General features: G+C 61.6%; 208 protein-coding genes, 3 tRNA genes and 11 pseudogenes (1 of these 222 cut by a window edge). 84 read left to right on the forward strand and 138 right to left on the reverse strand.

Annotated elements, in window-relative coordinates:
- Window positions 1-26 precede the first annotated feature (26 nt).
- Together NGJ21_RS21285 and fdhD are read right to left on the reverse strand one after the other, a co-directional pair.
- Entirely contained in the window at window positions 27-2372 is a 2346-nt protein-coding gene (locus NGJ21_RS21285) for an FdhF/YdeP family oxidoreductase (protein WP_251962615.1), read from the reverse strand.
- Window positions 2373-2377: 5 nt separating this feature from the next.
- On the reverse strand, window positions 2378-3208 hold the full coding sequence (gene fdhD, locus NGJ21_RS21290; RefSeq protein ID WP_174141976.1) for a formate dehydrogenase accessory sulfurtransferase FdhD: 831 nt from the start codon (window positions 3206-3208) through the stop codon (window positions 2378-2380).
- Between the two features lie 192 nt (window positions 3209-3400).
- On the opposite strand from fdhD, the gene lysM reads away from it, so the two are divergent.
- A complete protein-coding gene (gene lysM, locus NGJ21_RS21295; RefSeq protein WP_042111826.1) occupies window positions 3401-3841 on the forward strand; it encodes a peptidoglycan-binding protein LysM in 441 nt (146 codons plus the stop codon).
- Between the two features lie 114 nt (window positions 3842-3955).
- On the opposite strand, the gene yrfG is transcribed toward lysM, so the two are convergent.
- Window positions 3956-4618: a GMP/IMP nucleotidase gene (gene yrfG, locus NGJ21_RS21300; RefSeq protein ID WP_174141975.1), complete on the reverse strand. Its 663-nt coding sequence runs from the start codon at window positions 4616-4618 to the stop codon at window positions 3956-3958.
- Window positions 4619-4682: 64 nt separating this feature from the next.
- Between yrfG and nudE the strand changes: the two genes are divergently transcribed.
- Together nudE and cysQ are read left to right on the forward strand one after the other, a co-directional pair.
- Window positions 4683-5249 (forward strand): ADP compounds hydrolase NudE, encoded by a 567-nt coding sequence (gene nudE, locus NGJ21_RS21305; protein WP_046788238.1) that lies wholly within the window; start codon window positions 4683-4685, stop codon window positions 5247-5249.
- A complete protein-coding gene (gene cysQ / locus NGJ21_RS21310) occupies window positions 5246-6073 on the forward strand; it encodes a 3'(2'),5'-bisphosphate nucleotidase CysQ (protein WP_119687932.1) in 828 nt (275 codons plus the stop codon). Before nudE ends, cysQ begins: the two co-directional genes overlap by 4 nt.
- Here cysQ and NGJ21_RS21315 read toward each other — a convergent pair.
- From NGJ21_RS21315 to rfbC, 5 genes are read right to left on the reverse strand one after another with little or no spacing between them, the layout of a single operon-like run.
- The gene (locus tag NGJ21_RS21315) at window positions 6062-6517 is read right to left on the reverse strand and encodes a thioesterase domain-containing protein (RefSeq protein WP_251962616.1); all 456 of its coding nucleotides are present in this window, start codon (window positions 6515-6517) and stop codon (window positions 6062-6064) included. The two genes, cysQ and NGJ21_RS21315, sit on opposite strands and share 12 nt — an antisense overlap.
- Window positions 6514-7923: a sigma-54-dependent transcriptional regulator gene (locus tag NGJ21_RS21320; RefSeq protein ID WP_046788240.1), complete on the reverse strand. Its 1410-nt coding sequence runs from the start codon at window positions 7921-7923 to the stop codon at window positions 6514-6516. The genes NGJ21_RS21315 and NGJ21_RS21320 overlap by 4 nt, the downstream gene beginning before the upstream one ends.
- A complete protein-coding gene (locus tag NGJ21_RS21325; RefSeq protein WP_115273118.1) occupies window positions 7920-9734 on the reverse strand; it encodes a sensor histidine kinase in 1815 nt (604 codons plus the stop codon). The genes NGJ21_RS21320 and NGJ21_RS21325 overlap by 4 nt, the downstream gene beginning before the upstream one ends.
- 38 nt (window positions 9735-9772) lie before the next feature.
- On the reverse strand, window positions 9773-10633 hold the full coding sequence (gene rfbD, locus NGJ21_RS21330; RefSeq protein WP_251962617.1) for a dTDP-4-dehydrorhamnose reductase: 861 nt from the start codon (window positions 10631-10633) through the stop codon (window positions 9773-9775).
- Complete coding sequence (gene rfbC, locus NGJ21_RS21335; RefSeq protein WP_115273116.1) at window positions 10630-11172, reverse strand: dTDP-4-dehydrorhamnose 3,5-epimerase; 543 nt, start codon at window positions 11170-11172, stop codon at window positions 10630-10632. Before rfbC ends, rfbD begins: the two co-directional genes overlap by 4 nt.
- A gap of 191 nt (window positions 11173-11363) precedes the next feature.
- Here rfbC and NGJ21_RS21340 point away from each other — a divergent pair, with 191 nt between their 5' ends.
- The 5 genes from NGJ21_RS21340 (at window position 11364) to NGJ21_RS21360 (ending at window position 18293) form a co-directional block, all read left to right on the forward strand.
- Window positions 11364-14264 (forward strand): aminotransferase, encoded by a 2901-nt coding sequence (locus NGJ21_RS21340; RefSeq protein WP_251962618.1) that lies wholly within the window; start codon window positions 11364-11366, stop codon window positions 14262-14264.
- A gap of 153 nt (window positions 14265-14417) precedes the next feature.
- On the forward strand, window positions 14418-15524 hold the full coding sequence (gene aguA / locus NGJ21_RS21345) for an agmatine deiminase (protein ID WP_251962619.1): 1107 nt from the start codon (window positions 14418-14420) through the stop codon (window positions 15522-15524).
- Window positions 15525-15704: 180 nt separating this feature from the next.
- Complete coding sequence (locus NGJ21_RS21350) at window positions 15705-15902, forward strand: hypothetical protein (protein WP_012316698.1); 198 nt, start codon at window positions 15705-15707, stop codon at window positions 15900-15902.
- A 429-nt stretch (window positions 15903-16331) separates the two neighbouring features.
- Window positions 16332-17651, forward strand: coding sequence for an OprD family porin (locus NGJ21_RS21355; RefSeq protein ID WP_174141973.1), 1320 nt, complete (start codon window positions 16332-16334; stop codon window positions 17649-17651).
- Between the two features lie 390 nt (window positions 17652-18041).
- Window positions 18042-18293: a helix-turn-helix domain-containing protein gene (locus tag NGJ21_RS21360; RefSeq protein WP_174141972.1), complete on the forward strand. Its 252-nt coding sequence runs from the start codon at window positions 18042-18044 to the stop codon at window positions 18291-18293.
- A gap of 138 nt (window positions 18294-18431) precedes the next feature.
- Here NGJ21_RS21360 and NGJ21_RS21365 read toward each other — a convergent pair whose 3' ends face one another.
- Entirely contained in the window at window positions 18432-20099 is a 1668-nt protein-coding gene (locus tag NGJ21_RS21365) for an FMN-binding glutamate synthase family protein (RefSeq protein WP_251962620.1), read from the reverse strand.
- 311 nt (window positions 20100-20410) lie between these two features.
- Here NGJ21_RS21365 and NGJ21_RS21370 point away from each other — a divergent pair, with 311 nt between their 5' ends.
- The 3 genes from NGJ21_RS21370 to NGJ21_RS21380 all read left to right on the forward strand — a co-directional run bounded on the left by NGJ21_RS21370 (window position 20411) and on the right by NGJ21_RS21380 (window position 21620).
- Entirely contained in the window at window positions 20411-20698 is a 288-nt protein-coding gene (locus NGJ21_RS21370) for a helix-turn-helix domain-containing protein (RefSeq protein WP_251962691.1), read from the forward strand.
- 251 nt (window positions 20699-20949) lie between these two features.
- A complete protein-coding gene (locus tag NGJ21_RS21375) occupies window positions 20950-21180 on the forward strand; it encodes a DUF4160 domain-containing protein (RefSeq protein ID WP_204919159.1) in 231 nt (76 codons plus the stop codon).
- Window positions 21168-21620 (forward strand): DUF2442 domain-containing protein, encoded by a 453-nt coding sequence (locus NGJ21_RS21380; RefSeq protein WP_204919156.1) that lies wholly within the window; start codon window positions 21168-21170, stop codon window positions 21618-21620. Before NGJ21_RS21375 ends, NGJ21_RS21380 begins: the two co-directional genes overlap by 13 nt.
- Window positions 21621-22080: 460 nt before the next feature.
- Here the strand turns inward: NGJ21_RS21380 and NGJ21_RS25900 are convergent, their stop codons facing one another.
- Window positions 22081-22215 (reverse strand): hypothetical protein, encoded by a 135-nt coding sequence (locus NGJ21_RS25900; RefSeq protein ID WP_286010443.1) that lies wholly within the window; start codon window positions 22213-22215, stop codon window positions 22081-22083.
- Window positions 22216-22364: 149 nt separating this feature from the next.
- Here NGJ21_RS25900 and NGJ21_RS21385 point away from each other — a divergent pair, with 149 nt between their 5' ends.
- The 3 genes from NGJ21_RS21385 to NGJ21_RS21395 are packed head-to-tail and all read left to right on the forward strand — an operon-like array spanning window position 22365 to window position 23412.
- Window positions 22365-22682: a type II toxin-antitoxin system MqsR family toxin gene (locus tag NGJ21_RS21385; RefSeq protein ID WP_251962621.1), complete on the forward strand. Its 318-nt coding sequence runs from the start codon at window positions 22365-22367 to the stop codon at window positions 22680-22682.
- A gap of 2 nt (window positions 22683-22684) precedes the next feature.
- Window positions 22685-23134 (forward strand): type II TA system antitoxin MqsA family protein, encoded by a 450-nt coding sequence (locus NGJ21_RS21390; RefSeq protein ID WP_251962622.1) that lies wholly within the window; start codon window positions 22685-22687, stop codon window positions 23132-23134.
- A 50-nt stretch (window positions 23135-23184) separates the two neighbouring features.
- A complete protein-coding gene (locus tag NGJ21_RS21395; RefSeq protein ID WP_286010444.1) occupies window positions 23185-23412 on the forward strand; it encodes a HEAT repeat domain-containing protein in 228 nt (75 codons plus the stop codon).
- A gap of 124 nt (window positions 23413-23536) precedes the next feature.
- Here the strand turns inward: NGJ21_RS21395 and NGJ21_RS21400 are convergent.
- From NGJ21_RS21400 to NGJ21_RS21485, 18 genes and pseudogenes are all read right to left on the reverse strand, one after another.
- A pseudogene (locus tag NGJ21_RS21400) lies at window positions 23537-23832 on the reverse strand (transposase); the annotation flags it as partial.
- A 175-nt stretch (window positions 23833-24007) separates the two neighbouring features.
- Complete coding sequence (gene drt3b, locus NGJ21_RS21405) at window positions 24008-26056, reverse strand: antiviral reverse transcriptase Drt3b (protein WP_251962624.1); 2049 nt, start codon at window positions 26054-26056, stop codon at window positions 24008-24010.
- A complete protein-coding gene (gene drt3a, locus NGJ21_RS21410) occupies window positions 26049-27395 on the reverse strand; it encodes an antiviral reverse transcriptase Drt3a (protein WP_251962625.1) in 1347 nt (448 codons plus the stop codon). The genes drt3b and drt3a overlap by 8 nt, the downstream gene beginning before the upstream one ends.
- A gap of 214 nt (window positions 27396-27609) precedes the next feature.
- A complete protein-coding gene (locus NGJ21_RS21415) occupies window positions 27610-27885 on the reverse strand; it encodes a hypothetical protein (protein ID WP_176683625.1) in 276 nt (91 codons plus the stop codon).
- On the reverse strand, window positions 27882-28862 hold the full coding sequence (locus tag NGJ21_RS21420; RefSeq protein WP_251962626.1) for an integrase domain-containing protein: 981 nt from the start codon (window positions 28860-28862) through the stop codon (window positions 27882-27884). Before NGJ21_RS21420 ends, NGJ21_RS21415 begins: the two co-directional genes overlap by 4 nt.
- A 927-nt stretch (window positions 28863-29789) precedes the next feature.
- Window positions 29790-31109: a tyrosine-type recombinase/integrase gene (locus tag NGJ21_RS21425; protein ID WP_251962627.1), complete on the reverse strand. Its 1320-nt coding sequence runs from the start codon at window positions 31107-31109 to the stop codon at window positions 29790-29792.
- A 431-nt stretch (window positions 31110-31540) separates the two neighbouring features.
- Window positions 31541-32776 (reverse strand): RES family NAD+ phosphorylase, encoded by a 1236-nt coding sequence (locus NGJ21_RS21430; protein WP_251962628.1) that lies wholly within the window; start codon window positions 32774-32776, stop codon window positions 31541-31543.
- A 129-nt stretch (window positions 32777-32905) separates the two neighbouring features.
- Window positions 32906-34048 (reverse strand): site-specific integrase, encoded by a 1143-nt coding sequence (locus NGJ21_RS21435; protein WP_251962629.1) that lies wholly within the window; start codon window positions 34046-34048, stop codon window positions 32906-32908.
- Window positions 34045-34260: a DUF4224 domain-containing protein gene (locus NGJ21_RS21440; protein WP_251962630.1), complete on the reverse strand. Its 216-nt coding sequence runs from the start codon at window positions 34258-34260 to the stop codon at window positions 34045-34047. The genes NGJ21_RS21435 and NGJ21_RS21440 overlap by 4 nt, the downstream gene beginning before the upstream one ends.
- An 86-nt stretch (window positions 34261-34346) precedes the next feature.
- Window positions 34347-34586: a hypothetical protein gene (locus NGJ21_RS21445; protein WP_251962631.1), complete on the reverse strand. Its 240-nt coding sequence runs from the start codon at window positions 34584-34586 to the stop codon at window positions 34347-34349.
- The gene (locus NGJ21_RS21450) at window positions 34576-34815 is read right to left on the reverse strand and encodes a hypothetical protein (protein WP_502943604.1); all 240 of its coding nucleotides are present in this window, start codon (window positions 34813-34815) and stop codon (window positions 34576-34578) included. The genes NGJ21_RS21445 and NGJ21_RS21450 overlap by 11 nt, the downstream gene beginning before the upstream one ends.
- Window positions 34816-34880: 65 nt before the next feature.
- Entirely contained in the window at window positions 34881-35174 is a 294-nt protein-coding gene (locus tag NGJ21_RS21455) for a hypothetical protein (RefSeq protein WP_251962632.1), read from the reverse strand.
- A gap of 13 nt (window positions 35175-35187) precedes the next feature.
- The gene (locus NGJ21_RS21460) at window positions 35188-37905 is read right to left on the reverse strand and encodes a toprim domain-containing protein (RefSeq protein WP_251962693.1); all 2718 of its coding nucleotides are present in this window, start codon (window positions 37903-37905) and stop codon (window positions 35188-35190) included.
- Window positions 37906-37919: 14 nt separating this feature from the next.
- Window positions 37920-38162 carry a hypothetical protein gene (locus NGJ21_RS21465; protein WP_251962633.1) on the reverse strand — a complete coding sequence of 81 codons (243 nt, stop codon included), beginning with the start codon at window positions 38160-38162 and terminating at the stop codon, window positions 37920-37922.
- A gap of 76 nt (window positions 38163-38238) precedes the next feature.
- The gene (locus tag NGJ21_RS21470) at window positions 38239-38607 is read right to left on the reverse strand and encodes a hypothetical protein (RefSeq protein ID WP_251962634.1); all 369 of its coding nucleotides are present in this window, start codon (window positions 38605-38607) and stop codon (window positions 38239-38241) included.
- Window positions 38604-38906, reverse strand: a complete 303-nt coding sequence (locus NGJ21_RS21475; protein ID WP_082423650.1) for an Ogr/Delta-like zinc finger protein — start codon at window positions 38904-38906, stop codon at window positions 38604-38606. Before NGJ21_RS21475 ends, NGJ21_RS21470 begins: the two co-directional genes overlap by 4 nt.
- A complete protein-coding gene (locus tag NGJ21_RS21480; RefSeq protein WP_251962635.1) occupies window positions 38903-39385 on the reverse strand; it encodes a YmfL family putative regulatory protein in 483 nt (160 codons plus the stop codon). The genes NGJ21_RS21475 and NGJ21_RS21480 overlap by 4 nt, the downstream gene beginning before the upstream one ends.
- Window positions 39386-39414: 29 nt before the next feature.
- Window positions 39415-39615, reverse strand: a complete 201-nt coding sequence (locus NGJ21_RS21485) for a DNA-binding protein (RefSeq protein WP_054888410.1) — start codon at window positions 39613-39615, stop codon at window positions 39415-39417.
- A gap of 85 nt (window positions 39616-39700) precedes the next feature.
- Here NGJ21_RS21485 and NGJ21_RS21490 point away from each other — a divergent pair, with 85 nt between their 5' ends.
- Both NGJ21_RS21490 and NGJ21_RS21495 read left to right on the forward strand, forming a co-directional pair.
- Window positions 39701-40024 (forward strand): helix-turn-helix domain-containing protein, encoded by a 324-nt coding sequence (locus NGJ21_RS21490; protein WP_251962636.1) that lies wholly within the window; start codon window positions 39701-39703, stop codon window positions 40022-40024.
- Window positions 40025-40104: 80 nt separating this feature from the next.
- Complete coding sequence (locus tag NGJ21_RS21495; protein ID WP_251962637.1) at window positions 40105-40569, forward strand: hypothetical protein; 465 nt, start codon at window positions 40105-40107, stop codon at window positions 40567-40569.
- A gap of 282 nt (window positions 40570-40851) precedes the next feature.
- On the opposite strand, the gene NGJ21_RS21500 is transcribed toward NGJ21_RS21495, so the two are convergent.
- The 26 genes and pseudogenes from NGJ21_RS21500 to NGJ21_RS21620 form a co-directional block, all read right to left on the reverse strand.
- Window positions 40852-42090, reverse strand: a complete 1239-nt coding sequence (locus tag NGJ21_RS21500; protein ID WP_251962694.1) for a phage late control D family protein — start codon at window positions 42088-42090, stop codon at window positions 40852-40854.
- A gap of 29 nt (window positions 42091-42119) precedes the next feature.
- Window positions 42120-42560 (reverse strand): phage tail protein, encoded by a 441-nt coding sequence (locus tag NGJ21_RS21505; protein ID WP_251962638.1) that lies wholly within the window; start codon window positions 42558-42560, stop codon window positions 42120-42122.
- 5 nt (window positions 42561-42565) lie between these two features.
- A complete protein-coding gene (locus NGJ21_RS21510; RefSeq protein WP_251962639.1) occupies window positions 42566-45562 on the reverse strand; it encodes a phage tail tape measure protein in 2997 nt (998 codons plus the stop codon).
- On the reverse strand, window positions 45552-45671 hold the full coding sequence (locus NGJ21_RS21515) for a GpE family phage tail protein (protein ID WP_251962640.1): 120 nt from the start codon (window positions 45669-45671) through the stop codon (window positions 45552-45554). The genes NGJ21_RS21510 and NGJ21_RS21515 overlap by 11 nt, the downstream gene beginning before the upstream one ends.
- A gap of 8 nt (window positions 45672-45679) precedes the next feature.
- Window positions 45680-46015: a phage tail assembly protein gene (locus NGJ21_RS21520; RefSeq protein WP_251962641.1), complete on the reverse strand. Its 336-nt coding sequence runs from the start codon at window positions 46013-46015 to the stop codon at window positions 45680-45682.
- Window positions 46016-46042: 27 nt separating this feature from the next.
- Complete coding sequence (locus tag NGJ21_RS21525) at window positions 46043-46558, reverse strand: phage major tail tube protein (RefSeq protein ID WP_251962642.1); 516 nt, start codon at window positions 46556-46558, stop codon at window positions 46043-46045.
- Between the two features lie 14 nt (window positions 46559-46572).
- Window positions 46573-47745 carry a phage tail sheath protein gene (locus NGJ21_RS21530; RefSeq protein ID WP_251962643.1) on the reverse strand — a complete coding sequence of 391 codons (1173 nt, stop codon included), beginning with the start codon at window positions 47743-47745 and terminating at the stop codon, window positions 46573-46575.
- A gap of 87 nt (window positions 47746-47832) precedes the next feature.
- A complete protein-coding gene (locus tag NGJ21_RS21535) occupies window positions 47833-48231 on the reverse strand; it encodes a phage tail assembly chaperone (protein ID WP_251962644.1) in 399 nt (132 codons plus the stop codon).
- A gap of 5 nt (window positions 48232-48236) precedes the next feature.
- The gene (locus NGJ21_RS25960) at window positions 48237-49598 is read right to left on the reverse strand and encodes a glycine-rich domain-containing protein (RefSeq protein WP_353506403.1); all 1362 of its coding nucleotides are present in this window, start codon (window positions 49596-49598) and stop codon (window positions 48237-48239) included.
- An 84-nt stretch (window positions 49599-49682) separates the two neighbouring features.
- Window positions 49683-50753, reverse strand: a pseudogene (locus NGJ21_RS21540) (phage tail protein); the annotation flags it as partial.
- On the reverse strand, window positions 50746-51357 hold the full coding sequence (locus tag NGJ21_RS21545) for a phage tail protein I (protein ID WP_251962645.1): 612 nt from the start codon (window positions 51355-51357) through the stop codon (window positions 50746-50748). The pseudogene NGJ21_RS21540 and the gene NGJ21_RS21545, both read right to left, overlap by 8 nt.
- Window positions 51354-52268, reverse strand: a complete 915-nt coding sequence (locus NGJ21_RS21550; protein WP_251962646.1) for a baseplate J/gp47 family protein — start codon at window positions 52266-52268, stop codon at window positions 51354-51356. The genes NGJ21_RS21545 and NGJ21_RS21550 overlap by 4 nt, the downstream gene beginning before the upstream one ends.
- Window positions 52265-52609: a GPW/gp25 family protein gene (locus tag NGJ21_RS21555; RefSeq protein ID WP_251962647.1), complete on the reverse strand. Its 345-nt coding sequence runs from the start codon at window positions 52607-52609 to the stop codon at window positions 52265-52267. Before NGJ21_RS21555 ends, NGJ21_RS21550 begins: the two co-directional genes overlap by 4 nt.
- The gene (locus NGJ21_RS21560; protein WP_251962648.1) at window positions 52606-53181 is read right to left on the reverse strand and encodes a phage baseplate assembly protein V; all 576 of its coding nucleotides are present in this window, start codon (window positions 53179-53181) and stop codon (window positions 52606-52608) included. Before NGJ21_RS21560 ends, NGJ21_RS21555 begins: the two co-directional genes overlap by 4 nt.
- Before the next feature lie 61 nt (window positions 53182-53242).
- Window positions 53243-53698 (reverse strand): phage virion morphogenesis protein, encoded by a 456-nt coding sequence (locus tag NGJ21_RS21565; RefSeq protein ID WP_251962649.1) that lies wholly within the window; start codon window positions 53696-53698, stop codon window positions 53243-53245.
- Window positions 53691-54224 (reverse strand): phage tail protein, encoded by a 534-nt coding sequence (locus NGJ21_RS21570; protein ID WP_251962650.1) that lies wholly within the window; start codon window positions 54222-54224, stop codon window positions 53691-53693. The genes NGJ21_RS21565 and NGJ21_RS21570 overlap by 8 nt, the downstream gene beginning before the upstream one ends.
- Window positions 54208-54474: an Rz1-like lysis system protein LysC gene (gene lysC / locus NGJ21_RS21575; RefSeq protein ID WP_251962651.1), complete on the reverse strand. Its 267-nt coding sequence runs from the start codon at window positions 54472-54474 to the stop codon at window positions 54208-54210. The genes NGJ21_RS21570 and lysC overlap by 17 nt, the downstream gene beginning before the upstream one ends.
- A pseudogene (locus tag NGJ21_RS21580) lies at window positions 54395-54757 on the reverse strand (Rz-like lysis system protein LysB); the annotation flags it as partial. The gene lysC and the pseudogene NGJ21_RS21580, both read right to left, overlap by 80 nt.
- Window positions 54757-55590, reverse strand: a complete 834-nt coding sequence (locus NGJ21_RS21585; protein ID WP_251962652.1) for an N-acetylmuramidase domain-containing protein — start codon at window positions 55588-55590, stop codon at window positions 54757-54759. The pseudogene NGJ21_RS21580 and the gene NGJ21_RS21585, both read right to left, overlap by 1 nt.
- Window positions 55587-55901 (reverse strand): phage holin, lambda family, encoded by a 315-nt coding sequence (locus tag NGJ21_RS21590; protein WP_099813805.1) that lies wholly within the window; start codon window positions 55899-55901, stop codon window positions 55587-55589. Before NGJ21_RS21590 ends, NGJ21_RS21585 begins: the two co-directional genes overlap by 4 nt.
- A 36-nt stretch (window positions 55902-55937) precedes the next feature.
- Window positions 55938-56150, reverse strand: a complete 213-nt coding sequence (locus NGJ21_RS21595) for a tail protein X (RefSeq protein ID WP_099813804.1) — start codon at window positions 56148-56150, stop codon at window positions 55938-55940.
- Window positions 56150-56359, reverse strand: a complete 210-nt coding sequence (locus tag NGJ21_RS21600) for a DUF7415 domain-containing protein (RefSeq protein ID WP_251962653.1) — start codon at window positions 56357-56359, stop codon at window positions 56150-56152. Before NGJ21_RS21600 ends, NGJ21_RS21595 begins: the two co-directional genes overlap by 1 nt.
- Window positions 56359-56835, reverse strand: a complete 477-nt coding sequence (locus tag NGJ21_RS21605; RefSeq protein WP_251962654.1) for a head completion/stabilization protein — start codon at window positions 56833-56835, stop codon at window positions 56359-56361. Before NGJ21_RS21605 ends, NGJ21_RS21600 begins: the two co-directional genes overlap by 1 nt.
- A 97-nt stretch (window positions 56836-56932) precedes the next feature.
- A complete protein-coding gene (gene gpM, locus NGJ21_RS21610) occupies window positions 56933-57634 on the reverse strand; it encodes a phage terminase small subunit (protein WP_251962655.1) in 702 nt (233 codons plus the stop codon).
- 3 nt (window positions 57635-57637) lie between these two features.
- A complete protein-coding gene (locus NGJ21_RS21615; RefSeq protein ID WP_251962656.1) occupies window positions 57638-58708 on the reverse strand; it encodes a phage major capsid protein, P2 family in 1071 nt (356 codons plus the stop codon).
- 33 nt (window positions 58709-58741) lie between these two features.
- Window positions 58742-59590 carry a GPO family capsid scaffolding protein gene (locus NGJ21_RS21620; protein ID WP_251962657.1) on the reverse strand — a complete coding sequence of 283 codons (849 nt, stop codon included), beginning with the start codon at window positions 59588-59590 and terminating at the stop codon, window positions 58742-58744.
- Between the two features lie 152 nt (window positions 59591-59742).
- On the opposite strand from NGJ21_RS21620, the gene NGJ21_RS21625 reads away from it, so the two are divergent.
- On the forward strand, window positions 59743-61494 hold the full coding sequence (locus NGJ21_RS21625) for a terminase ATPase subunit family protein (RefSeq protein ID WP_251962658.1): 1752 nt from the start codon (window positions 59743-59745) through the stop codon (window positions 61492-61494).
- Window positions 61494-62537: a phage portal protein gene (locus NGJ21_RS21630; RefSeq protein WP_251962659.1), complete on the forward strand. Its 1044-nt coding sequence runs from the start codon at window positions 61494-61496 to the stop codon at window positions 62535-62537. The genes NGJ21_RS21625 and NGJ21_RS21630 overlap by 1 nt, the downstream gene beginning before the upstream one ends.
- A gap of 42 nt (window positions 62538-62579) precedes the next feature.
- On the opposite strand, the gene NGJ21_RS21635 is transcribed toward NGJ21_RS21630, so the two are convergent.
- The 4 genes from NGJ21_RS21635 to NGJ21_RS21650 form a co-directional block, all read right to left on the reverse strand.
- Window positions 62580-62981: a DUF2513 domain-containing protein gene (locus tag NGJ21_RS21635; protein ID WP_251962660.1), complete on the reverse strand. Its 402-nt coding sequence runs from the start codon at window positions 62979-62981 to the stop codon at window positions 62580-62582.
- 631 nt (window positions 62982-63612) lie between these two features.
- Window positions 63613-64419: a hypothetical protein gene (locus tag NGJ21_RS21640; RefSeq protein WP_251962661.1), complete on the reverse strand. Its 807-nt coding sequence runs from the start codon at window positions 64417-64419 to the stop codon at window positions 63613-63615.
- Window positions 64420-64528: 109 nt separating this feature from the next.
- A tRNA-Thr gene (locus NGJ21_RS21645) sits at window positions 64529-64604 on the reverse strand.
- A 98-nt stretch (window positions 64605-64702) separates the two neighbouring features.
- Entirely contained in the window at window positions 64703-64957 is a 255-nt protein-coding gene (locus NGJ21_RS21650) for a hypothetical protein (RefSeq protein ID WP_251962662.1), read from the reverse strand.
- A 547-nt stretch (window positions 64958-65504) separates the two neighbouring features.
- Here NGJ21_RS21650 and NGJ21_RS21655 point away from each other — a divergent pair.
- Window positions 65505-65780: a hypothetical protein gene (locus NGJ21_RS21655; RefSeq protein WP_046788292.1), complete on the forward strand. Its 276-nt coding sequence runs from the start codon at window positions 65505-65507 to the stop codon at window positions 65778-65780.
- Window positions 65777-66049: a DUF3077 domain-containing protein gene (locus NGJ21_RS21660; protein ID WP_046788293.1), complete on the forward strand. Its 273-nt coding sequence runs from the start codon at window positions 65777-65779 to the stop codon at window positions 66047-66049. The genes NGJ21_RS21655 and NGJ21_RS21660 overlap by 4 nt, the downstream gene beginning before the upstream one ends.
- A gap of 284 nt (window positions 66050-66333) precedes the next feature.
- Here the strand turns inward: NGJ21_RS21660 and NGJ21_RS21665 are convergent, their stop codons facing one another.
- The 5 genes from NGJ21_RS21665 to NGJ21_RS21685 all read right to left on the reverse strand — a co-directional run bounded on the left by NGJ21_RS21665 (window position 66334) and on the right by NGJ21_RS21685 (window position 70599).
- Window positions 66334-67539: a methyltransferase gene (locus NGJ21_RS21665; RefSeq protein ID WP_251962663.1), complete on the reverse strand. Its 1206-nt coding sequence runs from the start codon at window positions 67537-67539 to the stop codon at window positions 66334-66336.
- Window positions 67540-67624: 85 nt separating this feature from the next.
- Window positions 67625-68314, reverse strand: a complete 690-nt coding sequence (locus NGJ21_RS21670; RefSeq protein WP_046788295.1) for an ABC transporter permease — start codon at window positions 68312-68314, stop codon at window positions 67625-67627.
- The gene (locus NGJ21_RS21675; protein WP_012316686.1) at window positions 68311-69006 is read right to left on the reverse strand and encodes an ABC transporter permease; all 696 of its coding nucleotides are present in this window, start codon (window positions 69004-69006) and stop codon (window positions 68311-68313) included. Before NGJ21_RS21675 ends, NGJ21_RS21670 begins: the two co-directional genes overlap by 4 nt.
- Before the next feature lie 55 nt (window positions 69007-69061).
- Window positions 69062-69814, reverse strand: coding sequence for an ABC transporter substrate-binding protein (locus NGJ21_RS21680; RefSeq protein WP_115273105.1), 753 nt, complete (start codon window positions 69812-69814; stop codon window positions 69062-69064).
- A gap of 11 nt (window positions 69815-69825) precedes the next feature.
- A complete protein-coding gene (locus tag NGJ21_RS21685) occupies window positions 69826-70599 on the reverse strand; it encodes an ABC transporter ATP-binding protein (RefSeq protein WP_012316684.1) in 774 nt (257 codons plus the stop codon).
- A 365-nt stretch (window positions 70600-70964) separates the two neighbouring features.
- Here NGJ21_RS21685 and NGJ21_RS21690 point away from each other — a divergent pair.
- A pseudogene (locus tag NGJ21_RS21690) lies at window positions 70965-71186 on the forward strand (GABA permease); the annotation flags it as partial.
- A gap of 171 nt (window positions 71187-71357) precedes the next feature.
- On the opposite strand, the gene NGJ21_RS21695 reads toward NGJ21_RS21690, so the two are convergent.
- The 6 genes from NGJ21_RS21695 to NGJ21_RS21720 form a co-directional block, all read right to left on the reverse strand.
- Window positions 71358-71801, reverse strand: coding sequence for a hypothetical protein (locus tag NGJ21_RS21695; protein ID WP_039603031.1), 444 nt, complete (start codon window positions 71799-71801; stop codon window positions 71358-71360).
- Between the two features lie 112 nt (window positions 71802-71913).
- On the reverse strand, window positions 71914-72903 hold the full coding sequence (gene ppk2 / locus NGJ21_RS21700) for a polyphosphate kinase 2 (RefSeq protein ID WP_251962664.1): 990 nt from the start codon (window positions 72901-72903) through the stop codon (window positions 71914-71916).
- A 190-nt stretch (window positions 72904-73093) separates the two neighbouring features.
- A tRNA-Phe gene (locus NGJ21_RS21705) sits at window positions 73094-73169 on the reverse strand.
- Between the two features lie 90 nt (window positions 73170-73259).
- Window positions 73260-73532: an oxidative damage protection protein gene (locus NGJ21_RS21710; protein ID WP_251962665.1), complete on the reverse strand. Its 273-nt coding sequence runs from the start codon at window positions 73530-73532 to the stop codon at window positions 73260-73262.
- Window positions 73529-74596, reverse strand: a complete 1068-nt coding sequence (mutY, locus tag NGJ21_RS21715) for an A/G-specific adenine glycosylase (RefSeq protein WP_119687916.1) — start codon at window positions 74594-74596, stop codon at window positions 73529-73531. Before mutY ends, NGJ21_RS21710 begins: the two co-directional genes overlap by 4 nt.
- Window positions 74593-76836, reverse strand: a complete 2244-nt coding sequence (locus tag NGJ21_RS21720; RefSeq protein ID WP_251962666.1) for an AsmA family protein — start codon at window positions 76834-76836, stop codon at window positions 74593-74595. Before NGJ21_RS21720 ends, mutY begins: the two co-directional genes overlap by 4 nt.
- Before the next feature lie 370 nt (window positions 76837-77206).
- Between NGJ21_RS21720 and NGJ21_RS21725 the strand changes: the two genes are divergently transcribed.
- The 6 genes from NGJ21_RS21725 to hisF all read left to right on the forward strand — a co-directional run bounded on the left by NGJ21_RS21725 (window position 77207) and on the right by hisF (window position 82223).
- Window positions 77207-78865 carry an OFA family MFS transporter gene (locus tag NGJ21_RS21725; protein WP_046788301.1) on the forward strand — a complete coding sequence of 553 codons (1659 nt, stop codon included), beginning with the start codon at window positions 77207-77209 and terminating at the stop codon, window positions 78863-78865.
- Between the two features lie 233 nt (window positions 78866-79098).
- Complete coding sequence (hisB, locus tag NGJ21_RS21730; protein ID WP_012316676.1) at window positions 79099-79692, forward strand: imidazoleglycerol-phosphate dehydratase HisB; 594 nt, start codon at window positions 79099-79101, stop codon at window positions 79690-79692.
- Window positions 79693-80331, forward strand: coding sequence for an imidazole glycerol phosphate synthase subunit HisH (gene hisH, locus NGJ21_RS21735; protein WP_012316675.1), 639 nt, complete (start codon window positions 79693-79695; stop codon window positions 80329-80331).
- Window positions 80332-80592: a DUF2164 domain-containing protein gene (locus NGJ21_RS21740; protein WP_119687914.1), complete on the forward strand. Its 261-nt coding sequence runs from the start codon at window positions 80332-80334 to the stop codon at window positions 80590-80592.
- Between the two features lie 112 nt (window positions 80593-80704).
- Complete coding sequence (gene hisA / locus NGJ21_RS21745) at window positions 80705-81442, forward strand: 1-(5-phosphoribosyl)-5-[(5-phosphoribosylamino)methylideneamino]imidazole-4-carboxamide isomerase (protein WP_012316673.1); 738 nt, start codon at window positions 80705-80707, stop codon at window positions 81440-81442.
- Window positions 81443-81452: 10 nt separating this feature from the next.
- On the forward strand, window positions 81453-82223 hold the full coding sequence (gene hisF, locus NGJ21_RS21750; RefSeq protein WP_012316672.1) for an imidazole glycerol phosphate synthase subunit HisF: 771 nt from the start codon (window positions 81453-81455) through the stop codon (window positions 82221-82223).
- Window positions 82224-82338: 115 nt separating this feature from the next.
- Here the strand turns inward: hisF and choV are convergent, their stop codons facing one another.
- The 3 genes from choV to choX (NGJ21_RS21765) form a co-directional block, all read right to left on the reverse strand.
- The gene (choV, locus tag NGJ21_RS21755; RefSeq protein WP_046788302.1) at window positions 82339-83517 is read right to left on the reverse strand and encodes a choline ABC transporter ATP-binding protein; all 1179 of its coding nucleotides are present in this window, start codon (window positions 83515-83517) and stop codon (window positions 82339-82341) included.
- The gene (gene choW / locus NGJ21_RS21760) at window positions 83514-84362 is read right to left on the reverse strand and encodes a choline ABC transporter permease subunit (protein WP_177010808.1); all 849 of its coding nucleotides are present in this window, start codon (window positions 84360-84362) and stop codon (window positions 83514-83516) included. Before choW ends, choV begins: the two co-directional genes overlap by 4 nt.
- Window positions 84363-84443: 81 nt before the next feature.
- Entirely contained in the window at window positions 84444-85391 is a 948-nt protein-coding gene (gene choX, locus NGJ21_RS21765) for a choline ABC transporter substrate-binding protein (protein ID WP_251962667.1), read from the reverse strand.
- A 441-nt stretch (window positions 85392-85832) separates the two neighbouring features.
- Between choX (NGJ21_RS21765) and NGJ21_RS21770 the strand changes: the two genes are divergently transcribed.
- Window positions 85833-87209: an L-serine ammonia-lyase gene (locus NGJ21_RS21770; protein WP_115273097.1), complete on the forward strand. Its 1377-nt coding sequence runs from the start codon at window positions 85833-85835 to the stop codon at window positions 87207-87209.
- 391 nt (window positions 87210-87600) lie between these two features.
- A complete protein-coding gene (gene gbdR / locus NGJ21_RS21775; protein WP_115273096.1) occupies window positions 87601-88707 on the forward strand; it encodes a choline metabolism transcriptional regulator GbdR in 1107 nt (368 codons plus the stop codon).
- Window positions 88708-88836: 129 nt separating this feature from the next.
- Here gbdR and NGJ21_RS21780 read toward each other — a convergent pair whose 3' ends face one another.
- The 5 genes from NGJ21_RS21780 to choX (NGJ21_RS21800) form a co-directional block, all read right to left on the reverse strand.
- Window positions 88837-89094: a hypothetical protein gene (locus tag NGJ21_RS21780; RefSeq protein ID WP_039604371.1), complete on the reverse strand. Its 258-nt coding sequence runs from the start codon at window positions 89092-89094 to the stop codon at window positions 88837-88839.
- A 254-nt stretch (window positions 89095-89348) separates the two neighbouring features.
- A complete protein-coding gene (locus NGJ21_RS21785; RefSeq protein ID WP_115273095.1) occupies window positions 89349-89822 on the reverse strand; it encodes a thioesterase family protein in 474 nt (157 codons plus the stop codon).
- Window positions 89823-89832: 10 nt separating this feature from the next.
- Complete coding sequence (locus tag NGJ21_RS21790; RefSeq protein WP_115273094.1) at window positions 89833-90798, reverse strand: L-carnitine dehydrogenase; 966 nt, start codon at window positions 90796-90798, stop codon at window positions 89833-89835.
- A gap of 16 nt (window positions 90799-90814) precedes the next feature.
- Entirely contained in the window at window positions 90815-91699 is an 885-nt protein-coding gene (cdhC, locus tag NGJ21_RS21795) for a 3-dehydrocarnitine:acetyl-CoA trimethylamine transferase CdhC (RefSeq protein ID WP_046787501.1), read from the reverse strand.
- A gap of 166 nt (window positions 91700-91865) precedes the next feature.
- The gene (choX, locus tag NGJ21_RS21800; protein WP_046787502.1) at window positions 91866-92810 is read right to left on the reverse strand and encodes a choline ABC transporter substrate-binding protein; all 945 of its coding nucleotides are present in this window, start codon (window positions 92808-92810) and stop codon (window positions 91866-91868) included.
- Between the two features lie 144 nt (window positions 92811-92954).
- On the opposite strand from choX (NGJ21_RS21800), the gene NGJ21_RS21805 reads away from it, so the two are divergent.
- On the forward strand, window positions 92955-93902 hold the full coding sequence (locus tag NGJ21_RS21805) for a GlxA family transcriptional regulator (protein ID WP_115273093.1): 948 nt from the start codon (window positions 92955-92957) through the stop codon (window positions 93900-93902).
- A gap of 2 nt (window positions 93903-93904) precedes the next feature.
- Here the strand turns inward: NGJ21_RS21805 and NGJ21_RS21810 are convergent, their stop codons facing one another.
- The 3 genes from NGJ21_RS21810 to NGJ21_RS21820 all read right to left on the reverse strand — a co-directional run bounded on the left by NGJ21_RS21810 (window position 93905) and on the right by NGJ21_RS21820 (window position 95842).
- Window positions 93905-94522, reverse strand: coding sequence for a hypothetical protein (locus NGJ21_RS21810; RefSeq protein ID WP_125925149.1), 618 nt, complete (start codon window positions 94520-94522; stop codon window positions 93905-93907).
- Window positions 94523-94595: 73 nt separating this feature from the next.
- Window positions 94596-95288 (reverse strand): hypothetical protein, encoded by a 693-nt coding sequence (locus NGJ21_RS21815; RefSeq protein WP_115273091.1) that lies wholly within the window; start codon window positions 95286-95288, stop codon window positions 94596-94598.
- Window positions 95289-95425: 137 nt separating this feature from the next.
- Entirely contained in the window at window positions 95426-95842 is a 417-nt protein-coding gene (locus NGJ21_RS21820) for a lysozyme inhibitor LprI family protein (RefSeq protein ID WP_115273090.1), read from the reverse strand.
- 286 nt (window positions 95843-96128) lie between these two features.
- Here NGJ21_RS21820 and NGJ21_RS21825 point away from each other — a divergent pair, with 286 nt between their 5' ends.
- From NGJ21_RS21825 to NGJ21_RS21855, 7 genes and pseudogenes are all read left to right on the forward strand, one after another.
- The gene (locus NGJ21_RS21825; protein WP_003257506.1) at window positions 96129-97106 is read left to right on the forward strand and encodes a dipeptidase; all 978 of its coding nucleotides are present in this window, start codon (window positions 96129-96131) and stop codon (window positions 97104-97106) included.
- A gap of 77 nt (window positions 97107-97183) precedes the next feature.
- Window positions 97184-97714 carry a DUF5943 domain-containing protein gene (locus NGJ21_RS21830; RefSeq protein ID WP_012316656.1) on the forward strand — a complete coding sequence of 177 codons (531 nt, stop codon included), beginning with the start codon at window positions 97184-97186 and terminating at the stop codon, window positions 97712-97714.
- Window positions 97715-97729: 15 nt separating this feature from the next.
- Window positions 97730-99790, forward strand: a complete 2061-nt coding sequence (gene dgcA / locus NGJ21_RS21835) for a dimethylglycine demethylation protein DgcA (RefSeq protein WP_251962668.1) — start codon at window positions 97730-97732, stop codon at window positions 99788-99790.
- A 208-nt stretch (window positions 99791-99998) separates the two neighbouring features.
- The gene (dgcB, locus tag NGJ21_RS21840; protein WP_119687909.1) at window positions 99999-101951 is read left to right on the forward strand and encodes a dimethylglycine demethylation protein DgcB; all 1953 of its coding nucleotides are present in this window, start codon (window positions 99999-100001) and stop codon (window positions 101949-101951) included.
- A complete protein-coding gene (gene etfA / locus NGJ21_RS21845; protein ID WP_125925146.1) occupies window positions 101951-103183 on the forward strand; it encodes an electron transfer flavoprotein subunit alpha in 1233 nt (410 codons plus the stop codon). Before dgcB ends, etfA begins: the two co-directional genes overlap by 1 nt.
- Window positions 103184-103193: 10 nt before the next feature.
- Complete coding sequence (gene etfB, locus NGJ21_RS21850; RefSeq protein WP_119687907.1) at window positions 103194-103964, forward strand: electron transfer flavoprotein subunit beta; 771 nt, start codon at window positions 103194-103196, stop codon at window positions 103962-103964.
- Between the two features lie 393 nt (window positions 103965-104357).
- Window positions 104358-104654 (forward strand): annotated as a pseudogene (locus tag NGJ21_RS21855) (RHS repeat-associated core domain-containing protein); the annotation flags it as partial.
- 182 nt (window positions 104655-104836) lie between these two features.
- Here the strand turns inward: NGJ21_RS21855 and NGJ21_RS21860 are convergent.
- Together NGJ21_RS21860 and gbca are read right to left on the reverse strand one after the other, a co-directional pair.
- Window positions 104837-105142, reverse strand: coding sequence for a hypothetical protein (locus NGJ21_RS21860; protein WP_251962695.1), 306 nt, complete (start codon window positions 105140-105142; stop codon window positions 104837-104839).
- A gap of 63 nt (window positions 105143-105205) precedes the next feature.
- Window positions 105206-106498 carry a glycine betaine monooxygenase oxygenase subunit gene (gene gbca / locus NGJ21_RS21865; protein WP_012316650.1) on the reverse strand — a complete coding sequence of 431 codons (1293 nt, stop codon included), beginning with the start codon at window positions 106496-106498 and terminating at the stop codon, window positions 105206-105208.
- A gap of 296 nt (window positions 106499-106794) precedes the next feature.
- Between gbca and gbcB the strand changes: the two genes are divergently transcribed.
- Entirely contained in the window at window positions 106795-107895 is a 1101-nt protein-coding gene (gene gbcB / locus NGJ21_RS21870) for a glycine betaine monooxygenase reductase subunit (protein ID WP_119687905.1), read from the forward strand.
- A gap of 202 nt (window positions 107896-108097) precedes the next feature.
- On the opposite strand, the gene NGJ21_RS26160 is transcribed toward gbcB, so the two are convergent.
- On the reverse strand, window positions 108098-108970 hold the full coding sequence (locus tag NGJ21_RS26160; RefSeq protein WP_411269048.1) for a methyl-accepting chemotaxis protein: 873 nt from the start codon (window positions 108968-108970) through the stop codon (window positions 108098-108100).
- A 30-nt stretch (window positions 108971-109000) separates the two neighbouring features.
- A pseudogene (locus NGJ21_RS26165) lies at window positions 109001-109762 on the reverse strand (MCP four helix bundle domain-containing protein); the annotation flags it as partial.
- Window positions 109763-109999: 237 nt separating this feature from the next.
- Between NGJ21_RS26165 and NGJ21_RS21880 the strand changes: the two are divergent.
- The 4 genes and pseudogenes from NGJ21_RS21880 to NGJ21_RS26175 all read left to right on the forward strand — a co-directional run bounded on the left by NGJ21_RS21880 (window position 110000) and on the right by NGJ21_RS26175 (window position 112602).
- Window positions 110000-110230: a hypothetical protein gene (locus tag NGJ21_RS21880; protein ID WP_174141956.1), complete on the forward strand. Its 231-nt coding sequence runs from the start codon at window positions 110000-110002 to the stop codon at window positions 110228-110230.
- The gene (locus NGJ21_RS21885) at window positions 110227-110529 is read left to right on the forward strand and encodes a cell division protein ZapA (RefSeq protein WP_012316646.1); all 303 of its coding nucleotides are present in this window, start codon (window positions 110227-110229) and stop codon (window positions 110527-110529) included. Before NGJ21_RS21880 ends, NGJ21_RS21885 begins: the two co-directional genes overlap by 4 nt.
- A 180-nt stretch (window positions 110530-110709) precedes the next feature.
- A pseudogene (locus NGJ21_RS26170) lies at window positions 110710-111738 on the forward strand (HAMP domain-containing protein); the annotation flags it as partial.
- Between the two features lie 135 nt (window positions 111739-111873).
- A complete protein-coding gene (locus tag NGJ21_RS26175; protein ID WP_404601989.1) occupies window positions 111874-112602 on the forward strand; it encodes a methyl-accepting chemotaxis protein in 729 nt (242 codons plus the stop codon).
- A 106-nt stretch (window positions 112603-112708) separates the two neighbouring features.
- Here NGJ21_RS26175 and NGJ21_RS21895 read toward each other — a convergent pair whose 3' ends face one another.
- Window positions 112709-113749, reverse strand: coding sequence for a threonine aldolase family protein (locus tag NGJ21_RS21895; RefSeq protein WP_161871141.1), 1041 nt, complete (start codon window positions 113747-113749; stop codon window positions 112709-112711).
- 324 nt (window positions 113750-114073) lie between these two features.
- Here NGJ21_RS21895 and NGJ21_RS21900 point away from each other — a divergent pair, with 324 nt between their 5' ends.
- The 7 genes from NGJ21_RS21900 (at window position 114074) to fdhA (ending at window position 123090) form a co-directional block, all read left to right on the forward strand.
- Window positions 114074-115327: a serine hydroxymethyltransferase gene (locus NGJ21_RS21900; protein ID WP_046787512.1), complete on the forward strand. Its 1254-nt coding sequence runs from the start codon at window positions 114074-114076 to the stop codon at window positions 115325-115327.
- A gap of 15 nt (window positions 115328-115342) precedes the next feature.
- Complete coding sequence (locus NGJ21_RS21905; RefSeq protein WP_012316642.1) at window positions 115343-116593, forward strand: sarcosine oxidase subunit beta family protein; 1251 nt, start codon at window positions 115343-115345, stop codon at window positions 116591-116593.
- Window positions 116594-116607: 14 nt separating this feature from the next.
- Complete coding sequence (locus tag NGJ21_RS21910) at window positions 116608-116943, forward strand: sarcosine oxidase subunit delta (protein ID WP_046787513.1); 336 nt, start codon at window positions 116608-116610, stop codon at window positions 116941-116943.
- Entirely contained in the window at window positions 116940-119957 is a 3018-nt protein-coding gene (locus NGJ21_RS21915) for a sarcosine oxidase subunit alpha (RefSeq protein ID WP_119687904.1), read from the forward strand. Before NGJ21_RS21910 ends, NGJ21_RS21915 begins: the two co-directional genes overlap by 4 nt.
- 159 nt (window positions 119958-120116) lie before the next feature.
- The gene (locus NGJ21_RS21920) at window positions 120117-120749 is read left to right on the forward strand and encodes a sarcosine oxidase subunit gamma (RefSeq protein ID WP_046787515.1); all 633 of its coding nucleotides are present in this window, start codon (window positions 120117-120119) and stop codon (window positions 120747-120749) included.
- A 10-nt stretch (window positions 120750-120759) separates the two neighbouring features.
- Window positions 120760-121617 carry a formyltetrahydrofolate deformylase gene (purU, locus tag NGJ21_RS21925; protein ID WP_012316638.1) on the forward strand — a complete coding sequence of 286 codons (858 nt, stop codon included), beginning with the start codon at window positions 120760-120762 and terminating at the stop codon, window positions 121615-121617.
- A 273-nt stretch (window positions 121618-121890) separates the two neighbouring features.
- Window positions 121891-123090: a formaldehyde dehydrogenase, glutathione-independent gene (gene fdhA, locus NGJ21_RS21930; RefSeq protein ID WP_008095899.1), complete on the forward strand. Its 1200-nt coding sequence runs from the start codon at window positions 121891-121893 to the stop codon at window positions 123088-123090.
- Between the two features lie 35 nt (window positions 123091-123125).
- On the opposite strand, the gene NGJ21_RS21935 is transcribed toward fdhA, so the two are convergent.
- Window positions 123126-124073, reverse strand: coding sequence for an RHS repeat-associated core domain-containing protein (locus NGJ21_RS21935; RefSeq protein WP_251962669.1), 948 nt, complete (start codon window positions 124071-124073; stop codon window positions 123126-123128).
- A gap of 111 nt (window positions 124074-124184) precedes the next feature.
- Window positions 124185-125066, reverse strand: a complete 882-nt coding sequence (locus NGJ21_RS21940; RefSeq protein WP_119687902.1) for an RHS repeat-associated core domain-containing protein — start codon at window positions 125064-125066, stop codon at window positions 124185-124187.
- A 409-nt stretch (window positions 125067-125475) separates the two neighbouring features.
- Here NGJ21_RS21940 and NGJ21_RS21945 point away from each other — a divergent pair, with 409 nt between their 5' ends.
- From NGJ21_RS21945 to NGJ21_RS21955, 3 genes are all read left to right on the forward strand, one after another.
- Complete coding sequence (locus NGJ21_RS21945; protein WP_119687901.1) at window positions 125476-125724, forward strand: hypothetical protein; 249 nt, start codon at window positions 125476-125478, stop codon at window positions 125722-125724.
- A gap of 18 nt (window positions 125725-125742) precedes the next feature.
- On the forward strand, window positions 125743-126015 hold the full coding sequence (locus NGJ21_RS21950) for a DUF3077 domain-containing protein (RefSeq protein ID WP_012316633.1): 273 nt from the start codon (window positions 125743-125745) through the stop codon (window positions 126013-126015).
- 182 nt (window positions 126016-126197) lie between these two features.
- Entirely contained in the window at window positions 126198-126773 is a 576-nt protein-coding gene (locus NGJ21_RS21955; protein ID WP_115273077.1) for a DUF2780 domain-containing protein, read from the forward strand.
- A gap of 19 nt (window positions 126774-126792) precedes the next feature.
- Here NGJ21_RS21955 and yihG read toward each other — a convergent pair whose 3' ends face one another.
- Complete coding sequence (yihG, locus tag NGJ21_RS21960) at window positions 126793-127680, reverse strand: 1-acylglycerol-3-phosphate O-acyltransferase, YihG family (RefSeq protein WP_115273076.1); 888 nt, start codon at window positions 127678-127680, stop codon at window positions 126793-126795.
- Between the two features lie 182 nt (window positions 127681-127862).
- Here yihG and rloA2 point away from each other — a divergent pair, with 182 nt between their 5' ends.
- The 4 genes from rloA2 (at window position 127863) to creD (ending at window position 132114) form a co-directional block, all read left to right on the forward strand.
- Entirely contained in the window at window positions 127863-128363 is a 501-nt protein-coding gene (rloA2, locus tag NGJ21_RS21965; RefSeq protein WP_012316630.1) for a retropepsin-like aspartic peptidase RloA2, read from the forward strand.
- A gap of 200 nt (window positions 128364-128563) precedes the next feature.
- The gene (gene creB / locus NGJ21_RS21970; protein WP_115273075.1) at window positions 128564-129244 is read left to right on the forward strand and encodes a two-component system response regulator CreB; all 681 of its coding nucleotides are present in this window, start codon (window positions 128564-128566) and stop codon (window positions 129242-129244) included.
- Window positions 129244-130677 (forward strand): two-component system sensor histidine kinase CreC, encoded by a 1434-nt coding sequence (creC, locus tag NGJ21_RS21975; protein WP_251962670.1) that lies wholly within the window; start codon window positions 129244-129246, stop codon window positions 130675-130677. Before creB ends, creC begins: the two co-directional genes overlap by 1 nt.
- A gap of 108 nt (window positions 130678-130785) precedes the next feature.
- Complete coding sequence (gene creD / locus NGJ21_RS21980; RefSeq protein ID WP_125924601.1) at window positions 130786-132114, forward strand: cell envelope integrity protein CreD; 1329 nt, start codon at window positions 130786-130788, stop codon at window positions 132112-132114.
- Between the two features lie 153 nt (window positions 132115-132267).
- On the opposite strand, the gene NGJ21_RS21985 is transcribed toward creD, so the two are convergent.
- The 5 genes from NGJ21_RS21985 to aceE form a co-directional block, all read right to left on the reverse strand.
- Window positions 132268-132891: a glutathione S-transferase gene (locus tag NGJ21_RS21985; RefSeq protein WP_046787524.1), complete on the reverse strand. Its 624-nt coding sequence runs from the start codon at window positions 132889-132891 to the stop codon at window positions 132268-132270.
- Window positions 132892-132894: 3 nt separating this feature from the next.
- A complete protein-coding gene (gene msrA / locus NGJ21_RS21990; protein ID WP_046787525.1) occupies window positions 132895-133563 on the reverse strand; it encodes a peptide-methionine (S)-S-oxide reductase MsrA in 669 nt (222 codons plus the stop codon).
- A gap of 105 nt (window positions 133564-133668) precedes the next feature.
- Entirely contained in the window at window positions 133669-136359 is a 2691-nt protein-coding gene (locus NGJ21_RS21995; RefSeq protein WP_119687898.1) for a putative bifunctional diguanylate cyclase/phosphodiesterase, read from the reverse strand.
- A gap of 260 nt (window positions 136360-136619) precedes the next feature.
- Complete coding sequence (gene aceF, locus NGJ21_RS22000; protein ID WP_251962671.1) at window positions 136620-138263, reverse strand: dihydrolipoyllysine-residue acetyltransferase; 1644 nt, start codon at window positions 138261-138263, stop codon at window positions 136620-136622.
- A gap of 13 nt (window positions 138264-138276) precedes the next feature.
- Window positions 138277-140922 carry a pyruvate dehydrogenase (acetyl-transferring), homodimeric type gene (gene aceE, locus NGJ21_RS22005; protein WP_012316622.1) on the reverse strand — a complete coding sequence of 882 codons (2646 nt, stop codon included), beginning with the start codon at window positions 140920-140922 and terminating at the stop codon, window positions 138277-138279.
- A 383-nt stretch (window positions 140923-141305) separates the two neighbouring features.
- On the opposite strand from aceE, the gene glnE reads away from it, so the two are divergent.
- The 8 genes from glnE to NGJ21_RS22045 all read left to right on the forward strand — a co-directional run bounded on the left by glnE (window position 141306) and on the right by NGJ21_RS22045 (window position 151372).
- Window positions 141306-144239, forward strand: a complete 2934-nt coding sequence (glnE, locus tag NGJ21_RS22010; protein WP_115273071.1) for a bifunctional [glutamate--ammonia ligase]-adenylyl-L-tyrosine phosphorylase/[glutamate--ammonia-ligase] adenylyltransferase — start codon at window positions 141306-141308, stop codon at window positions 144237-144239.
- Window positions 144240-144411: 172 nt separating this feature from the next.
- A complete protein-coding gene (gene waaF / locus NGJ21_RS22015) occupies window positions 144412-145461 on the forward strand; it encodes a lipopolysaccharide heptosyltransferase II (RefSeq protein ID WP_115273070.1) in 1050 nt (349 codons plus the stop codon).
- Complete coding sequence (gene waaC, locus NGJ21_RS22020) at window positions 145462-146520, forward strand: lipopolysaccharide heptosyltransferase I (protein ID WP_119687894.1); 1059 nt, start codon at window positions 145462-145464, stop codon at window positions 146518-146520.
- Window positions 146520-147644 (forward strand): glycosyltransferase family 4 protein, encoded by a 1125-nt coding sequence (locus NGJ21_RS22025; RefSeq protein ID WP_115273068.1) that lies wholly within the window; start codon window positions 146520-146522, stop codon window positions 147642-147644. Before waaC ends, NGJ21_RS22025 begins: the two co-directional genes overlap by 1 nt.
- Window positions 147641-148447, forward strand: a complete 807-nt coding sequence (rfaP, locus tag NGJ21_RS22030; RefSeq protein WP_115273067.1) for a lipopolysaccharide core heptose(I) kinase RfaP — start codon at window positions 147641-147643, stop codon at window positions 148445-148447. Before NGJ21_RS22025 ends, rfaP begins: the two co-directional genes overlap by 4 nt.
- On the forward strand, window positions 148447-149181 hold the full coding sequence (locus tag NGJ21_RS22035) for a lipopolysaccharide kinase InaA family protein (RefSeq protein WP_115273066.1): 735 nt from the start codon (window positions 148447-148449) through the stop codon (window positions 149179-149181). Before rfaP ends, NGJ21_RS22035 begins: the two co-directional genes overlap by 1 nt.
- Window positions 149178-149930 carry a lipopolysaccharide kinase InaA family protein gene (locus NGJ21_RS22040; RefSeq protein ID WP_125924605.1) on the forward strand — a complete coding sequence of 251 codons (753 nt, stop codon included), beginning with the start codon at window positions 149178-149180 and terminating at the stop codon, window positions 149928-149930. Before NGJ21_RS22035 ends, NGJ21_RS22040 begins: the two co-directional genes overlap by 4 nt.
- Window positions 149930-151372 (forward strand): lipopolysaccharide kinase InaA family protein, encoded by a 1443-nt coding sequence (locus NGJ21_RS22045; protein ID WP_251962672.1) that lies wholly within the window; start codon window positions 149930-149932, stop codon window positions 151370-151372. The genes NGJ21_RS22040 and NGJ21_RS22045 overlap by 1 nt, the downstream gene beginning before the upstream one ends.
- On the opposite strand, the gene NGJ21_RS22050 is transcribed toward NGJ21_RS22045, so the two are convergent.
- From NGJ21_RS22050 to NGJ21_RS22085, 8 genes are all read right to left on the reverse strand, one after another.
- Window positions 151333-154131: a dermonecrotic toxin domain-containing protein gene (locus NGJ21_RS22050; protein WP_251962673.1), complete on the reverse strand. Its 2799-nt coding sequence runs from the start codon at window positions 154129-154131 to the stop codon at window positions 151333-151335. The genes NGJ21_RS22045 and NGJ21_RS22050 overlap by 40 nt on opposite strands.
- A gap of 66 nt (window positions 154132-154197) precedes the next feature.
- Complete coding sequence (locus NGJ21_RS22055; RefSeq protein ID WP_174141951.1) at window positions 154198-154374, reverse strand: hypothetical protein; 177 nt, start codon at window positions 154372-154374, stop codon at window positions 154198-154200.
- On the reverse strand, window positions 154371-155483 hold the full coding sequence (locus NGJ21_RS22060; protein ID WP_161872523.1) for a PepSY-associated TM helix domain-containing protein: 1113 nt from the start codon (window positions 155481-155483) through the stop codon (window positions 154371-154373). The genes NGJ21_RS22055 and NGJ21_RS22060 overlap by 4 nt, the downstream gene beginning before the upstream one ends.
- A gap of 55 nt (window positions 155484-155538) precedes the next feature.
- Window positions 155539-157974 (reverse strand): TonB-dependent siderophore receptor, encoded by a 2436-nt coding sequence (locus NGJ21_RS22065; RefSeq protein WP_125924609.1) that lies wholly within the window; start codon window positions 157972-157974, stop codon window positions 155539-155541.
- Between the two features lie 161 nt (window positions 157975-158135).
- Window positions 158136-159092 carry a FecR domain-containing protein gene (locus tag NGJ21_RS22070; protein ID WP_119687887.1) on the reverse strand — a complete coding sequence of 319 codons (957 nt, stop codon included), beginning with the start codon at window positions 159090-159092 and terminating at the stop codon, window positions 158136-158138.
- Complete coding sequence (locus NGJ21_RS22075) at window positions 159089-159607, reverse strand: RNA polymerase sigma factor (RefSeq protein WP_115273059.1); 519 nt, start codon at window positions 159605-159607, stop codon at window positions 159089-159091. Before NGJ21_RS22075 ends, NGJ21_RS22070 begins: the two co-directional genes overlap by 4 nt.
- Window positions 159608-159766: 159 nt before the next feature.
- Window positions 159767-160477 (reverse strand): 3'-5' exonuclease, encoded by a 711-nt coding sequence (locus NGJ21_RS22080; RefSeq protein WP_119687886.1) that lies wholly within the window; start codon window positions 160475-160477, stop codon window positions 159767-159769.
- On the reverse strand, window positions 160474-162411 hold the full coding sequence (locus NGJ21_RS22085) for a putative nucleotidyltransferase substrate binding domain-containing protein (protein WP_115273058.1): 1938 nt from the start codon (window positions 162409-162411) through the stop codon (window positions 160474-160476). Before NGJ21_RS22085 ends, NGJ21_RS22080 begins: the two co-directional genes overlap by 4 nt.
- A 185-nt stretch (window positions 162412-162596) precedes the next feature.
- Here NGJ21_RS22085 and NGJ21_RS22090 point away from each other — a divergent pair, with 185 nt between their 5' ends.
- Window positions 162597-163040 (forward strand): response regulator, encoded by a 444-nt coding sequence (locus tag NGJ21_RS22090; RefSeq protein ID WP_012316605.1) that lies wholly within the window; start codon window positions 162597-162599, stop codon window positions 163038-163040.
- Window positions 163041-163136: 96 nt separating this feature from the next.
- On the opposite strand, the gene NGJ21_RS22095 is transcribed toward NGJ21_RS22090, so the two are convergent.
- On the reverse strand, window positions 163137-165314 hold the full coding sequence (locus NGJ21_RS22095) for a malate synthase G (protein WP_115273057.1): 2178 nt from the start codon (window positions 165312-165314) through the stop codon (window positions 163137-163139).
- A 456-nt stretch (window positions 165315-165770) separates the two neighbouring features.
- Between NGJ21_RS22095 and NGJ21_RS22100 the strand changes: the two genes are divergently transcribed.
- Window positions 165771-166289 carry a glycine cleavage system transcriptional repressor gene (locus tag NGJ21_RS22100; protein WP_012316603.1) on the forward strand — a complete coding sequence of 173 codons (519 nt, stop codon included), beginning with the start codon at window positions 165771-165773 and terminating at the stop codon, window positions 166287-166289.
- A gap of 228 nt (window positions 166290-166517) precedes the next feature.
- Here NGJ21_RS22100 and rarD read toward each other — a convergent pair whose 3' ends face one another.
- From rarD to NGJ21_RS22120, 4 genes are all read right to left on the reverse strand, one after another.
- Window positions 166518-167405: an EamA family transporter RarD gene (gene rarD / locus NGJ21_RS22105; RefSeq protein WP_046787543.1), complete on the reverse strand. Its 888-nt coding sequence runs from the start codon at window positions 167403-167405 to the stop codon at window positions 166518-166520.
- 64 nt (window positions 167406-167469) lie between these two features.
- Window positions 167470-168444, reverse strand: coding sequence for a serine/threonine protein kinase (locus tag NGJ21_RS22110; RefSeq protein ID WP_039602860.1), 975 nt, complete (start codon window positions 168442-168444; stop codon window positions 167470-167472).
- A 71-nt stretch (window positions 168445-168515) separates the two neighbouring features.
- Window positions 168516-169280: a TOBE domain-containing protein gene (locus NGJ21_RS22115; protein ID WP_251962674.1), complete on the reverse strand. Its 765-nt coding sequence runs from the start codon at window positions 169278-169280 to the stop codon at window positions 168516-168518.
- Between the two features lie 26 nt (window positions 169281-169306).
- The gene (locus NGJ21_RS22120; RefSeq protein WP_174141946.1) at window positions 169307-170044 is read right to left on the reverse strand and encodes a ComF family protein; all 738 of its coding nucleotides are present in this window, start codon (window positions 170042-170044) and stop codon (window positions 169307-169309) included.
- A gap of 89 nt (window positions 170045-170133) precedes the next feature.
- Between NGJ21_RS22120 and bioB the strand changes: the two genes are divergently transcribed.
- The 9 genes from bioB (at window position 170134) to NGJ21_RS22165 (ending at window position 180517) form a co-directional block, all read left to right on the forward strand.
- Window positions 170134-171192 (forward strand): biotin synthase BioB, encoded by a 1059-nt coding sequence (gene bioB / locus NGJ21_RS22125; RefSeq protein WP_046787546.1) that lies wholly within the window; start codon window positions 170134-170136, stop codon window positions 171190-171192.
- 1 nt (window position 171193) lies between these two features.
- Window positions 171194-172366: an 8-amino-7-oxononanoate synthase gene (bioF, locus tag NGJ21_RS22130; protein WP_251962675.1), complete on the forward strand. Its 1173-nt coding sequence runs from the start codon at window positions 171194-171196 to the stop codon at window positions 172364-172366.
- Window positions 172359-173090 (forward strand): alpha/beta fold hydrolase, encoded by a 732-nt coding sequence (locus NGJ21_RS22135; protein ID WP_237860727.1) that lies wholly within the window; start codon window positions 172359-172361, stop codon window positions 173088-173090. Before bioF ends, NGJ21_RS22135 begins: the two co-directional genes overlap by 8 nt.
- Window positions 173083-173901, forward strand: a complete 819-nt coding sequence (gene bioC / locus NGJ21_RS22140) for a malonyl-ACP O-methyltransferase BioC (RefSeq protein WP_251962676.1) — start codon at window positions 173083-173085, stop codon at window positions 173899-173901. The genes NGJ21_RS22135 and bioC overlap by 8 nt, the downstream gene beginning before the upstream one ends.
- Window positions 173902-173911: 10 nt before the next feature.
- Complete coding sequence (bioD, locus tag NGJ21_RS22145; protein ID WP_115273051.1) at window positions 173912-174592, forward strand: dethiobiotin synthase; 681 nt, start codon at window positions 173912-173914, stop codon at window positions 174590-174592.
- A gap of 118 nt (window positions 174593-174710) precedes the next feature.
- The gene (locus NGJ21_RS22150) at window positions 174711-175007 is read left to right on the forward strand and encodes a hypothetical protein (RefSeq protein ID WP_012316593.1); all 297 of its coding nucleotides are present in this window, start codon (window positions 174711-174713) and stop codon (window positions 175005-175007) included.
- Window positions 175008-175314: 307 nt separating this feature from the next.
- Window positions 175315-177120 (forward strand): phenylacyl-CoA dehydrogenase, encoded by a 1806-nt coding sequence (locus tag NGJ21_RS22155; protein WP_204919083.1) that lies wholly within the window; start codon window positions 175315-175317, stop codon window positions 177118-177120.
- 211 nt (window positions 177121-177331) lie between these two features.
- Entirely contained in the window at window positions 177332-178615 is a 1284-nt protein-coding gene (locus tag NGJ21_RS22160) for a GGDEF domain-containing protein (protein WP_115273049.1), read from the forward strand.
- Window positions 178616-178738: 123 nt separating this feature from the next.
- Window positions 178739-180517 carry an acyl-CoA dehydrogenase C-terminal domain-containing protein gene (locus tag NGJ21_RS22165; RefSeq protein ID WP_251962677.1) on the forward strand — a complete coding sequence of 593 codons (1779 nt, stop codon included), beginning with the start codon at window positions 178739-178741 and terminating at the stop codon, window positions 180515-180517.
- Window positions 180518-180776: 259 nt separating this feature from the next.
- On the opposite strand, the gene NGJ21_RS22170 is transcribed toward NGJ21_RS22165, so the two are convergent.
- Window positions 180777-181700 (reverse strand): LysR family transcriptional regulator, encoded by a 924-nt coding sequence (locus NGJ21_RS22170; RefSeq protein WP_251962678.1) that lies wholly within the window; start codon window positions 181698-181700, stop codon window positions 180777-180779.
- 208 nt (window positions 181701-181908) lie between these two features.
- Between NGJ21_RS22170 and NGJ21_RS22175 the strand changes: the two genes are divergently transcribed.
- Entirely contained in the window at window positions 181909-183189 is a 1281-nt protein-coding gene (locus NGJ21_RS22175) for an aspartate aminotransferase family protein (protein WP_115273048.1), read from the forward strand.
- Window positions 183190-183383: 194 nt separating this feature from the next.
- The gene (locus tag NGJ21_RS22180; protein WP_012316587.1) at window positions 183384-183542 is read left to right on the forward strand and encodes a YqaE/Pmp3 family membrane protein; all 159 of its coding nucleotides are present in this window, start codon (window positions 183384-183386) and stop codon (window positions 183540-183542) included.
- A 31-nt stretch (window positions 183543-183573) separates the two neighbouring features.
- Here the strand turns inward: NGJ21_RS22180 and NGJ21_RS22185 are convergent, their stop codons facing one another.
- From NGJ21_RS22185 to NGJ21_RS22230, 10 genes are all read right to left on the reverse strand, one after another.
- The gene (locus tag NGJ21_RS22185) at window positions 183574-185397 is read right to left on the reverse strand and encodes a S9 family peptidase (RefSeq protein WP_251962679.1); all 1824 of its coding nucleotides are present in this window, start codon (window positions 185395-185397) and stop codon (window positions 183574-183576) included.
- The gene (gene pqqE, locus NGJ21_RS22190; RefSeq protein WP_119687876.1) at window positions 185363-186511 is read right to left on the reverse strand and encodes a pyrroloquinoline quinone biosynthesis protein PqqE; all 1149 of its coding nucleotides are present in this window, start codon (window positions 186509-186511) and stop codon (window positions 185363-185365) included. The genes NGJ21_RS22185 and pqqE overlap by 35 nt, the downstream gene beginning before the upstream one ends.
- Window positions 186483-186758, reverse strand: a complete 276-nt coding sequence (pqqD, locus tag NGJ21_RS22195; protein WP_012316584.1) for a pyrroloquinoline quinone biosynthesis peptide chaperone PqqD — start codon at window positions 186756-186758, stop codon at window positions 186483-186485. Before pqqD ends, pqqE begins: the two co-directional genes overlap by 29 nt.
- Window positions 186755-187510, reverse strand: a complete 756-nt coding sequence (pqqC, locus tag NGJ21_RS22200; protein WP_046787558.1) for a pyrroloquinoline-quinone synthase PqqC — start codon at window positions 187508-187510, stop codon at window positions 186755-186757. The genes pqqD and pqqC overlap by 4 nt, the downstream gene beginning before the upstream one ends.
- A 9-nt stretch (window positions 187511-187519) precedes the next feature.
- The gene (gene pqqB / locus NGJ21_RS22205; protein WP_046787559.1) at window positions 187520-188431 is read right to left on the reverse strand and encodes a pyrroloquinoline quinone biosynthesis protein PqqB; all 912 of its coding nucleotides are present in this window, start codon (window positions 188429-188431) and stop codon (window positions 187520-187522) included.
- An 89-nt stretch (window positions 188432-188520) separates the two neighbouring features.
- A complete protein-coding gene (pqqA, locus tag NGJ21_RS22210; protein ID WP_008365141.1) occupies window positions 188521-188592 on the reverse strand; it encodes a pyrroloquinoline quinone precursor peptide PqqA in 72 nt (23 codons plus the stop codon).
- A 169-nt stretch (window positions 188593-188761) separates the two neighbouring features.
- Complete coding sequence (gene pqqF, locus NGJ21_RS22215; RefSeq protein ID WP_174141940.1) at window positions 188762-191044, reverse strand: pyrroloquinoline quinone biosynthesis protein PqqF; 2283 nt, start codon at window positions 191042-191044, stop codon at window positions 188762-188764.
- A 65-nt stretch (window positions 191045-191109) separates the two neighbouring features.
- On the reverse strand, window positions 191110-191904 hold the full coding sequence (locus NGJ21_RS22220; RefSeq protein ID WP_251962680.1) for a carbon-nitrogen hydrolase family protein: 795 nt from the start codon (window positions 191902-191904) through the stop codon (window positions 191110-191112).
- 14 nt (window positions 191905-191918) lie between these two features.
- Window positions 191919-193601 carry a flavin monoamine oxidase family protein gene (locus NGJ21_RS22225; RefSeq protein WP_125924622.1) on the reverse strand — a complete coding sequence of 561 codons (1683 nt, stop codon included), beginning with the start codon at window positions 193599-193601 and terminating at the stop codon, window positions 191919-191921.
- 190 nt (window positions 193602-193791) lie between these two features.
- A complete protein-coding gene (locus NGJ21_RS22230) occupies window positions 193792-194253 on the reverse strand; it encodes an Lrp/AsnC family transcriptional regulator (protein WP_115273044.1) in 462 nt (153 codons plus the stop codon).
- A gap of 124 nt (window positions 194254-194377) precedes the next feature.
- Here NGJ21_RS22230 and NGJ21_RS22235 point away from each other — a divergent pair, with 124 nt between their 5' ends.
- Entirely contained in the window at window positions 194378-194935 is a 558-nt protein-coding gene (locus NGJ21_RS22235; protein WP_174141939.1) for a serine acetyltransferase, read from the forward strand.
- A gap of 120 nt (window positions 194936-195055) precedes the next feature.
- On the opposite strand, the gene NGJ21_RS22240 is transcribed toward NGJ21_RS22235, so the two are convergent.
- The gene (locus NGJ21_RS22240; RefSeq protein ID WP_174141938.1) at window positions 195056-196195 is read right to left on the reverse strand and encodes a Fic family protein; all 1140 of its coding nucleotides are present in this window, start codon (window positions 196193-196195) and stop codon (window positions 195056-195058) included.
- A 189-nt stretch (window positions 196196-196384) separates the two neighbouring features.
- Between NGJ21_RS22240 and NGJ21_RS22245 the strand changes: the two are divergent.
- The 3 pseudogenes from NGJ21_RS22245 to istB form a co-directional block, all read left to right on the forward strand.
- Window positions 196385-196600 (forward strand): annotated as a pseudogene (locus tag NGJ21_RS22245) (helix-turn-helix domain-containing protein); the annotation flags it as partial.
- 391 nt (window positions 196601-196991) lie between these two features.
- Window positions 196992-197264, forward strand: a pseudogene (locus tag NGJ21_RS22250) (transposase); the annotation flags it as partial.
- A 2-nt stretch (window positions 197265-197266) separates the two neighbouring features.
- Window positions 197267-197560: pseudogene (istB, locus tag NGJ21_RS22255) on the forward strand (IS21-like element ISPre4 family helper ATPase IstB); the annotation flags it as partial.
- Between the two features lie 94 nt (window positions 197561-197654).
- Here istB and NGJ21_RS22260 read toward each other — a convergent pair.
- The 8 genes and pseudogenes from NGJ21_RS22260 to rpsU all read right to left on the reverse strand — a co-directional run.
- Window positions 197655-197905, reverse strand: a pseudogene (locus NGJ21_RS22260) (nuclease-related domain-containing protein); the annotation flags it as partial.
- A 221-nt stretch (window positions 197906-198126) separates the two neighbouring features.
- Window positions 198127-199461 carry a type II toxin-antitoxin system HipA family toxin gene (locus NGJ21_RS22265; RefSeq protein ID WP_251962681.1) on the reverse strand — a complete coding sequence of 445 codons (1335 nt, stop codon included), beginning with the start codon at window positions 199459-199461 and terminating at the stop codon, window positions 198127-198129.
- 2 nt (window positions 199462-199463) lie between these two features.
- Window positions 199464-199724: a helix-turn-helix transcriptional regulator gene (locus tag NGJ21_RS22270; protein ID WP_115273038.1), complete on the reverse strand. Its 261-nt coding sequence runs from the start codon at window positions 199722-199724 to the stop codon at window positions 199464-199466.
- 286 nt (window positions 199725-200010) lie between these two features.
- Window positions 200011-200087: transfer RNA gene (locus NGJ21_RS22275), tRNA-Ile, on the reverse strand.
- A gap of 16 nt (window positions 200088-200103) precedes the next feature.
- Window positions 200104-203847 (reverse strand): EAL domain-containing protein, encoded by a 3744-nt coding sequence (locus NGJ21_RS22280; protein ID WP_046787565.1) that lies wholly within the window; start codon window positions 203845-203847, stop codon window positions 200104-200106.
- A 121-nt stretch (window positions 203848-203968) separates the two neighbouring features.
- Window positions 203969-205819 (reverse strand): RNA polymerase sigma factor RpoD, encoded by a 1851-nt coding sequence (rpoD, locus tag NGJ21_RS22285; protein WP_251962682.1) that lies wholly within the window; start codon window positions 205817-205819, stop codon window positions 203969-203971.
- A gap of 67 nt (window positions 205820-205886) precedes the next feature.
- Window positions 205887-207869, reverse strand: coding sequence for a DNA primase (gene dnaG, locus NGJ21_RS22290; RefSeq protein ID WP_046787567.1), 1983 nt, complete (start codon window positions 207867-207869; stop codon window positions 205887-205889).
- Window positions 207870-208168: 299 nt separating this feature from the next.
- Complete coding sequence (gene rpsU / locus NGJ21_RS22295) at window positions 208169-208384, reverse strand: 30S ribosomal protein S21 (RefSeq protein WP_003255575.1); 216 nt, start codon at window positions 208382-208384, stop codon at window positions 208169-208171.
- Between the two features lie 204 nt (window positions 208385-208588).
- Between rpsU and tsaD the strand changes: the two genes are divergently transcribed.
- A complete protein-coding gene (gene tsaD / locus NGJ21_RS22300; protein WP_251962683.1) occupies window positions 208589-209614 on the forward strand; it encodes a tRNA (adenosine(37)-N6)-threonylcarbamoyltransferase complex transferase subunit TsaD in 1026 nt (341 codons plus the stop codon).
- Window positions 209615-209630: 16 nt separating this feature from the next.
- Here tsaD and plsY read toward each other — a convergent pair whose 3' ends face one another.
- Window positions 209631-210200 carry a glycerol-3-phosphate 1-O-acyltransferase PlsY gene (plsY, locus tag NGJ21_RS22305; RefSeq protein WP_012316571.1) on the reverse strand — a complete coding sequence of 190 codons (570 nt, stop codon included), beginning with the start codon at window positions 210198-210200 and terminating at the stop codon, window positions 209631-209633.
- A gap of 74 nt (window positions 210201-210274) precedes the next feature.
- Here plsY and folB point away from each other — a divergent pair, with 74 nt between their 5' ends.
- Window positions 210275-210631: a dihydroneopterin aldolase gene (gene folB / locus NGJ21_RS22310; protein ID WP_009682799.1), complete on the forward strand. Its 357-nt coding sequence runs from the start codon at window positions 210275-210277 to the stop codon at window positions 210629-210631.
- Window positions 210622-211131 (forward strand): 2-amino-4-hydroxy-6-hydroxymethyldihydropteridine diphosphokinase, encoded by a 510-nt coding sequence (gene folK / locus NGJ21_RS22315; protein WP_039602169.1) that lies wholly within the window; start codon window positions 210622-210624, stop codon window positions 211129-211131. The genes folB and folK overlap by 10 nt, the downstream gene beginning before the upstream one ends.
- Window positions 211132-211187: 56 nt before the next feature.
- On the opposite strand, the gene NGJ21_RS22320 is transcribed toward folK, so the two are convergent.
- The 11 genes from NGJ21_RS22320 to NGJ21_RS22370 form a co-directional block, all read right to left on the reverse strand.
- Window positions 211188-212300, reverse strand: a complete 1113-nt coding sequence (locus NGJ21_RS22320) for a multifunctional CCA addition/repair protein (protein ID WP_204919034.1) — start codon at window positions 212298-212300, stop codon at window positions 211188-211190.
- A 58-nt stretch (window positions 212301-212358) separates the two neighbouring features.
- Window positions 212359-213927 (reverse strand): SpoVR family protein, encoded by a 1569-nt coding sequence (locus NGJ21_RS22325; RefSeq protein ID WP_046787570.1) that lies wholly within the window; start codon window positions 213925-213927, stop codon window positions 212359-212361.
- Window positions 213924-215195, reverse strand: coding sequence for a YeaH/YhbH family protein (locus NGJ21_RS22330; protein ID WP_012316567.1), 1272 nt, complete (start codon window positions 215193-215195; stop codon window positions 213924-213926). Before NGJ21_RS22330 ends, NGJ21_RS22325 begins: the two co-directional genes overlap by 4 nt.
- Window positions 215196-215371: 176 nt before the next feature.
- Window positions 215372-217294 carry a PrkA family serine protein kinase gene (locus NGJ21_RS22335; protein ID WP_012316566.1) on the reverse strand — a complete coding sequence of 641 codons (1923 nt, stop codon included), beginning with the start codon at window positions 217292-217294 and terminating at the stop codon, window positions 215372-215374.
- Between the two features lie 281 nt (window positions 217295-217575).
- Window positions 217576-217905 carry a thiosulfate sulfurtransferase GlpE gene (gene glpE / locus NGJ21_RS22340; protein WP_046787571.1) on the reverse strand — a complete coding sequence of 110 codons (330 nt, stop codon included), beginning with the start codon at window positions 217903-217905 and terminating at the stop codon, window positions 217576-217578.
- A gap of 15 nt (window positions 217906-217920) precedes the next feature.
- Window positions 217921-218787 (reverse strand): symmetrical bis(5'-nucleosyl)-tetraphosphatase, encoded by an 867-nt coding sequence (locus NGJ21_RS22345; protein ID WP_115273034.1) that lies wholly within the window; start codon window positions 218785-218787, stop codon window positions 217921-217923.
- Window positions 218787-219167, reverse strand: a complete 381-nt coding sequence (gene apaG / locus NGJ21_RS22350) for a Co2+/Mg2+ efflux facilitator ApaG/CorD (protein ID WP_012316563.1) — start codon at window positions 219165-219167, stop codon at window positions 218787-218789. The genes NGJ21_RS22345 and apaG overlap by 1 nt, the downstream gene beginning before the upstream one ends.
- Before the next feature lie 157 nt (window positions 219168-219324).
- A complete protein-coding gene (gene rsmA / locus NGJ21_RS22355) occupies window positions 219325-220125 on the reverse strand; it encodes a 16S rRNA (adenine(1518)-N(6)/adenine(1519)-N(6))-dimethyltransferase RsmA (protein WP_046787573.1) in 801 nt (266 codons plus the stop codon).
- A complete protein-coding gene (gene pdxA / locus NGJ21_RS22360; protein WP_161872218.1) occupies window positions 220122-221111 on the reverse strand; it encodes a 4-hydroxythreonine-4-phosphate dehydrogenase PdxA in 990 nt (329 codons plus the stop codon). Before pdxA ends, rsmA begins: the two co-directional genes overlap by 4 nt.
- On the reverse strand, window positions 221108-222427 hold the full coding sequence (gene surA / locus NGJ21_RS22365) for a peptidylprolyl isomerase SurA (RefSeq protein WP_046787602.1): 1320 nt from the start codon (window positions 222425-222427) through the stop codon (window positions 221108-221110). Before surA ends, pdxA begins: the two co-directional genes overlap by 4 nt.
- Window positions 222408-224250: the 3' portion of an LPS-assembly protein LptD gene (locus tag NGJ21_RS22370; protein ID WP_251962684.1), read on the reverse strand. 968 nt of this gene lie beyond the right edge of the window; the window shows 1843 of its 2811 coding nt (coding positions 969-2811); the start codon falls outside the window, past its right edge; the stop codon is at window positions 222408-222410. Before NGJ21_RS22370 ends, surA begins: the two co-directional genes overlap by 20 nt.

Raw genomic sequence — 224250 nt, forward strand, 5'->3', positions numbered from 1 at the left:
TTTTCGTTTTTACCCGTACGGTTCGATTACACGATTCGCCCGTCGTCGCGCGCCCGCTCCAACTTGATGGCGACGAACTTGGAGGTCGGTGTATGGCTGCCCTCACCGATGCTTTCCAACGGGATCAGCGGATTCACTTCCGGGTAGTACGCCGCCGCCTGCCCAGCCGGGATATCGAAAGCCAGCAGGGTGAAGCCCTGTACACGGCGCACATGCGAATCGCCCCACAACGAGACGATGTCGACCTTCTGCCCCGGCTGGAAGCCCAGGCGGATGATGTCGGCCTCGTTGACGAACAGCACGTCACGCTGGCCGCGCACGCCACGGTAGCGGTCGTCCAGGCCATAGATGGTGGTGTTGTACTGATCGTGCGAGCGCATGGACTGCATGATCAGGTCCGGTACCTGGCCGCTGGCGCGAACCCGCTCGTCGAGCAGGGTGTCCGGCAGCAGGTTGGCCTTGAAATTGGCGCGGCCGTTGGTGGTCTTCCACTGGCGGCTGGCTGCACTGTTGCCCAGGTAGAAGCCGCCTGGGTGGCTCAGGCGCTGGTTGAAGTCGGCAAAGCCTGCAATGGTGTCGCCGATCAAGTCCCGGATACGGTTGTAGTCGGCCACAAGCCAGTGCCAGTCGACCGGGTTTTTGCCAAGTGTGGCAGCGGCGATGCCGGCAACCACTGCCGGCTCTGAGCGCATCTGGGTCGATAGCGGCTTGAGCTGGCCGTTGGAGGCATGGACCATGCTGAAAGAGTCTTCAACGGTGACCGCCTGCGGCCCGTCGGCCTGCAGGTCGATATCGGTGCGGCCCAGGCACGGCAGAATCAGCGCCTGTTTGCCGTGGATCAGGTGGCTGCGGTTGAGCTTGGTGCTGATGTGCACGGTCAGCGCGCAGTTGCGCAGGGCCTGGGCGGTACGCTCGGTATCCGGGGTGGCCTGGGCGAAGTTGCCACCCAGCCCGATGAACACCTTGGCGCGGCCGTCGAGCATGGCGTGGATCGCTTCGACGGTGTTGTGGCCATTGTGCCGCGGTACCGGGAAATTGAAGCGTTTTTCGATGGCATCGAGCAGCGCCACCGGCGGGCGTTCGTTGATACCCATGGTGCGGTCGCCCTGCACGTTGCTGTGGCCGCGTACCGGGCACAGCCCTGCGCCAGGCACTCCGATGTTGCCGCGCAGCATCTGCAGGTTGACGATTTCCTGGATGGTGGGCACCGAGTGGCGGTGTTGGGTGATGCCCATCGCCCAGCACATGATCACCCGTTTGCCGCGGCAGTACATGCGTGCAGCCAGCTCGATGTCCGCAAGCTCAAGGCCCGACTGCTCCTGAATGTGCGCCCACGAGGTGGCGTCCACTGCAGCCAGGTACTGATCGACACCGTGACCATGCTCGGCGATGAATACGTGATCGAATACCGCCGGCTCGCCTTTGGTCTGCGCCTCACGCTCCCACTGCAGCAGGAACTTGGCCATGCCGCGCAGCAGCGCCATGTCGCCGCCCAAGGCCGGGCGGAAGAACGCAGTGTTGGTCGGCCGGTCGCTGTTGGTCAGCATTTCCAGCGGGTTCTGCGGGTGCTGGAAGCGCTCCAGGCCACGCTCCTTGAGCGGGTTGATGCACACCACCTGGGCGCCACGCTTCACGGCATCGCGCAGCGGGTCGAGCATGCGCGGGTGGTTGGTGCCGGGGTTCTGGCCCCAGACGAAGATCGCATCGGCGTGCTCGAAATCATCGAAGGTGACAGTGCCCTTGCCCACACCGATGCTTTGCCCCAAGGCCACGCCGCTGGCCTCGTGGCACATGTTCGAACAGTCGGGGAAGTTGTTGGTGCCGTATGCACGCACGAACAGCTGGTACAGGAACGCCGCTTCGTTGCTGGCCCGCCCGGAGGTATAGAACTCGGCCTGATCGGGGCTTGCCAGGTTGTTCAGCTCTCGGGCGATCAGGGCAAAGGCTGCATCCCAGGCGATCGGCTGATAGCGGTCGCTGGCCGGGTCGTAGACCATCGGTTCGGTCAGGCGGCCTTGGTATTCCAGCCAGTAGTCGCTCTGCTCAAGCAGCGCGCTGACGCTGTAGCGGGCGAAGAAGGCCGCATCGACTCGGCGCTTGGTGGCTTCCCAGTTGACCGCCTTGGCGCCGTTCTCGCAAAACTTGACCATGCCGCTTTCGGGCGAGTCGCCCCAGGCGCAACCGGGGCAGTCGAAGCCGCCATTCTGGTTGGTCTTGAGCAGGGCGCGAAGGTTCTTCAGCGCATTGTCGCTGCCGACCCAGGCCTTGGCCACGCTGCGCAAGGCGCCCCAGCCACCGGCGGGGCCGTGGTAGGGCTTGTAGCGTGGTGGGGAGGCTGGGGCGTTGTCTGGAAGAGGCTGGTACGAGGTCACGGCTATTACGACTCCGCCGCTGGGCTATAGACCCGCGGTGCACTGTGTTTGGGCAGATGAATGAGGTTGAGGTTGTGCTTGCGCGCCCATTGCAGGGCAAGCCCGGTAGGGGCCGAGAGGCTGACCAAGGTCTGGATGCCGGCACGCAGGACTTTCTGGATCAGCTCCAGGCTGCAGCGGCTGGTGACGATCGCCAGGCCGCCTTCGGTGGCGATGCCCTGGCGCAGCAGGGCGCCGATCAGCTTGTCCAGGGCGTTGTGGCGGCCGATGTCTTCGCGGCCGAGCAGCAGCTCGCCCTGGGCGTTCATGAACAATGCCGCATGCACGGCACCACAGTGCTGGCCCAGAGGCTGGAAGGCATCGATACGCTCACGCAGGCCCACCAGCCACTGCGCCGGTGGCAATGGCGCGCCAGGCAGCTCGGCCAGCTCCGGCAGCGCCTGCTCCAGGGCTTCGACGCCACACAGGCCGCAACCGCTGGTGCCGGCCAGTTGGCGACGCTGGTTTTTCAGGTTCCAGAATGCGCGGCTGGAAATCTCCAGGTCGGCGTACAACGCCGAGCCGCTGCCGGAGAGCTTCAGGTCGTAGATGTCCGCGGTGCCATCGACAATGCCGCTGCCAACGCTGAAGCCGACCGCAAAGTCTTCAAGGTCGGTGGGGCTGACCAGCATCACGGCCTGGTTGAGGCCGTTGTAGACGATAGCCAGGGCGACTTCTTCGGCCAGCGGCGTGCTGGCACGCGCAGCGTCGTCGAGCTGGACGTAATCGTAGGTGTTGCTGGCGGCAGGCAGTGCCAGAGGCGCCGAGGCCGCGCAGACCGGAGGCTTGCTGTTCATCGGGGCTGGTTGTTCATCGGCGCTGACTACCGGCGGCTTTTTGATAGCACCAGCCTAGGCCTGTGGGCCGGTCACGTCTAATCGCTAGGGTCTATGCCTTGATAGACCGCGTCGATTGGTCGCAGTGGGGCGGGGGAGGAAATGATGGCCTAGACTCGTGTTTCCGAGGTTATCGTCAACATGGAGAACGCAATGAGCCTTTTCAGTTTCGTGAAGGAAGCCGGCGAGAAGTTGATCGACCTGCTGACCCCAGGCAATGCCAATGCCGAGGAGCAGCTGAAGAAACACGTGGAGAGTGTCGGCCTGGGCAACCCGAACATCACCGCTACGGTCGAGGGTGACAAAATCATCCTCAAGGGCGAGGTGGCCAGCCAGGAGGAGAAGGAGAAAATCATCCTCGCGGCCGGCAACATAAGTGGTGTAGCCAGCGTTGATGATCAGATCACTGTAACTGGGCCGGTCGTTCAGGCTGCGCGGTTCGTTACCGTGAAAAAGGGTGACACGCTGTCAGCCATTGCCGTGGTCGTATATGGCAACGCCGGCCAGTACAACAAGATCTTCGAAGCCAACAAGCCGATGCTCAAGCACCCGGACAAGATCTATCCAGGACAGGTGCTGCGGATTCCGGACTGACAGATCTCTATCGTTTGCTCCGGCCAATCGCCGGCAAGCCGGCTCCCACAGGTACTCCGCTGCTCTCAAGTTCAGCGCAAACCCAGTGGGAGCCGGCTTGCCGGCGATCTGGCCCTAAAGACCTACCAGCAACTGCCGGTAATCCTCGACTGCCGCAAACTCCTGGGTATCGCGCGGCGCCGCCTGGCTATCGGGCTGGCGCACGGCCAGTAAATGCCCCACGCCAAACCGCCGGGCACTGCGCAGAATGGCCAAGGTGTCGTCGATGAACAGGCTGCGCCCAGGCTCGAACCCGATATCAGCCTGCAACGCATCCCAGAACTGCGGGCTCTCTTTCGGGTAGCCGTAATCATGCGAACTGATCAGCCGCTCGAAATACGGCGCCAGCTCCACCCGCTCCAGCTTCAACGACAGCGAATCACGGTGCGCATTGGTGATCATGACCACGCGCTTGCCGGCCTGGCGGATCGCTGCCAGGAAGGTATCGGCGTCTGGGCGTAGGGCGATCAGGTCGGCGATCTCGCGCTTGAGTTCGCGGATCGGCAAGTTCAGCTCGCGGCTCCAGAAGTCCAGGCAGTACCAGTTGAGCGTGCCGGCATTGCGTTCGAACAGCGGCTGCAGCTCCATTTCGGCCATCGCCCGGCTTACGCCGTGCACCTGGGCGTAACGCTGGGGCAGGTGCTCCAGCCAGAAGCGGTTGTCGTAGTGCAAATCGAGCAGCGTGCCGTCCATGTCCAGCAGGACAGTATCGATGGCAGACCAGGGAAGAACAGGCATGGGAAACTCTCGTTCAGTCGGCAAGCCACGGTATAGTAACCCGTTCACGCCAAGGAGCCGCCCCATGCGCCAGAAACCCACCGTTCTCAGCCGCGAGATCGTCGCCAGCAGCCGCTTGTTCCGCGTGGAGGCCGTGCAGTTGCGTTTCAGCAACGGCAACGAGCGCACCTACGAGCGCCTGGTCGGGCGCGGCAATGGATACGGCGCCGTCATGATCGTGGCCATGCTCGATGCCGAACACGCGGTGCTGGTGGAGGAGTATTGCGGTGGCACAGATGAATACGAACTGTCCCTGCCCAAAGGCCTGATCGAACCGGGCGAGGATGTGCTGGCAGCGGCTGACCGGGAGCTCAAGGAAGAAGCCGGCTTTGGCGCGCGTCAGCTGGAACACCTGACCGAGCTGTCGCTGTCCCCCGGCTACATGAGCCAGAAGATCCAGGTGGTGCTGGCCACCGACCTGTACGAAGAGCGGCTGGAGGGTGACGAGCCGGAGCCGATGCGGGTCGACAAGGTCAACCTTCGCGAACTCTCGGCGCTGGCCATGCACCCCCAGTTCAGCGAGGGGCGGGCGCTGGCGGCGTTGTACCTGGCGCGTGACCTGCTGATTCAACGGGGGCTGCTCGACGTATGAACGACCAGCAACTGATGCATGAAGTGGTGAAACTGGCCGCCCTGGCAGGGCAGGCGATCCTGCCGTTCTGGCGCGCCGACGTGGCGGTGACCAACAAGGCGGATGATTCGCCGGTGACCGCCGCCGACTTGGCCGCACACCGGGTTATCGCCGACGGCCTGCAGGCGCTGGCGCCGCAGATCCCTGTGCTGTCTGAGGAAGACTGCAATATTCCGTTGGCCGAGCGCCAGGGCTGGCAGCGCTGGTGGCTGGTCGACCCTTTGGACGGTACCAAGGAGTTCATCGCGGGCAGCGAAGAGTTCACCGTCAATATCGCGCTGATCGAAAACGGCGAAGTGGTGTTTGGCGTGGTTTCGATGCCCACCAGCGGCCGCTGTTATTTCGGTGGCCAAGGCCTGGGTGCCTGGCGGGCAGAGGCAGGCGGCGAGCCCCAGCCGGTCCAGGTCCGTAACGCGCCACCTGCCGATGGTCGTTTCACCGTGGTGGCCAGCCGTCGCCATTCCAGCCCACAGCAGGAAGCGTTGCTGTCTGGCCTTGGCGCTGCTGTCGGTGAGCTGGAGCTGGCCAATATCGGCAGCTCGCTCAAGTTCTGCCTGCTGGCCGAAGGCAGCGCCGACTGCTACCCGCGCCTGGCGCCGACCTCGCAGTGGGACACCGCTGCGGCGCAAGGTGTGCTGGAAGGGGCAGGCGGCGAAGTGATCGGCGTGGATGGCCAGCCGTTCCGCTACCCGCCACGCGAATCCCTGCTCAACCCCTTCTTCCTGGCCCTTCCCGCGGCTGCCAGCTGGCGTCAGGCGCTGATCCAGCTCGCCTCAGCGATGTAACACATACTGCCCGCTGAACCTCACGGCGGGCTCGTCGCTGCCAGCATTGCAAACCGTGGTGTCCAGCGTCAGCCGCGCACGGCCACGGCGCTGATACATCGCAACGAAGCGCTCCCAGGTTTTTTCGTCCGGTGTGGCGCAGCGCGCCACTGCCGTGCCGGTGACCGGCAGCGGGTAGCTGATCTGCCCTTCCTGAATGACGATATGCCCGTCGTCGATGCCCAGCTCGCGCAGGCGCAGGTGCAACCAGCCCCAGCCCACCAGCACGGCGGCGCAGTACAGGCTGCCGCCGAACATGGTGCTTTTGTGGTTGACGTTGGCGGCCAGCGGCAGCTGCAGGCGTAGGCTCTGCCCTTGCCAATCGATGACCTGCAGGCCCATTTCACGGGTCAGGGGAATGTCGCTGTGCAGGACATCCTGCAAGTACTGGCTGTCGCTGTTCATGGGCGGTTGTCCTCGTGGTCGTCAGGCCCGCTGTGGCCACCGTCAAAACTGAGGCCGTGCTTGCGCAGCTTGTCATGCAAAGTTTTGCGCGGGATACCGAGTGCCTCGGCCAGGCTGCGCATGGAGCTGTGCGGCTGGCCCAGTTCGGCGGCAATCAACGAACGCTCGAACTGCTCGACCTGTTCGCTGAGGTTGCCCAGCTGAAGCGGGGCTGTGGGCGCTGCGGCAGCGGGCGCCTGGTTATCGAGCGCCAGCTCCAGGCCAAGGGCGAAACGCTCGGCGGCGTTTTGCAGTTCGCGCACATTGCCTGGCCAGGCATGGCGCAGCAGCATGGCCCGGTGCGCCGGCTGCAGGGTTTGCGGTGGCAAGCCGTGGCGTTGGCTGGCGGTATCGGCGAAATGCTGGAACAGCACCAGGATGTCATCCCCTCGCTCGCGCAGCGGCGGGATGCGCAGCGGTGCCACGTTCAAGCGGTAGTAAAGGTCGGCACGGAAGCGGCCCTGGTCGGCAGACTGGCGCAGGTCCTCCTTGGTTGCGGCAATGATGCGGATGTCCAGCGGGATGAGCTGGTTGCCGCCCAGGCGCTCGACCACCCGTTCCTGCAGCAGGCGCAGCAACTTCACCTGCACGTCCAGGCTCATGCTTTCGATTTCGTCGAGGAACAGCGTGCCGCCATTGGCGAACTCGAACTTGCCGATGCGGCGCTTCTGCGCGCCGGTGAAAGCGCCGGGCTCATGGCCGAACAGCTCGCTTTCGACCACCGACTCGGCCAGGGCGCCGGCATTGATGGCCACGAATGGCCCATCGCGGCGGCTGGACAGGTCGTGCAGGGCGCGGGCCACCACCTCCTTGCCAGCGCCGGTTTCGCCGAGGATGAGCACGTCGGCGCGGGTGCCGGCCAAGGCGCCGATCTGTTCGCGCAGGCGCTGCATGGCAGGTGAATGGCCGACCAGGCGGGTGGCCAGTTGCTGGCGGTCGCTCAAGGCCAGGCGCAGGCTGCGGTTGTCGAGCACCAGCCGGCGCAGGGCCAGGGCGCGGCGCACGCTGTCGAGCAGGGCTTCACTGGCAAAGGGCTTTTCAAGGAAGTCGTAGGCGCCAGCACGCATGGCTTGCACCGCCAAGGGCACATCGCCGTGGCCGGTGATCAGCAGCACTGGCAGTTCCTTGTCACGCCCGTGCAATTGTTCGAGCAGTTGCAGGCCATCGATGCCGGGCATGCGGATATCGCTGACCACCACGCCGGGCCAGTCGGGCTCCAGGCGCTCGGCCAGGCCTTGGGCGTCGGCCAGGGCAACCACCTTCAGCCCCGCCAGGTCGAGGGTTTGGCTCAAGGCCTGGCGCAGGTGTGGGTCGTCGTCGACCAGCAGCACCTGGGCCTGGCTGTCGATCTGTATCTCGGGGGTCATGCCGAGGGGTCCTCCGATGGTTGCAGGTTGGCGCCGGGCGCTGCCACGCGCATTTGCAGGGTGAGCAGGGCGCCGCCTTCCGGGTGGTTGGCCAGCAGCAGTTCACCGCCCAGGGCACGCATCAGGCTTTCGCAGATGGCCAGGCCCAAGCCCAGGCCCTGGGTGCGGGTCTTGGTGGTGAAGAACGGCTCCTTGGCGTGCTCGAGGGCCTGCCGGCTGAAGCCCGGGCCATTGTCGCGGATGAACAGGTAGACGTAGTCATCGCGCTTTTCGGCACTCAGCCACAGGCGGCGCGGGTTGGCTTTTTCAGTCAGGGCATCGAGGGCGTTGGCCAGCAGGTTGCCGAGCACCTGGCGCAGGCGTGTCTCCCCGGCCTGTACCCACAGGGTGGCATCGGGCAGGTCACGGATCAGCTCAACGGCCATCGCTCGGCGGCGTTTGGCCAGCAGCGCCAGGGCGTCGTCCAGCGCCGGCTGCAGGGCCACGCTTTCCGGTGCGTGGCGGTCCCGCCGGGCGAAGGCCCGCAGGTGAGCGATGATCGAGGCCATGCGCCCGGTCAGTTCGCCGATCAGCTTGAGGTTGCCGCGGGCATCTTCAGTGCGCTGGTGATCGAGCAGGATCTCGGCGTTTTCCGCGTAACTGCGGATGGCTGCCAAGGGCTGGTTGAGTTCGTGGCTGATGCTCGCCGACATGGTGCCGAGCACCGACAGCTTGCCCGCCTGCACCAGCTCGTCCTGGGCGCGCACCAGCTCCTGCTGGGCATTCTCGCGCTCCAGTACCGCGCTTTTCAGGCGGTTGTTGAGGCCTTCGAGGTCGGCGGTGCGCTGGGCCACACGATTTTCCAGCTCCTGGCGGCCCCGGGCTTCGAAGTCGATACGGTCGATATAGTGCCGGCGGCGTTGCATCACCAGGCCGGCCAGCAGCATCAGCACCAGCAGTGCGCCGCCACCGATGGCCATGACGGTTTGCACCGAACGGTCGACCAGCATGCGTGGTGCGAGGATGCTGACCTGCCAGCCGGTCTCCTTGATGTCACGCGTCTGGGCCAGCCAAGCGTTCTGGTTGAGTACCAGCGGCTGTGGCGCCTGGGTCGGGTAGGGCTGGATGGCGATGATCGCCTGGCGCTCGGCCTCGGTCAGCTCGCGCGTGGCGCGAAAGCGCCAGTCGGGCCGCGAGGTGAGGATCACCACACCGTTGTGGTCGGTCAGCAGCAATTGCTCGGGCGTATTGCCCCAGAGGGTCTCGGTGTGGTCCAGGTCGACCTTGACCACCAATACCCCGACGATGCGTTCACGGTCATGCACGGCAGCGGCAAAAAAGTAGCCGCGCTTGGCCGACGTGGTGCCTTGGCCGAAGAAGCGCCCAAGTTGCCCGGCCATGGCCTCGTTGAAGTACGGGCGGAAGGCGAAATTGCGGCCCACGAAGCTGTCGCGCTTGTCCCAGTTGGAGGCGGCCAGGGTATTGCCGCTGACGTCCATCAGGTACATCACCTCGGCACCGGTCTGGTGGGCGATGTCTTTGAGCAGGCGGTTGGCGTTGGTCACCGCTTCGAGCTTGAACGGGTCGGCCAGTACGCCGCGCAGCGCCGGCAATTCGCCAAGAATCTGCGGCAGGGTTTCGTAGCGGTGCAGGGTGCCGAGCAGGTTGGCGACATACAGGTCCAGGGTCTGGCGATTCTGCGACGCCAGTTCGTCCTGATAATAGCGTTCGGCAAGGTGATGCAGCGGCCACAGCAAAGGGGCCAGGCACAGGGCCAACAGGGCCAGGCTGCGCCAGCGTGGACGGCGTGGGTGCGTGGGTTTTGCAATCATCGCGTAAATGCGCCAGAAGGGTCTGGCGCAATTATGCGCTACTTGAGGCAGTCGATCAGCGCCTGCTGCCAGTGCGGTAGCGTTACGCCCCACTCGCGGGCCAGGCGTGAGCAGTCCAGGCGCGAGTTGGCCGGCCGGCGCGCGGGCGTGGGGTATTCGCTGGAGGGGATCGGTAGCAGCTCGGCGCAGGACAGGCCGCGGGCCTTTAGCTGCTCGCCGATGGCTTGGGCAAAGCCGAACCACGAGGTCTGGCCTTGGGCGGCCAGGTGATAGGTGCCCCAGGCACCGGCCCGGCCAGCCTGCCAGCGCTCGATCAGCACGCGGGTGCTGAGGGCGATGGTCGTGGCCCAGGTTGGCGCGCCGATCTGGTCGTCGACCACTCGCAGTTGCGGTTTTTCCTGCAGCAGGCGTTGCATGGTCAGCAGGAAGTTGCGCCCGTGCAGCGAGTACACCCAGCTGGTACGCAGAATCAGATGTGCGCCGCCCACGGCAGCGATGGCCTGCTCACCGGCAAGCTTGCTGCGCCCGTAGACACCGAGCGGGTTGGGTACGTCCTGCTCGTTGTATGGCGTGGCCTTTTCCCCGTCGAACACGTAGTCGGTGGAGTAGTGAATCAGCGGTGCGCCAAGGCGCAGCGCTTCTTCGGCAAGCACGCCAGGGGCTTGGGCATTGATCGCAAAGGCGGTGTCCGGCTCGGTTTCGGCCTGGTCCACTGCGGTGTAGGCGGCAGCATTGATGATCAGCCCGGGGGCAAGCTGGCGCAGCGGTTCACGCAAGGCCTCGGGCTGTGCCAGGTCCAGTTGGTCGCGGCCCAGCAGGTGTATCTCGCCCAGGCCGGCCAACTGTGTTTTCAGCGCTTGGGCGACCTGGCCATTGTGGCCACACACGAGCACCCTCATGGGAACAGGTCCGCGTCAGCCAGCAGCGCGCCGGCCTGGTCCTTGGCCGACAGTTGCGGCGCTTCCACGCCCCAGTCGATGGCCAGCTGTGGATCATCCCAGCGGATGCAGCGCTCGGCGGCGGGGTTGTAGTAGTCGGTGGTCTTGTACAGGAAGTCCGCCGATTCGCTCAACACCAGGAAACCATGGGCGAACCCTGGCGGGATCCAGAACTGGCGGTGGTCTTCGGCGCACAGGCGGGTGGCCACCCAGCGGCCGAACGTCGGTGAGCTGCGGCGGATGTCCACGGCCACATCCAGCACTTCGCCCTGGACAACCCGCACCAGTTTCCCCTGGGGGTTATCGATCTGGTAGTGCAGGCCGCGGAGCACGCCGCGCTGTGAGCGGGAGTGGTTGTCCTGGACGAAATGGGCGTCAAAGCCCGTCAGCCGCGCAAACTCGCGGGCATTGAAGCTTTCGAAGAAAAAGCCGCGGCTGTCACCGAAGAGCTTGGGCTCGATGATCAGTACGTCGGGTATGTCTGTTGCGATTATGTTCATGGCAATTTTCTGACCAGTGTACTCAGGGGTGGACCGTACCGGCCTCGTTCAATGTAGCCGCCTTGGCGCTTTGCAGCCCGGATTGCCATCATGACCGAGCGTGAACGCACGATCATCATTTCATCATTGCCACTTGTGTATCGGCCTTGGCAGTGGCGAGATAAGCGAAAAGTAAAAGAGGTTCCATCTTCATGCCCCTCAGCACCCTGATCCAGCGTTCCAGCCTGCCAAGCCCTTCGCTCAGCGAAGCCCAGGCGCATGCCTTGCTTCAGGCGCATTACGACCTGGCCGGCAGCCTGACTACGCTGGGCAGCCAGCAAGACCTGAACTTGCGTCTGGATACGGGGCAGGAGCGGTTTGTGCTCAAGGTTTGCCATGGCAATTATGCCCAGATGGAACTGGAGGCGCAGCATGCGGCGCTGGCTTACCTGCGCGGGCAAGGGTTGCCGGTACCTGCCGTACGCCCGGCACGCGACGGCCAGTCGTTGTTGGCACTGGACATCGATGGCCAACCGCTGCGCGCCCGCCTGCTCGATTATATAGAAGGGCAGCCGCTGACCCGCCTCAAGCACATGCAGCCTCGCCTGATGGCCGAACTGGGCGCGCTGTGCGCCCGGGTCGACAAAGCCTTGGCCGATTTCGACCACCCAGGCCTGGTGCGCACCCTGCAATGGGACCCGCAGCACGCCCAGGCGCTGATCGAGCATTTGTTGCCAGTGCTGCAGGATGCCGGGCAGCGCGCCCGCCTGGAGCAGGCCACTGGCCTGGCCACCGCACACCTGGCACCGCTGGTGGACGCCTTGCCGAGCCAGGCCGTGCACCTGGACATCACCGATGACAATGCCGTCTGGGCCCGCGATGAGCAGCGCCAGTGGCAACTGCAGGGCATCATCGATTTCGGTGACCTGGTGCGTACCTGGCGCATCGCCGACTTGTCGGTGACCTGCGCGGCCTTGCTGCACCATGCCGAAGGCGACCCGCTGCGCATCCTGCCGGCCGTGCGCGCTTACCAGGCCCTCAACCCGCTGAGCGAAACCGAGTTGCGCGCCCTGTGGCCGCTGGTGCTCAACCGCGCTGCCGTGCTGGTGCTCAGCAGTGAGCAACAACTGGCCGTGGACCCGGGCAACCAGTACATCCGTGACAACATCGCCCATGAGTGGGAGATCTTCGATACCGCTACCGCCGTGCCTTTTGCCCTGATGGAAGCGGCCATTCTGCAGGCCGCCGGCATCGAACCGAGCCGACCGGACCTCGCCGATTGCGCCCTGTTGCTGCCGGACCTTGCCCGTGAGGCGGTAACGCGCGTCGACCTGGGCGTGCTCAGCCCCCACTGCCAGGCCGGTAACTGGGAGCAGCCCGGCTTCGATCAGCGTCAGCTGACGGCGCAGCCCGCGCCTGCTTGCAGCCTGCATGGCCAGTATCGCCTGTCGCAAACCCATATCGACCGCCCTGACGAGCCGGCCACCTGCGCCCTGGGCGTCGAACTGCACGTGCCCAACGGCAGTGCGGTACAGGCCCCGCAAGCCGGGACCTGGCAGCGCCACGGCGATGGCCGTGGCTGCTTGCGCACGGCACAGTGGGCCTTGTGGCTCAGTGGCCTGGAAGATACCCCCGCAGACGGGCAGGCCGTGGCCAAGGGGCAGGCGCTGGGCAGCAGCTGTGGTTTTCTCAGTGTGCAGCTGTGCCTGGACGCCAGCATCCAGCCTCCGCTGTTCGCTGCACCTTCCCAGGCTGCCGCCTGGCTGGCGCTGTGCCCCTCGCCTGCAGCTTGGCTGGGTTTCGACTGCGATGCCGAGCCGCTGGCCGACCCTCAGGCATTGCTGGCCCGCCGCGACGCCAGCTTTGCCCGCTCGCAGAAGCACTACTATGCACAGCCACCACACATCGAGCGCGGCTGGCGCAACTACCTGATCGACATGCAAGGCCGCTCCTACCTCGACATGCTCAACAACGTCGCGGTACTCGGCCATGGTCACCCTCGCATGGTGGCCGAGTCGGCACGGCAATGGTCGTTGCTCAATACCAACTCGCGCTTCCATTACGCGGCCATTGCCGAGTTTTCTGAACGCCTGCTCAAGTTGGCGCCGGCGGGCTTTGACCGAGTGTTCTTGGTCAACAGTGGTACCGAGGCCAACGACCTGGCCATTCGCCTGGCCTGGGCCTACAGCGGCGGTCGCGACCTGCTCAGCGTGCTGGAGGCCTACCATGGCTGGTCGGTGGCGACCGATGCCATTTCCACCTCTATTGCCGACAACCCGCAAGCCCTGGAAACCCGGCCCGACTGGGTACACCCCGTCGAGGCGCCGAATACCTTCCGTGGCCGCTACCGTGGCGCAGACAGTGCCGGTGACTACCTGCGCGACGTCGATGCCAAGCTTGCCGACCTCGATGCCCGTGGCCGTCAGCTGGCCGGCATGATCTGCGAGCCGGTTTACGGCAACGCCGGTGGTATCTCGCTGCCTGCGGGTTACCTGAAAGAGGCGTATGCCAAGGTCCGTGCCCGCGGCGGTGTGTGCATCGCCGATGAAGTGCAGGTGGGCTATGGCCGCCTGGGTGAGTACTTCTGGGGCTTCGAGGAGCAGGGTGTGGTGCCCGACATCATCACCATGGCCAAGGGTATGGGCAACGGCCAGCCACTGGGGGCGGTGATTACCCGGCGCGAGATTGCCGAGGCGCTGGAGGCGCAGGGCTACTTCTTCTCCTCGGCTGGCGGCAGCCCGGTGAGTTGCCGTATCGGCATGGCGGTGCTGGACGTGATGGACGAGGAGGGGTTGTGGCAGAACACCCGCGAAACCGGGCGGTATTTCAAAGCGCGCCTGCAAGCGTTGGTCGATAAACATCCGCTTGCCGGTGCCACGCATGGTTCGGGGTTCTACCTGGGCCTGGAGCTGGTGCGTGACCGCCAGACGCTGGAGCCGGCCACCGAGGAAACCATGGTGCTGTGCGACCGCCTGCGTGACTTGGGGATCTTCATGCAGCCGACCGGCGACTACCTGAACATCCTCAAGATCAAGCCGCCGATGTGCACCACGCGCGCCAGCGTGGACTACTTTGTGAACAGTGTGGACCGCATCCTGTCCGAAGGGTTGTAAGCATCAGCGATGCCGCTCATGTCGATTGTTATCGGCCTGAGCGGCATTTTTATCAGCCGTTCAGCATTTTCATCCTTTTAATGCCGATATATATCGGTTATAAAATCGGCATCCAAATTGACCATCGGCCTAGGGCCTTTGCAGAGGTTACCCATGAAAACCCTCAACTCCACCCCCCGCGCCGACGGTTTCCACATGCCCGCCGAATGGGCGCCGCAAAGCCAGGTGTGGATGGTCTGGCCCGAGCGTTCGGACAACTGGCGCCTGGGAGGCAAGCCTGCCCAGGCTGCCCACGTCACCCTGGCCAAGGCCATCGCCCGCTTCGAGCCGGTTACCGTTGCTGTTTCTGCCGGCCAGTACGAAAACGCTCGCCGTCAGCTCGACCTGCCCAACATCCGTGTGGTGGAAATCAGCAACGACGACGCCTGGGTGCGTGATACCGGCCCGACCTTCGTCATCAATGATTCGGGCGAAGTGCGCGGTGTGGATTGGGGCTTCAACGCCTGGGGCGGCTTCGACGGCGGCTTGTACGCGCCGTGGAACCGCGATGAGGAGCTGGCAGCCAAGGTGCTGGAAATGGAGCGTTGCCAGCGCTACCAGACCGAAGGCTTCGTGCTTGAGGGCGGCTCGATCCATGTGGACGGTGAGGGCACCCTGATCACTACCGAAGAGTGCCTGCTCAACCGCAACCGCAACCCGCACCTGAACCGTGAGCAGATCGAAGAGATCCTGCGTGAGCACCTGGCGGTGGAGACCATCGTCTGGCTGCCCGATGGCCTGTACAACGACGAAACCGATGGCCACGTCGACAACTTCTGCTGTTACGTCAGCCCAGGCGAAGTGTTACTGGCCTGGACCGATGATTCCAACGACCCCAACTATGCGCGCTGCCATGCTGCCTATGATGTGCTGAAAAACAGCCGTGATGCCAAAGGCCGCGAGTTTGTGGTGCACAAGATGCCCATTCCTGGCCCGCTGTTCGCCACTGAAGAAGAGTGCGTCGGCGTCGATCAGGTGGTCGGTAGCCAGGAGCGAGACCCGTCTGTACGCCTGGCCGGGTCCTACGTGAACTTCCTGATCGTCAACGGCGGCATCATCGCGCCAAGCTTCAATGACCCGGCAGATGCCCAGGCCAGAGCCATTCTGGCCAAGGTCTTCCCGGACCACGAAGTGGTGATGATCCCCGGGCGTGAGCTGCTGCTGGGCGGTGGCAACATCCACTGCCTGACTCAGCAGCAACCGGCGCCGGTCAAGCGCTGAAGCAACGCTGCAGAAAAAGCCCGTCGCCTGACGGGTTTTTTTGGGCCGCGACGTCCGGCATGTCGAAATGGCATATGTTTTGTATTGTTTTCAGGGAGTTAACTCAGCAGTACGGTCACTCCGTTCTGTAACAATCAAGACGTAGATTAGCCGCTCACGGGGTAAGGAGTACGTGTAGACATGAACACAGCAAGTGAGACGGCTTTGCGCCCATCGGCAGTAAATCACCAAGCGCTGAAAACCTTGGCACATTGGTTGAAACACCATGGAAGCAATCGGGTCAGGACGACCGACCCACGACGTTTGCTGGATGGCCGCTACCCGCAGGGCCTGATCAGCGATGCGGAGCTGGAAGCGCTGCTGGGCGTGTGGCACTGAACAGGGCAGGAGCCCGCACCACCCTTGAGAAACGCCACCGCACTTGCGGTGGCGTTTTCATTTGTGGGGGCCAAGGCCGGCCCTGTAACACTTAATCCCAGAATTGCCCTACGCGACAAAGCGACTTACCTGGCCCAAGATAAATTGCCCGCTGATAGCGCGAACATGCAAGGAAATGCCCTGTTCGATCGCATTATTTTGGTTATATCGACCTGCATTTCACGAGTTTTTGACATTTGTAATCGCACGCGGCTAGGATTCGGCCAACGCCTGCTGGCCATGACCTGGCCATGCTGCTGCACAAGGCCCGCCACACGACCATTGGCGGGCCTTTCAGTTCGGATCCGCATAGCGTCGAACCTACGAAGGGGCGTTGGTTCCTGGCGTCATATTGCAGAGCGTTTTTGATTACGAAATAAGGAAAACAAGATGTTGAAAACCAGGATCAGCCTGGTCGCTTTGGCGATGATCGCCGCGACCCAGGCCCAGGCCAACGAGCAGGCCGAGAGCAAGGGCTTTATCGAAGACAGCCACGCAAACGTTCTTCTGCGTAACGCTTACATCAACCGTGACAAGAAACACGGTACCGATGACCAGATCGAATGGGGCCAGGCGGCAATCGCCAACTTCTCCTCTGGCTTCACCCAAGGCACCGTGGGCGTGGGCGTTGACGCGTTCGGCCTGTATGCCGTACGCCTGGACGGCGGCAAGGGCCACAATGGTGGCGCTGGCGTTGACTTCTTCAAGCCAGGAAACACCAAGAACGCCGACGGCAACGCCAGCGGCCCGCATGACCTGGCCCGTGCCGGCGCGGCTGTGAAGTTCCGCATCTCCAACACCGTGCTCAAGTACGGTGACCAGATGCCGTCCCTGCCAGTGCTGCAGTACGATGATGGCCGACTGCTGCCAGAAAGCTTCACCGGTACCCTGATCACCTCCAAGGAAATCCAGGGCCTTGAGCTGAACGCCGGCCGCTTCACCCAGGAAGCGCGCAAGAGCGCCGAGCGTCGTGACGGTGGCGGCCTGAAGTCGATCAACGTCTTCGGCGGCAGCTACAAGTTCACCGACAACTTCACCGCTTCGCTGTACACCGCAGACAACGAAGACGTGATGAAGAAGCACTACCTGGGCCTGAACTACGTCTTCCCGATCGCCGACGACCAGTCCCTGACCCTGGACTTCAACGGCTACAAGTCGGACATCGACAAGCAGTACGTCCAGGCTGCCGGCCTGAACGGCGACTCCAACACCATCTGGAGCCTGGCCGCGACCTACGCCTACGGTGCACACTCGTTCACCCTTGCGCACCAGCGCAGCACCGGCAGCACCGGCTACAACTACGGCTGGTACCAGAACGAAGGTGGCGTGGGTGACGGTGGTTCGACCATCTACCTGGCCAACTCCTACTGGTCCGACTTCAACGCCGAAGACGAGCGTTCCTGGCAGCTGGGCTACGGCCTGGACTTCGGTGCCTACGGCATCCCGGGCCTGACCTACAAGTTGGCCTACGTGGTGGGTGACAACATCAACACCCGCAACAACGCTAACCCGCAAGGTTTCGGCGAAGGCAAAGAGCGCGAGATCTTCAACCAGATCCGCTACGTCGTCCAGGACGGCCCGGCCAAGGACCTGTCGATCAAGCTGCGCAGCTCGTTCCTTCGCACTAACAACGCTGTACAGCAAAACGGCTACAACGACGACGGCAACGAAGTCCGCGTATTCGTCGAGTACCCGATCAGCATCTTCTGATACTGACCCCGCCGGGGCTGCCCTGCAGCCCTGTCGTGACAATGGCCGCGCTACGCTCTGCGTGTAGGAGCGGCCTCGTGTCGCGAAAGGGGCGCAGCGCGCCCCCCGATCCTTCAAGCCCACTCCGCCCCTATGGCTTACCAAGGCTTATGCTATGTACGCCGTCGCCTACAGTGCCTGCTCGCTTTACCCGAACATACTTATCCGGTTGCACCTGCCTGGCCCGAGGAACCTGTCGGTGACGCTGAGTACGACGTTCTGAGGCTTGCATCTTCAGCGCTGCCTTGGAGGTGCATTAACACCGCTTATCCCTTCAGGCATCAGGGTCTTTGGTTTCCTCTCTGGTCTCGTATACGTTACATAAAGCACTTTTTGTTACGGATACAGGACATGGACCACGTTTTGATCACCGAGCGCCTGGCGACCCAAATGCGTGCTCGCCGGATGAACCTGGGGCTTACCCAAATGCAGCTCGCGCATCGTGCAGGCCTTCCCCGGCAAAAAATCATAGCCATGGAAAAGGGCAGTCTTTCGGTAGCCATAGCAGCCTACGCCAAGGCGCTCGGTGCATTGGATTGTGAGCTTCAGGTGGTACCCGCCGTGATGCCCACGCTGGACCAGATTCAGGGGATGTTTGAATGAGTGCTTTCTTGAAGGTTGCCACTCCCCAGGGTGATAGCGGCACGATTCTGTTCAGTAATGGCGACTACCTTTTCCGCTATTTAAAGCCCGCCCTACGGAATAATTGGACTCAAATGTTTGACCGTAACTGCAGACGGCCTATGCCGCGGTTGTTTCTTTTCGGCGTACCGGTGTTGCTGGCGCCACCGCTGTTTCCCCCGTCTCCGGTGCAAAGCTGTCGCTGCGCGCCATCCGCCACATCCGCGCATAGAACTCGCTTTCGATCGAGCCGCTGAGCAATTCGCCGGGCTTGAGGAACTGATGCAAATCCGAAAACAGGCTGATCTCGCTGGTGCTGATGCGCCGTGCCAGGTGCTTGGGCTTGAGCTCCGACGGGTGCTCCAGGCCGGCGGCCGCCAGCATCTCGGCCAGGGCGTGGAGGGTGTTGCGGTGGAAGCTGGCGACCCGCTCGGCCTTGTCCGGCACCACCAGCGCACGCTGGCGCAACGGGTCCTGGGTGGCCACACCGGTCGGGCACTTGTTGGTATGGCAGCTCTGCGACTGGATGCAACCGATGGCGAACATGAAACCGCGCGCCGAGTTGACCCAGTCGGCGCCGATGGCAAGCACGCTGGCGATATCGAAGGCGCTGACGATCTTGCCCGCCGCACCGATACGGATGCTCGAGCGCAGGTTCAGGCCTACCAAGGTGTTGTGCACGAACATCAGCCCTTCACGCATGGGCACGCCCATGTTGTCACTGAACTCGCGCGGCGCCGCGCCGGTGCCGCCTTCCTTGCCGTCGACGACGATGAAGTCCGGGGTGATGCCGGTGGCCAGCATGGCCTTGGCGATGCCCATGAATTCCCACGGGTGGCCCAGGCAGAACTTGAAGCCCACGGGTTTGCCACCGGACAGCTCACGCAGTTCAGCGACAAAGTGCAGCAGCTCCAGCGGCGTGCGAAAGGCACTGTGCGCCGCCGGTGAGATGCAGTCCTCGCCCACACGCACGCCGCGAGTGGCGGCGATTTCAGCGCTGACCTTGTGCCCTGGCAGAATGCCGCCGTGGCCGGGTTTGGCGCCCTGGCTGAGTTTGATCTCGATCATCTTCACCTGCGGGTCGCGGGCCTGGGCGGCGAAGCGCTGCGGGTCGAAGCGGCCTTGCTCGGTACGGCAGCCGAAGTAACCACTGCCGATTTCCCAAATCAGATCGCCGCCATGCTCACGGTGGTAAGGGCTGATGCTGCCTTCACCGGTGTCATGGGCAAAGCGGCCCATGCGCGCGCCGCGGTTCAGCGCGGCGATGGCGTTGGCGCTAAGTGCGCCGAAGCTCATCGCCGAGATGTTGAAGATCGACGCCGAGTAGGGCACCCGGCACTGCGGCCCGCCAATGGCGATACGGAACGAGGCAGGGTCCGGGGTTGCCACCGGCACCATCGAATGGCTGATGAATTCGAAGCCGGGTTTATAGGCATCGTTGAGTGTGCCGAAGGCTTTCTCGGCGCTTTCGTTCTTGGCCCGGGCGTAGACCAGCGACCGTTGCGAACGGGAGAAGGGCAGCTTGTCGTCATCGCCTTCTATCAGGTACTGGCGGATCTCCGGGCGGATGGTTTCGATCAGGTAGCGGATGTTGCCCAGGATCGGGTAGTTGCGCCGTACTGCGTGATGGCTCTGGCGCAGGTCGTTCAGGCCAACCAGGCTGAGCAGGGCGGTGATCACCGTCAGCGGCCAGAGCCAGGTGAGCGTGGCAAGCAGGGGAAGGCTGGCACAGGTGAAAATCAGGCAGATGGCCAGGCAGGCGTAACGGCTGGGTAGAGAGTGTTTCATGGGTCCATCGCAGGCAGGATGACCGGGGCAAGGATAGGGAAACTGGGCGCGCGGAAAACTATGGCAATTGGTAAAACACTGTTACCTGATGACGGGCTGGGGTGTGGTTGTGCGCGATTCCTGGAATTAAATGGACTCTGGGTTGAGAGTGACGGGGTGAGTGCTGGGCAACGGACGTGGACGGGGCCGGCTATGCGATCTGGGATGCCAATCGTCGCGTACGAATGATTCTTATCTGTCACAAGGGCATCATGGATACCTTGACTGATGGACAGAAAGCGCAGCTTCGCGCAATCAAGAAAGGGGAAGTATTGGAAAATAATCTCTTCGACCGTCTAGTGGAAAGCATGACAAAGATGGATGAGATCGATCGCGGTGAGCGCCAGCCTTCGCGCGAGTTCCACGTTGATGCGGTTCAGGTCAAAAAAATCCGCCAAGCAACGGGTCTCTCCCAGGCTGCCTTCGCCAAACGCATCAATGTTGCTGTAGGGACCCTACGGAATTGGGAACAAGGCCGCCGCGAGCCAGAAGGCCCCGCTCGTGCTCTGCTTCGTGCAATACAGAACGACCCTAAGCATGTGCTTGCAGCATTGAGCTGACGTCTTCGGGGCAGCTTCAAGCCTTCCCTGTCCCTCCCAGTTAGTACCACGCTCCAACAATCCAGAACTAGGCTGAGAGCCACGTCACGCTTGGCCTCTAGCTTCGCAGGGCGTCTAGCCATCGCGACTTGTTGGGGGACGTCAGGGCAGAAGGTTGGCTTAGCCTGGGGAGTGACGCACCGCAGAGCGGCGTGACCTTCACAGAATAGCCATCACTTGATGCATCGCCAATTTGGCGATATCTTCAGATCATGTCTACCAAACACCGATTTCGTGACAAGTACCGCATCGAGCTAAGAGAGCGGGACCACTTACCGCCGCATGTGCACCTGACTGGTGGCGGTGTAGACGTGGTGATCAGCCTTGAATCTGTTGTCGTTACACAGGGCAAGGCACCAGCCAAAGTGGTGCAAGAGGCCCTAGCGTGGGTCGCGGCCAATCAGGCCGATCTGTTGAAGGAGTGGATGAAATGGCATCGATGAAGCGTCCCCGCCTGCGGGCTGTTCAGGCACGGCCCGGCGCACGGCTGGAGCTGACTTTTACCAATGGTCAGCGATTCGACTTGGATATGAGTGACGCGCTTGCCACGTATCCAGGCTTGGCACCTCTTGCCAAGCGTGAGGCGTTCCAAGGTGCTGTATTGGGTGACGGGGGCTGGTCAGTGGAATGGCCTGCGCTGGATATTCAAATCGGTGCAGACACCTTGTTGCTGGACGCCCTTGCCCAGACAGCGCCGGATGAAAACACGCGGATTTTCATCCGCTGGCGCCTGCGGCATCGGATGACGCTCGATCAGGCTGCCGAAGCACTGGGCGTTAGCGCACGTAGCATCAGCCGATATAGCAGTGGTCGAGAAGCTGTGCCGCGTACATTGGCGTTGGCCTGTTTGGGCTGGGAAACGTTGGGGCAGAAGGCTGCCTGAGCTTGGCGGGGCAGACCTGTTCTGGACAGCGAAAATAAAAAGGCCCACCTTACGGTGAGCCTCTTTTGATACTGCGTATGGTGCGCACCAGGAGTCGAAAAAACGTACAAATCCCTGAATTTTATGGATATTAATACTAACAAGCAGACCTGATATCTCTAAAAATACCTTATTGGCCTCTCGGTGCGTCGTTAAGTGAGATTCCATCTAATGCGGCCTGACTGCTTAAGCTGCCAAGCGTTGGGGGGCGGCATCTGCCTCCTAGATCATCATTGCCCCCAATGCCAATCCGTTATGGCATAGCCACCGTCGCTTTGCCACACCCACGATCTTTCAGTCGGGTAACGATGACCATGCGCAGTTGCTAGGCTGACGGATGTGATCTTGGCGGCTCTCCCGCAATCTGGAGGCTTGAATCCCTCAGGTCATCCCTTCGACCATCGCTGGTAGCGCAGCCTACCTAGCATCCTGCTATTGCCGATTGCGCCAGAGCGCTGATCATCGGGCAGCATCGAGCATCGAGCATCGAGCATCGAGCATCGAGCATCGAGCATCGAGCATCGAGCATCGAGCATCGAGCATCGAGCATGATCATGAAAGCTTCGCATGCCCAAGGTCGTGGACCGATTACCCTTTATGGGTAATTTTTTGCTTGACCAGATTACCCAGAAAGGGTAATTTGGGGTCTCTAATCTATTTAGCTGAGGTGACTTATGGAAATTCTAATGACTAGGAGCGCGGTGCATGAGCATGAAAAGCAAGCCATCTCACGATTTGGACGATGTTAAACAGCGGGTTTCAGTAAATAAGGCACCTGCGTTTACCAAGTCTGCTCTGGATGGCATTAAAGATTTGGATATGGTGTTAAGCACTGCGATCGATATAATTTGTGGTCTTTCTGTTCGGCAAAATTTTTATAAGTCCATGAGTACTTATACAAATTCTGCTGTTTGGCAAGACGTGTACTACGCGGAGGCTGCTGATGGCACCCCACTGTACATTAAGTTTACTTTGCACAATGATCGCACTGTTACTGTTATCTCCTTCAAGAGAAGAGAGTAAACATGAGCGAAAAAGTTTGTCATTGCTGTGGTGCAGCTAGTCTGCACCCCTTCAAAGACAGGAGCTATGAAATAGGCCGGGGGTCCCTGAAAAGGGACCTTCAGGGGCTTTCTGGATTTGAATGCCTTGAATGCGGCGAAATTGAGTTTGATGCTGATAGTGCAACGCGCTATTCAAATGCTTCCGATGAATCTGTTATAGAGACGCAAAAAGCAGTAGGCGTCTATATAAAACATGTCAGAAGTAATTTGAAAATCACACAGAAAGTTGCAGCGGAAAAGATTTCCGGCGGTGGGCATAACGCATTTTCTAGATATGAAAAAGCTGAGGTGGTTCCGGCAAAATCTTTAATCTTATTAATGTACTTGCTTGATAAGTATCCGAATCTAATTAACGATATAAATTCTTTTTCATTAGACGAATTAGTCGCTGGAGTTAGATCTAAGGCTTGATCTAGTACTCATGCTAGTAAGTCTTAGTGGTTAATTAGATTTGGGGTTGTTTGGGGGAGTATTTAATGGGTAGTGAGGAAGCTGTTAATAACCTTATTAAGATTATGCAGGATGGACTCAAACCGCAACTTCTTCGAGCAGGTGCTGCTGAAGGATTGGGTTATGCTGGAGGGCCAGTGGCTCGTAAAGCACTATCTAAAATAATGAATGATGGATTGAAACCTGACTTAATTCGGATTGCTGCGGCTAAAGCGCTTGGGTTTGCTAGCAAAGAGTAATCTTCTTTAGACAAGCTTTGTCGATTTCGTCTGCTGAATGCTATTGTCTAATGTAAGCAGTTAGCCCGCTTTGGCGGGCCTTCTGTATTCTTTGGAATGCCAAGTACTTGGCGACTAATCTATGCTAGGCTCTGTGCGAAAAGGTATGTCGCAAACACCGCATGGAACAAGCCAGTGAGACCATGGCGGCATAGCTTTTTGCGAGCTTGTCGAAGCGTGTCACGATGCGGCGGTTCTCTTTCAGCTGGCCAAACATGCGCTCGATGATGTTGCTCTGTCGGTACTTGGGCCGATCAGACAATCTGGGTAAGCCAGGCTTGGGTTTGCGCTTCATCGAGCGCATCGGGATGACGGGCTGAATTCGATATTGGTCGCAGTAGCGGCGTAGCCCTTGTCAGCAAGCAACCATTTGCAGCGTTTAATCGAGCATCCTTCACTTTCCTGGTAGGCCTTAAGCTAAGAGGAAAGTGAAGGAGTCAAGACCGGAGAACTCACGAGGATTCAACGAGGCAAAGCTTTCGTGCATAGAACAACCTTGCCGTGATGCTGGTGTGTGCGACCGCAAACGGTCTTCTATGTGCGTGAAGCATCCGAGTCAGTATACTTCCTGACTGACCTTAGCGTCTAGCTCCTTAGAGAAATCAAAATCGCCCCATTTGGTGAACCAGTATTCGCTATAGTTTTGAACTCTTAGCAGATAATTTTTTGGCAAGCCATATTGTTCAAGAATTCTGATTTTAGTTTCATTGCTTACGAAGGGGCACGCTGTAAGGTCCAATGCCAAATGAAGCATTTCAGAATCACCGATCAACGAATCTTGCTTCAACCTGAATCTCTCTAATATATGCTTTTCCAACGCAGTTCTTAACAGCGAGTAACGGGTCTTTTTTTCTATGTAGAAGAAAAGAGTGACTATAGAAAAATAGTCAAGGCTAGATTTTGTTTGAAACTGTCCATCTGAGAAGTCAAAACCAAAGCTGTGTCCGAGAACTTTTTCATCTATGCGATAGTTTTTGCCAAGTTGGCGCATTAACACGAGCAAATACATCGTCTCGATTTTTGCGCTTTTCCCGTCGGAATTGTGATCCATGATGCTTCGGCATCTCTCATAAATGACCTGTGAGATTGATGCCTCATAGCTTAAACCGATTGGGTCGGACTTATAAAACGACAAGATACGTTGGCAGATACGGCAAAGTTTGATAGTTGTATTTACTTTTGGTGACACGGCATAGATAAAAAAGACAAAGCCTAGAAGAGCTTCTATGGACTTTGAAAAGCTCTTGTCGGTGCCACTAAGATTTTCTATCTTCTTGTAACTTTCAATTAACGATCCTACTTTGCGCTCTACCACGGAAAGAGAGTAATTTAATATTTCCCCGTAATTAACTCCTGAGGTGGCAAGGATTGACTTGAAGTCTGTGATTAGTGAAGATCTTCCAATATAAATTTCCCCCCTTGGAAGCTTCTCTCCATCTTTGACTTCTGAAGAAATTTCATAAGCTAACGTACGATCAAAAAGATCGGAGATACGCTTCTTTGCAATAGATATCGGCGTAATTATAGGGCGCTGTAGTGTTTCTTCTTTGCCCTTGTTCAAAGATAGCTTGTATAACTTCAGGCTTTCTTGCAATGTCATTTTTATCTGATGGCAGACTTCTTCGTTATTGTAAAAGACAAAATAGTCATCTACATATCGATAAATCTTGAAGTCTGAATTGTGTACATACCCTTTTTCAAGCAGTTTTCCAGAGATTTCCGTATCAACAGCTTGGAGTATTATTTCCGCGAAAATCCTTGAAACCTCAGGGCCGATCAAAATTCCGTTTGTTTCGTTATGATTCAACTTTTGCATCAGCGAGTCAAATTTTCCCGCAAATGAGCCTAGTATGGGCTTAAGGTTTTGCTTTGCGAAGTCCTTCCCATATATTGCCCACGCTAGGGAATGTGTGTATATGCTATCAAAGCAACCAGACACGTCAAACTTTGTAAGGTTTCTAAAATCGCGTTCGCTACGCAGGTGCTCCCTCGATTCGTAGAACTTAAAAACATTGCTGAATCGTTCATATACAAAGAATGACTTTAAGTTTTCATAGTTTTCGCCGTCTACTTCTACCAAGGCATCAGATTTATCTTGTCTTTCTATTTGTGAGCGAAAATCTATATAAGTACATCCAGCAACTCTCTTGGGTGATCGCAGGCTGAACTCACTTCTGCCAGTGTAATAAATCATCAAGTCTTTATATTGGTCATAAAAATCTACTACGAGCAATTGACCTTTGGGGTGCATTAGCGACAATTGTCTTAGCTGATCTTGCTTATGTGTCGTCGAAAAAATGAAGGGGACAGTGTGGACGAAATCCGATTTGTCCAAATAAATTAGAGAGTGAGATTCGCTGTCTTCGGTGACATGCTTGACAACCTTGCTTGGCTGTATACCAAGAATCATTTTTACAAGATTGTCTAGTACTTCATCTTTTGTAGTCCATGAAATCGTATTTCCATTGAACTTTATGTTGTGTTCGCACAAGAATCTGTAAAAGTATCTATTTGAGAAAACTATAGGCACTTCGTACGGAAGTACATCTGATAATACAACTCGCTCAATTGGGAAGTTTATGGATAGTGCTTTTTTTCTAGACATGCTTCCAGCCTCGCGAAAGCTCTGAAAGCTGTTTGGGGTCAAAATTCCTAAACAATTTGTCTTTGAACCCTTGCGCGAATGATAGTTTCGAGAGTTTTCTCGATAGTGACGGGCTGGTAATGCTCTTGATTTTGTTGATGTAGTAGCTATCTAGCCCAGAAAGCTGAGTGGTCTCAGTGATAAACTTGTTGCTAAAGTAGACTCCAATGAATGCGTTGCTTTTCCTATTGAACAAGCGCATGTTTCCGGTCAAGAAAAGACATCTGAGCATTAGTTCTTGTTCGGATTTCTTGGGGATGAATAAAGATTTTGAAGCGTAGTCGGAAAATGCTTTGTCGATGCGTGATTTATATTTGTCAAATTTTCTCTGGCTCAGTCTTACGGCTAGACTGCTTTTGGAAACGTCAAATGTATATCCGAGATAGTCAAACTTGCCTTTTTGCTCAGCCAGTAAATCAATCACTTTTGTTTTGGCATTAAATTTCAGTCCCTTTGCCTCAAGTATTTTGCTGAGAGTAGGTAGGTACTGATCTGCGAGTTCTTTTCGCTGGGGGGCATACATGAGAACCATGTCGTCAACGTATCTTGCATAATAAAATATATCCTCTTGTCGTTTGATTTCGGCATCAATGCTTGAGAGGTATATTTCGGATAGGTACGCACTTATACCTATGCCGCGCGGTAGTCCGTTCACGTCCCCAGATACAACGACATAATCTTTCATAAGTCGTGTTAAAATTCTTTTGATTAGCACCGAAAGCTCAGGGGCCTGATGAATTCCATCGAGTAGCTCCTTATGCCTTAAAGACTCATAAAATGATTCTACATCTGATCTAATGATGTACTTTGGTACGCCATCTAAAGCCAGTGATTTTATTTGGCTGACTAGAATGTCACGCGGAGGCATACGAAGCTCATATAAAGTTTTGAGCGCTTGCTGAACAAACCTCATTGCGAGTATTTGATCTAAGCAATTTCCTGCGCCGTAAACATTTTTACCTCCAACTGGAGCCGGCAGAAGCGTGATGTTTATTCTGAAGTCTTTGCTGCTAACTGCTTTGCTAACCCTCTCCAGCTCAGACTCAATCAAAGTTAAATGTTGAGACTTACGTTTTTCTATAACAGTATTCAATCGTGACATACGTTTGTCGTAGAACGCGAGAGTAGTTTTCCCTGTACGTAAGCGGTATCGTGCAAATGATCTTAGCTTATTCAGCTTGTAGAGTTTTACTCTTATAGCGAAAGCGGTTGGGATATACCGCTCTTCTAAATCCCCACCCTTTTCTCTATCAGCCTTTAGTAGCTTATTAAGATTTTTTATCGAGAAGGACTGATCCATAGCTAAGGTTAACCTTCCATATTTTTCTAGATGTGTGATCCGTATGGCTAATAAGCGACTCTACCCGATTTTCGAGCAAGGCTACGTCCCAGTGATGGATTTCGCTTGAAGATGTTAATTTTCATTATCTGCGAACGTTTTGTAATTCTCCATTGATCCAATGGCCGTTCTTAGTCGATTACCGTTCGTCCAGACCACTAGGACCAGATCCCATTCAGCGCTTGAAAGCCCATGACGTTTCTAAGCGTCGCGTGATCAGTCGGATTGTTAACACGTAATAGTAGCGTGTCGCCTCACTCCGCCGGCTAATGCAATGTTCGAGAAACCAGTCCACATGCTTTTTCTGCCAACCCCACGGCGTCTCTCGCTGCCAGCGTTCTGCAATTTCAGCCTGAATGATTTTCGCCTGGCGAACGTGGCGTTGCCGCGTTGCGTGCGAGCCGGTCAGAACTCCAGCCAAAAACAGCTCCATATCGAATGGCTTACTCATGCCCGGCCACCAATGTAGGCAGCGACCACGTCGATCCGACCGTGCCCCAGCTCGCAGCTGATTTGCCACCGGGCCTCACGATCAAGGTTCCTATCTACCTGGCAACACTGGCCGCCGTTGATTGGCGCGGGGTGTTGGGTGATCTGCTCGTAGCGCTCACATGCGTACGCCGCTCGTAGCTCATGGAAGCCCTTGAGGTTATGCGCATGCAGGATATCCCGCGCAGAGCGGATGCTTTCTTGCAGAAGATTCAGGTAGCTCTCATTTGGCGCAATCAGGTTTCGGCTACCTGAAGGTGACGCTTTCGATGCGAATCCAAGAGCATCACGAATATGATCATCCACGGCTATCCAACGTGGCGCCGAAGCGCCGGCGCGGCCACCTTTGGTGCCTTCCTGGATGTTGATTTTGCCGCAGGCTTCAGCCTGACGGCTAAGTCCTGGCAGGTCAGCCAATATGGCTTCACGCAGGCGCATGCCAGTGGCTCGCGCCAACAGGACAATCGCGGCGGCCCGTTGCTGATGATTTCGGCAAAGCGCATTGACGATCTCTTTAACCTGGTCGCGGTCTTGGCCCTGCGGTACTGAGTGGCGAATCCCGCTGCGTTGCATTCCCAACGCCTTGCTCGGACTGGGCAATTTCACACACTGATCACCGCGCAGCGCCGCCATTGTCCTGTTAACGCTGGATAGGCGGTTTTGCGCGGTGCTGATGGCGAGGCTACCGCACTCAACCGCATCGCGCAGATACGCCGCATAGTCCGCCAATACCTTCCGATCAATCTGCCGCGCATCATTGATACCAGGCCTCTGTTCGGAACGGCACCATTTGACGAATACCTGCCACCGATCACAGTGCGCCTTGACCGTACCGTAGTGGCCACCGCTGAACATGTCTTTCAGCGCCTGCGGCCCTGCATAGCTCAATTGCCTGCCGTAACCGAAATTGCGGCCATCGCGTCTACCCACCAATGCCATGTCAGTCACCTCATCATCCGCTCTCCGATCCTCGCCCCACGTCATCCCGCCAAGAATGCTGAGTGTTATCAGGGATCAAGGCCCCTGCGACCTGTGGGGAATGTCCTCTACGCGGGACTGGCGGCTCCTTACAACCGGGAGCAAGGGCATCTCATGATCTGGCCTCCTGAGCACCGTTACCGGTGGGCGGGTGGAGGCAGTGCTGGCTGACTAAACCAGCGCCTGAAGATCCTGAGTCGGGTGAACGCAGCAATACGATGACCGGGGCATGCCTGACTGTCAGTCAGGTGCAGTCCATTCCCTGGTCTGCGGCACCATCATCTACATCGCTGTTGCTGGTGGCATCGGCGTTTGTCACGCCAATTGTCACGAGGGGAATCGCCGCTGAGCCATGTGCGGTCAGGGCTGCAGCAGTGTTAGAAGCGCCCGTCTCTTTCCAGTGAAAGAGACGGGCGCAGGTTGGCGCACGCGAAATGGCCAAGCGAATAGGTTGCTGCTGAGCAGATGGGTAGGGTGGTTGCCGCAGGGTAACGATATTGAGTTGGCATCCATCACATGGGTAGTGACCGTACGAGCTGCCGGACGCGAATCGTACTTGCGGGTGAACCACCGTGGGAGCGGCGTGACCTTTAAGGTTCGGGTCACCTGGGTGCTGTCATCGACAGCTCTTGCGACTCCCGGTCTACGCTTGTGGACAATATTCGTCAAGCAGAGCGATATCAGGGATTTAGCGCCTGTGGATAAAACTATCCCCCGGTGGACATCAGTGGTTTTCCACAGACGTACGCTGTGCCAGCATTTTTTTTTGTAGGTATGGTCCTTTCAAACGGGGCGGCTTTGCAGCCCCGTTTGAAAGGACCTGCGCGGAGGAGCTTCATGCGGTGCTGTGGGTAACTTCACAGCGAGTTGAGGTGGTGGTGCGGCGGGTTACTCGGCCCACTTGGCACTGCGAAGCCGCGTGACGTTCTCGCCCGCCTGCTTGGCAAACTCATGCGGCGTCACATGGTCCTCGCGGTTCGCCTCCAGAAACCGACTCCACCAGGTCATGATCATCCGGCGCTCTTCGAGGAACTCGGCCTTGTGGGTATAAGCGGCGCGCACGTTGTTGCGTTCCTTGTGGCTCATCTGCCGTTCGATAGCCGTCTCCGACCATAGGCCAGACTCGACCAGCGCACTGCACGCCATGGCGCGGAACCCGTGGCCGCAGATATCCACCTTGGTGTCGTAGCCCATCGTCCTGAGCGCGGCATTTACCGTGTTCTCGGACATCGGTTTCCAAGGTTTGGCATCCCCCGCGAAGACCAGCTCGAACTTGCCGGTGATCGTGTGGATCTGCTCAAGCAAGGCCACTGCCTGCGGCGATAAGGGTACAACGTGGATGTCTCCGGCCATTTTCGTACCCCTTGTGGAAAACGGTACGCCGTCGAGCGCCGGGCGAGTGTCGGGGATCTCCCAGATGCCGCGATTGAGGTCGAACTCGTTCCAGCGGGCGAAGCGCAGCTCACTGGAGCGTACGAACACGTGCAACGACAGCATCACGGTAAGGCGTGTGAGTGGACGACCTTTGTAGCCGTCGATGCGCGCCTGTAGCTCTGGCAGCCGCGATAAGGGTAGTGCGGGTCGATGTGTAACCCGTGGTGCTCTGATTGAGCCATCGAGGTCGTGGGCTGGGTTCGTCGTGATCAGCCGCAGCCGTTTGGCTTCGCGCATGATGCTTTGCAGGTAGTTCTTGATCCTGAGCGCCACGTCGATGGTGCCGCGCTTCGTCACGGCTTCCAGTGGCTGCATGAGGTCATGGGTGTCCAACTCAACGATTGCCCTGGCACCGAGCAAAGGGAATACATGAGTCTTCAACCGGCTGAGTACAGTCTTGGCGTGGCCCGGCGCCCACTTGGGCACCATCCCGGCATACCAATCGAGCGCAACGCTTTCGAAGGTACGGCCATTGATTACGGCTTGCACCTTGGCCTGCTGCTTGGATTGGATGGGGTCAATGCCGTTGGCGAGCACCTGTTTGAGCTCGAAGCGCTTGTGGCGAGCGTCAGCCAGCCCGACCACCGGGTAATTGCCGAGTGAGGTCAGGCCCTCGCGACCATCGGGCTTCACGTACCTGAGCCGCCAGCCTTTGCGACCGTTGGGCTTCACGAGCAGGTAAAGGCCATCGCTGTCAAAAAGCTTGTACTCACGTTCGCGAGCCTTTGCAATACGGCAGGCGTTGTCGGTAAGGGGAGCCGTTGTGCGAGCCATAAGGGTACTTTCCAATATCGAATTGGTAGGTATCCTTAAAAGTACCCTTATTAGCGCTGGCTACCCTCGGAATCCGACGGAACGCTAAAACGAAAAAACCCGCCAGAAGGCGGGTTTTTCGGGGGTTCCAGAGATTTTGAAAGCTTTCTATGGAACCTTGTATGGTGCCGGCACCAGGAATCGAACCCGGGACCTACTGATTACAAGGACCCTGCTCACAGCTTATAAATCAATAGGTTAAGTCGTTTTCTGGTACGTGCTGGGCATGCGGAGAGCCAGAAGTCATACCGTCTCTGGCCCTGTTGGTACGCGGGAATCCACCGACGGACGAAACTGGATAGAGGGCTCCTTTGACAGCCAGCCCGGCGCCCTCCACTGCTGCAATTGCTAGGGTCTTGACGCACTGGCGTTCAGCAAATGGGTATCCATTCTCATAAGTTGTCGTAAACATAATCAAGAATATCATTATAATCCTTGGATTCAGTTCTAACCGCCTTGATCTGATGAACGACTAGTGATCCTTTGCTGAATTTTAATAGTGGGATAGGTCGTGCAAAAGGGGCATGCCCAAGAGGGTCTTCCATATTGATGTCGTACTCGTGAGATGCGGTAAGCGCTCTCTCTGGAAAGATTACGGTGTTTGTGCCTTTTAATCCAGTTTGCACGGAGGGGAATATTATGCCGGATACCTGATCCTTGAATTTAATCCTGAGGTATTCGAATACAACTTGCGTTGAAAGATATCCTAGAGTGTCAGAGCTGCTTCTAGGCTTGGATAACTTGAAAATTAGGCGCTTTAGGAATTCGTAGGCATGGGAAGCTCGTGCATATCCGATATCGAACGGATGCTCCTCAAATCGCGCCATTTCTTCAAGCTTGCGTAGATTGAGCAGAGAAACAGTCGTCACAGGTTTAAAAGCGCCGCTAATTACCGTATCGCCTGTTATGGACCTGATCTCGCTAAGGCAAGTCTCGCGGTCTAACGCACAGTACATGGCCGAAATACCGGACGGTGTCATTCGTTGGTCACCGGCCATTGCAGCAGGCGCCGGCCCTAGCGCCGCCCAAGGCGCGTCCTCGAACGCTTTCCAAGCATCTACCCCGGAAATCTTCCGCGCTCTATAGAGTTCGTCGCTTTCGCTAAGCGTGGTGATCAACTCCTTTTTTAGCTTACCGTTCTCACAAGTGAACTTGAATAATGAATCGAGAAACCTCCTGGCGCCGTCATTAAAATATCTATATCCATGGTTTATGTCTGAAGCGAATTTATTCCATTCATCTTCGTAGCTATTGCTTTCCAAGCTTCCGTCATCAAGAGCCCAAAGCTGTGCTTGTCCATTCTCATCGTGCGCTAGTTCTTCTTCTAAGTGATTAATGGCGTTGTCTGTAAAATCATCGACGCCGATATTGAAGTCATCTTGAAGTATTTGCCAGTATTCGACCATGGGGATTTTCTCTGATCCATGGAAGAACATTCCTCTTTCTCGGCTGCTGAGCTCCTCAATAACGCGATATGATTCCTTTATCCTGTTTCCAATGTATTCAAATACAGCGGTATCTAACAGGCACATTCCAGGCGCTCTGCAATAATCACAGTGCCCGAATGCACCTTGTGTAGTAATCAGCTTCTTCAGGGGGATGAGATAAACGCATTCCGTGCAAATCATATGATGGCCTCATGCAGATCTTGATAGCCATCATGCCGCCAGCACCATTAGAAGGCTAGTGAGATTCAGCAGCCCTGGATGGCCTACGATGAGTCGGCAACCAGGGCAAGCTTGCTGCATTCGGCACCATCATTCTGCAGAAGGTGAAACGCGGGGGAGGCTGAAGTCGTAGATATCCAGCATGGCTTCGTCGCGGTGGCCGCTGGCGTCCTGCTTCTGCTTGCGATCGCCAGGGGTGTCGGTGATGCCGCGGCGCTTGAGGTCGTGCAATGCGAAGCGCTGCTCCTCGGTGATCACGCCCTCTTTGATCGCCCTGGTAATGAAGCGCTGCCAGGTACTGTCCAGACTGGTCTTCTGCAGCTGGCCCCCGTGGGCCGCCACTATGATGAAGCGGCGCTCCGCTGCGGTCGGAACAGGGTGGGCCTGGCTGGCCCATACGCTGCGCCTGTACGCCTTAGCCCCTTCCCAGGCAGCCCGGAGCCTGGGCGTCCAGCGCACCACGTTGTCGCGGCTACCTTTTCGCCTATTCGTTTGGACTCCGTCTTCCAGTTCGTTCGCATCGGTGAGGGTGACGGCCTCGATGCCGCGTAGACGGCACAGGTAGGCCAACTCCATCACGTAGCCCAGGTATGCAGGGCATGCCCCCGGCTGGCCTCGTGTGAGTTGGCCCATGGCGTGCGCCCTTGAGATCAGCGCCCCCATGACCGTGGGATTCGGCAGGCGGCGTTGTTTGCGCTCGGCCGGCGCTTCGATACCCAGGGCAACATTGATCTCCAAGTAGCCGCGGTTGCGGCCCCACTGCATGACCCGCCGAAGGTAACGAAGGACGTGCGCGGCCTTCGATGGGGTGCCCTCGTCGGCGATTCGGTCGACCAGGCGTTGCACCAGGGCCGAGGTGAATTTGCGGACGGAAAGCTCGCCGAGTGGCTTCTGCAGCTTGGTCGGGACGGCCAACAGCACATCGCGGGAGTATTCGTAGTCTTCGCGGGTCTTCTTGGCCAGCCGCTTGCATTGCGCGCTGGCGTGGAACTCCTTGCACAGGTGGTTCAGGCTTTCCCGATCAATTCCTCTCCTTTCCTCCATAATCCGGTGCAGGTCGCTGAGCGTTGCGGTACGGCCGGCGATGTTCATCCGCTTGCGGTTGCCGCCCTCATCGCGCCATGAGGTGTACCAGACGCCTTCCCACCGATGGTCAAAAAAAACGGCCGCCGGAATGGCGGCCTGATCAATGTGGGCGGGGATGTGCGGGTTGTGTTTACGGGTCCGCCTCATAGGATCTCGCTGTCATATTTCTCGGTGACCGACGTTTTACCGCCGGCCTGGTTGACTAGGTCAATGGTGGTCCAGGGACCATGCCGCCCCCAGAACCAGCGGATGCCCTGCTTTCGCAGGGCACCCTCCACGCCAGAGCGGCGGCTGTAACCGGTCAGCCGTTGCAAGTCCTGGAATGTGAGGACAGTGCTGGGTGGGTTTTGCTGGATCATAACGGCAGGGCCTGGAGGGTGGTGACCAGAATCTCAGGCCCGAAATTCTTGGTCTGTTCGTTACAATCAGCCATCTTGTTTTTCTCTCACTTGATGCGCTGTGCGGTGAATTGGACGTGTGAGTCGGTGCTGCAGCGGTTGGCTGCGAACAGATCCGGCTGTGTCATGTGCGCACCAAGCTTGCTGGCCAAGGCGCGTGCGGCTGCATCGGCGCTGATGGTGCTGCTGGCGGTAGCCTTCTCGCCCCGCGCCCGAGCGGTGTAGGTGCCGGCGCTGAGACGAACGCTGATGACTAGGTCGCTAGGGGCGTTTTGGTTAACGTGCATATCGGGGGCCTTGCTGTGCTTTCTTGGCTTCGACGTTGGCCATGTAGGCCTCCCATTCGACAGATTTCCGCTGCTGGCGAATTTGGCTGCAGCGCTGGTGCTTCCTGGTGGAGCGGGCCTTGTTGCAGATGTCGCAGTGGTTCGGTAGGTCCAGAGAATGGCTGGCCAGTCGTGGGCGCGCCCCTGTGGTAGCCTTCATGTCGCCAACTTCTGGGGTTTCTTTTTGCACGTGGTTTCTCCTTGGGTTGGTTGGTGCCAGGGAGCTGCAACTCCTTGGCACCACTTCTTACGAATTCAATTTCGTCGAGCGAGGTGTACGACTAGGTCGTCAAACCTGTCGTCGTCTTCCACACAGCTCTGCCAGGCCAGGACCTCAAGGATCTGCGCACTGGTGCAGTCGTCGACCAGGATGTCCCGCTGCCCTGCGTGGAATCGCACTTCCAGGATTGAGAGCAAGCCGTCGCCGGCATAGGCCCCTGCGTTGACGACGGAGTGGTCCTTGCCGGCCCGGGCCAGTCGGTCCCGCTCTTGCTGCAGCTGGCTTTGCCCGCAGCCGCTGGCATTGCCCATCAGTACGTGAATCAGCATGTTGTCTCCTTGATTAGGGCTGGAAGATCCAGCACCGAACGGTGCGGCTGGTGTTGAAAGCGTCGGGCTGTCGGCCGGAGTTGACCGGCTTGTTCGACTCGATGAATTTCGGCGACTTGCTGGTCTTGAGGAGCCGCTTGAGGTCGCTGATCGGTGGGACTTGCTGCCGCTTGTTCACGGCTTTCTCAACGAATTCGTTGAGGTTGACGGCGATCAGGCTGTCTTTGCGCGAGTGGTTCAGCCCGCCGTTGTCGTCGTCGCCATTGAGGAAGTCGTACAGGTCCCAGAATTCACGCACTGTCGGGTGATCTGCGTTAATGGCCTGCTGGCGTTCTTCCGCCATGCGGGTGATCTCCTGGTGCACCAGGGCCTTTCGTTCATCGTTGAGCGGAACGACCAGGGCCAGGCCGTCGACCAGGCTGCGCAGTTGGGCGTGGTTCTTCGCGATCCGAACGGTGCGAATTCCAGGACGGGCGAGCAGCTCTTGCTCATAGGTGCCGGTGCGCTCTTCGAGAAGACGGATGATCTCGGCCTCTTTTTGCAGCGCCTTGATGATGAAGCCACTCACCTTTTCCATCGGCATACGCTCCAGCTCTTCGGCCAGCAGCTTGGTTTCCGGGGTCTGGTGCTCACGGGTCAGCATGCAGTGGGCGATCCGCTGTAGGATTGGCTCAGAGGCGTTGACCGCGTTGTTCTGTGCGATCAGCACAGCAGCGCGGAAAGGCGGCTCGCGGGTCTCGTTGCCGTTGTTCTTCACGCCAGTTGAACGAACTGAGCGTCCGTTGTAAGCGGTCTTGATTTCGTCCCAGTCGAAGTGCTTTACCGGCGCGCCGTCTTTTTGCTCGCGCTCGGACTCGATCAGAACTACGGGAAGGTTGGCCACCTGGGCGAAGTTTCGCGCTCGGCTGGCCGGTGTGGCCTTGGACGGGTCGAAACCTTCATATTCGGTCCGGCCGACCAGCTTCCACAGGAATTCCACCAGCGTGGTCTTACCCGCGCCGGCTTCACCGACGAGCTCGAAGAAGCAGAAGGACTTCTGCAACTGGCGGATCTGCTCGGCATGTAGCGAGCCAAGCCACCAGACCAGGACGACCACGCCACGCACGCCGAAGCACTTCCAGAAGGTGTCGAACCAGCCTGCGTGGTACTCGGCCAGGTCGGTGTTGACGACCAGGGTCGGCGACTGGCTCTGGGATTTGATGCTCAGTTGGCCAACGTCGAAGAAGTCCTCATCGTTCAGGTGGTGGACCTTGCCGTTGGCGATCGCCAGATCGTTGAACACGTAGACACCGTGCTCCCTGGTGTAACCGATCCAGTCAATGGTGTTGACCCGCTTCAGGCAGTCCAGCTGAGGCTCCAGCATGCGCTCCAGTTGCAGTGCGGTGCCGGTGAACATCCCGCCGTTGGAGACATTCAGCAGGCGCTTCTTGAACTCCGGCGCCGACGACAGCTGTGCAGCCGTGAATGTGCTCTTGGTCGCCGCCATGCCAGGCCGCTCAATGCGGAAGTAGTACCAGGCCTCGTCGGTCTGCTCGTTGCGCATGTTGTAAAGAGCTTGGAAGTAGCAGTTCGCAATGCGGACTACCGCCCCACACTCGCGCATCGCCTTGTCTCGCCGCTGGCGATCGTTGAGCAGCTGGTCTTCCTGGCTCTCGGAAGAGTCCATTTCCCGCATTCGGCGGTCGAACTTTTCCAGGTCGAACTTGAACCAGTACAGCCGGTTTTTGAACGAAAAGGAAAACTCCCCACGGGGCTGCCAGTCGTACATCAGCAGGCCCTTTTCCTCGGCAGTTTCGGCGAGCAGCAAGGCCCCCTCATGGCGGGCCTGCTTGAGGTCGCTCTCGACCTGGCCAGCGCGCTGATCGTCTTCCAGGAAGTTCCAGCGCAGGTGCAGGTCATTCCAGTCGACCTTTCGGCCGTCAGGCTGTGGGACGAGCGCAGCCTCGCACTTGAAACCCATTTCCCGGGCTTCTTTCGCCCAGCGCCGCGTGTTCCTTTTGGCTCCAGGTTCATTGTCTAGGGCCCAGATCAGTTTCGGCGGTCGCTTGTCTGCCTCCTGGCAACTGCGCAGCAGGGCCTTGAGCGACTCGGTGGGTAGTGGTGCGCTCGACATCATGGAAACGGCAGCAATGCCGTTGTGCATCAGCGCGATGGCGTCGAAGATCCCTTCCACGATCCACAGCTCGTCGACTTCGAGCAGATCCAGTGCAGGGGGGCACCACCAGACGCCGCTGTAGCCTGCGCGGCCTTCGCCGGTCGGTTGGAAGCGAGCTTTCATTTTGCCAAACCGGTTTGGCCGGTCGATCAAGCGCTCCCAGTAACCGCCTTTCTCCAGCGGGAAGCGCACAGTTGCGCTGCCGATCTTGAGCTTGTGGTCGTAGTAGTTGTCCTGGGCGTACCACCCTTTGATCAACTCTTCTCGGAAGCCGCGGTTGAACTCTAGGTAAGCGCGGGCTGTGGCAGCCGGGTCGCTCTCGGTCGATGGGGCCAATTCGCTCCAGTCGTTGAACAGGTCGTCGTACAGGTCCTTGACATGCACACGGTGGTTGCACTTCTCCGGCCTGCCGCAAATCAGCATCCATGGGGCGTCGTGGTAGGTGTAGAGCGTTTTCTGGCCACAGCCATGCGCAGGGCATTTGCCCTTGCGCATGAACTTAGTGCCGGGCATGTGCTTGAGGCCGAAGTCACGCTCCAGGCGCTGCAGCACATCAGTGCGCAGGCGGTCTTTCATCGGGTGGGTCGTGGTCACAGCGCACGCTCCACTACCGGACCAACGTGCTTTTCCAGCTCTTTGCGAGTGCGGCAAATGCCCAGCAAGTGGGGAATGTCTGCGAGAACCTTTGGCCCGCGCTCACCGGCTGGCACGTGGCGGTACCGATCGGAGTACCAGACTTCGGCCATGGTGAGGTTGTACTGGCTGCTGAGCCATTGCAGGTAGTGCTTAGCCTGCTGCTCATCCAGCTCGATTTTGAGGGTGATCTTGCTCATTTCTGCCACCAGTGGAATGCAGTTTCCCCTTACCCACGCGGAACGGGGCATCGGGAAGGGGTTTATTCGGTGTGTTTCAGGCGTTGCGGAGGTAAAGCATGCGGCGCGGTAGATAGCGTGCCGGTACCTGGTATCGGTGCTGTGTAACCGTGTCCAACAAGATCAGGCTCGGCCTGAAGATCCCGCTGGATGCACAGACGCCGATCATCTGCAGGCGCTTGGTGGTCTTGCTTTCGAATTCAGCGACGGCCAGCTCGGCAATCCGCTGCACCAGGTGCGCCGGCACTTCCAGTGAGTGCGACAGGTATTGGCTGCAGCTCTGCAGTACCTGGTGATCGCCTGACAAGTGCAGGCCCTCACGACGGAACAGGTACGCTACGGCGGCCTGCTGCATAGCGGCTCGGTAGTCGGTTTCGTGGTTGGTGGTTAGGGCAACGGCGTTCATGCGAGTGCTTCCTCCATGTCCAACTGGTCCAGCAGGTCGGGTTGATCATCAGTTGCAGCAGATTTCATGGCTTGGCGCCGGAGGGCCACAGGGGCTACAGGCAGGCGAACAGAAGGGTTCGGCATGCCGCTCGGGCTCATTTCATGGGTCATTTCAAACTGGGCACGTACAGACCAGCCGCAGGCCTCGTTCACGCACTGCAGGTAGGCAATGCGCAGGAAAATGTGAGTGCCTTCGCTGGTGCGGATTCGCATCTTGCTGCTGCAGTGGGGGCAAACAAGTTTGTAAGCGCTGCTCACGTCCGCCCCCTCACGTTGCTTTGGCTATACAGCTGGATGGTCGCTGCCACCTCGGCAGTACGCGCAGCCATGTAGCAGGTGAGCGCTTGGATGATCCTCATTGCCTCGGTCGGATCGATGACGCCGTCATCGATTGCCGCGTGGATCAGCTGATCGATGAGTCCCAGTTTCGCGTCACTCTTCAGGGAACGCTGGTAAAGCTCGACATTGTCCAGCTCTTCGGTTTTGGTCAGCGGCACGAACATGCCGCCGTAGAGACGAGCGATGAACTCAGGCAGGTGGGTGGTTTTGGCATCCTGCTCGAGCAGTTGAATCTGGTCATAGCTCAATGGACGGCTGCCCGCGTTTTCGTAAACGCGGTTGTCGAACTGTTTCAATCCAAAGCCAAGGCGCGCTGCTGCGCCTTCGCGACCGCCTGGATAAGCGCATACAACAGCGCTGACAACCTGGCGCAGGGTTTCTAGAACGGGGGTCTTCATGTTCTGGTTTCTTCCTTGGGCCAGGGTGGCTACTTTTCGATATCGCCGAGTTTGATACCGAGCAGAACAGCTGCCCGGTGAGCTTCGCCATATCGGCCTTTCTTGCGACCGTTGAGCAAATCACTGACGAGGTTTTTGTTTAGGTTGTGCGTGCGACTGAACTCGGCGATGGAGATGCCGGCTCGATCGAGCTTTTCGCGTGCTTGATCCAGCGTTAGGGGGGCGGGCATAGTGTTCATCTGTGTTCAAACGTGTTCATGTAGCGGTGATGATGGTCCAATAAATTGGACCAGTCAATGCCTGAGGTTTAAAAAAATGGCCATCGGCGATCGGCTGAAGGAAGAAAGGTCGCGTCTCGGCTTTAGTCAGACGGACCTGGCAGGGGTTGGTGGCGTGGGAAAAACCACGCAGATCAACTACGAGAAGGGCGAAAGAAGCCCGGATGCGAGCTACCTGGCAGCGGTGGCCGGGAAAGGGGTGGACGTTCTCTACGTCGTCACCGGTGAGCGCAAGCCGCAAGCGCCGGGCAGCCTCTCCGCTGAAGAGGCGCAGTTGATTGAGCGGTACCGCCTCATGTCTACCGAGGGACGCAACACCATCAATTCGGTCAGCGAGGCGCTGGCGACATTCAACAAGTAATTGAGCAGGATCGGCGGGCGCCGGCCCTCGCTCTTTAGGCGTTCGCGGTCCGGCGGCTGCGACGATATGGAATCCAAGGAATGAATGGTTTCGGACGTGCTGTAGTGCGCGGCGCTGGTGCGCTGCTGATCGCGCTGTCGATAGGGAATACGTTTGCAAGTGAGTTCAGCGATAAAGCCGAGCGGGCTTTTTCGTCGATTGATTCTCTAAGCGAAACGGGGTCAACAGGGAATGTTTCGCTCAAGGTCCCGACCCGAATGCCCGACTACTACGAATCCGGAGATAAGGCGAACAAGGTCTTCGCGATCGACTCGGTTCGGGTCTTCCGCGATGTGCCAAAGCTTGAGCGGCTCGTGGTCACTATTCCGAGGGAAGACAAGGTGCAGACCTTGGACGTGACAAGGGCTCAAGTCGAGCAGTACTACGGCATCAGCCTAACCGAGCTGGCCTCCAACCCTTCTAGCTGGCGTCAGAGCTTCATTCAGCCCCACGACAACAAGCCGTCGCGTGCTGAATTCGTCAAGAAGTTTGTTACAGAAAAATAATGCCACTTTGATATCAAGTGGGCTGGTGGCACGCGGCGTCATGCAGAAAATAGGTGACTCCCGAGCGTTTAGTACGGTGCCATGGTGGCGCCGAGCGCTTGAAATGGAGTTTCTATGCTGGATCGCAAGTGCCCAAGTTTGAAGGATCTTATTCGCGTGCTGTGGCTGTTCTGTCGTAGGAGTGACGCGCAGCGCCGGCAAATCACGATGATTCTGGAAGCCTTCGAAGCGCAGGACCACTCATAGAGCATTGCCAGCCCCGGTGATAGAACCGGGGCCTTTTTATTGTGCCTTGGCTTGCTGCAGTTTCTTCCACTCCCGATCAGCTGCCTTTTGTGCGGCCTCCTTGCTGTCATAAACCCGCTTGATGCGCTTCGGTTTCGTCGAGTCGCCGGCTACGACAGAGGTTTCCTTGCCTGTCGCCTTGTCTCTGTAGAACGCCACCACCCCCGTGTAGGCGCCATCTTTGGGCTCTTCATACAACCCATCGACAGAATCCTCTGGCAATTTGCTCTCCAGCTCCAGGCTAGTGGTGAAGCCGCCGTCGCCTGTGAGGCTGTGCTGGACGTTGCCGCCGTACCAGACGATGGCATCGATCTCGCCTTTGATACCGCGCAGGCTGTAGGTCAGCTCTGGAATCAAATCTGCCCGGCCTTTCGCCAGGTTGTAGCTCAACGTGGCACTACCGCGCTGCAGTCGGTTCAACTCAGATCGGGCGGCACGTAGCGCGGAGTCGCGATCGCTGTAGGTGTGCCGCAAGTCCTTGACCTTGTCGCCCCCTCCGGCAATTGCCTCCTGTTTTTTGGTGCTGCCGACGTCGTAGTAATAGGCCTTCACTCCGTCGTAACTGTCCCGATCGGCCTGCAGGAAGCGATGACCATCACCGTCGCGCCTGGTTAGGGTGATGTGGGGTAGAGCGCTGCCGCCTGCAGTCTTGCCCCCGCCGGCCGCCAGGCAGACCAGGCAGCCGGCTTTCACTGTGATAACCGCGTCGTGCATCTCGCCAAGGCGGGTGAGGATGTTGGCATCGGACTCGTTGGCCTGGTCCAGGTGCGCAACAGCACGCTCCGCAACTGCAGCCGCGATGTTGGTTTTCAGGTCGTTCGCGCTGGCGATGTCGCTCAAGATCTGGCCGAGTGTGGTGGTGTTCCAACTGCGCTCGCGCTTGGTCTTCAGGCCGTTGCGCAGATCTGCCGATCGAGCGCGGATATTCAGCATGTCGGGCGTGCCGCTATGCTCAGTTTCGTCAACGGTGAATGAGCCCTTGTAGACTAGGCCTGTGTCGCTCCAGCCCAGCCACAGCTTCACCACAGCGCCCCGTGGCGGAATCTCCAGCAAGCCGTCGTCGTCCGTGAGGCTCAGGCTCAATTGATCAGCCTCAAGGCCACGGTTGTCGGTGAGCTGGAGGCTCGACAGGCGGGGGCTGATGCTCTTGGCGATGTCCTTGCCGTTGACGGTAAGGCGGAAGGCCGGCACCGAGTTGCTGTTGTCCCGCTGCATCTCGTTCTGGACATCCCGCATGTACGCTACGACGCGCAGTTCCTCGTCAGTCACACCAGTGCCCTCAGCAAACTGATGCCGCTGCTGGCCACACTGCCGAGCAGATCGATGCGGCCGGCATCAATGCGGGTCAGAGCCAGATTGAATTCAATGCGCCGGGCTTTGCCATCGGCAAAAAACAACGTCTGTGTCTCGCTCAGGCTTTCGATGACATACAGCCCGAGCATGCGCCCGGTACCGTCGACCAATGACCAAGCGCGGCCGGTGTTGGCCATGTTCCGCAGCTCATCCAGACAGACCGGGGCGCCGGCCAGCTCCGGTAGAATGACGCCGGGCAGAGTGATCTTGTCATCGCCACGGCCGACGAACTGCCGTGCCGGCGGTGCACCGACACGGTTACTGCTGGCGTATCGCCAATCGGTCTGGCGTTGCAACTCCTGGTAGGCGAGGGTGTGCATGCTGAAAACGAACATGCCCAAGGCGAGCATCATGCTGGTTACTCCTGGTCAGAAAGACGGCTTCGCTGGCGAGCGGATTTTTCCCGGTCGCGGCGGTCAAGCTCCGCGCTGACGGCACGGGCAATGGCCTGTGCATCCATGCCCGGGGCAGGGTGGATGTTGATGTTGATGACATCGTGGCTGTCGTTCACGCTCGGCGCTGCTGCGGCGACCGGGGGCCGGGTGTCCAGGCTGAGGCCGGGGGCCGTGTCGGTGGCCAGCGTCTTGCCTGTGCTGAGCTGGGGTGCCACAGCTTTGATGTCTGGTTGACCGATTCGGGTTTGCGCCACCTGCTTAGACAGGGTCTTCGTTTCGGTTGGGATGACCGCTTGAGGCGCAGGCAACGACTCTGGCCGTTCCAGCTGGGTTTGTGCCAGTTGCTGGCTCAGGCTCATCGCTTTGGCCGGTGCAGCCTTGGCCTCGGCGACTCCTGGAGCGATCGTTTTCAAGTCAATTCGCCCAGACTTCGCTAACTGCTGGTTTAGGGCGGCTATCTCAGCACTGGTGGTTTGGTCAGGCTCAGGCGCTGCGAGCCCGGCCTGGCTCAATTGCGCGCTAAGGCTGCTGGAGCTGTTCGCGAGCGCCTTGCCAGCCTCGATCTCGGGCACGGTCGCCACGAGGTCGAATTGTCCAGCTTTGGTCAGGTCTTGGCCCATGCGAGCCACAGCGTCGATCGGGGCTTTCGCACCGGCATCGACGCCCATGGCGAGGCCTTCGGTGGTGAAACCGCCCAGCTCTGCAAACACCCGCGATGGGCTGTGGATGCCTAGCTTCTCCTTGAACCATCCGATCGTGGACTCGCCGAGGCTGGTGATGGTGTCTTTGACCAGGCCGAGGCCCGCTGTCAGGCCACCAATTAAGCCATTGATGATCATGCCGCCGAACTCGGTGAAGCGCGTCGGCATTTCTACGCCCAGGTAGTTAAGGACAGCAGAGAACGCCTGATACACCAGGCCGATCGGGCTGAAATTGGCCAGCACCGTGAGGATACCGGTGATGCCGCCACTGAACCCTGCCTTGATCTCAGCCCACGCACTGGCGAAGTAGGCCTTCACCTGGTCCCAGTTTTGGTAGATCAAGTAAGCCGCACCGGCAATCACAGCGATGGCTGCTGCGATGGCCAGCACCACCGGATTAGCGGCCAGTCCCCACAAAGCGATCGATACAGTACGAATTGCCCCTAACAGGCCACCGGAAAGCACACCGATAAGCTTGCCGACCACTGGTAGCACCGTGGCGCCCTTGAGCGCGAACAGCGACATGCCGTACTGGGCCAGGGCAAACGGGCCCAGCACGCTGGCCAGGCCAAGCGTCAGGGCGCCCATGCCAGCCACCAGCACGGCGACAGCTGCGGCCCCTTTTGCGATGCCGGCCGCCAGTTCGGGGTTGGCACTGATCCAGGTCTTTGCAGCACCGACGATTTCAGTGACGGTTTGCACCAGCTCGCGCAGCGGCCCGCTCTCGCCATCGACAAGTGCGCCGATCAGCGCGCCCCAGGTGCCAGTAAGCTTGTCCAGGTCACCGCCCAGGTTGTCCCGGAAGGTCTTGCCCATCTTGTCCGCCGCCCCGGTGATGTCGCCCAAACTGGCGGTACCGCCGGCCAAGGCTTTCAGAAAGTCGGGGATCTGATCGACAGCGAGGTCCTCAACGGGCGTGCCGAACAGCGCAATGGCAGCGTTGGCCCGCTCTGCCGGGTTTTTGATGCCCAGCAGGGCGTTGGCTGTCTTCGTGAGGGCCTGGCGCGCATCGGTACCACCTTTGGCGATGGCGGCAGACATCTTTCCGGCATTCAGGCCGATCGAGGCGTAGGCTTCCTGGCTGGACTTGGACATGTCAGAGCCACGGATGGAGAACTCCTTGATGGCGTCCCCGGTCTTGTCCAGGGCGAACTTGCCCTGCTTGGCCATGTTCACCAGGAGGCTCATGGCCTCTTCGCCGCTAAACCCCATACCACGGAAGTGAGTGGAATATTCGTGCAGGATTTCGGGGATTTCGCCGCGCATCTGCGTCGAAACTTTCTGCATGCCAGCGGCGACCAGGTCGAAAGCTTGCTCGCTGCTGCCAGCCAGGCCGTTCTTCATCAGGATGCCGACCATCTGGATGCTTTCTGCCACGTCGATACCCATGATCTGCGAGAGATCCAGGGCACGCCGCGCTGCAGCATCCAGTTCCTTGTCTCCTACGTCACCCAAAGCCCCCAGCGTGCTCTTGGCCGCGGCCACGGCTTCGCCGATCTCGGCCACGTCGGTGCTTTGGCCGTCCGTGCGAATGTTGCGGATGATGTCCACATACTGGGTGGCGCGCTCTGGCGATTCACCGGACTGGGCCGCGATCATCGAGGCCTGATGGGTGACTTCCAGTTGGGGGGCTATCAACGCGGTACCCGCCATCCCGGCGCCAACGCCGCCCGCGATCCCTGCAGCCCCTGCGCCGGCCATTTTGCCGGCCCTGTCCTGGACTTTCTCCAACCGAGCTTTGGCCTGGGCAGCCTTGCGCTGCGCGGCAGCGAGCTGCTTGAGCCTGGTTTCCTGTTGCTCGATGGTGTGATTGGTCTGCGCCATTTCCAGGCGCAGTGCCGCGTTGTGCTGGTTGAGCTTACGGGTGTCGATACCGGCTTCGCTGAGCCGGCGCTGGAGGCCACGCAGGACCTCCTGTTCGTCCTTGGTCTGCTGCTTGAGCGCGTTGGTAGCCCTGATAGCAGCTTGAAATTCGGCCGTCATCTGCTTGGTAGGGGCGTCCACGGTGGACATCGCCCGGCCCATTTCCTTGACCTTGGCCCGCGCCTCTTCCAGGGCCTTCGCGGTCTCACGCGCCTGGGCATGCTGCTGACGCCAGGCACTGACGTCCTTTTGCTGGGCGTTCAGCTCCTTGAGGCGCTCGCGGGTTTCCTTGAGCGAACGGGCGGTTTCCTGCCCGCCCTGGTTGATCTGGCGCAGCGGCGCGGTGGCTTTGTCCACGGCGTCCAGCAGCACCCTCAGCCGTAGATCATTTGCCATCGCCGCTACTCCTTACTCGCGCTCGCTCGCGCCATTCCATCAGTTCTCGAACCCCTAGCCGGTCCATGTCGGCCGGGGCCCAGTGGAAAACCACGGCCAGATCGGCCATGGCATCGTCTACGCAACGAGGGATGCGTCCGTCTTCGTCCGCTTCTGCAGCAAAAAACCGGTGACCTTCACGCCGATCGCGACCAGGTCGGCCGGGTCCATCGCGCGGACTTCTCCCTCGGTCAGCGGGCTGATGCGCGGTACCAGCTTGATCAGCGCACCGACATCCATCTGTAGCAGGTCTGAAAGCTGGATGCCGCGCAGCTCGCCGGACGATGGCTTGCGCAGGGTGATGACACTAAGGGTCGATTCACCACGTTTGACCGGGGTGTCCAGCTCGACAGCGTTGTCATCTTGGGGCAGGGCGGTTGCTTCAACGGTGACGCTGGTTTTTTCAGTGCTCATGGGTGTTCATTCCTTACAGTTGTGGGGTTAGAGGCCGATTGCCCGGCGCTGGGCGGCCAGCATGTCGACGCCGTTGACGATCTCGACGAAGTTCAACAGGTCGATTTCAACCAGGACGGTGCCGTCCAGGGTCAGCTTGTAATAGCTGCAGGTGGTGGTGATGGTGTGCTCGGTGTCCTCGCCGGCAACGGCCTCGCCCATGTCGAGGGTCTCGTGACGGCCACGGACCACGACTTCCACGGCGCTCACTGCTGTGGTGTCGTCACGCTGATAGGAGCCGGCAAAGCGGATCATCAGGCCCGAGGCGCTCTGGTTGGCGAACTGCTTGATGACCAGGTCATCGATGCCGCCGATCTTCCACTCCAGTTGCAGGCCGTCGTCGGAGAAGCCCAGATCAGCCTTCACCGGCCCGTTCATGCCGCCACCGCGGTATCCCTCCATTTTCCGGGCAAGCACGGGAAGGGTGACGGACTTGGATACCCCCACGTAGCTAACGCCGTCGTGGAAGGTGTTCATGTTCTTGAGTTTGCGTGGCATTGCCATGGTGCTGGCCTCCGTCAGCTATTGATGCGGCTGGCGAAGTCCGCCAGGTAACGGTCGGTGATCCTCTGGCGGAAGTTCAGGTCCTCCAGCGGCGGTACCGGGGTGTAGTCGTAATCGATGAACAGTTTCCCGGCCTTGAGGGTGGCCTCGGTGTTGGCTTCCTCGTCGTACCAGGCTTCACCGCCGATCAGGTAACCACCGGAAATCAGTTCGCGGAACTTGGCGTTGATACCTTCGATCATGTCCCGCACCAGCGACGGGTGCATGGGCTTGTCCATGGCCCACATGTGCGCTTCGGCCATGGTGTCGGCCAATACCTGGGCGGTACGGGTGTAGTTCTCGAAGGCGAAGAGCGGGTCGGCGCTGCAGGTGCGGCTGCCCCAGAAGCGGTAGCCGTCAGCGTTGATGAGGGTGGTGACCTCGTTCCCGTTCAGGTAGTTGGCATCGGTGGCGGAGTTCTGCAGGTCCCAGAACACGTCGGCGCTGATTCCGGTCACGCCGTTGACTGGCACGTTGGACAGGGTTTTGTGCCAGCCGGTGTCCTGGTCGATCTTGGCGCGCAGGCCCAGCGCACGCGCTACGGCCGGGGCGGTGCCGGTCGCGTCCGTTTCGGTGTTCCAGTATTCGAAGTCTGGCCATATGACCATAACTTCCCGGGCGCCGAAGTTCTCGCGGTAGGCCGTGGCCTCTTCCTTGGTTTTGCAGCCTGCGGCGCTGACGTAGGCGAACGCACGCAGCTGCTGTGCAATGGCGACCAGGGCGGTGGCCACCGGCTGCGAGTCCAGGCCAGGAACGCCCAGGATGCGCGGGGTGACCTTGAGGCGGCCTTTCGCAGCCAGCAGGGCCTTCATGCCGGTGTACTTACCGTTTTCGTCGGTACCGCCGATGATGTTGCTGGTGGTCTCGGCATCGGTTTCGCCGGCCGCAACCCGCACCACAACGGTGACTGGCTGGGTTTGGTCGGCAATGGCCTGGAGGCTGGCCGCCAAGGTGCCGGTCTTGCCAGCCTTGGCAATTGCACTCTGCACGCTGGTGAGCAGGACAGGGGTATTGAGTGGGAATGCGGCCGGATCGGCGTCGTCTGCAGTGCAGACCATGCCGACGATCGCGGTGGAAACGGTGCGGATAGGGCGGGTGCCCTCGTTGATTTCGACGACGCGCACGCCGTGATGGTATTCGTCGGCCATGTTTGATGCCTGTGCAGTTGAATGACACTGCACAGGCTGCCGCGCGCGCGGGGGTTCAGCGAGCTGAGAGGGTTGTAGCGGCCGCTTTTACAGGTGTTGTTCTGCGATCCAGCCAGGCGCGACCGGACGATATGCCGAGCCAGGAAATGCTTCAGCCTGAGGCCAGTCACGCAGCGCCTGCAGATAGGCCAGCAGCTCGGTGAATTGCTCATTGCTGAGCGTGGTTGGGCGCCCAAGGTCCTGCTCGTCTCGGTGCCGCTCACGGATCCATTGCCGCGCCGCGAGCTCGACATCTCGCCATTGCCGCTCGGCTGCACGGCGCTCCTCCTCGCTTTCGACCCTCTCGGAAAACGCGGCATGCACGTACAGCCATCCTGGCTTTACCTGCTCACTGCAGGCGCGCCATTGAAGATCAGGATGATAGCGCCCCTCCGGGTCAACATCCGTCGTTTCAATTACGATCCCTTCTTGCACAAGTGCCCACATAGTCATCACCACTGAATAATTACTTGCCCAGCAGCCCCAGCACCACCGGCATAACCGGTATAAGCACCAGAACCACCTCCCCCAGGACCAGCGGCCGCGCCACCAACGACCGGAGCTTGGCTTGCGCGAACGCCTGGACCACCGCCAGTACCACCTTGGGTGCCGTAGTTCGAGAATCCAGGGCCAAGCGTGGTATTGAAATCGCCACCAAAACCAAGGCCCCCAGTCCCCCCAGCATTCGCTGTCCCGCTATTCCCTGCGCCCCCTACACCACCAGTTGCAGACAGGTACGCACCAAAGGACGAAGTGCCGCCTGTTCCACCCTGGCTGCCGGACTCGGTAGCACCCGCTCCGCCAGCGCCAACCGTAACTGCCACCGACGTGACGCCCGACAGGTCTACAAGGCGCTGAGACATACCGCCACCGCCGCCACCCGCCGAACCAATCCCAGCTGAGGGCGAAAAGCCACCGCCGCCACCGCCACCAATGACTGTTACCCAGGCTTTTTTAACGCCCGCCGGAACTGTCCAGGTGAAGACTCCGGCGGTCTTATAGGTCTGCGTCCCGCGAAAAGGTCCATGACGGCTGGTAGTGACTTCTTCCCAATCGGTCCAAGTTTTCCCCGAGGTTAAAGTGCGAATAGCTTGCTTAACATCGCCGCCGGCAAGCCCTGCGCTCAAGGTCTGTACCAAGTGACCAGAAGCGCCAAGCCCATCGACCACCATGCAGTGACGTTGGGCCGCATTCCAACCCGCTGGCAGGTTCAATAGTCCCGAAGCGGCAGTCAGGTAGTTACCCGGAACTTGAAAACTGTTCATATCTACTTCAGTGGTGACAATGGCGGATCCTGCCCCAAACGACCCCACTGTCAGCATGGTCCCGGCCGTGGTGTCGATAGCACTGGTCTGTTTGGGAGTATTGACCCCGTCCCACATCTGCCCCCATGCCGTCCACTCGCCACCACTCACTCGCGAGCGCTTGAAGGTTATGCCCGATTTGCCACCAGCCGGCGCATCCAGGCCGCCGGTCAGCGACTCCCAAATCTGAACCGCACAGTTCGTACCGTCGCGCTCCAGGTGGAGGATTTCACCAGCGACGATGTCATTGACCGTACCTGGCTGTTTCGGCCGCGTGCCCGTCGCCCCGTTGGAAACCGTATAAACGCCGGTCTCGACAATCTGGTCAATGTTGCCAGTCCAAACGTATGCCGTGCTGGTGGCCAGGCCATAGCGCGCCAGGACGCTGCGCACAAACGCCGTGGTCGCCAGCGAGGTGTCGTTATCCGTAACGGCCGGAGTCGGCGCCTTAGGGTCGCCGGTAAAGGTCGGGCTGGCCAAGGGAGCCTTGAGCGCCAAGGCGTTGGTCATGGTGGCGGCAAAGTTCGGATCGTTACCGAGCGCTGCCGCCAGCTCATTCAGCGTATCCAGCGCCGCCGGCGAGGACGCTACCAGCGCCGCTAGGGCAGCTTGCACAAACGCCGTATTCGCCAGTTGAGACGTATTTGTCCCTGCCGCCGCTGTCGGCGCCGTCGGTACGCCCGTCAACGCCGGGCTGGCCAGCGCCGCCTTAAGCGCCATAGCCTGGTCGATCTGCGTCTTGGTGTACACATCGGTCAGGCCATAACCCGCCACCGTGGTCGGATTGGTCGCAGCGGTTACCCGCCCATAGGCATCCACCGTAACGCTACGGTAAGTGCCTGCGGCCACACCGCTGCGGCCAAAGGCCATTTCATACGTCAGGGCGGTGACGCCCAGAGTAATCGGCGCATCGGTCACCAGCTGCCATGCGCTGTCGCCGTTGACGATGCCGCGCTCAACCAGGACGAGCATGCCGGGTGTCACTTCCGCGCTGATATCTGCGTCGGCGCTGCGTGTCCAGGCGGCCGATGCGACGATGTACACACCATTGTCCTTACCTGTGGTCTGGTTCTTCACCAGGACACGCGATCCAGCGGTCAGCGCGACTCCGTCGATGGTCTGCAGCCCGCTCAAGGTGATGTTGGCTGTGGTTGCCGCGACCACAGAATGCTTGAAATCCTGCTTGGCCAGCTCGGACGTTACCCATTCACGAGTGGCCAGCACCACGCTGGGGTCAATCTTGAGTTCTACGTTGCTGGAGCTGCTGACGATCAGGTTCATGCGCACTACTTGGGTGCGGCCTGAGCCCTGGCTGAGCAATGGCTTGTAGGTGGGCGGGCAGTTCGCGACGGCGACCAGGTCGCCATCGGCGTCGTATAGGCCGATCTCGCGAATCCATTTGCCTCCCACCTCTGCGGGGATGATCTGCTCGGCGACGATGATCGAGCTGTCGTTATCATCCACCTTCAGCTGATTCAATGGTGCCCGCCGCCACTCTGCAATGAGCGCGGTCTGGGTGGCGTTCGGAGTTGGCTCGGTGCCATTGGCGTCGCCAACGCCCAACTGCGTGATTTTCCAAGCGATGCCCAGGGCATCCGCGTTGGCCTGCTTTGCGGCCCCCACGTTGGTGAGGATTGCGTAGAACTGCGAGTTCTGATCAGCCATGTGCAATGTCCAGTGTGTCAATGGTGTGTTCGCGACCCCCGCGGCCGATCAAGCCTGTGATGCTGATGTCACGTTGAGCAGGGGGATAAATGTCCAGCTCGTCGCCGTCGTACAGACCGCCGGCAATGGATAGGGAACCGCTGGTTTCTAGGCTGATGGCCAAGCCGGTCAGGTGCCTGCTCACAGGCCGGGCGTCATCGATCAGCCAGGTCAGTTCCTGATAGGTCTCCTCGCTGATGCCTTCGTTGGATACGCCGACCTTGATCGCGAACGTTCCAGGTACGCCCTGCGGCTCTGTCTGGAACCACTCCACGACCTCGATCAGGTAGCCCAAAGGTTCAACTACACGGCGCAGGGCGCCGATGGTGCCCTTGCGGGAATGGATGTAGTACGACGACCGAATGGCGCCGCGCTTGGCCGATTCGCTCCAGCGGCTATCCCAGCGATCGACGGAAACGGCCCAAGCGAGGAAGGGCAGTAAAGCCACGGGGCAGCGGTCAGGGTTGATCAGGTCCCGGATCGGCACGGGTACTCGCTCGATCTGCGCGAGCGCTTCAGCAGCCTGGCGCTCAAGGTCAGTGGCATTGCCGGGCAGCAGCCTCATGATTCGGTGCCCTGGGATAGGTTGATCTCGGTGCAGTAAGGCGCCTGGCTGTCTGTCGCGTTGATGTCGGCCCAGTCGGCCAGCACGACCTTGCGCACCCCTTCGACGTGCAACGCCGCGTGTACGGCTGATTCAGATACCTGCATGCCGAGCCGACGCCGCTGTGTCACGTAGGCCTGCAGCTTCTGCGTGGCGGCAGCAAGGATTGGCTCGGCCTCTGGTCCCAGCGTGTTCAAGTAAAGCGTTGCGGTGACCTGATATGGGAGCACCTGCGCGCCTTGGACGATGAGCCGGTCAGCCACTGGCCGGCGGTCCTCATCGTTGAGATACGCGGAAACGACATCGATCAGTGCCTGATCGGCGCTGCCATCATCCAGGGCGGACTGAATTGTTACCACGGCAGTGGCGGGCGTGGGGCTTTGGGCGGTGGCATCTGCAACCCGGCCGTCTGCGGCTCGGGCATGGAAAATGTACGAATTACGCGGCCCTGCGGTGCTCAACCCTTCATAGGCCATCTGTGCGCGCTCACGCAGCGCGTCGTCGCTCTCCAACACCTGTGGTACCGGGGGGATCGCCTGAGGCTGCGCAGCCTGGATCACCAAGCGTTTTACGTTGACGTTGGCGGCGAGCTGGTCCAGGTCGTTGCCACCGGCAGAGCTGAGCATCACGGCAAGCGAAGCTTCATTGACCCGCTGACGCAGGATCATTTCCCGATAGGCGTTCTCCTGCAGCAGCTTGGTAATGGGTTCCGACTCGAGTTCAAGGCGTGCGGCGATCTCGGCTTGCTGATCAGCGGGCCACAGGCTGATGGCGTAGGCCTTTCGTTCGGCCAGGATCTGCTCATAGTCGATCTGCTCGACGACCTGCGGCGCCGGCAACTGGCTGAGGTCGATGGGTAGGAAGGTATTCATGCGGTGCTCCCCAGCTGCAGCGGCATGCGGACGTTGAACTCTTCGTTGCTGTCGACCAGGACGGCGGTCATGTCCAGCTCAGCCCGGCCGGTCAGGTCGGGGATGTTCAGTTGCACGCGGGTTAGGTTGATACGCGGCTCCCAGCGGAGCAGGGCCATGGCGGTGGCTGCGTAGAGGCGCAGGCAGGTGGTTTCATTAAGGGGCTGATCGATCAGCTCGGGCAGCAGGCTGCCGTACTCACGTCGTGCAATCCGGGTGCCGATGCGAGTGGTGAGAATGTCCTCGACGGACTGGGCAATGTGCTCACGGGTGGGCAGGGTCGAGCCGTTCCGGCGGTTCATTTCGCAGGCGCTCCCGTTTTGCCCGGACCAGACATCACGCCGTCGTGGACGTGTTTGACAAGGCTGATGCCGTTGGCAATCACGTCCTGCGTAACCGTCACAAGGCCGGTGACGTTTTGGTTGCCGGTCTGGATGTAGTCGCCTTCGTGGGTGATGTCGCCCACGATGTGGATGCCGCCCGTGCTGATCAGCTCGGTGGTACCACCGTCCGGCAGGGTGGCGACCAGGTGATGCGCCACGCTGTCGTACTCGACCACGGCGCCATCGGCATAGGTGCGGCGGTGCAGTCCGGCGCGATCGCCATTGGCTGTGATCAGGTCGCTGAAAAGGCCGGTGACCGCCACGCCGTTGGCCAGCTGGCCGCTGGGCGACAGCAGCAACACCTGCTCGTTTACGGTGGGCGGGTCCCATTCCCGGCTCTCGCCAGCTCGCCAAGCGAGCCACGGCAGCCAGGTGGTCAGCATCCCGCCGGTCTGGACCTTTACGCGGGGCGGCACGTGTTGCACCTCGGCAACGGTGCCGAAGCGGATCAGGTTTTCCAGCAGACGGTTGATTTCGGCAAGGGAGTTCATGCCGGCGATGGTCGCGCCACGCGTGCGCGAGCGCAGCCGGTGGCGGTTGTAGCGGGCGCGGCTACAGGCCCAGGTGGGCGAGCACCAGGTCTTTCAGTGCTTCCTGATCTTCGACAGTGAACCCGAGCAGCTCCCGGGCCTCGTACTGAGCCGTTGGGCCACGGGCGGCGATGCGATCCCGCAAGCCGTACTGGTGGACGCGGGCAATCCTTGCGATCCGTCCGGTAAACCCAACTGCCAAGCCCTTGGCGTCCCCTTGGGCCTTGAGGTAGCTGGCTGTGCGCAGCTTCTGGAACATCTTCGCCTTGGCCTTCACCCGGCCTTTTTTCTCGCGCAGCTTGTGCGGCCTTCGCGCCGTGTACTGTGTGCCATCGGCATTGCGCTGGGCTTTGATCCGTTGCTGCTGGCCCCGGCGCAGCTGCTGCGCAAGTGTTCGGGCCAGTTTGGCCCGGCCGGCGGGCTCGATCTGGCGAAGCAGCGGGCCGGCCCAGTCTTCCAGGGCGCTGAGATCAGCCACGAGCAGGGCGCTTCGGGTGAGGCATGACCAAAGCCATGCTGTCGGGAGCGGCAGGTGGCTGCCAGGAAACGAGCGGTTCGCCGTCGGCATACACGGTCACTGGCCCTTGTTCCTGGTAGTCCTCGTATTGCGGTTCGGGGGCGTGGGAGGCATCGAGGCTGCCATCCGCCTTGCGGGTGACGATCACGCGCTCGGTTAGGGGCAGGGTGAGGCTGAGATCTACCTTGCTGCGGTCCAGCATGTCGGCTTCGAATTTCAGCCCCTCGGCGGACTTGTCCAGGTTGACCAGCAATTCAGACTGGTTGACCCGCAACCATCCAAGGATCGGGAGCATCACGCTGTCAGGGTGCCCCGCAAAGTCAGTCAGGATGACTTGCAGGGTGTAGCTGTATTCGAACGAAAGGCTGGCAGCGGCGGTGCAGCGGACCTTGCCCTGGTCGATGAACATCAGCAGGCGTTCAGGGTTTTTCTTGAGGCCTGGCACTGCCTCTAGCAGCAGATCGCGCAGGCTATCGGGCTTGTTCATGCTTCACCTGGTGTTGATAAACGGCGTCGACCTGGGCGGCGCACTCGGCCCAGGCTAGTTCGGTGCGCTCCTGGTCAGTGAGCAACTGGCCGTTCTTTGCCGGGCTTGTCGCCGGCAGTTGGCAGGGCACTACTACCGGACAACCACTGACGGTAAGCATCGGCGCCGGTGATGGCGGGACGCTGCCGCAGCCGGCGAGCAGTATCAGGGATAGGCTGATCAGCCCATTGCCGCAGTTCATCGTTCTCATGCTTGAGGTTCTCGATCAGGCGCTCGCGGTTGGCCAGGCCAGTGCGCAGCTCGCGCTGGAGCTTCAGCAGCTTGGCCTGGCCTTCGCGCTCGCGCTCCAGGGTGGCTTTCAATGTGTTGGCGGTGGCCAGGTTGTCGCGGGCATCGGCCTGAGCGGTGTCGCGCTGCTCAGCCAGGCCCTTGGAGATGGCCTTCTCGCTATCCAGTAGCGACTTCTGCGACCAACCCCACAGGCCGACGCTGGCCAGCAGCGCAGCGGCAAAAAAACCGGTGCGCAGGTCCATCAGGCAGCTACCAAACCACGGTCCTGATGCCGCTCGAAGGCGCGCTCCAGCTTTACGTCGTACAGGTTTCGCTGGTAGTTCGGGCCGTTGTAGAGCTTGGCCACCGTTGCCCACTTCAGTGCCTTCAAGGCCTTGAGCAAGTTGGCGTCGGCTTCGATGTAGCGGACGAAGGCCTCCAGGTGGTCTGCTTCGCTACGATTCATCGCTGCTACAAAGTCGTGGACGCTGGAGTAACCCAGGCGCTGCCAGTGGTAGCCCATGACTTGGAAGCCGCCCCAGCTGGCGGACTCCAGCGCGGCTACGTCGTCCAGTTGCCGAGCCTGAGCAAGACGCTGATGCTCAGCGCTCCCGCCGATGTAACCGCCAGCTTTCGGGTTAACCAGGTTGGGCACCTGCTTGGCCAGCTGCTCGGCGCGCTGGTGCAGCTGCTCCTGGTCATCACCGGACGAGCGGACCAACTGCACGCGGTCAAACATGACGTGGCGCTCGAAGAGGATCACCGGCTTGCCGTTGTCCAGAAAGCCGAGGCCATTTGATTCGACCTCGTTCAGGGCATACACAGCCGCGATCGGCACGCCGAGACGGGCGGAAGCCTGGACCAGGTCGGAATGTTTGAGGAGCTTGCCGGTGTCCAGGCCTTGCAGGCTGGCCATGGCCTTCGGGCCGGCGGCGCCATCGGAAACGAGCCCGGCTTTCTCCTGGTAGGCCCGGACGGCCGCCTCGGTGGCATCGCCAAAGGCACCGTCAGTTTCCAGCTTGGCGCCTTTGGCGTTGAGCAGGCGCTGCAGCTCGCGAACCGCTTGGGAGCGGTCGCCATGTCGAAGAGTGGTCATGCTGTTCCCTCTTTGCGGGTGAAGAACTTCTTCGCGGTTGCACGGGTGAACTCGACGCCCAGCAGGCCAATGACGCCCCCGAAGAACGGGGCCGCACTGATTGGGATGCCGATCAGCGACAAGCCGTGGCTGGCCGATAGGGCCAATGCGCCGCAGAGCGGGGCTTCGACGGCCATGCGACGGATTCCGCCGCCACCGTAGATCACCCGCAGGGCGGCAATAACGATGGCCAGACCGCCGGCATACAGGCCGGGCCAGTTGTGTTCGAGCCAGGTGGCGAGCCAGGCCCAGGTTTCAGGGCGGTCAGGCATGGGTGTCCTTCCTTGGTTGGGTGTTGGGGTGGCCGGTCAGTCCCATAGGTTCACCATCTGGCGTTCGGGGGCAGCCGCTTGCAGTTCGGGGAGGGTGACGAGCAGGCCAGAAGGAAGCACAGGCCCCTTGTCGGCCAAGCCCGGATTGGCATCGAGCACGGCCTCGACCACGCCGGCAGTGCGGCCGTAGTGACGCCAGCACAGGGCGTCCACGGTGTCGTTTTGCTGCGTGCGCTTTTGCTCGGCCATTAATTTTGGCCCTTGGCGCAGGGTTCGGCGTCCACGTCGTCGGGGTAAACCCAAGCGCCGTCATCGCTGACAACTGCACCTGGTGATAAGCCAGTTTCAGGGTCCCTGCAGATCGCCAAGCCCAGCGGGTGCATGATTTCCCGGTTGATACGGACCAGCAGGCCGCGCCGTGAGATCTCGTTCCAGTCGATAGTTTCCAGCTTGGCCATCACAGCAGCTCCACAGTGGTTCGCGATGTGCCGAGAAAGTCACGAACCGCCCAGCGCTGGTCGCGCCTGTAGTCATCAATGGTCGGGGCGGTTTCATCGGCTTTGTTATTGCCGCTGGCGGTGCTGTCGTAGTTACGGTACCGCTCGCAAACCTCGGCACCGGTCGCACACTCGATGGCACGCACGTACAGGTGCACCAGTTGCGACTTGTTCAGGATCTGCCCGCTTGGTACTTCGTCCAGGGCGGTGAAGCCCTCCGCCTGCTTGGCTACTCGCCACTTGGCCAGATCCCGGTTGACGCTGAGAATGGCCGCGACCACGGCCGTTTCGAGGCGGGCAGGGGTGACGCTGGAGTCGATGCGCAGGGTTTCCCGCAGCGAGTCCAGATCGATCGACGGCCAGAAGGGGTCGCTGTTGATATGGCTGCCCGGTACCGAGTCGCTTGGTACCAGACCGCCGGCAATGAATCCGCTCATGGTCGCGCTCTGAATAGGTCGGCGGTGGTCGGGACTTCACAGCTGAGCCAATGGCCGCTGATCCGACCCGAGCCGCCGGGTTGCGTGGGACGCTCGGTTAGCTGGCAGGGCCAGCGAGTTTCTTCAGGAGACGCTCGGCGCTCTCCAGTTCTTTCTTTCCGCCGCAGTGGGCGTCCTGCTCGATCGCACGCTTGAGCAGGTCGATGCCGCGTTGTAGTTGGCCTGGTTGGCCGGGGTTGCTTGGATCTAGGCCCTGCAGCGTTGCTCGGGCCAGTGCCAGTTTCAGCTTGGCGCTGACCTCATCTGGCATGTCCTGGTCTTTCGTCAGCTCAGCAGTTCGCAACAGGGTCTCGATTGGGAACGGCTTGTCCGCTTTCTGAGCCTTGAGGGCGTTTTCAGCGATCTCTTCGGCAATCAGGCAGCCGCTGGTGCGATCAAAACGGTTGGCCATTTTCAGGCCATGCTTCAGGACATAGGCCGCAACATCGAGGCCCGCGTCCCAGTCGCCGGCATCGAAGCGCCACAGCATGATGGTGGTAACCACATCATCTTGAGCGCCACGGCCAGCCGACAACACACCGTCGATATAGGGCTTGTACTCACCGATCAGCTGCGCTTTCAGCAGGCACTTGCTCTGAATTGACTGGATCTGCCTCAGCCGCAGCTGATCCTGCTGCAGCTTGGCAAGCATCAACTCGTATTGATTGAGCCCATCCATGAGGGCTGCCGGCGCGGTGCTGGCAGCCTCCTTGGCGGCCCGCTTACGCAGTTGAGTTTGTTGCGAAAGGGTCAGTCCCATGGGTTACGCCTCGGACGGTTCCGGGTAGGTCAATGCCTCGATGTTTTCCACCAAGGCGACGGCACCGAAGTCCTCGATGACGTAGGCGTCGTTGCTGGACTGGTAGTCCGCGATCCGATCGAACTCAGGCTCGTCCTTGAGGTGACGGCGGCGAGCGCCTTCCTGCCAGTAGATCGACAGGTTTTTCAGGAAGGTGACCAGCACGGTACCTGCAGGGAGGAACGGTGCGTCGACGACCGGCAAGCCACCGAGACGGGCGCGGCTGACGATTTCCTGTGCCGCGTTTTCTTCCTGATTCGACGCCGAACCTTTTTCCACGGCCTTCAGCAGCTTGTCATGCATCAGGTCGCGACTGACCAGCACAACCAGGTCGGGGCGGGAGCGGTGCCATGGGTCCAGCATCTGGATGGCATCGAACACCACGCCGTCCAGGGTTTGATAATCGCCGCTGACTTCAGTGTCGACACCCGCCACTTTGATGGTCTTGGTTGCGCCGACGCGGATCTTGCCGGCGACGGCACCTTCATCCAGGACGCGATCGGCTGCGCCCTCGCGGATCTTCTGCAGCCAGCCCTTGTTGACGTCTTGCAGCAGTGGGTTGGCAGCGCGATCGGTCGCAACGGCAACGGAGGTGCCGTTGAAGCCGATCATGATGCGATCAAGCGCCTGACGCTCGACGATGGCGTTGGTCAGCAGTACCTGGAACTCAGGGAACTTGGCCCAGGCATCGAGCAGTGCATAGGGGAACGAAGTGTCGAAGTTGGTTTGTACGCAGCTGTAACTGTCCTTGGACATTTCGGCGACGTTGGCCGGATTGCGGCGGTTACCTGCCCCGGTGTTGGTGCGGCTGGCCACAGGACCGTTGACGCCAGCGAGCAGTGCTTCGCCTTGCTGCTCATCGACGCCGATGATGTTGATCGCTTTCAGGAAGGCCGACGATTCCTGGGTAGCCTTTTCCAGGGCCTGCTGCACGGTGGGTGCAACGTTGAATTTTTCGGTGGCACTGGCCACCCCGTTGACCAGCGCAATCTGCGCGGCCAAGGCGGTAAAGACGATACGGGTTGCGTTACGCATTGTGTGTTCTCCGGGTGTTCAGGCTGGGTGAGATCAGAACTGGGTCAGCACTTTGCCGTCGCCACCGGTGGCCGGTGGACGGTGCTTTTGGCTGTGGTCTTCGGTATCGCCGAGACGCTTGACCAGGTCGTTAAAGTCGGTGGTCAGCTTGGTGACCTTCTCGACCAGGTCAGTGCGAGCGGCCACCTCATCGGTGAACGCTTCGCCCTGTTCCTTGGCGTGCGTGGCCAGAGCCTCGATGGCCTCAGTCAGCTCGGAGAACTGGGCGTCATCCTTGACAGCTTTGTCCTTGCTCTTGCCGAGGGCTTCCATCACCCGTGAGAACAGGCCGGCGACCTTGCTCTCGCTGTCGGTGACTTCCTCGAATTCGAGCGCGATTTCGATGGCCTCGGAGAACAGGTTGTCCGGGTCATTTTTTCGCGCCTTGAGTGGGTTGGCGTCGGGATGCTGGGCGCTGAAGGTAAGCATCTCAGTGCCCAGGCTGGCCGGCGTGTCAGTTACGGCGATGCCGTCCAGGTAGGCGCGGCCGGTGTCTGCGAACTTCGGGCGGATCTCGATGCTGGTGAAGATTTTTTGACGGGCCTTGTTCAGGGCGATCAGGTCGGCGGTAGGCTCGATCTGGGCGAACAGGGCCAGCTTCTTCTTGCCGGCGACTTCGACTTCCTCGGTTTTCAGTGCCACGACGTCGCCGTAGGCCTTGAACGGGCCGTCTGGCAGTACGCTGCGGAAGTGTTCGAGCCAGACGCGAGCGCCGTAGGTGTTCGGGTTGTAGGTTTCGGCAGCGTCCACCAGCCACTGGCGCTCGATGGTTCGGCCGTCAGTGGTTGCGCCTTCAACGGCGACGCGGAAGAACTTGCTGCGGAATTTCTTGCTTGCTGCCATGCGGGCTGTCCTCAGTGCGGTGGCGTTGTGCCTTGCGATGAGGGGCATGGTCCGCAGCCGGCTGCTATACGGCAACGTGCTGCACTTGTAGACCTGCGGGCTACAGGGGGCGCCAGTGGGTGAATACGCGCGCGAGCGGCAGCATCGGCGCCATGAACACTACCGCCCAACCCACGACCGATCCGCGCCGCCAAGCCAAGTTCATGTACTGGACTGGGTGGCGAATCACCGATATCGCCGATTATCTCGACGAGAAGGAGAAGACCGTCCACAGCTGGAAGGCCCGAGATGAATGGGATCGGGCCGACAACGTCGAGCGTATTGGCGGCGCCCTTGAGGCGCGGCTGGTGCAACTGATCCTCAAGGACGGTAAGACCAGTGGCGACTTCAAAGAAATCGACCTTCTGCACCGGCAACTGGAGCGGCAGGCGCGTATTCAGCGGTACCAGGGCGGCGGTACCGAAACCGACTTGAATCCGAACATTGCCAAGCGGAACGAAGGGCCGAAGAAGCAGGCCAAGCGCAACGAGCTGGATGAGGAGCAGATCGAGAAACTCGTCGACGCCTTCCGCGACAGCTGTTTTGACTACCAGCTCGACTGGAACCGCGCTGGCAATCAGCGCACCCGGATGATCCTCAAGAGCCGGCAGATTGGCGCAACGTTCTACTTTGCCCGGGAAGCACTGATCGACGCCATTACGACCGGTCGAAACCAGATCTTCCTGTCGGCCAGCAAGGCCCAGGCGCACCAGTTCAAGACGTACATGCAAGCGTTCCTCAATGAGGTGCTGGGCATCAAGTTGACCGGTGACCCCATCGTGCTGTGGAACAACGCCGAGCTGCACTTCCTGGGTACGAACTTCCGCACCGCCCAAGGACGGTCCGGCAACTTCTATTTCGACGAATTCTTCTGGGTGCACGGCTTCGCCGAGATCAACAAAGTGGCCTCGGGTATGGCGCTGCACAAGAAGTGGCGCAAGACGTATTTCTCCACGCCGAGCAGCATGGCGCACCCGGCCTACACCTGGTGGACAGGTGAGCGGATCAACAAGGGCAAACCGACCGCGCAGCATATCCAGCTGGATGTGACCCACGAGGCCCTGCAGCAGGGCCGGCTGTGTGAGGATAAGATCTGGCGGCAGATCGTCACGATTATGGATGCCGAAGCCAGGGGCTGCGACCTGTTCGACCTGGACGAGCTGCGACTCGAATACGACGCGGCAGCGTTCCAGAACCTGCTCATGTGCCAGTTCGTAGACGACGGGGCGAGCATCTTCCCGCTCAGCATGCTGCAACCCTGCATGGTCGAAAGTTGGGACTGGCCCGGATACAGCCCATTCGCTGCCCGGCCATACGGAGAGCGACCGGTATGGGTTGGGTACGACCCGGCAGAGACCGGTGACTCGGCCGGCCTGGTGGTGCTCGCGCCTCCGTTGGTACCGGGCGGGAAGTTCTTCCTGTTGGAGAAGCACCAGTTTCGCGGGATGGACTTCAACTCGCAGGCCGAGACGATCCGCCAGATCACCAGGCGCTACAACGTGGCCTATATCGGTATCGACACCACTGGCATGGGCAGCGCCGTGGCCCAGCTGGTGCGCCAGTTCTTCCCGGCGCTCCGCACTTTCGCCTACAACCCCGAAGTCAAAACCCGCCTGGTCATGAAAGCGTGGGATGTCATCAGCAAAGGACGGCTGGAGTTTGATGCCGGGGCCACTGACGTGGCGCAGTCCCTCATGGCCATTCGCAAAACCATCACACCTGGCGGTCGCCAGTTCACGTACACCGCTGGTCGGAACGAAGCCACCGGCCACGCCGACCTGGCTTGGGCTCTTTTTCACGCCCTGCATAACGAGCCGCTCGAAGGGCAGACCGCTACCAACACTCGCATCATGGAGATCTTCTGATGAGCAACATCGATCTGGTCGGCGCCGCGCCGGCGCCTGCTGGTGAGCTGCTCGCCAACCCCAATGCCCGAGCCGAAGCCTTCACCTTTGGCGATCCGGTACCGGTCCTTGATGGACGCGAGATCCTGGATTACTTGGAGTGCTACCTCAACGGTAGATGGTATGAGCCACCTGTCTCGCTGGAAGGCCTGGCCCGCTCGTCGAAGGCCAGCGTCTACCTGCAGTCTGGACTGATCTTCAAGCGCAACGCCCTGGCCCGAACATTCATTCCCCACAAGTTGCTGAGCCGGCAGGCTTTCGAGCAGATCGTCATGGATCTGGGGTGGTCGGGCAATCTGTACCTGGAAAAGCGCGACAACATGCTCGGCCGGGCGATTGGGCTTCGACCTTGCTTGGCGAAGTACATGCGCCGAGGTGCGGATCTGGAAACTTACTACCAGGTGCGCGGTTGGCGTGATGAGCACGAGTTCAGGGCTGGCAGCATCTGCCATCTACGGGTGGCCGACATCAACCAGGAGGTGTACGGCCTGCCGGAATGGTTGCCAGCGCTGCAGGCCGCGCTGCTCAACGAGGCGGCAACGCTGTTCCGTCGCAAGTACTACCAGAACGGTAGCCACGCGGGTTTCATCTTGTACATGACCGACGCAGCCCAGAATGAAGACTTTGTCGATGATCTGCGCACGGCGATGAAGAGCAGCAAGGGACCGGGCAACTTCCGAAATCTGTTCATGTACGCACCCAACGGCAAGAAGGACGGCATTCAGTTGATCCCGATCAGCGAGGTGGCGGCGAAAGATGACTTCGGCGCGATCAAGAACATCAGCCGTGACGACCAGTTGGCCATGCTGCGGATTCCACCTCAGCTGATGGGCGTTGTACCGCAGAATTCCGGTGGCTTCGGTTCGGTGCGTGAGGCTACCCAGGTGTGGGCGGTGAACGAGCTGGAGCCCGAGCAGGCCAGGCTGCTGCAGATCAACGAATGGTTGGGGGAGGAAGTGATCCGGTTCAACCCCTATGAGGTGCCGGCCGGCAACACCAACTGAAGCCTATGAAACAGAAAAGCCGCCCATCGAGGCGGCTTTTTGTTATCCAAGCTCGATATCGGTGAGCCTCGATATCTGTTTTCTCATAAACCCTTTGCCAAGTGCTGCCAGCGTATCCATGGTGAACACGCCTGCGGCTGTGGCGCCCTTCTTTGTCAAAGCCCAGACCGCGTCGTCTCGAACTGAGTCGATAAAGTCATGCCCTATTGGGGTCAGCGCCCGGAAGTTGAACTGCCCTGACGGATTCATTCCATGGCCGCCCGCCATGTCGATCCAGCCGCTCTGAAGAATCTGATCGACGTGGTAATAAACCGCGTCACTGTCATAGCCCGGTATTGCCAAGTGGTCTTTGTAGCTGACCATGGCAATAGCGGTCGCTGGCTTGTCCAAACTTTCCAACTTCAGCATCAGCAGTCGGATCAGATCTGGGTCACGCTGCATCATTGTTCCTCCTTGAGGCGGCCCCGCGCCGCATCCGAACGATAGCGCCGATTCCTTCTGGACACCATCTTGGGTATTCGCGCTGCTCTGGGCCCGGCGCGCGCCCTCGTCCCCCCGCCACGCCTGCGGGCTAAACGTGTCGGAATTTCCGCACCCCCGCACGGCGCTGGCAGACCCTACGCCGTTGGGGTTGATCACGATGTGAGGGCGTGAGCTTTTCTGCGGATCCCTGCACCTGGAGAGGTTTGGCAGGTCGTTGTGTTGGCTTTCTGTGCGGGATAGGGGGAGGGGTCTGAAAAAGAGTAATCAGCGTAACCGGATGGGGTGGCGCATGGTGGAGGCCGCGTATTCATTGGGCCTGAGTGGTTACAGATGGGAGTAACAGAGAGGTAATGGAAAAGGTAATTTTAAGTTAAGTGATTGATTTTAAAGGCTTTGTAGTAAGCCATTTATCACTAAAACAAAAGGTAATCTGATTACTATTTGGTTACTAAGAAATCACTTTTCACCAAACCGATAAGGCCGCGTATTCCGTGGAGTGCAGGACAGGAAACGGTCAGGATTACCGATGTTACTCTTTTTTTTGACCCCCCCCTGTACCTTAAAACTGCCCACCTATACGCGAAGCCCGCGCCTACTCTTGAGGTTCAAGCTCCAGGCTCTTCGGATACCGACGGCGGCTGCCGAGCCAATTTGTGAGCGCCATGCCCGTGTATGCACCAAAGGCTGAGAACAGCAGGAGGCCAAAACGATTCGGGTCTGGGATAAAGCTGAAAGAGGAAGTGAAGAACGCCAGCAACATCACTGTCCCACCTGCTACTACAGGGACCCAGGTCGTCATTGCTCTGCCAAAACGATGGTATTTACCCGGCTTGACTGGCTTAGGTGGGTTAATGCGGCCGAGGTTGCGGAACCCCTGAGGTAGGCCTCGGAGGGTCCCTTTCACTTTGGGCCGTCGGTCGGTGCTGGTGTGCAGAATCTCAACTGCCACGCCATCTTTAGAATCAAGGAAGTTGAAGTTGAACGCCGCTTCGTTCGGTGAAGCGTCCGATGGCAGAGCGACCCGGAAGTCGTTTACCGCTCTGCTGGCTTTCAGCACAGAGACAGAAAGGATCTTTCCATCAGAGCCGATGGAAAACCGTAGTGGATCCTTGTCGACGATGTCTTCACCGAGAACAGTGTTTTCACCGGTGTTCCAGAGGAAGACGAGAGACTTCGTCAGGCGAGGGATGCTTGTCCCATCGTATTCCACGACGATTGCAGGCGGCAGAGCGTCAGATGCGCTGCCAAGAAGGTGTTCTCCGGTGTACACGTAGCCGATCTGGGTACGCTTTCGCGTCCACAGATAAATAAGGACAGCGCCTATAAAGCTGACAATGCCAATCAGTGAGCCTACCCAACCCGGCGCTAGTAGGCTTAGCGCGCTGTCGATCCCAGACATAGTCGGTTCCTAACGGAAAGGAGCCCATGGAGGGGCATGCTTGGTACGTGGCTTGGTACGTGTGACGCAAAAAACAAGGGCCTGCATCGCTGCAAGCCCTTGATTTATATGGTGCCGGCACCAGGAATCGAACCCGGGACCTACTGATTACAAGTCAGTTGCTCTACCATCTGAGCTATACCGGCAATGGGGCGTCATTATAACGATCGGTTGGCGCCTGTAAACCACTTCCTTGCGATTGTTTGAAAATGACCTAAGTCACCGGCTTAAAAGGAGAAATTTCCTACCAGCCGCGGTGGATGGTGTTGACGTTTGGTTCGGTCTTGGCGGGGTTGAAGAACAGCTTGTCGTTGTCGCAACCGCGCTTGCGGCAGGGGCTTTCTACGCGCAGGGGCAGGCCGTTGTCGCCGCCCAGCTGCATGCCGGGGGTGTTCCAGTCCAGGTTGCTGGTGTGCTGTGGCGTGGTGCCGCTGCCATTGGAGCAGGCAGTCAGGGCCAGGGAGAAGGTCAGCAGGGCAAGGGATTTGGCGTGGGGCACGATGTCTAGGTCCGTTAGTCCATGTCGGTTCTGGCGCAACGCCAGACGGTCGCGTGGCTGGCGGGGCAGCGCGCGACGTAGCTTTTTAATGATTTGGGGGACGGATCATACACCGTTGGGCCGGGCTCGCGGTGGATCGGCTTCGCATTGTGATGACTGTGCAGGCGTCTTCGCGGGTAAACACGCTCCCAAAGTTGCGGTGGTGCTCTTTCGCTCGGAGCGCAGCTGTAAGGTATTTCTGAATCTGAAACCAAATGCTTCAGTAACGGAGCACTTGGGAATTATCCTACGCAGCTTGCCGAAGCTTCACTGTTGGCGGGGAAGTGCCCCAGGGATAACGTTCCTGGGTCGCCAATACCCTGGTGACCGGGTGTGAGAAACCCGTTGTGGAGCTACTTGGCTAGCCTGTTATGGCGGTCGTACGCGGGCAGACTTCGGTCTGGCCGAGCTTTGTAGCTCCCTCGGTTTTCTCACCCCGCGTATGACTGCCACCTAGATCTGTGAGAAAGATCCGCGTGGCGGTTTCCAACTCAACGGAGCTGCTGCCATGAAGAAAATCGTTCCAGACCCACCTCGCCCTCTCATCTCCACCCCGTACTTCACCATCCACAGCGATATCTCCCCACCCGACGCCATCGCCCACGCCGGCCAGCTTTTGCGTGTCGTGGTCGAAACCCTGGACGACCACTGCCGTGACCACGCAGGCGAGCCCGGCCTGAACCTGCTGGCAAACGCCAACCATGCGGCTTATTCGGCCTATGTGCTGATCCAGCATGCGAAGCGGCGTTTGGACGATGCGCAGGATGGGGAGTCGTTCACATGAGCCTTGAAACCAAGCCTCTCACCACAGCCGGTATCGAGACGTTTCTCGAAGTCGGCAACCCGCCCGTGGATCTCTTGCGCGTACAACCCGGCATTCCTGTGGACGACGCCTATGAACAGGTTTCGATATTGCTGGGCTACATCAAGCACCTGGTGCGCGAAGGCGATATGGAGGATGACCACAAGCTACTGGGGGCCGCCGACTATCTCAGTGCGCTGGCCAAGGCACTGATGAACGATATCGAGATGGCGAAGAACAAGCTGCACTGAGTTGGAACGCACCTGTGGGGGCCGGGGAGCCGGCGCCCACAATCAGGCAGCGGCCGCACCAATCCAGCGCTGTTTGCCTAATCGAATTTTTGTTTATGCACAAGAGGCATCAGCGCCGTGCGCGAAAGGCGTGCCGATACGGCGCACCGCTGGTCTTTGCGCAAAGGCCTGTTTTTACTGGGGCTGTAGCTGCGGCGGGAATAAGCCGAACGTTTGAAATAGCGCTTGGATCCAACCATTCATCACAAGCTTGTTCACAGACTTATCCACAGGTTGTGCTGTGGCTAACGGTCGCGCTCGGCAAGCAGCAGCAGGTTGCGTGGGGTGAGTGGATAATCGCAAAAGGTGCCCAGGCGTACGGCGTAGCCGTGCTCTTCAAGAAACAGTGCGCGGTCGAGCACCAGCCACATTTCCAGTGGCCTTCTGAACAGGTTGCGTACCCGTTCCAGGTTGCGCACCTGGGCAAGGCGCTGCCAGCCTTCTGCTTCCAAGGCGTCCCAGTCGGGGTTGATGGTCAGTTCAAGCTCGCGCAGCTCGGCCAGATCGCGGCAGTACTGCTCGAAAGGTTTGGCCAGCCAGGCAACTGGCAGCGACGGCGTGGGCAGGTATTCATCACGCTGGCGCTGGCGGCGCTGCAGCAGGTCGAAGCCTAGGCGCCGGGCCATGGAGCAGTCGCGCTGGTGGCGAACCCGGGCGCCGGCGGTCACGCTTTCGCTCAGCGGCAGGCCCAGGTCCAAAAGTGACAGCTGCAGCGCCGAGCGCTGCGCAGCTGTGGATAACGGCTGGTACTGCTCGCCCTGGATGCGGTTGTAGCAGCAGGGCGCCACGGCGAGATGGCGGCAGCCTTGCTCACTGGCCACACGCAGCAAGTGCACATGCAGGTCGCCGCAGGCATGCAGGGCCACCACGCTCTTGTCGCTGCCCAGGTGGCGGCGGCTGTCTGCGGCCATGACATCCTGGTGCACGTGGGTTGCCGGCAGCTGGTGGTGGTCGCTCAGGGCTTGGCCGGCGCTGACCAGTTGGGCGTCGTACTCCAGGCAGGTCAGCTGCTGGCCGGGTTGCAGCAGGCGGCGGCCGAGGTAGCCTTTGCCTGAGCACCAGTCCAGCCAGTGGTGGGTCTGCGTGCGGAAGTTCAGGCGGCGGCTGAAGGCCTCGATCTGCTGCCACTTACGGCCCGGGACGTTGACGTCCAGGCGGTGTGCGGCGGGGGGCAGGCCGGTGTCGGGCAGCTCGCCCAGGGCGCTGAGCTGTTGGGCTTGCCTGGCAAGGTGTGGAAAAGGTGCGGGCACGCCCTGCGGGTCAAGGTCGGCTTCGGCATCGCTCAGGCTGCATTGGCGCAGGTGGGCGGACAGTGCGGGGTGTTCGGCTTCCCAGTCCAGGCGCAGGGTGGTGAAGGGCCTGGGTTTCCACAGCTGCTGGTGCTCGGTCAGGAACTGGTCGAGGGCCAGGAAGCGTTCGCGTAGTTGGTGGCTGTGGAGGAAAGGGGGCATGGGGCTTGGCACTGGTTGAGGTGAAGGGCCCCACCGCCATCAAGCCGGCTTGACGGCGGTGGGTTGCAGAGCTGCCCGTGGGGGTTTAACGCCCTTGGCAGGCATCCACCCGCAACCAGCGCTCCAGCAGCTTGAAGCCTTGCACCAGTACGAACGAGATCACCAGGTAGAACACCCCGGCAGCGAAGAAGATCTCCACCGGCAGGTAGGTACGGGCAATGATGGTCCGTGCCATGCCGGTCAGCTCCAGCAGGGTCACCGTACTGGCCAGGGCGCTGGCCTTGAGCATCAGGATCACTTCGTTGCTGTAGGCCGGCAGGCCGATGCGCGCAGCGCGGGGCAGCATGATGTAGAACAGCGTCTTGCCACGGGACATGCCCAGCGCTCGCGCCGCTTCAATTTCACCCTTGGGGATCGACTGCAGCGCGCCGCGCAGGATCTCGGCGATGTAGGCTGCGGTGTGCAGGGTCATGGTCAGCACCGTGCACCAGAACGGATCGCGCAGGTAGGGCCAGAGGCTGCTCGAACGCACTGCATCGAACTGCGCCAGGCCGTAGTAGACCAGGAACAGCTGCACCAGCAGGGGTGTGCCGCGGAAGAAGAAGATGTAGCTGAAGGGCAGGGCGCGCACGTACCAGTGCCGCGACGAGCGGGCGATACCCAGCGGGATCGCCAGGATCAGCCCGGCTACGACCGCGATGGCCACCAGCTCAAGGGTCAGGGTGGCACCCTGGGCCAGGCGCGGCAGCCACTTGATGATCACTTCCCAGTTCATTGTTCGGCCCTCGCAAAGCCGCGAGCGGCGCGTTTTTCCATGAAGTGCATGCCGGTCATGGCGACCACGGTCAGGCCCAGGTAGATGCAGGCCGCGACCATGTAGAAGGTGAACGGCTCTTTGGTCACGGTCACGCCGATCTGCGCGTGGCGCATGATTTCTTCCAGGCCGATCACCGACACCAGGGCGGTGTCCTTCATCAGGATCATGAACAGGTTGCCAAGGCCCGGCAGGGCGATGCGCCACATTTGCGGGAGGATGATCCGCGACAGGATGCGCGCTTTGGACAGGCCCAGCGCCAGGCCGGCTTCACGGTGGCCCTTGGGGATCGCCAGGATGGCGCCACGGAATACTTCAGTGGCGTAGGCGCCGAAGCACAGGCCCAGGGCGATCACGCCGGCGGCGAAGGCACTGAGTTCCAGGCCAGGCATGTTGAGGGCTTCGCCGAGGCTGTTCATCAGGCCGACGGTGCCGAAATAGATAAGCAGAACCCATAGCAGTTCGGGCACGCCGCGAACCAGGGTCGAGTAGAAGCCGCCAAGCCATTGCAGTGGCTTGAGCGGGGAGGTTTTGGCCAGGGCGCCGAGCAGGCCCAGGACCAGCCCCAGCAGCAAGGCGCAAAGCGCCAGTTTTACGGTCATCAGGGTGCCAGCCGCCAGGGCCGGACCGAATCCGTGCAGGTCGATATTCATGGGCAGGGTCGTTCTAGGGACCGGCGCGCCGCAAGGGCGCGCTGGTCGGGGCGAATCATTCGATGCTGAATGGGAAGTACTTGTCGTTGATCTTCTTGTACGTTCCGTCAGCCTTGATTTCTGCCAGGGCTTTGTTCAGCTTCTCGCGCAGCGGGTCACCCTTGCGTACGGCGATGCCGATCTTGTCGCTGTCGACCACAGGTTCGCCTTTGAACTCGAAGTTCATGCCGTCCTTGCTCTTGAGCCACTCGTACTGCACGTACTTGTCGGCCAGGATGCCGTCCACTCGGCCAGAGATCAGGTCGAGGTAGGCGTTTTCCTGGGTGTCGTACAGCTTGATGTCGATGTCGCTGCCGTAGGTGTCTTCCAGCCAGGTACCGGCCAGGGTGGCGCGCTGGGTGCCGATGATCTTGCCTTTGAGGTAGCTCGCGTCGGTCTTGAAGTCGACGTTCTTCGGCGCGATGAACTGCAGCTTGTTGGAGTAGTACGGGTCGGTGAAGTCGACGGCCTGCTTGCGCTCGTCGGTGATCGACAGCGACGACACCAGGAAGTCGAACTTCTTGGCATTGAGGGCCGGGATGATGCCGTCCCAGTCGGAGGTGACGACCGAGCACTCGACTTTCATCTTGGCGCACAGGGCGTCGCCGATGTCTTTGTCAAAGCCGACCACGTTACCGCTGGCGTCCTTGTTGTTGAACGGCGGGTAGGCCGCCTCGATACCCATGCGCAGTTTTTCTGCAGCCATGGCGTTGGCCGAAAACACCAGCGTGGCGGCAGCTGCCAGGAGGAATTTCTTGTAAGTCTGCATGTGTTGCTCCGTTAGCGGTGGCTGGACATGAATTGCTTGCAACGCGCCGAGGTCGGGTTTTCGAAGACCTGCTGCGGCGATCCTTGCTCTTCAACCAGGCCCTGGTGCAGGAAAACCACTTCACTGGACACCTGGCGGGCAAAGTTCATCTCGTGCGTCACCAGCAGCATGGTACGGCCTTCTTCGGCCAGTGCGCGGATAACGTTAAGCACTTCCTGGACCATTTCCGGATCGAGCGCCGAGGTTGGCTCATCGAACAGGATGACTTTAGGCCGCATGGCCAGGGTGCGGGCGATGGCAGCACGCTGCTGCTGGCCACCGGAAAGCTGGGCGGGGTAGCTGTGGCGCTTGTCGTAGATGCCGACCTTGTTCAGCAGCGCTTCGGCGGCTTCGGTGGCTTCGGCCTTGCTTTGGCCGAGCACGCGGCGTGGCGCCTCGATGATGTTGTCGAGGATCGACATGTGTGGCCACAGGTTGAAATTCTGGAAGACGAAGCCGATCTCGCTGCGCAGGCGATTGATCTGGCGGTTGTCGGCAGCGATCAGGTCGCCGTTTTTGGCGGCCTTGAGCTTGAGAGCTTCACCGGCAACCAGGATTTCGCCCTGGTGCGGGTTTTCCAACAGGTTGATGCAGCGCAGCAGGGTGGACTTGCCGGAGCCGGATGATCCCAGAATGGAGATCACGTCACCGTCACGCGCGGTCAGCGAAATGCCCTTGAGAATTTCCTGGTCGCCGTAGCGTTTGTGCAGGTTGCGGATTTCCAGCGCGGGCGTGGCCTGGGCCATGTGCGGTCCTCATGTGTTCGGGTGCGTTCCCAGCTGTTGGCGGCCTTCCTGGCGTGCGCCAAGCTAGCATAGCGGCATCAGGGCGGCCAACAGGGTCGCAAGGGGCTTTGGTCAATGCTGGGGCAGTTTGTCGCATCGCTGCAGCGCAACGTCGCGCAGATGTCCGCAAGGGTCTCGCCCAGCTCCATAGCCTTGATGAAAAAAGGCGCGATGGTGCCAGCTTTGGGCAGCACTGGGAAGCGCTTTTGGGCTATTTGCGGCTAAAGGCGCTGTCGCTGGCGAGTATTCGGGGTTACCCGACAACAGGCCTATCCAAGTGGAGGGTTGTACCACAGGGTTGCACTTTTATCCCTTGCAACAGTGCAAAGGCGCGCGGTGAAACGATCGACTTCAAGATGTGGCTGTTCCCGGGCCTGACCTGGGCGAGCATTGCTTTCATCGTTGCCGTGCTGGTGGTGATGGCGCTGCGTGAGGATCACCGTGCGCAGATCATCGCGACTGCGCTGCTGAGCATTGGGGTGGTTGCGGCTGGCTTGCTGGTGCACCGCAAGCGCCAGGCTGCCGGGCGGGTGGCGCTGGATAACTGATCCGCGCTGGCTGTAATGAAAAGGCCGCGTCCTGTGTAGGGTGCGGCCTTTTTTTGTTTGCCTGGTCTGGCCCTATCGCCGGCAAGCCAGCTCCCACAGGTACCCCGCTGCTCTCAAGCTCAGCGCAAACCCAGTGGGAGCCGGCTTGCCGGCGATAGGGCCGGTGAGCATTCAGCCGAACTGTTTCTGCTGCTGTTGCTGCTTGGCCACCAGTTCGGAAGCAGCGATATAGGCTTCCTGGAACTCGTCGCTTTCCAGCCAGGCCATGGTGGTGTCTTCGTCGGCGCCATCGAGCCAGGTGCGGTAGGCGTTGAACACCAGCACGATGTAGTCGGTGGCGTGCTCTTCCTTGTGGCCCTTGAGCACCAGTGCCAGCAGCGGGTCGACCAGGAACACCGAGATCATCGAGACCAGGCTGGTCTCCTGGGCGGCCTTCATCTTCACGAACAGCTCTTTATAGCTGTCGGTCTCCATGGCCTTGTTGAACACCTGCTCGATGCTGGCGCTGTCACCGGCGCTGGCTTTCACTGCCTGGCCACTGCGTACCATGCGGTTTTGCTTGGCTTTGCTGGCGGCGCGTTTGGCGCGTTTCTGTTGCTTGGTATTGGTGGCCATGGGGCTGGAAATCCTTGGGGGCGAAAATGTGCGTATTGAATCGTACTTGCCGAGCAAACCCAAGCGTTGCTAGCGCCCGGCAGACCGGAGCACCCCTTGCAGGCCCCGGCCTTCAACTGTCGAGCGCAGGCCCTTCATCCTCCTCGAACCCGCGCGAAGCCCGGCCAACCAGCAAGTCATCCGGCGCGTACGCCACGCTGGGGTCCTTGCCCGGGTAATCCAGCGAATGCAGGAAATGCCGGATGCAGTTGATCCGTGCGCGCTTCTTGTCATCGGACTTGATCACCGTCCACGGTGCATCGCCAGTGTCGGTATGGAAGAACATCGCCTCCTTGGCGGCGGTGTAGTCCTCCCATTTATCCAGCGACTTGATGTCGATGGGCGACAGCTTCCAGTGCTTGAGCGGGTCGTCCCGGCGCGAGATGAAGCGGCGCAACTGCTCTTCACGGTTCACCGAGAACCAGTACTTGAACAGCAGGATGCCGCTGTTGCACAGCATGCGCTCAAGGTCCGGCGCCTGGCGCATGAACTCCAGGTACTGCAGCGGTGTGCAGAACTCCATCACCTTCTCGACCCCGGCGCGGTTGTACCAGGAGCGGTCGAAGAACACCATTTCACCGGCCGTGGGCAGGTGCTGGATATAGCGCTGGAAATACCACTGGCCCTTTTCCTGCTCGGAAGGCTTCTCCAGCGCGACGATGCGCGCACCCCGCGGGTTCAGGTGCTCCATGAAGCGCTTGATGGTGCCGCCCTTACCTGCCGCATCCCGCCCTTCGAACAGCACTACCACGCGCTGGCCGGTGTCCTTGACCCAGCTTTGTACCTTCAGCAGCTCGATCTGCAGCGCGTGCTTGGCCTTCTCGTATTCCTGGCGGCGCATGCGGGTCGGGTAGGGGTAGCTCGCCGGCAGGCGGGCAGAGGTGCTGTCCTCGTTGCTGCCTTTCGGCGCGCTGGCCACTTCCAGTGCTGCGGGTTCCTGGCTGACCTGGGTGATGGATGGCTCAGGTTTGCGCTGACGGGCGCGGCGGGCCCGAGGCTTTGGTGTGGTGCTGGGCGTCGGTTCGGCGGGGGCGGGGAGCAGTAGGGGGGATTCTTCGGCCATTGTGGGCCTTGTGAGGTTGATTCGGATGTTTGCCCGGAATTGTGGGTTTGGGGGGGAGGGGGTTAGTTGATGCGGGTCAACTATACGGGGTAGGCATAACAGGATGAGAAATCCCAGACAACAAAAAACCCGCACTAGGCGGGTTTCTTGTTGTCGCTTCGGTTAATTTGCAACCACCAGAAGCTGAAGGTGGTGCCCAGAGACGGAGTCGAACCGCCGACACGAGGATTTTCAATCCTCTGCTCTACCGACTGAGCTATCTGGGCGACGAGGTGAATTAAATAGATTTCCAGACCGCTCGTCAACGACTTTTTGAAAAAATTTTAAATTAATTCCGTCGCTTACGATTTTTGGGGTCATTCGGCCGGTGGAACGTAACCTTCCGCCTGCGCGTAATCTTCGCCGGCGAAAAACTTGTCCATCTCGCCCTGAAGGTACTTGCGGTCCTCGGCGTTCATCATGTTCAGGCGCTTCTCGTTGATCAGCATGGTCTGGTGCTTCTGCCAGTCGCCCCAGGCTTGCTGCGAGATGTGCTCGAAGATGTCTTGGCCCTTGGCGCCGGGGTAAGGCGGGCGCTCCAGGCCTGGCAGTTGTTCTTTGTATTTGCGGCACATCACGGTGCGGGTCATCGGGCATCTCCTGCAATCAGTTCGTCGGCCGCGCGTTTGAGCAGCTTTTTGACCGGGGCGGCGAGGCCCAGGCGCGGCGGGGTGGCGAGGTTATACCAGAGCCAGTCGGCCTCGGCCACGTGCTGGCCGACCGGGTCGACACGCACCAGCCAAGGCTCAATCGCCAGCTGGAAATGGCTGAAGGTATGGGTCAGGCCGTCCAGCGCGCGGCTTTCGGCCAGGCGCAGGCCATGCTGGTAGGCCAGGTCATCGAGCTGCTCGATGGCGTCCAGCTCGGGCAGGCTCCACAGGCCACCCCAAAGGCCACTGGACGGGCGGCGGTAAAGCAGGATCGCGCCTTCATGGTTGGCCAACAGCGGCATCAGGGTGCGCCGCTGGGGCAGGGCCTTGCGCGGTTTGGGCTCGGGGTAGCGCGTTTCCTCGCCGTGCAGGTGCGCTTCGCAGCCGCTGCGCACGGGGCACAACAGGCAACTCGGCTTGCTGCGGGTGCACAGCGTGGCGCCCAGGTCCATCATCGCCTGGGTATAGTGGTTGGCGCGTTGTTGCGGGGTAAAGCGCTCGGCAGTGGCCCACAGGGCATTGGCCACCTTCGGTTCGCCCGGGTAGCCGGCCTGGGCGGTAAAGCGGGCCAGCACGCGTTTGACATTGCCGTCCAGGATCGGCGCACGGATCCCCATGCTGATGCTGGCAATGGCACCGGCGGTGGAGCGGCCGATACCAGGCAGCTCGGTAAGCTGTTCGACACTGCGCGGGAACTCGCCGCCGTGTTGCTCGACGACGATCCTGGCGGCCTTCTGCAGGTTGCGTGCACGGGTGTAGTAACCCAGGCCGGTCCACAGGTGCAGCACCTCGTCTTCCGGGGCCTCGGCCAGCGCCTGCACGGTGGGCAGGGCCTGCATGAAGCGGTCGAAGTAGTTCAGCACGGTGCTGACCTGGGTCTGTTGCAGCATGATTTCCGACACCCACACCCGGTAAGGGTTGATGCCCTGTTGCCAGGGCAGGTCGTGTCGGCCGTGCTGGTCGTACCAGTCCAGCACGGCGCTGGAGAACTGCGCAGGGCTCATCGCTTGAACAGCCCCTTGAGCGCGTCTTTCAATTCTGGGCTCACTTTGTCTCCGAGTTTTTCATCGAGCTTTTCATCGATCTTGTCTTTGAGGCGGTTGCCGGCCAGTTTGGCGGCAACCTTGCCCAGGCCGTCCTGGTCCAGGCGGCAGGCCTTGGCGCCAAGCTCCAGCGGGCCACGGCAACGCAGCGGCAGTTCGACGCCGACGTAACGCTCGTTGACCTGGCAGGCCGGGTCGGGCATGGCACGCTGATCACCTTCGACGATCACGCCGACGTTGTAGTCCATGCCCAGCACGCGCAGGTCGAGGTCGCCGTGGCCGTTGACGGTAAGGCCTGGGATGCGCGCCTTGAGGTCCGGGTTGCTGGCCACGCCGTTGCGCACCACCAGGCTGCCGCGCAGCTCTTCGAACGGCGTGTCCTTGCCGCGTGGTTCGCCGCTGAGCGTCTTGCGGTTGAGCGTGGCGATGGCCTGGCAGAGCTGCTGTTCCAGGTTGGCGTTGACCAGCACGCCGTCGTTGATGGTGAAGTTTGCGTTGCCGTTGAGGGTGTCCACCAGTGCCTTCTGGCTGTTACCGGTGGCTGTCAGGTCGCTGGTCAGGGTCAGCAGGCCTTTGACCGGCGGGGCCTGGTCTTTGTCTTCAGCCTTGATGAAGTGCTCCACCGGCACGCGGTTGATCTTGGTATTGACGCCGATCTGCGGCACGGCTGGGCGTACATCGACGGTGCCCTTGGCTTCGAAACTGCCGTCGTAAAGGCCACCGCGCAAGGTTTGCAAGGTGATCAGGCCGCCCTGGCCGTTCGCTTGCAGCTGCGCGTCGCTGATCGGCAGCTTGTCCAGGGTCAACGAGCCGAAGGCCAGGTCGGCCTGCAGGTCGAGGGTGCGAAGTCGGTCCACCGGCAGCAGCTTGTCGTTGCTCCAGGCAACCTGGGTGGGCGCGTTTGGCAGCGGCGAACTGCCGGCACCGGCGATCGCGCTGGCTTCCTGTTGCTTGACCTCGTTCTGGCGCGCTGCGGTGGCACCCTTGGCTGCTTCGCTCTTGGCCGGCATGTAGCGGTCGGCGTCGAACTGGTCGGCCTTGAGCTGCACGCGCAGGGCTTGCTTGGCAAAGTCCTCGACGGCAACGCGGCCGCTGAAGGTGCTGTCGTCGAGTTTTACGGCGAGGTCTTCCAGGGCCAGGCTGCTTGGCGTGCCCTGCAGGCGGGTGACCAGCTCCAGCTTGTTGAAGGCGGCGGGGTCGTTGGTGGCCGGCAGCGGGTGGCCGATGCCATCGAGGAAGGTGCGCAGGTCGAACTGGGCGATGGACAGCCCACCGCTGAGCTGCGGCGTCTTGTCCAGGTCGCGCAGGTTCAGCTCGCCTAGGGCGCGCAGCTGGTTGGCCGAGATTTTCAGGCCGTTCCAGGAGGCGACGTTGGCCGCCATATCGACCAACAGCTGGCCTTGGGCCGCGAAGGTCATGGTCTTGCCGGCCAGAGGCTCGCCCGAGGTTTCGCCAGACAGGCGCATGTCCTCGAAGTTGTAGCGCTTGAGCTTGCGGTCAAAGCGCAGCTCGCCGGCAAGTTCGGTGCGTGCCTTCATGTTCGGCTGGCTGGCGCTGAGGAAGGCGCTGGCCTTGAGCGGGATGTTCGCGCCCTCGTGAATCGGGCCGGTGCTCAGCTGGATGCTTTCGGCGCTGTAGCTCTGGCCGGTCTTGGCATCGCTGAAGTGCACGCGGGCGTTGTTCACGGTCAGGCTGTCGATGTCGAGCTTGACCGCACGTTCGCTGCTGCCCTCTGCAGGTGCGCCGGGCTGTTCGGCAGGCGCAGGTGCACTGGCGGTTGCGTCGGTTTGCGCAGGCAGCGGCTTGCCGATGTCTTCCCAGTTGCCATGGCCCTGTTCATCACGGTTCAGGGTCAGGTTCAGGCCTTCGACGCGCACATCGCTCATCTGCACTTCACGGCGCAGCAATGGCAGCACGCGTACCGACAGGCCAAGCATCTGCAGGTCGGCGAACGGTTCCTTGGGCTTGTTCAGGGTGGCGATGCTGGCTTCGTGAAGCTCCAGGCCCAGCCACGGGAACAGGCTCCAGCCGATGTCGCCATTGAGGGTCAGCTCGACGTGGGCTTTGTCGCGCGCCAACTGGCGGATCTCGTCTTTGTAGTCGTTGGGATCGAAGAGGTGGGTCAGGGCGAAGCCCAGCGCCACGATGATCAGCAGCAACCCGAGAAGCCCCAGTCCCAGGAGTTTGCCGAACGCTTTCATGGGCGAGTCCTTGTAGTCCGTATTTGATTTTCAAGCGCCAGAGTATAGCGCCGCAGTGGTATGCCCAGAGTATTCGACAAGAGATACAGAGCATTTCCTACCAAATGATCAGGTGTTGTGGCTTTCGACAGTTGTGGTTTGGGCAGTTCCTTTTTGCTGACTTGGCAGCAATACCGATTCAGCCGAGCAAAAAATAACGATATCAGATTGCTTTCATGTCATAGGCGAACTGGTACTCTTTCGCCGCCTGCGAAGCGGCCGCGACGTATTGTCGCGGGACGTTGCCCTGAAACGGCCGAGCCTTACGTGCAACCAGAAGAGCCGGGCATTCAATGCGCACGCATCGTCTACCTACATAAGGATCACATCCATGAACAGCAGTATCACGGCAGGAGCAGTGGCCAGCGCGCCAAGCTTCCTGTCGAAGGAGCGCATCATCGCCCGCCCGGGCTTCAACCGCTGGTTGGTACCCCCGGCCGCGTTGGCCATCCACCTGTGTATCGGCATGGCCTACGGTTTTTCCGTCTTCTGGCTGCCGCTTTCCCAAGCCATCGGCATCACGGCCCCGGTAGCGTGCTCGGCGGACATGGGCTTCATTGCCCGCATGTTCAGCGCCGAGTGCGACTGGCCCATTTCCATGCTGAGCTGGATCTACACCCTGTTCTTCGTGTTCCTCGGTTGCTCGGCAGCGGTGCTGGGCGGTTGGCTGGAACACGCCGGGCCGCGCAAGGCTGGCCTGGTGTCGGCCCTGTGCTGGTGCGGCGGCATGCTGATTTCGGCAATTGGCGTGAAGACCCACCAGCTATGGCTGATGTGGCTGGGCTCCGGCGTGATCGGCGGTATTGGCCTGGGCCTGGGCTACATCTCGCCGGTTTCGACCCTGATCAAGTGGTTCCCGGACAAGCGCGGCATGGCCACTGGCATGGCGATCATGGGCTTTGGCGGCGGCGCCATGGTCGGTGCACCGTTGGCCACTGCGCTGATGGGGCACTTCGGCAATGAGCATGAAGTGGGTGTGTGGCAGAGCTTCGTGGTGATGGCGGCGATCTACTTTGTGTTCATGACCGCAGGCGCCCTGGCGTACCGCGTGCCGCCGACCGGCTGGAAGCCTGAAGGCTGGACCGCGCCGGTGAAGAAAGCCAATGCGATGGTCACCGACCGTCACGTGCACGTCAGCGTTGCCTGGAAAACCCCGCAGTTCGCGCTGATCTGGCTGGTGCTGTGCCTGAACGTTTCTGCGGGCATCGGCATCCTGGGCATGGCGTCGCCACTGCTGCAGGAAGTGTTTGCCGGCAAACTGCTGGGCAACGAGCTGCGCTTCAGCGAGCTGAACGCTGCACAATTGGCGCAGATTGCCGCCATTGCCGCTGGCTTCACCGGCCTGCTGAGCCTGTTCAACATCGGTGGGCGGTTCTTCTGGGCATCGTTCTCGGACTACATCGGCCGCAAGAACACCTACTTCGCCTTCTTCGCCTTGGGTGTGGGCCTCTACAGCCTGGTACCGAACATGGGCCACCTGGGCAACGTGGCACTGTTCGTGGCGGCGTTCTGCATCATCCTGTCCATGTACGGCGGTGGTTTCGCCACGGTGCCGGCCTACCTGGCCGACCTGTTCGGTACGCAGATGGTCGGTGCCATCCACGGTCGCCTGTTGACGGCCTGGGCCGCTGCCGGCGTGCTGGGCCCGGTGCTGATCACTTACCTGCGTGAGTACCAGTTGGCGGCGGGTGTGGAGCGTGCGGCGGCTTATGACATGACCCTGTACATCCTCGCTGGCCTGCTGGTGCTGGGCTTCGTCTGCAACCTGCTGGTGCGCCCGGTGGCCGACAAGCACTTCATGAGCGATGCCGAGCTTGCGGCCGAGCGTGCCCTGAGCCACGACAAAGGTGCCGACGGCGCGCGTTCGCTGGAGTGGCATGCTGCGCCTGGCAGCCTGCCGCTGGTGCTGATCGCTTGGGCGGTGGTGGTGATTCCGCTGGCCTGGGGGGTGTGGATTACCCTGCAGAAGACGGCGGTGTTGTTCCACTGAGGTGCATCACAGCCAGCTGACTGGCTGGCTGTGATGGCCTCATCGCCGGCAAGCCGGCTCCTGCAAGCTTCTCCACCAAGCATGAGTTTTGGGGAGGCCTCTGGGGGCCGGCTTGCCGGCGATCGGGCTGCGGAGCAGCCCCTTGCAATGCCATATGTCATCCGCGTTCCAAGCTTGAGCGTTCTGGGCCTATAATGGAGCCCTTTTCGCCCAATGATTTTGCGGAGCTGGTGATGGTCGAACGTAAGGCTTCCGTCGAGCGCAATACCCTGGAAACCCAGGTCAAGTGCTCGATCAACCTCGATGGCAGTGGCAAGGCCCGATTCGATATCGGCGTGCCTTTCCTTGAACACATGCTCGACCAGATTGCCCGACACGGGCTGATCGATCTGGATATCGAGTGCAAGGGTGACCTGCATATCGACGATCACCATACCGTCGAAGACGTCGGTATCACGCTGGGCCAGGCATTCGCCCAGGCCATCGGTGACAAGAAAGGCATCTTCCGTTACGGCCATGCCTATGTGCCGCTGGACGAAGCGCTGTCGCGTGTGGTCATCGACTTCTCCGGCCGCCCAGGCCTGCAGATGCACGTGCCGTACACCCGCGCCACCGTTGGCGGCTTCGATGTCGACCTGTTCCAGGAGTTCTTCCAGGGCTTCGTCAACCATGCCTTGGTTACCCTGCACATCGACAACCTGCGTGGCCACAACACCCACCACCAGATCGAAACCGTGTTCAAGGCCTTTGGTCGTGCCCTGCGCATGGCCGTGACCCAGGACGAGCGCATGGCCGGGCAGATGCCATCGACCAAGGGATGCCTGTAAATGCAGACGGTAGCCGTAATCGACTATGGCATGGGCAACCTGCACTCGGTGGCCAAGGCGCTCGAGCACGTCGGCGCCGGCAAGGTGCTGGTCACCAGTGATGCTGCGGTGATTCGCGAGGCTGACCGTGTGGTGTTCCCGGGCGTGGGCGCGATTCGCGACTGCATGGCCGAAATCCGCCGCCTGGGCTTCGACAGCCTGGTGCGTGAAGTCAGCCAGGACCGGCCGTTCCTGGGCATCTGTGTCGGCATGCAGGCCCTGCTGGACCACAGCGAAGAAAACGACGGTGTCGACTGCATCGGCCTGTTCCCTGGCCAGGTGCGCTTCTTCGGTAAAGACCTGCAGGAAGGTGGTGAGCACCTGAAAGTGCCGCACATGGGCTGGAACGAAGTCACCCAGGCGGTCGACCACCCGCTGTGGCACGACATCTCTGATCGTGCGCGCTTCTATTTTGTGCACAGCTACTACATCAATGCCGGCAAGCCGGGCCAGGTGGTCGGTCGCGGCCATTATGGCGTCGACTTCGCTGCCGCGCTGGCCGAGGGTTCGCGCTTTGCCGTGCAGTTCCACCCGGAGAAGAGCCATACCCATGGCCTGCAGCTGCTGCAGAACTTCGTCGCCTGGGACGGGCGCTGGTAAATGAGCAGGTCGAAGATCAAGGCCCCCGTCATCACCCTGGCCCCCGAGCAGGAGCGCGAAGCGCTCGACACCCTCAAGCGCTTCCTCGAAGACCGCTTCGAGCTGCAGCTGGGGTCGTTCGAGGTGGCCGAGGTCCTCGACGTGTTCAGCAAAGAGATTGCACCCCATTACTACAACAGGGCGATTGCCGATGTTCAGCTGCACCTCAAGGAGCGGTTCGAGAGCATCGAGAGCGACCTGTGGGCGTTGGAAAAAAGCTGAAAGCTTCAAGCCTCAAGCTGCAAGCCAAAGCTGGACCGCCATCGAAAACACGACGCGCATGCTTGCAGCTTGTCGCTTGCAGCTTGCCGCTTGAATTGACGAAGGAAAGAGCATGCTGATTATCCCCGCTATCGATCTGAAGGACGGTGCCTGCGTGCGCCTGCGCCAGGGCCGCATGGAAGACTCCACGGTATTTTCCGACGACCCGGTGAGCATGGCCGCCAAGTGGGTCGAGGGTGGTTGCCGCCGCCTGCACCTGGTCGACCTCAACGGCGCCTTCGAAGGCCAGCCGGTCAACGGTGAGGTGGTCACTGCCATCGCCAAACGTTACCCGAACCTGCCGATCCAGATCGGCGGCGGCATCCGTTCGCTGGAAACCATCGAGCACTACGTCAAGGCTGGCGTCAGCTATGTGATCATCGGCACCAAGGCAGTCAAGCAGCCAGAGTTCGTCGCCGAAGCGTGCAAGGCCTTCCCCGGCAAGGTCATCGTCGGCCTGGACGCCAAGGACGGTTTCGTCGCCACCGACGGCTGGGCTGAAGTGAGCTCGGTGCAGGTCATCGACCTGGCCAAGCGTTTCGAGGCCGATGGCGTCTCGGCGATCGTCTACACCGACATCGCCAAGGACGGCATGATGCAGGGTTGCAACGTGCCATTCACCGCGGCGCTGGCAGCGGCCACCTCGATCCCGGTGATCGCCTCGGGCGGCATCCACAACCTGGGTGACATCAAGACCCTGCTGGACGCCAAGGCCCCAGGCATCGTCGGTGCCATCACTGGCCGTGCCATCTACGAAGGCACCCTCGATGTCGCCGAGGCCCAGGCCTTCTGCGACAACTACAAAGGCTGAGGACTGAACCATGGCACTGGCCAAGCGCATCATCCCTTGCCTGGACGTGGACAACGGCCGGGTGGTCAAGGGCGTCAAGTTCGAGAACATTCGTGATGCCGGCGACCCGGTGGAAATTGCCCGTCGCTACAACGAGCAGGGTGCCGACGAAATCACCTTCCTCGACATCACCGCCAGCGTCGATGGCCGCGACACCACCCTGCATACCGTCGAGCGCATGGCCAGCCAGGTGTTCATCCCGCTGACCGTGGGCGGTGGCGTGCGTACCGTGCAGGACATCCGCAACCTGCTCAATGCCGGTGCCGACAAGGTTTCGATCAACACCGCTGCGGTGTTCAACCCAGAGTTCGTGGGTGAGGCTGCCGACCGTTTCGGTTCGCAGTGCATCGTGGTGGCCATCGATGCCAAGAAGGTGTCAGCGCCCGGTGAAGCGCCGCGCTGGGAAATCTTCACCCATGGTGGGCGCAAGCCGACCGGGCTGGACGCCGTCGAGTGGGCGAAGAAGATGGAAGGCCTGGGGGCCGGTGAGATCCTGCTGACCAGCATGGACCAGGACGGCATGAAGAACGGTTTTGACCTGGGCGTGACCCGCGCCATCAGCGATGCGCTGGGCATTCCGGTGATCGCTTCGGGTGGTGTGGGTAACCTGCAGCACCTGGCTGACGGGATTCTGGAAGGGCATGCCAGCGCGGTGCTGGCGGCGAGCATCTTCCACTTCGGTGAGTACACGGTGCCGGAGGCCAAGGCCTACATGGCTGCACGCGGTATCGTCGTTCGCTGATGGATTGTTGGGAGGGCTTTGCCCTCCTTTCGCGACACAAGGCCGCGCCTACAGATACGCCTTTTGTAGGAGCGGCCTTGTGTCGCGAAAGGGCCGCACAGCGGCCCCAGTTGCATCACCCGTGGTTCTTCCCAAGCAGCGCGTGGTAAAGCTCGGTATCCCCAAGTATCCCCACCACCTTGTCGTTATCCTGCAGCACCAGCTTGTTGCCGGTCTGGTAACGGATCTGCAGCGCCTCGCGCATGCCGATATCGGCGTTGACCAGCGTAGGCCGGCGTTCCAGCAACTCGACATCCTCCCCTGGCGCCCAGTTCTGCAGGTCCAGCCCGTTCTGCCCCTGGCGTGCACGCTTGAGCGAGCCGCCTTCGCCCAGGTCCAGCCACGAGTCGATGCCTGGGTCCAGGCACACCGAACCGTTGATCCGCTTGCAGTTGTCCAGGGTGCGCATCAGGCTGCGGCCGCACAGTACGTTCAGCGGGTTGGTGTGGGCCACGAAGGTGCGCACATACTCGTCCGCCGGGTTGAGCACGATCTCCTCGGGCTTGCTGTACTGGATGATCCGCCCGTCCTTCATGATGGCGATGCGGCTGCCCAGCTTGAGCGCTTCGTCCAGGTCGTGGCTGACGAACACGATGGTCTTGTTGAGCTTGCGCTGCAGCTCCAGCAACTCGTCCTGCAAGCCCTGGCGGATCAGCGGGTCGAGGGCCGAGAACGGTTCGTCCATCAGCAGGATGTCGGCGTCCATGGCCAGCGCCCTAGCCAGGCCCACGCGCTGCTGCATGCCGCCGGAGAGTTCGTCCGGCTTCTTGTTGCGCCACTGGGTCAACCCCACCAGCTCGAGCTTCTCGTCGACCAGCTTGCGCCGTTCCTTTTCAGGGCGGCCCTGCATTTCCAGGCCAAAGCTGATGTTCTCGCGCACCGTCAGCCAGGGCATCAGGGCGAACTTCTGGAACACCATGGCGATGCGCTTGGTGCGCATCATCTTGAGCTCCGCCGGGGTGCAGTGGGCAATGTCGATGTGCTGGCCTTCGTGCTCGACGAACAGCTTGCCGCGGCTGACGGTGTTCAGGCCGTTGATGCAGCGCAGCAGGCTCGACTTGCCCGAACCGGACAAGCCCATCAGCACACAGATCTCGCCCTTGTTGATGTCCAGGTTGGCCTTTTCGACGCCGACCACAAGGCCGGTCTGCTTGAGGATCTGCTCGCGGGTCTTGCCCTGGTCGAGTAGTGCCAGGGCCTCGCGCGGCTTGTTGGAGAAGATGACGTCGACGTCTTCGAAACGAATGATGCTCATGCTTCACCCCTTGCCGTGACTTCCGGTTGCTTGCAGATACGGTCGAGCATGATGGCCAGCAGTACGATCGCCAGGCCCGCTTCGAAGCCCAGGGAAATATCGGCGGTGTTCAGTGCGTTGACCACGGGTTTGCCCAGGCCGTCGGCACCCACCAGGGCGGCGATCACCACCATCGACAGCGACAGCATGATGCACTGGGTGACACCGGCGGCGATGCTGGGCATCGCGTGGGGCAGTTCGATGCGGGTCAGCAACTGGCGCCGCGAGCAGCCGAAGGCCTTGCCGGCGTCCAGCAGCTCCTGCGGGACGTCACAGATGCCCAGGTAGGTCAGGCGAATCGGCGCGGCGATGGCGAACACCACCGTGGAGATCAGCCCAGGCACCACACCCAGGCCGAACAGGGTCAGGGTAGGGATCAGGTAAACGAAGGTCGGCACTGTCTGCATCAGGTCGAGCACCGGGCGCATCACGGTGTAGAACATCGGTTTATGCGCAGCGACGATACCCAGCGGCACGCCGATGGCCACACAGACCACGGTGGCAAAGGTGACTTGTGCCAGGGTTTCCATGGTCTCCTGCCAGTACCCCAGGTTGAGGATCAGCAGAAAGGAGAGGGCGACGAACACCGTCAGTGCCCATTTACGCTGGATCAGGTGCGCGAGGGCGGCGAACAGGGCGATGAGGACGAACGGGTTGAACCAGGTCAGGGTGCTGGTGACGCCATGGATCATGAATTCCAGGCCTTGGGCGATGGCGTCGAAGTAATCGGCGCCATTCTGGGTCAGCCATTCGACGAATGACGCGATGTACTGACCCAGGGGTATTTTCTGATCGATAAGCATGATAGCGAGCTTCCACCTGCAAAGATTGAAATCAGTCCGGGGCGAGCACGGTCCCGCCCCGCGGTGTTGCCTTGGCGTCTTGCGTTATTGCGTCAGTTTGGCTTTGGCCGCCTCAAGGCCGGGTTTGCCGTCCACGGTGGTCACCCCGGCGAGCCAGGCGTCCAGCTTGCCTGGGTTGTCCTTGAGCCACTTCTTGGCAGCTGCCTCGGGTTTCATCTTGTCGTCCAGGACATAGCCCATCATGGTGCTTTCATCCTTGAGCTCGAACGACAGGTTCTTGAGCAGTTGCCCTACGTTGCTGCACTCCTGCACATAGCCCTTGCGGGTATTGGTCAGCACGGTTGCCTTGCCCAATTCAGGGCCGAAAAAGTCGTCCCCGCCGGTCAGGTACTGCATCTTGAAGCGGGTGTTCATCGGGTGAGGTTCCCAGCCGAGGAACACGATCGCCTCCCCGCGCTTCTGCGACCTGTCGACCTGGGACAGCATGCCGGCCTCACTGGACTGCACGATCTTGAAACCGGCGTCCTTCAGGCCGAAGGCGTTCTTGTCGATCATGCTCTGGATGGTGCGGTTGCCGTCGTTGCCCGGTTCGATGCCGTAGATCTTGCCGTCCAGTTCCTTCTTGAACTTGGGAATGTCGGCAAAGTCCTTGAGGCCCTTGTCGTACAGCGACTGGGGCACGGCCAAGGTGTACTTGGCGTTTTCCAGGTTGGCGCGCACGGTTTCGACAGTACCGGCATCACGGTACTGCTTGATGTCGTTTTCCATGGTCGGCATCCAGTTGCCGAGAAACACGTCCAGGTCCTTGCCGGTGGCCAGCGACTTGTAGGTCACCGGTACCGAGATCATGGTGGTGTGGGTCTTGTAGCCCAGTGCTTGGAGCACAACGCTGGTGGTCGCGGTGGTTACCGTGATGTCGGTCCAGCCGACATCAGAAAAACGTACCGTCTGACACTGCTCGGGCTCTGCGGCCTGGGCCAGCAAGGGGGCGGACAGCAACGCGGCCAGCAACAGCGAGGGTGAACCTTTCATGGATGGACTCCTGTGATTTTATCTTCGGGTTCGCGAGGGCTGCCGGGCTTTCTCAGGGTCCGGTCAACCAGGCCTGCAGAGGGCAGGATGCGAGGCCGTGCAATACGAGTCGCTTTTGATAATCCACCAGCGCCGGGCAATCGCCTACTGGTGGGGTCGTAACCAGTACGGAACGGGTCGCTTTGAGTACTGGCGATGTCGCATATGGCTTTTTCCTCCCCTGCCTGCGTATTTTTCCGTCATCAGAGCGCCCGAAAGCGGCGCACATACAGCTCAAACAGCGCGGCGCTGCTGGACAAAAGTACGTCGGTTGCAGACGGCGAAGGGGGGCGTAAAAGCCCGATGATGCGTGCATTCGTGGCGGCTCGCAGCTTCAGCCTAGCAGTTGCCCCGCCCTGCGCATGGCGCGCAGAGACAAGCCCAGCAAGAGGTGTAGCGACAATGGCCATCAGCGTGTTCGACCTGTTCAAGATCGGAGTCGGGCCCTCCAGCTCCCATACCGTCGGCCCCATGCGTGCAGGCGCCCTGTTTGTTCAGGGGCTGCGTGAGCGCGGCGAGCTTGAGCAGGTGAAAAGGGTGCAGGTGCGGTTGTACGGTTCGCTGTCGGCCACCGGTATTGGCCACGGCTCCGACCACGCCACCATCATGGGCCTGATGGGCGAATGGCCGGACGCCATCGACCCGGCCCAGATCGTCCCACGCATCGCCGACCTGCGCGAAACCAACACCCTGAAGCTGGATAACCGGTTGCCCATCGAATTCGTCTGGGCCCGTGACATGCTGCTGCTGGACGAGAACCTGCCGTACCACCCCAATGCCATGACCCTGATCGCCGAAGGCGAGCAGGGGGAGTTGCACCGTGATACCTACTACTCGGTGGGAGGTGGTTTCGTGGTCGACGCCGCCCAGGCCGCCAGTGGTGTGCTGGATGCCGACCAGACGGTACTGCCGTACGATTTCAACAGTGCCGCAGAGCTGCTGCGCCTGTGCAAGCAAAACGACCTCAGCGTGTCGCAATTGATGATGGCCAACGAGAAGGTCTGGCGCAGCGAGCAAGAGATCCGCACCGGCCTGCACACGCTCTGGCAAGCCATGCAGGAATGCGTGCACAACGGCCTCAAGCATGAAGGCACGCTGCCCGGCGGGCTGAACGTGCGCCGCCGCGCGGCCAGGCTGCACCGCAGCCTGCAGGAGATCGGCAAGCCCAACGTGATTGGCTCGACCATGAGTGCCATGGAGTGGGTCAACCTGTTCGCCCTGGCGGTCAACGAAGAGAACGCCGCGGGCGGGCGCATGGTCACTGCGCCCACCAATGGCGCGGCCGGCATCATCCCGGCGGTGCTGCACTACTACATGCGCTTCAGCGATGAGGTCGACGAGTCCAACGTGGTCGACTTCTTTCTGGCCGCCGCCGCAGTGGGCATCCTTTGCAAAAAGAACGCATCGATTTCGGGAGCCGAGGTGGGGTGCCAGGGTGAAGTCGGTTCAGCGTGCGCCATGGCGGCAGCGGGCCTTGCCGAGGTGCTGGGGGCGACCCCGCCGCAGGTGGAGAACGCCGCCGAGATCGCCCTGGAGCACAACCTTGGCCTGACCTGCGACCCGGTCGGTGGCCTGGTGCAGGTGCCCTGCATCGAGCGCAACGCCATTGCTGCTGTAAAAGCCATCAACGCTGTGCAGATGGCCCTGCGCGGTGACGGCGAGCACTTCATCTCCCTGGACCAGGTGATCCGCACCATGCGCGACACCGGCGCCGACATGCATGACAAGTACAAAGAGACCTCGCGCGGCGGCCTGGCGGTCAGCGTCATCGAATGTTGATGCGCTGACTGTGCGCTACGCTCGTCAAGACGCCCCGTTTTGGGGCGTCTTCGCATCAGCCGATCGTCGGGTGTCGCGATCAGTGTTGCCATTGTCGGTGACACTAAACAGTGTCGTTTCTGGGCAACCTGCCTTGAGCGTGTCACCAATTTGCTCATAAGTGACACGCAAAGGCGCTGGCCCGCCGGTTTGAGTTTTTTACACAACCCGACCGCCGAGCCGGAATTGCTGAAAAAAGGCGTCGTTTTTGGGTTTTTTTGGATGGCCGTTCAATTTCAGGCACGGCCCTTGCGTTGAGATTGGTAAAGCCCCCGCACATGAACCGGGGCCATGACAAAAAAAATAGTGCCCGCCTGAGGCACGCCCTGTATTTGTGTGAGGAGAAATCGCGATGACGTCGTACACCTCCGGGAATCCAACCCAGAACCGCACAGCACCCCAGTCCATCGGGTTTCTCCTACTGGACAACTTCACCCTGATTTCCCTGGCATCGGCCGTCGAGCCGCTGCGCATGGCCAACCAGCTTTCGGGCCGTGAGCTGTATCGCTGGCATACGCTGACCGTCGATGGCGGCCAGGTCTGGGCCAGCGATGGCTTGCAGATCACCCCGGACGCCGCCATCGCCAACGCCCCTCCCATCGACACCGTGATCGTCTGCGGTGGCGTCGGTATCCAGCGTTCGGTCACCCGTGAGCATGTCACCTGGCTGCAGGCCCAGGCCCGTCAGTCGCGCCGTTTGGGCGCTGTGTGTACCGGCAGCTGGGCGCTGGCCTGTGCCGGCCTGCTCGACGGTTTCGACTGCAGCGTGCATTGGGAATGCCTGGCGTCGATGCAGGAGGCATTCCCGCGGGTCAACATGAGCACTCGCCTGTTCACCCTCGACCGCAACCGCTTCACCAGCTCTGGCGGCACCGCGCCGCTGGACATGATGCTGCACCTGATCAGCCGCGATCATGGTCGCGAACTGTCGGCGGCCATTTCGGAGATGTTCGTCTACGAGCGCATTCGCAACGAACAGGACCACCAGCGCGTGCCGCTCAAGCACATGCTGGGCACCAACCAGCCGAAGCTGCAGGAAATCGTCGCGCTGATGGAGGCCAACCTGGAAGAGCCGATCGACCTCGACGAACTGGCCGTGTACGTGGCCGTGTCACGTCGCCAGCTTGAGCGCCTGTTCCAGAAGTACCTGCATTGTTCGCCGTCGCGCTATTACCTCAAGCTGCGCCTGATTCGCGCGCGGCAGCTGCTCAAGCAGACGCCGATGTCGATCATTGAAGTGGCCTCGGTGTGCGGCTTCGTGTCCACCCCGCACTTCTCCAAGTGCTACCGCGAGTACTTCGGCATACCGCCGCGTGATGAACGAGTAGGTTCGAATACTGCACAACAGGTAGCGATGATGCCGATTCCGCAGGCCATGACTCTGTCCCCGCACAGCGGGCCGATGGCTGCATTGAGCCAGGCGCGCAACGAGTCGACCTTTGCCAGTGTGAGGCTCTGACGTCCCGGGGCTGCTTTGCAGCCCAATCGCCGGCAAGCCGGCTCCCACAGGTTCACCACCAAGCCTGAGATTGGTGTGAATCTGTGGGAGCCGGCTTGCCGGCGATGAGGCCAGTACAGAAATACGCGATCAGGCGCGCTTGTTGAAACTTGCAAGCGCTGGCAGCAACTGCTTGTCGATCGCCTGGCGCACCGCCGGCAGAATCGTCGCACTGCCCGTGTACATTTGCTCGACCATGCCCTTGAGCGCCCGCGCGTTAGGCTCGGTCAGCCCACGCACCACCGCCTCGCAGGCCTGCTCGGCACTGGCCCCGGCAGGGATGTCGAACCCGCGCGCGCGCAGTTGGCCGGCGAGGTCGTCCTGATCAATCAAATCCGCATGCATCATGGCTGTTGTCCCTTTTATCGCGAAAAGAGTGCTGCTGTGATTTACGACCGATTCTGTGTCGCCAGCGACACGGCCGCAACCACAGAATGCCGGCATGACTGCTTTGGCTAAGAACAGGTCGTTCCCGGCTAATTCCCAGTGCCGGGAAGATCGCACACTGGCCTCATTCACGGTACCGCAGGGTTTGGTCACCCTCACACATGCACAGTGGATGTTGCTCGCTCTTGGCCCCGCTGGCTCACGGCTTTGCGGGGTTATTTTTTGGGCAGGCCAATCACACGTCCCACATAGGCTGGCGCTGGAAGATGACGCTGTTCATCCACCAGGCCCTGCAGCAATGCCATGCTGCCCTCGCTGAACGGCGCCGCCTTCGGCCCTGCCAGGTCCACATGCAGCAGCATCTGCTCGCTGGCCGCCAGCGCTTCGTCGAACCCTGCGCGGTGCAGGCTGTGGTAAACGTGCAGGCGCTTCTTGTCGAACCCGATGATCTGCGTCTGCACCCACACATCAGTGCCAAGCTTCACTTCATGCAAATAGTTGATGTGCGCCTCCAGGGTGAACAGCGAATGCCCACTCTGCCCACGGCTATCGGCATCCAGGCCGATGCGCTCCATCAGCGCATCGGTGGCGTAGCTGAAGATCAGCAGGTAATAGGCATCGCGCAGGTGGCCGTTGTAGTCGACCCAGTCCTCCTGGACTGGGGTGCGGTAGGTGATCAGTGCGGGCATCGTGGTCTCCTCAGTCGCTGAACGACATGCCGTGGCTGGCCTTGCTGGTCTTCACCGCTTCCAGCACCGCCAGCAGGGTGTCATCACGATAGCGCTCCAGCGCGGCGATGCTGCGTTCGCCCAGTTGCTCGGCGGTGCCGTCCACCACATCGTCGATCAGCTTGTCGGTAAGCTCCGGTGCCGGCAGGTAGGTCCAGGGCAGTTTCAGCGCCGGGCCGAACTGCGACATGAAGTGGCGCATGCCGGCATCGCCACCGGCCAGGGTGTAGGTCAGGAAGGTGCCCATGAACGACCAGCGCAGGCCAGCGCCGAAGCGGATGGCATCATCGATTTCGCCAGTAGTAGCCACACCGTCGTTGACCAGGTGCAGCGCCTCGCGCCACAGCGCTTCGAGCAGGCGGTCGGCGATGAAGCCCGGCACTTCCTTGCGCACGTGTAGCGGGCGCATGCCGAGCGCGGTGTAGATGGTTTTTGCGGCGTCGATCGCCTCAGGCGAAGTACGGTTACCGCCGACGATTTCCACCAATGGCAGCAGGTAGACCGGGTTGAACGGGTGGCCGACCACGCAGCGTTCGGGGTGAGTGGAGGCCTCATAGAACTCGCTGGGCAACAGCCCCGAGGTACTGGAGCCGATGATCGCGTTCGGCTTGGCCGCGGCGCTGATCTTTGCATGCAGGTCGAGCTTGAGGTCCAGGCGTTCGGGTGCGCTTTCCTGGATGAAGTCGGCGTCACGCACACATGCCTCGATGGTGCTGACGAAGGTCAGGCGCTCCTGTGCTGCGCCAGGGGCCAGGCCTTGTTTTTCAAGCGCCGGCCAGGCGTTGGCGACACGCTTGCGCAAGGCCTGCTCGGCGCCGGGTGCCGGGTCCCAGGCGACCACATCCAGGCCATGGGCCAGCGCGCGGGCAACCCAGCCGCTGCCGATCACGCCACTACCCAGGGCGGCGAAGGTCTTGATCTCGGTGATGAAAGGCATATCGGACTCCGGGGTATCAGCGGCGTTTGAGGTTCATTTTTTCCCGGCCTTCTGCCGGGGTGAGGATGCGCCCACCCATGCGGGTGATGATTTCGCTCGCGCGCTCCACCAGTTGGCCATTGCTGGCCAACACGCCTTTGTCCAGGTACAGGTTGTCTTCAAGGCCCACCCGTACGTTGCCGCCCAGCAGCACCGCCTGTGCCGCCATGGGCATCTGCATGCGGCCGATACCGAAGCCGGCCCAGGTGACGTCGGCAGGCAGGTTGTCGACCATCGCTTTCATGGTGGTGGTGTCGGCCGGTGCGCCCCACGGTATGCCCAGGCACAGCTGGAACAGCGGGTCATGCAGCAGGCCTTCCTTGATCATCTGCTTGGCGAACCACAGGTGGCCGGTGTCGAAGATTTCCAGTTCGGCTTTTACGCCCAGTTCGGTGATGCGTTTGGCGCCGGCGCGCAATTGCGCCGGTGTGGAGACGTAGATGGCGTTGCCGTCGCCGAAGTTGAGGGTGCCGCAATCGAGCGTGCAGATTTCCGGCAGCAGTGCTTCGATGTGGGCCAGGCGCTCCAGCGGGCCGATCAGGTCGGTGCCCGGGCCAAATTCCATGGGCGACTCGCCCGGGCCGATTTCCAGGTCGCCGCCCATGCCGGCGGTGAGGTTGACGATGATGTCCACGTCGGCTTCGCGGATGCGTTCCATGACCTCGCGGTACAGGTTCACGTCGCGGCTGAAACGGCCGGTTTGCGGGTCGCGGACGTGGCAGTGGACCACGGTGGCGCCGGCTTTGGCGGCCTCTACGGCGGACTCGGCGATCTGCTTGGGGGTGACCGGGACCAGGTGGCTCTTGGCGACCGTGTCGCCGGCGCCGGTGAGGGCGCAGGTGATGATGACGTCGTGGTTCATGGTGGTTCCTTGTCAGGGTTGTGGTGGCCCAATCGGCGTAGGAGCGGCCTTGTGTCGCGAAGGGGGCGCATAGCGGCCCTTGGGTTTGTGCAGCGCGCACAGATCCTGGGGCCGCGTTGCGGCCCTTTCGCGACGCAAGGCCGCTCCTACAGGCGATGAGGCCCTGTCAGTTGGCGGTGAGCTTGAGGTTGTCCGCCGCAGGCTTGCCATCGAAGGTGGTTACCCCTTCAAGCCAGCGCGCCTTGTCCTCGGGGTGGTCCTTGAGCCACTGGCGGGCCGACTCCAGCGCGTCCTTGTGGTCGAGCAGCGGCTGCATCATGCGGCTCTCGTCTTCGGCGCTGAATTTCAGGTTGGCCAGCAGGCGATGGGCGTTGGGGCAGCGTTGGGCGTAGTCCGGTGCGGTGACGGTCCACACCGTGGCGCGGCCTTCGTCAGGGCCCAGGGCATCCTGGCTGTCACCCAGGTAGACCATGTCGATGTTCACGTTCATCGGGTGCGGCGCCCAGCCGAAGAACACCACGGCCTGCTTGCGGCGCACAGCGCGGTCGACTGCGGCGAGCATGCCGGCCTCGCTGGACTCGACCAGCTGGAACTTGCCCAGGCCGAACTGGTTCTTGGCGATCATCGCCTTGATCTGGGTGTTGGCGCCGGACCCGGGCTCGATGCCGTAGATCTTGCCGCCCAGCTCTTTCTCGAACTTGTGGATATCTGCGAAGCTCTTCAGGCCTTTGTCGGCCAGGTACTTGGGTACGGCCAAGGTGGCCCGGGCATCTTCCAGGCTGGGTGCGTCGAGCACCTTGACCTGCTGGGCATCGATGAACGGCGTGATGGTCTGGGTCATGATCGGGTTCCAGTAACCCAGGAACATGTCCAGGCGCTTGTCGCGGATGCCGGCAAAGATGATCTGCTGCGAGGCGCTGGTCTGTTTGGTCTGGTAACCCAGGCCGTCGAGCAACACTTGCGCCATGGCGCTGGTGGCGATGACGTCGGTCCAGTTGACCACGCCAAGGCGTACGTTCTTGCAGGCCGCGGGTTCGGCGGCGAAAAGCGGTGTGGCAACGATGCTGCTCAGGGCAAGGGACAACAGGCTGCGGCGGATCAAGCTGTGCATGGTGGCTCTCCATCGGCAGTGCATATTGTTATTGAGGGCGGCCTCTGCGGACCGTGTGAATACGCTACGCTGGCCGCACCTTGGCCAAGCGCACGCTGGCGACAGGAATTAGCACCTGGGCGACCAGTTTCTGTGGAGTAGGGGATGATGGAGACGATTGCCTTTCTGTTGGTGTCGGGTTTTTCCGCCATGGGGTTCATTTCGGCGCTGGAACCATTGCGGGTGGCCAATCGTTTTGGCGGGCCGTTGTACCGGTGGCAGGTGCTCAGCCTGGACGGCGAGGCGGTGCTGGCGAGCAACGGCATGTCGGTCAATGCCGATGCCGCGCTGGGGGAGGGTGAGCCCGCCAATATCCTGCTCGTGGTAGCGGGCTTCGAGCCATTGGCCAATGTCGCGCCGAAGCTGCTGCATGCGCTGCGTCGGCTGCACCATGACGCGGTCATGCTGGGGGGCATCGATACGGGGGCGATGGTACTTGCCGAGGCGGGCTTGCTGGACGGCTACCGGGCGACATTGCACTGGGAAGCGCTCGAGGCGTTCAAGGAGCGCTACCCGGGCCTTCAGGCGACGCAGGAGCTGTTCGAGATTGACCGCAGCCGCATCACCTGTGCTGGCGGCACCGCTTCGATCGATTTGATGCTGCACCTGATTGCCCAGTCTCACGGCAGCGACCTGGCGGTAAAGGTGTCCGAGCAGTTCGTGCTGGGTCGTATTCGTCAGCGTCAGGACCACCAGCGCATGCAGATCGGTGCGCGTTACGGTATCAGCAACAAGAAGTTGGTCCATGCCATTGGCGAAATGGAAAAACATACCGAGCCACCCCTGAGCACGCTGGACCTGGCCGCTGCGATCAAAGTGACACGGCGCCAACTGGAGCGCTTGTTTCGTATGTACCTAAATGAAACACCCAGTAGTTTTTACCTTGCTCTACGGCTGGACAAGGCGCGTCAGCTGTTGACCCAAACTGACATGTCGGTGACCGAGGTCAGCCTTGCGTGCGGCTTTGAACTGCCATCGTATTTCACGCGGCGCTACAAGCTGAGGTTTGGAAAGTGCCCACGGGAGGAGCGCCAACCTGCGCGTTCAAAATAGCTTCATTCCAGTTTGCGTTTGAGAACGGCTAACAGCTTTTCGCGGTTTCTGGCCTGCAGGTCTTTGCGCAATGACGCGAATTCGCCCATGTTGAAGCGTGCGCCCAGATGGTCAAATATCAGGTTCAACTTCTGGGTGGGTTCGACAGGGTCGGTCTTGCAGTAGACATAGAACAGGATGGCAACGGGAATTTCGTCCCCTTCATGATCCATTTCAATGCTCAGATGTGAAGAAGCGTTCATTACGTTAAAGGTGTGCATTCCCGCAGATTGCATTGCGGCTTTGACGTTTTCTTCAACGCTCTTGAACCAAGGCCCTTTTTCGCGTAGCGGGGGTATATAGCCACTGTACACATCGCTCAATGCGTGCAGGTGCGGCTCGTATGAAATGGCTTGATGCGTATGTTCGAACAACGTGAACTTCAACGATTGCAAGGTGGCGATAACGACCGTGAACCATTGCTCAGGCTGGGTCTCCATCGAGTACTTTTCATTGGCCACGGCCTGTGAATAACGAAGACACAGCTGCAAGTCTTCCCATGTTTCCAGTGTCAGCCATGGCGCGGGCTTGATGTTCAGCCGCTCTTCGAATATTCGGGTGTCCAGGCTTGCATCGCTCATGCGGCATCGCTCCTTGATGAATGCACATGATGGGAACCGGGTACCCGGAAATCCTGATACCCGGCCTCGCTATTTAGATAGCGAGGAAGGCGGCGATGTCGCCTTTGATCTTTTCATTCACAAGATCACGCGCAGCATCGAAGTGACGAACGCTGAACGTACCCTGTTGCGACGCGCGATAGACGCGGGTCGACGTCTTGTCGATTTTGCGGGTCAGGGCGCCTTCACGCTCGATTTTCGAGTCGTAGCTGGCCTGGAAGCTGGTCATGTGCATCACAGGCAAACCTTGTGGCGTCATTTCGCATTGGGCCACTACGAAGTTGCTCGATTTGCCGGATTCGCTATGGCTGTGCTTTTCCAGGTGGGCCTTGACTTCCGGCTTCTGCACGACGATTTGCAGAACACGCTTGGCACAGGCCATGCGACGAGGGTCGCGAGCCACGCTGATGGTGATGGATTTGGTCATCAGCTCTGCCAAGGTCAGGTTGTCTTCATCAATCGCATCTTCGGCATGTGCCGCACCCGTCATGGTCCAGCCGAACTTGATCAGGCCATCGTTGTAGAAGTTGTACCACTCGCGCTGCTGGGTTTCCTTGTCGAACTTCTTGTTGGCCAGTTCGGTCATCAACCGCATACCTGCCAGGATGTCTTCGGCAATGCCCGCAGGCACATTTTCAGCGAATACGCAGATCGTCTGGCCGGTAGCGGCTACGCGCTCTTGGCCTTCTTTGCGGATTTTTTCCATTTCAACTTTGATGTCAGCCATTTCGGTGTTCCTTGATAGTTGAGGATTCCAAGGCGCACGTTGCAAGCACGTGGCCTTGGCGCACTATCGAGAAATGGCGCAGTGACTATCAGCAGCAGGTTGTTCCTCTGGAGAAGATCTTTCAATCACTGCCTGGATCAATCTTCCGGTGCCGGCTCATCACTGTTCTGCGAGCCCAGGCTGCGCAAATACTCCGATCGCTCATCGCTGCGTTGGGCGACGCAGCTGTTCCATGCCGTCTGGTAGGCCTTGCTGCCTGGCTGTTCGGCATGGGTTTCGACTTTGCAGTCGGCATCGCGCAGTTGGCTCCAGAGCTTTTCGGCGGATTCGATCCGCGACTGCAGGCCAGCTTCGTCGTCATACTGCTCGCGCATGCGTTGAAGCAGGTCGTCGTAGGTCGACTTCAGCTCACGCTCGGCGGTCTGCTTGTTGAATGCCGCACACTCGAACGTCTGCTGGTCGTTCTCGACATTGTCGCAAGGCGTGCTTTCTTCCTCACCGGCCTGGGCCCCGCTCACGACGGCCAGCAGCACCAGCCATGCCATTGATTTCATCCGTTTTCTCCTCAACAGGCTGTCGAATCGCTGGGATTCTCGCTCAGCCAGAGCCCGCGCGATAGGTCCCTGACCAAATGTTCATTTAAGGGCGGCAAAGGGTCGTTATCGAGACTGTCTCGCATCCCCGAACGGCATGCCAGACGCGGTCATGTCGCGCATTGACGCTTTCGGCAAACCCCCTGTCGTTTTTGCATCGGGGCGCCCTTGGGCACAGGCATATGCTGGCCCCAAAGCGCCGGCACAATGTTCGGCACGAACCCACTCAATAAAAGGGGACAGCCTGATGAGCCCAGCCGAGCTTCACGCCGACAGCATCGTTATCGACGGTTTGATCATCGCCAAGTGGAACCGCGAACTGTTCGAGGACATGCGCAAAGGCGGGCTGACCGCAGCCAACTGCACGGTGTCGGTCTGGGAAGGCTTCAAGGCCACCGTCGACAACATCGCTGCCAGCCAGAAGCTGATCCGCGACAACAGCGACCTGGTGATGCCAGTGCGTACCACCGCCGACATCCGCAAGGCCAAGGAACTGGGCAAGACCGGTATCCTCTTCGGCTTCCAGAACGCCCACGCCTTCGAAGACCAGATTGCCTACGTGGATGTGTTCAAGCAGCTGGGTGTGGGCATCGTGCAGATGTGCTACAACACCCAGAACCTGGTCGGTACAGGCTGCTACGAGCGTGATGGCGGGCTGTCCGGTTTCGGCCGCGAGATCGTCGCCGAGATGAACCGCGTGGGCATCATGTGCGACCTGTCCCACGTTGGCTCCAAGACCTCCGAAGAGGTCATCCTGGAGTCGAAAAAACCGGTCTGCTACTCCCACTGCCTGCCCTCGGGCCTCAAAGAACACCCGCGCAACAAGTCGGATGAAGAGCTGAAGTTCATCGCCGACCATGGCGGCTTCGTCGGCGTGACCATGTTCGCGCCGTTCCTGGCCAAGGGCATCGACTCCACCATCGACGACTACGCCGAAGCCATCGAGTACACCATGAACATCGTCGGTGAAGACGCCATCGGCATCGGCACCGACTTCACCCAGGGCCACGGCCAGGATTTCTTCGAGTACCTGACCCACGACAAGGGTTACGCCCGTCGCCTCACCAATTTCGGCAAGATCATCAACCCGCTGGGCATCCGCACCGTCGGCGAGTTCCCCAACCTCACCGAGACCTTGCTCAAGCGCGGCCATTCCGAGCGTGTGGTGCGCAAGATCATGGGCGAGAACTGGGTAAACGTTCTCAAGGACGTCTGGGGCGAGTAAGCCGCTCTCCAAGCCTTAAGGCCCCGGCCAGCAACGTCGGGGCAGCCAAAAACAAATTTTTATGGAGTTGAGTTTCCATGGCCAAGATCGCCCCGCAATTGCCAATCGAAGTCGACAGCGAAACCGGTGTCTGGACCAGCGACGCCTTGCCGATGCTGTATGTGCCGCGTCATTTCTTCGTCAACAACCACATGGGCATCGAGGAAGTGCTGGGCGCCGACGCCTATGCCGAGATCCTCTACAAGGCAGGCTACAAGTCGGCCTGGCACTGGTGCGAGAAGGAAGCCGAGTGCCATGGCCTGGAAGGCGTGGCGGTGTTCGAGCACTACATGAAGCGCCTGTCCCAGCGTGGCTGGGGCCTGTTCGAGATCCAGGACATCGACCTGGACAAAGGCACCTGCAGCGTCAAGCTCAAGCACTCGGCGTTCGTGTACGTGTATGGCAAGTGCGGCCGCAAGGTCGACTACATGTTCACCGGCTGGTTCGCCGGCGCAATGGACCAGATTCTCGCTGCCCGTGGCAGCTCGATCCGCACCGTGGCCGAGCAGGTCTATGGCGGGTCGGAAGAAGGCCACGAAGATGGCCTGTTCGTTACAAAGCCGTTGTAAGCCGGAGATAGCGTCATGGCATTCGAAGCAATGTTCCAGCCGATCCAGATCGGCAAACTGACCATCCGCAACCGCGTGCTCAGCACCGCGCACGCCGAGGTCTACGCCACTGACGGCGGCATGACCACCGACCGCTATGTGAAGTACTACGAAGAGAAGGCCAAGGGTGGCATCGGCCTGGCGATCTGCGGCGGCTCGTCCGTGGTGGCCATCGACAGCCCGCAGGAATGGTGGTCGTCGGTCAACCTGTCGACCGACCGCATCATCCCGCACTTCCAGAACCTGGCCGACGCCATGCACAAGCATGGCGCCAAGATCATGATCCAGATTACTCACATGGGCCGCCGCTCGCGCTGGGATGGTTTCAACTGGCCGACCCTGATGTCGCCTTCCGGCATCCGTGAGCCCGTGCACCGCGCCACCTGCAAGACCATCGAGGTGGAGGAGATCTGGCGGGTGATCGGCAATTACGCGCAGGCTGCGCGGCGCGCAAAAGAGGGCGGCCTGGACGGCGTCGAGCTTTCGGCTGTGCACCAGCACATGATCGACCAGTTCTGGAGCCCGCGGGTCAACAAACGTACTGACGAGTGGGGCGGCACCTTCGAAGGCCGCATGAAGTTCGGCATGGAAGTGCTCAAGGCGGTGCGCGCCGAAGTCGGCGACGACTTCTGCGTGGGCATGCGTATCTGTGGTGACGAGTTCCACCCCGATGGCCTCAGCCACGAGGACATGAAGCAGATCGCCGCCTACTACGATGCTACCGGCATGATCGACTTCATCGGCGTGGTCGGCTCGGGTTGCGATACCCACAACACCCTGGCCAACGTCATTCCCAACATGAGCTACCCGCCAGAGCCGTTCCTGCACCTGGCAGCCGGCATCAAGGAAGTGGTCAAGGTCCCGGTGCTGCACGCGCAGAACATCAAAGACCCGAACCAGGCCACGCGTATCCTCGAAGGCGGCTACGTGGACATGGTCGGCATGACCCGTGCGCACATCGCCGACCCGCACCTGATCGCCAAGATCAAGATGGGCCAGATCGACCAGATCAAGCAGTGTGTTGGTGCCAACTATTGCATCGACCGCCAGTACCAGGGCATTGATGTGCTGTGCATCCAGAACGCCGCGACCTCCCGTGAATACATGGGCGTGCCGCACATCATCGAGAAGACCACCGGCGTCAAGCGCAAGGTGGTGGTGGTCGGTGCTGGCCCTGCCGGCATGGAAGCGGCGCGCGTTGCTGCCGAACGCGGCCACGACGTGACCCTGTTCGAGAAGAAGGACCAGATCGGCGGGCAGATCACCATCGCCGCCAAGGCGCCGCAGCGTGACCAGATTGCCGGTATCACCCGCTGGTACCAGCTGGAGCTGGCACGCCTGAAGGTCGACCTGCGCCTGGGTACTGCCGCTGACGTGGCGACCATTGAAGACCTGCGCCCGGACGTCATCGTGCTGGCAGTAGGCGGGCACTCGTTCCTGGAACAGAACGAGCACTGGGGCGCTGCCGAAGGCTTGGTGGTCAGCAGCTGGGACGTGCTCGACGGCAAGGTCGCGCCGGGCAAGAACGTGCTGGTGTACGACACCATCTGCGAATTCACCGGCATGTCGGTAGCCGACTTCATCGCCGACAAGGGCAGCCAGGTCGAAATCGTCACCGACGACATCAAGCCGGGCGTTGCCATGGGCGGTACCAGCTTCCCGACCTATTACCGCAGCATGTACCCCAAAGAAGTGATCATGACCGGCGACATGATGCTGGAAAAGGTCTACCGCGAAGGCGAGAAGCTGGTGGCGGTGCTGGAGAACGAATACACCGGCGCCAAGGAAGAGCGCGTGGTCGACCAGGTGGTGGTCGAGAACGGTGTGCGCCCTGACGAAGCGCTGTACTACGCGCTCAAGGAAGGCTCGCGCAACAAGGGCCAGATCGACGTGGAGGCGCTGTTCGCCATCAAGCCACAGCCGATCCTCAGCCAGCCGGGCGAAGGCTACCTGCTGTACCGCATCGGCGACTGCGTGGCCCAGCGCAACGTACATGCGGCGATCTACGACGCCTTGCGCCTGTGCAAGGACTTCTGATCGCACCGCCTCTCTAGGGGCGGGACCGGCCCCCCGTGTAGGAGCGGCCTTGTGTCGCGAAAGGGTCGCGAAGCGGCCCCAAGATCTTCACAGCACTATAGATTTTGGGGCCGCTTCGCGACCCTTTCGCGACACAAGGCCGCTCCTACATGGGGTCCGCGCTGGCCTTCGGGGCAGCGCAAGAATCCAGCTGTTGTGGGAGCCCCCCATGTTGAACACCCTGTTACCCATCCTGCTGTTCGCTGCCCTTGGCCTGGCGGTGCTCGGCGCCCTGCGCCGGGTGCGCATGTGGCGGCGTGGCCGAGCCTCCAAGGTCGACCTGATCGGCGGCTTGCTGGCCATGCCGCGGCGCTACCTGGTGGACCTGCACCACGTGGTCGAGCGCGACAAGTACATGTCCAAGACCCACGTGGCCACTGCGGGCGGCTTTGTACTGTCGGCGGTGCTGGCAATCCTGGTGCACGGCTTCGGCCTGCAGAGCAAGATCCTTGGCTACGCCTTGCTGGTGGCGACTGTAATCATGTTCACCGGTGCCATCTTCGTCTTCAAGCGCCGGCTCAACCCGCCATCGCGCCTGTCCAAAGGCCCATGGATGCGCCTGCCGAAAAGCCTGCTGGTGTTCGCCGCAAGCTTCTTCATCGCCACCTTGCCGGTGGCCGGCATCTTGCCCGCCAACACCGGCGGTTGGGTGATGGTCGCGGTACTTGCCCTGGGCGTGCTGTGGGGCGTGTCGGAGCTGTTCTTCGGCATGACCTGGGGCGGCCCGATGAAACACGCCTTCGCCGGGGCCCTGCACCTGGCCTGGCACCGCCGCGCCGAACGCTTCGGCGGTGGCCGTTCAACCGGCCTGAAGCCGCTGGACCTGGAAGACCCGAACGCCCCGCTGGGCGTGGAAAAGCCGGTGGACTTCACCTGGAACCAGCTGTTGGGCTTCGACGCCTGCGTGCAGTGCGGCAAATGTGAGGCGGTGTGCCCTGCGTTCGCTGCGGGCCAGCCGCTGAACCCGAAAAAACTCATTCAGGACATGGTCATCGGCCTGGCCGGTGGCACCGATGCCAAGTTCGCCGGTAGCCCGTACCCTGGCAAGCCGATCGGTGAACACGGCGGTAATCCACACCAACCGATCGTCAACGGCCTGGTCGACGCCGAAACATTGTGGTCGTGCACCACCTGCCGTGCCTGCGTCGAGGAATGCCCGATGATGATCGAGCACGTCGATGCCATCGTCGACATGCGCCGCCACCTCACCTTGGAAAAGGGCGCGACCCCGAACAAGGGCGCCGAGGTGCTGGATAACCTGATCGCGACCGACAACCCGGGCGGCTTTGCCCCAGGCGGGCGGATGAACTGGGCCGCTGACCTTAACCTGAACCTGCTGTCTGAAGTGAAAACCACCGAAGTGCTGTTCTGGGTCGGTGACGGCGCGTTCGACATGCGCAACCAGCGCACCCTGCGGTCGTTCGTCAAAGTACTCAAGGCCTCGGGCGTGGACTTCGCCGTGCTCGGCCTGGAAGAGCGTGACAGCGGCGATGTGGCGCGCCGCCTGGGTGACGAAGCAACCTTCCAGCAGTTGGCCAAACGCAATATCCAGACCCTGGCCAAGTACAAGTTCCAGCGCATCGTCACTTGCGACCCGCACAGCTTCCATGTGCTGAAGAACGAATACGGCGCGTTGGGCGGCGACTACCAGGTGCAGCACCACAGCACCTACATCGCCGAACTGATCGCAGCCAGCAAGCTCAACCTCGGGCAGCACAAGGGCGGCAGCGTCACCTATCACGACCCGTGCTACCTGGGCCGCTACAACGGCGAATACGAGGCCCCGCGGCAAGTGTTGAAGGCGCTGGGTATCGAAGTGCGCGAAATGCAGCGCTCGGGGTTCCGTTCCCGCTGCTGCGGCGGTGGCGGAGGTGCGCCGATCACCGACATCCCGGGCAAGCAACGTATCCCCGACATGCGCATGGATGACATTCGCCAGACCCAGGCCGAGCTGGTGGCGGTGGGATGCCCGCAGTGCACTGCGATGCTCGAAGGGGTGGTCGAACCGCGCCCACAGATCAAGGACCTCGCCGAGTTGGTAGCCGATGTGCTGATCGAAGAGGAAACGCCCGCGGCCCCAAAGTCGCCAACGGTAGAACGTGAACCTGCGGAGGTGCACTGATGAGCGACATCATCCGCCGCGACCCACGCGCCGAGTGGATCGCCCGTAACCGCCTGCATCCGCTGCATGCGGCGCTGCAGACGCAACAAACCCGCTGGCTGGGGCCCAATGGCCTGATGCGCAAGAACCCGCATGCCATTGCCGCCGGTTTCATCGGCCCCAATGGCCTCAAGCGCATCGACCGTAGCGGTGCTCAACAGGGCACCGCTGGCGGCGGGCGGCGTAGCGCGGCGGCCGAAGTGCAATTGCCGCTGCATCAGGTGCCAGCGCCTGCGTTCTACATCGCCGTGGTGCCCGACATGGTGGGCGGCCGCCTCAGCAGCCATGACCGTGACCTGCTCGGCCTCGCCCACAGCCTGGCCGGCAGTGACGGCGCGGTATTGGCCGTGGTGTTTGGTGAGCACAAGGAAAGCAAGTTTTCCACAGCGGGTGTCGACCGCTTGCTGGTCATCGACGGCGAACAGTTCGAAGGTTATGCACCGGAGCAACGGGTGCAGGGCCTGCGCGCTGTGGATAACCAGTTCACGCCACGCCATTGGTTGTTGCCCGATAGCCGCACCGGCGGTGGCGAACTGGGCCGGCGCTGGGCTGCGGCCTTGGGCGAACGCCCGGCAACGCGCGTCTGGCAGGTCAAGGACGGCCAGTGCATCGGCCGTGCTGGTGCGGGTCAGCAGGACCTGCAACGCGCGGTGCCGCGCCTGATCCTGGGCGCCGCCGAATGCGCCGAACCGGTCAGCGAAACCCGGCACGAAGCATTGCCGGTGGAGTTGTCCACAGGCGTGGTGCGCAGCCTGCCACGCATCGAGGACCTTGGTTCGGTGGCCGTCGACCCGGCGACCATCGCCATGGCCGAGGCCGAATTCATCGTCTCGGGGGGCAACGGCGTCAAGGATTGGGACCTCTACCACCAGGCGACTGCTGCCCTGGGGGCAACCGAGGGTGCTTCGCGGGTGGCGGTGGACGATGGCTTCATGCCGCGTAACCGCCAGGTGGGCGCAACCGGCACCTGGGTTACCGCACGGGTCTATGTGGCTGTGGGTATCTCTGGTGCGATCCAGCACCTGCAAGGCATCGGTGCCTGCGACAAAGTGGTGGCGATCAACATGGACCCAGGCTGCGACATGATCAAACGGGCCGACCTGTCGGTGATTGGCGACAGCTCGGCGATTCTGAAGGCTTTGATCGAGGCTGTGGACAACTTCCGCAGCGGCGGCCAGCGCGACGCAGCATAGGGGCATGAGCATGAGTACTAAAGTCATCAGCCTGGTTTCCGTCGGTGCCCACCCGAGCTCCGGCCGCGCCCGCCGCGCCGAGCAGGATGCCCGTGCGGTGGAGCTGGGCTTGCAGCTGGCTGGGGATAACTTGCAGGTGGTGCATGCTGGCGACCCGCATGAAGAGGCATTGCGTGCTTACCTGGGCATGGGCCTGGACCACCTCGATGTGCTAGAGCAGCCCGCAGGAGCCGATGTGCTGGGCGTGCTTGGGGATTACCTGCGTGATGCCGGTGCGCAGCTTGTGCTAACGGGTAGCCAGGCTGAAACCGGCGAGGGTTCGGGCATGTTGCCGTTCCTGCTGGCCGAGAAACTGGGTTGGCCGCTGATAGTCGGCCTGGCCGAAGTGGAATCGATCGACAACGGCACCGCTCAGGTCCTGCAGGCGCTGCCCCGTGGGCAGCGGCGCAGGCTGAAGGTACGTCTTCCGTTGCTGGCAACTGTGGATAACGCGGCGGCCAAACCGCGGCAGAGCGCGTTCGGTCCGGCCCGGCGCGGTGTGTTGGCGGCGCGCAATGTCGCTATCGTCGAGGATGAACTGCTGGGCGAAGCGCAGTTGCAACCAGCCCGCCCAAGGCCCAAGCGCCTGAAGGTGATCAAGGCCAAAAGCGGCGCCGACCGGATGAAGGCCGCGACGGCCAAGGCCAGTGGTGGTGGCGGTAAGGTCTTGAAAGACGTTTCTCCACAAGAAGGCGCCGAGGCGATTCTCAAGTTGCTGGTGGAGGAGGGCGTATTGCGCTGAGGTTACCCACGGAATCTGTTCGCCAAGGTGTGGATAAAGTGTTTGTCAAACGCTGCAAGCCAGCAAGGACGCCGTCTTGAAGGATATGATCAAATAATCGCCAATTACTGCAAACCTGGGTCTAAACACCACGGCCCCTAAGGTTTTGCTCTGTTATCCACAGCAGTTATCAATATCCCTATGACTTGCCCACAATGTCTGTTAGTCAACCTGTGGGCAAGTTGTTTGGTAAGTGCTACAGCCATTGCTTTCAAAGGCTTGCAGGGTTTTGATCAAAAAATGATCTGACGAGGCTGAGCTTCGCTCCGGTCCAGCTGTAACTGTCATTTCTGCCAGTTAACGTTCCATACAGCCCTTGTTAACGTTAGGGCACAAATGGTCTGGAGCGTTGCCATGGGCACGACCACACTGCTGGCAACTGATCTCCAGCGCACCGTGCTGCGCAGCGGGCATACCCTGTATCGACGCTATACCCCCTATGGCGGGTTCAGGCCGGATGATGGCGCTTGGTTGGGGTTTTCAGACGCCCACCTTGATCACGCCAGTGGCTGCTACTTGCTGGGTAACGGGCACCGTGCCTTTAGCCCGGCACTGATGCGCTTTGGTTCGCCTGACCGACTCAGCCCATTCGCTCGGGGTGGGCTAAATGCTTACGCTTATTGCCTTGGGGACCCGATCAACCATCGCGATCCGACGGGGCAGGAGGCCGCAGACTATCTGTTTCCCATCCTGAGCATCCTTTCCAACCTTGCGGGTGCGTTCACCAGTGGTCTACGGCTGCGATCGATGTGGCGAACCCGCCATATGCATCAAGCAACGGGATCCTATCCTGCCAGCCGTGGTGGCGTTATGACCTATGGCACCGTGGAAAGTCATACATCACCGCCGTCATCGGTCGATTGGGCGCTCACAGGGATAAGTGGTGTCAGTGCCGTTGCAGGCATTACCCTGGGCATCAGCCGAACCGTGGAGCCAGGAGAAGACTGGCAGACATGGGCGTTGGCGACCCTGACCGTCATATCGCTGGGCACATCGGTCAAAGAGGTGTGGTCGTTGGCCCAGGCCAGGTCGTGGGAGCGATATCCCATTACCGCTCGGTGGTACGGCACCAACCGGGCAGGTTCAGCAAGCCCGATGCCTTCGGCCGTTAGGCGGAACAGCGCGGCTGTAAACGTCATAAGGCAATCTTGGAGCGAGCTTGAGCCAGTGGCGGGCGCCACTGGCCGAAGGTGAACGGCTACTTACTGAGCCTGCACTTCCTTGAGGTACGCAGCCGGCTCTGCACCAAGGTTTTCCAGCACGCGCTGGCTGTACCAATCGATGAAGTTCACCACACCAAACTCATAAGTCTTCGAGTACGGCCCTGGCTGGTAAGCCGTGGAGTTGATGCCCCGCTGGTTCTCTTCCGCCAAACGGCGGTCCTGGTCATTGGTGGCATCCCACACCTTGCGCATACGTTCAGGGTCGTAATCGACACCTTCGACGGCATCCTTGTGCACCAGCCACTTGGTGGTGACCATGGTCTCCTGGGCGCTGATCGGCCACACGGTGAAGACGATCATGTGGTCGCCCATGCAGTGGTTCCACGAGTGCGGCAGGTGCAGGATGCGCATCGAGCCCAGGTCCGGGTTCTTGATACGGCCCATCAGCTTCTGGCAGGCCTGCTTGCCGTCCATGGTCATCGATACGGTGCCCTTTAGCAGCGGCATGCGCACGATGCGGTTACGCAGGCCATGGCTCTTGTGCAGGTACGGGATCTTCTCGGCTTCCCAGGCGGCGGCGGAGGCGGCCACGTGGTCCTTGAATTCCTGGCTGGCGCGCGGGTCGTTGGTGTCGTCCCACTCCAGCAGGGTTTGCAGCAGCTCCGGGTGTGAGCCGGAGCAGTGGTAGCACTCGCGGTTGTTTTCCAGCACCAGCTTCCAGTTGGCCTTTTCCATCAAGGTGGTTTGCACTGCCACCTTGGTGTTCTCCATGTCATACGGTTCCATGTAGTGGTCCAGGGTGGCCAGGAACTCGTCGATAGCAGGTGGGTTTTCCGCCAGGCTGATGAAGATGTAGCCACCGGCGACCTTTACGTTCACAGGTTTCAGGCCGTATTCCTTCATGTCGAAGTCGGCGCCCATTTCAGTACCTGCGAACAGCAGGCGGCCGTCCAGTTCATACGTCCACTGGTGGTAATGGCAGACCAGCTTCGCCACTTTGCCTTTCTCGCTGACGCACAGGCGCGAGCCGCGATGGCGGCAGACGTTGTGGAAGGCATGCACCTTACCTTCGCTACCGCGCACCACGATGATCGGGTTCTTGCCGATCTGCAGGGTGATGTAGTTGCCCTTGGCCGGGATTTCGCACGTCATGCCGGCAATCAGCCATTCCTTGTGGAAGATCTCCTGCATGTCGATCTGGAACAGACGCTCGTCGGTGTAGAACGGCTGGGGCAGCGAGTAGGTGCGCTCGCGGGTCTGCAGCATCTCGGCGGTGGCCTTGCGTGCAGGTTCCAGTGGATCGCCCAGGCTCAGGGTTGCGGTGACGTCCATCGTGTAATCCTCGGGGCCGTATGCGGCCGGCAAAAGGTGGCTAATCGTTGTTGTGGTGCCGCAAGAGCATCTGTCAAAAAACAGCAGGTTCTTTTGCCGTGGAGTGTGCGTCCGAAGACGCCGCGAACCGTATCCATGGGCGACATGGCCGATTTGAATTACGACGTCCCAGCCCTTGTAGCACGGGGCTGGTCGCGATAAGCACGCCGATGTCGCAGGCAGGAATGTGCGGCGCCTTCAGCTTGCGCATTATCGCAGCCATGAAAAGGGCCAATTGTCGGCCGCTGGAGATGAACATGTCCGATACTTTCCTCAATCCGGTCACCACCCAGACCTGGGCCAATGGCCGCCACATCGTGCGCTGCGTCAAGGTCATCCAGGAGACCTGGGACGTGCGCACCTTCTGCTTCATGGCCGACCAGCCGATCATGTTCTTCTTCAAGCCTGGGCAGTTCGTCACCCTGGAGCTGGAGATCGAAGGCAAGCCGGTGATGCGTTCCTATACCATCTCCAGTTCGCCGTCGGTGCCCTACAGCTTCTCGATCACGGTCAAGCGGGTGCCAGGCGGGCATGTGTCCAACTACCTGCACGACACCATGCACGAGGGCTTTGAAGTGCCGGTGCATGGCCCGGTGGGTCTGTTCAACGCCATCGACTTCCCGGCGGGCAAGGTGCTGTACCTCTCCGGCGGTGTCGGTATCACGCCGGTGATGTCCATGGCGCGCTGGTTCTACGACACCAACGCCAATGTCGACATGGTCTTCGTGCACAGCGCCCGCTCGCCCAAAGACATCATCTACCACCGCGAACTGGAGCAGATGGCGTCACGCATCCCCAACTTCAGCCTGCACATCATTTGCGAGAAGCACGGCCTGGGTGAGCCTTGGGCGGGTTATCGCGGCTATCTGAACCAGCGGCTGATGGAGTTGATCGCGCCTGACTACATGGAGCGCACGGTGTTCTGCTGCGGCCCGACGCCATACATGACCGCGGTCAAGCGCATGCTCGAGGCTGTCGGCTTTGACATGAAGAACTACCACGAGGAGTCGTTCGGCGCGACGCCGGCAGAGGCCAAGGCCGATGCTGTGGAGCATGCCGAGCAGGCGGCCGATGCGCCGGAAGTGGACGTGTCCGAGCTCAACCTGGTGGAGTTCATCGGCAGCGAGAAGAGCATCCGGGTTGCCCCGGGCGAGACCGTGCATGCGGCGGCGGCCAAGGTTGGCCTGATGATTCCAAAAGCCTGCGGCATGGGCATTTGCGGGACGTGCAAGGTGCTCAAGCTGGGCGGGGAAGTGGAGATGGAGCACAACGGCGGTATCACCGAAGAGGACGAAGCCGAGGGCTACATCCTGTCGTGCTGCAGCGTACCGAAAGGGGATGTGCGGATCGATTACTGATCCGGAAATTGCTGGGGCTGCCTTGCAGCCCAATCGCCGGCAAGCCGGCTCCCACAAGGTTCGGCAGCGCTGCTGTCAATGGCACAGCTGGCACAGATCTTTGTGGGAGGTTCGGCAGCGCTGCTGTCAATGGCACAGCTGGCACAGATCTTTGTGGGAGCCGGCTTGCCGGCGATTGGGCCGCAAAGCGGCCCCGGCGATTTCAGGTACGAAAACGTGCCACCAGCCCATTCAAATCCACAGCCAGGCGCGACAGCTCTGCACTCGCTGCGCTGGTCTGGTGCGCCCCGGTTGCGCTCTGCACCGACAGGTCATTGATATTCACCAGGTTGCGGTCCACTTCGCGCGCCACTTGGGCCTGTTCTTCCGCCGCGCTGGCGATTACCAGGTTGCGTTCATTGATCTGCGCCACTGCCCCGGCAATGGTGTCCAGCGCCATGCCGGCACCCTTGGCGATGTTCAGCGTCGACTCGGCGCGTTCGGTGCTGGTGCGCATCGATTCGACCGCCTGTTCGGTGCCGCCTTGGATGCTGCCGATCATCCGTTCGATTTCGCTGGTCGACTGCTGGGTGCGGTGGGCCAGTGCGCGCACCTCGTCTGCCACCACGGCAAAGCCACGGCCTGCTTCACCCGCGCGGGCTGCCTCGATCGCGGCGTTGAGCGCCAGCAGGTTGGTCTGGTCGGCCAAGCCACGGATGACATCCAGTACCTTGCCGATGTCGCGCGACTGTTCGGCCAGGTGGGTGATCAGTTTGGCGGTAGCCTGCACATCACCGCTCATCCGCTCGATGGCACCCACGGTTTCCAGCACCAGGTCACGGCCGTCGCCGGTCGAGCGGCTGGCTTCGCTGGAGGCTTCTGAGGTGCTTACCGCGTTACGTGCCACTTCCTCGACGGCGCTGGTCATTTCGGTCACCGCCGTGGCGGCCTGCTCGATTTCGTTGTTCTGCTGTTGCAGGCCACGCGCGCTCTCGTCGGTAACGGCGTTCAGCTCTTCTGCGGCCGACGCCAGCTGGGTAGCGGAGCCAGCAATCAGCTGCAGGGTGTCGCGCAATTTTTCCTGCATGCGCGCCATCGCGCGCAGCAGGCGCGCGGCCTCATCGGTGCCTTCGGCGCGGATGGTATGGGTCAGGTCACCGTCGGCAATCTGCTCGGCGGCTTTGAGGGCTTCGTCGATGGGCTTGACGATGCTGCGGGTTAGCAGCAACGCGCAGAGGAAGGTCAGCACGGCTGCGGCAATCAGCAGGCCGATCACCAACGCGAAGGCCGCGGCATACTGATTGGCAGCGGTTTCGTTGGTTGCGCGCGTCTGTTCTGTGTTGATGCGCACCAAGGTGTTCATGACTTTGTTGATCTGCTCGGAGTTGGCCAACAGGTCGCGGTTGAGCAGGCCACGCAGTTCGTCGGTGCGGTTGGCCTGGCTCATGCTGCGCATGCGTGCTTCCAGTTGGCGGTACTGGTTGAGCAGTTCGGTGTACTGGTCGAAGGCGGCCTGTTCGTCAGCCGCGCTGATCAGTGGCAGGTAGGCCTGGCGAGCACGGTCGATCTCGGCGTTGCGCTGGTCCAGCAGGTTGAAGGTGTCGCGCTGGACTTCCGGCTCGCGGTTGAGCAGCAAGCGGTAGGAGAGGGTGCGCAGGCGCAGGTTGAGCGAGGTCAGTTCGTCCAGGGTCTTGATACTGGGCACGCTGATGTTTTCGATGGCAAGGCCCGCCTGGCGGATGTTGCCCATCTGCATGAGCGAGAAGACACCAAGGCCGAGCATGAGCAAGCCGATCAGGGCGAACCCGAGCAAGGCGCGCGGGGCGATATTCATGTTGCGTAGGGACATGGAAGGAGGAATCCAGACAGAGAAGTGGACGCGTTCCATGCGACGAAATATGACTTGCCTGGCTATCGGTCGTGACCGGCCAGTCTTGAGCGTGAACGGGGAAAGTTGTGAGCCAGCTATCCATTTACCTGACCAGCGGTTGACCCAGGTCGGAACAAGGGGCCCGATACCCTGTCAATCTGCGGGTTAGAAACCTTGAGAATCCGATATTTAATGGCGATGGCTCACACTTTTCTTTATCGTGTGCGCCCTTTGCAACAACCCGAGATAGACCCCATGCTGGAAGCCTCCCTGAATCAACTCGAGCAACTGGTCAGCGACCTGATGCAGAAAAACGCTCAACTCACCGAGCACAACACCACCCTTGGCCAGGAACTGGCCCAGGCCAAGGAAGAGAACGAAACCCTGCAGCTGTCGCTGATGGAGCAGGAAGAGAAGCAAGGCGCCACCGCCGCGCGCATCCAGGCGTTGGTTGAGCGCGCCAGTGCAGGTGTCGTCGGCGCATGAGACTGCAAGCGCAGCCGGTCAATGTCGTGTCGATCCTCGGCAACGACTATTCGATCAAGGCGCCCGAAGGCCAGGAAGAAACCCTGGCGCAGGCGGTACGCATGCTCAACACCGCCCTTGCCGAAACCAAACGTTCGTACCCGACCCTGATCGGCGACAAGCTGCTGGTGCTGGCCGCCCTGAATCTGTGTTCCAAGCAGGTTGAACTGCAGAAGGAACATCAGCAGACCCTGGAGCGTACCCAGGCGCAGATCGACGCCACGGTGGACGCGATCGTTCGGACCATCGCCGAACAGTAAGAGCCACCTTGAACGCTGTGGGGACGGGCTTGCCTGCCCCACAGCGTCTTCATCCTTGTTGCAGATCACTGGTACAACTGGATACCTGAGTGTATACACTTTCCCCCAAACAAAAATTCCTGGGGAGGAAGGGGCATGGGTATCTGGCGTCGAAGTATCCAGTGGCAGTTGATCGCGAGCATGGGCGCGGCCCTGCTGGCGAGCATCCTGGTGGTTGTGATCATTTTCACCGTGGCGCTCAACCGCCTCACCGATCGCTACCTGGTGGACACGGCGCTGCCGGCCAGCATCGAAGCCATCCGCAACGATATCGAGCGAATGCTTGGCCAGCCGCTGGTGGCCGCAGCCGACATTGCCGGCAACACGCTGCTGCGTGATTGGCTGGCAGATGGTGAAGACGCTGGCGAACTGCCGCGCTTTGTCGAATACCTGCAGGCCGCCAAGCAGCGCAACCAGGCCTTCACCACACTCTTCGCCTCGACCGAGACCGGCCACTACTACAACGAGAATGGCCTGGACCGCACCCTCAGCCGCGACAACCCCAAAGACAAGTGGTTTTACGGCTACATCGACAGTGGCGCCGAGCGCCTGATCAATATCGATATCGACGGCGCTACCGGCGAGCTGGCGCTGTTCATCGACTACCGCGTGGAAAAGGACGGCAAGCTGGTCGGTGTGGCCGGCATGGGCCTGCGCATGACCGAGCTGTCGAAACTGATCCACGACTTCAGCTTTGGCGAGCACGGCAAGGTGTTTCTGGTACGCAACGATGGCTTGATCCAGGTGCATCCGGACAATGCCTTCAGCGGCAAGCGACAGCTCGCGCAGCAGCTTGATGAAAAGGCCGCCAAGGCGGTGATCAGTGGTGAGCCGGGTTTGCGCACCAGCCGGTTCCAGCGTGATGGCGAAGACTATCTGGCCTTGGGCTTGCCCTTGCGCGACCTGAACTGGACCTTGGTTGCCGAGGTGCCGGAGGCAGAGATCTATGCGCAGATGCGTCAGGCGCTGTGGCTTACCACGTTGATCGGTGGGGGTGTGGCGCTGCTCTCGTTGTTGCTGGTGGTGCTGCTGGCGCGGGGGCTGGTGCGGCCTATTCGCCGTGTGACCGCCGCATTGGTGCAGATTGGCAGCGGTGCCGGTGACCTCAGCCATCGCCTGGACGATTCGCGTCAGGACGAACTGGGCGATCTGGCACGCGGCTTCAACCGTTTTCTCGACAGCCAGCGCGGGCTGATCGGCGAGGTGCTGCGCACCACCGAGCGCTTGCATCGGGCGGTCGAACAGGTGACTCAGGTAGTGGACAACACGGCCGAACGTTCCGGACGGCAGCAGGAAATGACCGAAATGGTTGCCACCGCCGTGCACGAAATGGGGCTGACCGTGCAGGACATTGCGCGCAACGCCGGCGATGCTGCGCAGGCTTCGCAGTCAGCGCGGGACGAAGCCTTGCAGGCGCGTGAAGTGGTGCGACGGTCGATCCAGGGTATTGAGGGCATGTCAGGTGACATCGGCAAGGCTGCGGATGCGGTGGCGCAATTGGCCGACGAAGTCGCCTCTATCGATGAAGTATTGGCGGTGATCCGCAGCATTTCCGAGCAGACCAACCTGCTGGCGCTCAACGCTGCCATCGAGGCGGCGCGGGCAGGGGAGATGGGGCGTGGCTTTGCCGTGGTGGCAGATGAGGTGCGGACGCTGGCACGCCGTACCCAGGTGTCGACGGATGAAGTCCAGCAGATGATCCAGCGCCTCAAGCACGGGGCAGGTTCGGCGGTCACGTCGATGCAGGCGGGGCAGCAGGCGACGGGCAGTGGCGTGGAGTCGAGCCAGCGAACCGGGGCCTCGTTGGGGGCGATTACCGACCAGGTCGAGCACATCAGCGACATGAACCATCAGGTGGCCACGGCGACGGAAGAGCAGTCGGCGGTGACCGAGGAGATCAACCGGACGGTGCAGGGGATTTCTGACCTGGCCAGGGAAACGGCGGCGGAAGTGCAGGGGTGTCGCGAGGAGTGCCAGGCGTTGCGTGGGCTGGCCGATGATCTTGCGCGGCAGATGGGCGGGTTCAAACTTTAGATCGCTGGGGCCGCTTTGCGGCCCATTCGCGACACAAGGCCGCTCCTACAGACGATTGGAGCGGCCTTGCGTCGCGAAAGGAGGGCAAAGCCCTCCCGGCAAGCTGTCAGGCGATGATGATGTTGCGGATATCCGCCGCCAACTCGCGCACGCGTGCCTCTTCGGTATCCCATGAGCACATGAACCGCGCCCCGCCACTGCCAATGAAGGTGTAGAACCGCCAGCCCTTGCCACGCAGTGCTTCCAGCGCCGGCTCCGGCATCTGCAGGAACACCCCGTTGGCCTCCACCGGGAACATCAGCTCCACCCCCGGCAGGTCACTCACCAACGACGCCAGCAACTGCGCGCAATGGTTGGCGTGGTTGCCATGGCGCAGCCAGGCGCCGTCTTCCAGCAGCCCGACCCAGGGCGCCGACAAAAAGCGCATCTTCGAGGCCAGTTGCCCGGCCTGCTTGCAGCGGTAGTCGAAGTCTTCGGCCAGGTCGCGGTTGAAGAACAGGATCGCTTCACCCACCGCCATGCCGTTCTTGGTGCCGCCAAAGCACAGCACATCCACGCCCGCCTTCCAGGTCAGCTCGGCCGGGCTGCAGCCTAGGAATGCGCAGGCATTGGTGAACCGCGCGCCGTCCATGTGCAGGTTCAGGCCCAGCTCCTTGCAGGTGGCGCTGATCGCCTTGAGCTCATCGGGGCGGTACACGGTGCCCACTTCGGTGGCCTGGGTGAGGGTCACCACACGCGGCTTGGGGTAGTGGATGTCCTGGCGCTTGAGCGCCACTTCACGGATCGATTGCGGCGTCAGCTTGCCGTTGACGCTAGGCGCGGTGAGCAGCTTGGAGCCGTTGGAGAAAAACTCCGGCGCGCCGCATTCGTCGGTCTCGACGTGGGCGGTCTCGGAGCAGATCACGCTGTGGTAGCTCTGGCACAGCGAGGCCAGGGCCAGCGAATTGGCGGCGGTGCCGTTGAAGGCGAAAAACACTTCGCAGTCGGTTTCGAACAGCTCGCGGAAGTACTGGGCGGCACGCTCGGTCCACTGGTCGTCGCCGTAGGCGCGGTCGTGGCCCATGTTGGCCTTTTCCATCGCTGCCCAGGCTTCGGGGCAGATACCGGAATAATTGTCGCTGGCGAATTGTTGGCTTTTATCTGTCATGACACGGTCCTGTGAACAACGCAGAACAGCACTCTAAACCATCGATTCAGCGGTTGCCTATGTAGGAGCGGCCTTGCGTCGCGAAAGGGTCGCGACGCGACCCCAGCCATTGCTCAAGCGCTGCTGAAGCTTGGGGCCGCTGCGCGACCCGTTCGCGACGCAAGGCCGCTCCTACAGGGATTTGCGCAACCGACGGGTGAATGTCGTAAACGCGCCATTGCAAGGCGTGCGCAGGCATCTGACCCACCCCGGCCAGTCATACCATCGCCATAAAGGGCCACAGTGCCTTACAGACAAGAAACGATCGCTGCCGGGAGAACCACGATGTTCAGCAAGCAAGACCAGATCCAGGGTTACGACGACGCACTGCTGGCGGCGATGAATGCCGAAGAACAGCGCCAGGAAGATCACATCGAGCTGATCGCCTCGGAGAACTACACCAGCAAGCGCGTCATGCAGGCCCAAGGCAGCGGCCTGACCAACAAGTACGCCGAAGGCTACCCGGGCAAGCGCTACTACGGTGGCTGCGAGCACGTAGACAAGGTCGAGGCGCTGGCCATCGAGCGCGCCAAGCAGCTGTTCGGCGCCGACTACGCCAACGTTCAGCCACACTCCGGCTCTTCGGCCAACAGCGCCGTGTACCTGGCTCTGCTGCAGGCCGGTGACACCATCCTGGGCATGAGCCTGGCCCACGGCGGCCACCTGACCCACGGCGCCAAAGTGTCGTCCTCGGGCAAGCTCTACAACGCCGTGCAGTACGGCATCAACACCGACACTGGCCTGATCGACTACGACGAAGTCGAGCGCCTGGCCGTCGAGCACAAGCCGAAGATGATCGTTGCCGGCTTCTCGGCCTATTCCAAGACCCTCGACTTCCCGCGTTTTCGCGCCATCGCCGACAAGGTCGGTGCGCTGCTGTTCGTCGACATGGCCCACGTTGCCGGCCTGGTTGCCGCTGGCCTGTACCCGAACCCGATCCCGTTCGCCGACGTGGTGACCACCACCACCCACAAGACCCTGCGCGGCCCACGTGGCGGCCTGATCCTGGCCAAGTCGAACGAAGAGATCGAGAAAAAGCTCAACGCCGCAGTATTCCCCGGCGCCCAGGGCGGCCCGCTGATGCACGTCATCGCCGCCAAGGCTGTGTGCTTCAAGGAAGCTCAGGAGCCTGAGTTCAAGAGCTACCAGAAGCAGGTCATCGACAACGCCCAGGCCATGGCCCAGGTGTTCATCGACCGCGGCTACGACGTGGTCTCCGGCGGTACCGACAACCACCTGTTCCTGGTCAGCCTGATCCGCCAGGGCCTGACCGGCAAAGATGCCGACGCTGCCCTGGGCCGCGCGCACATCACCGTCAACAAGAACGCCGTGCCGAACGACCCGCAGTCGCCGTTCGTCACTTCCGGCCTGCGCATCGGCACCCCGGCTGTCACCACCCGCGGCTTCAAGGTCGCCCAGTGTGTGGCCCTGGCCGGCTGGATCTGCGACATCCTCGACAACCTCGGTGACGCTGACGTCGAAGCCGATGTGGCGAAGAACGTTGCGGCCCTGTGCGCCGACTTCCCTGTTTACCGCTGAGTGGAGTAAACGACCATGCAACGCTACTCGGGCTTCGGCCTCTTCAAACACTCCCTCAGCCACCACGAGAACTGGCAGCGCATGTGGCGCACGCCGACCCCTAAAAAGGTCTACGACGTGGTCATCGTCGGCGGTGGCGGCCATGGCCTGGCCACGGCCTACTACCTGGCCAAGGAACACGGCATCACCAATGTCGCGGTGGTCGAGAAAGGTTACCTGGGCGGCGGCAACACCGCCCGTAACACCACCATCGTGCGTTCCAACTACCTGTGGGACGAGTCGGCGCAGCTGTACGAGCACGCCATGAAGCTGTGGGAGGGCCTGTCCCAGGACATCAACTACAACGTGATGTTCTCCCAGCGCGGCGTCTACAACCTGTGCCACACCCTGCAGGACATTCGTGACTCCGAGCGCCGCGTCAGCGCCAACCGCCTCAACGGCGTCGATGGCGAACTGCTCAACACTGCCCAGGTCGCGGCCGAGATCCCGTACCTGGACTGCTCGAAGAACACCCGTTACCCGATCCTCGGCGCTACCGTTCAGCGCCGTGGTGGCGTCGCCCGTCACGACGCCGTGGCCTGGGGTTACGCCCGTGCCGCCGACGCCCTGGGCGTGGACCTGATCCAGCAGACCGAAGTGATCGGTTTCCGTAAGGAAAACGGTGCAGTGATCGGTGTGGAAACCAACAAAGGTTTCATCGGCGCCAAGCGCGTCGGCGTGGTCACTGCCGGTAACTCCGGGCACATGGCCAGGCTGGCCGGCTTCCGCCTGCCGCTGGAATCGCACCCGCTGCAAGCACTGGTGTCCGAGCCGATCAAGCCGATCATCGACAGCGTGATCATGTCCAACGCCGTGCACGGCTACATCAGCCAGTCCGACAAGGGCGACCTGGTGATCGGCGCCGGTATCGACGGCTGGGTCGGCTACGGCCAGCGCGGTTCGTACCCGGTGATCGAGCACACCCTGCAGGCCATCGTCGAGATGTTCCCCAACCTCTCGCGCGTACGCATGAACCGCCAGTGGGGCGGCATCGTCGACACCTCGCCGGACGCCTGCCCGATCATCTCCAAGACCCCGGTCAAGAACATGTTCTTCAACTGCGGCTGGGGCACCGGCGGCTTCAAGGCGACCCCGGGCTCGGGCAACGTCTTCGCCGCAAGCCTGGCCAAAGGCGAGATGCACCCGCTGGCTGCGCCGTTTTCCATGGACCGTTTCTACAACGGCGCACTGATCGACGAACACGGCGCCGCCGCCGTCGCCCACTAACCGGAGACACCGTCATGTTGCATATTTTCTGTCCCCACTGCGGCGAGCTGCGCTCCGAAGAAGAGTTCCACGCCTCTGGCCAGGCGCACATCGCCCGCCCGCTGGACCCCAACGCCTGCTCCGACGAGGAGTGGGGCACCTACATGTTCTTCCGCGACAACCCGCGCGGTATTCACCATGAACTGTGGGACCACGTTGCCGGCTGCCGTCAGTACTTCAACGTCACCCGCGACACCGTGACCTACGAAATTCTGGAAACCTACAAGATCGGCGAGAAGCCGCAGGTGACCGCAGGCGGCAAGCAAAGCAGCGCACCGTCGACCGCCAAAGGCCAAGGGGAAAAAGTATGAGCCAGACCTATCGCCTCGCCAGCGGCGGCCGTATCGACCGCAGCAAGGTCCTGAACTTCACCTTCAACGGCAAGACCTACCAGGGTTATGCCGGTGACAGCCTGGCCGCCGCGCTGCTGGCCAACGGCGTCGACATCGTTGGCCGTAGCTTCAAGTACTCGCGCCCACGCGGCATCATCGCCGCCGGTACCGAAGAGCCGAACGCCATCTTGCAGATCGGCTCCAGCGAAGCCACGCAGATCCCCAACGTGCGCGCTACCCAGCAGGCGCTGTACGCAGGCCTTGTCGCCACCAGCACCAACGGCTGGCCGAACGTCAACAACGACGTCATGGGCATCCTCGGCAAGGTCGGCGGCAGCATGATGCCGCCGGGCTTCTACTACAAAACCTTCATGTACCCGAAATCGTTCTGGATGACTTACGAGAAGTACATCCGTAAGGCGGCAGGCCTTGGCCGTGCGCCGCTGCAGAACGACCCGGACAGTTACGACTACATGAACCAGCACTGCGACGTGCTGATCGTCGGCGCCGGCCCTGCAGGCCTGGCCGCTGCCCTGGCCGCTGCGCGCAGCGGTGCCCGGGTGATCCTGGCCGACGAACAGGAAGAGTTCGGTGGCAGCCTGCTCGACAGCCGCGAGACCCTCGACGGCAAACCGGCCGCTGACTGGGTCAACGCCGTGGTCAAAGAGCTGGAAAGCCTGCCGGAAGTGACCCTGCTGCCACGCGCCACGGTCAACGGTTACCACGACCACAACTTCCTGACCATTCACGAGCGCCTTACCGACCACCTCGGTGACCGCGCGCCGATCGGCCAGGTTCGCCACCGTGTGCACCGTGTACGTGCCAAGCGCGTTGTACTGGCCGCCGGCGCCCACGAGCGCCCGCTGGTGTACGGCAACAACGACGTGCCGGGCAACATGCTGGCCGGTGCTGTCTCCACTTATGTGCGCCGCTACGGCGTGGCGCCGGGCCGCAAGCTGGTGCTGTCGACCAACAACGACCATGCCTACCGCGCTGCGCTGGACTGGCATGACGCTGGCCTGCAGGTCGTCGCCATCGCCGACGCCCGCCACAACCCCCGTGGTTCGCTGGTTGAGGAAGCCCGTGCCAAAGGCATCCGCATCCTCACTTCCAGCGCTGTGATCGAGGCCAAAGGCAGCAAGCATGTCACCGGTGCCCGCGTGGCGGCCATCGATGTGCAGGCACACAAGGTCACCAGCCCAGGCGAAACCCTCGAATGCGACCTGATCGCAACCTCCGGCGGCTACAGCCCGATCGTCCACCTGGCCTCGCACTTGGGCGGTCGCCCGGTATGGCGTGACGATATCCTTGGCTTCGTGCCCGGTGATGCGCCGCAGAAGCGCGTGTGCGTGGGTGGCATCAACGGCGTGTATGCACTGGGCGATGTGATTGCCGATGGTTTCGAAGGCGGCGTGCGCGCCGCCACCGAAGCCGGCTTCAAGGCTACCACCGGCACGCTGCCAAAGACCGTTGCACGCAAGGAAGAGGCCACCGTGGCGCTGTTCCAGGTGCCGCACGACAAGGGCAGCAAGGGGCCGAAGCAGTTCGTCGACCAGCAGAACGATGTGACCGCCGCCGGTATCGAACTGGCCACCCGCGAAGGCTTCGAGTCGGTCGAGCACGTCAAGCGCTATACCGCGCTGGGCTTCGGTACCGACCAAGGCAAACTGGGCAACATCAACGGCCTGGCCATCGCCGCCCGTTCGATCGGTATCACCATTCCGGAAATGGGCACCACCATGTTCCGCCCCAACTACACGCCGGTGACTTTCGGTGCGGTAGCGGGCCGTCACTGTGGCCACCTGTTCGAGCCCGTGCGCTTCACTGCCCTGCATGCCTGGCACGTGAAGAACGGCGCCGAGTTCGAAGACGTCGGACAATGGAAGCGCCCTTGGTACTTCCCCAAGGCCGGTGAAGACATCCACGCCGCCGTGGCCCGTGAGTGCAAGGCCGTGCGCGACAGCGTGGGCCTGCTCGACGCCTCGACCCTGGGCAAGATCGATATCCAGGGCCCGGATGCCCGCGAGTTCCTCAACCGCATCTACAGCAACGCCTGGACCAAGCTCGATGTGGGCAAGGCCCGTTATGGCCTGATGTGCAAAGAAGACGGCATGGTCTTCGACGACGGCGTTACCGCCTGTGTCGGCGACAACCACTTCTACATGACCACCACTACCGGCGGCGCCGCACGCGTGCTGCAGTGGCTGGAGCTGTACCACCAGACCGAATGGCCAGAGATGAAGGTGTATTTCACCTCGGTTACCGACCACTGGGCCACGCTGACCCTGTCCGGCCCCAACAGCCGCAAGCTGCTCAGCGAGCTGACCGACGACATCGACCTGGACAAGGACGCCTTCCCGTTCATGACCTGGAAGGAAGGCACTGTCGGTGGCGTACCTGCCCGTGTGTTCCGTATTTCGTTTACCGGTGAGCTGTCGTACGAAGTCAACGTGCAGGCCAACTACGCCATGGGCGTGCTGGAAAAAGTCATCGAAGCCGGCAAGAAGTACAACCTGACCCCGTACGGCACCGAAACCATGCACGTGCTGCGTGCCGAGAAGGGCTTCATCATCGTTGGCCAGGACACCGACGGCTCGATGACCCCGGACGACCTCAACATGAGCTGGTGCGTGGGCCGCAATAAACCGTTTTCGTGGATCGGCCTGCGTGGCATGAACCGCGAGGACTGTGTGCGGGAAAACCGCAAGCAACTGGTGGGCCTCAAGCCTGTGGACCCGACCAAGTGGCTGCCCGAAGGCGCCCAGTTGGTGTTCGACCCCAAGCAGCCGATCCCGATGGACATGGTCGGCCACGTCACCTCCAGCTACGCGGCCAACTCCCTGGGTTATTCGTTTGCCATGGGTGTGGTCAAAGGCGGCCTGAAACGCATGGGCGAGCGCGTTTATTCGCCGCAAGCCGATGGCAGCGTGATCGAGGCAGAAATCGTGTCTTCGGTGTTCTTCGACCCGAAGGGTGAGCGGCAGAACGTTTGACTCCGGGCCCTGTGACGAGCCGGCTGGCCCAATCGCCGGCAAGCCGGCTCCCACAGGATCGATGCAGTTGTGAAGGTAGGTGCGGTCCCTGTGGGAACCGGCAAACACACCCTGCAAGCTGCGTCGTATCGACGACCAAGAATTCAAGGCAGGTAAGAAATGAGCGCTATCAACGTCTTCCAGCAAAACCCCGGCGCCGACGCCAAAGCTCAGTCGCCGCTGCACCACGCCGACCTGGCCAGCCTGGTTGGCAAGGGCCGCAAGAACGCAGGCGTAACCCTGCGTGAAAAGAAATTCCTCGGCCACCTGACCCTTCGTGGCAACGGCCACGACCCGGAGTTCGCCGCAGGCGTGCACAAGGCCCTTGGCCTGGAGCTGCCAGTGGCCCTGACCGTGGTCGCCAACAGCGACATGTCGCTGCAGTGGCTCGGCCCTGATGAGTGGCTGCTGATCGTCCCTGGCGGCCAGGAGTTCGCCGTCGAGCAAAAGCTGCGCGCGGCCCTTGAAGGCCAGCACATCCAGGTGGTCAACGTCAGCGGCGGGCAAAGCCTGCTGGAGCTGCGCGGCCCGCACGTGCGCGAAGTGCTGATGAAGTCCACCAGCTATGATGTTCACCCGAACAACTTCCCGGTCGGCAAGGCGGTGGGTACCGTGTTCGCCAAGTCGCAGCTGGTGATCCGCCGCACGGCCGAGGACACCTGGGAGCTGGTGATTCGCCGCAGCTTCGCCGATTACTGGTGGCTGTGGCTGCAGGACGCTTCTGCCGAATACGGCCTGAGCATCGAAGCCTAAGGAGAGCAACATGAGTCGGGCACCGGATACCTGGATTCTCACCGCCGACTGCCCGAGCATGCTCGGCACCGTCGACGTGGTGACGCGTTACCTCTTCGAGCAGCGCTGCTACGTCACCGAGCACCACTCCTTCGATGACCGGCAGTCGGGGCGCTTTTTCATTCGCGTCGAGTTCCGCCAGCCGGACGATTTTGACGAGGTCGGTTTCCGTGCCGGCCTCGCCGAGCGCGGTGATGCGTTCGGCATGGCGTTCGAGCTGACCGCACCCAATCACCGCCCCAAGGTGGTGATCATGGTGTCCAAGGCCGACCACTGCCTGAACGACTTGCTCTATCGCCAGCGCATCGGCCAACTGGGCATGGACGTGGTCGCGGTGGTGTCCAACCACCCCGACCTCGAGCCGCTGGCGCACTGGCACAAGATTCCCTATTACCACTTCGCACTCGACCCCAACGACAAGGCCGGGCAAGAGCGCAAGGTGCTGGGGGTGATCGAGGAGACCGGCGCCGAGCTTGTTATCCTTGCCCGCTACATGCAGGTGCTGTCGCCTGAACTGTGCCGGCGCCTGGACGGCTGGGCGATCAATATCCATCACTCGTTGTTGCCGGGTTTCAAGGGCGCCAAGCCTTATCACCAGGCGTACAACAAAGGTGTGAAAATGGTGGGTGCCACGGCGCACTACATCAACAACGACCTGGATGAAGGGCCGATCATTGCCCAGGGGGTCGAGGTGGTGGATCACAGCCATTACCCCGAGGACCTGATTGCCAAGGGGCGTGACATCGAATGCCTGACCTTGGCGCGGGCGGTCGGGTATCACATTGAGCGGCGGGTGTTTCTCAACGCCAACCGTACTGTCGTTCTCTGAACAATTCTGGGGCTGCTGCGCAGCCCTTTCGCGACACAAGGCCGCTCCTACAGGCGATTCGCGTCCCCTGTAGGAGCGGCCTTGTGTCGCGAAAGGGCCGCAAAGCGGCCCCCGCTTTTGGCCTGCCGTAAAAAGGCATCCCCCTGTCGTTTTCAGTCAGTGCCTTGCGCTCCATCAAGCCCACAATTCCCTGCATTCCAGCAACACATGTCGCCCATGGACGGCGGCGCTTCAACCAACGCTGCATAAATACAAATCAAGCGAGGTAAGAGCATGTCTGGCAATCGTGGAGTGGTGTACCTGGGCGCTGGCAAGGTCGAGGTGCAGAAGATCGACTACCCGAAGATGCAGGACCCGCGCGGCAAGAAGATCGAGCACGGCGTCATCCTCAAGGTGGTCTCCACCAACATCTGTGGCTCCGACCAGCACATGGTCCGCGGCCGCACCACTGCCCAGGTCGGCCTGGTCCTGGGCCACGAAATCACCGGTGAAATCGTCGAGATGGGGCGTGACGTCGAACGCCTGAAAATCGGCGACCTGGTGTCGGTGCCGTTCAACGTCGCCTGCGGCCGCTGCCGCTCCTGCAAAGAGATGCACACCGGTGTCTGCCTCACCGTCAACCCGGCCCGTGCCGGCGGTGCCTACGGTTATGTCGACATGGGCGACTGGACCGGCGGCCAGGCTGAATACGTGCTGGTACCGTATGCCGACTTCAACCTGCTGAAACTGCCCGATCGCGACAAGGCCATGGAGAAGATCCGTGACCTGACCTGCCTGTCCGACATCCTGCCAACCGGCTACCACGGTGCCGTGACTGCTGGCGTAGGCCCAGGCAGCACCGTTTACGTCGCAGGTGCTGGCCCGGTCGGCCTGGCTGCCGCCGCCTCTGCCCGCCTGCTGGGCGCTGCCTGCGTCATCGTCGGCGACCTCAACCCATTGCGCCTGGCACACGCCAAGTCCCAGGGCTTCGAAGTGGTCGACCTGTCCAAGGACACCCCGCTGCACGAGCAGATCATCGATATCCTCGGTGAGCCTGAAGTGGATTGCGCCGTCGATGCCGTAGGCTTCGAAGCCCGTGGCCATGGTCATGAAGGCGCCAAGCACGAGGCCCCGGCTACCGTGCTGAACTCGCTGATGCAGGTGACCCGCGTTGCCGGCAACATCGGTATTCCTGGCCTGTACGTGACCGAAGACCCGGGCGCGGTGGATGCTGCCGCCAAGATCGGCGCGCTGAGCATCCGCTTTGGCCTGGGCTGGGCGAAGTCGCACAGCTTCCACACCGGCCAGACCCCGACCATGAAATACAACCGCCAATTGATGCAGGCGATCATGTGGGATCGCATCAATATCGCCGAGGTCGTAGGCGTGCAGGTGATCAGCCTGGATCAGGCGCCAGAAGGGTATGGCGAGTTCGATGCCGGGGTGCCGAAGAAGTTTGTGATTGATCCGCATAAGACGTTTAGTGCGGCTTGACTCTGATAAGGATGCCCTCTATTGAGGGCATCTCTTTATTGGGGGCGCGGCACTCTGATACTGACACTCTTATCATTTAGCCACGCCGTATCGGGTGATTGTGATGCCATGCTTTTTCGCCATAGTGCTTCTCCGGCGTTGGCAATCGCTTCGTTTTGGTTCATGAGTTCGGCAGCCTTGCTGCGATAATCCAAGCTTGGCGCTTTGTTGCCTTCTTCATGCAGCCTGATCAACACTCCAATTTCCGCGCGATTGCGTTTGAAAGTCCCTAGGTCCGTAGCTTTGATGTGGACTTTTTCAATTGAGCTGCCGGGGTTGCGGAATACCTCCAACACGCTGACGTGCGTAGAGCCTTCCTTGACAGGGTTGTCTGCCAGGACCCTGCGTGGCTTTTGCAGTGTCGAGTCGATCAGCGCCTTACGGTGAGCTGATTTGTCGAACCCTGGGGGTCTCATCCAAGTACCCGCTGAACTCGCCATGTTCTTCTTCGTCTGCAGGATTTGGCCATTGCGCAGATACAGACGTACATGGCCGCTTGGGTCGCTGCTGTTGACCGGGTCGCCTTCGCAATAGCAGTAAGCATTCAACCCACCCTGCCCGAATGGGCTCCAGCTGTCTGCAGCCAGGAAACGTCTCAGGCGCGGAGAATAGCTGCGGTATCCAAGCCCAAGTAGGTAGGAGGCCGCACCTGGCACGTAAGCTTCGCCATTGAATCCAAGCGTTATTCGCATCGAGGGCAAGTTCGGATCATGCCCGTAGGCTGAAAAGTTGTGGCCTTCCAGGTCCTCCGTATCTTGAACGTTGAGAACGGAACCCTTGTCATCGGTTGCCAGCAACCCAGTGCCAACTGTTTCGCCGGTTTGAACCTCAGCCAAGGGCATGCCGTCATTGCGCAAGATGGAGCGTTGCTGGTTGCCCTGTTTTACGGTGACGAGCTTCCCGTTTTGGTAGAAAAAAAGTGAGCTGTTCGCGGACTGATTCATGATTCGGTCACCTGTTGATCTAATTGTCGATTTTGGTTCTGGCGCTGGTCTGAGTTGTAATGATGGTTGATTTGGTGAGCGTGGCAGGCAAGCCATATTGTACGAGTGCTGTTATTCGTGGCGAATGTCGCGGGCAGTTTGGGACGGCCATACGTCTTGATTGGGCGGAGCCGAAGTAAATTGTGGTGCTGGCTCTAGCCTGTGTTTGGTAGTTAAATCTTGGATACGCTGTTTTCTTTTATTAAAAATTTCAAGTCTTTCTGAGAATAACTTAGCGGGTACAGTTGAGAGGTCGTATGTATTAAAATCTCGGAGGTCGGATTGCTGCAGTTGCAATAGGCCTTGACGCTCAGAGCGAGCTATCTGCTGTATATATGGATTTGTTGAAGGTTCTGTTTGTTTTCTTGCCGTTTCCGCTGGGCTATTTTTTCGTGATGTTTCCTGTTCAACCGGAATGCGCTGCGATTTGGGCGTGCGACCAAAAAATTTGTTTTTGATGCCCTTGTAGAAACTTCTGAACGGCTTGAGAAAAACAGGCACGTGGCCGGAGGGGTCAACTTTCCCTACAGGGTCACCGTTACAATACATGTAAGAATTCAAGCCGCCCTCCGCGAAGGGGCTAAGGCCGTCAGGAGCATAGAAACGCATCAGAGCAGGGTCATAGGTGCGATATCCATTACCTAGCACGTAGTGTCCATATGGTGTCGGATGCTGGCCGTTGAACCGTAATATAGCGCGCGCGCTAGCGTTGGCAGCGTCGTGCCCATAAGCGGTATACACCAGTGGTTCTCGTTCTCCGTTGCAACTTCTACCCAGTACAGAGCCACTTTGGTCTATAGCTAGAAGGGCAGGGCCTCCCGCCAGTTTGATATCACTTTCTGCTAGTGGAGCCTCGCCAGTACGAAAGATCGCGTGCTGTTGCGCAGCTTGTTTGATGGTGATGAGCTTTCCATTCTGGTAGAAAAATTGTGCAGTATCCGCCTGCCTTTTCATTAAGGACCTCCCGGGACCATCACTAGTGCTGATTGGTACTACAGCAGGATATTGGTCGCGAGCGAGATCGGCGGCTACTGGCAAAAATGATAGGTATGCGGAAACTGCCCACGTAGCGATGGGTAATTTCCTACTTACTCGTTGAGGTAGTAGGAAATACCCTACGCATTCTGTCGACCGCCATCTGATTGCCCCTGGAATCCTCACCCTCTAGCCTGTTCGAGTCGCTGAATGGTTCAGCGATCGGGTGTGGAAACCCGGTAGTCATGTGGAAGTTGTCGTTATGGCAGCTGTACGCGGGAGGTCTTCGGACCTGCCGGGTTTTCCACATGCCTGGTTTTCCACCCCGTGTACAGCTGCCGCCCAATGTGTGGAAACGAAGGGGGCAGCTCACAAATGTGGAGCCGTCATGAAAAAAATAGTCCCCGATCCACCCAGCCTCAAACTGTTCAACACCCTCTATTCCTCCATCCACCCCGAGCTGATCCCACCCGAGGCCTTGGCGGTCGCCAGCGAGATGCTGCTGGGTATTTCGGAAGTCGTCGGCGAGTATTGCCGCGCGCATACCGGCGAGCCGGGCGTGCACATGCTCACCAATGCCGTGCACAGCGCCGATACCGCACATGCGTTGATCGAGCATGCGCTTGAGCGCATGTGAAGGTTTGGGGGCAATACGATGAGTGAAGACACACACGCAAACATGACCGTTGGCGTCGAGACGTTCTGCGAGGCCGGTGACAAGCCTTGCCATATTTTCCGGGTGATGCCGGGCGTGCCGTTCGAGCACGCCTATGAACAGGTGTCGGTGCTGCTGGGGTACATCAAGCACCTGGTGCGCGAAGGTGATATGGAGGATGACCACAAGCTGCTCGGTGCGGCGGATTACCTGAGTGCATTTGCCAAGGCAATCATGGATGACATCGAAATTGCCCGGAACAGGGTGCGTTGATTACCTGAGGCTGGCAGTCGGGCTGCTGGGGCCGCTTTGCGGCCCTTTTGCGACACGAGGCCGCTCCTGCAGCTGAACGGGGGCTGATGCGGGCCTGCCCGATGCGCGGCCCGGAACAAACCTCTGAACACTCAGTCGAATGCCTCGTTTCCCAGGCCATTCCGGCCTACGAGGTCCCCCCGATGAAAGCATTCACCCTGGCAACCCTGATGACCCTGGCCGCAAGCCCGGTGTTCGCCTTCAACCTCAGCGATGCCGCCAATGCTGTGTCGGCCGTGCAAAACCAGAATCAGCAAGCCCAGGTGCAGGCGCCTGAGGCCCAGGCCAATCTGCTCAACACCCTGGGCAGCGAACTTAACATCACCCCGGAACAGGCCGTGGGCGGGGCAGGGGCGATGCTGGGGCTGGCGCGCAACAACCTGAGCAGTGACGACTACGGTCAGCTGACCCAGGCTGTGCCGGGGCTGGACTTGCTGTCTGGCGCCGCCATGCTGGGCGGGTTGAGTGGGCTGGGCGAAATGCTGGGCAAGAACAGCCAAAACCAGTCGGCATTGAGCAATGCATTGGGTAACAACGTTGAGAACCGCAGCGACCTGGACAATGCCTTCAAGGCGCTGGGTATGGATACGGGCATGATCGGGCAGTTCGCGCCGTTGATTTTGCAGTACCTGGGCCAGCAGGGGATTGCCGGTTCATTGCTGCAAAATCTGGGCAGCCTGTGGACTACCCCGGCGCCTTTGGCTCAGCCGTCGGTGTGAGGGCCTTATAGGGCCGCGGTCAGCCCATCTCCCCGCGCAACTGCTCGATCCGCTGGTCCTTCTCAACCCACAGCTGATTCACCCAGGCCTGTACTGCCTGGCGGAACGCCGGATCATTCTCGTAATCCCCTGCCCACAGGGCAGGGTCAAGCTCTCGCACCTGAATGTCGATGATCACCCGGCTGATGCTGCCGTTGAGCAGGTCCCAAAACCCCGGAGCCTTGTTGCCGGGGTAAACGATGGTCACGTCCAGCAGCGCATCGAGCTGCTCGCCCAGCGCCGCCAGCACGAACGCCACGCCGCCGGCCTTGGGCTTGAGCAGGTAACGGTATGGCGACTGCTGTGCCTGGCGTTTGGCCTCGGTGAAGCGGGTGCCTTCCAGGTAGTTGACCACAGTCACCGGCTGGCGCTTGAACAGCTCGCAGGCGGCTTTAGTGATTTCCAGGTCCTTGCCCTTGAGCTCGGGGTGCTTCTCCAGAAACGCCTTGCTGTAGCGCTTCATGAACGGGTAATCCAGGCCCCACCAGGCCAGCCCCAGCAGCGGTACCCAGATCAGCTCCTTCTTGAGGAAAAACTTGAAGAACGGCGTGCGGCGGTTGAGGCTTTCGATCAGTGCAGGGATGTCTACCCAGGTCTGGTGGTTGCTCACGGCCAGGTAGGAGGTGTCCTTGCGCAGGCTCTCGACGCCGCGGATGTCCCATTGGGTAGGGATGCACAGGGCGAAAATGGCCTTGTCGATTTCCGACCAGGCTTCAGCGACCCACATTACGGCAGCGGAGGCATAATCACGCCACCGGCCCGGCAGCACCAGTTTGAGCAGGGCGAAGACCAGCAGCGGGCAGATCAGCACCACGGTGTTGAGCAGCAGCAGGATGGTCGTAAGAATGCCGGTCAGCAGGCGACGCATAGGGAAACTCTTGTTGTGGGATTTGAACGGGCGGCAATGATAAGCAGCGCCGCAGCCTACGCCAAATGTCCAATGCCCAGCGGCGCGGACAAATGTTTCACATTATGTTGTTTACCCTTGTGACAGCGAACCTATCCTGCTTGCACAGTCTAAGCACTGACCCCATTCAAGGAAGCCTGCCTGTGAAACCAATGCTAGCCCTGTTGTCGCTGTTGGCGCTGCCGGTAATGGCCGCAGAACCTACGCTTTACGGCCGTTATGAGAACATCTCCCTGCCTGAACTCGGCGAAACCCTGAAGGCCAAGATGGACACCGGGGCCTACACCGCTTCGCTGTCGGCCAAGGATATCGAGCGCTTCACGCGCGATGGCGAGGATTGGGTGCGCTTCCGCCTGGCGACCAAGGAGTCCGACGGCAAGGTGTACGAGCATAAGGTTTCTCGCATCAGCAAGATCAAGAACCGCGCCGACGAAGACGATGAAGGCGATGCGCCCGAGCTTTCGCGCAGGCCGGTAATCGACCTTGAGTTGTGCCTGGGGGATGAGAAGCGCACCGTAGAAGTGAACCTGGTCGACCGCAGCAGCTTCAACTATCCGTTGCTGGTGGGGGCCAAGGCGTTGCGCGAGTTCAAGGCTGCGGTAAACCCGGCCAAACGTTTCACTGCGGGCAAGCCTGACTGCTGATCCGCAGGGCGACGCGCTCTTCATGTAGGAGCGGCCTTGTGTCGCGAAGGGGCGCGCAGCGGCCCCAAAATATCCACAGCAGCACAGATATTGGGGCCGCTGCGCGCCCCTTCGCGACACAAGGCCGCTCCTACAGAGGATTGCGTCTTCATTGAAACTTGCCTATATGTCCAGCTTCGCCCTCAGCAAGGCCGGATGCCATGCCCCACATTCTCATCGTCGAAGACGAAGCCGCCATCGCCGATACCCTGATCTACGCCCTGCAGGCCGACGGCCACAGCACCGCGTGGGTGACCCTGGGCACCGCGGCCCTGGAGCAGCAGCGCCAGCGGCCGGCCGACCTGGTGATCCTCGATATCGGGCTGCCCGACATCAGTGGTTTTGACACCTGCCGCCAGCTACGCCGATTCACCGAGGTGCCGGTCATGTTCCTCAGCGCCCGGGACGGTGAAATCGACCGGGTGGTAGGCCTGGAAATAGGCGCCGACGACTATGTGGTCAAACCCTTCAGCCCGCGGGAAGTGGCGGCTCGGGTGCGGGCGATCCTCAAGCGCATGGCGCCACGGGCCGAGCCACCCGCCGAAACGGCAGTGTTCCAGCTCGACACCCTGCGCATGCTGATCAGCTACCGCAGCCAGCCGCTGAGCCTGACCCGCCACGAATTCCGTTTGCTGCAATGCCTGCTGGAGCAACCGCAGCGTGTATTCAGCCGCGAACAGTTGCTCGATGCGCTGGGAGTGGCCTCCGACGTGGGTTACGAGCGCACCATCGACAGCCATATCAAGAGCCTGCGCGCCAAGCTGCGGCAGGTGGCTGCCCATGCCGAACCGATCCAGACCCACCGTGGGCTGGGTTACAGCTACAGCCCGGAACACGCCTGATGCGCCTGGGCATTCGGATCTTTCTGGTGTACTTCCTGTTCGTCGGCTTGGCGGGTTACTTCCTGCTCAATACGGTGCGCGAGCAGATTCGCCCCGTGGTACGCCAGTCTTCCGAGGAAACCCTGGTAGACACTGCCAACCTGCTGGCCGAGATCCTTCACGATGACGTCAAGGCCGGCACCCTTGCCCAGAGCCGCCTGCCTGAGGTGCTCAAGGCGTATGGCTTGCGCAGCCCCGGCGCGCAGATCTGGGGCCTGGCCAAAAACCAGGTCAGCCACCGCATCTACGTTACCGATGCCCAAGGCATCGTGCTGCTCGATTCCAGCGGCCAGGACCTGGGCAAGGACTATTCGCGCTGGAACGACGTGTACCTGACGCTGCGCGGCCAATACGGTGCCCGTTCCACTCGCAGCGTCGAAGAGGATGAAAGCACCTCGGTGATGCACGTGGCCGCGCCGATCGTTGACCAGGGCAAGGTTATCGGCGTGGTCACCGTGGCCAAGCCCAACAGTTCACTGCAGCCGTACATCGACCGTTCCGAACAGCGTTTGCTTGGCCTGGGGTTGGGGCTGATCGGCATGGGCCTGTTGGTCGGCGCCGCGCTGTCCTGGTGGCTGGCCCGCTCCCTGCGCAGGCTGGCCCGCTATGCGCAGGCGGTCAGCGAAGGCCAGCGCGCCGCGCTGCCTTACTACAAGGGCGGTGAGCTGGCGCACCTGGCCAATGCGGTGGAGCGCATGCGCACACAGCTTGAGGGCAAGGCGTATGTCGAACGCTACGTGCATACCCTGACCCACGAGTTGAAGAGCCCTTTGGCGGCTATCCGCGGTGCGTCTGAATTGCTCCAGGGTGATATGCCGGCCGAGCAGCGGGCGCGTTTTGCCGGCAACATCGAGCGCGAAAGCGAGCGGCTGCAGCAGATGATCGAGCGGTTGCTCAACCTGGCGCGGGTCGAGCAGATGCAGGCGCTGGAAGATGAGCAGCAGGTTGCCTTGGCGGCGTTGGTCGATGAGCTGCTGCTGGCGCATGCCGCCCGCATCGACGCAAGCGGCTTGCAGGTGCGCCAGCGGGTGCCGGCGGGGTTGTGGCTGCTGTGCGATCCGTTTCTCATGCGCCAGGCATTGGCCAACCTGCTCGACAATGCGCTGGATTTCACCCCGCCGGGCGGCGCGCTGCTGTTCGAGCTGGAGCGCGATGGTGAGCGTGTGGCGCTGAGCCTGTTCAATCAGGGGGAGGCGATACCCGCCTACGCCATCGGCCGGGTTGCCGAGCGTTTCTATTCGCTGCCGCGGCCGGGGAGTGGGCGCAAGAGTACCGGGCTGGGGTTGAACTTCGTGGCCGAGGTGATGCAACTGCATGGCGGGGCGCTGGCGGTGAACAACGTCGATGGCGGGGTACGCGTCAGGCTTTGGCTGCCGGAGCAGCGCATAAGCTGAGGTTGTCGGGGCCGCTGCGTTGCCCCAAAAAACACCGAATCTCCACACAATCTCCCCAAGGCCTCCACGCAGGGCGCAGACACTGCGCCCACTGCCACAGGAGGCCCCATGAACAAGACCCTCGGTTTCAAGCTCGGCACCATTGCCCTGCTGATTTTACTGTTGCTGATTCCCCTGTTGATGATCGACAACCTGATCGACGAGCGCCAGAACCTGCGCGACGGTGTGTTGCACGACATCGCCCGTAGCGCCAGTTTCGACCAGCAGATCAGTGGCCCGCTGCTGGTGGTGCCGTACCGCAAGGTGCAGCGCCGCTGGATCGACAAGGACGGCCAGAGCGTGCAGGAGACCAGCACTATCGCCGGCCACTTGTACTTCCTCCCGGAAACCTTCGATGCAGACCTAGGGGTGGACACCGAACTGCGTAAGCGGGGTATCTACCAGGCGCGGCTGTTCCATGCCCAAGGGCGTCTTTCGGGGCGTTTCCAGCTGCCGGAGCGCTGGGGCATCGACAAGGACTTCGATGACTACCGCTTCGACAAGCCGTTTCTGGTGGTTGGCATCAGCGACATCCGCGGCATTGAAAATGCCCTGGAACTCAACATCGATAACCAGCGCCTGGCGTTTGAAGCCGGTACCGGGCTGGACTGGCTGCGCAGTGGCGTGCACGTCGCGCTGCCGCAACTGGATGGCCAGCAGGCCCGCGGGTTCAACTACGGTTTCGATCTGGCACTGCAAGGCACCGGGCAACTGCACCTGTTGCCAGTGGGCCGCACCAGCAGCGTGGACATGCGCGCCAACTGGCCGCACCCCAGCTTCGTTGGCAGTTACCTGCCCAACCGCCGCGAAATCGACGACAAAGGCTTCAGCGCGCACTGGCAGACGTCATTCTTCGCCACCAACCTCGAAGATGCCCTGCGCCAATGTGCCAGCGGCGGGCAGTGTGCGGAGTTCAGCGAGCGGACCTTCGGGGTAAGCTTCATCGACCCGGTGGACCAATACCTCAAGAGTGAGCGGGCGATCAAATACGCGTTGTTGTTCATCGCCCTGACCTTTGCCGGTTTCTTCCTGTTCGAGGTGCTGAAGAACCTCAGTGTGCACCCGGTGCAGTACATCCTGGTGGGGGTGGCCCTGGCGTTCTTCTACCTGCTGCTGCTTTCGTTGTCCGAGCACATCGGGTTTGGCCTGGCATATGGCCTGTCGGCCTCGGCCTGCGTGTTGCTGCTCGGCTTCTACCTGAGCCACGTATTGCGCAGCCTGGTGCGTGGGGTGGGTTTTGCGGCGGGGTTGGCGGTGTTGTACGCGATGCTCTATGGGCTGCTCAGTGCCGAGGACTATGCGCTGTTGATGGGGTCGCTGCTGTGCTTTGGCTTGCTGGGTGTGTTCATGGTGCTGACCCGTCGCCTGGACTGGGCGCGGGTGGGGAGGGCGGCATGAGGGAGGACAGAGAGATCGGGCGGTGGCTGGCTCGCAGGATTGGGCAGTTGTTTCCTGTGATACCCCGCTGAGGCCGAGGGTTGCCTTGCGGCCCAATCGCCGGGAAGCCGGCTCCCTCCTTGTGGGGGGCGGCTTGCCGGCGATTGCGGTGTATCAGGTGTCTGGTGCTGTGGCGACCATCGACGGCCGCTTGGCCACCTCGGCATACCAGGCTGCCAACCCGGGCTGGCGCTCACGCCAGCCAAAACCAGGCTGACGCAGGTCCAGGTACCCAAGCGCACAGGCCACGCCAATTGCGGCCAGATCAAAGCCGGATATCAGCTCTGCCAGGTGCTCCTGCTCCAGGTTGGCCAGGCTGCGGCGGATTTTCTCGCTCTGCGCTTCAAGCCAGCCGTCCCAGCGCTTGTCCTCAGGCCGCAGGACGCTCTCATAGCGGCTGGAAACCGCCGCATCCATGATCGCATCCGCCTGCGATACCAGCGTCATGCGCCGCCAGCGTGCCGAGCCCTCGCGCGGCAGCAACGGCAGGCCGACATGCTGCAGGTCGAGGTATTCGCAGATAACCCGGCTGTCATGCAACACAGTGCCGTCTTCCAGGCGCAGGGCCGGGATCTTGCCGATCGGGTTGCCGTGGTTGAGCTGGTCGTCGCCGCTGACCGGGGTAATGTTCACCCCCTGCAGCGCAACGCGCTCAAGCTGCCCGGTTTCGTGCAGCACGACCATCACCTTGCGCACGAATGGCGACAGCGGTGAGTGGAACAGGGTCATCGTGCTCATGGCTCAGTTGCCTTGCAGGCTGGGTGGCAGGCACACGCCGGTGCCGCCGATACCGCAGTAGCCGTCCGGGTTCTTGGCCAGGTACTGCTGGTGGTAGGCCTCGGCGAAGTACACGGTCGGCGCCTGGTCGATTTCGGTGGTGATCTCGCCGTAACCGGCCTTGTTCAGCTCGGCCTGGAAGGCGTCGCGGCTGGCGTTGGCTTCTTCGAGCTGTTGTGGCGAGGTGCAGTAGATGGCCGAGCGGTACTGGGTGCCGACGTCGTTGCCCTGGCGCATGCCCTGGGTCGGGTTGTGCAGTTCCCAGAACATCGCCAGCAACTCGCGGTAGCTGACCTTGTCCTTGTCGAACACCACGAGTACCACTTCAGTGTGGCCGGTCAGGCCCGAGCAGACTTCTTCGTAGGTGGGGTTCGGGGTAAAGCCGCCCGCATAGCCGACCACGGTGCTGACCACGCCTTCACGCTGCCAGAAGCGGCGCTCGGCGCCCCAGAAGCAACCCAGGCCGAAGATGGCGAAGTCGATGCTGCCTTCAAAGAACGGGCCGAGCAGTGGGGTGTCTTTGAATACGTAGTGGAACTCGGGCAGGGACATTGGCGTTTCGCGGCCAGGCAGGGCCTGCTCCGCGGTTGGCATGACGTTTTTGTTCACCAGGATTTCCGAACGCAGGACCATGGCCGTTCCTCTGTGTTTTTCAGTTGGACAGGTGTTGGCCTCATCGCCGGCTTGCCGGAGATGAGGCCCGAATGGGTTCTATAGTGCCCGAGGATTACGCAGCTGTCAGGCCATTGGACCGCGCGGATAGCGCTTGAGTCTTTCGGCCAGCTCCCGGCCCGGGATCGGCCGGTCGAACAGATACCCCTGGCCCACATCGCAACGGTGCCGGCGCAGGAAGGCCAGTTGCTCGGGCGTCTCGATCCCTTCTGCCACCACCTTGAGCTTGAGGTTGTGGGCCATGGCTACCACCGCCGAGGTGATCTCCATGTCGTCCTGGTTGTCGGGGATTTCGTTGATGAAGCTGCGGTCGATCTTGATGATGTCGATCGGGAATTTCTTCAGGTAGCTCAGCGACGAATAACCGGTGCCGAAGTCATCCATGGCCAGGGTCAGGCCCAATGCCTTCAGTTCGTCGAGCTGACGGTGGGTGTCCTCGGTCGCTTCCAGCAGCAGGCCCTCGGTCAGCTCCAGCTCCAGCAGGTGCGCAGGCAGGGCTTCCTCGTGGAGGATCGAGGCGATCGAAGCCACCAGGTCGGGGTCGGAGAACTGCTTGGGCGACAGGTTGATGGCCACGTGCAGGTTGCCCATGCCGGCCTCGCGCAGTTGCTGGCTCATGCGGCACGACTGGCGCACCACCCACTTGCCGATGGGGATGATCAGGCCGGTTTCTTCGGCCACGCTGATGAACTGGTCCGGGCGGATCATGCCGCGCTCGGGGTGGTTCCAGCGCAGCAGTGCTTCCAGCCCCAGCAGGCGGCCGCTGCGCAGGCACAGCTTGGGCTGGTAGAACACCTCCAGCTCGTTCTGGGTCAAGGCGCGGCGCAGGTTGTTCTCGACGAACAGCTTGTAGCTGGCTTCGGCATTGAGCACTTCGGTGAATACCTGCACCTGGTGCTTGCCGTTGGCCTTGGCCTTGTGCAGGGCCAGGCCGGCATTCTTCATCAGGGTGGTCGGGTCACTGCCGTGCAGCGGCGCACAGGCCAGGCCAACCGAGGCGGTGACGTTGATCAGCTGGTTGTCGACGAACATCGGCTTGTCGAGGGTGCGCAGCAGTTGCTGGGCGACGCCCTGGCCGTCTTCCAGGCTGGTGTCGTCGAGCAGCACGGCGAATTCATTACTGGCAAAGCGGGCCAGCACGCCGCCAACGCTGAGGCTGTTGCGCAGGCGCCGGGCCAGGCTGATCAGCAGCTTGTCACCGGTCTGGTGGCCAAGGCTGTCGTTGATCCGCTTGAAGTTGTCGATGTCCACCAGCAGCAGGCAGATCGGGCTCTGGGCATCGCGGGCGAAGCGCTCGTCAAGGCTGCGGATGAACGCCGGGCGGTTGCCCAGGTTGGTCAGGTTGTCGGTGTAGGCCAGGCGCTCGATGCGTTGCTGGGCCAACTTGGTCTGGGTGACGTCTTCGTAGATGCCGATGTAATGGGTCAGCTCACGGTTGTCGCCATACACCTTGGAAATCGACAGCTGGCCCCAGTAGGGCTCAAGGTTCTTGCGCCGGCTTTTGAATTCGCCCTGCCAGCTGTTGCCCATGGCCAGGCTCGACGGGGTATCGAACAGCAGTTCGCTGAGGTTCTCCAGCGCCGGCAACTCTGCCAGGTGGTGGCCTTGCACCTCATCGGTGCTGTACTGGGTGATCGCGGTGAAGCTGGGGTTGACGTACTCCACCACGCCGTCGCGGTTCACCAGCAGGAAGGCGCTGGCGCTTTGCTCCACCGCACGCTGGAACAGGTGCAGGGCGCTGGCGGCGGTACGCCGGTTATGGTTGGTGATGACCTGGGCGAACTGGTCGGCCAACTCACCGGCAAAGGCGATTTCGTCCGACTGCCAGGCCCGCGGCTGGCCAGTCTGCTCCAGGCACAGCACACCAACCACCTGGCCATCGACGCGGATACTGGCATCGAGCATGGCATTGTTGTCGGCGTACAGGCTCTCGGCCAGTTCACGGGTGCGCGGGTCGTGGTTGGCGTTGTGGGCATCGATGGCGCGGCTGGCGTGCAGGGCGTCGAGGTAATCGGGGAAGCGGCTGGCATCGATCGCTTCGGGCAGGCGATGCACTTGCTCATTGCGCAACCAGGCGCTGATCGGCTCCAGGCGTTGGTCTTCCAGATGCCAGATGCTGGCGCAGTCCACCTTGTAGATCTCGCAGGCGCTGCGGGTAATCAGTTGGGCGGCTTCGAGCAGCGAGTTTTCCGCGCTGTAGCGCTGGCGGGCGAGGCGCAGGATCAGGTCCTGCTGGCTGCGTACGCGCTCAAGGTGTTCCAACTGCTCCTGCTGGGCGCGCTGGTTGAGTTGCAGGGCAAGTTGCAGGCGGCTGTTGCGCGATTCGAGGTCGTCGGCGTCCACTTCGACAGCGTCTTCAGGCTGGTCGTCGAGTACCGTCAGAAAGCCGCGTAACAGCTGGCGATTGTGCTGCTTGTAGGCTTCACCCGCTTCGAGCAGACGCAGCGAGCGCGGCTGGGCGTGCAGGGTGTAGCGCACACGATAGTAGCCGCGAGTGCTCAGTTGCCGCTGGATCTCGTCGTGCAGCCGGTAGCGGGCTTCAGGCTCCATCAGGCTGGCGTACGGCGAATCGATCAGCGCGCACAGCTGGGAGGCCTGCAGGCCGAACTGGCGTTCGCAGGCCGGGTCCAGGTAAAGCATTGCCCAGGTGGCTTCGTTGAGCCTTTCGAAACGCAGCATGCCGAGCCGTGAAGGCACGGGAAGCTGCGTGACGACCTCGGCCGCCACACGGCTGGCGGCATCGGGTTGGCTTTTCATCGAAGACTCGCTTGAAGAGGGTGACGCGGCCTGGGCGGCGGCGCATCTGGCAAGGTTGCATCATGTCCCGGAGGCTGGCAAGCGGCCATGAGGGATGTCATGTATATGTTTTCGGCTGCGGGGCGGGAATCCTTAGGGCTGCTGAAAAACGGGGGCCGCTGCAGGCAAAAAAAGCCCCGCCAATTGGCGGGGTTGAGGTACGAGCGTGGCAGCTCGAAAAAGGTACCTGCCCCCTTGAAGGAGGGCAGGCTGGCTGCGTGTTACAGCAGCATGGTGCGGATATCCGCCAGCACGTCGCCCAGGCGCTTGGTGAAGCGCGCGGCGGCTGCGCCGTTGATCACACGGTGATCGTAGGACAGCGACAGCGGCAACATCAGCTTGGGCTGGAAGGCTTTGCCATCCCAGACGGGCTGCATGGTTGCCTTGGACACACCGAGGATCGCCACTTCGGGCGCGTTGACGATCGGCGTGAAGCCGGTACCGCCAATGTGGCCGAGGCTGGAGATGGTGAAGCAGGCGCCCTGCATGTCGTCAGCCGACAGCTTCTTGGTACGCGCCTTCTCGGCCAGGGCCGCGGCTTCGGCAGCCAGTTGCAGCAGGCTCTTCTGGTCGACGTTCTTGATCACAGGGACCAGCAGGCCGTCCGGGGTGTCCACGGCAAAGCCGATGTGCACGTACTTCTTGCGGATCACGGCTTTGCCGCTTGGCGCCAGCGAGCTGTTGAAGTCCGGCAGTTCCTTGAGCAGGAAGGCGCAGGCCTTGAGCAGCAGTGGCAGCACGGTCAGCTTGACGCCAGCCTTCTCGGCCACGGCCTTCTGCGCAACGCGGAAGGCTTCCAGCTCGGTGATGTCGGCGGAGTCGAACTGGGTCACGTGCGGCACGTTCAGCCAGCTGCGGTGCAGGTTGGCGGCACCGACCTGCATCAGGCGGGTCATTGCCACTTCTTCCACTTCACCGAACTTGCTGAAGTCCACCACCGGGATCGGCGGGATGCCGGCGCCGCCGGTCGCGCCAGCAGCTGCCGGTGCGTCCTTGGCCTTCTGCATGACCGACTTGACGTAGACCTGCACGTCTTCTTTCAGGATGCGGCCGTGCGGACCGGTCGCGGTGACCGCGCCCAGCTCTACGCCGAACTCGCGGGCCAGCTGGCGAACAGCAGGGCCTGCATGAACCTTGGCGTTGCTGCCGGCAGCCGGTGCGGTAGCGACCGGTGCAGGGGCAGCAGCTGGGGCAGCGGCAGCAGGCGCGGCGGCCGGAGCAGCCTCAGCCTTGGCCGGGGCAGCAGCGGCAGGCGCTGGCGCAGCAGGCGCGGCGGCGCCGGCGACTTCCAGCTTGATGATCAGGTCACCAGTGCCGACTTCGTCGTCCAGCTTGGCGATCACTTCCTTGACCACGCCAGCGGCGGGCGAAGGGATCTCCATGGAGGCCTTGTCAGACTCCAGGGTAATCAGCGACTGGTCGGCTTCGACGGTGTCGCCGACCTTGACCAGTACTTCGATGATCTTGGCCTTGCCCGACGAGCCGATGTCCGGCACGTGGATGTCCTGCACGCTGGCGGCAGCAGGGGCTGCAGCCGGCGCAGGGGCGGCTTCGGCAGCCGGCTTTTCAGCAGCAGCCGCAGCTGCGGCCGGGGCAGGTGCGGCGGCTGGAGCCTCGGGCGCCGCAGCGGCGCCTTCGGCTTCCAGGACCAGCAACTCGTCGCCTTCTTTCAGGCGATCGCCCAGCTTGACCTTCAGTTCCTTGATGACACCGGCCTTGGGGGCCGGGATTTCCATGGAGGCCTTGTCGGACTCCAGGGTCAGCAGGCTCTGGTCAGCCTCGATACGGTCACCGACCTTGACGAACAGCTCGATGATTTCACCTTCACCGCTGCCGATGTCAGGTACGCGAATGAGTTCGCTCACTTAAAAATACTCCTCAGCAGTCCAGTGGGTTGCGCTTGTCCGGATCGATGCCGAACTTGACGATGGCGTCGGCCACCACCTTCGGTTCGATCTCGCCACGGTCAGCCAAGGCTTCCAGGGCAGCCAGCACCACGAAGTGACGGTCGACTTCGAAGAAGTGACGCAGCTTCTTGCGGCTGTCGCTGCGACCGTAGCCATCGGTACCCAGGACTTTGAACTCTTTGCTCGGCACCCACTGGCGAATCTGTTCGGCGAACAGCTTCATGTAGTCGGTGGAGGCGATGACCGGGCCTTTGCGACCGGCCAGGCACTCTTCGACGTAAGTCTGCTGAGGCTTCTGGCCAGGCTTGAGGCGGTTGGCGCGTTCCACGGCCAGGCCGTCGCGACGCAGCTCGTTGAAGCTGGTGACGCTCCACACGTCGGCACCGACGTTGAACTCTTCACGCAGGATCTTCGCGGCCTCGCGGACTTCGCGCAGGATGGTGCCGGAGCCCATCAGCTGAACGTGGTGCGCGGCTTCGCGGGTGTCTTCTTCGAGCAGGTACATGCCCTTGATGATGCCTTCCTCGACACCGGCCGGCATGGCTGGCTGCTGGTAGGATTCGTTCATCACGGTGATGTAGTAGAAGATGTCCTGTTGTTCTTCGGTCATCTTCTTCATGCCGTCCTGGATGATCACCGCCAGCTCGTAGCCGTAGGTCGGATCATAGGTGCGGCAGTTCGGGATGGTGCCCGCCATCATGTGGCTGTGACCGTCTTCGTGCTGCAGGCCTTCACCGTTGAGGGTGGTACGGCCGGCGGTACCGCCGATCAGGAAACCACGGGTGCGGCTGTCGCCAGCGGCCCAGGCCAGGTCGCCGATACGCTGGAAGCCGAACATCGAGTAGAAGATGTAGAACGGCAGCATCGGCTGGTTGTGGCAGCTGTACGAGGTACCGGCAGCGATGAACGACGACATGGCGCCGGCTTCGTTGATGCCTTCCTCGAGGATCTGGCCCTTCTTGTCTTCGCGGTAGAACATCACCTGGTCTTTATCGACTGGCTCGTAGAGCTGGCCGACCGACGAGTAGATGCCCAGCTGGCGGAACATGCCTTCCATACCAAAGGTACGGGCTTCGTCCGGGATGATCGGCACGATGCGCTGGCCGATGTCCTTGTCCTTGACCAGCTGCGCGAGGATACGCACGAAGGCCATGGTGGTGGAGATTTCGCGGTCGCCCGAGCCGTCCAGGATCGCTTTCAGCGTTTCCAGAGGCGGGGTCGGCACGCTGAAGCTCTTGGCACGGCGCTGCGGTACGAAGCCACCCAGGGCTGCGCGGCGCTCGGCCAGGTACTTGGCTTCGGCCGAACCTTCTTCGGGCTTGTAGAACGGCAGGCTTTCAAGGTCGGCATCCTTGACCGGGATGTCGAAGCGGTCACGGAAGTGGCGCAGGCTGTCGACGTCGACCTTCTTGGTGTTGTGCGCGGTGTTCTTGGCTTCGCCAGCACCGGTGCCGTAACCCTTGATGGTCTTGGCCAGGATGACAGTCGGTTGCTCTTTGTGGTTGACCGCCTGGTGGTAGGCCGCATAGACCTTGTACGGGTCGTGACCGCCACGGTTGAGCTTCCAGATCTCGTCGTCGGACAGGTCTTCGACCATGGCCTTGAGCTCTGGCGTGTTGAAGAAGTTCTCACGAACGTACGCGCCGTCTTTGGCTTTGTAGTTCTGGTACTCGCCGTCGATGACTTCGTCCATGCGGCGCTGCAGGGCACCGTTGGTGTCCTTGGCCAGCAGTGGGTCCCAGAAGCGGCCCCAGACGACTTTGTTGACGTTCCAGCCGCCGCCACGGAACACGCCTTCGAGTTCCTGGATGATCTTGCCGTTGCCGCGAACCGGGCCGTCGAGGCGCTGCAGGTTGCAGTTGATGACGAAGATCAGGTTGTCCAGCTTCTCGCGGCCTGCCAGGGCGATGGCACCGAGGGATTCCGGCTCGTCGCACTCGCCGTCGCCCATGAAGCACCAGACCTTCTGCTTGCCGGCCGGAATGAAGCCACGGGCTTCCAGGTACTTCATGAAGCGCGCCTGGTAGATCGCCTGGATCGGGCCCAGGCCCATGGAAACGGTCGGGAACTGCCAGAAGTCAGGCATCAGCCATGGGTGCGGGTACGAAGACAGGCCTTTGCCGTCCACTTCCTGACGGAAGTTGTTCATCTGCTCTTCGTTGATGCGGCCTTCCATGAAGGCACGGGCGTAAACGCCTGGCGAAGCGTGGCCCTGGAAGAAGATCAGGTCGCCGCCGTGCTCTTCGGTCGGGGCCTGGAAGAAGTAGTTGAAGCCGATGTCATACAGGGTGGCACTGGAGGCGAAGCTGGAGATGTGGCCGCCCAGGTCCGAATCCTTCAGGTTGGTGCGCATCACCATGGCCAGCGCGTTCCAACGCACCATCGAGCGAATGCGGCGTTCCATGAACAGGTCGCCAGGCATGCGTGCTTCGTGGGTGACAGGGATGGTGTTGCGGTATGGCGTGGTGATCGCGTATGGCAGCTGGGAGCCACTGCGGGTGGCCAGCTCGCCCATGCGGGTCATCAGGTAATGAGCGCGGTCTTCGCCTTCTTTGTCGAGGACCGACTCCAGGGCATCCAGCCATTCCTGGGTTTCGATTGGATCGAGGTCTTGCATGGCTTGCTCCAGGGCGGAAAGGCCACCAGAATCGGGGGCCTGAGTTTGCGACTGGCCTTATGGGCAGACGTCGTGAATTCTTGGATTACCGGAGTGTGACCCGGCGGCGTGTAGTTTTACTACATTTGCTTTCGCATTTCATGCTTTTGCACGGTCGGGGTAGTAGTAAAACTACACAAATGCGACGTTTGGTCGCACCTTGGCTTGTGAGGAAAAACGTTCATGTTGGTTGGCGTTGTGCTGCGAGCGGGTGATTCTTGATGTTTCATGCCAATGATTCGTTTTTTTCAGCTATTTCCAACTTTTGTACGACAGTCCAACCGGGGTCCGGTTTCCTCGTGGCCGCTTTTTACTCTCACTTTCACGCCGATCAAGGATAGACCATGCGCCTGCCTTTGCCGCTCGAACTGCCTGCCTCCCTGCAACCGCTGGTCGCCCGTAATCGGCAGTTTCTGCTCGATGCCCTGAGCAGCCACCCGGCGCTCGATCCGACCGCCTGGAGCCCGGCTCACCAGCACCAGTTCGACCAGGTGGCCGCCGCCAGCGACTTCGTGCTCGGCCTGGCCCAGCGTGAGCCGGCGATGCTGTTTGCCCTGCTGGCCAGCGGCGAGATGGACCGCCGATATGCGCCGGGCGAGCTGCGTGGGCAGATCGCGGCAGCGGCCCAGGCGGCGTCGAGTGAAGAAGAGCTGGCACGCAACCTGCGCCGCGAGCGCAACCGCCAGCAGTTGCGCATCATCTGGCGTGATATCACCCGCCAGGCCGAACTGGGCGAAACCTGTCGCGACCTGTCCGACCTTGCTGACGCGGCGATCGACGAAGCTTATCAATGGCTGTATCCGCGCCACTGCCAGCAGTTCGGTACGCCGATCGGCAACCGCAGCGGTGAACCGCAGCATATGGTGGTGCTGGGCATGGGCAAGCTGGGGGCGGTCGAGCTCAACCTGTCATCGGATATCGACCTGATCTTCGCCTTCCCCGAAGGCGGTGAGACCGAAGGGGTCAAGCGCTCGCTGGACAATCAGGAGTTCTTCACCCGCCTGGGTCAGCGCCTGATCAAGGCGCTCGACCCGGTCACCGTCGATGGCTTCGTGTTCCGCGTCGACATGCGCCTGCGCCCCTACGGCTCGGCCGGTTCGCTGGTGCTCAGTTTCAATGCCCTGGAGCAGTACTACCAGGACCAAGGCCGCGACTGGGAACGCTACGCGATGATCAAGGCGCGGGTGGTGGCCGGCGACCAGGCGGCAGGCGCGCAACTGCAGGAGATGCTGCGCCCGTTCGTGTACCGGCGTTACCTGGATTTCTCGGCGATCGAAGCGCTGCGTACCATGAAGCAGCTGATCCAGCAGGAGGTGCGGCGCAAGGGCATGTCCGAGAACATCAAGCTTGGCGCCGGTGGTATTCGTGAAGTGGAGTTCATCGCCCAGGCCTTCCAGCTGATCCATGGCGGGCGTGACCTGAGCCTGCAGCAGCGGCCATTGCTGAAAGTGCTGGCGACCCTGGAGGGCCAAGGCTACCTGCCGCCGGCGGTGGTGGCGGAGCTGCGTGAAGGGTATGAGTTCCTGCGCTATACCGAGCATGCCATCCAGGCCATTGCCGACCGCCAGACACAGATGCTGCCTGATGACGAGACCGACCGTGAGCGCGTGGCCTATATGCTCGGCTTTAGCGGCTGGCAGAGCTTCCACGACCAGTTGATGCACTGGCGCGGCCGTGTCGATTGGCACTTCCGCCAGGTCATCGCCGACCCGGATGAAGATGAGGGCGAGGGTGACCTGGTGGTTGGCGGCGAGTGGTCGCCCTTGTGGGAGCAGGCGCAGGATGAGGAAGCCGCCGGCCGCCAGCTGGAAGAGGCCGGTTTCAAGCAACCCGCCGAAGCCTTGCGCAGATTGGCGGGGCTGCGTGCCAGCCCCCAGTTGCGCTCGATGCAGCGTATCGGCCGTGAGCGCCTGGATGCCTTCATCCCACGCCTGCTGGCCCAGGCGGTGGAACATGACAACCCGGACCTGGTGCTGGAACGTGTACTGCCGCTGGTCGAAGCTGTGGCGCGGCGGTCGGCCTACCTGGTGCTGCTGACTGAAAACCCGGGGGCCTTGCGCCGCCTGCTGACCCTGTGTGCCGCCAGCCCGTGGATCGCCGAGCAGATCGCCCGTTACCCATTGCTGCTCGATGAGTTGCTCAATGAAGGCCGCCTGTTCAGCCCGCCGCTGGCGCCGGAGCTGGCCGCCGAGCTGCGCGAGCGGCTGACGCGCATCCCCGAGGACGATCTTGAACAACAGATGGAGGCCTTGCGCCACTTCAAGCTGGCCCACAGCCTGCGCGTGGCAGCCTCCGAAATCAGCGGCAACCTGCCGTTGATGAAAGTCAGTGATTACCTGACCTGGCTGGCCGAAGCCATTCTCGACCAGGTGCTGGCCCTGGCCTGGCGCCAGACCGTGGCGCGCCACGGCCAGCCCAAGCGCAGCGACGGCAGCCTGTGCGACCCGGGGTTCATCATCCTCGGCTACGGCAAGGTGGGCGGCCTTGAACTGGGCCACGGCTCGGACCTGGACCTGGTGTTCATCCACGACGGCGACCCGCAGGCGGAAACCGATGGCGCCAAGCCGATCGACAGCGCGCAGTTCTTCACGCGCCTGGGCCAGCGCATCATCCATTTGCTGACCACGCAAACCAACTCCGGCCAGCTGTATGACGTCGACATGCGTTTGCGGCCTTCGGGCGCGGCGGGGCTGCTGGTCAGCTCGCTGGGCGCGTTCGAGCGCTACCAGCAGAACGAAGCCTGGACCTGGGAGCATCAGGCCCTGGTGCGCGCCCGCGTGCTGGTGGGCTGCAAGCAGGTGGCGACAGCGTTCGAGGGTGTGCGCGCCAAGGTTCTGGGCCAGGCCCGTGACCTGGACAAGCTGCGCAGCGAGGTCAGCGAAATGCGCGCCAAGATGCGTGACAACCTCGGCACCAAGGCCACCGCCGCGGGCACTGCGGCCAATGCCTTCGATGCAGGCGTGGCGTTCGATATCAAGCAGGATGCCGGCGGTATCGTCGATATCGAATTTATGGTGCAATACGCCGCTTTGGCCTGGTCCCACGACCATCCGGCCATACTGCGCTGGACCGATAACATTCGCATTCTGGAAGAGCTGGAGCAGGCGGGCTTGATGCCGGCCAGCGATGCGGTGTTGTTGCGTGAAGTGTACAAGGCGTTTCGCTCAGCCTCGCACCGCCAGGCCCTGCAGAAGCAGGCCGGGGTGATCGATGCGGCGCAGTTTGCCGATGAGCGTCGCGAGGTGCGGCGGATCTGGGGTGAATTGGGATTGGCATGAGATTGTTGGGGCCGCTTTGCGGCCCTTTCGCGGCGCAAGGCCGCTCCACAGGGGCCTAAAGGCCGATGTTCCACCACCGGTGTTACACTGTCCGCCACATAGCCTGAATATAAAGAGGGGAGGCCAGGCTGTACCGCAGCCTGCAGCCTCCCCGAGTTTTTCTGGACTAAGCATGAGAATACTGATCATTGGCCCCAGCTGGGTCGGCGACATGGTGATGGCGCAAACCTTGTTCCAGTGCCTGAAACAGCAGCACCCCGACTGCGTGATCGATGTGCTGGCACCCGAGTGGAGCCGGCCGATCCTTGAGCGCATGCCCCAAGTGCGTCAGGCCTTGAGCTTCCCGCTCGGCCATGGCGCGCTGGAGCTGGCTACGCGCCGGCGCATCGGCAAGTCCCTGGCCGGCCAGTACGACCAGGCGATCCTGCTGCCCAACTCGCTGAAGTCGGCGCTGGTGCCGTTCTTTGCCGGCATTCCCAAACGCACCGGCTGGCGTGGCGAAATGCGCTTCGGCCTGCTCAACGATGTGCGCAAGCTGGACAAGGTACGTTACCCGCTGATGATCGAGCGCTTCATGGCACTGGCCTATGCGCCGGGTGCCGAGCTGCCGCAGCCTTATCCGCGGCCTGAGCTGCAGATCCAGGCGCCGAGCCGTGAGGCCGCGCTGGCCAAGTTCGGCCTGGAGCTGGACCGCCCGGTGCTTGCGCTGTGCCCAGGTGCCGAGTTCGGTGAAGCCAAGCGCTGGCCGGCAGAGCACTACGCCAGCGTTGCCGACGCCATGATTCGCCAAGGCTGGCAGGTGTGGCTGTTCGGCTCGAAGAACGATCACCCGGTCGGCGAGCAGATCCGCGACCGGCTGATCCCGGGCCTGCGTGAAGAATCTTATAACCTGGCGGGCGAAACCTCGCTGGCCGAGGCGATCGACCTCATGTCCTGTGCCAACGCGGTGGTGTCCAACGACTCCGGGCTGATGCACGTGGCGGCGGCGTTGAACCGCCCGCTGGTTGCCGTCTATGGTTCGACTTCGCCGGGCTTTACCCCGCCGTTGGCCGAGCAGGTCGAGATCGTGCGCACCGGCATCGAGTGCAGCCCATGCTTCGACCGCACCTGCCGCTTCGGCCACTACAACTGCCTGCGTCTGCTGGAGCCTGGCAAAGTCATCGCCGCCCTGCACAGCCTGGGTGGGCCGAACCTGATCGATACCGTGGCCGAGGTCGAGTAAGTGCGGGTACTGATCATCAAGACCTCGTCGCTGGGTGATGTGATCCACACCCTGCCGGCGCTCACCGATGCCGCCCATGCGATCCCGGGCATCCGCTTCGACTGGGTGGTGGAAGAAGGCTTCGCCGAGATCCCCAGCTGGCACCCGGCGGTCGACCAGGTGATACCGGTGGCCATTCGGCGCTGGCGCAAGAATGTCTGGCAGACCATCAAGAGCGGCGAGTGGAAGGCGTTCAAGCAACGCGTGCGCGAGCGCAAGTACGACCTGGTGATCGATGCCCAGGGGTTGGTCAAGTCGGCCTGGCTGACCCGCTACGTCAAGGCGCCGGTGGCCGGCCTGGACCGTTACTCGGCGCGTGAAGGCTTGGCCAGCCGCTTCTATGACCGGCGCCTTTCGGTCGCCGTCGGCCAGCATGCGGTAGAGCGCGTGCGCCAGCTGTTCGCCATGGCGCTGGCCTATGACCTGCCCGAAGGCATCGGCAACTACGGCCTGGACCTGGACCGCCTGCAACTGCCCCCGGCGGCGCCGTATGTGGTGTTTCTGCACGGCACTACCTGGGCGACCAAGCACTGGCCCGAGGCCTACTGGCGAGAGCTGGCTGAGCGGCTGGGCCGCAGCAGGCTGCAGGTATGCCTGCCATGGGGCAACCAGGCCGAGAAAGACCGCGCCGAGCGTATAGCCCAAGGCTTGAACAACTGCCAGGTGCTCCCCAGATTGAACCTTGCCGGCGTTGCCCGCGTGCTGGCGGCGGCAAAGGCCTGTGTGGCGGTGGACACTGGGCTGGGCCACTTGGCCGCTGCGCTGGATGTGCCGACCATTTCGCTGTTCGGCCCGACCAACCCGGGCCTGACTGGCGCCTATGGCCGTGTGCAGGTCCACCAGGCCAGCGATTTTCCCTGTGCACCGTGCCTGCAGAAAAAGTGCACCTACAAACCGAGCGCCGACGACCTGCGCCGGTTCGATCTCAAACGCGAGTGGCCATTGTGCTTCACTCGCCTGAATCCAGAGCATGTGGCGAGCCGCTTGAGCGCGTTGCTGCTGGCTGAGGATGTCCGTTGATGCAACTGGCTTTCGTGCTTTACAAATATTTCCCCTTCGGCGGGCTGCAGCGCGATTTCATGCGCATTGCCCTGGAATGCCAGAAGCGGGGCCACCAGATCCGTGTCTACACGCTGATCTGGGAAGGCGATATTCCGCCCGGTTTCGAAGTGCTGGTGGCGCCGGTCAAAGCGCTGTTCAATCACCGTCGCAACGAAAAACTCACTGCCTGGATGGAAGCCGATCTGGCCAAGCGCCCGGTAGACCGGTTGATCGGCTTCAACAAGATGCCGGGCCTGGACGTGTATTACGCGGCCGACGCCTGTTTCGAGGACAAGGCCCAGACCTTGCGTGGCGGCCTTTACCGCCGCTGGGGCCGCTACCGGCACTTTGCCGAGTACGAGCGGGCTGTGTTCGCCAAGGATGCGCGCACTGAGATATTGATGATTTCAGAGGTGCAGCAACCGCTGTTCGTCAAGCATTACGGCACCCCCGTTGAACGCTTCCACCTGTTGCCGCCCGGCATTTCCCAGGACCGCCGCGCACCGGCCAATGCCGCCGAGATCCGCGCGGAGTTTCGCAAGGAGTTCAACCTGGGCGATGATGACCTGCTGCTGGTACAGATCGGCTCGGGCTTCAAGACCAAGGGCGTCGACCGTAGCCTCAAGGCCCTGGCCGCGCTGCCAGCGTCTCTGCGCAAGCGCACCCGGCTGATGGTCATCGGCCAGGACGACCCCAAGGTGTTCCAGCTGCAGAGCGCAGCCTTGGGCCTGGGCGAACAGGTGCAGTTCCTCAAGGGCCGCAGTGATATCCCGCGCTTCCTGTTGGGTGCCGACCTGCTGATCCACCCGGCCTACAACGAGAACACCGGTACGGTGTTGCTCGAGGCGCTGGTGGCTGGCTTGCCGGTGCTGGTTTCCAAAGTTTGCGGCTACGCCCATTACATTGCCGAGGCCGACAGCGGCCTGGTGCTGGACGAGCCGTTCGAGCAGGAACAGCTCAACGGCTACCTGCAGCGCATGCTCGAAGCGCCAGAGGCGCGTGCCGAGTGGTCGCGCAACGGGCTGGCCTTTGCCGAAACCGCCGACCTTTACAGCATGCCGCAGCACGCTGCCGACGTGATTCTGGGGCAGGAGAGCGCATGAAGCTGATCCTGGCCGAACCGTTCAAGCGCCTGTGGGCCGGGCGTGATGCCTTCGATGCCGTGGAAGCCCTGCAAGGCGAGGTGTACCGAGAACTGGAAGGCCGCCGCACGCTGCGCACCGAGGTCGATGGCGAAGGTTTCTTCGTCAAGATCCACCGTGGCATTGGCTGGGGCGAAATCTTCAAGAACCTGCTCACCGCCAAGCTTCCGGTGCTGGGTGCCGGGCAGGAATGGCGGGCCATCGAGCGCCTGCATGAAGTCGGCGTACCGACCATGACCGCAGTGGCCTATGGCGAGCGTGGCAGCAACCCGGCCACGCAGCACTCGTTCATCGTCACCGAAGAACTGGCGCCGACCATCAGCCTGGAAGACTTCAGCATTGACTGGGTCAAGCAGCCGCCTGAGCCGGCGCTCAAGCGCGCGCTGATCGCCGAAGTGGCGAAGATGACCGGCGGCATGCACCGCGCCGGGGTCAACCACCGTGACTGCTACATCTGCCACTTTCTGCTGCACACCGACCGCCCGGTGACGGCGCAAGACTTCAAATTGTCGGTAATCGACCTGCACCGCGCCCAGACCCGGGCGACAATCAGCCGCCGCTGGCGGGACAAGGACCTGGCCGCGCTGTACTTCTCGGCGCTGGATATCGGCCTGACCCGGCGCGACAAGCTGCGTTTCCTGCGCGGTTACTTCCAACGCCCGCTGCGCCAGATCTTGAGCGAGGAAGCCGCGCTGCTGGCCTGGCTCGATCGCAAGGCGCAGAAACTCTACGATCGCAAACAACGCTATGGAGACGCACTCTGATGGCGGGCTGGACACTGGCGCCAGGCTACGAACACCTGGCGGCGGACTTCGGCAGCCTTGATGCAGTGTTTGCCCTACAGGGTGAGCGCCTGACCCGTGACCCGCTCAGTGAGGTGGTCCGCGTCGAGCGTGACGGGGTCAACTATTACGTCAAACGGTACACCGGTGCCGGCAAGCACATGCGCCGTTACCTGGGCCGGCCGCGCATCAAGGCCGAATGGCAGAACCTCAAGCAGTTCGCCAAATGGGACATCCCGACCGCTGAAGTTGTGGCCTGGGGCCTGGAGCGCAATGGCCTGGCATTTGGCCGCGGCGCGATGATCACCCGCGAGCTACCGCGCACCGAAGACCTGTCGGTGCTGGCTGAGCGCAATGATCCGCGCCTGGCTGATCGTGCCTGGGTCGACCACATCAGCCGACAGCTGGCGCGCCATACCCGCGTCATGCACGAACACCGTTTCGCCCACAACGACCTCAAGTGGCGCAACCTGTTGGTCGATGACCAGGGCACGCTATTCTTCATCGACTGCCCGACCGGTGACTTCTGGCGCGGCTTCATGTGGCGCCACCGGCTGATCAAGGACCTGGCATGCCTGGACAAGGTCGCCAAATACCACCTGACGGCGACCCAGCGCCTGCGCTTCTATTTACAGTACCGCGGGCGCCAGCGCCTGAATGCGCGCGACAAGCGCCGGGTCCGTCAGGTACTGAGCTTCTTCGAGGGAAGGGAATGACCGATTACCTGGCCAGCGCGGACCTCGCGCTGCTCAAACGCCATGGCCTGAATGACTTCGAAGCGCTGTGGGCGCTGCAACTCGATGCCGTGGACGAACCCAATACCGGCCGTGGCGGCTGGAGCAGCGTCTATCGCCTGGAGCTCGAGGGCAAAGGGTATTACCTCAAGCGCCAGAGCGACTACCTGACCCGCACCTTGCATCGCCCATTTGGCGAGCCGACCTTCGCCCGTGAGTTCCGCAACATCAGCCGTTACCAGAAGCTGCATATCCCGGCCCTGCAGGCGGTGTTCTACGGTGAGCGCAAGCACGCAGGCCAGCATCGGGCGATACTGCTGACACGTGCCCTGGATGACTGGAGCGACCTGGAAAGCCTGCTGGGCCAGTGGCCGCAGCTCAGTGACCCTGAGCGCAACGGCATCCTCCAGGCCTGTGGCCAGCTGGCGCGCACCCTGCACTGCGCCGGCCAGGTGCACGGCTGCTTCTACCCCAAGCACATCTTCCTGCGCCAACGCCGCGAGGGCTGGGACGCGCAATTGATCGACCTGGAGAAGACCCGGCCGCTGTTGTTCGGCATGCGTGACCGCCTGAAGGATCTGGAGCCGCTGCTGCGCCGTGCCCGCGCCTGGAACGAGGTGAACGTGCGCGCGCTGCTTGCCACCTATCTTGCCCAGCCGGCCGACAGCGTGCTGGTTGGCACCTGGTTGCAACGCCTGACGCAACGCCGTCGTGAAAAAGAGGCCCGCTGATGCGTTTGTCTGAATTGAAAGATGCCGGGCGCAGCCCTTTACTGCCGCTCTCGGTCAGCTTGGCCGACGCCGCTGGCGACGCCGAACTGCAGTTGCTCAGCCTGCTGCGCGTATTGCCGGGCCAGCGCTATGTCGGTGCCGGTGTATGGCGAGGTACGCCGGTGTTGGCCAAGTTGCTGGTAGGCGGCAATGCTGCGCGCCATTTTCAGCGTGAGCTGGAGGGTGTGAAGTTGCTGGCCGAACAGGGCCTGACAACGCCAAAGCTGCTTGCCGACGGGCTCAAGGAAGGTGAGGGTGGCTGGCTGCTGTTCGAGTTCCTCGACGGCGCCGAAAGCCTGGCCGATGCCTGGGACAAGGTGGCGAACCTGCCGGTGCTGGCCGACGAACAGCACCTGGTGCTGGGCGAAGCCCTGACCGCAGTGGCGCAGATGCACGCCAAGGGCCTCTGGCAGGAAGATTTGCACCTGGACAACCTGTTGCGCCACGGCGGCAAGCTGTACCTGATCGATGGCGCCGGCATCAAGGCCGAAACGCCGGGCCAGCAACTGTCGCGCCCGCGTGTGCTGGAAAACCTCGGGGTGTTCTTCGCTCAGTTGCCCAAGCGCCTGGAGCCATTCATCGAAGAGCTGCTGGTGCATTACCTGTTGGCCAATGCCGAGCACGCGTTGCCGATGGAAGCGTTGCAGAAACAGGTGGACAAGGTGCGCACCTGGCGCCTCAAGGATTACCTGGAGAAGGCCGGCCGCGAGTGCACGCTGTTCAGCGTCGAGCGCAGCCCTTCGGGCTTGCGGGCGATTCGCCGTGGCGAAGTCCAGGCCATGCTGCCGGTACTGGAACAGGCCGATACGCTGATCGACCAGGGCCACCTGTACAAGACAGGGGGCGCGGCCAGCGTGGCGCGTGTCGAGGTGGGTGGGCGCTCACTGGTACTCAAGCGCTACAACATCAAGAACACCGCGCACTGGTTCAAGCGGTTCTGGCGCCCGAGCCGGGCCTGGCACTCCTGGATTGAAGGCCACCGCCTGGAGTTCCTGGGCATCGCCACGCCGCGCCCGTTGGCGGTGCTGGAGCAGCGCGTCATGGGCCTGCGCAGCCGGGCGTACCTGGTCACTGAACATGTCGATGGCCCGGACCTGACCGCGTGCTTCGCGCCTTATGTGGAAAGCGGCGAGGTGCCTGAAGAGCAAGTCGATGCCTTGGTGGAGCTGATGCAGCAACTGATCCGCGAGCGTATCAGCCATGGCGACTTCAAGGGCCACAACCTGTTCTGGCACGACGGCCAATGGTCATTGATCGACCTCGACGCCATGTGCCAGCACGCCACCGGGCTCAGCTTTGCCCCGGCCTACGCCCGTGATCGGGCGCGGCTGCTGCGCAACTGGCCGAGCAGCAGTGCCTTGCATCAGCGGCTCGACCGGTTGTTGCCACGGCTCGGCGAGTAGTCATCCGGCAGCGCCAGCCAATCGCTGCTGCGCCCTGCCTGGCGCACGCGGATGCGCCACTGCCGGTCTTGCCAGCGCAGGATCGCCCACGGCACCACGCCGGCTTCCCGGGCGTGCGGAATCAACAGGTGGTAGCGCCCGGCGAGCAGGTGCGCGCGCACTGGCAGTTGCCCGGCAGGGGTTTGCAGATAAAGCTGGTCGTCTGCCCGACACAGCCCTGCCAGCGTGTCCACCACCTCACCCGCCAACGGCGGCTGCAGGCGGCAGCTGGCCAACAACTGCGGCAGATCGGGCAAGCCGTCGTACCACAGCACCGGTGAGTCGATGACCCAGTTGCCATTGGCCAGGCGTTTGACCGGCTGCTGCAGGTAAGCGTCCGGTTGGGTCGGGTCGATGACCCGCCAACGGTGGCCGTCGAATGCGACCTTGTAATACCGGCCGTGGGCGTCCTGGATGAAATACTGAGTCAGCCCTTCGAACGTTGATGCTTTCTCGAACACGCCTTCGCCGTGTACACCGTCAATGGCGTAGCGCAGGTGTTCTAGCGCAGGCGTGATGCTGTAGCGCGAGGGCAGTGGCAACGGTGGTTGCGTTGGCATGCCACGCATTATCCGGCGCATCAGGCCGGTGCTGACGACGCTGGTACCGGCGTCGTTGGCATAGCTCAGGGCGTTGTAGGTATGGGTCAGCACGCCGTTGATATCATCCTCGCTGAAGGCTTCCAGACCATCCCAGGTTTCGATCACCATTCGTCCCAGGGCCAGGGGAACCTGTACAGGGGCAGGCAGCCCCAGGCTGATCAGGTCGAGCAGGCGCCATACCAGATCGATGCCCTGCTGAAGATCTGCCTCCCCGGTGGTGCGGCTCTGGGCATCGACCACTGCCAACCAGCCTCGCACCTCTGCCATGTAGTAGGCGAAGAACAGCTCTTCCTCAATTGCCGGGGTGCGCAGTGCGGTGCCGAGCCGGCCCTTGCTGAGTAGTTTATCGATGCGTACAGGTGCCAGCAGGGGCAGGCGGCTCGCCACGTAGGCGCGCAGGGCGGGTTGTTTGCGCAGCAACCGCATCAGTTCGCGGGCATTGCTCAGCCCGCGCCAGGCGCGGCGGTCGGGTGCGTCCGGTGTGTACAGGATGAAAGCGCCTGTGCCGGAGCCTTCGGCATTGATCAGCAGAACGCCTTGCAGGGTATGGCCATGGATTGTCAATTGGCGCACGGTGATGCGTTGGTTGTCCACCGGCGGGCGGAGCGCGTTGTGCGGGTAGTCCAGTACCTGCCGTACCCAACGGTAGCCTTGTTCACCCAAGGCGCGAAGGTGCCCGGCATAACGCGCCTTGGCTGCCTCGGCGCGCATGCGGGCTCGGTTGATCAGGGCATGGGCATTGAGCCTCCAGCCCCCGACCGGGGAGTCGATCAACTGGGTTTTCAGGTAGGCATGATAGCTGCCGCCGACATTCAGGTGCCTGATCATCGCTTTGATGTAGGCCGGGTTCAGCGTTTCGGGTAATGGCTTGTCGTGACCGTGTGTTACACGGGCGGTGAGCCAATAGTCGTAGTCGAACCAGTTCAGGTTGCGCAATGCCAGCTCGTGCAGCGGGTAGCTCTCCCGGGTCAGCTCGACCAACTGCCCACCGACGCGCTCGAAACCTCGCCAGGTGACGTAGCTCGATGGGTTGAAGGGGTTCAGCTGCGGACCTGCCTGACGGCTGTGCACCACATGTACCATGATGTCGGCGGCTGCGTAGCGCAGGCCATGATCGTGGCGCAGGCGTTCCTCTACGCGCGCGCGGGCCCAGCCCTGCAAGCTGCGCTGCTCGCGGAACTGCGCCAGGGTGAGGATGCCTGGCGCGGCGATGCGATTGCCGGCGGCGACCAGTTGTTGCATGGTCTGCATGATGTGCGTAAGCGCCTGGGGCCCTGCCGTGCTCAACCAGTTGGGCAGGTTTTTTTCCAGCAGCAGGCCGTAGCGCGTGTCGAGCAACGCTTGTTTGCCGACTTCGGCTTCCAGTGACAGGGCATTGTGCAGCGCCTCGGCGGCGGGTGCCAGGGCGCCATGGGCGCTTGCCCAGGCGTGGTTGACACGCAGGCGCTGCGCTTCGATCAGGGTGTCGACCTGGGCTTGCACCGGGTCATCGGCATACCATTCGTAGCGCAGGCGGTCGGCCTTGGCGGCGTTCTCTATACGTTCGGCATCGACCAGCAGGCGCAGCAGTGGCGGGCCCTGCAGCGGGTCGTCGAGGCGCTCGCACAGCTCAAGGTGCAAGCCGGCCAGCGAGGCGTAGGCTTCGATGCCTTGGGTCAGGCCGCACAGCAACGCCGGCCCGCGGGCATGCTCCGGGGTGAGTTCGGCAGCCTCGTCGTTACCGGTGATGACCACGAACATGCCTGGCAGCACCGCTCGGCTGTGGGGCTGGCTACGGCTGAGGACCAGGCGGTACACCTGGGCACGTGTGGCCATCGCTTGGGGCCGGCGTTGCCAGGCGTTGGGCAGGTCCAGGCACAGGCTCAGGGCATCGGCCTGGGGGGCGGGCAAGGTCCGGTCGCCCTGGCGCAGGGTCAACTCGGCATGCATCAGGGCGCGGCGCAGATCGCACAGGCGGACCCTGCGCGAGCGGCCCTGGGGGTCGCAGGCTGCCCAGTATTCAGCCAGTTCGCCTTGTAGCTGCTGACGGGTGAGTCCCGGCCGGTCGGGGCTTGGCAATTGTGCCAGCAGGGCGATGATCTGTTGGTCGACGAATTCGATACGTTCCAGCGGTAGCATGTTGCGCTCCTTCGGTCAGGGAGGCGCAACGTTAGGGCCCAGGGCAAGGACCGAAGCGGTAGCCGGTTATCGCCGGCACAACCCGCGCAGGCTGAGGATGACGGGCACGCCCAGGCCCAGCCAGGCCAGGGCATCCCACGCTCCGTCACCCAGCAAGGCGGCAAACAGGCCGGCGGCACCGAGCAGGCCGATGGCGGCCGGCCAGGTGAAGATGCGCAGGGTCGGTTGCGATTTGTGGCTCATGCCCGCGCCTCCCGGGGTTTGCGCTGTTTGCCCCACCACAGGTAAAGGCCGCTGCCGAGCACGATGATGGTCAACACATCGAGCACTGCCCAGAGGATCTGCATCGGACGCCCGCCGTAATCGCCAAAGTGCAGTGGCTGCGAGAGGCCCATGGCGTCCATGTACCAGGGGCGTTCGCCCACTGCCGTCACCTGCAGGCTGCGCGCATCGATCAGCACGGGCGTGAGCAGGTGCGATGTCAGGTGGGTGGCGCCTTTCATGAACACGGCGTAGTGGTGCTCGCTGGAGAACCGCGTGCCGGGGAAGGCGATGAAGTCCGGGCGCATGCCGGGTGCGGCCTGCTCGGCGATGTCCAGCAGGCGGCTGGCCGGTGCACGCTCGGTGAGTGGCGGGGCGTCACGGTAGGGCGCGACCATTGCGGCCAGGCTGTCGTTGCGCCAGGCGGCGATGACCAGGTCGGACAGGGCGCTGATGACCCCGGTTACACCAACGGTCAGCGCCCAGGCCAGTGTCACCACCCCGATCAGGTTGTGCAGGTCGAGCCAGCGCAGGCGGCGGGATTTTTCGTGGCGCACCGTGGCGAATTGCAGGCGGCGCATGAACGGTGCGTAGAGCACTGTGCCGGAGATGATCGCGACAACGAACAGCACACCCATGAACGCCAGCAGCAGCTTGCCGGGCAGCCCGGCGAACATGTCGACGTGCAGGCGCAGCATGATCATCATGAAACCGCCGTTGGCGGCCGGCATGGCGACGGCTTCGCCGGTGCGGGCGTCGAGCATGAAGGTGTGTGACGAATTGGGTTCGGTGCCGGCAGTGGCAGCGGTGATCGCCACCACGCCGTTGTGTTCGTCTTCGTCATAGCCGAAGTACTGCATCACCTCGCCGGGACGATGCTGCTCGGCCTTGAGCACCAGCTGTTGCAGGTCCAGGTGCGGGGTGCCTGCAGGCATCTCGCGCAGCTTTGGTGCGTCACCGAGCAGGTGTTCGATTTCGTGGTGGAAGATCAGCGGCAGGCCGGTGAGGGCCAGCAACAGCAGGAACAGGGTGCAGACCAGGCTGCTCCAGGTGTGAATCACGGACCAGCGGCGGATGGTTTGGCTTTTCATCACGGTACCGAATGTGCCTGATGGAACCTGGGGCCGCACAGCGGCCCCGATTCGCTCAGAACTTATAATTGACGCTGGCCACTACGTTGCGTTCGTCGCCGTAGTAGCAGTAGTAACCGTCACAAGTCGACAGGTAATCCTTGTTGAACAGGTTCTTCGCATCTACGGCAACGGTCACGCCCTTGAGGGTTGGGTTCAGGCGGCCCAAGTCGTAATGCACCGAGGCATCGTAGACGGTGTATGAGCCCACATGGCCCCAGTCGGTATTGGTGGTGTTGCCATAGGTGTCACCCACATAGCGCACACCGACGCCCACGCCAAAGCCATCGAGCGCACCTTCGTGCCAGGTGTAGTCGGCCCAGGCAGTGGCCTGGTTACGAGGGACCTGGGCCATGCGCTTGCCCTTCTCACCGTCGTTGCCTTTGGTGATCTCGCTGTCGTTATAGGTGTAGGAACCGATCAATTTCAGGTTCTTGGTTACATCCGATGTGGCTTCAAGCTCCAGGCCTTTGACGCGAACTTCACCTACTTGGCGAGTCACACCGCCCTCGGTTACCGACATGTTTTCTTGGGTCAGGTCGAATACCGCTGCGCTAAGCAGTGTCTTGCTGCCAGGGGGCTGGTACTTGATGCCCAGTTCGTACTGTTTGCCTTCGGTAGGTTTAAAAGCATCGGTGCTGTTCACTGCGGCACCGGTTGCGGCCTGGAACGACTCGGCATACGAGAAGTACGGGGTAATGCCGTTGTCGAAAACGTAGCTCAGTGCTGCGTTACCGCTGAATTTCTTGTCACGCTGGGTATTGGTGGCGTCGCCCTGATTGTGGAAGGTGGTGCCGGTGTGTACCCAGTCTTCACGGCCGCCCAAGGTCAGGCGCCAGTTGTTCAGGGCCATCTGATCCTGGACATACAGACCGGTCTGCTGGGTTTTCTGATCGTAGTCATACATGTCGAAGTACTGGACGTTCGAGAAATCCTGGCCGTAGATCGGGTTGTGGATATTGCTTGGCGGCACGCCGGCCGAACCCCAGCGCCAGCGGGCATTGCTGTCCGAACGTTGGTGATCGAGCCCCAGCAGCAGGGTATGGGCGACCATGCCAGTCTGGAAGTCCGCTTGGAAGTTGTTATCCACCGCGAACTGGGAGATGTCTTCCTCGACGATGCCGGCGGTGCGTTGCACCGTGCCATCGGCGCTGACTGCTTCGTCCGGGCCTGCCGGCCAGATCGAACCGCCGGCGGTGATGCCCTTGAAGTCCAGCTCGTTGCGCGCGTAACGCAGGTTCTGGCGGAACTGCCATGTGTCGTTCAGGCGGGTCTCGAACGCGTAGCCCAAATGATAGTAAGTGCGATCGTAGGATTCCCAGTCCGGGTCGCCCAGGTTCTTGTGGTGGGAGATCTTGCCTGCAGGACTGTCCAGTTTGGTGCCCTGCAAGGGAAGGAACTGGCCGGTGATACCGGTATCGTCGCGGGTGTACTGGGTAATGAACGTCAGTTTGGTGTCGTCATTGATGTTCCAGGTCAAGCTGGGTGCGATGTTGTAGCGCTTGTCCGGAATATGATCGATCGGTGTGCCGCTGTCGCGCACGGTACCGCTCACACGGTAGAGAAACCGTCCCGCGTCATCGATCTTGCCAGTGCTGTCGAAGTTGATCTGTTTGTGGTTGTTGCTGCCAACCTGGGCTTCAACTTCGTGGCTGCTTTCAAAATCCGGGCGGCGGCTGGTCATGTCCAGCAAGCCGCCGGGAGGGGTCTGGCCGTAAACGGAAGAGGCCGGGCCACGCAGTACCGCGATGCGCTCCAGGTTCCAGGGCTCTATTTTCGGCGACGCATAGTTACCCTTTGGCAATGGCAGACCGTCAAGAAACTGGGTGGGCACGAAGCCGCGCACCAACAGCCAGTCGCTGCGCGAGTCGGAGCCGTAGCCGCTGCTCTGTACGCCAGCGGTGTAGCGCAAGGCGTCGTTGAGATTGAGGACCGGGCGGTCTTCCATCTGCTGGCGGGTGATCACCGTCACCGAGCGTGGTAGTTCGGCAATGGCTGTGTCTGTCTTGGTGCCAGCGGCGGTGCGTGTTGCCGTGTAGCCCTCAACCGGGCCCCAGGCGCTTTCGTACGATGCATTGGCATTGATCGCGGTCTCGGGCAACGCCAGAGTGCCATCAGGAACAGCCACCAGGCTGTAGCTGCCGACAGTGCTCTGCTGCAGCTGCAGGCCGGTACCGAGCAGGGCGGCCTGCAGGGCGCCGAGGCCGTCGTACTGGCCGTTGACCGGCGCCGAGTTTCGGCCGCTGACCAATGCCGGGTCAATGGCCAAGGTGATGCCCGACTGGCTGGCGATCTGGTTCAGGGTGGTGGCCAGCGGGGCGCTGGGCAGGTCGTAGGCACGCTGTGCGGACTGCTCGGCGGCGAACAGGGCAGGGCTGGCCAACGGGGCAGCCAGGGCGATGGCCAAGGCCATCAGGCTGGGGCGCAGGATACGATCAACGGCACGGGACATGCAGCGGTTCCTCGACGGATAAGTGCTAATTGCTTCCTTGCCGAGCGAGATTTCAGAAGTGACAGGGGTATCTGGAAAAAAAGTGGAAATGGTTTGTATCTGTACGCAGCCAGCTTAGGCCTTCATCGCCGGCAAGCCGGCCCCACGGGGGCGCTTTGGTGCTACTTGGGCACCACGCTCAACCACCACTGGGTATGTCGCTCGATCTTCACCGGCAACGCGGGGACCAGCGAAGCGAGGGCCAGGTCGGTATCGGTCAGCGGGAAGCTCCCCGTCACGCGCAGGTCGGCCACTTCATCGGCCACGCCCAGGTGGCCGCTACGGTATTGGCCCAGCTGCGCTACCAGGTCGGCCAGGCGGATGTTGTCCACCACCAGCATGCCGCGGGTCCAGGCATCCGCACCGGCTTGCACGGGTGCGATGCGGCCCAGGCCATTGGCGTTCATGAGCACCTGCTGACCCTCGCGCAGTACCTGCTCGTCGCCACTGTTGAGCGGCTGCGCTGCGACCGAGGACTGCAACACCTCCAGGCGGGTACCGTTATTTTCGCGACGCACCAGAAAGCGCGTGCCCAAGGGGCGCAGGCGGCCATCGTCGGTGCGCACCAGCAACGGGCGAGGGTCCTGGTGGCCGGTCTCCACCGAAATTTCACCCTGGTGCAGCACCAGTACACGCTGCTCGCCTTCGTAGTCGATGTCGACCGCGGTATGAGTGTTCAGGCTCAGCAGCGTGCCGTCCTCCAGGCGCAGGGTCCGCAGTTCGCCGGTGGCGGTGCGCTGATCGGCCAGCCAGTAGCTTGCCGATAGCGATGGCGCGCCAACCCAGGCCAACAGTGAGCCGAGCAGGAACATGCCAGCCAGGCCGCCGCCCACCTTGGCCACCCGCCGGCGCAACCCTGCGCGCGATTGCTGCAGGGCCTGGCGCGCGGGGCCGGCTGCGGCACTGACCCGCTGATCGAGGGTGCCCAACTGGCGCCAGGCGCGAGCGTGTTCCTCGCTGGCGGCATGCCAGCGCATGAACTCGCTGCGTTCGTCGGGCGTACCGGTACCGTCGTCCAGGCTCAGTTTCCAGGCGATGGCAGCTTCAAGGACCCCGGCAGAAACCGGTGAGTTGTTCACGTCGGCTCCCCATACAGGGCCACATAGCACTGGCGCATGCCTTGGGCGATGTACTGGCGCACCCGCGATACCGATACGCCCAGGCGCTCGGCGATTTCGGCGTGGCTCATGCCGTCCAGGCGATTGTGCAGGAACGCCGTGCGTGCCTTGCTCGACAGCTTGCCGAGCAGGCGGTCGATGGCCTTGAGGTCTTCGAGGATCAGGTGCTGGAGTTCCGGGGAGGGCTGCTCGGCTTCCGGCAAGCGGGCCAGTTCGGCCAGGTAGGCCTGCTCCAGGGCTGCGCGGCGAAAGTGGTCGAACATCAGCCCCTTGGCCACTGCGGCCAGGAAAGCGCGCGGCTCACGGGGGGTGTCCAGTTGTTCGCGCCCGAGCAGGCGCACGAAGGTGTCCTGGCTCAGGTCTTCGGCACGCTGGCGGCAGGCCATGCTGCGTTGCAGCCAGGCAAGCAGCCAGCTGCGATGGTCGCGGTACAGCGCACCGACCAGTTCGGCGTGTGGGCTCTGAGCAGAAGACAAGCAGTGTCCCCCCCGGAACGAATGCGTTAACTAACGATAATTATTCGCGATTGTTGCAGAGGCGGGGGGCGCGGCGCAATGGACGCTTATCGGGTTGCCACTGTCATGGTGGGCGCGGTGCCCGATATCACAGGTGCAGCCCCTTCAAAGGGTGTGTTTCTAAAGCCCATGCCCCTGCACATTGCGCCGCCGCCACCCGCGCAAGCGCTGCTCCAGCTGCAATGGGCTGTCCAGCTGCTGGCGACGGGCCTGGCTGAACAGGATCAACGCCAGTTCAGCGGTGACTTGGGCATCGGCGCTGGCGTGGTGGCGCTCATCCACCTGCAGCCCGAAGCGCGCCACCCAGTCATCCAGCCCTGCTTCGCGCAGTACCGTGTCAGGGTTGAGCATGGGCGCCAGTTCAGCAACATCGAGGAAGGGCTGTTGCAGGCGATGCCCAAGGGTTTCTTTCAATGCCCGAGCCAGCATGCGCTGGTCGAACGGTGCATGGAACGCCAGCACCGGGCTGTCACCGATGAACTCGAGCAGGTCGAGCAACGCCTCGGCCGGGTCGCTGCCTGCGGCCAGGGCGCTCGGGCCCAGGCCATGGATGAGTACACTGGCGTTGGTTTTCTGGGCCGGGCGGTGCAGGGTGCGCTCGAACTGCTGGGAGAAGTCGATGGCGCCGTCTTCGATGGCTACGGCACCGATCGACAGCACCTGGTCGCGGTTGGGGTTCAGGCCGCTGGTCTCAAGGTCCAGCACCACCCAGCGCTGCTCACGCAGCGAGCACACGCCCAGCGGTGCGGGTTTTGGCAGGCGCGACAGGCGTTGATGCAGTGCACCGTCCAGGGCCGGCGCGGCAGGGCGCAGCCAGGCGAACAGGCTCATAGCTGGTACCGCAGGGCCAGGCTGCTTTGCAGGCGCTGCGCCTGGCGCAGGGACTCACGCAGGATGCGCCGGTCCAGATGGTTGAGGCTGTCCGGATCGAGGCGGTTGGAGTACGGCTGATTGTCGCGGGTCTGGCGCTGGTGCTGCTGCATGCGCGTTTGCTGGATGAAATGGTAGGCCTCTTCGTAGGCCGCGCCGTCGAGCGCCTCGATAACGCCTTTGTCGACCAGCTGGCGCAGGCGCTCCAAGGTGTTGCAGGCGCCGATGCCATTGGCCAGGGCCAGCAGCCGCGCACCATCGACGAAGGGTGTCAGGCCCTGGACCTTGAGGTCCAGGGTAGCGGCCTTGTCGTTGCCTTGGCGGGTCAGGACGAATTCGCGCAGGCGGCCTACCGGAGGCCGCTGACGCAAGGCGTTATCGGCCATCATGCGCTGGAAAATGCGGTTCTCGGCTACTTGTTCCAGCATGCTTTGGCGCAGCTGTTCGCAACCCTGTTCGTCGCCCCAGACCACACGCAGGTCGAAATAGATGCTCGAGCCGAGCAGGTTCTCTGGGCTGGCTTCACGGATGAAGCCGGCGAAGCGCCGTGCCCATTCAGTGCGCGACAGGCACAGCTCGGGGTTGCCTGCCATGACGTTACCCTTGCACAGGGTGAAGCCGCATTGGGCCAGGCATTGGTTGATGTAGTGGGCCAGAGGTAGCAGGCGGGCGCGAATGGCTTCGGCTTCGCTGCTGTCAGCTGCCTCGAACAGGATGCCGTTGTCCTGGTCGGTATGCAGGGTCTGTTCACGGCGCCCTTCGCTGCCAAAGCACAGCCAGCTGAACGGCACCCCAGGGTCGCCGCGTTCGGCCAGAGCCAGTTCGATTACCCGGCAGACAGTGTGGTCGTTGAGCAGGGTGATGATCTGGGTAATCTGGGTCGAGGAGGCGCCGTGGGCGAGCATGCGCTCCACCAGCTGGCCGATCTCGCCACGCAGCGCCACCAGCGAGTCCAGGCGCGGTGCATGGCGGATGGTACGGGCCAGGTGCACGAGGTCGACCCGTTGCAGGGAAAACAGGTCGCGCTCCGAGACCACGCCGCACAGGCGCTGGTTGTCCACCAGGCAAACATGGGCAATGTGTCGCTCGGTCATGGCCATGGCCGCGTCGAAGGCGCTGGCCTGCGGGCTGAGGTAGAAGGGTTTGACGGTCATGTGCCGTTCGATGGCGGCACCGAGGTCGGCATCGACAGTAGCCACCACTTGGCGCAGGTCACGCAGGGTGAAGATGCCCACCGGGTAACGCTGCGCATCGACCACCACGATGCTGCCGACCTGCTGGTCGTGCATCGACCGCACGGCGTCGCGCAGCGGCGTGTCCGGGGTGCAGACCACCGGGTGACGCATGGCCAGTTCACCCAGCGGGGTGTTCAGTGAGTATTGGGTACCGAGTGTTTCCACCGCTCGTTGGCGCACCTGCTGGTTGACCTGGTCAAGCAGGCTGCTGACACCGCGCAGCGCAAAATCCCGAAACACATCCGACAGGGAAAACACACGGATGAAGGCGGCTTTGTTCAATTGCAGGCAGAACGTGTCCTCGCCGGCCAGGTGCTCGGTGCGGGTAGCGCGCTCGCCGAGCAGGGCGGCCAGCGGGAAGCACTCGCCGCTGGTGATCTCGAAGGTGGTTTCCACGCCGGGCTTGACCAGGTGCTGGCGCTCACCGACCACGCGCCCCTGTTTGACGATGTAGAAGTGCTCCACCGGGCCGTCAGCGGGTTTGATGATGCTTTCCCCGCTGGCGTAGAAACGCAACTGGCACTGTTCCACCAGGAACGCCAGGTGGCTGTGTTCCATTTGGTTGAACGGCGGGAAACGCTGCAAAAACTGCAGGGTGCCCTGAATGTTCTGCAGAACGGCAGTTCTGCCCGCCTGGCTGTAGGCGTCGTTTTTGCTCATGACACTGACCGTATCGCTACGCCGAACTATATATATCTATATATAGGTGCGGCCTTGTTGTTCTCGGTCCCCATGGTCGGCTGACGGCCGTGCGGTGCCCATTGGACGTAAGTCTATGAGCGTAGTGTGATCAATATCGCAAGCTGCGGTCTTACCGGTGAGCAAGACTATTTGATGAGACGACCATGGTTGAGCATGACGACATCCTGAGTGACGCCGAACGTGAGGCACTGGCCGGGTTGAGTGCACCTGTTGCGCCCAGGCCGGTGGTATTGGTGGTTGATGACAACCCGGTGAACAGTGAGGCCCTGTGCCTTTACCTGAAGAGCAGGGGGATCGACTGCATGCAGGCCGATGGTGCTCAGGAGGCGATGTTCAAACTGCATTACGAACCGCGCATCGCCCTGATGATCACCGACCTGCGCATGCAGCCCAAGGATGGCCTGGAGCTTATCCGGCAGATTCGTGAGTCGGAACGGGCGGCGTTGTCGATCATCGTGGTGTCAGGCGACACCGATGTGAAGGAGGCGGTGGATGTGATGCACCTGGGGGTGGTGGATTTTTTGCTGAAGCCGGTGGATCTGGGGAAACTGCTGGGGTTGGTGAAGAAAGAATTGAAGCTTGAGTGAGCGGGAATGGGGCTGCTTTGCACCCCTTTCGCGACACAAGGCCGCTCCTACAGGGGAATGCGATCCTCCTGTAATTGGTGGAGCGGCCCCGGTGTCTTACAGCCCGTTACGCGCCTTGAACTCGCGGCGGCGACGGTGCAGTACCGGCTCGGTATAACCGTTCGGTTGCTTGGCACCCTCGATTACCAGTTCCACTGCAGCCTGGAATGCCACGTTGTCGTCGAAGTTCGGCGCCATCGGGCGGTACAGGGCGTCACCGGCGTTCTGCTTGTCGACCACGGCGGCCATGCGCTGGAGGCTTTCCAGCACCTGCTCCTGGGTAACCACGCCATGGCGCAGCCAGTTGGCCAGCAGCTGGGCCGAGATACGCAGGGTAGCGCGGTCTTCCATCAGGCCCACATCGTTGATGTCCGGCACTTTGGAGCAACCCACGCCCTGGTCGATCCAGCGAACCACATAGCCGAGGATGCCCTGGGCGTTGTTGTCCAGCTCGTTGCGGATCTCTTCGGCCGACCAGTTGGTGTCAGCTGCCAGCGGGATGGTCAGGATGTCGTCGACCGAGGCCGGGGCGCGGCTGGCCAGCTCGCGCTGACGCGCCTGCACGTCGACTTTATGGTAGTGCAGGGCGTGCAGGGTGGCGGCGGTCGGCGACGGTACCCAGGCGGTGTTGGCACCGGCCAGCGGGTGAGCGATCTTCTGCTCGAGCATGGCAGCCATCAGGTCCGGCATGGCCCACATGCCTTTGCCGATCTGCGCCCGCCCTTGCAGGCCGGTGGCAAGGCCGACGTCGACGTTGTTGTTCTCGTAGGCACCGATCCACTTTTCGTTCTTCATGGCGCCCTTGCGCACCACGGCGCCGGCCTCCATGGAGGTGTGGATTTCGTCACCGGTACGGTCGAGGAAGCCAGTGTTGATGAACACCACACGCTCGGCTGCCGACTTGATGCAGGCCTTGAGGTTGACCGTGGTACGGCGCTCCTCGTCCATGATGCCGACCTTGACGGTGTTGCGCGGCATGCCCAGCAGGTCTTCGACGCGGCTGAAGATCTCGGCGGCGAACGCCACTTCTTCAGGGCCGTGCATCTTCGGTTTGACGATGTAGACGCTACCGGTACGGGTGTTCTTGCGGCTGGTGTTGCCGTTGAGGTTGTGCAGGGCGATCAGGTTGGTGAACAGCCCGTCCTGGATGCCTTCGGGAATCTCGTTGCCTTGGGCATCGAGAATGGCCGGGTTGGTCATCAGGTGGCCCACGTTGCGCACGAACAACAGCGAACGACCGTGAAGGGTCACGGTGCCGCCATTGGGCGCTGCGTACTCGCGGTCCGGGTTCATGGTGCGGGTGAAAGTCTTGCCGCCTTTGCTGACGCTCTCGGCCAGGTCGCCTTTCATCAGGCCCAGCCAGTTACGGTAGACGATGACCTTGTCGTCGGCATCGACGGCAGCGACCGAGTCTTCACAGTCCATGATGGTGGTCAGCGCCGATTCCATCAGGATGTCTTTGACACCGGCGGCGTCGGTGCTGCCGACCGGGGTGCTGGCATCGACCTGGATTTCGAAGTGCAGGCCATTGTGCTTGAGCAGCACGGCGGTTGGCGCGGCGGCATCGCCGTGGAAGCCGATCAGCTGGGCGTCGTCACGCAGGCCGCTGTTGCTGCCGCCCTTGAGGGCAACGACCAGCTTGCCGCCTTCGATGCGGTAAGCGGTGGAGTCGACGTGCGAGCCAGCGGCCAGCGGCGCGGCTTCGTCGAGGAAGGCGCGGGCGAAGGCGATGACCTTGTTGCCACGGACCTTGTTGTAGCCCTGGCCTTTTTCGGCGCCGCCTTCATCGCTGATGGCATCGGTGCCGTACAGTGCGTCGTACAGCGAGCCCCAGCGGGCGTTGGCGGCGTTCAGGGCAAAGCGGGCGTTCATCACCGGCACGACCAGCTGTGGGCCGGCCATGTGGGCGATCTCTTCGTCCACGTTCTGGGTGGTGGCCTGGAAATCGTCGGCTTGTGGCAGCAGATAGCCGATTTCCTGAAGGAAGCTTTTATAGGCGACGGCGTCGTGTGCCTGGCCTTTGCGTGCCTGGTGCCAGGCGTCGATCTTGGCTTGCAGCTCGTCGCGCTTGGCGAGCAGGGCTTTGTTCTTTGGGGCGAGGTCGTTGATGATCTTTTCTGCCCCGGCCCAGAACGCATCGGCCTTGACGCCGGTTCCAGGGATCGCTTCGTTGTTGACGAAGTCGTACAGGGCCTTGGCGACCTGAAGGCCACCGACTTGAACGTATCCAGTCATTGCTTGCCTCACCTTTGCTCAGCTATTTCGCTTTCGCTCTTCTGTATTAAGCCTGTAGCGCTTCTCTAAACACGGCACCAGTACATGCTCTCACCACTCACGAGAGCGGCTGGGTGCGGCTCGCCAGAAAGGCTGGCGGGCGGTTGGCGTATTTTCACAGGCGCCTTGGCAGACATCGTAACGACGTTTTGTAGTCCGCGCCGAGGCATACTACATGAAGCAGCAGGCCGGTGAACATCAGACTAAAAGCGTCGCTCCGCGACCGATTGGTCGCGGAGGGTCACGCTGGGAGTGGCTATGTTCGCAAAAAACCGGTGGATTGTTCCAGATAAATCTTGAAACAGTACACGATTAGTTCGGCAGACCGTCCTGCGGCAGGTTGCCGCGCCTTGCCTATACTGAACCAATCCCCCCGTATTCTCGCCGCTGCAGGCGGCACGACGCAGAGGAAGCCCTGTGGATCATCTTGTACTGACCGTGATTGCTCCTGACAAGGCCGGCCAGGTCGAACGGATTGCCCAGTGCATCGCCGACCACAACGGTAACTGGCTGGAGAGCCGTATGTCGCGTATGGCCGGGCAGTTCGCCGGCATCCTGCGGGTCGCGGTGCCGGCAGAGAGCTACGATGAGCTGGTGAAATCACTTCAGGCCCTGGGGCAGTACGATATCCGTGTGCTGATCGCAGAAAGCGGCATCGAGCCTTCCTGTACCTGGAAGCCGATCGCGATGGAGTTGGTGGGTAATGATCGCCCAGGCATCGTACGTGATATCACCCGCTTGCTCGCTGACCAAGGGGTGAACCTTGAGCGCTTCACCACCGAAGTGCGCCCGGCGCCGATGAGCAGCGAGCCGTTGTTCCATGCCGATGCCTTGCTGGCGCTGCCATTGACTTTGTCGCTGGATGATCTGCAGCAGAAGCTGGAGAGCCTGGCGGATGACTTGATGGTGGAGTTGAAATTGCGGCCCCAGGATTGAGCCGAGGCGGTAGCAGGTTATCCCGATTAACCGGGGACGGCCCTGTGGATAACCTGGGGGCGCTCCTCGCTAGCCCAGAGACGGCGAGCTCTCCCGCTGTTTGGTCAAAAAACAGCCACTAATCAATGGCTTGTGCACAAAGCACGGGGACGAGGGTGTGGATAACCTCTGGAGATGTTCTGCCAGGCCACGGCCGGCGTGGCCTGCAGAGTTTTGATCGTTTTTTGATCAGGCGCGCTTGCGCAGGTTCAGCCAGGCATCGACGCTGTAGAGCGCCAGGCCAGCCCAGATGCACAAGAAAGCCATCAGGCTGCTGGAAGACAGGTGCTCGTCAAATAGCAGTACCGCTTGCAGCAGTACCAAGGTCGGCGCCAGATACTGCAGGAAGCCCAGGGTGGTGTAGGGCAAGTGCCGCGCAGCGGCATTGAAGCACACCAGCGGTATCAGCGTTACCGGCCCGGCTGCGATCAGCCATAGCGCTTCGCTGCTGGTATAGAAACTGCCTTGTGCACTCATCGCGGCAGGGTGCAGCAGCAGCCAGCCAAGCGCCAGGGGCACCAGCATCCAGGTTTCCACCACCAGGCCGGGCAGCGCCGCCACCGGTGCCTGCTTGCGGATCAGGCCGTAGAAGCCAAACGTCAGCGCCAGTACCAATGACACCCAAGGCAGGCTACCGACTTGCCACACCTGTTGCGCCACACCTACTGCGGCCATGCCCACTGCCAGCCACTGCAGGCGGCGCAGGCGCTCACCCAGCAAAAGCATGCCCAGCAGCACGTTCACCAGCGGGTTGATGTAGTAGCCCAGGCTGGCCTCGAGCATGCGCCCGTTATTGACCGACCATACGTAAGTCAGCCAGTTGCCGGCAATCAGGGCGCCACTGAGGGCAAGAATGGCCAGGCGGCGGGGGTTGTCGCGCAGCTCGCGCCACCACCCTGGGTGCTTCCACACCAACAGCAGCAGCGAACCGAACAAAGCGGACCAGAGCACCCGGTGCACGATGATCTCAACCGCCGGGACACTTTGTATGGCTTTGAAATAGAGTGGGAACAAGCCCCAGATGATGTAGGCCGAGAGGCCAAGAATGTACCCGCGACGCGGGTTTGCGGCGTGCATGCAGAATCCTTGCTTAGGTAGCTAAATACAGCGATGCCTATTGTAGACAGACCTTTGCAGGCATTTAGAACAATTTCAGGGGTTGCTCGTCGAGTGCCGCTGTTTGCTCGCGCAGGGCCAGGATCTGATCGCCCCAGTAACGCGGTTGGCCAAACCAGGGGAAGCTGCGTGGGAATGCCGGGTCGTCCCAGCGCCGTGCCAGCCAGGCGCTATGGTGCAGCTGGCGCAAGGCGCGCAGCGGTTCGATCAGGGGCAGCTCGCGCGGGTCGAAATCGTGAAACTCGTTGTAGCCGTCGATCAGCTCTGCCAATTGGCCCAGGCGTTCTTCACGGCTGCCGGCCAGCATCATCCACAGGTCTTGCACGGCCGGGCCCATCCGGCAGTCATCGAGGTCGACGACGTGGTAGACGTCGTCGCGATGCATCAGGTTGCCGGGGTGCAAGTCGCCGTGCAGGCGCATGACCTGATGTGGGGTGCGTGCGTAGATGTCTTCGACCCGTTTGAGCAGCTCGCGCGCTACAGACTCGAACGCGGGCAGCAATTCCCGAGGTACGAAGTTGCCATCAAGCAGGGTTTGCAGGGAGGCGTGGCCAAAGTTATCCACAGTCAAGGCTTCGCGATGCTCGAACGGGCGTGTTGCCGCCACGGCATGCAGGCGGCCCAGCAGCTGGCCCAGACGGTAGAGCTGGTCGAGGTTGCCCGGCTCCGGTGCGTGGCCGCCGCGGCGGGGAAATAGTGTGAAGCGAAAGCCCTGGTGCTCGAACAGGGTCTGTTCATTGTGTTGCAGCGGGGCGACCACCGGCACTTCGCACTCAGCAAGCTCGGCGGTGAAGCGGTGTTCTTCAAGAATCGCTTCATTGCTCCACCGGCCGGGTCGATAGAACTTGGCGATCAGTGGTTGCTCGCCTTCGATACCCACTTGGTAGACGCGGTTCTCGTAGCTGTTCAAGGCCAGTACGCGGGCGTCGCTGAGAAAGCCGAGGCTCTCCACGGCGTCCAGTACCAGGTCGGGGGTGAGGGTCGCGAAGGGGTGAGACATGGTGGCTCCGGGGTGGGCTGCAAGGGCTCATGGTATCAGTGCCGGCCCTCTGGCGGGGTGGCGCGACCAACCTACACCGGTACCCCCAGCAATACATGGGAGGGATGAAACTGCACCCGGACCTGGCTACCTGTTGTCACTGCCTCTTGTGCCAGCCAGTGCGCATCGGCAAACGCGCAGAGTGTCTGGCCATTACCCAGCGCCAGCCTCACTTCACTGGTGTCATGCCCATCCGCTATCACCTCTTCCACGGTGGCCTTGAGCACATTGCTGCCCGCTTCGGCTTCATCTGCGGCGCTCGATAACCGCACCCACCCGGCCTTGAGCAACGCCACCACCATGGTTCCGAGCGTCAGCTCCAGGCGTGAAGTGCTGTCGTGTGTGATCAGTGCCTCGATTTCCAGCCCGCCACCCAGCGCCAGGCTCACGCGGTCGTGCCGCCCCTCGCGGCGCAAGCCGCTGACCTGGCCTTGCAGCTGGTTGCGGGCACTGGTGCGCAACATCAGGCGCCCAAGCAGGTCAAGGTCGCTGGATTCTTCGGCAGCCTCGAGAATCTGGGCCTGCAAGGCCTGCAAGCGTTGGTAAAGGCGCAGTACCCGCTCGCCTTCGCCCGACAGGCGAGCGCCACCGCCGCCGCGCCCGCCGGTGCTACGCTCGACCAGCGGCTGGCTGGCCAGGTTGTTGAGTTCGTCTATGGCGTCCCATGCGGCTTTGTAGCTTATGCCTGCCGCCTTCGCGGCGCGGGTGATCGAACCTTGCTCAGCGATATGCTGAAGCAAAGCGATGCGCTGTGGGCGGCGAGCGATGTGCTGGGTGAGCAGGGCGGGCAGGGTCATGATGGCGCCTATCTGGGACTGACCGGTCAAGCTTGCCCCGGTTTTGCCGTGCGTGCCAGGCAATACACATCAACGCGGCGTGCGCCGGCGCCGCGCAGCAGGGCGGCGATGCTTTGCGCCGTGGCACCGGTGGTCAGCACGTCATCGACCACGGCCACATGCAGGCCGTGCAATGCGCTTTCATCAACCACCGCAAAGGCCTGCTGCAGATTACGCCGTCTGGCCTTGGCATCCAGGCTTTGCTGCGCCGGTGTTTCGCGGGTGCGCCGCAGCAATCGCTCGTTGCAGTCGATTGCCAGGGCCTTGGCCAACCACTTTGCCAGCATGCCTGCCTGGTTGAAGCCACGCTCGCGCTGTCGACGCTTTGCCAGTGGCACAGGCAACAGCAGCGATGGCCTGGCCAGGCCATCGGCAAAGCGGTGGCGCAAATCCAGGCTGAGCATTTCGGCCATCAAGCGCCCCAATGGCCACTGGCGATTGTGTTTGAAGCGGCTGATCAGTGTGTCCACGGGAAAGCCGTAATACCACGGCGCCACCACTTGTTCGAAGGCCGGGGCACGGCGACTGCACTGGGCGCAGGTCAGGCCGGCCATTGGCAGCGGTAGCGCGCAATGCATGCAGTACTCACTCAGCCAGGGCAGGTCCTCCTCGCACGCAATACAGATGGGGTGGGGCTGCTCGGCAGAAGTGCCGCACAGCAAACAGGTATGTTCAATATTTGTACACTTGTAAACCAGTGCTTTTAACCAAGGTTGACAGTTCATAGGCCTTCCATGACTATGCGAGCTATCCGTGATGCGCTGGCGGGCATTCCTGTCCCGGCGCCAGCTACAGCCTAAACAAGGAAACGCCGATGAGCGCCAGCACAACTGCAACAACACGTCACGACTGGTCCCTGGCCGAGGTGAAGGCCCTGTTCCAGCAACCGTTCAACGACCTGCTGTTCCAGGCGCAAACCGTGCATCGGGCGCATTTCGACCCTAACCGCGTACAGGTTTCCACGCTGCTGTCGATCAAGACCGGCGCCTGCCCGGAAGATTGCAAATATTGTCCACAGTCCGGCCACTACAACACCGGGCTGGAAAAACAGAAGCTGATGGAAGTGCAGAAGGTGCTGGAAGAAGCGGCGCGGGCCAAGGCCATCGGTTCTACCCGCTTCTGCATGGGCGCCGCCTGGAAGCACCCCTCGGCCAAGGACATGCCCTACGTGCTGGAAATGGTCAAAGGGGTCAAGGCCATGGGGCTGGAAACCTGCATGACCCTGGGCAAGCTCGATCAGGACCAGACCCAGGCGCTGGCCCAGGCAGGCCTGGACTACTACAACCACAACCTCGATACCTCGCCGGAGTTCTACGCCAGCATCATCACCACCCGCACTTACAGCGAGCGTCTGCAGACCTTGGCCTACGTACGCGATGCCGGGATGAAGATCTGCTCCGGTGGCATTCTCGGGATGGGCGAGTCGCTCGACGATCGTGCAGGCCTGCTGATCCAGTTGGCCAACCTCCCCGAGCATCCCGAGTCGGTGCCGATCAACATGCTGGTGAAAGTGGCCGGCACCCCCCTGGCCGAAGAAGAAGATGTCGACCCGTTCGACTTCATCCGCATGCTGGCGGTCGCGCGGCTGCTGATGCCCAAGTCGCACGTGCGCCTGTCCGCCGGGCGCGAGCAGATGAACGAGCAGATGCAAGCGCTGGCCTTCATGGCCGGCGCCAATTCGATCTTCTATGGCGAGAAGCTGCTGACCACTGCCAACCCACAGGCCGACAAGGACATGCAGCTGTTCGCCCGCCTGGGCATCAAGCCTGAAGCGCGTGAAGAGCATGCCGACGAAGTGCACCAGGCCGCCATCGAACAGGCGCTGGTCGAGCAACGCAGCAGCGAGCTGTTCTATAACGCCGCGTCTGCCTGAGATGGCCTTCGATCTTGCAGCGCGTCTTGCCGAACGGCGCGCTGCAGACCTGTATCGGCAGCGGCCGCTGCTACAGAGCCCGCAAGGGCCGAACGTAGTGGTCGACGGCCAGCCGTTGCTGGCTTTCTGCAGCAATGACTACCTGGGCCTGGCCAACCACCCCGAGGTGATCGCCGCCTGGCAAGCCGGCGCCGAGCGTTGGGGTGTCGGTGGCGGAGCCTCGCATCTGGTGGTCGGCCACAGCACGCCGCATCATCAGGTCGAAGAGGCGCTGGCCGAATTGACCGGTCGCCCGCGTGCCTTGCTGTTTTCTACCGGCTACATGGCCAACCTCGGGGCCATCACCGCGCTGGTGGGGCAGGGCGATACGGTATTGCAGGACCGCCTCAACCATGCCTCGCTGCTCGATGGCGGTTTGCTCAGTGGTGCCCGCTTCAACCGTTACCTGCACAACGATGCAGTCAGCCTGGCCAACCGCCTGGGCAAGGCCTGCGGCAATACCTTGGTGGTCACCGACGGTGTGTTCAGCATGGACGGTGACCTGGCCGACCTGTCTGCACTGGCCGAAGTCGCGCGTGCGCGTGGTGCCTGGTTGATGGTCGACGACGCTCACGGCCTGGGTACCTTGGGTGCACAGGGCGGCGGAATCGTCGAACACTTTGGCCTGGGCATCGATGACGTGCCCGTGCTGATCGGTACGCTGGGCAAGGCTTGCGGCACAGCGGGCGCCTTCGTTGCGGGCAGCGATGATTTGATCGAGGCACTGGTGCAGTTCGCCCGGCCGTACATCTATACCACCAGCCAGCCGCCGGCACTGGCCTGCGCCACGCTCAAGAGCCTGGAGCTGCTGCGCCGCGAAACCTGGCGCCGTGAGCACCTGGCCGGGTTGATCCGGCAGTTCCGCGAGGGTGCCGTGCAGATCGGCCTGCAGCTGATGGACAGCCCGACTCCGATCCAGCCGATCCTGATCGGCGACAGTGCACAGGCACTGCGCCTGTCGCAGATGCTGCGCGAACGAGGCCTGTTGGTCACCGCCATCCGCCCGCCTACCGTACCTGCTGGCAGTGCACGGCTGAGGGTAACCTTGAGCGCTGCGCACAGTGAGGCGCAGGTACAGCTATTGTTGAATGCATTGGCCGATTGTTATCCACAGCTGGAGGCCGCCGATGCGTAACCGACTGATCCTTCTTCCCGGCTGGGGCTTGGGTACTGCGGCCCTGGAGCCGCTGGCCGCCAGCCTGCGTGCGCAGGACGCGCGTCTGCAGGTCGAGCTGGCGCCCCTGCCGGAGCTGGCCGACGCCGATGTCCAGGCGTGGGTCGACTACCTTGACCGCAAACTGCCCAGTGATACCTGGCTGGGCGGCTGGTCGCTCGGCGGCATGCTCGCCAGTGAGCTGGCTCGCAAGCGTGGCGACCACTGTTGCGGGCTGTTGACCTTGGCCAGCAATCCCTGCTTCGTGGCACGGGCGGATTGGCCGCATGGCATGGCCGATGACACCTTCGGGACCTTCCTCGACGGTTGCCGCAGCCACGCCTCGGTGACCCTCAAGCGTTTTCGTACCTTGTGCAGTGACGGCGCCCTGCAGCCGCGCACGTTGCTGCGCCAGCTGGGCGTGGGGGTACCGGAGACCGACCCGCTGTACCTGGCCACCGGGCTTGAGGTGCTGGCTCAGCTGGATACCCGCGAAGCGCTGCAGGCGTACGGCGGCCCGCAACTGCACCTGTTCGCCGGCAGTGATGCGTTGGTGCCCCCCGAGGCGGCCAAAGCGCTGAGCGAGTTGTTGCCCGACGTTGAAGTCGGCCTGGTTGAAGAGAGTTCCCACGCGTTCCTGCTGGAGTACCCGCAGGAGCTGGCGGCGGGCATCAAGAGTTTCCTGCATGAGAGTGGCGATGACTGACCTTTCCCGTCCAACCCTGCCCGGCGCGCTGCCGGACAAGCGCCAGGTAGCGGCCTCGTTCTCCCGCGCGGCAGCCAGCTACGACAGCGTGGCGGCCTTGCAGCGCGCGGTGGGCATGACCCTGCTGGAGCAGTTGCCGGACGCACTGACGCCATCGCGCTGGCTCGACCTTGGCAGTGGTACGGGGCATTTCAGCCGGGTGCTGGCCGAGCGCTTCACGCCGGCGACGGGCGTGGCGGTGGACATCGCCGAAGGCATGTTGCGCCATGCCCGAGGCGAGCAGGGCGGGGCCCGCTACCATGTGGCAGGCGACGCCGAGCGGCTGCCGCTGCTTGATCACAGCGTCGACCTGGTTTTCTCTAGCCTGGCGGTGCAGTGGTGCGCGCAGTTCTCCAGCGTGCTGGAAGAAGCACGGCGGGTATTGCGCCCGGGCGGTGTGCTGGCTTTCAGCAGCCTGTGTGTCGGTACCCTCGATGAATTGCGCGCCAGTTGGCAGGCCGTGGATGGCATGGTGCATGTCAACCGCTTCCGCCGGTTCGAGGACTATCAGCGACTGTGCGCGGCAAGCGGCCTGGAGCAGCTTGGCCTGCGTCAGCAGGCGCATGTGCTGCACTACCCGCATGTGCGCGGCCTGACCCATGAGCTCAAGGCACTTGGCGCTCACAACCTCAACCCTGGGCGGCCGTCGGGCCTGACTGGCCGTGCCCGCATGCAGGGGCTGCTGCAGGCGTATGAAGCATTCCGCCAGCCGCAAGGGCTGCCCGCCACCTATCAGGTGGTCTATGGTGTGTTGCGCAAGCCAAAGGCGTGAGAGGAGCGAAATGAGCCAGGCCTATTTCATCGCGGGTACCGATACCGATGTCGGCAAGACCACCATCGCAGCCGGGCTGTTGCATGCCGCACGTCTGCAGGGCCTGAGTACGCTGGGTGCAAAGCCGGTGGCGTCCGGCTGCACAGTTACCACAAAGGGGCTGCGCAACGCTGACGCCCAGGCATTGATCGACGAGAGCACGCTCAAACTGCCTTATGCAGCGATCAACCCTTTTGCATTTGAACCTGCCATCGCGCCGCACGTGGCGGCGCGTGAAGCGGGTGTGACGTTGGAGGTGCCGGCCCTGCTCCAGGCCATGCGTCACGTGTTGGATCAGGGCGCGGATTTCACCCTGGTCGAAGGTGCCGGTGGCTGGCGCGTGCCGCTGTCTGGTCATGCCAACCTGTCCGACCTGGCAATCGCCCTCAAGTTGCCAGTGATTCTGGTGGTAGGGGTGCGTCTTGGCTGCATCAACCACGCATTGCTCAGCGCCGAAGCGATCGCCAGGGACGGGTTGCAACTGGCAGGCTGGGTGGCCAATGTCATCGACCCGCGTACGTCGCGGTTGGAGGAGAACCTCGCCAGCCTGGCCGAGCGCTTGCCAGCGCCTTGCCTGGGGCGGGTGCCCAAGCTCAAGCAAGCGACTGCCGATGCAGTCGCGGAACATCTGCAGCTGGACTTGCTGGACTGAAGCGCCATGCCTCACGTCTATCAGATGGCACGGGGCCATTAGCGATTTAAACGGGCCTTTATGGCCCGGGCCTGTTTTAATCAGGCCTGTTCACATCCAGCGTCATTGGAGTTTTGACATGGAAATCACCGGTAGCTCCGCCTACTACGCGGGCCTCAGCGCCATCCAGAGCGGGCAGAACCGCGTCGACCAGGCGGCCAGCCAGATCGCCAGCAACACTGTCGAACGCGCCGCCACCAGCCAGTCCAGCGATTTTCAGGCCGAGCGCCTGCGTGCGGTTGACCGCAGCCAGCAGATGGACCTTGCCACCAGCACTGTACAGCTGGCGCTGGGCAAAACCGAGGTCGAACTGGGCGCGAAAGTCGCCAAGGCTTCCGACGAAATGCTCGGTCGGTTCATCGATACCTACGCCTGAAGGCGCGGCACTTTCACAAACCTGCACAGTGCTCTGTGGAAGCGGGCCCGCCTGCGGATGCGTTTGATCAGGCTAGATTTTTTGCCTGAGCCAACGCCTTCGTGGGCAGGCCCGCTGCCATTGTCGTGGGCGTCTTTTCAGGCGATGGCATAAACGCCATGTTTCGCGGCATAAATGGCACCATAGTCCCTCCTTGACATCGGTCAGTCCTAAACGTAAGTTTCAAACAACTGTTTGACCGAAAGCCGGCAAGAGCTGGTCGGTATCAGCGGTCTCCCTACCGGACTCATCACAGAGGTTCATCGCAATGCCTGATTACAAAGCCCCCTTGCGTGATATTCGCTTCGTTCGCGACGAGCTGCTTGGCTATGAGGCGCACTATCAGAGCCTGCCGGGTTGCCAGGACGCAACGCCCGACATGGTCGACGCGATCCTCGAAGAAGGCGCGAAATTCTGTGAGCAGGTGCTGGCCCCGCTGAACCGTGTCGGTGACCTGGAAGGCTGCACCTGGAGCGAGTCCGGCGTGAAGACCCCGACCGGTTTCAAGCAGGCCTACGAGCAGTTCGTCGAAGGCGGCTGGCCAAGCCTTGCCCATGATGTCGCCCATGGCGGCCAGGGCCTGCCAGAGTCGCTGGGCCTGGCGTTGAGCGAGATGGTGGGTGAGTCGAACTGGTCGTGGGGCATGTACCCGGGCCTGTCCCATGGTGCGATGAACACCATTTCTGCGCACGGTACTGAAGAGCAGCAGGAAACCTACCTGACCAAACTGGTATCGGGCGAATGGACAGGCACCATGTGCCTGACCGAACCGCACTGCGGCACCGACCTGGGCATGCTGCGCACCAAGGCCGAGCCGCAAGCTGACGGCTCCTACAGCATTTCCGGCACCAAGATCTTCATTTCTGCCGGCGAACACGACATGGCCGATAACATCGTCCACATCGTGCTGGCCCGCCTGCCGGATGCCCCGGCCGGCACCAAAGGTATCTCGCTGTTCATCGTGCCGAAGTTCCTGCCCAACGCCGAAGGCGGCGTGGGTGAGCGCAACGGCGTGAGCTGCGGCTCGCTCGAGCACAAGATGGGCATCCACGGCAACGCTACCTGCGTGATGAACTTCGACAGCGCCACCGGCTACCTGATCGGCCCAGCCAACAAGGGCCTGAACTGCATGTTCACGTTCATGAACACCGCCCGCCTGGGCACCGCGCTGCAGGGCCTGGCACATGCCGAGGTGGCCTTCCAGGGTGGCCTGAAGTACGCCCGTGACCGCCTGCAGATGCGTTCGCTGACCGGCCCCAAAGCGCCTGACAAGGCTGCTGACCCGATCATCGTGCACCCGGACGTTCGCCGCATGCTGCTGACCATGAAGGCCTTCGCCGAAGGCAACCGCGCCATGGTCTACTTCACCGCCAAGCAGGTGGACATCGTCAAATACAGCCAGGACGAGGAAGAGCGCAAGAAGGCCGACGCCCTGCTGGCCTTCCTGACCCCGATCGCCAAGGCCTTCATGACCGAAGTCGGCTTCGAGGCGGCCAACCACGGCGTGCAGATCTACGGCGGCCACGGCTTCATCGCCGAGTGGGGCATGGAGCAGAACGTGCGCGACAGCCGTATCTCCATGCTGTACGAAGGCACTACCGGCATTCAGGCCCTCGACCTGCTGGGCCGCAAAGTGCTGATGACCCAGGGCGAAGCGCTCAAGGGCTTCACCAAGATCGTGCACAAGTTCTGCCAGGCGCAGGAAGGCAATGAGGCGGTCAGGGAGTTCGTCGAGCCGCTGGCTGCGATCAACAAGGAATGGGGCGAACTGACCATGAAAGTGGGCATGGCCGCCATGAAGGACCGCGAAGAAGTAGGCGCTGCATCGGTGGATTACCTGATGTACTCCGGTTATGCGTGCCTGGCGTACTTCTGGGCCGACATGGCACGCCTGGCTGCCGAGAAGCTGGCTGCCGGCACTTCGGAAGAAGCCTTCTACACCGCCAAGCTGCAGACGGCGCGCTTCTACTTCCAGCGTATCCTGCCTCGCACCCGCACGCACGTGGCGACCATGCTGTCCGGTGCCAGCAACCTGATGGCGATGGACGAAGAGCACTTCGGCCTGTCCTACTAAGCCGCAAGGCGTCACTGAAGCCCGCTTGCCTTCACCGGCAGGCGGGTTTTCGTATTTTTGGGGCCGCTACGCCCCAAGATCCGGTTACAAGAAAAGCTCAAGCCCTCCGCCCCTGCTGCCGTTAACCCCCCGTGCATTCATCTATTCATGTGCGCTGCCGATGAAGTAAAGGCACAATGCCATTATTGATCTGCCGGGTCGGAGATTACCCTTGTTTCGTTTAAACGCTGTACGCGCAAGCCACTTCCTGCCTTCGCTGTTCCTCTTGCTGGCAGGGCTTGCGGCGGCATACGTGAGAGACCTCAGCGTCTTCTTCACATCACTGTTCAACGTCCTGCCCACCTTGGTCCTGCTGCTGGGTGGCGCCTACTGCGCGGTCTACCGTCGCCAGCGCGAGCTGTTCTTGATGGTCACGGTGTACATCGCCTACTTTCTGCTCGATACCCAGACCGACTACTACCGTGACCATGGGCGTGTGCGCGAGGACGCAGCGGTGATTTTCCATCTGGTGTGCCTGCTGCTGCCTGCATTGTTCGGGCTATTTGGCGCCTGGCAGGAGCGCACCCACCTGGCCCAGGACCTGCTTGCGCGGTTTGCTGTGCTGTTCGCTGTGGGTAGCGTGGCAGTGGCACTGGAGCAAAGTTTTCCCCAGGCACTGCTGGCCTGGTTGGCGGAAATCCGTTGGCCGTCGCTGCATGGGCAGTGGATGAGCCTGATCCAGATGGTCTACCCGTTGTTCATCGGTGTCTTCATGCTGCTGGTGGTGCAGTACCTGCGTGAGCCAAGGCCCTTGCATGCGGCCCAGATCATCGGGCTGATCGGTATCTTCTGGATGCTGCCCAAGACGTTCATCCTGCCGTTCACGCTGAACATCATGTGCAGCCAGGTAATGCTGATGATCGCTGCGGCGGTCTCTCACGAGGCCTACCAGATGGCCTTCCGTGACGAACTGACCGGCCTGCCTGGGCGGCGCGCGTTGAACGAACGCATGCAGCGCCTGGGGCGCAACTACGTGATTGCCATGACCGACGTCGATCACTTCAAGAAATTCAACGACACCCATGGCCACGATGTCGGTGACCAGGTATTGCGCCTGGTCGCCAGCCGGCTGTCGAAGGTCACCGGTGGTGGGCGCGCCTACCGCTACGGTGGCGAGGAATTTGCCTTGGTCTTCGCCGGCAAGACCGCCGAGGAATGCGTGCCGCATGTGGAAGCCGTGCGCGAGATGATCGCCAACTACACGATGCAACTGCGTGACCAGAACAACCGGCCACAGGACGATTCCGCCGGGCGCCAGCGCCGCAGCGGCAGTGGTGCTGGCACGGTATCGGTGACCATCAGTATCGGCGTCGCTGAACGCCTTATCGAACACCGCAACCCCGAAGAAGTGCTCAAGTCAGCCGACCAGGCGCTTTACAGCGCCAAAGGTGCCGGCCGTAACTGTGTCATGGTTTACGGCCAACAATCACGGCGCGGAGCCGTTCGCACTGCGTGACCATAATTGACTATATGGTCGCGTGATGACCCTATGTCTCGCAAAAGTTGTTCGGTTACACTGGATTCAACCCCGTGCTGCGGTCCTTCGAGACCGCCCCGACCCCACCAGCGAGAGGTTGTCATGGCTGAATATAAAGCGCCGCTGCGCGACATGCGCTTCGTTCTGAATGAAGTCTTCAACGTGGCAGAGCTGTGGGCGCAATTGCCTGAGCTGGCCGAAACGGTCGATGCGCAAACCGCACTTGCCGTGCTGGAAGAAGCAGGCAAGGTCACAAGCAAGTCCATCGCCCCGCTCAGCCGAGCGGCTGACGAAGAGGGCTGTCACTGGGAAGACGGTGCGGTAAGCACCCCGGCTGGCTTCATCGAGGCCTACAACACTTACGCCGAGGGCGGCTGGGTGGGTGTGGGCGGCGATCCCCAGTACGGTGGCATGGGCATGCCCAAGGCGATTTCGGCCCAGGTTGAAGAAATGGTCAACGCGTCGAGCCTGGCGTTCGGCCTGTACCCGATGCTGACTGCGGGTGCCTGCCTGTCGATCAACGCCCACGCCAGCGAAGCGCTCAGGGAAAAGTACCTGCCGAACATGTATTCCGGCGTGTGGGCAGGTTCCATGTGCCTGACCGAGCCGCATGCCGGTACCGACCTTGGCATCATCCGGACCAAGGCCGAGCCCCAGGCCGATGGCAGCTACAAGGTCAGCGGCACCAAGATTTTCATCACTGGCGGCGAACACGACCTGACCGAAAACATCATCCACCTGGTGCTGGCCAAGCTGCCTGACGCACCGGCCGGGCCAAAGGGCATCTCGCTGTTCCTGGTGCCCAAGTTCCTGGTCAACGATGACGGCAGCCTTGGGGCACGTAACCCGGCTACCTGTGGCTCGATCGAGCACAAAATGGGTATCCAGGCTTCGGCAACGTGTGTGATGAACTTCGATGAAGCTGTAGGTTACATCGTCGGCGAGCCGAACAAGGGCCTGGCGGCGATGTTCACCATGATGAACTACGAGCGCCTGGGCGTGGGCATTCAGGGGTTGGCCACGGCCGAACGCTCCTACCAGAATGCCGTCGAGTATGCCCGCGACCGTTTGCAGAGCCGTGCGCCCACCGGCCCGCAGGCCAAGGAAAAGGCGGCCGACCCGATCATCGTCCACCCGGATGTGCGCCGCATGCTGCTGACCATGAAAGCGCTGATCGAAGGTGGCCGCGCCTTCTCCACGTACGTGGCAATGCAGCTGGACAGCGCCAAGTACAGCGAAGAGCCGGGTACGCGCAAACGCAGTGAAGAGCTGGTGGCGCTGTTGACGCCAGTAGCCAAGGCGTTCCTCACCGACCTGGGCCTTGAGTGTGCGGTGCATGGCCAGCAGGTGTTCGGTGGCCATGGCTACATTCGCGAGTGGGGCCAGGAGCAACTGGTACGCGATGTGCGCATTACCCAGATCTATGAAGGCACCAACGGTATTCAGGCCCTGGACCTGATGGGCCGCAAGGTGGTGGCCAGTGGTGGTGCCTACTACAAGCTGTTCTCTGAGGAGATTCGCCAGTTCATTGCCAGCGCGGGTGGCGACCTGGATGAGTTCGCCAAACCGCTGGGTGCCTACCTCGATCAACTCGACGGCCTTACCGAGTGGGTACTGGAGCAGGCCAAGGGCAACCCGAATGAGATTGGTGCTGCGTCGGTCGAGTACCTGCATGCCTTTGGCTATGTCGCCTATGCCTACATGTGGGCGTTGATGGCGCGGGCGGCCAAGGCGCGCGAGGGCGATGAGGCGTTCTACTCGGCCAAGCTGGGGACGGCGCGGTTCTACTTCGCCAGGCTGCTGCCGCGGGTGGATTCGCTGGTGGCTTCGGTCAAGGCGGGGAGCGAGTCGTTGTACTTGCTGGATGCCGAGCAGTTCTGACGACTGGGATATACGCCCGACGTTTATTGATGAACGTTGTTTGTAAGCATTTTCCTACATCACGCGGTGACTTTTCGCCACTGGTGTCAGATTGGATCCACGGCTAATCTTGCTACATGGACGTTGCGCAGGAAGCGCAAAGGACAGAACAGGGACAAACGAAGGATTTCCTGCCAGGACGGTGGGGCGATAGGGATGTCACAGGGAAAAAGTCTGGGAAAACCCCGCTTCGGCGGGGTTTTCTTTGCGCGCGTGTATTTCAGCCAAGCACATCCAGGGGTGAAGCCCCCAGTTGCCGTGCGTCGGCTTCTTCCTCGAGCAGCGTGCGCAGCAACTCGACCGATGCCTGCTGGCGCTGGGCATCGCGAAATACCAGGCCAACCTTCAACGGCACCCGCGGCTCGCTCAATGGTTTCCACAGCAACCCTTGGTCATCGTCGGCAGCCTCCTTGGCGCGGCCAGGCAGGATAGTGGCCAGTGCGGTGTGGGCCAGGCTGTCGAGAATGCCGCCCATGTTGTTCATCTCCGCCTGAACCTGCGGCCTGCGCCCCAGGCTGGCCAACTGTTGCTTCCAGATCTGGCGGATCTGGAACTCCTCGCCAAGCATCAGCATCGGCAGTTCTGCAGCTTGTCTGATAGAGACTTTCTTGAAGTCCTTCAACGGATGGGTATCAGGGATCACCAGCTGCAGTTCATCTTCGTACAGTAGCAAGCCGTGTAGCCCAGGTTGGCGTGGCGGCAGGTAGCTGATACCGATATCCAGGTTGCCGTTGAGCAGGCGTCGTTCGATTTCCAGCCCCGACAGCTCATAGATCTGTACCACAAAATGCGGTTGGGCCTTGCGCAACCGCTCAAGCAACTGCGGCACCAGGCTCGGCCGAACCGTCTGTAGTACGCCGATGGCCAGCGTGCGCAAGGACTGGCCCTTGAAGTTGCGCATCGCTTCGTGGGCGCGCTGCAGCCCATCGAGCAGGGGCAGGGCGTGGTTGTACAGGGTGTGGGCCGCCAAGGTCGGCAGCAGGCGCTTGTTGCTGCGCTCGAACAGGCTCAGGTCAAGGCTGTGCTCAAGCTGGCGGATCTGCTGCGAGAGGGCCGGCTGAGACAGTGACAGGCGTTCAGCAGCGCGGCCGACATGGCCTTCTTCATACACCGCGACGAAATAACGCAGTTGGCGAAAATCCATAAGTATTACTTATCGAAAAAGCTGAAAAAACGGAATGGCCGCAAGCGCCGCCGAGGCCTAGTCTATCGCCGTATTCCAGCGGGTTACAGCGATCAATTCGCGCATTGTTACCCCGTTTGAGAAACACTTTTGATAGGAAAGGCAAAATTATCAAGCGCCGGCGCCAAGACCGGACGTTGCCCTTTGCCGTGACTGGCCGGAGCCCCCGATGAACCTGTTCAACCTGCGCCGATCGGCCCCCGCCGCGGCTGTCGTGCCCAAGCGTGCGCCGGTAAGCGTGCCAGACGCATCGGCGTTGTCCCGCGAGCGCCTGATGCCCGGCGCCGAACGTGCGCCACAAGTGTTCGTGCGTGGCCAAGGCTCCTGGTTGTGGGACAACCAAGGGCATGCTTACCTGGATTTTACCCAGGGCGGCGCGGTAAACAGCCTGGGCCACAGCCCCAGCGTGTTGGTCAAGGCGCTGGGCAATCAGGCCCAGGCGTTGATCAACCCAGGGGCCGGTTTCCATAGCCGTGGTTTGCTGACGCTGGCCAACCGCTTGTGCCAGAGCACCGGTAGCGATCAGGCGTACCTGCTCAACAGTGGCGCCGAGGCCTGCGAGGGGGCGATCAAGCTGGCGCGCAAATGGGGCCAGCTGCACCGCAACGGCGCTTATCACATCATCACTGCCAGCCAGGGCTGCCATGGCCGCAGCCTGGGGGCCCTGTCGGCATCCGATCCGCTGCCGTGCAACCGCTGTGAACCCGGCCTGCCGGGTTTCAGCAAAGTGCCATTCAATGACTTGGCGGCGCTGCATGCAGAAGTCGACTCGCGAACTGTGGCAATCATGCTCGAGCCGGTCCAGGGCGAGGCAGGCGTGATTCCCGCGACAAGGGAATACCTCAAAGGCGTCGAGCGGTTGTGCCGTGAGCTGGGCATCCTGCTGATCCTTGACGAGGTGCAGACCGGCATTGGCCGCTGCGGAGCATTGCTGGCCGAGGAAACCTACGGGGTGCGCGCTGACATCATTACCTTGGGCAAAGGCCTGGGAGCCGGCGTGCCGCTGGCGGCCTTGCTTGCTCGTGGTACCGCTTGCTGCGCGGCCCCCGGCGAGCTGGAGGGCAGCCACCATGGTAATGCGCTGATGTGCGCTGCAGGCCTTGCGGTACTGGATACCGTACTGGAGCCGGGCTTTTTCGAGCATGTCCAGGACAGTGGCCGCCATCTGCGCGATGGCCTGAGCCGCCTGGCCGGCCGCTATGGCCAAGGCGAAGTACGCGGCCAAGGGCTTCTCTGGGCGCTTCAGCTACAGGAACACCTGGCCAAGGACCTGGTGCAGGCGGCCTTGCACGAGGGCCTGCTTTTGAATGCCCCGCAGGCCGATGTGGTGCGTTTTACACCGGCGTTGACGGTGAGCAAAGGCAACATCGATGAAATGCTCCTGCGCCTGGCCCGGGCCTTCGCCCGCCTGCACGCGCAGCAGCATGCCCGCCGTGAAGTTTCGGCCTGATACGAATTCTACGAACCGTCTGGCGTTTCTGCGCATCGCCCCTGGCCTGATTCATTTGGCCCGGGGCGTTTTTTTTGTGGGGGGCAGGCCCTTGGCAAGGTGCCTGAGCGCTGCAAAAAAACCACGGCATGCACCGGTGGAACCTCTGCGATGCCCAGCTAGTCTCTGTTTAGACCCATTGAGGAGAAACTTGCATGGACATCATTCGCATCATCATCGCCATCATCCTGCCGCCGCTGGGTGTGTTTCTGCAGGTCGGGTTCGGCGGGGCGTTCTGGCTGAATATCCTGCTGACCTTGCTGGGGTACATTCCGGGTATCGTGCATGCGGTGTACATCATCGCCAAGCGCTGAATCTGCCGGGGCCGCAGGGCGGCCCCAGGTTTCACTGGGCCAGCACCCGACAATAGAACTTCCATTCCTCCTCGAGGGCATGTGCAAGGTTTTCGGCCTTTCGAAAGCCATGCCGTTCGCCCGCGTAGAAGTGCCCCTCGGCCTCGATGCCATTGGCCTTCAACGCCTCAAGCATCGAGCGCGTCTGCTCCGGCACCACCACAGCATCCAGTTCACCCTGAAAGAAAATCACCGGTACATTGATCTGCTCGGCATGCAACAGTGGGGTGCGTTGGCGATAGCGCTCGGCATCCTGTTGCGGGTCACCGATCAGCCAGTCGAGGTAATCGCCTTCGAACTTGTGCGTGGCGCGGCCCAGCGCAACCGGGTCACTTACCCCGTAGAGGCTGGCACCGGCACGGAATACGTCATGGAACGCCAGGGCGCACAGGGTGGTATAACCGCCGGCACTGCCACCACGTATGAAGGCTTTGCGGTGGTCGATCAAACCGCGTTCGGCCAGGTGTTCGACCGCCGCGCAGGCATCCTGTACATCGCTCTGGCCCCAGCGCAGGTGCAGGGCCTGGCGATATTCGCGACCATAACCAGTACTGCCCCGATAGTTCAGGTCGGCAACGGCGAAGCCACGCTGGGTCCAGTACTGAACCCGTGGGTCCAGCACCGGATAGCAGGCTGAGGTTGGCCCACCATGGATGAACACCACCAGCGGGGAAGGCCCTTTGGCGCCGGCTGCGGGGTAAAAGAAACCATGGGAAACCTCGCCGCCACTGTCGTAGAGGATGGATTGCGGCTGGCTGATGCAATCGGCTGGCAGTAACTCGGCGCCGCCTGCCAGAACCCGTACTTCGTGGCTTGCCCGGTCAATGGCAATGACGGCTGGCGGGCTGATCGGCGAGGCAGCGATTGCGTAGAGATGCCCGGCGTCGATGGCCAGGCTACGAAAACGGCTATAGGCACTGGCGAAACGCTCCATCTGGCCGTCGACGGTGCGTAGCCCGAGTTGCCCAACGCCACCTTCGAACCAGCTGGCCAGGTAGCTTTGTGGTCCGATTGCCAGCCAGGTGCTGTTGCCCAGTTGCCAGGGTGCGGCAGCGTGGTCTGCAGGCTCGGCGGGCAAGGCTTGCCATAGCCCGCCCAACTCGCCCCAGGGCTGCCAGAAACCATTACGGTCGGACAGGCAGTACAAGCGCCCTTGCGCGTCGAAGCGAGGTTGCTGGAGGGACTCGTCATTCGCCGCGATGCAGCGCGGCGCGCCCCAGCTACCGTCACTTTGCCGTTCGCGACACATCAGCCGTGTGACTGTCCATGGCTGCGCCGGCCGGTCCCATTCGATCCAGGCCAGGCGTGTGCCATCGGCGCTGATCGTGGGGGATGCATAGAAATCAGCGCCTGCGCCGAGCTCTTCAACGGCGGTCTCACCCAATGCCACCAGGCGATGTTCCACACTCTCGCCATGGCACTCCTCGACCGCCAGCACTTGGCCGTCGTGCCATTGCAGGTCGCCGTAACGGCATTGGGCATTCTGGGTCAACGCATGCGGTGGCGCGCCATCAAGTCCCTGGTGATAGATCTGCTGGTCCTTCTCGTTGACGAACACCACTGCGTCATCGCTCAGGCAGAAACTGCCTCCACCGTATTCATAGACCCGGCTGCGCACGCTGAAGCCGTCAGGCGTGAGGCAGCGTGCCTGCTGGTCACGCCAGCACCAGATGCGGCAAGCACCGTCGGCCGGGCGAAATTCATTCCAGAACAGGCCTTGGGGGCTGGCTTTGAGTTCGGCGAAATCGGTGCCGGCGGCGACAGCCTGCGCGGCACTGAATTCACCCGCGGGCAATGACACGTGAGTTGCGCTCATTACGGAAGGTCATCTGTTCAATGGCGAGGTCGGCTGTTTCTGCCTCCTCGCGGGCCTTGAGGATGATGCCGTGGTCGCTCGACTTGGCGCACACCGGGTCGGCGTTGCTGGCATCGCCGGTGAGCATGAAGGCCTGGCAGCGGCAGCCGCCGAAGTCCTTTTCTTTCTCGTCGCACGAGCGGCAGGGCTCGGGCATCCAGTCATAACCACGGAAACGGTTGAAGCCGAACGAGTCGTACCAGATGTGCTTGAGGTCGTGATCGCGGACATTCGGGAACTGCACCGGCAGCTGACGTGCGCCATGACAGGGCAGGGCAGTGCCGTCCGGCGTGATGGTCAAAAACAGGCTGCCCCAGCCATTCATGCAGGCCTTGGGGCGCTCCTCGTAGTAGTCCGGCGTGACGAAGATCAGCTTGCACGGGTTGCCTTCGGCCTTGAGCTTTGCACGGTACTCGTTGGTGATGCGTTCAGCGCGTTCAAGCTGCTCACGGGTCGGCAGCAGGCCCAGGCGGTTGAGGTGCGCCCAGCCATAGAACTGGCAGGTTGCAAGTTCGACGAAGTCGGCTTCAAGCGCCACGCACAGCTCGATGATGCGGTCGATCTTGTCGATGTTGTGCCGGTGGGTGACGAAGTTGAGCACCATCGGATAGCCATGGGCTTTCACTGCCCGGGCCATCTCCAGCTTCTGTGCGAAGGCCTTTTTCGACCCCGCCAGCAGGTTGTTCACCTGCTCGTCGCTGGCCTGGAAACTGATTTGGATGTGGTCCAGGCCGGCGTCCTTGAAGTTGGCGATACGTGCCTCGGTCAGGCCGATGCCGGAGGTGATCAGGTTGGTGTAGTAACCCAACCGGCGCGCTTCGCCGATCAGCTCGGCGAGGTCCTGGCGCACCAGCGGCTCACCGCCGGAAAAGCCGATCTGCGCGGCACCCATTTCACGGGCCTCGGCCATCACCTTGAACCACTGCGCGGTCGACAGCTCCTTGCCCTGTTCGGCGAAGTCGAGGGGGTTGGAGCAGTACGGGCACTGCAGCGGGCAGCGATAGGTCAGTTCGGCCAGCAGCCACAGCGGCAGGCCGACCGGTACCTCAGGCGAGTGTGATCCAGTGTTCGCCACGGGCCACCTCCATGAATTGCTCGATGTCATCAGCGACTTCGGGCACACCAGGGAATTGCTGCTCGAGCTCGGTGATGATCGCGTTCACATCACGTTTGCCGTCGATCAGGCCGCCTATGAGGGAGGCGCTGTCGTTGAGCTTGATCATGCCCTCAGGGTAGAGCAGCACGTGGCCTTTCTGCGCCGGTTCGTACTGGAACCGGTAACCGGGGCGCCAGTTCGGCACTTGCTTGCGGTCGAAACTCATAGGGCAATCCCCTTGTGCCATACCCGTTGCTGGGTGACGGTGTGATACGGCGGGCGGTGCAGCTCGTAGGCCATGCTCATGGCGTCGAGCATGCTCCAGAGGATATCCAGCTTGAACTGCAGGATTTCCAGCATACGCTCCTGGCCCGCCCGGGTGGTGTAGTGCTGCAAGGTGATCGTCAGGCCGTGCTCGACATCGCGCCGGGCCTGGCCCAGGCGGGTGCGGAAGTACTCGTAGCCGGCAGGATCGATCCACGGGTAGTGTTGCGGCCAGCTGTCCAGCCGCGACTGGTGGATCTGTGGGGCGAACAGTTCGGTCAGCGAGCTGCTGGCCGCTTCCTGCCAGCTGGCACGGCGGGCGAAGTTCACGTAGGCATCGACGGCGAAGCGCACACCTGGCAGCACCAGCTCCTGGGAACGCAGCTGGTCCGGGTCGAGCCCCACGGCCTGGCCCAGGCGCAGCCAGGCTTCGATACCACCGTCTTCGCCCGGGGCTCCGTCGTGGTCGAGCAGGCGCTGGATCCACTCGCGGCGCACTTCGCGGTCCGGGCAGTTGGCGAGGATCGCGGCATCCTTCATCGGGATGTTCACCTGGTAGTAGAAGCGGTTGGCTACCCAGCCCTGGATCTGTTCGCGGGTAGCGCGCCCTTCGTACATCGCCACGTGATAGGGGTGATGAATGTGGTAGTAGGCGCCCTTGGCGCGCAGGGCCTGCTCGAATTCGGCAGGCGACAGTGGCAGTGCCTCGCTCATCGGGCCTCCTTACAACTCGATGCTCATGCCGTCGAAGGCGACTTCCACACCGCGGCGCTGGACCTCGGCGCGTTCGGGGGAGTCTTCGTCCAGAATCGGGTTGGTGTTGTTGATGTGGATAAGTACCTTGCGCTGGCGTGGGAAACCGTCCAGCACCTCGAGCATGCCGCCGGGGCCGTTCTGCGCCAGGTGACCCATTTCGCGGCCAGTGCGGGTGCCGACGCCGCGGCGCTGCATTTCATCATCCTCCCACAGCGTGCCGTCGACCAGCAGGCAGTCAGCGCCGTGCATCATTGCCAGCAGCTTGTCGTCGACCTGGCCCAGGCCGGGCGCGTAGAACAGCTTGCCGCCGGTGCGGGTGTCTTCCACCAGCAGCCCCAGGTTGTCGCCCGGATGTGGGTCGAAGCGGTGCGGGGAGTAAGGCGGTGCGGCGCTGCGCAGCGGGAACGGAGTGAACCTGAGGTTGGGGCAGGCCGGGATGACAAAGCTGCCCTCGAGCTCGATGCGGTTCCACTGCAGGCCACCGTTCCAGTGGCTGAGCATGTTGAACAGCGGGAAGCCGGTGGTGAGATCCTGATGGACCATGTCGGTGCACCAGACCTGATGCGGGCAGCCTTCGCGCAGGCTGAGCAGGCCGGTGGTGTGGTCGATCTGGCTGTCGAGCAGGACGATGGCATTGATGCCGGTGTCGCGCAGGGCACGGGCCGGCTGCATTGGCGCGAAGGCCTGCAGTTGGGCACGGATGTCGGGTGAGGCGTTGCACAGGATCCAGTGCACACCGTCGTCGGACAGGGCAATCGACGACTGGGTGCGTGCCGTGGCGCGCAGGCTGCCATCGCGATAGCCCTTGCAGTTGGCGCAGTTGCAGTTCCACTGCGGGAAGCCACCGCCGGCGGCGGAACCGAGAATCTGGATGTACATGGTTGCTCTCTATCCGAACTGTCCGAAGAACCGTAGCCGAAAAAACGACAACGCCCCGGCTGGCCGAGGCGTTGAAACGCAGGCAGTGCTTAGCGGCTTGCGAAGTACATGGTCACTTCGAAGCCGATACGTAGGTCAGTGTATGCAGGTTTGGTCCACATGGTTTTTGCTCCTTCCGGGTTAGGGTAGAGGGTTCAGCTATTTGTTTGGCGTCGCCTCGCGCCGAAGGTTCCGGCGGCTGAGATAGCGTTATCTTACAAGAAAATCTTGTACCGAAAGGTTAATTCTTCGAAAAGCGCCCTTGCGGTATACGTAACAATTGACCCCGGATCAGTGCCAGGCCCCCGCTGGCGCAGGCCCATTGGCCAGGCAGAGCAAGGGTGAATCGGCTGCGAGCAAGCGGCCCAGCAAATCGTCCAGATGCGCCTGTTGCGTCTTCAGGATAGCCACGCGTAACGCGGGCAGATCGTCGGGTAGTGTAGCCAAGTGTGTCTGCCATGCCCAATCGGCAAGCTCCGCGTTGGCCATGGCTGGCTCGTCGAACTGCGCCGCCAACCTTTGCCGTGCAGCAGCGTCGAGACATACACCTTGGCGCAGGAGGGTGAGCAGGTGACCGAGGATCTCGGCGTGGGTGGCACGGGGCGATTGCACGCCGAACAGCAGCCCGCCGATGCCCTCGACCTGACGAAAGGTACTGAATACGGCGTAACCCAGCTGCAATTCCACCCGTAGCCTTTGGTACACGGGCCCTTGCAGCAACTGGGCGAGAAGCCGGCCGCAGGCTTGCTGATGGTCAGGCACGGGGCAAAAAAGCAACAGTGCGGGTTCGCTGCCCGGCACCTTGGCGTGATGCCAGCGGCGGCCGTGCCAGTCGGGCGGAGGTACCGGCATGCCAAACTGCCCGGGGCAGCCTTGCAATGCTGCGCTCAGGGCCTGCAGGGCGGTTGCGTCGAACCCCACAGCCAGGCCATGCCATCGGCTGTGCTGCCATGCATCGTCGAGTGCCTGTTGATTGAGCGCGCGGGTTGGTTCGGGCTTTGGCACTGCGCCGGTGAGTGCATCTGGCAGTTGGTTGAGCAGGGCCCTGATCGGGATCAGCAAGGGGGGCTGTTGTGTCGCAGGCTCCCAGTCAGCGGGCGAACGCAAGCACGCCATCGCGAGTTCGACGGCCCTCGTGACCGCTGCGGGCAGGCCAGTGCAACGCAGCTGCCAATTTTCGCCTGCGGCACTGAACTGCAGTTGCAACGCGGCACGCTCGCATCGCGCCTGTAGCGGCTGCAGGGCGCGTTCGAGCACGGCGTGCAAGCCCTGGCGCAGGGCCGAAGGCACTTGCCAGCGCAGGTGAACTGCCCCGTATTGGCGTGCCGCCGGCAGTTGTTCACTGACCGTCAGCGCTGCAGGCAATTGAGGCGTCTGCGTGGGGGGCAAGCCGGTAAACAGCAAAGGCTCGGGTGCTGGCAGCTGCCATTGCCCATGCTTGCGCGATGGCAGGCCTTCGAGCAGTGCCTGAAGTGCGCAGAGTGCTTGTGCATCAAGTGCCGCCAATGGCTGGCCTGCGCTGTCACGGCGGGCCAACTCGAGGGGGCTGGCGTTGCGTTCGCGGCTCTGTTGCAGAAGGCCGAACTCGGCGTTCAGGTCCGCCGGGCCGGATTGCCGGATAAAGCCGAACCATCCGTGCAGCAGGGCGTGTACTTCCTCTGCGCAGGCGTCTGCGCTGAGTTCGAGCTCGATGTGCCAGAGCATCTGCCCGGCGAAGGCGTACAGCATTTCTGCCTTGAAAGTTTGCAGCCAGCTGCGCTGGCGCAGTGCATCCAGCCAGGTGCCCGGCCTGCTGTCGCTCAAACCGGCAATCAGCAACTCCAATGCTCGTTCGCCACCAAGGGGCAGGTTTTCATGGGTGAATACCAGGGCTGTGTTCGTGTTCGACAGGGCAGGTGGCGGTGTTTGTGGCGTGCGTTCGCCGAAGGCAAACAAACCAGCGTAGTGCCTGCCAAGCTGTTCGAGCTCATCCAGCGGTTGCGGCCCACACAGGCTCAAGGTGATCTGGCCACCGTGGTAGTAGCGTTGATGGAAATCTGTGAGGGCCCGCTGAAAGGCAGGATCCTGCAACGCCAGGGTATACCGGTTGCCAGCATGAAAACCGCCTAGCGGATGGCCAGCCGACACTGATTGCAGCAGGGCAAAATCCTTCTGGGCCTTAGGGTTGCGCGACCAGGCGATGAATTCGGCATGGATCACTTCACGCTCGCGGCGCTGGCGTTCGCTACCCAGGTCGGGTTCGGCGAGCATCTGGCAAAGGCGCTCCAGCCCGCCGGCCAAGGCTGCGGGCGGGACTTCAAAGAAGAAATCTGTGGTGCGTTCGCGGGTGCTGGCGTTGACCTGCCCGCCGAGGGTCTGGACGTAGCGCATCAGGCCGTCATCCAAGGCGAATCGAGGAGTGCCGAGGAAGAACAGATGCTCGAGAAAGTGCGCGAGCCCAGGCCATTTTGCCGGAGCATCGTGGCTGCCCGCGTGGACCCTCAGCGCAGCAGCCGAGCGCTTGAGCCGCGGGGCATGGCGCAGGGTGAGCTGCAGGCCGTTGGCTAATACGAGGTGGCGAGTGGCATCAGGCATGGGGGCTCCGGGGTAAGCACTCATGCTAACAAATTAGTTGGCCTGACCGCCGGCAAAGGCTGTTCTCAGCCCCGCCGCAGGTGCAATTCCTGGCGCAGATCTGCGAGGTAAGGAAACGCTTTGCGCCCCTGCACCACCTGTTCATGTTCCAGTTGTGCCAGCAACTGGCACTCATCCCGACCGGCCATGGCCAGCAGGCTGCCATCCGGCCCGATGATGCTGCTCTGGCCGCAGTACTGGATCTCGCCCTCGGCCCCGCAATAGTTGGCATACACCAGGTAGCACTGGTTTTCCTGGGCCCGGGAGCGCACGGTCACCTGACAGACAAAATCATACGGGGTCATGTTTGCGGTCGGCACCAGGATCAGCTCAGCGCCATCCAGCGCCAGGCGCCGGGCATTCTCCGGAAACTCGATGTCGTAGCAGATCAGCAGCCCCACCTTCCAGCCCTCCAGCTCGACCACCGGAAAGTGGTCGGCACCGGGGCTGAACAGGGCGCGGTCCAGCTCACCGAACAGGTGCGTCTTGCGGTAATTGCACAGGCTGCGGCCATGGGCGTCGATCAGTTGCACGCTGTTGTAGATCGCGCCATCGTCAGTGCGCTCGGGGTAGCCGTAGACGATGGCGATGCGATGCGCCTGGGCGATCTCCACCACCTCCATGGCCGACGGGCCATCATCGGCCTCTGCCAGGCGTTCTACCTGTGCCAACCCGATGTTGTAGCCGCTCAGGAACATCTCCGGACACACCAGCAACTGCGCGCCGCGCTCGGCCGCCAACTGCGCCTGGTGGCGCAGCCGTTGCAGGTTGCCGGGCACGTCCAGCGGGTTGGGCGTGCCCTGGAACAGAGCGATGCGCATGCTGCCTCCTTGTCTCAGTCTGCCAGGGCGATCGGCCCGATCTCGTCGAACACGTCGCCTGGGCCTGGATTGTCCGGATGGGTCTGGCCACCGAAGTGGTTCATGATACCCCACACCGCATTCAGCGAAGTCTGCACTGCCCCCTCGACCCAGGCCGGGGTCCACGACACGTCATCGCCGGCAATGAACATCCCGCGCTGCTCCATTGGCATGTCCTGCTGCATGAAGTGCGCGTACATCCGTTGGTTGTAGCGATAGTGGCCAGGCAGTGCGCCCTTGAAGGCACCGAGGAAGTGCGGGTCGGCCTCCCAGGAAATGGTGATCGGGTCGCCGATGATATGCCCGGCGATATCGGTCTTGGGGTAGATCTTCTTCAGTGCATCCAGGGCCAGTTGCACGCGTTTTTCCACGGGGTGCGGGAGCATCTTCAGGGCGTCGCTCATCCAGGCGTAGGACAGGCAGATCACGCCGGGCTTGTCGTCGCCGTTATCGAACAGGTAGGTGCCGCGGGTCAGCCGATCAGTGAGGGTCATGCTCATCAGGTCGCGGCCGGTTTGCGGGTCTTTGTCCTTCCAGAACGGCCGGTCGACCATGACGAAAGTCTTCGACGACTGCATGTAGCGGGTACGGTCCAGGGCCATCCACATCTTTTGCGAGAACAGTGATTCTTCACAATCGATCTGGGTGGTCAGCAGCCAGCTCTGGCAGGTGGCGAGCACGGCGCCGTAGTGGCGGGTGTCGCCCCAGTTGTCGGTGACGGCCAGGCGCCCGTCGGCTGCGCGGGCGATGCGCTTTACCCCGGTGCGTGGTGCGCCGCCATGCAGCGCGCTCAGGCTGGTGCCCTCGGGCCAGTGGGCGCAGCGCTCAGGTACATGGCGCCAGATGCCCTGCGGTACCTGCTCCACACCGCCGACGATCAGGTGCTGGTGGTCGTCGCAGTTGGTCATCACCACACGGAAGATTTCCAGCATCGAGTTGGGGAAGTCCGAGTCCCAGCCGCCTGTGCCGAAGCCGACCTGGCCGAACACCTCACGGTGCTGGAAGCTCAGTTGGGCGAACGAGCGCGAGGTGGCGACGAAGTCGTAGAAGGTGCGGTCGTCCCACAGCGGTACCAGCTTGTTCCACAGCGCTTTGAGGCGCGGAACATCACGATCGCGGATCGCCTGCTGGATATCGGCGAACTGCGCGCCGCTTTCCAGCGCGTCGGCCCAGGCATCGGCCACCTCATGGAACAGTTTGGGCAAATCGCTGACTTTTTCGGCGTAGTAGGTCTGGCCTTCCAGGTCGATCACCGTGCTGCCGGATGCCGGTGTCAGCGGGTTGGGGAAGGGCTTGGTTTCCAGGCCCAGCTTGTCCACATAGTGGTAGAAGGCGGTGGAGGACACCGGAAAGCGCATGCCGCCGAGCTCGGCGATGACCCCGTCGGTGCCGTTGAAGGCCTGCGAGCGCAGTCGGCCACCCATTTTCGAGGCCTCATACACCACAGGCTTGAGCCCCAGCTTCATCAGCTCGTAGGCCGCCACCAGGCCTGCGATGCCGGCACCGACGATAGCGACTTCCGCACCGTGGCGATCAGCCGGAATACTGCCCAGCCCAGCCGGGTGCTCCAGCCAGTCGTCGAAGCCGAACGGGAAGTCCGGGCCGAAGATGGTGATGGGTTTCTTGCCGTCGGCCGGGTGGCGGTTTTTCTTGTTCATTGCTGTGACCTTGCCAGAGCGGCTGCGCAGGGGCGGAGCCTGAGTATAGGAGATGCCTGGTGGTCATTTTAGGGAGCGGGGTGTTCGTAATTAAGATGCAAAACGCCGTCGTATTGGCTTTTTTTTCGTCATAACGACATGACTATAAATACTTGTGACGTTTTTTGCTCGGCAACTGTACCGCTGTCATCTAGAAGGGCTGGCCGCGGTCCACTTTGCTGCTGAGGATGATCGAGGTGGTGGTCTTCTCCACGCCCTCGACGCTGCCGATCTGGTCCAGCAGCTGGTCCAGTTGTTCTGGCGAATCGCTGCGCAGCCACGCTACGTAATCGAACTCACCGCTGACCGCGCACAATTGCTGCACTTGCCCCATGGCAGCCAGGCGCCGCACCACGTCCTTGCCGGAGCGCGGTTGCACCTTTATCCCGACATAGGCTTGCAGGCCGCCATCGACCAGGCGCTGGCCCAGTCGCACGCCGTACCCGGTGATGACTTTTCCCTTCTCCAGCCGCGCCAGGCGCGAGTTGACGGTGGTGCGAGCGATACCCAGATGGCGGGCAAGGGTGGCGACGCTTTCGCGGGCATTGATCTGCAGCAGGGCGATCAGTTGGTGATCGATTTCATCGAGGGCGATTGGGCGGGGATTCGACATGGCGAGTCTCTACAGTGGGCTTGCTAGCCTAGCCACGCAGCGCCAATCAGGGCAAGGCAAAGTGCTGCTGCGTGGCTGACTTAATTGCGGCATGATAATTGGCAGACTTTAGTGGACCCACCGTGTGAACTTCGAAACTTTGCTGGAATGCTGGCGGCAGGAAGTCTCCAACAAGAAAAAGCCCGGGCGCCGTACCAGCCTGTTCTTCAACGTGCTGCGACGTGCGCGCAAGGACAACAAGCTGCGCTTTCTTTTCGCCTACCGCCTGGCGCAGTACCTTGATGCCCGCGGCGGCCTGAGCAGGCGGTATGCCCGCAGCATGCAGCAGCGGCTCAATCTCAAGTACGCCGTGGACATCGACATCGGCGCGCAAATAGCTCCCGGCCTTCGTATCGCCCATCTGCCAGGCGTGGTGATCACTCGCCACGCAAGCATCGGGCGTAATTTTTTCATACGGCAGAATTGCTCGGTCGGGATCAAGACCCTTGGCCTGGACCATTACTCGCTGTGCATAGGCGAGAACGTCAGCCTCGGTGCCAATAGCTGCATCGTTGCTGACCACATCAGCATCGGCAACAACGTGGTCATTGGGGCCATGTCTCTGGTGACCCGAGACATTCCTCCCGATAGCACCTTCTACAACCCGCGCCAGCGGAACCTACAGCCACGGCAGGATTCTTGAGAGCCTGAAAATGAAGAAAGCCGCGCAATCGCGCGGCTTTCTTGTATCGGGTGTCCACACGGACTCGAATTGGCGTAATGGCAGGATCGTGTCGCGTTGCGCTGTTTTGTCGCTGCGAGGTCAGCCTTGAGCGTTTTCCGGGTGCTGTAGCTGGTAGCGCGTGCTGCGCCCGCCGCCGGGCAGTCGGGCAAGGCAGCCCTTCTCGACAAGATCGCTCAGGTGGCGCGTGGCGGTGGCTTTCGAGACCTTGGCCACGGCCTGGTATTGCGCGGCGCTGATGCCGTTCTCGAAACCTCTCTCGCCGCCATCGAGCAGGCGGTTAAGCACTTTGACCTGCTCGGCAGATAAAGCTTGGCTGCGGTGAGCCTGCCAGAAGCGCGCCTTGGCCAGCACGCGGTCTATACGAGCAAGGGCTTGCTCCAGACTCTTGAGCAGCGTTGCGAGGAACCATTGCAGCCAGGCGGTGATATCCAGCGTGCCCTTCTGGCTGGCCTCCAGGATGCGGTAATAGCCGGCACGATCGTCGAGGATGCTAGCCGACATGGCGTAAAAGCGGATAGCCTGCTGTTCGCCCTGAGCCAAAGCCAAGTCGGTGATGGCGCGTGTAAGACGACCATTGCCGTCATCGAATGGGTGCAGGGTAACGAACCAGAAGTGCGCAATGCCGGCACGCAAGAATGGGTCGAGGCTCGCATCGCTGCGGCTGCTCTGGAACCAGGCAAAGAAGTCGTCCAGTTGCGCTTCCAGCCCGGCGCGAGGTGGGGCCTGGAAATGTACGGTAGGGCGCGCGAGACGACCGGAAACTACCTGCATGGGCTCTTCGCCGCGCAGCATGCCGACGCGTAGCGGGCGGGCCATCAAGTGGTCATCGCTGGGGAACAGCCAAGCATGCCAGGCGAACAGCCGCTGCAGAACGAGCGGCTGCTGATAGGCGCGGGTGGCATCGAGCAGCAGTTGCGCCAGGCCTTCGGATCGAGAGGTGGTGCGACCTTCCTCGTTCAGCCCCAGGCGCCGTGCCAGCGACGAGCGCACCGAGCCGACATTCAGCTGCTCACACTCGATGGCGGATGAAGTGACGATATTCTGCAGTAGGGCATCCAGGCTGCTCTGCACTTGCGTGTCACTACTTACAGCTCCCAGCATCCCGAGCAAGCGGCCTTGAGCCTGGCCGCAAGCGCGCAGCAGCGGGGCAAGTGCATCGGCTTGCCAGCTAAAGTGCGCCCAGTTGGGCTGCTGCCAGATCCAGAGCGGTTCATTCATGGAGGGGTGCTCTTTTTTGAGCCGATTAACGAGCTTATTCGGCTCATTTGGTGAGCCGATAATGCCGGCTATTCGGCTCCCTGTCTAATTTTAAAGCCAGGTTGGCTGACTTAATGAGTGCACCTGATTTGTGGGTGTTGAGCCAGCTCACGCGACTGCTTCCAGCAATTCAGAAACACTCTTGAATCGATAAAAGAACGCATCACGATCCAGTTCGGCCAGCTTCAGGGCCTGAGCCAAAGAGCGATCGCCCGGATGCTTGATCGCAGCCCCTCGACCGTTAGTCGTGAGCTTCGCCGTAACGCCGCCAGTACCTCGCCCTATTCTGCCAGCCAGGCTCAGCAACAAATGCGCCTGCGTCGCAAGGCGTGCCGACCTGCGCGCAAGCTTGAACCAGGTGGCGAACTGGGGATTCCATGACCATCCGGACACCCATTCCACCAACATCCGGACACTGATTCCACGTTGATCCGGACACTCATTCCACAAGTATCCGGACACCGATTCCACGGCCATCCGGACACTTTCAGGCAGGCAGCAACGCAGGATTATTCACTACCATCGGCCTCTTTTATCGAAGCGAAGTGGTCGTCGTGGAGCGTTTATCCATGCGTAAAATCCGAGAGGTACTACGCCTAAAGTTCGACGCCGGCCTGTCCGTGCGCAATATCGATCGTGTCCCGGGAAGTGGTGTAACTGAACCAGCCGAAGGCGCCCTGCGGGCGAAAGAGGATGGTCATCGTGGTTCTTGGCTAACGTTGAGTTTGCGGACTTAACATTCACCAGAGAAACCACGATGACCAAGCCCACTATCGCATTGACCGAGTTGGTTGAGAAAGGGGCAGATGCTGATCTGCTCAAGCAAATGATCCAGTTCGTTGCCCAGCGCATGATGGAGTGCGGTGCTGGCTTCGATGTCAAAAGCCCAGACCGGACAAATAGCCGTAATGGCTACCGTGATCGCCTTTGGCAAACCCGCGCCGGCGACGTTGACCTGAAGATCCCGAAGCTGCGCCAAGGCAGCTACTTTCCTGGCTTCCTCGAACCCCGACGTACCGCCGAGAAGGCCAGATGGCGGGTTATGCCAAGACCGACTTGCTGATCCTGGATGACTGGGGCCTGGCGCCGTTTACCGCCGCGCAACGGCGCGACATGCTCGAACTGCTGGACGACCGCTACGGCAACCGCTCGACGCTGGTGACCAGCCAGATGCCGGTAGACAAATGGCACGCACTGATCGGCGATCCGACCTTGGGCGACGCGATCCTCGATCGGCTGGTGCACAACGCTTACCGGATCGAACTGAAGGGCGAATCGATGCGCAGGCGCGCAACGAAATTGACGACGACAGGGACTTCAGACTAACAATGCAAACCTGCGTCGCTGCGCTCCGACTGCCTGTCCGAATGAGCGTGGAACGAGTGTCCGGATGTTCGTGGGCTGAGTGTCCGAATGGCGTGGAATCCGCAATCCAGCCGCTCATGTTCTTCGTTTCCAGCACGAGATGCCGTAGGGCGAAAGGAATATGTGGTCGATCTGCGTGGTGCCGTCGGGTGTGCTCAGGGTGACGTTGTGCAGGCGGCGGTGGGTCTGCTGATCCAGCTGCCAATGGGTAAACAGTCGCACCAGGAGTTCGCCAATATGGCCCTTGTTCCAGGGCGATTTAAGTAGACCGATCAACAGTGCTGCTGGAGTAAACCAGATCAGCATGCTTTAGACTTGCGCAATGACGGGGGTGAATTCCATTTTCCAACCTTCAGCAATCCTGAGTTAACCAAATAGTACCGAAATCTGGCGTAAAGGCGCGATGATATTTATTGGCTGTATTCGGCTCATTTCGTGAGTCGAATAGTTAAGGCCAATCAGCTCACTGTGGCGTCTTAGCGCACAGCTTCGGGGGGATCTGCAGCCATTGGCCCTGCGCCATGAATTCAGCGCTTCTTTGCCAGCAACTCAGAGCGGCCAATCACCTCTCGGCTGCATTGTGGTTTGCGCGGCCCGGAGAAGCCGGCGTCTTCAATGGCGGTATCCAAGCCGCGAAAGTGCGGGGCGGCTTTGGGGCTGCGCAATGTCTCCATTCCCTCGTTCCAGGCATGCACCATGTGTTTGGCCACATCGCGCCAGGCAGGCTCGTTTTTCGCGGCTTCGATCACTTCTCTACCGACCGCTACGGCGGACTCGCAGAGTTGCTCGACCATGGTGGCATACTGGCGCGGTGGAATACCTAGGACGGCTTTGAAAAAGGTTTCCAGCGAACGGCCCGGTGTCCAGGTTTGTCTGGCGCTTACGGACAGGCCAGGTGGGTTGCTGGCGAAGCGCGGGTAGGCCTGAGTGGTCACCAGGTCATAGGCCGGAGTAAAGGCCACGTCAGCACGCGAGGTGTAAAACAGCGCGATGTTCTTCGCGTGGCAATCAGCATTGCGTACCACGTAGTTGGTCAGCAGCTGCCAGCCTAGATGCTCGCGTTGCGTCTGCAGACGATCAGCGGGGATATAGGCCCGCGTGGCCTTCCACACCCGCTCGGTGGTGGGGGCGTACTTTTCATGTGGTGGTAAACCAAGCAGCCCACAGGCGTCTTCGACTCCGTAGCGGGGGATGCCGTGCGCGTCCACGTCGAAGCGATCCACTACCAGGACTTTGCCGTCTTCTGACATACGACAGGTGGCGACAGGCACGACATTCAGCCGGGCCAGTACGCGCATGGTGTAGAACTCGTTGAAGCCTAGAAAAGGGGTCGTGTCGTCGGATCCCTTGATGATGTGCGAACCGGTGCGCAGTGTCGGTTTACCCAGCGGCTCCCGAGGTTCGGCGGCGTCGCTGGAGATGAACTTTGGCACGACCCCCGACACGGCTACCCGCGCGTATTGCCGCACCAGTGCGGCAAAGCGTTCGTTGGTGTTTTCTGCCTTGAGTAGGTGTTCTATCTCGAGCGGGGCGATCTCGACGCCAGGCTGGACGCCTTCAGGCGTCACTGAGACTCTGCCGATGCCGGTGCCACCCACCACGCCCAGCAGCGACAGGTCGGTGCCATCAAGCAGCGGGCCGAACTCTTCGCGGATAACGCCCAGTAAATACCCTTCGGGCAGGTTCTGGCGGAAAAACGGGAACAGGTCACGGGGCCAGCGCCATGCTTCTTCGCGAACCGGCATAGTCAGGCTGACAAAGTCTTCCGCTGCGCTGCCTGGCAGGTATTTCAGCACGTATTCATCGCGCTCCCGATAGAGCTTGGCCACCAGCCTTGAGCTGACGTGGACATCGAGAATCATGCTCACGCGCTCCCTGACCGCTGCTCGCTGAGGATGTCTTCAACAGTGCGCTGGTGTCCGGCTTTGACTAGCTTCAAGTCGTAGCCGGCCGCTTCCAGCAGGCGAACCAGCACTGAAACACTCATATCGCCTTTGGCCAGTGTTTCCATACGTGCCACGGTCGTGCGCGAGACGCCGGCACGTCCGGCCAGCGCTTCCTGGCTCAGCTTCGCCTCACCACGCGCCTGTTTCAGCATTTCGGAGACATCGTAGAGAGAAGTCATTTGTAGCCCTTGGGCATCAAAAATAGGTGTAATGCTGTAAAATGTAGCCCGTAAGCTACATTCGAACAAGTGTCGCCGGGACAAATTTTGTAGCTCATAGGCTACATAGTGCGTGGGTCAGCGTGATTTTGTGGCTCAGGGGCTACAAGGACACAGGTATTGCTCAGCATCTGCATCGGTTTCCGGTGCTGTTAGCTTTTGCGCGCCCTACCTCACAGCCCTGGCGTGCTATTTCCTTCTGCGCACAGCGGACATGAAAAAGCCGCGCAATGCGCGGCTTTGAGTTTGGTGGGCCCACACGGACTCGAACCGTGGACCAAAGGATTATGAGTCCTCTGCTCTAACCAACTGAGCTATAGGCCCTCAGTAAGTGCCCGGATTATAACGAGGGTTTCGAAAGCGTGCCATCCGAAAGATCGGTTAGTGCTATGCGAAGAAACGCCGCTGCAAAATCATCTGGTGGCAGCGGCAGGCTGACGATATAGCCCTGGATCTGTTCACAACCTTCGGCGGCCAGGAACCGTTGCTGCGCCTGGTTCTCCACGCCTTCGGCAATGATGGTCAACTGCATGCTACGCCCCAGCGCGATGATGGCGCGGGCGATGGCTGCATCGTGCGGGTCGTCCGGCAAGCCGCGGATGAACGACTTGTCGATCTTGAGGATGTCCAGTGGCAGGCGCTTGAGGTAGCTCAGGGATGAGTAACCGGTGCCGAAATCATCGATTGCCAATTGCACACCCAGCTGCTTTAGCTGGTGCAGCACGGCCAGGGCTTCTTCGGCCTGGCTCATGATGAAGTTTTCGGTAATTTCCAGCTGCAGGTCGCCTGCCTTCAGTTGGTAGGTCTTGAGCAACTGCTCGATGCGCTTGGCCAGGCCATGGTGGCGCAGCTGCGCCCCGGCGAGGTTTATCGAAAGCGGGCCGAAGGCCTGGTAGTGCTTCTTCCAATGGTGCATCTGCCGGCAGGCCTGCTCCAGCACCCAGTCGCCGAGCTGCAGGATGGTGCCATTCTCTTCGGCGAGGTGGATGAAGTGCTCTGGCGGCACCTCGCCGAAGCTGGGGTGGCTCCAGCGGATCAGCGCTTCGGCGCCAACCAGGGTCTGGGTCTTGAGGCTGAACTTGGGCTGGTAGCACAGGCTCATTTCGTTGCGTTCTATGGCGCGGCGCAGCTCGTGCTCCAGGGCAATACGTTCGCTGGCCTGGGCTGTGAGGTCACGGGTGTAGGCTTCGACACGGTTGCGGCCTTTGGCCTTGGAGCGGTACATGGCGGCGTCGGCGTTGCGGATCAGTGTGGCAACGTCGGTGCCGTCCTGGGGATAGAGGCTGATGCCGATACTCGCGCTGGTGAAAAACTCGTGTTCGCCGGCCTGGAAGGGGGCGCTGAAGCAGGACAGCAGTTTGTTGGCGATGGCACTGGCGTCACTGGGTTTGTGCAGGCCGGGCAGCAGGATGATGAACTCGTCGCCACCCAGGCGCGCCACGGTGTCGACGTCGCGCACTTGCTCCTTGAGACGCTGGGCGATGCCCTTGAGCAGCAGGTCGCCGACCGGATGGCCGAGGCTGTCGTTGATGTGCTTGAAGCGATCAAGGTCAAGGAACAGCACCGCGCCCTGGCGGTTGGAGGCTTGCGGGCAGGTGAGCGCGGCCTGCAGGCGGTTTTCGAACAGCGCGCGGTTGGGCAGGCCGGTGAGCGGGTCGTGGTGAGCCTGGTAGTCGAGCTTGGCCTGAGCGTGCTTGAGGCTGGAGATGTCGGCGAACACGGCGACAAAGTGGGTGATCTCGCGGTCGCTATTGCGCACCGCGCTGATGGTCAGCCAGCCCGGGTAAAGTTCGCCATTTTTGCGTTTGTTGTAGATCTCGCCCTGCCAATGGCCTTCGGCTGTGAGCTGATGCCACATGGCGGCGTAAAAGGCGCTGTCATGCTGACCGGAGGCAAGCAGGCGCGGAGTCTGGCCCAGGGCTTCGGTCTCGTTGTAGCCGGTGATTTCGCTGAACGCACGGTTTACCGCGCTGATGCGCTGGTCGATATCGGTGATCAGCACGCCTTCGGCGGTGTTTTCGAACACGGTGGCGGCCAGTTGCAGTTTTTCCTGCATCAGGTGGCGCTCGGTGATGTCACGGGCGATGGTCAGCATGCAGTCGACGCCGGCAATCGGTAGTGGCCGTGCGGACAGCTCGCAAAGGCGTATCTGCCCGTCGCTGCGGCGGATATGGCAGCTGAAATCGCGCACAAAACCATCGTGGGAGAGTTGAGCGATCAGGCGTTTACGTTCGTTGAGGTCGACCCAGATGCCCAGGTCGAAAGACGTCTGGTCCAGGGCAGGATCGAGGTCATAGCCGGTCAGCCGGCAGAAGCCCTCGTTGACCTCGATCAGCAGGCCATCGCTCTGGCGCGACAGCAGCAGGCCGTCCGGAGACGCGTGGAAGGCCTTGGCGAATTTCTCTTCGGAGGTTTGCAGTTGCTGCTGGGTTTCTTTCAGTTGGCTGATGTCGCGAACCGCCACGACGAAAGCCAGGGTGCCATCCAGCTCGAAGGTTTCGGCAGAGGTCAGGCCCGTGAACAATTGGCCATTGCTGCGACGGAAGCTCATTTCCAGGTTGCGGATACCTCCCTGGTGCAGGCGCTCGAGCAGCAATGGCCCGGCACCTTGCGCACCCCACAGGTTCAGCTCTGTAGCGGTGCGGCCGACCACCTGACCTGGGGTCAGGCCGATCTGCTCCTCGAAAGCTTCGTTGACCTCCAGCAGGCACCCATCACTGTGGCGCGCAATCAACAGGATGTCGGGGCATTGCTGGAATACCGAAGCGAACTTCTGCTCCGACAGGCGCAGGGCGTCTTCAGTGCGCTTGGTTTCGCTGATGTCGATCATCAGCCCGCGCATCACAGGCCGGTGGCCGTGCTCGATCATGCTGACGATGTTGCGCACCCAGAGTGAATGGCCATCGGCACGCATCACCCTGTAATCGAGGCTGTGGTCGCGCCCGGCTGCTGTTTCACTTTCGCAGTAGGCCTGGGCCCAGAGTGCGTCCTCCGGGTGCAGGATGCTGCGCCAGAAGCCTGGTTTGAGCCATTCATGCAAAGGGTAGCCAAGCAGGTCTTCGGCATGGGGTGAGACGTAGCTATAGGTGAAGTCATTGGCGTCAGCTTCCCAGGCGATGGCTGAGAGGCTTTCGATCAGCCCGCGGTAGTGGTACTCGCTGCTGCGCAGTTCCTGTTCCAGGGCAATGCGCCTGGATATTTCCGAGCTGAGGCGGCGGTTGATGCGGATCACCACGGCCAGGATGGCGATCAGCAAAAGGACGCCGGGCAGTCCGTACATGAGCATGTCATTCCAGAACGTGCGTTGATCGACCACATTGCCGACCCAGCGTTGCTGGATCTGCCTGATCTCGTCACTCGACATGTCGGCCATGACCTTGTCGAGGATGCCGACCAGGACCTTCTTGTCGCGCGGTGCGGCCATGGCCAGCTGATAGCGATAGGGCGTTTCGCCGCTGACATAAAGGCCGTCCAGCTTGAGCTGACGCAGGCTCCAGATGCTCGAGGCGAGGTCACCGACCACAGCATCCACCTCATCGGTGGCCAGTGCCTGCAAGGTCGAGCTGACATTGGGCATGGCGACCAGGTTGAGATCTGGATGGTGGGTACGCAGCAGTTCGTGTGGAGCGTAATTCTCCACCACAGCGATTTTCAGGCCGTACAGGTCCTTCAGTGTGCGGGGTTGCTGGCCGCCTTCATGGGCCAGGATGACGATGGGGAAATCCAGATAAGGGCGTGTGAAAGCCAGGAAGCCCTGGCGTTCGGGGGTTGACATGACGCCGGGTAAAAGGTCGATGCGGCTTTCGCGCGCCTGTTCAAGTACCTCGGTCCAGGTGCTGGGTTCGACCGGCTTGAATGCCACGCCCAGACGGTCCTGGAGCATGGCGATGTAATCGGCGGCCAATCCCTGGTACCGGCCTTGCTGGTCACGAAATTCGAACGGTGGCCAGGAGGCGTCGACGCCCAGCTTCAACTGCGGGTGGGCAGCGAGCCAGGTTTTTTCCTCGTCTGTCAGGGTCAGGGCGCCGGCCGTTGTGTTCCACAGGATCAGGAGCAGCAACAGAATGGCCGGCATTGGCGGCATGGCAGCCTCGCATTCAGGTGGTCTGAATTCGAGTGTAGACGGGCAATCGCCGCGAAGGGTAGCTACTTGCCACGACCTTTTGTCACATAAGAAAAACCCCGGCCTGGGCCGGGGTTCGTCATCACTCGTCGAGGAAGGATCGCAGGTGCTCGCTGCGCGTCGGGTGGCGCAATTTGCGCAACGCCTTCGCTTCGATCTGACGGATCCGTTCACGGGTCACGTCGAACTGCTTGCCCACTTCTTCGAGGGTGTGGTCGGTGTTCATGTCGATACCGAAACGCATGCGCAGCACCTTGGCTTCGCGTGCGGTCAGGCCCGAAAGCACGTCGCGAGTCGCTTCCTTGAGGCTTTCGACCGTGGCCACGTCGATCGGGGACTGCATGGTCGAGTCCTCGATGAAGTCGCCCAGGTGCGAATCTTCATCGTCACCGATCGGGGTTTCCATGGAGATCGGCTCTTTGGCGATCTTCAAGACCTTGCGGATCTTGTCCTCAGGCATCTCCATGCGCTCACCGAGCTCTTCCGGGGTCGGTTCGCGACCCATTTCCTGCAGCATCTGCCGGGAAATACGGTTGAGCTTGTTGATCGTCTCGATCATGTGCACCGGGATACGGATGGTGCGTGCCTGGTCGGCGATCGAGCGGGTAATCGCCTGACGAATCCACCAGGTGGCGTAGGTCGAGAACTTGTAACCGCGACGGTATTCGAACTTGTCCACCGCTTTCATCAGGCCGATGTTGCCTTCCTGAATCAGGTCGAGGAACTGCAGGCCGCGGTTGGTGTACTTCTTGGCGATGGAAATCACCAGACGCAGGTTCGCCTCGACCATTTCTTTCTTGGCGCGGCGAGCCTTGGCCTCACCGATGGACATGCGGCGGTTGATGTCCTTGATCTCGGCAACGGTCAGGCCGGTCTCGGTCTCAAGGTCGATCAACTTTTGCTGACAGGCGACGATGGCGGCGTCCTTTTCACCCAGGGCAGCAGCCCATTTGGTGTTGCGCTTGGCCAGGTCACCGCTCCAGGTCTGGTCGGTCTCGTTGCTCGGGAACAGGCGCAGGAAGTCGGCACGCGGCATGCGCGCATCACGTACGCACAGTTGCATGATGGCACGCTCTTGCTGGCGCAGGCGGGCCAGGGCATCACGAACGCGCTCGACCAGTACCTCGAACTGCTTGGGCACCAGCTTGATCGGCATGAACAGATCGGCCAGGGCCTGCATTGCACTGATGCTCTCGGCGTGGCTGCGGCCATGCTTTTTCAGCACCTTGAGGGTGATGGCGAGCTGATCCGATACCGCGCCGAAACGCTGGGCTGCAACGACTGGGTCCGGACCGCTCTCGGTCTCTTCCTCATCGTCACTGCTATCGTCGCTTTCTTCCTCGTCCTCGGCCTCTTCCTTCGTGGCAGCGGCCTTGGCGCCAGGGATCGGCACTTCTTCGGTCGGAGCGGCGATATTGTCGTCAGGGTCGATGTAACCGCTGAGAACATCGGACAGACGGCCACCTTCGGTGGTGACGCGGTCGTATTCACCGAGGATGTAGTCAACTGTGCCCGGGAAGTGGGCAATAGCGCCCATCACTTCACGGATGCCTTCCTCGATACGCTTGGCGATTTCGATTTCGCCTTCGCGGGTCAGGAGCTCGACCGTACCCATTTCGCGCATGTACATGCGCACTGGGTCGGTCGTGCGGCCGATATCGGTTTCAACGGCCGCCAACGCAGCAGCGGCTTCTTCGGCCGCGGCTTCGTCGGTGTCGGCTTCCGCCAACAGAAGGGCATCCGCATCCGGAGCACTCTCGAATACGTTGATCCCCATGTCGTTGATCATGCGGATGATGTCTTCCACCTGTTCAGGATCTGAAATATCCTCAGGCAGGTGGTCGTTGACCTCCGCGTAAGTCAGGTAGCCCTGCTCACGACCGCGGGTGATCAATTCTTTGATACGAGACTGCTGTTGCGCTTTTCCGGACATAACACCCTATCCACTGAAGGTCTTGGCGGGCAAAAAACAAGCCGAGGATTATACCCGAGCATGGGCCTCACGCGCCAGATGAGGTCGGCGTTTGTGCGGGAACATTCCGGCTCAGCAGGGCGAGAAGCTGAGATTTTTCCTCGCTGCTCAACTCGCTTTGACGTGCTTTCCTGAGCAGATGTTCCAGGCTGCGCTCGCGTTGGCGGGCGGACAAGCTAGTTATAGTGTCGAAAAACTGTTGTTCAAGGTTGTCGGCCACGATCAGCCATTCCTTTTCTGCCAGGGCCCGCAGCAAGCGGCCCTGTTCAGTGCCGTGCCAGCGTGCGATCAGCTGCATTGAGCTTAGCCCAGGATTTTTCTGCGCGGCCTCGATCAGCGCCACCAGCAACTGGCTGTAGAGATGCTCTTCGTCGGCAAAGTGGCTGGCGTCCTCGACTTTGCCGGCCAGCAACGGGTGGTGCAGCAGCGTGCGCAAGGCCGCCAGGGTCGGGGGTTCCACCGGTGCCGGCGTGCGTGGCGGCGCTTCATCGCGCTGCTGCCACGGCTTGCCTCCCTTGCGGTTCTTGTCCCAGGGCTTGTCGCTCCACGGCTTCTTGCCGCCCCCCTTGTTCGGCTTCCACTGCTGCTCCTGCTGCGCCGGGGCGTAGTCGTGTTGCGGCATGTCGCCATAGTCGGGGGTGTAACTGGCCATGGCGTCGTAGTCGTAGCCAGGGTCATAGTCCGGCACGCTGTTGGCGGCAGGCGCCTGCTGGGCCAACTGCTCGACCTGCTGTGGATCGAGGCCGGTAATTTCCTTCAGGCGATTGCGCATCAGCTGGCGCAGGTTGGCGCCGGGGATTTTTTCGATCAACGGTGCAGCCAGGGTCGCCATGTGCGCCTTGCCTTCAAGCGAGCGCGGGTCGGCCTCGACGCTCAGTTGCTCGAAGAAATAGTCGGCCAGCGGCTGGGCGTGCTGGTTGATGCGCGCCATGAAGGCATCGGTGCCCTCTGCGCGTACCAGGCTGTCCGGGTCTTCGCCTTCGGGCAGGAACAGGAAGCGCGCACGGCGCCCGTCCTGCAGTGCCGAGAGGGTCGACTCCAGGGCGCGCCAGGCGGCCTTGCGCCCGGCCTGGTCGCCGTCGAAGCAGAACAGTACGCTGGGCACCACGCGAAACAGACGCTTGAGGTGTTCTTCGCTGGTGGCGGTGCCGAGTGTCGCTACGGCATTACGCAGGCCCTGCTGGGCCAGGGCGATGACATCCATGTAACCCTCGACGACGATGATCTCGTCGAGGTTGCGGTTGTGCTTGCGTGCCTCATACAGCCCGTAAAGTTCCTGGCCCTTATGGAATACCGGGGTCTCCGGGGAGTTGAGGTACTTGGGCTTGTCGTCGCCCAGAACGCGGCCGCCAAAGGCGATGATGCGCCCGCGGCTGTCGCGTATCGGGAACATCACCCGGTCGCGGAAGCGGTCGTAGCGTTTGCCGCTTTCGGCGTTTTCGATCAGCAGGCCGGCGTCGATCATCACCTTCTGTTGCAGGGTGTCCGCGCCGAGGTGCTTGAGCAGGTTGTCCCAGCCGGGTGGTGCGAACCCAAGGCCGAAGTCGCGGGCAATTTCGCCCGACAGGCCGCGGCCCTTGAGGTAGTCCACTGCGGCTTTTCGGGTCGGGTGGCTGCGCAGGGCCTGGCGGTAGAATTCCGAGGCTGCATCCAGCAGCGGGTAAAGCGGCGAGTCTGTAGGCTGTCGCGGCTTCTGGCCGCGACGGCCTTCCTCGCGGGGCACTTCCATGCCTGCGGCACGGGCCAGTTCCTCGACGGCCTGGGGGAAGTCCAGGTTGTCGTGGTCCATGACGAAGCCCAGGGCGTTGCCGCCTGCGCCGCAACCGAAGCAGTAATAGAACTGCTTGTCCGGGCTGACCGTGAAGGACGGGGTTTTCTCTTTGTGGAACGGGCAACAGGCAGAGTAGTTCTTGCCGGCCTTTTTCAGCTGGACGCGCGAACTCACCACGTCGACGATGTCGAGGCGGTTGATCAGGTCGTCAATGAAGCTTTGGGGAATCAGCCCGGCCATGGCAGTCTCGTCATCTGGCAACTGGCAAGTCTAAACGCTAGCGCGCCGTTAGGGGCAAGAGCTGCTAGGGGATGTGCGAGGGAATGTGTGCTCGTCGGTAGCCTCCAGGTAACCAGGGGCTCGTCAGTGAGGACGTGCACGACTGGTCGAAACCAGCTCTGACGTTTTGATGCGCTTTGCCCATTGCAGGTTGCGATGGACGCCTTGAACTAGCTGCTCAAGGTTGAAACAAACCGCTGCCATCGGCCCGGCGGTGAGCCGGGCAGGGCAGAAGCTTTGCGTAGAACGGCTGTACTGTATTAGTACAGACGAACGGCGCGGCGCTGTTCGCGCTGAACTTTCTTGGCGTGACGCTTAACAGCAGCAGCTGCTTTACGCTTACGCTCGGCGGTCGGCTTCTCGTAAAACTCGCGGCTACGAACTTCAGCCAGTACACCGGCTTTTTCGCAGGAGCGCTTGAAACGACGCAGAGCTACGTCGAAGGGTTCGTTCTCTTTAACTTTGACGGCTGGCATCCAGGGCTACCTTAATTCATTACCGGGGTAGACGTGCTCCTGGCAAAACAAAGGTGTGCTGGAGAACGTCGGTTTTCAAGGGTTGCGGATGTTAACCCTTAGCAAGCCGGAATGCAAAGCCTCTGATCGAAAACCGCTGGTCGGCACCCGGCACGGGGACTATCATGCGCGGCTTCGAAATCAGCCCCCACAAGGGACGAGCCCATGCTAGTACTGGGATTGGAAACATCCTGCGACGAAACCGGCGTCGCATTATACGACAGCGAACGCGGTTTGTTGGCCGACGCGCTGTTCAGCCAGATCGACCTGCACCGCGTGTTTGGCGGGGTGGTACCCGAGCTTGCCTCACGGGACCACGTCAAGCGCATGCTGCCCCTGATCCGCCAGGTGCTGGACGAGGCGGGCTGCGTGGCCACCGAGATCGACGCCATTGCCTACACCGCAGGCCCTGGCCTGGTCGGAGCGCTGCTGGTGGGTGCGTCCTGCGCCCAGGCTCTGGCTTTCGCATGGGATATTCCGGCGATCGGCGTGCACCATATGGAAGGCCATCTGTTGGCGCCCATGCTTGAGGAAAATCCTCCGCAGTTTCCGTTCGTCGCTTTGTTGGTGTCTGGGGGGCATACCCAGCTGGTTCGGGTCGATGGCATCGGCCAGTACGAGTTGCTGGGCGAGAGCCTGGATGATGCTGCTGGCGAAGCGTTCGACAAGACTGCCAAGCTGATCGGCCTCAATTACCCGGGTGGCCCGGAAATCGCTCGCCTGGCAGAACGGGGCGTACCGGGGCGTTTTGTGTTCCCGCGGCCGATGACCGACCGTCCGGGCCTGGCGTTCAGCTTCAGTGGCCTGAAGACCTTTGCCCTGAACACTTGGCAGCAGTGCCGCGATGCTGGTGACGACAACGAGCAAACCCGTTGCGACGTGTCCCTGGCGTTCCAGCAGGCTGTGGTGGAGACTCTGACCATCAAGTGCAAGCGCGCACTGAAGCAGGCCGGCCTCAAGCGTCTGGTGATTGCCGGTGGCGTGAGCGCCAACAAGGCATTGCGTGCCTCCCTCGAGGACATGCTCGGCAGTATCAAAGGCAACGTGTACTACGCGCGTCCCCAATTCTGTACCGACAACGGCGCGATGATCGCCTATGCCGGTTGCCAGCGGCTGTTGGCCGGGCAGCAGCAGGACCTGGCGATCAGCGTGCAGGCGCGCTGGCCGATGGAGCAGTTGCCACCGTTGTAAGCCGCTTGCGTGTGCGTCAGAAGTGGCGTTCGCGCCCGGCGAACAGGTCGCGCAGGTTATTGCGGTGGCGCCAGACGATCATCACGGTCAGCACGCTGATCGGCAGCAGGGCCGCTGGCTCGCGCCAGGCCAGCAGTGGCAGGGTCAGCGGTGTGGCGATCAGCGCGGCCAGCGAGCTGGTGCGGGTGAGGTAGAACGTCAGCAGCCAGGCGGCGATGGCCAGTAGCGCGGCGGGGAAGTACAGGCCCATGAGCATGCCGGCCGCCGTGGCCACGCCCTTGCCGCCCTGGAAACGGAAGTACACTGGGAACAGGTGGCCGAGCACCGCGCAGACGCCTACCCAGGCCTGCTCTTGCAGGTCGAGCCCGGCCAGGCGTGCCAGCATTACGGGCAGCAAGCCCTTGCACAGGTCGCCAAGCAGGGTCAGGATCGCCATTTTGCGGCCCGCCAGGCGTAGCATGTTGGTGGCGCCGGCATTGCCCGAACCGCAGGAGCGCGGGTCCGGGCTGCCCGAAAGGCGGCTGAGGACGATGGCGAAGGACAGCGAGCCGAGCAGGTAGGCGAGCAGCGCCAGTAACCAAAACATGCTAACTATTCCGGGCGAGGACGCCTTGATTCTAACGGCGCCAGTCGCCCTTGTCGTGCTGTGGAGAGAAGTGCTTGGACAGAGTGTTCATCGAAGGCCTGGAAGTCGATACCGTCATCGGTGCCTATGACTGGGAACGGGATATTCGCCAGTGCCTGCGCCTGGACCTGAGTTTTGCCTGGGACAATCGCCCGGCAGCGGCTGGCGATGATCTGAACCTGGCGTTGGACTATGCCAGTGTTTCGGCGCGTATCCAGGCCTTTGCCGAGCAGGCGCGTTTCGAACTGGTGGAGACGTTCGCCGAACGGCTGGTCGCGGCCCTGATGGAAGAGTTCCACATCCCTTGGGTGCGGCTCAAGCTGACCAAGCCGGGTGCGGTCCCTGCGGCCCGAGGCGGTGTTGGCGTGGAGATCGAGCGCGGATGTCTCTGAGCACGGTTTACCTGGGCCTGGGCAGCAACATCGATCGCCATGCGCACCTGTGCGCAGGGCTCGATGCATTGGCGGCGATCCTCTGTGACATGCGTTGTTCTCCGGCGTTCGAAAGCCAGGCTGTGGGGATCAAGAGCGGCCCATTCATCAATTTCGTGGTGACGGGCAAGACCGACCTTGGGTTGATGGAGCTGGACCGCCGGCTCAAGTTCATCGAGGCTGACAATGGCCGCTACGCGCCCGACCGCAAGGGCCTGCCGCTGGATATCGATGTGCTGATGTATGACGATCTGCATGGCACGTTCGATGGGCTGGTGTTGCCCAGGGCCGAGATTCTGAAGAACGCTTTCGTGCTATGGCCGTTGGCGCTGCTGGCGCCTGAGCTGGTGCATCCGGGAGAGGGTAAGAGCATGGCCCGGTTGTGGCAGGAGGCTAATATCGACCAGGTGTTGGCGCCGGTCGCGTTTGAATGGCGCGGTTTGCAGCTTACCAGCGTCTGAGCCGGGGTGATCGCTGCTCGTACTGGCCCCTTCACGGGTAGGTACGAGCAGTTGGATCAGTTTTCGGCATTGGCCTTGTAGGCCTTCAGTGCCTCCAGGCGCTGATGCTTCAGCGCCTCCCCCAATGCCTGCCCGGTCAGCCCTGCTTCCACCAGGGGCTTCGCCTCTACCGCCCTGGCGGCCGCTGCCGCTGCGCGCAGGTAATCAGCCTGTGGATAAGCCTGTGCGCTTCCTTGGGCAACCATCTGGCACACGGAAATGAAATCCTCGAAGCGTTGTGGTCGCCGATACACGTCGAACTTCTGAAGCAATGCCAGCATGTCTTCTGGCTCCAGCTGCAAGGCCCTGTGGCCGTTGCTGGCGCATTCACCCACCAGCATGGCCAGTTCCTGGCATTCACGCGGCGCCTTGAAGCGCTGGTTGAGCGCTTTGATCGAGGCTGGCTCCAGGCTATGCAGCAGGCAGGCCCAGCGAATGTGCAGTGGCTGATGATGTTTGGCTGCTTGCGTGAGTGCCGCCAGCGCAGCCGCATCTCCCTCAAGCTCAGGCATCAGTTGTTTCAGTGCTGCACAGTCGCTCAGTACGTTGATGAACACCTGTGGCTCATCTTCCATCAGCGCTCGCTCGATCTCTTTCCAGCTGCGTTCAGCCGTCAGCGCCTGCAGTTCGCCAGAAGTCGCGATCTGCTTCATCAGCTCCAGTGTTTCATCGGCGACCCTGAACCCTAGCGGGGCATAGCGTGCGGCAAAGCGGGCAACACGCAGTACGCGCAAGGGGTCTTCGGCGAATGCCGGGGACACATGGCGCAGAAGGCGTTGCTCAAGATCGGCCCGACCGTGAAAGGGGTCCAGAACGTTCCCCTGATCATCCTCGGCCATGGCATTGATGGTGAGGTCGCGACGGATCAGGTCTTCTTCGAGGGTCACCTCGGGGCTGGCGTGGAAGGTGAAACCGCCATACCCGCGCCCGCTCTTGCGCTCGGTACGCGCCAGGGCATATTCCTCGCCCGTCTTGGGGTGCAGGAAAACCGGGAAGTCAGCGCCAACTGGGCGAAAGCCCTTGGCGTGCATTTCTTCGACGCTGGCACCCACCACCAGCCAATCGATGTCACTGACCGGGCGCCCGAGCAGGCGGTCGCGTACGGCGCCGCCGACTTTGTAGATTTGCATGTGCAGCCTCCATTACTGCCCACAGGATACCCTGTCGGCAGCAATGGTGGTGTGCAGGCTAGAGGTGATGGATGACGGCCAGGTCCATGCGGCCGTAGTCGCCGGCTTCGCCATGCTCGCCACGCGGTGGCATGTGGTGGGTCTTGACCACTTGATCGCCTTGCACGGTTTCCAGGTGGATGTCGAAGCCCCAAAGGCGGTGCAGGTGCTTGAGCACCTCCTCGGTGGAGTCACCCAGCGGTTTGCGGTTGTGTTGCTGGTGGCGCAAGGTCAGGGAGCGGTCGCCGCGGCGGTCGATGCTCCAGATCTGTACGTTGGGTTCGCGGTTGCCCAGGTTGTACTGGGCCGCGAGTTGCTCGCGTATCGCCCGGTAGCCAGCTTCGTCATGGATCGCAGGCACCAGCAGGTCGTCGCGCTGGTCGTCATCCAGGATGCTGAACAGCTTGAGGTCGCGGATCACCTTGGGAGACAGGTACTGCAGGATGAAGCTCTCATCCTTGAAGCTGCTCATGGCGAACTTGATGGTCGACAACCAATCACTGCCGGCAATGTCCGGGAACCAGCGGCGATCTTCCTCGGTAGGGTTTTCGCACATGCGGCGGATGTCGGTGTACATGGCGAAACCCAGGGCATAAGGGTTGATGCCGCTGTAATAAGGGCTGTCGAAGCCGGGCTGGAACACCACACTGGTGTGCGACTGAAGAAATTCCATGATGAAACCGTCGGTTACCAGGCCCTCGTCGTACAGGTCGTTCATCAGGGTGTAGTGCCAGAAGGTCGCCCAGCCTTCGTTCATGACCTGCGTCTGGCGTTGAGGGTAGAAGTACTGCGCGATCTTACGCACGATACGCACCACTTCGCGCTGCCAAGGCTCGAGTAGCGGGGCGTGTTTTTCGATGAAGTAAAGGATGTTTTCCTGCGGTTCGGCGGGGAAGCGCGCATCATCGCGGTCGCCGCCTTTCTCTGCGCCTTTGGGAATGGTGCGCCACAGGTCGTTGATCTGGCGTTGCAGGTGCTCCTCGCGCTCCTTCTGGCGGCGCCGCTCCTCCTCGGCGGAGATCGGGTAGGGACGTTTGTAGCGGTCCACGCCGTAGTTCATCAAGGCGTGGCAGGAGTCGATCAGGTCTTCGACAGCATCGATGCCGTGGCGCTCTTCGCACTGGGCGATGTACTGCTTGGCGAACACCAGGTAGTCGATGATCGAACTGGCATCGGTCCATGTGCGGAACAGGTAATTGCCTTTGAAGAAACTGTTGTGGCCATAGCAGGCGTGGGCAATCACCAGTGCCTGCATGCACATGGTGTTTTCTTCCATCAGGTAGGCGATGCAGGGGTCGGAGTTGATCACGATCTCGTAGGCCAGGCCCATCTGGCCGCGGCTATAGGACTTCTCGGTGCTGAGGAACTGTTTACCGTAGGACCAGTGGTGATAGCCCAGCGGCATGCCGACGGAGGCATACGCGTCCATCATCTGCTCGGCTGTGATCACTTCGATCTGATTGGGGTAGGTGTCCAGGGCATAACGTTCGGCCAAACGGCTGATTTCCCGATCGTAGGTCTGGATCAGCTCGAACGTCCACTCGGACCCGGTGGAAATGGGTTGGCGTCTCTGTTCTCTGGCGCTCATGTGGCTAACCTGCGCTGGAAGAGTTCACGGAAGACCGGGTAAATGTCACCGGCCGAAACCAACTGCTGCTGGGCGAACGTGTCGGGGAAAGCCTCGCCGATACGCTCGTATTCGTACCACAGCGCCTGATGCTCGCGGGGGGTGATCTCCACGTAAGTGTAGTACTGCACGTGCGGCATGATCTGTTTGGAAAGGATCTCACGGCAGATGGGCGAGTCGTCGTTCCAGTTGTCGCCGTCGGAAGCCTGGGCGGCATAAATGTTCCAGTCACTGGCCGGGTAACGTTCGGCCATGATCTCCTGCATCATCTTGAGTGCACTGGAAACGATGGTGCCGCCGGTCTCGCGGGAATAGAAGAACTCTTCTTCGTCCACTTCGCGGGCACTGGTGTGGTGGCGGATGAACACCACCTCGATGCGGTCATAGTTGCGCTTGAGGAACAGGTACAACAGGATGAAGAACCGCTTGGCGATGTCCTTGGTGGCCTGGGTCATCGAGCCGGACACGTCCATCAGGCAGAACATCACGGCCTTGGAACTGGGGTTGGGCTGCTTGACCAGCAGGTTGTACTTGAGGTCGAAGGTATCCAGGAACGGCAGGCGGTTGATACGGGCCTTGAGCCGCTCGATCTCTTGCTCGACCTCCTGGATGTCGGTGAAGTTGTCGGGCTCCTCGACTTTCAACCGGGCCAGTTCCTTCTGCGCCTCGCGCAGCAGTGCGCGGCTGCTGCCGGTCAAGGCGATACGCCGGGCATGGGCCGAGCGCAGGGTGCGCACGATATTGATGCGCGACGGGTTGCCTTCGTTGGCGATACCGGCGCGCACGGTCTTGAAGGTGTCGGCACCGGTCAGGTGGCGTTTGACCAGGTTGGGCAGCTCGAGGTCTTCGAACATGAACTCGAGGAACTCTTCCTGGGTGATCTGGAAGACGAAGTCGTCCATGCCCTCGCCGGAGTTGCCTGCCTTGCCGCGGCCACCACCGCCGCCACCGCCCTGCGGCCGGGCGATATGTTCGCCAGCAGTGAATTCCTTGTTGCCCGGATGCACGATGGTCTGCTTGCCGCCGCGGCCATGGTGCAGCACCGGTTCGTCGATATCACGTCCCGGGATGCTGATCTGCTCGCCGTGCTCCATGTCCATGATGGAGCGACGGCTTACGGCCTCTTCGACGGCTTTCTTGATGTGTTCACGGTAGCGCCGCAAGAAACGCTGGCGGTTGACCGTGCTCTTGTTCTTGCCGTTCAGGCGTCGGTCGATAACGTAGCTCATGGTCCCTCCGGTGACTGGATGCAGCTGCAACTGCAAGCCACAAGCTTCAAGCCACAAGCTTCAAGAAAGAGCAGCCAGCGCTGCTGCAGGCTGTGGCGTCGGGTTTGAACCGAGCGCGCACAACTTGCAGCTTGCTGCTGGCGGCTTGGAGCTTGCTGCAGGGGCAGCTTGCCGCTTTATTGCGATTTCCTGACCCGCAGGTACCATTCCGACAGCAGGCGCACCTGTTTATCGGTGTAGCCACGCTCCACCATCCGCGTGACGAAGTCGTTGTGTTTCTGTTGATCTTCTTTGCTGGCCTTGGCGTTGAAGCTGATGACTGGCAGCAAGTCTTCGGTGTTGGAGAACATTTTCTTCTCGATCACCACCCGCAGCTTCTCGTAGCTGAGCCAGCTTGGGTTCTTGCCGTTGTTGTTGGCACGGGCACGCAGTACGAAGTTGACGATCTCGTTGCGGAAATCCTTCGGATTGCTGATGCCAGCCGGTTTTTCGATCTTTTCCAGCTCTTCGTTCAGGGCAATGCGGTTGAGGATCTCGCCAGTTTCCGGGTCGCGGTATTCCTGATCCTGGATCCAGAAGTCGGCGTACAGCACGTAGCGGTCGAAGATGTTCTGACCGTATTCGCTGTAGGACTCGAGGTAGGCGGTCTGGATTTCCTTGCCGATGAACTCGATGTAGCGTGGCGCCAGGTATTCCTTCAGGTAGCGCAGGTAGCGTTCACGCACTTCCGCCGGGAATTGCTCCTGTTCGATCTGCTGTTCCAGCACATAGAGCAGGTGCACGGGGTTGGCCGCCACTTCGTGCGGGTCGAAGTTGAACACCTTGGAGAGAATCTTGAAGGCAAAACGCGTGGACAGGCCGTTCATGCCTTCATCGACACCCGCAGAATCGCGGTACTCCTGGATCGATTTGGCTTTCGGGTCGGTATCCTTGAGGTTTTCGCCATCGTAGACACGCATCTTGGAGTAGATGTTGGAGTTTTCCGGCTCCTTCAGGCGTGAGAGCACCGTGAACTGGGCGAGCATCTTGAGCGTATCGGGTGCGCAATGGGCCTTGGCCAGCGAACTGTTGACCAGCAGTTTGTCGTAGATCTTGATCTCGTCGCTGACGCGCAGGCAGTACGGCACCTTGACGATGTAGATCCGGTCGATGAACGCCTCGTTGTTCTTGTTGTTGCGGAAGGTGTGCCACTCCGATTCGTTGGAGTGGGCCAGCAGGATCCCGGAATAAGGGATCGCGCCCAGGCCTTCGGTACTGTTGTAGTTGCCTTCCTGGGTGGCGGTCAGCAGCGGGTGCAGGACTTTGATGGGCGCCTTGAACATCTCGACGAATTCCATCAGGCCCTGGTTGGCCCGGCAAAGCGCGCCCGAGTAACTGTAGGCGTCGGCATCGTTCTGCGGGAATTCCTCGAGCTTGCGGATATCCACCTTGCCGACCAGGGCCGAGATGTCCTGGTTGTTTTCGTCGCCTGGTTCGGTCTTGGCGATAGCGATCTGGTTGAGGATCGAGGGGTACAGCTTGACCACCCTGAACTTGCTGATGTCGCCACCGAACTCCTGCAGGCGCTTGGTGGCCCATGGCGACATGATGGTGTTCAGGTAGCGCCGCGAGATGCCGTACTCTTCTTCGAGGATGGCGCCATCTTCAGTGGCGTTGAACAGGCCCAGCGGCGACTCGAAAACCGGCGAGTCCTTGATCGCGTAGAAAGGGACCTTTTCCATCAGCTGCTTGAGCTTTTCGGCCAGCGACGATTTGCCGCCACCCACCGGGCCCAGCAGATAGAGGATCTGTTTCTTCTCTTCAAGGCCTTGGGCGGCGTGGCGGAAGTAGGAAACGATCTGGTCGATGCACTCTTCCATGCCATGGAAGTCGGCAAAGGCCGGATACCGGCGGATCACCTTGTTGGAGAAAATGCGCGACAGTCTGGAGTTGCTTGAGGTGTCGATCAGTTCCGGCTCGCCGATGGCCAGCAACAGCCGTTCAGCCGCCGATGCGTAGGCACTGCGATCCTCTTTGCACAGCTCGAGGTACTCCTGCAGCGAGAGTTCTTCCTGGCGCGTAGACTCGAAACGTTGTTGGAAGTGGCTAAAAATACTCATGACGTCACCTCGCTCGATACGTGGAGACGACGCCGGATCAGTCAGCTGATGCTGGCATGCAACCGGGCTTGCCGATTGCTGTATACCCCCCAGAACACCCTGTAACGCTACCGATGACCCGCACGCCGGTGTACCGGCTCTCCCCTTTTTTGGATGGCCTGCGCTTAAGAATAGTTGGTTATCCGCAAGGTCAAGGGCAAGCGGCGCAGAAGTTGTCGGCGACCGTTCGTCAGGTGAGGCGCGAGCCCGCGTGGGGCGCGGGCTGGAGTGGAATTAAAAAATTATTCAGGGGTGCCTTGCGCGGTCTCGTCCGGGTAGGTGGTGCGCCACAGCTCGAAGCCGCCATCGACGCTGTAAACGTCGGAAAAACCTTGGCCAACCAGGTACGCGGCCGCGCTCTGGCTGGAGTTGCCGTGGTAGCAGACCACAAGGGTCGGGGCATCCAGGTCGGCATTGCGGATGAAGTCGGCAACCGAATGATTGTCCAGGTGCCGGGCGCCGGCGATGTGGCCGGCGGCATAGGCCTGCGGGTCGCGAATGTCGACGACGACCGCACCTTGCGCGCGCAAGGCCAGGGCCTGCTCGGGAGGGATGCGTTTGAATTCGCTCATGGGTAGGGCTTTCCTTCAGGGCTGATCGTTAAGTTTAGTCGGTTGTGCCGGCGGGCGCAGGGTGCCGTCGTCGGCGCAGTCGCAGCGCAGGTATTCACCGCTGTCGACATTGTAGAGGGTCATGGTGCCACCCCATACACAGCCCGTATCGAGGGCGATGATGCCGGGCTCCTCGACGCGCCCTTCGAGTGCGGCCCAGTGGCCAAAGATGATCTTCACATGCCGCGAGCGGCGGTCCTTGTGCGCGAACCAGGGCTTGTAACCTTTCGGTGCCGTGCCCAGCCCTTCCTTGCTCTTGAGGTCGAGCTTGCCTGTGCCAGTGCAGAAGCGCATGCGGGTCAGGTAGTTGGTGATCACCCGAAGGCGCTCGACGCCGCTGAGGTTCTTGCTCCACTTGTTCGGCTCGTTGCCGTACATGCCATCGAGGTACAGCTTCAGGCGCTCGTCATCGCGCAGCACCTCCTCGACTTCGCCAGCCAGCTCCAGGGCTTTGCCCAGTGTCCACTGGGGGGGGATGCCAGCGTGCACCAAGGCAATGCCGCGCGGCTCGTCATAGTGGAGCAGTTTCTGTTGGCGCAGCCAGTCGAGCAGTTGATCGGCATCTGGCGCCTCGATGATTTCGCGCAGGGTATCGCTTTTCTTCAGGCGTTCGACATTTTGCCATGCAGCCAGCAGGTGCAGGTCATGGTTGCCCAGCACGCAGGTCAGCGAGTGGCGGATCGAGTAGAGGTAGCGCAGTGTCTGCAGCGATTCAGGCCCGCGGTTGACCAGGTCACCGACCAGCCACAGGCGATCGACAGCCGGGTCGAACTTGACGCGCTCCAGCAGGCACTTGAGGGGTTGCAGGCAGCCTTGCAGGTCACCGACGGCGTAGGTAGCCATCAGTGCAGGGCCCCCGGCACCGCCAGGCGGAAGGGGGCAATGTCGGCCTCGAAGCGTTTGCCGTCCTCGGCGAACATCTGGTAGCTGCCCTGCATGGTGCCCACGCGGGTGCTGATCACTGCACCGCTGCTGTACGTGTGGCTCTGGCCCGGCTCGATGGTCGGTTGTTGGCCGATCACACCTGCGCCGCGTACCTCCTCCACTTCACCATCACCGTTGGTGATCAGCCAGTGTCGAGACATCAGCTTGGCTTTGATCGAGCCATTGTTCTGCACTGTTATGGTGTACGCGAATGCAAAGCGATCGCTTTCGGGGTCGGATTGGTCTTTCAGATAGCGGGTCACGACGCTGACGTCGATCTGGTAACGGGGATCGGACATGCATGGGCCTTGGTCAAACAAGCGAATACGGCGATACATGCAGTCTAGGCCATTGGCGGGGGGGAGGGCCAGTGGTGTCGGGGAGGAGGGGCTTTAAAGTCTTGGGCTGTGGCAGCGTCTTCGCAGGTTGCCCGCGAAGACGCCGGTGCCAGCGCTGTCAGGCTTGCTGGTCTGCCAGCTGGTCTGCCAGGCGTACGAATGCGGCCAGGTCCAGCTGCTCGGGGCGCAGGCTGCCATCCACGCCAGCGGCCTCGATGGCCTGGCTGTCGAGTAGGCCTTTGAGGGTATTGCGCAGCGTCTTGCGGCGCTGGTTGAAGGCTTCGCGCACGACGCGTTCCAGCAGCAGGTGGTCCTTGGCCGGGTGCGGCAGCACCTCATGCGGTACCAGGCGTACGATGGCCGAGTCCACCTTCGGCGGCGGGTTGAACGCACCTGGGCCTACGTTGAACAGGTGCTCGACCCGGCAGTGGTACTGCACCATGATCGACAGCCGGCCCCAGTCACCGCCGCCAGGCCCTGCGGCCATGCGCTCGACCACTTCCTTCTGCAGCATGAAGTGCATGTCGCGAATCAGCCCGGCGTGGCTGAGCAGGTGAAAAATCAACGGCGTGGAGATGTTGTAGGGCAGGTTACCTACGACTTTGAGGCTGCGTGCCGGCACGCCCAGCTGGTTGAAATCGAACTTCAGGGCATCGCCCTGGTGCAGGCGGAAGTTGTCGCGCCCGGCAAACTTGTGCTGCAGGATCGGCACCAGGTCTTTGTCCAGCTCCACGACGTCCAGCTGTGCGCCGCTGCCCAGCAGGCCCTCGGTCAGGGCGCCCTGGCCCGGGCCGATCTCCAGCAGGTGTTCGCCGGCTTTGGCATTGATGGCGCGCAGGATGCGGTCGATGATGCCAGCGTCATGCAGGAAGTTCTGACCGAAGCGCTTACGCGCCCGGTGTTGATAATGCTCGTTCATGGTCGGTTCTCGGCCATCTGGTAGGCGGTTTCCAGGGCGACGCGCAGGCTGCCGGTGTCGACGTTGCCGGTACCGGCAAGGTCCAGGGCGGTGCCGTGATCGACCGACGTGCGGATGATCGGCAGGCCCAGGGTCACGTTGACTGCAGCGCCGAAACCTTTGTACTTGAGTACAGGCAGGCCTTGGTCGTGGTACATCGCCAGCACCGCGTCGCAGTGCTCCAGATATTTGGGGGTAAACAGGGTATCGGCCGGCAGCGGGCCGCGCAGGTCCATGCCTTCGGTGCGCAGGCGGGCCAGTGCCGGTTCGATGATGTCGATTTCTTCGCGGCCCAGGTGGCCGCCTTCGCCGGCATGCGGGTTGAGCCCGCAGACCAGGATGCGTGGGTTGGCGATGCCGAACTTGTCGCGCATGTCGGCGTGCAGGATGCGGGTAACCCGCTCCAGGCGCTCAGGGGTGATAGCGTCCGCGATGTCGCGCAGTGGCAGGTGCGTGGTTACCAGCGCCACGCGCAGGCCATGGGTCGCCAGCATCATCACGACCTGGGCGGTGTGGGTCAGCTCTGCCAGGAATTCGGTATGCCCGGAAAAGGCGATGCCGCTTTCGTTGATCACGCCCTTGTGCACAGGGGCCGTGATCATACCGGCGAAATGCCCTTCAAGGCAGCCTTGCCCGGCCCGCGTCAGGGTCTGCAGGACAAAAGCCGCGTTGGCCTTGTCCAGCATGCCCGGCACCACGGGGGCGGCCAGGGGAGTATCCCAGACGTAGAGGCTACCTGCCGGCGCCGGCTGGTCAGGCCAGTGGCCCGGCGCTACCGCAAGCAGGTTGACGGCCAGCCCCAGCTGCGTGGCCCGCTCGGCGAGCAGGTCACGGCTGGTGATGGCGATCAGGGGGTGAGGCTGGGGCTCGGCGGCGAGCAGCAGGCACAGGTCGGGGCCTATGCCGGCCGGTTCGCCGGGAGTGACGGCGAAGCGCAGGGGCTTCACTGTGCGGCCTGGTCAGCGCCAGGCAGCTTGATTTCAACGTAGGCTTCGTCGCGGATCTGGCGCAGCCAGGTCTGCAGCTCTTCGTCGTACTTGCGGTTACGCAGTACGTTCATTGCCTGCTGCTCGCGTGCCTGTTCGGTGCTGTCGGTGGCACGACGGCCCAGCACTTCCAGGACATGCCAGCCGTACTGGGTCTTGAACGGTTTGGTCACGACACCCTGCTGGGCGTTGGCCATCTGCTCGCGGAACTCCGGTACCAGGCTGTTCGGATCGACCCAGTTGAGGTCACCGCCGTTAAGCGCTGAACCCGGGTCTTCCGAGAAGCTTTTCGCCAGCTCGGCGAAGTCTTCGCCGTCCTTGATCCGTTCGTACAGGCGCTCAGCCAGCTGCTCGGTGGCGGCTTCGCTGCGGATTTCGCTTGGCTTGATCAGGATGTGGCGTACATGCACTTCGTCACGCAGCACGTTTTCGCTGCCGCCGCGCTTCTCTTCGAGCTTGATGATGATGAAGCCGCTAGGGATGCGCAGTGGCTGGGTGATGTCGCCCGTGGCCATGCTGCTGAGCAGCTTGGCAAATTCAGGCGGCAACTGGCCAGCTTTACGCCAGCCCATCTCGCCACCTTCAAGGGCGTTCTCGCTGGCCGAGTTGGCAATCGCCATCTGGCCAAAGTCAGCGCCCTGGCGCAGTTGCTGGTACACGTCACCGACCTTGCGCGCAGCCTTCTGGATGTCGTCCGAGTTGGCGCCTTCCGGGGTTGGGATGAGGATGTTGGCCAGACGGTAGTCTTCGGACATCTGCATCTTGCCCAGGTCCGAGGCGAGGAAGTTTTTCACTTCCTGCTCGGAAACCTGGATGCGCTCGGCCACACGGCGCTGGCGCACGCGGCTGATGATCATCTCGCGTTTGACCTGCTCGCGGGCGTCGTCGAACGACAGGCCGTCGCGGGCCAGCGCGGCGCGGAACTGGTCCAGCGACATGCCATTGCGCTGGGCAATGGTGCCGATGGCCTGGTTGAGTTCCTCGTCGGTGATGCGGATGCCCGAACGTTCACCGATCTGCAGCTGCAGGTTCTCGACGATCAGGCGTTCCAGTACCTGCTGCTCCAGCGCGCTGGTCGGCGGTACGCCGCCGCCGCGCTTGGCGATGGTTTGCTGAACCTCCTGGACGCGCTGGTCCAGTTGGCTTTGCATGACCACGTCGTTGTCGACGATGGCCACCACACGATCCAGGGGTTGCACCGCGGCATGCACCGCGCCACTCAGCAATACAGCGCCCAGCAACACTGGGCGCAGACGATCAATAAGCTTGGTCTTCACGTGTACGGTAACCTTGAATGCCTTCGTCGAGGAACGATTCGACCTTGTTGCCTACCACACCACCGAGACCTTTGAGCACGATCTGAAGGAAGATGCCGTGGTCGCCTTTCTCGTTCTGTGGGGTAGCCTGGCTGAAGTCGTCGTAGTCGATCCAGTAGCGGTTGATCAGACGCAGTTTCCAGCAGCAGTTGTCATACTCGAAACCGCCCATGGCTTCCAGGGTGCGGTTGCGGTTGTAATCGTGCTGCCAGCGGGCGATCACGCTCCATTGCGGCACGATCGGCCAGATGACCGAGAAGTCGTGCTGCTGGATCTTGTAGTAATCCTTGATGTAGTTCGCGCTGCCCGGCGTGCCATAGTCGCCGCCGCCCACTTTCCAGGTACCGGTGGTGGAGTCGTAGGCGATGGTGTCGTTGCGGTAGCGATAGCCCAGGTTGACGACCTTGTTCGGGTTGTCTTCCGGCTGGTAATGGAACATCGCGGCACCCGAGCGTGGGCTGCTGGTTTCCGGGTCCCAGTTGTAGTTGGCGTTGAAGCGCCAGTCGCGGTTGAAGCGGTAGCCGTACAGCAGGGCGTAAGGCGACACATCTGCCTGCGAGTCGGTGCGGGTGCGATAGTCGATGCCTGGCAGCTGGACCTTGCGATCCTTGAAGTAGTAAGCCTGGCCAATGCTCAGGAACTGGCGCTCGAAGCCGTTTTCTTCGATCCACCGCGTGGTCAGCCCCAGCGACAGCTTGTTCTCGTCACCGATGCGGTCGGTGCCGCTGAAGCGGTTTTCACGGAACAGGGAGTCGTAACTGAACAGCGTTTCACCCGTGTCGAACAGCGGGATGTCCATCTGGTCTTTGTACGGGACGTAGAGATAGAACAGGCGCGGTTCGAGGGTTTGACGGTAGTTGGTGCCGAACAGCGAGGTGTCGCGGTCGAAGTACAGGCCGCTGTCTACGCTGAAAATCGGGATGTCGCGGCTCTGGCTGCTCGAGAAGTCACCGCGCAGGTCGCGTGTGGCTTGCGAGGCACTGGCCAGGTCAGATTTGCCTTCGCTGTCCAGGTCCAGATCGTAGTTGGTGTACATGTAGGTCAGCTTCGGCTTCACGTAGCCGTAGCTGGCCTCCATCGGCAGGCTGATGGCCGGCGCGATGTTCAGGCGGTTACCGTTGGCCCTTGCCAGGCCGAAGATGTTCTCGTCAAGACGCTGGCCGTTGGCACCGGCAGTAGTGTCCAGCTGGCCATCTTCGTTGAAGACGGGGCCGTTCTTCAGGTCGCGATCAAAGCGCACGGCTTCGGTATTGTAGCTGAAGTCGAAGCCACCCGGGTGGTACGGCAGCATGCCGTTCAGGGTGATTTGAGGCAGCTTGTTATATGGGGTGATCTTCGAGATGGTGGCCATCTCGTAGGCCTGCAAGTTCAGGCGAGCCTGGTAGCTGTCGCCGCGATAGGTCAGTGCGCCTTGCTGGTTCAGCGCATCTTTGCTCTCGACGCCGATCTGGTCAGACTCCAGGTCCTGGAAGTAGAACGGGTCGCTGATGTCGGTGTAGTCCACCTCGGCCAACAGGCGCTCGTCCAGGCCACCTTTGTGCTGCCAGTTGACCATCCAGCGCTGATCTTCGTAATCAGTCTGCTCTTTGCGATCGTCGTTCTTGTCATTCAGGTACGCGCCGCCGAGCTGGCCTTCGCTGGACTTGGTCAGGTAGCGGAATTCGCCTTCCATCAGCAAGCCACGCTTGGTCATGTAACGCGGGTACAACGTGGCGTCGTAGTTGGGCGCCAGGTTGAAGTAGTACGGCGTGACCAGCATGAAGCCGGTGTCGCTGGTGCTGCTG

Source organism: Pseudomonas sp. Marseille-Q5299 (genome assembly GCF_943737035.1).
GTDB classification, from domain to species: domain Bacteria; phylum Pseudomonadota; class Gammaproteobacteria; order Pseudomonadales; family Pseudomonadaceae; genus Aquipseudomonas; species Aquipseudomonas putida_E.

What these genes read in the sequence shown, in the direction of transcription:
- etfA (WP_125925146.1), top strand. Translation starts at nt 101,951, where the DNA reads ATGAGCGACATCATCCGCCGCGACCCACGCGCCGAGTGGATCGCCCGT.
- rarD (WP_046787543.1), bottom strand. Translation starts at nt 167,405, where the DNA reads ATGCACGCCGCAAACCCGCGTCGCGGGTACATTCTTGGCCTCTCGGCC.
- NGJ21_RS21480 (WP_251962635.1), bottom strand. Translation starts at nt 39,385, where the DNA reads ATGAAGACCCCCGTTCTAGAAACCCTGCGCCAGGTTGTCAGCGCTGTT.
- dnaG (WP_046787567.1), bottom strand. Translation starts at nt 207,869, where the DNA reads ATGGCCGGGCTGATTCCCCAAAGCTTCATTGACGACCTGATCAACCGC.
- NGJ21_RS21460 (WP_251962693.1), bottom strand. Translation starts at nt 37,905, where the DNA reads ATGAAAGACCGCCTGCGCACTGATGTGCTGCAGCGCCTGGAGCGTGAC.
- bioF (WP_251962675.1), top strand. Translation starts at nt 171,194, where the DNA reads ATGGCCTTCGATCTTGCAGCGCGTCTTGCCGAACGGCGCGCTGCAGAC.
- purU (WP_012316638.1), top strand. Translation starts at nt 120,760, where the DNA reads ATGAGTCGGGCACCGGATACCTGGATTCTCACCGCCGACTGCCCGAGC.
- gbcB (WP_119687905.1), top strand. Translation starts at nt 106,795, where the DNA reads ATGTCCGATACTTTCCTCAATCCGGTCACCACCCAGACCTGGGCCAAT.
- folK (WP_039602169.1), top strand. Translation starts at nt 210,622, where the DNA reads ATGTCTCTGAGCACGGTTTACCTGGGCCTGGGCAGCAACATCGATCGC.
- NGJ21_RS21355 (WP_174141973.1), top strand. Translation starts at nt 16,332, where the DNA reads ATGTTGAAAACCAGGATCAGCCTGGTCGCTTTGGCGATGATCGCCGCG.
- msrA (WP_046787525.1), bottom strand. Translation starts at nt 133,563, where the DNA reads ATGGTCCTGCGTTCGGAAATCCTGGTGAACAAAAACGTCATGCCAACC.
- NGJ21_RS21945 (WP_119687901.1), top strand. Translation starts at nt 125,476, where the DNA reads ATGAAAAAAATAGTCCCCGATCCACCCAGCCTCAAACTGTTCAACACC.
- NGJ21_RS21315 (WP_251962616.1), bottom strand. Translation starts at nt 6,517, where the DNA reads ATGAACAGCGACAGCCAGTACTTGCAGGATGTCCTGCACAGCGACATT.
- NGJ21_RS21590 (WP_099813805.1), bottom strand. Translation starts at nt 55,901, where the DNA reads ATGCCTGACCGCCCTGAAACCTGGGCCTGGCTCGCCACCTGGCTCGAA.
- NGJ21_RS21710 (WP_251962665.1), bottom strand. Translation starts at nt 73,532, where the DNA reads ATGACCCGCACCGTGATGTGCCGCAAATACAAAGAACAACTGCCAGGC.
- bioB (WP_046787546.1), top strand. Translation starts at nt 170,134, where the DNA reads ATGAGCGCCAGCACAACTGCAACAACACGTCACGACTGGTCCCTGGCC.
- cdhC (WP_046787501.1), bottom strand. Translation starts at nt 91,699, where the DNA reads ATGAACCACGACGTCATCATCACCTGCGCCCTCACCGGCGCCGGCGAC.
- fdhA (WP_008095899.1), top strand. Translation starts at nt 121,891, where the DNA reads ATGTCTGGCAATCGTGGAGTGGTGTACCTGGGCGCTGGCAAGGTCGAG.
- NGJ21_RS21830 (WP_012316656.1), top strand. Translation starts at nt 97,184, where the DNA reads ATGGCCAAGATCGCCCCGCAATTGCCAATCGAAGTCGACAGCGAAACC.
- NGJ21_RS21595 (WP_099813804.1), bottom strand. Translation starts at nt 56,150, where the DNA reads ATGGCCGAGCAAAAGCGCACGCAGCAAAACGACACCGTGGACGCCCTG.
- yrfG (WP_174141975.1), bottom strand. Translation starts at nt 4,618, where the DNA reads ATGCCTGTTCTTCCCTGGTCTGCCATCGATACTGTCCTGCTGGACATG.
- bioD (WP_115273051.1), top strand. Translation starts at nt 173,912, where the DNA reads ATGAGCCAGGCCTATTTCATCGCGGGTACCGATACCGATGTCGGCAAG.
- NGJ21_RS21915 (WP_119687904.1), top strand. Translation starts at nt 116,940, where the DNA reads ATGAGCCAGACCTATCGCCTCGCCAGCGGCGGCCGTATCGACCGCAGC.
- NGJ21_RS21825 (WP_003257506.1), top strand. Translation starts at nt 96,129, where the DNA reads ATGAGCCCAGCCGAGCTTCACGCCGACAGCATCGTTATCGACGGTTTG.
- NGJ21_RS21640 (WP_251962661.1), bottom strand. Translation starts at nt 64,419, where the DNA reads ATGTCTGGGATCGACAGCGCGCTAAGCCTACTAGCGCCGGGTTGGGTA.
- NGJ21_RS22050 (WP_251962673.1), bottom strand. Translation starts at nt 154,131, where the DNA reads ATGCTACCGCTGGAACGTATCGAATTCGTCGACCAACAGATCATCGCC.
- NGJ21_RS21885 (WP_012316646.1), top strand. Translation starts at nt 110,227, where the DNA reads ATGAGACTGCAAGCGCAGCCGGTCAATGTCGTGTCGATCCTCGGCAAC.
- NGJ21_RS21895 (WP_161871141.1), bottom strand. Translation starts at nt 113,749, where the DNA reads ATGACAGATAAAAGCCAACAATTCGCCAGCGACAATTATTCCGGTATC.
- NGJ21_RS21675 (WP_012316686.1), bottom strand. Translation starts at nt 69,006, where the DNA reads ATGAATATCGACCTGCACGGATTCGGTCCGGCCCTGGCGGCTGGCACC.
- NGJ21_RS22265 (WP_251962681.1), bottom strand. Translation starts at nt 199,461, where the DNA reads ATGATTCTCGATGTCCACGTCAGCTCAAGGCTGGTGGCCAAGCTCTAT.
- NGJ21_RS21625 (WP_251962658.1), top strand. Translation starts at nt 59,743, where the DNA reads ATGAACACTACCGCCCAACCCACGACCGATCCGCGCCGCCAAGCCAAG.
- NGJ21_RS21605 (WP_251962654.1), bottom strand. Translation starts at nt 56,835, where the DNA reads ATGAGCGGATTCATTGCCGGCGGTCTGGTACCAAGCGACTCGGTACCG.
- gpM (WP_251962655.1), bottom strand. Translation starts at nt 57,634, where the DNA reads ATGGGACTGACCCTTTCGCAACAAACTCAACTGCGTAAGCGGGCCGCC.
- NGJ21_RS21545 (WP_251962645.1), bottom strand. Translation starts at nt 51,357, where the DNA reads ATGAGGCTGCTGCCCGGCAATGCCACTGACCTTGAGCGCCAGGCTGCT.
- NGJ21_RS21585 (WP_251962652.1), bottom strand. Translation starts at nt 55,590, where the DNA reads ATGACCACTCTTCGACATGGCGACCGCTCCCAAGCGGTTCGCGAGCTG.
- NGJ21_RS22320 (WP_204919034.1), bottom strand. Translation starts at nt 212,300, where the DNA reads ATGCAAATCTACAAAGTCGGCGGCGCCGTACGCGACCGCCTGCTCGGG.
- NGJ21_RS21910 (WP_046787513.1), top strand. Translation starts at nt 116,608, where the DNA reads ATGTTGCATATTTTCTGTCCCCACTGCGGCGAGCTGCGCTCCGAAGAA.
- rfbD (WP_251962617.1), bottom strand. Translation starts at nt 10,633, where the DNA reads ATGAGGGTGCTCGTGTGTGGCCACAATGGCCAGGTCGCCCAAGCGCTG.
- NGJ21_RS21465 (WP_251962633.1), bottom strand. Translation starts at nt 38,162, where the DNA reads ATGAGCAAGATCACCCTCAAAATCGAGCTGGATGAGCAGCAGGCTAAG.
- NGJ21_RS21770 (WP_115273097.1), top strand. Translation starts at nt 85,833, where the DNA reads ATGGCCATCAGCGTGTTCGACCTGTTCAAGATCGGAGTCGGGCCCTCC.
- NGJ21_RS21805 (WP_115273093.1), top strand. Translation starts at nt 92,955, where the DNA reads ATGATGGAGACGATTGCCTTTCTGTTGGTGTCGGGTTTTTCCGCCATG.
- NGJ21_RS22240 (WP_174141938.1), bottom strand. Translation starts at nt 196,195, where the DNA reads ATGAATGAACCGCTCTGGATCTGGCAGCAGCCCAACTGGGCGCACTTT.
- NGJ21_RS21440 (WP_251962630.1), bottom strand. Translation starts at nt 34,260, where the DNA reads ATGATCCAGCAAAACCCACCCAGCACTGTCCTCACATTCCAGGACTTG.
- pqqC (WP_046787558.1), bottom strand. Translation starts at nt 187,510, where the DNA reads ATGAGCGAGGCACTGCCACTGTCGCCTGCCGAATTCGAGCAGGCCCTG.
- NGJ21_RS21995 (WP_119687898.1), bottom strand. Translation starts at nt 136,359, where the DNA reads ATGAAAAGCCAACCCGATGCCGCCAGCCGTGTGGCGGCCGAGGTCGTC.
- rsmA (WP_046787573.1), bottom strand. Translation starts at nt 220,125, where the DNA reads ATGAACGAGCATTATCAACACCGGGCGCGTAAGCGCTTCGGTCAGAAC.
- NGJ21_RS21720 (WP_251962666.1), bottom strand. Translation starts at nt 76,836, where the DNA reads ATGAAAGCGTTCGGCAAACTCCTGGGACTGGGGCTTCTCGGGTTGCTG.
- NGJ21_RS21430 (WP_251962628.1), bottom strand. Translation starts at nt 32,776, where the DNA reads ATGATTTGCACGGAATGCGTTTATCTCATCCCCCTGAAGAAGCTGATT.
- drt3b (WP_251962624.1), bottom strand. Translation starts at nt 26,056, where the DNA reads ATGTCTAGAAAAAAAGCACTATCCATAAACTTCCCAATTGAGCGAGTT.
- NGJ21_RS21860 (WP_251962695.1), bottom strand. Translation starts at nt 105,142, where the DNA reads ATGACGTTTACAGCCGCGCTGTTCCGCCTAACGGCCGAAGGCATCGGG.
- lysM (WP_042111826.1), top strand. Translation starts at nt 3,401, where the DNA reads ATGAGCCTTTTCAGTTTCGTGAAGGAAGCCGGCGAGAAGTTGATCGAC.
- gbca (WP_012316650.1), bottom strand. Translation starts at nt 106,498, where the DNA reads ATGGACGTCACCGCAACCCTGAGCCTGGGCGATCCACTGGAACCTGCA.
- NGJ21_RS21985 (WP_046787524.1), bottom strand. Translation starts at nt 132,891, where the DNA reads ATGAGCACGATGACCCTGTTCCACTCACCGCTGTCGCCATTCGTGCGC.
- NGJ21_RS21820 (WP_115273090.1), bottom strand. Translation starts at nt 95,842, where the DNA reads ATGAAATCAATGGCATGGCTGGTGCTGCTGGCCGTCGTGAGCGGGGCC.
- NGJ21_RS21510 (WP_251962639.1), bottom strand. Translation starts at nt 45,562, where the DNA reads ATGGCAAATGATCTACGGCTGAGGGTGCTGCTGGACGCCGTGGACAAA.
- NGJ21_RS22345 (WP_115273034.1), bottom strand. Translation starts at nt 218,787, where the DNA reads ATGGCTACCTACGCCGTCGGTGACCTGCAAGGCTGCCTGCAACCCCTC.
- NGJ21_RS21490 (WP_251962636.1), top strand. Translation starts at nt 39,701, where the DNA reads ATGGCCATCGGCGATCGGCTGAAGGAAGAAAGGTCGCGTCTCGGCTTT.
- NGJ21_RS21385 (WP_251962621.1), top strand. Translation starts at nt 22,365, where the DNA reads ATGAGCATGAAAAGCAAGCCATCTCACGATTTGGACGATGTTAAACAG.
- NGJ21_RS21320 (WP_046788240.1), bottom strand. Translation starts at nt 7,923, where the DNA reads ATGACCCCCGAGATACAGATCGACAGCCAGGCCCAGGTGCTGCTGGTC.
- NGJ21_RS21520 (WP_251962641.1), bottom strand. Translation starts at nt 46,015, where the DNA reads ATGAGCACTGAAAAAACCAGCGTCACCGTTGAAGCAACCGCCCTGCCC.
- NGJ21_RS22165 (WP_251962677.1), top strand. Translation starts at nt 178,739, where the DNA reads ATGGCTGAATATAAAGCGCCGCTGCGCGACATGCGCTTCGTTCTGAAT.
- NGJ21_RS21655 (WP_046788292.1), top strand. Translation starts at nt 65,505, where the DNA reads ATGAAGAAAATCGTTCCAGACCCACCTCGCCCTCTCATCTCCACCCCG.
- NGJ21_RS21470 (WP_251962634.1), bottom strand. Translation starts at nt 38,607, where the DNA reads ATGAACGCCGTTGCCCTAACCACCAACCACGAAACCGACTACCGAGCC.
- NGJ21_RS21375 (WP_204919159.1), top strand. Translation starts at nt 20,950, where the DNA reads ATGTCTACCAAACACCGATTTCGTGACAAGTACCGCATCGAGCTAAGA.
- creB (WP_115273075.1), top strand. Translation starts at nt 128,564, where the DNA reads ATGCCCCACATTCTCATCGTCGAAGACGAAGCCGCCATCGCCGATACC.
- NGJ21_RS21740 (WP_119687914.1), top strand. Translation starts at nt 80,332, where the DNA reads ATGAGCAGGTCGAAGATCAAGGCCCCCGTCATCACCCTGGCCCCCGAG.
- NGJ21_RS21420 (WP_251962626.1), bottom strand. Translation starts at nt 28,862, where the DNA reads ATGGCATTGGTGGGTAGACGCGATGGCCGCAATTTCGGTTACGGCAGG.
- NGJ21_RS21785 (WP_115273095.1), bottom strand. Translation starts at nt 89,822, where the DNA reads ATGCCCGCACTGATCACCTACCGCACCCCAGTCCAGGAGGACTGGGTC.
- NGJ21_RS22175 (WP_115273048.1), top strand. Translation starts at nt 181,909, where the DNA reads ATGAACCTGTTCAACCTGCGCCGATCGGCCCCCGCCGCGGCTGTCGTG.
- NGJ21_RS21660 (WP_046788293.1), top strand. Translation starts at nt 65,777, where the DNA reads ATGAGCCTTGAAACCAAGCCTCTCACCACAGCCGGTATCGAGACGTTT.
- NGJ21_RS22170 (WP_251962678.1), bottom strand. Translation starts at nt 181,700, where the DNA reads ATGGATTTTCGCCAACTGCGTTATTTCGTCGCGGTGTATGAAGAAGGC.
- glpE (WP_046787571.1), bottom strand. Translation starts at nt 217,905, where the DNA reads ATGAGCGAATTCAAACGCATCCCTCCCGAGCAGGCCCTGGCCTTGCGC.
- NGJ21_RS21810 (WP_125925149.1), bottom strand. Translation starts at nt 94,522, where the DNA reads ATGAGCGATGCAAGCCTGGACACCCGAATATTCGAAGAGCGGCTGAAC.
- yihG (WP_115273076.1), bottom strand. Translation starts at nt 127,680, where the DNA reads ATGCGTCGCCTGCTGACCGGCATTCTTACGACCATCCTGCTGCTGCTC.
- creD (WP_125924601.1), top strand. Translation starts at nt 130,786, where the DNA reads ATGAACAAGACCCTCGGTTTCAAGCTCGGCACCATTGCCCTGCTGATT.
- NGJ21_RS21880 (WP_174141956.1), top strand. Translation starts at nt 110,000, where the DNA reads ATGCTGGAAGCCTCCCTGAATCAACTCGAGCAACTGGTCAGCGACCTG.
- NGJ21_RS21940 (WP_119687902.1), bottom strand. Translation starts at nt 125,066, where the DNA reads ATGAAAAGGCAGGCGGATACTGCACAATTTTTCTACCAGAATGGAAAG.
- NGJ21_RS21665 (WP_251962663.1), bottom strand. Translation starts at nt 67,539, where the DNA reads ATGCCCCCTTTCCTCCACAGCCACCAACTACGCGAACGCTTCCTGGCC.
- NGJ21_RS21615 (WP_251962656.1), bottom strand. Translation starts at nt 58,708, where the DNA reads ATGCGTAACGCAACCCGTATCGTCTTTACCGCCTTGGCCGCGCAGATT.
- mutY (WP_119687916.1), bottom strand. Translation starts at nt 74,596, where the DNA reads ATGAGCCCTGCGCAGTTCTCCAGCGCCGTGCTGGACTGGTACGACCAG.
- NGJ21_RS21445 (WP_251962631.1), bottom strand. Translation starts at nt 34,586, where the DNA reads ATGCACGTTAACCAAAACGCCCCTAGCGACCTAGTCATCAGCGTTCGT.
- choV (WP_046788302.1), bottom strand. Translation starts at nt 83,517, where the DNA reads ATGAGCATCATTCGTTTCGAAGACGTCGACGTCATCTTCTCCAACAAG.
- NGJ21_RS21600 (WP_251962653.1), bottom strand. Translation starts at nt 56,359, where the DNA reads ATGGCCAAGCTGGAAACTATCGACTGGAACGAGATCTCACGGCGCGGC.
- aguA (WP_251962619.1), top strand. Translation starts at nt 14,418, where the DNA reads ATGAAAACCCTCAACTCCACCCCCCGCGCCGACGGTTTCCACATGCCC.
- NGJ21_RS22185 (WP_251962679.1), bottom strand. Translation starts at nt 185,397, where the DNA reads ATGAGCGCAACTCACGTGTCATTGCCCGCGGGTGAATTCAGTGCCGCG.
- tsaD (WP_251962683.1), top strand. Translation starts at nt 208,589, where the DNA reads ATGCTAGTACTGGGATTGGAAACATCCTGCGACGAAACCGGCGTCGCA.
- NGJ21_RS22180 (WP_012316587.1), top strand. Translation starts at nt 183,384, where the DNA reads ATGGACATCATTCGCATCATCATCGCCATCATCCTGCCGCCGCTGGGT.
- rpsU (WP_003255575.1), bottom strand. Translation starts at nt 208,384, where the DNA reads ATGCCAGCCGTCAAAGTTAAAGAGAACGAACCCTTCGACGTAGCTCTG.
- NGJ21_RS22040 (WP_125924605.1), top strand. Translation starts at nt 149,178, where the DNA reads ATGACCGATTACCTGGCCAGCGCGGACCTCGCGCTGCTCAAACGCCAT.
- NGJ21_RS21620 (WP_251962657.1), bottom strand. Translation starts at nt 59,590, where the DNA reads ATGGCAGCAAGCAAGAAATTCCGCAGCAAGTTCTTCCGCGTCGCCGTT.
- etfB (WP_119687907.1), top strand. Translation starts at nt 103,194, where the DNA reads ATGAGTACTAAAGTCATCAGCCTGGTTTCCGTCGGTGCCCACCCGAGC.
- NGJ21_RS22135 (WP_237860727.1), top strand. Translation starts at nt 172,359, where the DNA reads ATGCGTAACCGACTGATCCTTCTTCCCGGCTGGGGCTTGGGTACTGCG.
- ppk2 (WP_251962664.1), bottom strand. Translation starts at nt 72,903, where the DNA reads ATGGCCGAAGAATCCCCCCTACTGCTCCCCGCCCCCGCCGAACCGACG.
- NGJ21_RS22270 (WP_115273038.1), bottom strand. Translation starts at nt 199,724, where the DNA reads ATGACTTCTCTCTACGATGTCTCCGAAATGCTGAAACAGGCGCGTGGT.
- NGJ21_RS21815 (WP_115273091.1), bottom strand. Translation starts at nt 95,288, where the DNA reads ATGGCTGACATCAAAGTTGAAATGGAAAAAATCCGCAAAGAAGGCCAA.
- rfaP (WP_115273067.1), top strand. Translation starts at nt 147,641, where the DNA reads ATGAAGCTGATCCTGGCCGAACCGTTCAAGCGCCTGTGGGCCGGGCGT.
- NGJ21_RS22035 (WP_115273066.1), top strand. Translation starts at nt 148,447, where the DNA reads ATGGCGGGCTGGACACTGGCGCCAGGCTACGAACACCTGGCGGCGGAC.
- NGJ21_RS22335 (WP_012316566.1), bottom strand. Translation starts at nt 217,294, where the DNA reads ATGAGTATTTTTAGCCACTTCCAACAACGTTTCGAGTCTACGCGCCAG.
- NGJ21_RS21780 (WP_039604371.1), bottom strand. Translation starts at nt 89,094, where the DNA reads ATGATGCATGCGGATTTGATTGATCAGGACGACCTCGCCGGCCAACTG.
- hisH (WP_012316675.1), top strand. Translation starts at nt 79,693, where the DNA reads ATGCAGACGGTAGCCGTAATCGACTATGGCATGGGCAACCTGCACTCG.
- NGJ21_RS21390 (WP_251962622.1), top strand. Translation starts at nt 22,685, where the DNA reads ATGAGCGAAAAAGTTTGTCATTGCTGTGGTGCAGCTAGTCTGCACCCC.
- gbdR (WP_115273096.1), top strand. Translation starts at nt 87,601, where the DNA reads ATGACGTCGTACACCTCCGGGAATCCAACCCAGAACCGCACAGCACCC.
- NGJ21_RS21360 (WP_174141972.1), top strand. Translation starts at nt 18,042, where the DNA reads ATGGACCACGTTTTGATCACCGAGCGCCTGGCGACCCAAATGCGTGCT.
- NGJ21_RS21535 (WP_251962644.1), bottom strand. Translation starts at nt 48,231, where the DNA reads ATGTGGGCACTTGTGCAAGAAGGGATCGTAATTGAAACGACGGATGTT.
- NGJ21_RS22155 (WP_204919083.1), top strand. Translation starts at nt 175,315, where the DNA reads ATGCCTGATTACAAAGCCCCCTTGCGTGATATTCGCTTCGTTCGCGAC.
- NGJ21_RS21560 (WP_251962648.1), bottom strand. Translation starts at nt 53,181, where the DNA reads ATGAACTCCCTTGCCGAAATCAACCGTCTGCTGGAAAACCTGATCCGC.
- NGJ21_RS21790 (WP_115273094.1), bottom strand. Translation starts at nt 90,798, where the DNA reads ATGCCTTTCATCACCGAGATCAAGACCTTCGCCGCCCTGGGTAGTGGC.
- NGJ21_RS22110 (WP_039602860.1), bottom strand. Translation starts at nt 168,444, where the DNA reads ATGTCTCACCCCTTCGCGACCCTCACCCCCGACCTGGTACTGGACGCC.
- NGJ21_RS21435 (WP_251962629.1), bottom strand. Translation starts at nt 34,048, where the DNA reads ATGAGGCGGACCCGTAAACACAACCCGCACATCCCCGCCCACATTGAT.
- NGJ21_RS21905 (WP_012316642.1), top strand. Translation starts at nt 115,343, where the DNA reads ATGCAACGCTACTCGGGCTTCGGCCTCTTCAAACACTCCCTCAGCCAC.
- hisB (WP_012316676.1), top strand. Translation starts at nt 79,099, where the DNA reads ATGGTCGAACGTAAGGCTTCCGTCGAGCGCAATACCCTGGAAACCCAG.
- NGJ21_RS22325 (WP_046787570.1), bottom strand. Translation starts at nt 213,927, where the DNA reads ATGAGCGCCAGAGAACAGAGACGCCAACCCATTTCCACCGGGTCCGAG.
- NGJ21_RS21680 (WP_115273105.1), bottom strand. Translation starts at nt 69,814, where the DNA reads ATGCAGACTTACAAGAAATTCCTCCTGGCAGCTGCCGCCACGCTGGTG.
- NGJ21_RS21340 (WP_251962618.1), top strand. Translation starts at nt 11,364, where the DNA reads ATGCCCCTCAGCACCCTGATCCAGCGTTCCAGCCTGCCAAGCCCTTCG.
- NGJ21_RS22060 (WP_161872523.1), bottom strand. Translation starts at nt 155,483, where the DNA reads ATGAAAAGCCAAACCATCCGCCGCTGGTCCGTGATTCACACCTGGAGC.
- NGJ21_RS21350 (WP_012316698.1), top strand. Translation starts at nt 15,705, where the DNA reads ATGAACACAGCAAGTGAGACGGCTTTGCGCCCATCGGCAGTAAATCAC.
- NGJ21_RS21920 (WP_046787515.1), top strand. Translation starts at nt 120,117, where the DNA reads ATGAGCGCTATCAACGTCTTCCAGCAAAACCCCGGCGCCGACGCCAAA.
- nudE (WP_046788238.1), top strand. Translation starts at nt 4,683, where the DNA reads ATGCGCCAGAAACCCACCGTTCTCAGCCGCGAGATCGTCGCCAGCAGC.
- NGJ21_RS22115 (WP_251962674.1), bottom strand. Translation starts at nt 169,280, where the DNA reads ATGACCCTGCCCGCCCTGCTCACCCAGCACATCGCTCGCCGCCCACAG.
- drt3a (WP_251962625.1), bottom strand. Translation starts at nt 27,395, where the DNA reads ATGGATCAGTCCTTCTCGATAAAAAATCTTAATAAGCTACTAAAGGCT.
- NGJ21_RS21365 (WP_251962620.1), bottom strand. Translation starts at nt 20,099, where the DNA reads ATGAAACACTCTCTACCCAGCCGTTACGCCTGCCTGGCCATCTGCCTG.
- NGJ21_RS21950 (WP_012316633.1), top strand. Translation starts at nt 125,743, where the DNA reads ATGAGTGAAGACACACACGCAAACATGACCGTTGGCGTCGAGACGTTC.
- hisA (WP_012316673.1), top strand. Translation starts at nt 80,705, where the DNA reads ATGCTGATTATCCCCGCTATCGATCTGAAGGACGGTGCCTGCGTGCGC.
- NGJ21_RS21415 (WP_176683625.1), bottom strand. Translation starts at nt 27,885, where the DNA reads ATGAGTAAGCCATTCGATATGGAGCTGTTTTTGGCTGGAGTTCTGACC.
- NGJ21_RS26175 (WP_404601989.1), top strand. Translation starts at nt 111,874, where the DNA reads ATGGTTGCCACCGCCGTGCACGAAATGGGGCTGACCGTGCAGGACATT.
- NGJ21_RS22095 (WP_115273057.1), bottom strand. Translation starts at nt 165,314, where the DNA reads ATGACTGGATACGTTCAAGTCGGTGGCCTTCAGGTCGCCAAGGCCCTG.
- NGJ21_RS22080 (WP_119687886.1), bottom strand. Translation starts at nt 160,477, where the DNA reads ATGAGCCTGTTCGCCTGGCTGCGCCCTGCCGCGCCGGCCCTGGACGGT.
- NGJ21_RS21325 (WP_115273118.1), bottom strand. Translation starts at nt 9,734, where the DNA reads ATGATTGCAAAACCCACGCACCCACGCCGTCCACGCTGGCGCAGCCTG.
- NGJ21_RS21500 (WP_251962694.1), bottom strand. Translation starts at nt 42,090, where the DNA reads ATGCGGGATGTCCAGAACGAGATGCAGCGGGACAACAGCAACTCGGTG.
- choX (WP_251962667.1), bottom strand. Translation starts at nt 85,391, where the DNA reads ATGAAAGGTTCACCCTCGCTGTTGCTGGCCGCGTTGCTGTCCGCCCCC.
- NGJ21_RS21570 (WP_251962650.1), bottom strand. Translation starts at nt 54,224, where the DNA reads ATGAACAAGCCCGATAGCCTGCGCGATCTGCTGCTAGAGGCAGTGCCA.
- NGJ21_RS21515 (WP_251962640.1), bottom strand. Translation starts at nt 45,671, where the DNA reads ATGGCCGATCTGGCCGTGGTTTTCCACTGGGCCCCGGCCGACATGGAC.
- NGJ21_RS21695 (WP_039603031.1), bottom strand. Translation starts at nt 71,801, where the DNA reads ATGGCCACCAATACCAAGCAACAGAAACGCGCCAAACGCGCCGCCAGC.
- NGJ21_RS22090 (WP_012316605.1), top strand. Translation starts at nt 162,597, where the DNA reads ATGGTTGAGCATGACGACATCCTGAGTGACGCCGAACGTGAGGCACTG.
- NGJ21_RS21725 (WP_046788301.1), top strand. Translation starts at nt 77,207, where the DNA reads ATGAACAGCAGTATCACGGCAGGAGCAGTGGCCAGCGCGCCAAGCTTC.
- NGJ21_RS21505 (WP_251962638.1), bottom strand. Translation starts at nt 42,560, where the DNA reads ATGATGCTCGCCTTGGGCATGTTCGTTTTCAGCATGCACACCCTCGCC.
- choX (WP_046787502.1), bottom strand. Translation starts at nt 92,810, where the DNA reads ATGCACAGCTTGATCCGCCGCAGCCTGTTGTCCCTTGCCCTGAGCAGC.
- NGJ21_RS22055 (WP_174141951.1), bottom strand. Translation starts at nt 154,374, where the DNA reads ATGAGCCACAAATCGCAACCGACCCTGCGCATCTTCACCTGGCCGGCC.
- dgcB (WP_119687909.1), top strand. Translation starts at nt 99,999, where the DNA reads ATGTTGAACACCCTGTTACCCATCCTGCTGTTCGCTGCCCTTGGCCTG.
- NGJ21_RS21530 (WP_251962643.1), bottom strand. Translation starts at nt 47,745, where the DNA reads ATGGCCGACGAATACCATCACGGCGTGCGCGTCGTCGAAATCAACGAG.
- NGJ21_RS22225 (WP_125924622.1), bottom strand. Translation starts at nt 193,601, where the DNA reads ATGAACAAGAAAAACCGCCACCCGGCCGACGGCAAGAAACCCATCACC.
- aceE (WP_012316622.1), bottom strand. Translation starts at nt 140,922, where the DNA reads ATGCAAGACCTCGATCCAATCGAAACCCAGGAATGGCTGGATGCCCTG.
- hisF (WP_012316672.1), top strand. Translation starts at nt 81,453, where the DNA reads ATGGCACTGGCCAAGCGCATCATCCCTTGCCTGGACGTGGACAACGGC.
- NGJ21_RS21555 (WP_251962647.1), bottom strand. Translation starts at nt 52,609, where the DNA reads ATGAACCGCCGGAACGGCTCGACCCTGCCCACCCGTGAGCACATTGCC.
- NGJ21_RS21425 (WP_251962627.1), bottom strand. Translation starts at nt 31,109, where the DNA reads ATGGCTCGCACAACGGCTCCCCTTACCGACAACGCCTGCCGTATTGCA.
- rfbC (WP_115273116.1), bottom strand. Translation starts at nt 11,172, where the DNA reads ATGAACATAATCGCAACAGACATACCCGACGTACTGATCATCGAGCCC.
- NGJ21_RS26160 (WP_411269048.1), bottom strand. Translation starts at nt 108,970, where the DNA reads ATGGCGCGCATGCAGGAAAAATTGCGCGACACCCTGCAGCTGATTGCT.
- NGJ21_RS21485 (WP_054888410.1), bottom strand. Translation starts at nt 39,615, where the DNA reads ATGCCCGCCCCCCTAACGCTGGATCAAGCACGCGAAAAGCTCGATCGA.
- NGJ21_RS21455 (WP_251962632.1), bottom strand. Translation starts at nt 35,174, where the DNA reads ATGCTGATTCACGTACTGATGGGCAATGCCAGCGGCTGCGGGCAAAGC.
- NGJ21_RS22150 (WP_012316593.1), top strand. Translation starts at nt 174,711, where the DNA reads ATGGAAATCACCGGTAGCTCCGCCTACTACGCGGGCCTCAGCGCCATC.
- NGJ21_RS22280 (WP_046787565.1), bottom strand. Translation starts at nt 203,847, where the DNA reads ATGCCGCCAATGCCGGCCATTCTGTTGCTGCTCCTGATCCTGTGGAAC.
- NGJ21_RS21900 (WP_046787512.1), top strand. Translation starts at nt 114,074, where the DNA reads ATGTTCAGCAAGCAAGACCAGATCCAGGGTTACGACGACGCACTGCTG.
- NGJ21_RS21685 (WP_012316684.1), bottom strand. Translation starts at nt 70,599, where the DNA reads ATGGCCCAGGCCACGCCCGCGCTGGAAATCCGCAACCTGCACAAACGC.
- apaG (WP_012316563.1), bottom strand. Translation starts at nt 219,167, where the DNA reads ATGTCCGATCCCCGTTACCAGATCGACGTCAGCGTCGTGACCCGCTAT.
- fdhD (WP_174141976.1), bottom strand. Translation starts at nt 3,208, where the DNA reads ATGAACAGCAAGCCTCCGGTCTGCGCGGCCTCGGCGCCTCTGGCACTG.
- pqqD (WP_012316584.1), bottom strand. Translation starts at nt 186,758, where the DNA reads ATGAGTTTCGACCGCAAGCAAGTGCCGAACTGGCGCCCCGGTTACCGG.
- NGJ21_RS21380 (WP_204919156.1), top strand. Translation starts at nt 21,168, where the DNA reads ATGGCATCGATGAAGCGTCCCCGCCTGCGGGCTGTTCAGGCACGGCCC.
- waaF (WP_115273070.1), top strand. Translation starts at nt 144,412, where the DNA reads ATGAGAATACTGATCATTGGCCCCAGCTGGGTCGGCGACATGGTGATG.
- rpoD (WP_251962682.1), bottom strand. Translation starts at nt 205,819, where the DNA reads ATGTCCGGAAAAGCGCAACAGCAGTCTCGTATCAAAGAATTGATCACC.
- NGJ21_RS21935 (WP_251962669.1), bottom strand. Translation starts at nt 124,073, where the DNA reads ATGAATCAGTCCGCGAACAGCTCACTTTTTTTCTACCAAAACGGGAAG.
- NGJ21_RS25960 (WP_353506403.1), bottom strand. Translation starts at nt 49,598, where the DNA reads ATGACCAACGCCTTGGCGCTCAAGGCTCCCTTGGCCAGCCCGACCTTT.
- NGJ21_RS21550 (WP_251962646.1), bottom strand. Translation starts at nt 52,268, where the DNA reads ATGAATACCTTCCTACCCATCGACCTCAGCCAGTTGCCGGCGCCGCAG.
- NGJ21_RS22330 (WP_012316567.1), bottom strand. Translation starts at nt 215,195, where the DNA reads ATGAGCTACGTTATCGACCGACGCCTGAACGGCAAGAACAAGAGCACG.
- glnE (WP_115273071.1), top strand. Translation starts at nt 141,306, where the DNA reads ATGCGCCTGCCTTTGCCGCTCGAACTGCCTGCCTCCCTGCAACCGCTG.
- NGJ21_RS25900 (WP_286010443.1), bottom strand. Translation starts at nt 22,215, where the DNA reads ATGATCATGCTCGATGCTCGATGCTCGATGCTCGATGCTCGATGCTCG.
- bioC (WP_251962676.1), top strand. Translation starts at nt 173,083, where the DNA reads ATGACTGACCTTTCCCGTCCAACCCTGCCCGGCGCGCTGCCGGACAAG.
- pqqF (WP_174141940.1), bottom strand. Translation starts at nt 191,044, where the DNA reads ATGCCTGATGCCACTCGCCACCTCGTATTAGCCAACGGCCTGCAGCTC.
- NGJ21_RS21630 (WP_251962659.1), top strand. Translation starts at nt 61,494, where the DNA reads ATGAGCAACATCGATCTGGTCGGCGCCGCGCCGGCGCCTGCTGGTGAG.
- NGJ21_RS22045 (WP_251962672.1), top strand. Translation starts at nt 149,930, where the DNA reads ATGCGTTTGTCTGAATTGAAAGATGCCGGGCGCAGCCCTTTACTGCCG.
- NGJ21_RS21955 (WP_115273077.1), top strand. Translation starts at nt 126,198, where the DNA reads ATGAAAGCATTCACCCTGGCAACCCTGATGACCCTGGCCGCAAGCCCG.
- creC (WP_251962670.1), top strand. Translation starts at nt 129,244, where the DNA reads ATGCGCCTGGGCATTCGGATCTTTCTGGTGTACTTCCTGTTCGTCGGC.
- NGJ21_RS22085 (WP_115273058.1), bottom strand. Translation starts at nt 162,411, where the DNA reads ATGAGCAAAAACGACGCCTACAGCCAGGCGGGCAGAACTGCCGTTCTG.
- dgcA (WP_251962668.1), top strand. Translation starts at nt 97,730, where the DNA reads ATGGCATTCGAAGCAATGTTCCAGCCGATCCAGATCGGCAAACTGACC.
- NGJ21_RS22220 (WP_251962680.1), bottom strand. Translation starts at nt 191,904, where the DNA reads ATGCGCATCGCTCTGTTCCAGGGCACGCCCAACCCGCTGGACGTGCCC.
- NGJ21_RS22120 (WP_174141946.1), bottom strand. Translation starts at nt 170,044, where the DNA reads ATGAACTGTCAACCTTGGTTAAAAGCACTGGTTTACAAGTGTACAAAT.
- NGJ21_RS21525 (WP_251962642.1), bottom strand. Translation starts at nt 46,558, where the DNA reads ATGGCAATGCCACGCAAACTCAAGAACATGAACACCTTCCACGACGGC.
- NGJ21_RS21670 (WP_046788295.1), bottom strand. Translation starts at nt 68,314, where the DNA reads ATGAACTGGGAAGTGATCATCAAGTGGCTGCCGCGCCTGGCCCAGGGT.
- NGJ21_RS21495 (WP_251962637.1), top strand. Translation starts at nt 40,105, where the DNA reads ATGAATGGTTTCGGACGTGCTGTAGTGCGCGGCGCTGGTGCGCTGCTG.
- plsY (WP_012316571.1), bottom strand. Translation starts at nt 210,200, where the DNA reads ATGTTTTGGTTACTGGCGCTGCTCGCCTACCTGCTCGGCTCGCTGTCC.
- pqqB (WP_046787559.1), bottom strand. Translation starts at nt 188,431, where the DNA reads ATGTACATCCAGATTCTCGGTTCCGCCGCCGGCGGTGGCTTCCCGCAG.
- lysC (WP_251962651.1), bottom strand. Translation starts at nt 54,474, where the DNA reads ATGAGAACGATGAACTGCGGCAATGGGCTGATCAGCCTATCCCTGATA.
- NGJ21_RS22230 (WP_115273044.1), bottom strand. Translation starts at nt 194,253, where the DNA reads ATGTCGAATCCCCGCCCAATCGCCCTCGATGAAATCGATCACCAACTG.
- NGJ21_RS21635 (WP_251962660.1), bottom strand. Translation starts at nt 62,981, where the DNA reads ATGATGCAGCGTGACCCAGATCTGATCCGACTGCTGATGCTGAAGTTG.
- NGJ21_RS22065 (WP_125924609.1), bottom strand. Translation starts at nt 157,974, where the DNA reads ATGTCCCGTGCCGTTGATCGTATCCTGCGCCCCAGCCTGATGGCCTTG.
- cysQ (WP_119687932.1), top strand. Translation starts at nt 5,246, where the DNA reads ATGAACGACCAGCAACTGATGCATGAAGTGGTGAAACTGGCCGCCCTG.
- NGJ21_RS22025 (WP_115273068.1), top strand. Translation starts at nt 146,520, where the DNA reads ATGCAACTGGCTTTCGTGCTTTACAAATATTTCCCCTTCGGCGGGCTG.